Here is a 215,846-nt window from a genome sequence, read left to right as displayed (position 1 = left end):
GAACAGCAAGGATTTATCACCGTCACTGACACAAAAGTCGGCTATTCACTTCCAGAATAGCGCTACTAACAATTCATTCAAGCCGACGCCGCTTCGCGGCGCAGCTTAATTCAGGCGTTAGGTGCGCTATGGCAGTTGTCGACAAGCTGATGGAAACAGCCGCCGCTGACACAGACTTGCTCCGCAAGCTTGATGTGCAGGGAGACCGCTTTAGCGTCCCACGCGACGTTGAGTTCCTACTCAAGGCACCAACTTCGGACAAGGCAAGCATCGTCGCCAGCTTCATCAACGACCACCAGTACGGCCTTGCCACCACTCAAGACCTAGAATCTCCTAGTGTTCTCGTTGTGGTTCACATGCCCATTGAGCAGCACGCTATCCAGTCCGTGTCCGGATTTATGGCTTGCATTTGTGAGTTGTTTGGACTGGACTATGACGGGTGGGGGTGTGTCGTTCAGGCGGCGCGCACCTAACAATTCATTCAAGCCGACGCCGCTTCGCGGCGCGGCTTAACTCAGGTGTTAGGGCACATGAATCGAGTATCCCAGGTCATTGTCGCTGCCATCTCTCTCGCCGCAGCAGGCGGCGCTCTCGCAGCGGAGATCACACTGGAAACACCCAAAGGGTGTGGCATCGTGCCGCTCAAAGATCGCGCAAGTGAAACGCAAGTTGAACGTATCGACAAACGCTTAATCTTCACGGTACGCGCTAACGCCTATTGTGGTGTCCAACCGGGGGCTCCACAAATTTCCCGTCATGCAGACATTGCGAAGGTATCTGTCACTTATGACGTGAGCAAGGCCGTGCACAACTGCTTCTGCGCTAGGACAATCCGCTTCTCAATCTCCGACCTATGGCCCGGCATTCGCACGATCTACTACATCCAAGACGGGCAGGTCACAGGTCATGGAGATGTGCCCTAACAATTCATTCAAGCCGATGCCACTTCGTGGCACGGCTTAATTCAGGTGTTAGGGCTGCACACGCTGGGTGCGGTCAACGATTCCGCAATCGCGCAACAACTCGCAAAGATCGCGCGGCGCAATATCTTGCCCGTCGTGTTTCGCCAGCACTGCGATGACATCGCGGAACTCGTGAAGCGCATCCCACGCATCATCGAAAACTTCCAGCTTCGGCGTGACCCGCCCAGCCAAGTTCTCCCAATGGACTGAGAACTCGCCTGTGGTTCCGCCGTCCGGGTGATAGAAGCCCATCGTTACGCTGTCTATCGTTCTGCCGGAACTCAGGCAGGCCTTCCCGTACCAGCTTTCGGACAGGTGGGTAAACGCACGTTGGCAGCCTTCATGCTTGTTCATCTCGTTCTCCGGGCTTCCGCCCTAACAATTCGTTCAACGCGACACCGCTTCGCGGCGCGGATTAACGCCACTGTTAGGCATCAATTCACGCTGGATGCGTTCACGCAGTGCGTGAGGTATCGTCATGTATTGCTCCACGTCCCACGCTTTCAGGTCTGCCAACAGTTCGCGCAGGCGTTCGTTGTCCCGGTGCAATTCGAGTATGTCGGCCTTAGCATCGGCAAACGCGAAAGTTCGCGCCGCATCGCTTTGTCTGGTCGCCATCGCTTCCGGTTCGCATCCTCTCCACTGCTCAATCGTCCGCTTCATTTGCACAAGCCTCCATCTGATGCCTAACTGTCGCTTCAAGCGGACGGCCTACAGCCGCCGCTTAAGCCAGCGTTAGCCACCACTAGAGAGATCGCTATGCCGAAGAGAAGCCCACATATCTCGCAGGATGCTGAGCGCAAGGTAATCAAGGCGCTCAAGAACCCGAGGTTCAAGTACCGCACTATTTCCGGAATTGCTCGCGAGACCCATATCGACGCAGCAAGAGTCGGTGAAATTCTTAAGGTAAGTCCATCGGTCCGCGTCTCTCTTACGCGAGCTCAAGACGGATCCAGGCTCTATGCTCTTAAGAAGAACGTATCAACCGCCTCAGATGTATGGACAGCATTCAAGGCTGTAAATGGAGCTAAGTTCGGTGACTGACATGGTTCCTATGGAAGGATTCTTTTGGGGGTTGCTGGGTGGCACCCTCCCTGAGTTCTACGCGCTCTACAACATTCGCGAGGACTTCCACAAGAAAAAGCCAAGATGGATCAAATCGTGGTTCTATTGGATAGTGACCCTTGTCATGGTCCTCCTCGGCGGAGCTGTCGTCCTCCTCTATCTAACTTCAGGAACGTCTCTGACTCCCTTTCTAGCCATTCACTTGGGTGCGGCCACACCGACGCTCATTGGTAGCTTCATAAAGGACAAACCCGCGATTGAATCGCCGGGTGGCTAACAATTCGTTCAAGCCGAGATCGCTTCGCGGCCGCGGAGTTGTTCGGTAAATTGTCACAACGCCGCGGCCGCAAAGCGCTCCGGCTTAACTCAGGCGTTAGCTGGATCAATGACAGACTTTGACCATTCCAATCTCCCGAGAACAGCATTGCTGGGAGCTTGTTCCGGCGTGTATTTCCTCTACGACAATGATGATCTCGTCTATATCGGACAAGGATGGAACTGCCTTCTTCGCATTGCAGAGCACACGCGCAAAGACTCAGATAAAGTGTTCACGCACTGGTCTTTCCACCCCGTACCTAACGAGTTGGAGCGCAAGGCGCTTGAAAAGGAGCTCCGTGCCAAGCTCAAGCCAAAGTTCAACCGCATTTGAGGCGGCAATTAGGTTCGCAAGAATCGCCGCTATCGCCCTACTTGTGCTCGCAACTGCTGGGCTTGCAGTCATGCTTTCAGCTGCCGCTGGTTTCGTCACGGGCACCATCAAGGCCATCTTTGCTTCAGGTAAAAGATCCAGCTAACAATTCATTCAAGCCGACGCCGCTTCGCGGCGCGGCTTAACTCAGGTGTTAGGCCCCAAGTGGAAGAACCAGACTACGCGGCGGAACTCGAAAGCATTCGCTCGGCATATATCAACTCCATGCCGCGGCAGCGACTGCATGTCATTCGGCAGCGCTTGGCGAATCCGTCGCACGGTCCCAACACGCTGGTTACCCGGGTCTCCGCCGTTGAAGCTTTGTCGCGCTCTCTAGCGCTGCATGGACTCCGCAAGCCCAACCAACGCCCGCAAGCCAACTACCCGCGGCTCCGGAACTGCGACCCGGACAAGCTAGTCGAGCTGTACCTAGAACATCGCGGTCTTGGTCCTGCGCCGCTCGTCTTTGGCGAAGATACCTGGCGTAGGTTTCGCTTCGCCATCAGCTACAGAAACCTGCTGGTTCACGAGTGCACGTATCTCGGCCAAGACAAGTATCCTTTCCTAGAACAGGCATGCGACCAAGTTCTAGCCAAGCTGGTAGAACTCGCGGAACTTCCGGTTGGGGCCTAACAATTCGTCCAAGCCGACGCCGCTTCGCGGCGCGGCTTAACTCAGGTGTTAGCCGGCAGGAGACAGATTTGAACGCATCTGACACAGCCGCTTGGTGGGGCGCTCTAACTGGCACTGCTGCATTACTGTGGGAAATCATCAGATATTTCCGCTCTGGACCACGGCTTCGAATTCGAGCTAGCCCGGACATGCAATTCGTGATTCCCGGCCGAGGCCTCAACAATGAATCACATGTCGTTGTGAATGTGCGGAATGTTGGTGATCAAGCCACCACGATTACGCACTTCGCTGGTGCTTGCTATCCGACCCTAATGGATCGTTTCCTGCGCCGTAATGCTAGGCAGTTCGTAATTACAACCGGTGCCGACGTGCCGATACCTCACAAGATCGGGCCCGGTGAGACTTGGTCGGGCTATGCGGTGCAAGCCGAGCTTGAGAAAGTTGGTGCACAAGCCGGGCTGCTTTACATGGGTGTCCAGCACTCCATGGCAGAGAAGCCGCAGTTCACTCGTGTTCGGTTCAAGAAGCCTGCCGGCTAACAAGTCGTTCAAGCCGAACCCATGTCGTGGCGTCGGCCGTGTGCACGCGCTACGCTAGCACCCGTCCGCCGCCCCGCCACGGGTCGGCTTAACTCAGCAACTGTCTTGTGATCCAGCCGTTCAGGCCAAGAGCCTGCCATCTGTGCGCAGCTCATCACGGCGCCGTGCATTGACGATCCCGAGCAGCTTGCGCATGCAGGCCACCAGCGCCACCTTGGCCAGTTTTCCGCGGGCACGCAGCTGTTGGTAGTGCGCTTTCATCAACGGGTCCCATCGCACGGCCGACAGTGTTGCCATGTACAGCGCCACCCGCACCGGCGCCCGCCCGCCGTGGATCCGGCGCTTTCCTTGCCCTTGGCCACTGTCGCGATTCATTGGCGCCACGCCCACCAGTTTCGCGATCTCGCGGCGGCTCAGCTCGCCCAGTTCGGGAAGCAGCGCCAGCATGCTCGCCTGGAAGACCGGTCCTCAGCCACTTCACGAGCTTGGTGATGCCGCTGCGGGTGTTCGCGTACCGCATGACGCCTTGGCGTCCTTCCACCGCAATGTCCAGATTGGCCTTGCCTACATCAATGCCGACTGCCGCCATGCCCGTTCTTCGCTACAGTTGAGTGGTCGAGAGCATCGCGCCCGAGGCCCACGCTTATCAGTTCGAGGGAAACCTCGATCAACTGTTCGGGCGCAGGGCGCGAGATCCGGCGTGCGGCCCCTGCTGAATTACGGTGGTGCTGACACCGAGGCGTTATCGGGCGCGCACGCCGGGCTCTCGGCACCTAGAATAGGGAGTGTTCAAGACATAAGGTGGTAGGGCGCTCAAAAGGAGTTACTGCTAATGGACAAGTCACAAGCCGAAGCCGTCGCTCAAGCCATTCTCGATCCGGATGTGAAGGCTCAAGAGGAGGTGCGCCGCAAACGCGCCGCTGAAGGTCGTCGCTTAGCGGAGCGTCACAAAGTGGTGTGGTTTGTGTTGGCTGGTGGCGCGTTTGGAGCGGTTGCGGCCCATTTCAGCGGGCACCCCTTTACCAAAGGTATCGTGTGGGGAGGTTCAGCGGCCGCCTTCGCTGGTTGGTTATTCGTGACGTGGAGTCGGCATCGGTTCACGCCCTAACAATTCGTCCAAGCCGACGCCGCTTCGCGGCGCGGCTTAATTCACGTGTTAGCTGCCAGCAGAGAGTTCAAGATGACTCACAGAACATTCGCCGCTCTTTCAGCCATTTTTGCCGTCCTAGTTGCATCCAACTGTGCAGCGGCTGATTTGTACAAGGTCTCGGCAGACCTGATACACAAAGGCAAATCCATTGGCGCGCCCAGTGCGATCGTGAAAAGTGACACTCCCGCGAGCATTGAGGTATCGGGACCTTCCGGCTTCAAGCTCTCCTTCACGGTCACGGATCTGGGATCGGACCAGATCAAAGTGGCCACATCTGTGGACTCACGATACGGCGCCATGGCGCCAACTCTTGTGGTTCATCCCGGTGCGCCAGCTACCGTCACTGTCGGTGATCTGAGTATTACGCTCAAAGTTGATCGCGCTGGCAGCTAACAATTCATTCAAGCCGACGCCGCTTCGCGGCGCGGCTTATGACCTGCCCCACCGAGCCGTACCACACGAAGTTGAATTTCAATCACCAGGTCAATGCAGGCCCCGCGGCCAAGTTGCAGGTGCCGCCGGCGTGACTGCGGGCTGGGCCATCAGCAGCGGGCCGTCGCGCAGCCCACGCAGCACTTGCACCAGCGCCTCGTAGTGGGCGGCCAGCTGGGCAAACAGCTCGGCGTAGGCGTTGCGGCAGGCCTCGGCCACGTCGCGGTAGGCACCCCGGCCCAGCGTGGTGAAGTAGTCCACGCTGACGCGCCGGCGCTGCGCCAGCGCGGGGTACAGGCCGGCGATCAGCAGGCAGCGGTCGCCCACGTCACGCAGCGCATCGGTGCGGGTGCGCCCCAGGCTTTCCTGCGCGCGCAGCCACTCCAGCGCCTGCACGCGCGCCAACAGGTCGGGGTCGTTCTGGTGCCGCAGCAGCACGAACACCAGGTAGCTTTCCTGCGCTTCGTCCAAGGCTGTCGCGCTGCGGGTTTCCGCCTCGCGCACCGCGGATTGCCACAGCGCGGCCGCCGCGCCTTGCCGGATGGTGGTCATTGCCAGTCTCCCGTGTCGGTTGCGATGGCTCGACGCTAGCGCAGCGAAGTGGGCCTGTGTTGGCAGCAGGCAGGCACGAGTGCTGCCAATTCCGCGCAGAATGGGGCCGCAATGGAGACCGCTGCGATGCCGACCCCCCAAGCCGCCACCCACGCCGTCCACAACCAGCCGCCGCCGCCGGGGCCGTTCGATCTGTGGGCCGACGATATCGGCCTGCGCGACGCGTTGGCGCGCGAGGGCGCTGATGCGTTCGCCGCGCACATTGCGACCTACGCTGCGTTGGCCGGCGGCGAATTGCTGCGCCTGGCCGACGACGCGCACCGGGATCGCCCGCGCCTGAAGACCCACGACGCCTACGGCCGCCGGCTTGACCGTGTGGAGTTCAACGCGGCCTACCACGCAGTGATGGACGCGGCGATTTCGCACGGCGTGGCCGGCCTGTCGTGGGCGCAGCCGCAACCCGGCGCGCAGGTGGCGCGCGCGGCGTTGAGCTACCTGCACTACCAGGCCGAACCCGGCAGCAGCTGCCCGCTGACCATGACCCACGCGGCGGTGCCGGTGCTGCGGCAGGCGCCGGCATTGGGCGCGTGGGCGGACAAGGCCTGCGCGTTCGCCTACGACGGCCGCGACGTGCCGATGGCGGACAAGCGTGGCGTGACGCTGGGCATGGGCATGACCGAGAAGCAGGGCGGCAGCGATGTGCGCGCCAACACCACCCGCGCGACGGCGCTGGGCGCGGATGGCGAATACGCGCTGGTCGGGCACAAATGGTTCTTCTCCGCGCCGATGTCGGACGGATTTTTGGTGCTGGCGCAGGCCGCGGGTGGGTTGACCTGCTTTCTGCTGCCACGCTGGATGCCCGATGGCCAGCGCAACCGGTTCCGGCTGATGCGGCTGAAGGACAAGCTGGGGGACTGGTCGAACGCGTCCAGTGAGGTGGAGTTCGATGATGCGTGGGCCTACCGCATCGGTGATGAGGGCCGCGGTGTGCCGACCATCCTGCAGATGGTGATGCTGACCCGGCTGGACTGCATGCTGGGCTCGGCGGGCCTGATGCGGATGGCGCTGCGGCAGGCGGTGCACCATGCGCGCCATCGCAGCGCGTTCGGCAAACGGCTGGTCGAGCAACCGCTGATGCGCAGCGTGCTGGCCGACCTGGCACTGGAGGCGGAGGCCGCCACCGCGCTGGCGATGCGCGTGGCCGGAGCGGTCGATCGCGCGCCGCACGATCCGCACGAAGCGGCGCTGGCGCGGATCGCCACCGCCATCGGCAAGTACTGGATCTGCAAGCGCGCGCCGGGTTTCATCAACGAGGCGCAGGAATGCCTGGGCGGCATCGGCTACATCGAAGAAACCCTGCTGCCGCGCCTGTATCGACAAGCACCGCTCAATTCGATCTGGGAAGGCTGCGGCAACATCCAGTGCCTGGACGTGCTGCGCGCACTGGCACGCGAGCCGGAGACCGGCGCCGCACTGCGCGCCGAATGGCAGGCGGCGGCCGGCCTGAATGCGCATTTCGATGCGGCACTGCAGGCCGGTATGGCGATGCTGGCCGCGGGCAGCGACGAAACCGGCGCGCGCGCGTTCGTCGAGCGGTTGGCCTTGCTGCTGCAGGGCGCCGCCCTGCTGGGCGCCCGCCATCCGCTGGCGCGCGACTGGTGCGCGGCGCGGCTGGGCCCGGCGCATGCGGCGACCTACGGCAGCCTGCCCGCGGGCATCGACATTGATACCGCGCTTGACCGCCTCGCGGCCACCGCCTGACCCACGTTCGAGGGCATGACCTCCGGCGGTCGCGTCGTTGCCCGCCTCGTATACGCTTGCGGCATCGACCCACAGGAAAGGCGTTCCCCATGAGCCAGTGGTATCTGCACGATCCGTCCGTCAACCGCCGCCTGGGCCCGATGGACCTAGAGGCCGCGCGCGCCGAAGTGGCCCGCACGCCGGGTCTGCTGGCGTGGAAAGAGGGCATGGGCGATTGGCTGCCGGCGCGCAATATCGCCGAGCTGGTGGACGGCGTGCCGGGCGACCCGGCCGGCGGCCCGCCGCCGCCACCGCGCAACGGTGGCAAGGGCCGCAGCGACGAGATCGACTTCCGCATCCATGGGCAGGAAATGCAGTTCGTCGAGATCGAACTCGATCCCGGCGAATCCGCCATCGCCGAAGCCGGCGCGCTGATGTTCAAGGACAGCGCGGTGCAGATGGACACGGTGTTCGGCGACGGCTCGGCATCGGGCCAGGGTGGCGGTTTCATGGACAAGCTGCTGTCGGCCGGCAAACGCGTGATCACCGGCGAAAGCCTGTTCACCACGCTGTACACCCACACCGGCAGCGGCAAGGCCAAGGTGGCGTTCGCCGCGCCCTACCCGGGCACGGTGATGGCGATGAAGCTGGACGAACACGGCGGCCGCATCATCTGCCAGAAGGACAGCTTCCTGGCCGGCGCGCGCGGCGTGCAGGTGGGCGTGCACTTCCAGAAGAAAATCCTCACCGGCCTGTTCGGGGGCGAGGGTTTCATCATGCAGAAGCTCGAGGGCGACGGCTGGGTGTTCATCCACGCCGGCGGCTGCGTGGTGGAGCGCGAGCTGGCGCCGGGCGAGCGCATCGACGTGGATACCGGCTGCGTGGTCGGCTTCCACGCCAGCGTGAACATGGACGTGCGCCCGGTCGTGGGGTTGAAGTCGATGTTCTTCGGCGGCGAAGGCGTGTTCCTGGCCACCCTGACCGGTCCCGGCAAAGTCTGGCTGCAGTCGCTGCCGTTCTCGCGCCTGGCCGGCCGCATGCTGGCCGCTGCGCCGCAGAACGGCGGTGCGCGCGGCGAAGGCTCCGTGCTGGGCGGGCTGGGCCGGATCCTGGACGGCGACAACAGCTTCTGAGGCGATGCGCGGGGCGGGCGGATTCGTCGCGCCATGCCCGCCTTCGTCGCAAACCGCTTGATGCGCAGGCGCCATGAACCGACAACGGTAGCGTGGGGCGTCGATACGGACGTCCCGGCCGCCATTGAAGGAAGCCTGCCATGAAGACCCTCGCCGTCCTGCTGCTTTGGTGCCTGTTGTGGGTGCTGTGCTGGCCGCTTGCCGTGCTGGCACTGGTGCTGTGGCCGCTGGCCTGGCTGGTGTCGCTGCCGTTCCGGCTGGTCGGCATCACCTTCTCGGCGGTGTTCGCTTTCCTGCACGCCCTGCTGATGCTGCCCGCGCGGTTGTTGGGCGCGCGGCCCGCGACAAGCGTTGGCTGAGCCCGGGGGGCGCGGGGCAATCGCGCTAACATGCGCGTCCCCGTTCGCGCCCGGAGCCGCCATGTCCGACGACAGCCGCAACCACGTCACCCGCCAGCAGGCCGAGGAGGCGGTGCGCACGTTGCTGAAGTGGGCCGGCGACGACCCCACCCGCGAAGGGCTGCTGGACACGCCGCAGCGGGTGGTCAAGGCCTACGAGGACTGGTTCAGCGGCTACGCGCTGGACCCGGACGACTACATGGCGCGCACCTTCGAGGAAGTGGGCGGCTACGACGAGATGATCGTGCTGCGCGACATCGAGTACGAAAGCCACTGCGAGCACCACATGGCGCCGATCATCGGCAAGGTGCACGTGGGCTACCTGCCGGATGGCAAGGTGGTGGGCATCAGCAAGCTGGCGCGGGTGGTGGAGGCCTACGCGCGCCGCTTCCAGGTGCAGGAGAAGATGACCGCGCAGATCGCCAACTGCATCCAGCGCGCGCTGCAGCCGCGCGGCGTCGGCGTGGTGGTGGTGGGGGCGCACGAATGCATGACCACGCGGGGCATCCACAAGCGCGGGGTCAGCATGGTGACCAGCAAAATGCTGGGCTGCTTCCGCGACGATGCGCGCACCCGCGCCGAGTTCCTGCGCTTCATCGAGGTTGGGCCGGTGCGTTGAGTCGGCCCTTGTTGGCCTGATTTGATCCGGGTAATATTCGCCTCCTTGCGGAGGCGTGCCCGTGCCCAATCCCCGTCCGTCCCAGCGCTGCACCGCCTTTTCGGGCGTGGACCGCATTGCCAGCGGCGAGCTGCGCCACGTGGCGCTGAAGGCCAAGCAGGCCTATGACCTCCATCCCGAGCGCCCGGTGCGGGTCTTCGACGATACCGACGCGCGCCCGCTGGAGTTGCCGCTGGAGCTGCCCCCCGCCGACCTGCTGGCCTGGCTGTCGCGCCCGACGCTGGACGCGGGGGACGCCACCGGCCCCGCCCGGCCGCGCCGGCCCGGCCGCCCCAGGCTGGGGGTGGTGGCCCGCGAAGTGACCCTGCTGCCGCGCCACTGGGACTGGCTGGCCGCGCAGCCCGGCGGTGCCTCGGTGGCGTTGCGGCGGCTGGTGGACGAGGCCCGCAAGGTCTCGGCCGGCGACGACCGCCGCCGGGCCGCGCAGGAAGCCACCTACCGGTTCCTGCATGCCATGGCGGGCGACGCCCCCGGCTTCGAGGAGGTGGCGCGCGCGCTGTTCGCCGAGGATGATGCGCGCTTCCATGCCGGCATCGCGGCCTGGCCGGACGACGTGCGCGAGCACGCAGAATGGCTGGCCACCGACGCCTTCGTCGGCTGACCGGCCGGCACTGCTTTTCCCCACACACCCAACGCCACGGGAATCCGCTTGAACGCCCAGACTGCTCCCGGCGCGCGCAAGGCCGCGCTTGCCTTCATCTTCGTCACCGTGCTGATCGACGTGATCGCCTTCGGCGTGATCATCCCGGTACTGCCGCATCTCGTGCAGGAAATGGTGGGTGGCAGCCTCTCCACGGCCGCGTACTGGACGGCCGTGTTCTCGTTGACGTTCTCGATCGTGCAGTTCTTCTGCGCGCCGATCCAGGGCGCGCTGTCCGACCGCTTTGGCCGCCGGCCGGTGATCCTGCTGTCGTGCCTGGGGCTTGCGGCGGATTTCGTGTTCATGGCGCTGGCGCCGACGCTGGCGTGGCTGTTGGTTGGCCGCCTGCTGTCTGCCGCCACCTCGGCCAGTTTCTCCACCGCCAACGCCTACATTGCCGACGTGGTGCCTGCGGACCAGCGCGCCAAGAGCTTCGGCATGATCGGTGCGGCGTTCGGCCTGGGCTTCATCGTCGGCCCGCTGCTGGGTGGCGTGCTGGGCGATATCAACCACCGCCTGCCGTTCTGGTGCGCCGCCGGCCTGGCGACGCTCAATTTCCTCTACGGCCTGTTCGTGCTGCCGGAATCGCTGCCGCCCGAGCGCCGCACCACGCGTTTCGACTGGACCCACGCGCGCCCGATGGGCGGCGTGAAGATGCTGCTGGAACATCCGCGCATCTGGGGGCTGGTGGCGGTGGTGTTCATCGCCAACTTCGCGCACTACGTCTATCCCAGCACCTTCGTGCTGTTCGCCGACGCGGCCTTCGGCTGGAAGGAAAAACAGGCCGGCTACGTGCTGGCCGCGGTCGGCGTGTGCAGCGTGGTGGTCAACGTGCTGGTGGTGGGCCGGCTGGTGAAGGCGCTGGGCGAGCGCCGCGCCATGCTGCTGGGGCTGCTCTGCGGCACTGCCGGGTTCGTGCTGTACGGGTTCGCCGGGGCGGGTTGGGTGTTCCTGATCGGCCTGCCGATCAGCGCGCTGTGGGCCGTGGCCGGGCCGGCGACCATGGCCTTGATCACGCGGCAGGTGCCGGCCGACGCGCAGGGGCGCATCCAGGGCTCGCTGAGCAGCCTGGTGTCGCTGGCGGGGATCATCGCGCCGGCGACGTTCGCCAGCACGTTCGGCTATTTCATCAGCCCGGCGGCGCCGGTGCGGCTGCCGGGCGTGGCCTTCCTCGTCGCGGCCCTGCTGCTGTCGCTGGCCGCGCTGGTGGCATGGCGCGCCGCGCGCGATGTCGCGGCGCCGGATGCGGTGCTGCAGCCCGCCGACTGAGCCTTTGGCACGGGCGGGGTCGCCGCGACTTGGGTATCAAGAAGGCCGGCAACCCCGGAGGCAGCCCATGCGTCGAACCGTCCCGTTGTCCCTGCTGGTGGTGGCGCTCGCCGGTTGTGCCAGCGCCGAGTACCACGACAACGCCGCCGAGGTCGCGCGCGACCCGCGCTGCATCGACAAGCCATCCACGCCCGGGCAGGCGCCCGCGCCATGGTGCCAGCCGGCGGCCGGCACCCGCTGGTCCAGCGGCAAGGGAGCGAAGGTGGAGTTCGGCGGTGGCGGTGGCTGAATCCGCCGCCGCGCGCGGCCTCAGCCGCAGGTGATCCGCTCGATCCGCCCCTCGGCATCCTGCACGACGGTCACGCGGTCCTGTCGAAAATCCATCGTCGCGGCCTGGCCGGGCTTCAATGCGCGCAGCTGGCCGGCGCCCGTGGCGCGGCGGATGGCCTCGAGGGTGGCGTCGCTGGCCGGCTGGCCGAGATAAGCCTGTCCCGACTCGGCCACGCAGGCCGCGGGGGCCTCGGGCGCGGGTGGCTGGCTGCTGCAGCCGGCCAGCAGGAGCAGGGCGGCAACGCGGACGGGCAAAGCGTGCATGTGGAACTCCCCGAAGTGTGACGGCACCAGCATCCTGCCGCAGGCATGAACGCCGCGTGCATGGCTTTCGGCATAGGGGTGGGGCCGACCCCGCCGCTAGGATGGGAGTTTGCCCCGCTTCCCGGAGTTGCCCATGACGCGCTGCCTGCTGCCCCTCGCCCTGTCCCTGCTGATCGCCGGGGGCGCCTCCGCCCAGAATGCGGCGTCCAACATTCCGCCGCCGCAGGATGTGCCGTACCCGGGCACGATGAAGCTGGAGGTGGATGCCACCGATCTTGCACACCGCATCTTCCGGGTGAAGCAGACCATCCCGGCGCAGCCCGGCCCGCTGACCCTGCTGTACCCGATGTGGGTGCCGGGCGGCCACACCCCGCGCAATGCGATCGACAAGATCGCCGGCATCACGTTCAAGGCCAACGGCCAGAAGCTGGACTGGAAGCGCGACCCGCTGGACGTGGCGGCATTCCACATCGAGGTCCCGGCCGGCGCCACCGAGGTCGTCGCCGAGTTCGACTACCTCACGCCCACCACCGGCAGCCAGGGCCGCGTGGTGATGACGCCGGACATGCTCAACCTGCAGTTCCTGTCGGCGGCGCTGTACCCGGCAGGCCACTACACCCACCGGATCATGGTCGATCCGCGCGTCACCTACCCGGCCGGCTGGACTGCCTTCACCGCGCTCCACGAGGACGGCCGCAGCGGCGACACCGTGGACTACAGGGACGTGCCGTTCGACATCCTAGTGGACTCGCCGGTGTACGCCGGCCGCTACGCGAAGAACATCGACCTGACCCCCGCCGGCGGCAAGGTGCCGGTGAAGCTGGGCGTGGTCGCCGATGCGCCGAAGTACCTCGAGGCCAAGCCGAAGCAGATCGAACTGCACAAGGCCATGGTCGAACAGGCACTGAAGCTGTTTGGCGCGCAGCACTACGACCATTACCAGTTCCTGTTCTCGCTGTCCGAGCAGATGGGCGGCAACGGCCTGGAGCACCAGCGCTCCAGCGAGAACGGGGTCGGCACCGACTACTTCACTGGCTGGAACGAGAAGACCGGCTTCACCGACCTGCTGGCGCACGAGTACACCCACAGCTGGAACGGCAAATACCGCCGTCCGGCCGATCTGTGGACACCCAACTTCAACGTCCCTATGCAAGACAGCCTGCTGTGGGTCTATGAAGGCCAGACCCAGTACTGGGGCAACGTGCTGGCAGCGCGCAGCGGCCTGCGTCCGCTGCCGGCGTCGATCGACGCGCTGGCGCTGGTCGCCGCCACCTATGCCGAAAACCGCCCGGGCCTGGCCTGGCGCAATATCCAGGACACCACCAACGACCCGATCATCGCCAGCCGCGCGCCGCGCGCCTACCGCAATTACCAGTTGAGCGAGGACTACTACTCCGGCGGCCAGATGATCTGGCTGGAGGCCGATGCGTTGATTCGCAGCCGGACGGGCGGCAAGAAGTCGCTGGACGATTTCGCCAGGGCCTTCTTCGGCGTCAACGACGGCGAGTGGGAGCAGCAGAACACCTACACCTTCGAAGACGTGGTGGCCACGCTCAACGGCGTAATGCCGTACGACTGGGCGAGCTTCCTGCGCGAGCGCCTGGACGGCAAGAAGGGCCTGACCGGTGGTATCGAGGCGGCGGGCTGGAAGCTGGTGTTCAAGGACACGCCGAGCGCCTACGCCAAGGCCAACGCGCGCTGGGGCGGCGCCGATTTCGTGTACTCGCTGGGCCTGAGCCTGGGCAAGGACGGCGGCATCGGCGACGTGCGCTGGGACAGTCCGGCGTTCAACGCCGGCATTGGCAGCGGCGCCACCGTGGTCGCGGTCAATGGCCAGGCGTTCAGCGCCGACGCGCTGGAGGAAGCGGTGAAGGCGAATACGGACGGCAAGGCGCCGATCGAGCTGCTGCTGAAAGAGTTCGACCGCTACCGCACGGTCAAACTCGACTACCGCGGCGGCCTGCGCTACCCGCACCTGGAGCGCATCCCCGGCAAGCCGGACCTGCTGACACCGATCCTGACCGCGCGCAAGTAAGTGCCGCGCAGCCCCGGAATCGACGCGCTGCGCGGCGCGTCGATCCTGCCGGTGGTACTGCACCACCTCGCGCTGCGCATCCCGTTGAAGCAGACCGCGCTGGGGCCGTATTCGTCCCGGCCCGCCTGCTGGTGGCGCTGAGCTGGCACCGCTGGAGCGCGGTGTTCGTGTTCTTCGTGATCTCCGCTTTCCTGATCGCCGGCCACGCCATCGGCTGCTGGGGCAGACAGGCCGCGCCGCGCCCGCGCCACTTCTACCTGCGACGCGCCAGAACGCACAGCCGTTGAGTTGCGATGCCCACATCAGCACCTGCTGCACCAGCTCGGGTTCCAGCCTGCCGCAGTCATGGATCTACATGCTCAGCACGATCAGGGGTTGCATGGCGGTGTAGTGCTTCTGCACGGGAAAAGGTTCATGACAGGCGGTTGCGATGGCGCTGGAACAGGTCGGTATCGGACATCGGTGCGTGCCCCGCACAGAATGGGAAAGCCAGGGCGGGCGACGAGGTCGGAACGTGACCGCAGTCTAGGGGCGCTGCGGCACCGTTCGCCTGCACGGATGGCAAGAACCGGGAAGCGCGGCGGGTGCAGCGGGCGCAATCTTCAGCTCCCCTTTCGCAGGAGAGACGAAGACGATGCACATGCTGCAAGACAAAGTGGCGCTGATCACCGGCGCCAGTTCCGGAATCGGCCATGCCACCGCCCGCCTGTTCGCGCGCCACGGCGCGCGCCTGGTGCTGGCTGGGCGAGACTGGGCGCGGCTGGCGGCGCTGGTTGCCCAGCTCGAAGGCGAGGGCGGCCAAGCTGTGGCGCTGGCCGGCGACGTCTGCGACGAAGCCCATGCGCAGGCGCTGGTGGAACTGGCTGTCGGGCGATTCGGCGGGCTGGACATCGCTTTCAACAATGCCGGCGACTTGGGGCCGATGGGCCCGACCGACGCGGTCTCGCTGGCCGAGTGGCGGCGTGCGCTGGAGGTGAACCTGACCGGCGCCTTTCTGGGCGCCAAGCACCAGCTCCCGGCGCTGGTGGCGCGCGGCGGCGGCGCCCTGCTGTTCACCGGGACGTTCGTGGGCTACACGGTGGGCTTCCCGGGCATGGCCGCCTATGCCGCGGCCAAGGCAGGGCTGGTGGGCCTGACCAAGGCGCTGGCGGTGGAATACGGCGACCGCGGCGTGCGGGTGAACGCGCTGCTGCCCGGCGGCACCGACACGCCGATGGGGCGCGCGGTGGCCAACAGCCCGGAGGCGCTGGCGCATGTGCGCAGCCTGCACGCGCTGGGGCGCATCGCCACGCCGGACGAGATCGCCGGATCGGCGTTGTACCTGGCGTCGGGCCTGGGTGCGTTCACCACCGGGGTGGCGTTGTTGGCCGATGGCGGGGTGTCGTTGAAGCGTTGAATTTCCGGGCAGCCGGTTTGCGCGCGGCGCTCAGAATGAGCAGCTTCCCCATAGCGGGATCCGCGTGGACGACATCGCCGCATTGCCGCTGTTGGGTGCCGCCGAAGCACGTGCTCTAGGTTGTTTGATCGAGAAGGAAGCGACCACGCCGCACGCCTATCCGCTGACGATAAATGCCGTGCAGGCCGCTGTGAACCAGAAGACCGCGCGCGAGCCGGTGATGGCGCTGGAGCCCGGCGCGGTGAACCACGCGCGCGACCGAATGGAACCGTTGCGTTCGGGTTGTGCGTCGCCGGCGGCATCGGCCTGCTGGTCGCGCTGTTGTGGGGGGACATGGCTGAGGACGCTGTTCGGCAACGGCACGATGCTGGTGCTCACGCTGTCAACGGCCTACCTGCTGCTGGGCCTGCACTGGCGCCAGCGTCTGGAACCACGCGTGGGACTGCGTTGTCTCGGCTGGCTGCGCGCGCAGGGCCGACGCAGCTACGAGATCTACCTGACCCACATGTTCGTGGTGTATTCGCTGGTCGCGCTGCTCAAGGCCAGCGGTGCCGACATACGCGGCGGCTGGCTCTGGCACCTGCCGGCCGTGCTGTTGTGCTGGGGCCAGGGCGAACTGATGGCGCGCGGCTTCAGCGATCCGGTCGAGCGTGCGCTACGGCGGCGTCCGCTGGGCGACGGGAAGACGGGCAGCACCGAGGTGGAGCGTTGAGCTGGCTGTTCGATAGCGAGGCTCCGAATTGTCATGGACATGCGCTCAGGCGAAGCGCGCACGCGCCGTTTCCAGCTTCGCGAGCTGCACCTCGGCGATGGCGTGGAATCCGTCTGAAATTGCCGCCTCGTCCATCACCTGCCGCCAAAAACTGCACGCCATTTCCGCCGCCGGCCGCCAGTCCTCCAGATGCTCCGGCAGCGGCACTGCAATCGGAATCTCACGTGCCACCACTTCGCCGGTGGGGGTGGGACGCAGCGCCATTGGCAGCATGTCGTAACTCGGCGCCAGCGCCATCGGGCGCGCGTCCGTCAGCACCACGCTGGCGTTGCCCAAGTGCATATCGTTGTTGCCGATCAGCGCACCGAACCAGCCGCATAGCGCCAGTGTCCGTGCAGCGGCGGCATCCAGCCAGCCATCACGGCGCAGCTGTGGCGAGAACTTCCACCAGTCGATGCGGCCATGCCCGTAATGTGCGGCATCGAGCGATGCCAGTGAGACCTGCCCGCGACGTCCGAGGGAGGGCGTGCGGTCGAAGCGCAGCGATTGCAGGAATACGCGACCATCGGCTTCCAGTAATTCTGTTTCGGCTGCGGCGATGCCGTATGCGCGCAGGGTTTGGCTGGCGATGTGCTCGCAGCGCAGCAGATCCGCCCAGCGTTGCGCGGCAGGCGTGCCGGTGCGTTCGCTGAACTTGACGATGACGGCCTGGGTGCCCGCGTCGATGCGCAGTAGCGCGGTGAACTTGGGTTGCTCACCGCCGGCCGAGGAGCCGATGTTCTCGCCTGCCAGAGCCTTGTCTGCCAATGCCGGATAGCGCGCCACGCGCTCCTTCGGCGCCATGGCGTGCGGCGATAACATCGCCTGCAATGCGTACTGCAGGGAAGCTTCGCCCAGGACCAGGTCGCCGGGCTCATCTGCGCCATGCCGCAGCAGCGCCAGCACGATGTGGTCCGCATTCCATTGGGCCAGATCGCCAGGCGCGTCGATGCTGGGGGCCACGCGCCGCACGAAGGCACGCCCCAGGAAACCCTGTGGGCGCTGGTCGTCCAGGAACCATGGCAGCCCTGGGAACAGGCCATTGGCGAAGTCGCCATGCAGGAATGCCGGTAGCGGGCGGGCAGGTTCGAAATGGAAGCCGCCGCCGTGTAGCGCGCGCAGTTCGCCCAAGGTGTCTGATCGGCCGTCCGGCCCGATTCGGTACAACGGCCAGCGATTGCCAGCGAGAGCAATATCGCGGCCCAGCGCATAGCGGCTGGCGCGCGCCTTGCCGATTCGGACGATGCGCTCGCCCGCGCCGGTCAGCAGGCGCGAGATGGTGGGCTGGCTCACGTCCAGAGCCGCGCCCAGTGCCGCTGCTGTCAACGGGCCGCTGCGGCGGAGCAGTGATTCGAGTTGGGGCAGGCGGGTATCGGCCATGAGCCGATTGAATAGATACTTGAATTGATTTTCAAGTCAGGAATTCTAGGAAATGCAGAGGTTATTAGGGGTTGGACGGCATCGCGTTCGAGACATGAATAGATTTTGAATTGATTCATGGTATGCGCCTGGCCAAAAATCGTCGTCAAGCCGCCTGCACGATCCGCAGCGGGTTGTCCCACTCCTTGAGCAGCTCGGCCTGGCGGGCCATCGCCTTGTGCAGGTGCGCTTCCTTGACGTGGCCGTAGCCGCGGATGTGCTCGGGGATGCTGGCGATGTCGGCGGCCAGGTCCACGTTGCCGGCGTCGAGCTTGTCCAGCAGGCCGGCCACGGTGTTCTCGTATTCCTCGATCAGCGCACGCTCGCTGCGGCGCTCGGCGGTGTAGCCGAACAGGTCCAGCGGCGTGCCGCGCAGGAAGCGCAGCTTGGCCAGCACGCGGAACGCGGTGAACACCCACGGGCCGTATTCCCGCTTCTGCAGCTGGCCCTGCGCGTTCTTCTTCGCCAGCAGCGGCGGGGCGAGGTGGAAGTGCAGCCTGTAGTCGCCCTCGAACTGCTGCGCCAGCCGGCGCTGGAAGTCGACGCTGGTGTACAGGCGGGCCACTTCGTACTCGTCCTTGTAGGCCATCAGCTTGAAGAAGTAGCGGGCCACCGCTTCCGACAGCGCGGTGGAGCCCGGCGCCTTCGCCGCCTCCGCCGCGCGCACCCTGGCCACGAAGTCGCTGTAGCGCTTCGCGTAGGTCGCGCTCTGGTAGTCGGTGAGGAAGGTCACGCGGCGTGCAATGACTTCGTCCAGCGAGCGCGACAGGCGCGCGTCGTCCAGCGGCAGGAAGGCGACGTCGCCGCCGTGGCTGGCCGGGACGTGGCGCAGCGCGTCGCCATCGCGCAGGTCGGCGGCGAACGGGGTCAGGCCGGATTCGCCCGCGTCGTTGGCGGTGGCGCCCAGCAGCGGCAGCACGTGCGGGGTGGCTTCGGCGGCGGTCGGCACGTTGCGCACGATGCCGGCGGCCTCGACGACGGCGTCGAGGTCCACCACCGCCAGGCGGCCCCAGGCGAACGCGGTCTTGTTCATGTCCACGGCGGCGCCGTTGAGTTCGATGGCCCGCATCAGGGCCTGTAGCGACACCGGCACCAGGCCCTGCTGCCAGGCATAGCCCAGCATGAACAGGTTGGCGGCGATGGCGTCGCCCAGCAGCGCGGTGGCCAGCTGGGTGGCATCGATCTGCAGCGGCGCGGCGCCGTTCAGCGCGGTGCTGACCGCCTGCACGATGTCGGCGGCCGGGAACTGCATGTCGGGCCGGGTGGTGAAGGTGCCCGGCATCGCCTCGTAGGTGTTCATCACCACGGTGCTGCGTTCGGGGCGGATCTTGGACAGCACCCAGTAGTCGTTGACCACCACCATGTCGCAGCCCAGCACCAGGTCGGCCTCGCCAGCGGCGATGCGCACGGCGTGGATGTCGTCGGGATGGCGGGCGATGCGGACGTGGGTGGTCACCGCGCCGCCCTTCTGGGCCAGGCCGGTCTGGTCGAGCACGGTGGCGCCCTTGCCTTCCAGATGCCCGGCCATGCCCAGCAGCGCGCCGATGGTCACCACGCCGGTGCCGCCGACGCCGGTGATCAGGATGTTCCACGGGCGTGACAGGTCGCCGCGCACCGTGGGCGCCGGCAGGTTGGCCAGACGCTCGGCTGCGCTGACTTTTTTGCCCTTCCGCGGCTTGCCGCCGTGCACGGTGACGAAGCTGGGGCAGAAGCCCTCGACGCAGCTGAAATCTTTGTTGCAGTTGCTCTGGTCGATCTCGCGCTTGCGGCCGTACTCGGTTTCCTTCGGCAGCACGCTGACGCAGAAGCTCTTGGCGCCGCAGTCGCCGCAGCCCTCGCAAACCAGCGAGTTGATCATCACCCGCCGCGCCGGATCCGGCAGCTTGCCGCGCTTGCGGCGCCGGCGCCTCTCGGTGGCGCAGACCTGGTCGTAGATGAGGATGCTGACGCCTTTGACCTCGCGCAGCATCTTCTGCACGGCATCGAGCTCGCGGCGGTCGTGGAAGCTCACTCCGGCCGGGAAGATCGAGGGGTCGGTCCATTTGTCGATGTCATCGCTGACCACGACGATGGTCTGCACGCCCTCGGCGCGCATCTGCTGGGCGATCTGCGGCACGGTCAGCACGCCGTCCACCGGCTGCCCGCCGGTCATGGCGACCGCATCGTTGTAGAGGATCTTGTAGGTGATGTTGACGCCGGCGGCGATGGCCTGGCGGATTGCCAGCGAACCGCTGTGGAAATAGGTGCCGTCGCCCAGGTTCTGGAACACATGCGGGGTGTCGGTGAACGGGGCTTGCCCGGCCCAGGTCACGCCTTCGCCGCCCATGTGGGTGAAGGTGTCGGTCCGGCGATCCATCCAGGTGACCATGTAGTGGCAGCCGATCCCGGCCATCGCCCGGCTGCCCTCCGGCACTTGGGTCGAAGTGTTGTGGGGACAGCCGGAGCAGTAGTGCGGCACGCGCGGGAAGTTGGCGCGTGGCAGCGCCAGCTCGCCTTCCTTGTGGGCCATCCACTGCAGCACCTGAGCAATGCGTTCGGCGGCGCTGCCATCCACCAGACCCAGGCGCAGGATGCGGCGACCGATCACGCCGGCGATGGTGGCCGGGGTCAGCTCGCCGGTGGACGGCAGGATCCATTCACCGGCCTCGTCGTATTTGCCGACGATCGACGGCCGCGGCCCCCACGCCTCCGGCCAGTTGTAGAACTGCTCCTTCATCTGCCGCTCGATGAAGGCTTTCTTTTCTTCCACCACGACGATGTCGGCAAGCCCGCGGGCAAACTGCGCGATGCCCTGCGGCTCCAGCGGCCAGGTCATGCCGACCTTGTAGACACGGATGCCGATGTCGCGGCAGGTGGCGTCATCCAGGCCAAGGTAGTCCAGCGCCTGCAACACGTCGAGATACGACTTGCCGGTGGTGACGATGCCCAGCCGGGCCTTGGGCGAATCCAGCACCACGCGGTCGATGCGGTTGACGCGGGCGAATGCCTGGGCGGCCTTGACCGCGTAGCGGTGCAGGCGCATTTCCTGCTCCATCGGCGGGTCCGGCCAGCGGATGTTGAGTCCGCCCGGCGGCATGGCGAACTCGTCATCGCCCGGCAGCACGATCTCCAGCGCGAACGGATCGACCTCCACCGACGCCGAGGATTCCACCGTTTCGGCAATCGTCTTGAAGCCCACCCAGCGGCCGGTGTAGCGGCTCATCGCCCAGCCCAGCACCCCCATGTCGAGAATGTCTTGCACGCCGGCCGGGTTGAGGACCGGCATCATCGCGCTGACGAACTCGTCCTCGCTGCCGTGCGGCAGGGTGGAGCTGCGGCAGGCATGGTCATCGGCGGCCAGCGCCAGCACGCCGCCGTACTTCGAGGTGCCGGCCGCGTTGGCGTGCTTGAACACGTCGCCGCAGCGGTCCACGCCCGGGCCCTTGCCGTACCACATGCCGAATACGCCGTCGTACTTGGCGCCCGGGAACAGGTTGGCCTGCTGCGTGCCCCACACCATGGTGGCGCCCAGGTCCTCGTTCAGGCCCGGGGTGAACTTCACCCCCGCCGCTTCCAGGTGCTTCTTGGCGCGCCACAACTCCAGGTCGAATCCGCCCAGCGGGCTGCCGCGGTAGCCGGACACGAAGCCTGCGGTGTTCAGCCCCGCGCGCTCGTCGCGCAGCCGCTGCACCAGCGGCAGCCGCACCAGCGCCTGCACGCCAGACAGGTAGATGCGCCCCTGCGTGCGCTTGTATTTGTCTTCCAGCGTGTAGTCGGTGTCCAGCACGTCGTGCGTCAGCAGCGACTTGGCGGATTCGGGCGAAGACAGTTCGGCGGTGCTGGTCATGGGGGACTCCGGAAACGACGAAAACGCCGCGCAGGGGCGGCGTTCGAGCAAACACTCGGTAATTTTAGCAGCCGAGGGGTGGGGGCCCGGATCCGGGCGTGCCGGCCCGCCCCGCGATCCACGTCCCGCGTACCGTGATGTCCGCGTCCAGCCACGCCAGGTCGGCGCGGTAGCCGGGCGCGATGCGGCCGTGGCTGCCGCCAAGGCCAAGGAATTCGGCCGGATACTGCGCTGCCATCCGGCAGGCTTCGTCCAGCGGCAGGCCGAGCAGGCGCACCGTGTTGCGGACGGCGCTGGCCATGTCCAGGGCGCTGCCGGCCAGGGCGCCGGCAGCGTTGCGCACCACGCCGTCCACGGCGGTGATGGTCTCCCCGTACAGGGAGAAGTCGGGGCGGTCGCCGCCCACCATGGGCATGGCGTCGGTGACCAGAAACACTTTGCCGCGCGGCTTGGCGGCCAGTGCCACGCGCAGGCTGGCCGGATGCACGTGCACGCCGTCCACGATGATCCCGCACCAGCTGGCCGCATCGTCCAGCGCGGCGCCCACCGCGCCGGGTTCGCGGCCTTGCAGCGGCGTCATGGCGTTGTAGAGGTGGGTGAAGCCAGTGACGCCGGCGACCAGCCCCGCGCGCGCCTGCGCGTAGCTCGCGTCGGTGTGGCCGGCGCTGACGATGGCGCCGCGCGCGACCAGCGCCCGGATGGCGTCCGCCGGCACCCGTTCCGGGGCCAGGGTGATAAGGGTGACGCCGCTGCCCAGCGCGGTGGCCCGCGCGATGTCATCGGTGGTCGGCACGCGGAACTGGCGCGCGTCGTGGGTGCCGTGCCGCGCTGGTGCCAGGTACGGTCCTTCCAGGTGGATGCCCAGCACGCCGGGTACGCCGGCGGCGATGGCGACACGGGTTGCATCGATCGCACGCTGCATCACCTCGGCGGTATCGCTGATCAGCGTCGGCAGGAAGCCGGTGGTGCCGAACCGGCGGTGCGCGCGGCCGATCGCGGCGATGCCTTCGGCGCTCGGGTCGTTGTTGAACAGCACGCCGCCGCCGCCGTTGACCTGCACGTCGATGAAGCCGGGCACCAGCCAGCCGCCGCCCAGATCGATGTGCTTGCCCGCCGGCGGGGGCGCACCGTACAGCACCGCCACGATATGGCCATCCTCGACCACCACGCAGGCGTCGCGCTCGAACCCGCGCTCGGTGAGAACGTGGCCGTTGTGGAACACCAGGGCAAAGGACATGGCCGGGGCGGGACAAAGGGTGGGATGTCCGCAAGGGTACCCGGACGGCACACACGCGTCCCGGCCGACCCGCCCGCAAGGTCGCCCCGCCTGGCCCTGCGGGCGCATTGGCGCAAGAGTGCCGCGGTTGGCTGCCACGGCGACGCGTGCGCGACCGCATGTCCGGGTCTCGCGCAGGCCCCGCATGCCGGCTTCCGGCAAGAGGCCAATCGGCCCGGGCCGCTGCGGCCTGCAGGCCGGGCGTGTACTCTGCAGCCATCCTGCCCGCGAGAACGGATGTCTCCCATGCGCGAACTGATCCTGCTCCGCCACGCCCACGCCGAGCCGCCGGTCGCCGGCCAGGACGATCGCCAGCGGCCGCTGTCCGCCACCGGGTTGGCCGAGGCGAAGGCCGCCGGCGACTGGCTGCGTGCCCACGCCCTGCTCCCGGACCGGGTGCTCTGCTCGCCGGCCGAACGGACCCGCCAGACCCTGGCCGCGCTGGGCGCGCTGGACTGTGCCGATGTCCGCGAAGAAGAGGCGATCTACGAGGCCAGCCCCGGTACCCTGATTGCGTTGGCCGATGCCCATGGCGATGCGCGCAGGCTGCTGCTGGTGGGCCACAACCCGGGCCTGGAGCAGCTGGCGGCCCTGCTGCACAGCGGGCAGTCCGGCGACTATCGCGGTATGCCGCCGTCCGGCATCGCCGTGCTGGAGTTTCCGGCCGGCGCCGCCATCGAGCCCGGCGCCGCGCGCCTGGCCCATTTCTGGTGGCCGTAAGCCGCTGCCACGATGCCTGCATGTGTCCCGGGCCGCTGGTTGGCCTGCGCGCTGGTCCTGCTGCTGGCCGGCTGCGCCAGCCTGTCTCCGCATGAGCGCCGCGCGGCCGCCGGGCGGGCCGTGGCCGCGCGCAGCATGCAGGTGGATTGCGCGCGCGCCGACGCCTGCGCACTGCCGTCGCCCATCCTGGCGATGGCCCGCGAAACGCTGGCGGCATCCACGCCCGCCGCGCCGCGCCATCGCGCGCTGATCCTCGACCGTGCGCCGGACGCGCTGCTGGCGCGCATCCACCTGATCCGCAGCGCCCAGCGTAGCATCGAGCTGCAGACCTACATCTTCGACGAGGACGATGCCGCGCAGCTGGTCCTGGACGAATTGCAGGCCGCGGCGTTCCGCGGCGTGAAGGTGCGCATCCTGGTGGACCAGCTGGCGGCGCTGCGCAAGGTGGAGACCTTGGCGGCGCTGTCGTCGCTGCACGCCAATCTGGAGCTGCGCCTGTACAACCCGGTGCTGGACCGCGCCCGGCTGCCGCTGCCGATGTATGCACTGGCGTCGCTGTGCTGCTGGAAGCAGCTCAACCGGCGCATGCACAACAAGCTGCTGGTCGTGGATGGCCTGGTGGGCATCGTCGGCGGCCGCAACTACCAGGACGATTACTACGACTGGGGCAGCGACTTCAATTTCCGCGACCGCGACCTGCTGCTGGCCGGCCCGGTGGTGCGCGACATGGTGGCCAACTTCGATGCGTTCTGGACGGCGAAGCGCAGCGTGCCCGCCGAAGAGCTGGGCGACGTGGCGCGCTATCTGCGCGCGAACGGCCCACCGCCACCGCCGCATCACGCGTTCCACAACCCCGCGCGGGTGCGTGCGCTGCTGGCGGAGGTCGCGGATGAGGCGGTGCTGCGCGCCCGCTTCGTCGCGCCGGCGCTGGCGGTTGCCGACGTGCAGTTCATCGCCGACCTGCCGCGCAAACACCGCCTGGAGCCTGCGCCCGGATCCGAGGCGGCGGCGCAGGCTGGCGCCACCGGCGACGGCCTGCGCGGGCTGATCGCGGACGCCGGCCACGAGATCCTACTGCAGACGCCCTACCTTGTGCTGTCCGAGTCGGCGCAGGCCCTGTTCCGCGGCCTGCACGAGCGGCCCGCGCCGCCGCGGGTGCTGGTGTCCACCAACAGCCTCGCCTCCACCGACGCCTTCCTTGCCTACGCGATTTCCTACAAGTACAAGCGTCGTTACCTGCGCGACTTCGGCTTCGAGATCCACGAATTCAAGCCGTTCCCTGCCGATGTGCCGCTGGAGCTGGGCGCCCGGGGGGCGGCGCTGCCGGAGCCGGAGGAAGCGCCCGAGGACGCGCCCATCGCGCCTGTCGCCACGCGCCGCGACCGGCTGGGTGCCGGCCCGCTCAGCCTGCGCGAGCGCCGGCTGGAAGAGCGCGGCCTGCGCAGCACGCCGGTCAGCGAGGCCGCTCGGCCCTCGCCATTCGCGTCCTCCGGCGGCCTGCCGGTGCGGCTCAAGCGCGCCGGCTTGCGCACCGGCATGCACGCCAAGTCGATGGTGATCGACGGCCGCATCGGCGTGGTCGGCACCCACAACTTCGATCCACGCGGCGACACCCTGAACACCGAAAGTGCGGTCGTGATCCGCGACCCCGCGTTTGCGGCCGCGCTGGCCGCCAGCATCCGCCGCGACATGGCGCCCGCCAACGCCTGGACCATCGGTCGCCGCGACGACGCGCCTATTTTCTCCGGCATCGAATACAACCTGGCCAAGCTGTCGGAACGCATGCCGGTGTTCGACCTGTGGCCCTACAAGTACGCCACCAGCTACGACTACGTGCCCGGGCCCGATTGCCCGCCCACGGCAACGCCGCCGTCGCCGTTTTCCCCCGACTTCCGCGCGTGCAACCGGCCGGTGGGGGATTTCCCGGAAGTGGATCTGGGCCTGAAGTGGCTGGGGGTGCGGGTATTCACCGCGTTCGGTTCGGGGCTGGCCCCCATCCTGTGACGGGTGCATGCGTCCAACATGACGGTCGGCGGATTGACGCGCCATCGCGTGCGCCCTAGGCTGCCCCCCTTACTTCACTCCTCCTTGCGTGCCGGGGCACCCATGTCGATCACCCTGAATTTCGAGCTCAACGACCACGATCTGGCCCATTTCCAGGCGGCTGCGGAGCGCTCGCGCAAGGCGGTCGAGGGCAAGAGCGCCGAGGAGATCGTCGCTGCCGCCGTGGCGCTCCTGGACGACGCGCAGAAGGCGTCGCTGCCGGACTTTATCCGCGAGCGCCTGCTGCGCCTGGACGACATGATCGCGATGATCCGCGACACCGCCTGGGCGATGCCGGAGGCCGACCGCCAGCGCGTGCTGTCGGCGCTGGCCTACTTCGCCGACCCGAACGACATCATCCCGGACCATGTGCAGGTGCTGGGCTTCCTGGACGACGCGGTGATGATCGAGCTGTCGGTGCGCGAGCTGGCGCACGAGCTGGACGCCTACGATGACTTCTGCGACTACCGCGCCCGCGAAGCCGCGCGCCGCGGCGTCGAGCCGGCCACCCTGGGCCGCACCGACTGGCTGGACGCGCGCCGCGAAGAGCTGGTGGAGCGCATGCACGCCCGCCGCGAGCGTGATTTCGGCATCGGCTACGGCCGCAGCAGCGGCTACGGCCGCACCTCCTACGTCCGCGCCTGGCGCCCGGGCGTGTTCACCGTCCGCTGAGCCCCGGCTTGGCCGCACCCGTCTTCGCCTGGCCGGAGGGCACCACCCTCGCGGCCTTGAATGCCCGCTCCGCCGGGACGCTGATGGAAGCGCTTGGGATCGTGTTCACTGAGCTGGGCGACGGCTACCTGCGCGCCACCATGCCGGTGGACGCGCGCACCCGCCAGCCCTACGGGTTGCTGCACGGTGGTGCTTCGGTGGCGCTGGCCGAGACCCTGGGCAGCAGCGCCGGCGCGCTGCTGGCTGGCGGGAGTGCGGTGGTGGGGCTGGAGATCAACGCCAACCACCTGCGTGCGGTGCGCCAGGGAACGGTGACCGGCACCGCGCGGCCGCTGCACCTTGGCCGCAGCACCCAGGTCTGGGACATCGGCATCGAGGACCAGACGGGCCAGCCGGTGTGCATCAGCCGGCTCACCCTGGCGGTTCTGCCGGCCCCGCCCGCCGCCGCCGGCTGACCACCTGCCGGCGGTAGCGCCGGTTTTGCGAATCCGCAGTTTGCCGCAATACTGGAAGCAACCCGGTACGGGTGCAGGCATGGGCCTGGGGTCGGATCGACAGGGAGGATGTCGTGGGCAAGGTGATCTATCTGCCGCAGGCCGACCGCTGCTGCACACGCTGCGGCGAGACCAAGGGCATCAGCAACGCCGCGGCCCGGATGCTGGTGCGGGTGGACGTACGGGTCCTTTTCGAGCGCAATGCCCCCTGCCCACATTGTGAGGACCTGATCGTCCTGCCGGACCTGCCCGAGCCGGCCCCGCCGACGGAGGACCGGGTTTGCCACGACTGCGGGTGCAGTGCGCCGCAAGAGGATCTGGTCAGCGCGCAGATCATCGACGACATCCTCGGGGGGCGGCGCGAGGTGCTGATCTGCGGTGATTGCCTGGCCGCGACGGATGAAGGCGCCAACGATGACGGCGGGGGTGATGCATGAACCCGGCGGCCGGCCCTTACACTATGGGCCGACTACCGACGGCCATCGCCGTGTCCATGCGCGCGCTCCGCTATCTCTACCGCACCCCGCTGCTGCTCTGGCACCTGCTGATCGACCTGCCGCTGACCCTGCTGCTGATCGCGCTGGGCCGCGGCGGGCGTCTGTCGCATGCGATGGTGCGCTGGTGGTCTGGCGGGCTGCTGCGCATCTTTGGCATGCGCGTGCAGCGCATCGGTACACCGCTGCCGGGTGGGACGCTGTTCGTGGCCAACCACGTCAGTTGGGTCGACATCATGGTGTTGCATTCGCAGCACATGATGGGTTTCATCGCCAAGTCGGAGATCCGCAGCTGGCCGGTGGTGGGCTGGGTCACCACCCACGCCGAGACCATCTTCCTGCAGCGCGGCAATGGCGACTCGCTGGGCCAGGTGATGGCCGAGATGGCGCAGCGCCTGCGCACTGGCCGTGCGGTGGCGGCGTTTCCCGAGGGTGGCACCCGCGACGGACGTGCGCTTGGCGCCTTCCATGCGCGTATCTTTGCCGCCGCGGTGGACGCCGATGCCCCGGTGCAGCCGGTGGCGCTGTGCTATGGGGTGCGCTGCGAAGCGCAGCCGATCGTGGCGTTCGCGCCGCGCGAGCATTTTCTCGGCAATTTCTTGCGCCTGCTGGGCGAGCCGTCGCGGCCGGTGCGGGTGTGTTTCATGCCGCCGATCTTGCCGGGTCAGTGCGAGGGCCGGCGCGCGATCGCCCAGACCGCCCGCGAACGGGTCGCCCAGGCGATGGCGGCCGCCTGAGGCCGGCCGGGTGTCGGTGACCGCATCCCCGTTCACGCCGCCGGCCTGGCTGCGCAGCCCGCACGTGCAGTCGGTGCTCTCCTCCAGCCCGTTGCGTGGTCTGCGTGCGCGCCAGCGCCTGCACGCGGTGCCCGCCACCCATGTGCCGATGGTGCTGGACGCTGGTGACGGTGTGCGCCTGCAGGGTGTTGCCAGCACGCCCACGGAGCAGGCGCCGCGCGCGCTGGCGCTGCTGCTGCACGGCTGGGAGGGCAGCAGTGCGTCCAGCTACATGCGGATGACCGCTGCGCGCCTGCTGCGCGCCGGCTTCGTGGTGTTCCGGCTGGACTTCCGCGACCACGGCGACAGCCACCACCTCAACGAAGGGCTGTTCCACTCCAACCGGCTGGACGAGGTGATCGGCGCGGCGCGCGCGGTTGCCGCGCAGTGGCCGGACCTGCCGATGACTGCCGCGGGATTCTCGCTGGGCGGCAACTTCGCCCTGCGCCTGGCCTTGCGCGCCCCGGATGCCGGCCTGCCGCTGCGGCGGGTGGCCGCGGTCTGCCCGCTGCTGGACCCGGGCCGCACGATGACGGCGATGGAAACCGGGCCGGCGTTCTACCTGCGCTATTTCGAACACAAATGGCGGCGTTCGCTGGCGCGCAAGCGCGCGCTGTTCCCGCAGGCGCACGCCTTCGGGGACGAAGTTCTGCGGTTGCGCATGCGTCCGCTCACCGACTGGATGGTGCGCCGCTATACCGGCTTCGCCGATCTTGACGCCTATTTCGACGGCTACTCGATCGCCGGGGGGCGCCTGCAGGCGCTGCCCATCCCGGCCGACGTGCTGATGGCCCAGGACGATCCGGTGATCCCCGCCGACGAGTTCACGCACCTGGCCGGCTATCCCAACATCGCGCTGGAGCTGGCCGCGCATGGCGGCCACTGCGGTTTCCTCGAAGGTGCGTCACTGGACGGCTACGGCGAGCGCTGGGTGGCAGCGCGGCTGGCGGCCGTCGTACAGGGCTGAGACGCGCGGCTGCATCCGGCCCACGCAGGCGGTCGTAGAATCGGTCCGTCACTTTCGTGGAGAGTCCTCATGCGCCTGCACAGCGACAGCTTCGAACACCGCCAGCCGCTTGCGGCCGAATTCGCCCTTGGCGCGCGCGCTGGCTTCGGCGGCAACCGCAACCCGCACCTGGCATGGGATGACGTGCCGGCAGGAACACGCTCGTTCGTGCTGCTGTGCATCGATCCCGACGCGCCCACCGACCCCGCGCTGGTCGCGGACACGGCCACCCCGATCCCGGTGGAGCACCCGCGCGGCGATTTCGTGCACTGGGTGGTGGCCGATATTCCGGCCGAGGTGCGCCAGATCGCTGCCGGTAGCTGCAGCGACGGCGTGACCGCCAAGGGCAAGCCGGCCGGCCACGACGCCGGCGGCGTGCGCGGCATCAACGACTACACCGGCTGGTTCGCGGGGGATGCCGAGCTGGGCGGCGACTGGTACGGCTACGACGGCCCCTATCCGCCCGCGCACGACCTGCGCGAGCACCGCTACTTCTTCCGCCTGTTCGCCCTGGATGTGCCCAGCCTGGGGCTGCCGGCGCGCTTCACCGCCGGCGACGTGCTGCGCGCGATGCAGGGCCACGTGCTGGCCGAAGCCGCGATCTACGGCACCTACAGCCTGCACGGCTGAGGGCTTATACGCGCGGCGCGGCGGCGCAGGGGCCGGTCGCCGCGCGGGCCTGTCGTCACAGGATGTAGCGGCTCAGATCCGGGTCCTGGGCCAGCTCGCCCAGGTGCGCATCGACATAGGCGCGGTCGATGGTCACCTCGCCGCCCCTGTCCGGCGCTTCGAAGCTCAGCGATTCCAGCAGGCGCTCCAGCACGGTGTGCAGGCGCCGTGCGCCGATGTTCTCCTGGCGCTCGTTGACGTGCGCGGCGATCTCGGCCAAGCGCTCCACCGCCTCCGCCGCGAAGCGCAACGTCACGCCCTCGGTCTGCATCAGTTCGACGTACTGCCGGATCAATGCTGCCTTCGGCTCGGTGAGGATGCGCACGAAGTCGTCCTTGCCGAGTGCGGTCAGCTCCACCCGGATCGGAAAACGGCCCTGCATCTCCGGGATCAGGTCGGACGGCTTGGCCAGGTGGAATGCGCCGCTGGCGATGAACAGGATGTGGTCGGTCTTGACCGGCCCGTACTTGGTGCTGACCGTGCTGCCCTCCACCAGCGGCAGCAGGTCGCGCTGCACGCCTTCGCGGCTGACGTCGGCGCCATGGCCCTCGCTGCGCTTGGCAACCTTGTCGATCTCGTCGATGAACACGATGCCGTGCTGCTCGCAGGCCTCGATGGCCTGCTCGCGCACCTCGTCCTCGTTGACCAGCTTGGCCGCTTCTTCCTCGATGAGCAGTGGCCGCGCGGCCTGGATGGTCATCCGCTTCTTGTGGGTCTTGCTGCCGGAGATCTGGCTGAACATCTGCCGCAGCTGTTGGCCCATTTCCTCCATGCCGGGCGGCGCCATGATGTCCACGCCGATGTTCATGCTGAGGTCGAGTTCGATCTCGCGCGCGTCCAGCTCGCCGGCGCGCAGCTGCTTGCGCAGCTTCTGCCGGGTCGAGGATTCCTGCGCCGAGGGTTCCGCGCCGATGTCGATGGCGGTGGTCTGTGCCGGGTTGAAGCCGAAGCCGGGTGCGGCGTCGCGCCTGGGTAGCAGGGCATCGAGAATGCGGTCCTCGGCGCGCTCCTCGGCTTGCGTGCGCACGCGCTGCTTGGCCTGGGCGCGGTACAGCTTCACCGCGGTGTCGGCCAGGTCGCGGATGATCTGCTCGACGTCCTTGCCCACGTAGCCGACTTCGGTGAAGCGGGTGGCTTCCACCTTCACGAACGGCGCGTTGGCCAGCGTGGCCAGGCGGCGCGCGATCTCGGTCTTGCCCACGCCGGTGGGGCCGATCATCAGGATGTTCTTCGGCATCACCTCGTTGCGCAGTTCGGGCGGCAGCTGCGCGCGCCGCCAGCGGTTGCGCAGGGCGATGGCCACCGCCCGCTTAGCGGCGTGCTGGCCGACGATGTGGCGGTCGAGTTCCGCGACGATCTCGCGCGGGGTCATGGAGGAGGAATCAGTCATGTGTGGTGTCCTGGAGGCGTCTTACCGAGGGCAGACCGATCAAGTCGCTCCCCGATACTCGCTTGGTTGATCGGTCTGCCCTCGGTAAGACGCTGGCGGGGTCAGAGCTGCTCGACCACGATGTTGCGGTTGGTGTAGATGCAGATGTCGCCGGCAATGCCCAGCGCCTCGGTGGCGATGGCTTTCGCGTCAAGCGGGGTATGCGCCAGCAGCGCGCGCGCGGCGGAGAGTGCATACATGCCGCCGGAGCCGATCGCGATCAGGCCGTCTTCGGGCTCGATCACGTCGCCGGTGCCGGAAATCACCAGCGAGGTGTCGGCATCGGCCACCGCCAGCAGGGCTTCGAGCTTGCCGAAGCGGCGCTCGGTGCGCCAGTCCTTGGCCATTTCCACCGCCGCACGGGCCAGCTGGCCATGCTTTTCCAGCTTGGCCTCGAACAGCTCGAACAGGGTGAACGCATCCGCCGCAGCGCCGGCAAAACCGGCCAGCACCCGGCCGTCCTTGCCCAACCGGCGCACCTTGCGGGCGTTGGCCTTCATTACCGTGTGGCCCAGCGTGACCTGGCCATCACCGGCAATCACCACCTGGCCGTTGCGGCGCACCGAGACGATAGTGGTAGCGTGGAACACATAGGGATTCTGGCTGGGATCCATCGGTATCTCCTTGGAACTGCCGATGTGGGGATGCGGCCGCGGGCGTTCAAGCAATGCCGGTGTTGCCTCCCACACCGCCGGGAAGCCTGCGGTTCAGCCTTTGCGCTTGGCGCGCGGATGCGCCGCGTCGTACACCTTCGCAAGATGCTGGAAATCCAGGTGCGTGTAGATCTGGGTGGTGGCGATGTCGGCGTGGCCCAGCAGTTCCTGTACGCCGCGCAGGTCGCCGGAGGATTCCAGCACGTGGCTGGCAAAGCTGTGCCGCAGCAGATGCGGATGGATGCGTTTGAATACGCCCTGGCGCCGCGCCAGCTGCTTCACCCGCAGCTGGATGGCGCGCGCGCTGATCTGTGCACCGCCGCGGCCGGGGAAGACGAAGCCGTCCGGCGATCCCGCTGAATCAGCACGCCATGCCAGCAGCGCAGCGCGTGCATGCGAGCCCACCGGCACGATGCGCTGTTTGCTGCCCTTGCCCAGCACGGTGACCAGGCCGCCGTCGAAATCCAGGTCCCGCCAACGCAGCGCGCAGACTTCCGACAGGCGCAGGCCCGAGGAATAGAACAGTTCCAGCAGGGCGCGGTCGCGCAGGCCCAGCGGGGCATCGGTGGGCAGCTCGACCAGTTGCACTGCTTCGTCCACGTCCAGCACCTGCGGCAGCTTGCGCGCTGCCTTGGGTGCGCGCACGCCATCGGCCGGGTTGATGGCGATGCGCCCCTGCTTGAGCAGCCAGCGGTACAGGCTGCGGCAGGCGGACAGACGACGTTGCAGGGATTTCGGGGACAGCCCGCGACGATGTTCCGCCGCGACGAACGCGCGCAGGTCATGGCCGTCCAGGGCCAGCAGGTCACGCTCGCCGGCCCAGGCGGACAGCGCGGCAAGGTCGCGGCGGTAGGCATCCAGCGTGTGCGCGGAGCCTTGCCGTTCAACCGCCAGATGGGCGAGGAAGGCGTCGATCACCATGCGGCCAGTGTACGCGCCGCGCCGACAGGCCTGCTCAGGCGAAACGCTGCAGTCCGGCCGCCAGCGCCTCGCCCATCATGCGCAGGAACAGCGTGCCCATGCCGGGGAAGAAGCGGTTGGGGTCGAGGCTGCCCACCGCCACCAGGCCCACGCCCGGCAGCACCAGCAGGGCGGAGCTCTGCACGTCCTGGGCGCGGGCGCCGTATAGCAACGCGGTCTTGTCGGGATGCAGGCGGCCGCAGACCGGCTCGCCGCTGGCCAGCAGGTCGCGGAAGCCTTCCAGGCGCGGGCTGTCCTCGGGCAGGTGCTGGAACCACTCCGCATCCGCCAGCCCGTCAACCGCGCGGAAGCCCACGATGCGAACCAGATCGCCGTGGAAATCCTCCGCCAGCGCCGCGGCCATCGCGCGCAGCGTATCGGCCGCGCTGGCCTGCTTGAGCAGCGCCAGCGTCAGCTGGTGCGTGCGCACCGCCAGCCGTTCGTTTTCCTGCGCGTTGTCGAACAGCTCGTGCAGCCGCTTGGTCAACTCGCGGTTCTTCTCGCGCAGGATGTCCAGCTGGTAGCTGGCCAGCGAGGCGGTGGGACCGTTGCCGCGCGGCACCGCCAGGGTCAGCGCCAGATCCGGGAACTGCTGCAGGAAGGTGGGGTGCCGGCGCAGCCAGGCCGCCACTTCGTGTGCACCGAGTTTCTCAGTGGTGTCGTTGAAATCCATCGTCACAGCCCGTGGTCCTCCAGCATGTGGGTGTCGGGCAGGTGGCCTTCGAAGACGAAGGCGGCGGGACCGCCCATGAAGAGCGCGCCGGTGGCGGCGTTGCGGCGGATGCGCAGCGTGCCGCCGGGCAGGTCCACCCGCACGCCGGCCTCGGCCTGCACGCGGCCGCGGCGCGCCAGCACCGCTACCGCCGCGCAAGCGCCGCTGCCGCAGGCCAGGGTTTCGCCGACGCCGCGCTCGAACACGCGCAGGCGGATGTGGTCGGCGGCGAGCACCTGCGCGAAGCCGACGTTCACCGAAGCCGGGAACCACGCGCTGGCCTGCAGCGCGGGACCGAGGCGGGCCACGTCGGCGCGCGCCACGTCGGCGACCTCGAGGACCGCGTGCGGATTGCCCATCGACACGGCGCCCAGCTGCAGCGTTTCAGCGCCCAGTGCGAGCGTGTATGCGTCCTGCTCGCCGTCGACGCCGACCAGCGGGATGTCCGCGGGCGCGAAGCGCGGCGGCCCCATGTCGATGACGAATCCGCCGTCGGCGTCGCGGGTCACTGCGTGGACGCCGGCCGGGCTGTCGATGGCGAAGCTGTCCTGCGCAGGCGCGGCGCCATCGCGGACCAGCCAGGCGGCGACGCAGCGAGCGCCGTTGCCGCACTGGCCGGAGGCGGAACCGTCGGCGTTCCAGATGCGGTAGGCGGCAATGCTGCCGGCGTTCCGCGGCGGTTCGATGGTCAGAATCTGGTCGCAGCCGACGCCGCGGTGGCGATCGGCCAGCCGCGCGCACAGCGCGGGGGAAGGTGGCGGAACACCGCCGCGCAGGTCCAGCACGACGAAGTCGTTGCCGGCACCGTGCATCTTGCTGAACCGCATGGCCGGCTCAGGGCTGGGCAGACGGCGTGCCCGCGGCGTCGCCGGCCGGCGCGGCGGGGTCGGGCGCCACCGGCGCGTCCGCGGCCGGCTTTTCCGGCAGCACCAGCGGGCCCTTGTTGCCGCAAGCGGCGAGCAGGCAGGACAGGAGCGTGAGCAGGACGAGGCGCTTGGTCATTCCGTGAGTGTACCCGCGGCCCCGGCTCACTGTCGCGGTTCCGGGCGGCGCCACAGCCAGAGCGCCACCAGCGCCATGGTGGCGATGCCGATGGCCGCCATCCACCAGCGCGGGGCGAAGATCGCCATCGACACCGAGGACACCGACATCATCCCGATCGCCAGCAGTTTGGCCTGGCGCGAGACCGTGCCGTTCTGCTCCCAGTCAAGGATGGCGCGGCCGAACTTGGGGTGCGCGAGCAGCCAGCCGCGCAGGCGGTTGGAGCCGCGCGAGGCGGCGAACGCCGACAGCAGGATGAACGGCACCGTCGGCATGACCGGCAGGAGTGCGCCGATGATGCCGAGGAGCAGGCTGGTCCAGGCCAGCAGCGCCCACAGGTGGCGGGTCATGGGATGTGCGCGCCTTGCGCTTGGGAGGCGGAAGATCGAGGTTAGTCGACGCCCAGCTGATCCAGCATGAACGCGTACATTTCCGCCTGCTCGCGGTAGCGGCGGAAGCGCCCGGACTTGCCGCCGTGGCCGGCATCCATGTTGATGCGGAACACGACCGGTGCGTCAGAGGTGTTGAGGTCGCGCAGCCGCGCCACGTACTTGGCCGGCTCCCAGTACTGCACCTGCGAATCCCATAGTCCGGTGCCGATGAACATCGCCGGATAGGCCTTGGCCGCCAGGTTGTCGTAGGGCGAGTAGCCGAGCATGTAGTCGTAGAACGGCTTCTGCTCCGGGTTGCCCCATTCGTCGTATTCGTTGGTGGTCAGCGGAATCGACGGGTCAAGCATCGTCGTCACCACGTCCACGAACGGCACCTGCGACAGGATCACCCGGTATTTGCTTGGCGCCATGTTGGCAATCGCGCCCATCAGCAGGCCGCCGGCGCTGCCGCCGTGCGCGGCCACGCGATCAGGCGCGGCATAGCCTTCCTTGACCAGGAAATCGGTGACGTCGATGAAGTCGGTGAAGGTGTTTTGCTTCTTCAGCAGCTTGCCGTCCTCGTACCACGCACGGCCCATCTCCTGGCCGCCGCGGACGTGGGCGATGGCATAGGCCATGCCGCGGTCCAGCAGGCTGACGGTGGTGACCGAAAAACCCGGATCCATCGACATGCCGTAGCTGCCATAGGCGTACTGCAGCAGTGCGGCCTTGCCGTTCTTCTCGAAGCCCTTGCGGTAGACGATGGACACCGGAACCTTTGTGCCGTCGCGGGCAGGGGCCCACAGGCGTTCGGTGACGTAGTTCGCGGGATCAAAGCCGCCCAGCACCGGCTGGCGCTTCAGCAGGCGGCGCTCGCCGGTGGCCACGTTCCACTCGTACACGGTGGCCGGGGTGGTCATCGAGGTATAGCTGTAGCGCACCCAGGGGGTGTCCGGCTCGCTGTTGACGTCCAGGCCCATCGAATAGGCGGGCTCGTCGGCCTGGATGTAGTCCTCGCCGTCCGGCTTGAGCAGGCGCACGCGCTCCAGGCCGCCGCTGCGCTCGGCGATGGCGGTGAAGCCGTCGAACAGCGCGAAGCCTTCGATAAGCACGTCGTCGCGGTGTGCGATCCAGTCCTGCCAGTCCTTGCGTTCGGTCGCACCGTCGGCGGCGGTGACCAGCTTGAAGTTGGTCGCCGGCGTGCCGTCTTGGTTCCGGTCGTTGGTGCGGATCACCCAGCGCCCGCCGAAGTGGTCGGCGTCGTACTCCACGTCACGCGCGCGTGGCGCCAGCACGGTGAACTCGCGTGGGTCGCTGGCGGGCGCATAGCGCAGCTCGTCGGACACCGTGCTGCTGACACCGATGACGATGTACTTGTCATCGCGGGTACGGTCGATGCCCATGTAGAAGCTGTCATCGTGCTCCTCGTAGACCACCGGGTCGTCCTTCGGATCAGTGCCCAGCACATGCTTCTTCACCCGCACGGTGAGCAGCGTTTCCGGGTCGTTCTCGACATAGAACAGGGTCTTGTTGTCGTCGGCCCAGACCAGGTTGGGCGAAACCCCGGCGATCGTCTCGGGGTAGACCTGGCCGGTTGCCAGGTTGCGGAAGCGGAGGGTGTACTGGCGGCGGCCGTTGGTGTCCTCGGCGTAGGCCAGGATCGTGTTGTCCGGTGTGACTTCGAAGTCGCCGACGCTGTAGTAGTCCTTGCCGGCGGCAAGCTGGTTGACGTCCAGCAGCACCTCTTCGCCAGCGAAGTCGCCGGCGGCATTGGCCTGCTGGATCGACAGGGCGTCAATGCCCGGCGCATCCTTGCGGCGTGCGTGCACCGGGTAGTCCTTGCCGGTCTCGAAGCGTGTGTAGTACCAGTAGCCGCGCTCGCGGTAGGGCACGCTGGCGTCGTCCTGCTTGATGCGGGCGACGATTTCCTCATACAGCCTGTCCTGCACCGCCTTCGTCGGCGCCAGCACCGCGTCGGCGTAGGCGTTTTCGGCCTGCAGGTAGCCCAGTATCGCCGGGTCCTTGCGGCTGTCGTCGCGCAGCCAGTAGTACTCGTCCTGTCGCTGCGCGCCGAACGGCGCCTTCACCACATGCGGCTTCTTGTCCGCATCGGGCGGGGGGGGCGGGGTCTGGGCGGAGGCGAGGCTGCTCATGAGGACAAGACCGGCAAGGAAGGCATGGGGTTTCACGGAATGGGGCTCCACGGGACGGTTTGCAACGCTTTGCTGGTCATCCCCGCGCAAGCGGGGAGCCGTGGGGCTGCACGTTGCAACCGGGCCAGACCGCCCGGGGCTGCCGTCGGCGCGGGAATGACGGCCTGGCGATCACTTCGTCAGCTGGTTCCACAGGAAGGTGTAGGCCAGCGCGCTCATGTGCGCGGCCTGCGCGTTGTTGGCCGCGCCGCCATGGCCGCCTTCGATGTTCTCGTAGTAGCGCACGTCCTTTCCGGCCGCTTCCATCTTCGCCATCATCTTGCGGGCGTGCGCGGGGTGCACGCGGTCGTCCTTAGTCGAGGTCAGGAACAGGGTGGGTGGGTACTGCCGCGCGGGGTCGAACAGGTGGTACGGCGAGAAGGTCTGGATGAACGACCAGTCCGCGGTGTCCGGGTCGCCGTATTCGGCCATCCACGAGGCACCGGCCAGCAGGTGGCTGTAGCGTTTCATGTCCAGCAATGGCACCTGCACCACGATGGCACCGAACTTGTCCGGATACTGGGTGAGCATGTTGCCCATCAGCAGGCCACCGTTGCTGCCGCCCATGGTGCCAAGGTGCGCCGGCGAGGTGATCCTGCGCGCCACCAGGTCGTCGGCGATCGCCGCGAAGTCCTCGTAGGCCTTGTGACGGTTGGCTTTCAGCGCGGCCTGGTGCCAGCGCGGGCCGTATTCGCCGCCGCCGCGGATGTTGGCCAGCGCGTACACGCCGCCCTTCTCCAGCCAGCCCTTGCCGACGGCGCCGGAATACGACGGCGTCATCGACACTTCGAAGCCGCCGTAGCCGTACAGCAGGGTCGGCGCTTTGCCGTCGAACTTCAGGTCCTTCGGACGCACCAAAAAGTACGGGACCTTGGTGCCGTCCTTGCTGGTGGCGAAGTGCTGCTCGATCACATCCTTCGACCCGTCGAAGAACACCGGGTTGGACTTCAGCACCTCGGGCTTGCTCCCCACTTCGGCGATGGACAGCGTGGTGGGGGTCAGGAAATCGGTGGCGGTCAGCCACACCGCATTGCTGTCATCCGCATCCACCGCGCTGACGCTGATCGTGCCGATGGTCGGCGCGCCGACGAAATCCGCCTTCCTCCAGCCGGTCTTGCCCGGGGTCAGCACGGACAGGCGGTTCTTGACGTCTTCCATCACGTTGAGGACAAGGTGGTCCTTCGTCCACGTGGTGCCGGCCAGCGCGGCGTTGTCGGTCGGCTCGAACAGCGCGGTGAAGTCGCGCTTGCCGGCCATGAAGTCGTTGAAGTTGGTGACGATCAGCGAGCCGGGCTTCCAGGTCTTGCCGCCCGCGTCATAGGGCTCGCGCAGCTCCAGCAGCAGCCAGTCCTTGTGCACGCTCTTCTGCGCGCTGTTGGGCGCGTCGATCTTGGCGAGGCTGCCGTCGGCGTTCCGCAGGTACAGCTCGTCGTTGTAGAAGGCGAGCGTGCGGCTGACGAAATCGCGCTGATAACCCGGCGTGTGGTCGCGCATGGCGGCGATGTACATGTCGCCCGGCTTGCCCTCGTACACGGTCTTGGCCGCCGACAACGGCGTGCCGCGCTTCCACTCCTTGACGATATTGGGATAACCCGAGCTGGTCAGCGTGCCCGGGCCGAAATCGGTGAACACATAGACCGTGTTCTCGTCGATCCACGCCAGCCCGCCCTTGGCTTCCGGCCGGAAGAAGCCGTCCTGCACGAACTGCTTGGTGGTGAGGTCGAATTCCCGGGTCACGTCGGCGTCGGAGCCGCCGGGTGAGAGGGCGATCAGGCAGCGCTGGTACTTCGGCCGCAGGCAGTCGGCGCCGTGCCACACCCACTTGGCGTTCTCCGCCTTGTTCAGCGCGTCCAGGTCCAGCACGGTTTCCCACTCTGGCTCCGGCTTGCGGTATTCGGCCAGCGTGGTGCGGCGCCAGACGCCGCGCTCGTGCTGCTTGTCCTTCCAGAAGTTGTAGTAGTAGTCGCCGATCTTCTCCACGCCGGGGATCTTGGCGTCGGAATCCAGGATGGCGCGGATGTCGGCTTCCAGCTGCTTGAACGCCGGGCTGTTGGCAACCTCCGCCTCGGTCTTCGCGTTGCGCGCCTTTACCCAGTCCAGCGCCTTCTCGCCCTGCACGTCTTCCAGCCAGGCGTAAGGATCGTCGTTGGGCGGGGTCTGCGCGGAGGCGGCGCCGGCAAGCGCAAGGCCGGCGACCAGGGCGGCGTGGGGCAGCTGGGACATGGGTGCTCCGTGGGGCGGTGGATCATGGGAACACCACGCTAGCATGGCCGGCTGCCTGCGGCAGTCGGCCGCGGCGCGGGCGAACAGGCATGCCGTGCCGACAGCCGGTGACCCCCGGATGCGGGATACCGGAAACCCGGGAAGCCGGAAAGCGCGCCTGCGCGCATAGCAGAACCCAAGGCGACGTGCGTCAAGCCCTGTCGACGCCTACTGTCGGGCGCAGCCGGACAGGTTGCGTGCGTCAGTGAACCGGCTCTGGCGTCTGCGCTGCTGGGGCAGGGGTATCGGGGTGGGCATCTGCAGGCGCGGCCGCTGGCGCTGCCTTGCCGTCGGCGGTCGGGGTGGCTTGTCCTGCCTGCCGGGTGTGCGGGGGAACCGAGCCGGGCTTGACGATGACCATGCCGCGGCGGATGTCCTTCTTTTCAATGCCGCGCAGATTCACGCCCGGTTCGTTGACGCCAATCGGCGCGCCACCGTGCACCGGCGGTGAGCTTTTGGTCTTGATGGTCAGGCGTGCCCCCGCGCCGTTGGTCGGGCTGGTCTGGCCGGTGTCAGTGCCCGATTGCGGCGCTTCGGCCATCCGCGCGACTCCACCTTTGCCGACGACGTAGCCGCGGTTGTTCGCTTCGGCTTTTTCAACGCCGTCGCCGCGGTTGTCCGATTGGGCCTCGCGCGCGACTCCACCATCTCCCACCACATAACCACGCGTGCTTTTCTGATCCTTCGCGAAAGCCGGTGCGGCCAGGATGCCGAAGAGCAGGGCCATCACGCAGGACGCACGCAGCGCGCCATCGAAGAATGCTGCCTTTTTCATGGTCACGACCTCGCTGACTTGAAGACGCGCCAATACCGTGTGCATCAAGCGCTGAACGGTGTTTTAACCACGCAGGCCCGGTTCACTTCCGGTTTCAGGCACGGCGGGCGAGGCGCGAGGCGGACCCGGCCTGATGTGCCCGCCGGCGCGCCTGCACGCGTCGCCGGCGGCGCGGCAGGCGCAGCGAAACGGTGGGCAAGGGGAAGCGGCGCAGACCCCACCACGCGGCCAGCGGCATCCCCAGCAGCCACAGCGGCAGCCAGCCCAGCAGGGCGCTGTGGCCGCGCGCGGCGGGGATCAGCAGGACAGCCAGGGCGCCGAGGATCACCAGTTGGCGCAGGCAGGCATCGAGATCACGGTAGGTCATGGCGGCGCTCCGTTCGGGATGGCCACAGCCTGCGGGCGGGCTATCTCACGGACTGCGACCGGCACCTAGGCCGCAACCTGCACCGGCTCCGGCCGAACCTCCTGCACGATCTTACCCCCGTACATCACCAGCACGCGGTCGGCGCTGGCGATGGTTTCCGGCCGATGCGCCACGATCACCTTGGTGACATGGAGTTGCTTCACTGCGGCGTTGACCAGCTGCTCGTTGCCCACGTCCAGATGGCTGGTCGCCTCGTCCAGGAACAGCAGCTTGGGCTGCCGGTACAGCGCCCGCGCCAGGATCAACCGTTGCTTCTGCCCGCCGGACAGGCTGCTGCCCATGTCGCCGATCAGGCTGTGGTACCCCATCGGCATCGCCATGATCTCGTCGTGCACTGCCGCCATGCGCGCTGCCTGCTCCACCCGCGCCTGATCCATGTGCGGATCGAAAAAGCAGATGTTGTCGGCGATGCTGCCGCCGAACAGCTGGTCGTCCTGCATCACCGCGCCCACGATCTTGCGGATGTTCGCCGGCCCCGCCTTGTGCAGGTCCTGCCCGCCGATGCGGATCGTGCCTTCGGTCGGCTTGAGCAGGCCCAGCAGCAGCTTGACCAGCGTGGTCTTGCCGCAGCCGGACGCACCGACGATGGCGACCGCTTCGCCCGGTTCGATGCGCAGGCTGCAGCCTTTCAATACCCACGGCTCGCCGTCGGCGTAGCGGAAGCCCAGGTTCTCGACCTCGATGGAGGCGACTTCGGGCGCGGGTAGTTCCGGCCGCAGCTCCGCATCCTCCGGCGGCGTCAGCACGATATCGGCCAGCCGTTCGCCGTGCAGGCGCAGCATGCGTAACTCGATGCCCTTGTCGATCAGCGCCGACATGCGCTGCGCGAACTGATCCTTGTAGGCCAGGAACGCAATCAGCATGCCCACCGAGAACACGTTGGACAGCGCCAGCAGCGCACCGATCCAAATCACCGCTATGCGCTCGATCCCGAACACCAACTGACTGGCGCTGTTGAAGCCCAGCCCCAACTTCGCGATGCGCACGTCCTGGTTGACGGTGTCCACCATCAGATTGTCGTAAGTGGAGCGGCGCAGTCCCTCCGCCCCGGCCACCTTGACGCTTTGCATGCCGCGCAGCGATTCCAGCAGATGGGTCTGCTGCTTCGCCCCCGCCACCAGCTGCCGCTCAGTGCCGTCGCGCAGCGGGCGGTAGGCCACCAGACGGATGCCGGCATACAGCACCACCGCCAGCAGGGTGACCAGCGCCAGCTTCCAGCTGTAGACCAGCATCAGGCCGAACGTCACCACCGCCATCAGGCCGTCGATCAGCGCCTCGACGAAGCTGGTGGTCAGGGTGCGCTGGATCGCCTGCACCGACGCCATGCGCGAGGTGATGTCGCCCAGATGACGCTTCTCGAAGAAGTCCAAAGGCAACCGCAGCGCGTGCGCGAACACATTGCCCATCCATTGCAGCCCCAATCGGGACGACAGATACACCACCGACCAGCCGCGCAGCAGGCCGATGCCGATCTGCAGCAGCAATGCCAGCCCGAAGCCCAACCCCAGCACCGCCAGCAAGTCCTTGTCGGCGGAAACCAAGACCTGGTCCACCACCCATTGCATGAAGAACGGGGCCAGCACCACGAACACCTGCAGGGCCACCGACAGCAGCAGGATCTGCCCCAGCGCCCGCCGCAGGCCGGCCACGCGCCCAGTCAGCTGACGCACCGACACCGATGGCAAGGCCTTGCGCGGCTTGAACTCGTGACCGGGCGTCAGCTCCAGCGCCACACCGGTGAAGTGATCGGAGACCTCCGAAAAGGCGAGCGTCTTCTCGCCGATGGCCGGATCGAGGATCGTCACCTTCGACCGCCCGACCTTGGCCAGCACCACGAAGTGGTTGAAATCCCAATGGAGGATACAGGGCAGTTTGAGCTTGCCCAGGTCGTCCATGTCCAGCCGTAGCGGGCGGGTCTGGAAACCCAACTGTTGGGCGACATGGATCAGCTGACTGAGCTTGGCCCCCTTGAGGGAGAGCGGGAAACGCTGGCGTAGTTCGGCCAGCGACAGCTGCAGGCCATGCGCACCTGCCGCCATCGCCATCGAGGCGAGACCACACTCGGTGGCCTCAGACTGGAGAATAAATTTCATTATTTTTCGCAGAGCGAGTCTCAACCCGCCTTACGCTTCAAAAAATGCACCAAAAGCAATCCGACCAACAGTGGAAGCGCAAAGATTAGCCACCACCTCAGGAAATTCCCCAGCGATAAGGCTCCATTGAACTGCAAAAATCCCGCAATTGGCAATGCCGTTATCAACGCAGTTGATAAAAACTTCTTCATATGCCACCCCAAAAATCCCGCGCCACATTCTGGCGCGGGACAATATGTCATTTGAAATAGCTCGCAATTACCATAGTGCCCGCAACCAGCGCGCCGGCTGCACCGCCGACGGCCGCACCCACCGCGGTACCTGGCCCCGGGAAAAGTGCTGTACCAATCGCGGCTCCTATTTCGCCAGCTGCCAAACCCGCTGAACCAGCCACCGTAACCAGATTCCACGCCAAGCCGGTCGTAGAGCCTTCGCCACCGCTGATATTATTAATATCGACTAGATTCAGTTCACGCATTTCTTATGCCTCCTCCGAATAGTGAGCACTAATCATACCGATAACTGCCCCGATGCCGAACCCAGCTAGCGCGCCAATGGCACCGCCAACTGCTGTACCCACTACAGGCACGAGCGAACCAGCCGCCGCGCCTACAGCAGCACCTGTTGCGCCGCCCGCGGTGCCGCCGGAAATGGCACCGATTGCGTAGGACATTGCATCAGTTCCGCCACTTACGCTATCAATTTCAGTTACTTCCAATTGCCGCATTGTTGCTTCCTCTTTGTTGCAGCGCTGCACCCCAGCGCAGGGACCGAGACAACACCCGGTATCTCGTTGCCCCGGTGAAGGTCAGCCACTGCCAACCTTCCCCCTGAGCGAATACAGCGGCTCGAACACCCACTCGATCAGCCGACGCTTTTCCCCCAGCACATCGGCTTCCAGCAGCATCCCCGGTTTGAGCGCCTCGGGCTTGCCGTAGGCGGTGATCGTCTGGCGCGCCAGCGCCACCGTCACGCGGTAGAACGGTTCACCGCTCTGCGCGTTGCCGACCAGCACGCCAAGCTCGCCTGGGCTGAGCGCACTGCGGCTGATCCGCACGATCCGGCCTTGCTGATGACCAAATTTCTGGTACGGATACGCCTGGTAACGCAGCAGCACTTTGTCGCCCGGCTCGATGAAACCGATCGCGCGGCTGGGCACCAGCAGTTCTGCTTCCAGCGTGCCGTTGCCCGGAAGCAGGCTGAGCAAGGGCTGGCCTGCCTGCACTGCCTGTCCGGGCTTGACCAACTGCGTGGCGATGACGCCGGTCACCGGCGCGCTGATTGCCAAGGCACCGCGTGCTTCGGTTTCCACTTGCTCCTGTTCCAGTGCTGCCAGATCGCGCTGGAAGTCGGCATCACTGGCGAGGCGTTGCCCGGGCAGCTCCTGCCGGGCCTGCTGGAGCTGGACGAGACTGCGGCGTGCGGTAATGGCTTGGCGCTGCATGGCTTGCACGTCGCTCACGGCCTGCAGCCATGCGGCCTCCTGTTGCTTCACCTGCAGGGCGCTGACGTATTTGTCCGCTTGCAGTTGGCGCAGGCGTTGCAGGGTTTCGTCGGCAATCCGTACCTGCCCCTGCCGGGTGGCGATTTCCTGTTCCAGCTGCGCCAGTTCGCGTCGGGCGGCGTCCAGCTGCGCCAGCAAGCCGCCGGCCTTTGCATCCAGCAGCTGGCTCTGCGCGCGGTGCGCGTCCTGCAAGCCTTGTTGGCGCCGCGCCAGCCGCATGGCCATGGCGGCGGCAGTGTCGCCCTCGTTCACGGTGGCGCGTGGCAGGCTGACCACCGCCAGGGTTTGCCCGGCACGGACTCGCCCGCCTTCCGCGCTGTCCAGCTCCGTTACCACGCCGGTGGCGGGTGCCAGGACGGTGGCCAAGCCTCGGGTGGGCACCAGTTGCCCGACCACGGTGGAGCGGCGCGTGTAGCTGCCCAGCGTCATGAACAGCCCGATTGCCAACGCCGCACCAGTTGCGAAGGCGGTCATGGCCCACAGCGGCAGGGGCTGAGCCAGGGAAATGCTCCCCAGCCAGCTCCCACGCTTGGCTTCCAGCGCTTCCCTGCGAAAAAGTGATTCCGACATTCCAAATTTGCATGACATCCCCGGGAACTTATTTGGACTGATTCGGGGGTGTCCGCACAACCCTCGGGAAGGGGAAATCCGTCTTGATTTACCATTCTGCTGCGTCGCAGCAATCATTTTTATCAATGATTTGAGCGAACCATGCAAGCAATACTGTACATTTTTTTTTCATTATTGCTTGCGTCCGCATTCCCGACAGCTGGCGGTGAATGGGGCGCAGCTTCGATAAGGATTGCGCTATGCTACGCGGCCTTGGTGCAGCGCTCTTGTTTCACGCCGGCCGCATCGCCGGGGGGTTTATGCAATGACGACATTGGCCGGACGAATCCGCAAGGCGCGCCTGCGCGTGGGCATGTCGCAACAGCAATTGGCAGAACGGTTGAAGGTCACCCGCGGCGCGGTGGCCAACTGGGAAGGCGCCAACGGGGTGGCTCCTGCAACCGAGCGGCTCCAGCGCATCGCGCAGGAAACCGGGGCGTCATTTGAATGGCTGGCCACGGGGCGCGGCGCCTGCAAATACGAGCCGCTGCCGGAGGACATTCCCGGTGTGATCGGCGCGGAGCTTGTCAGCGACCATCTGGAGCTGCGGCTGCTGCATGCCCTTCGTGCGGTGCCGAGGCGCCAGCAGGGGCGGATCATCCAAACCGTCGAGTCGCATGCACGGATTTATCTGGCAGATAATATGGAATAATTCCATATTCACGCATGATGCGCGTTTGTGGATTATTCGAAGGCAAGTTTCCGGTCTGAATTCAGTACCCTGCCGCGTCCAGCGCCTTCTCCGCCTCGCGGCGGCCGATGTCGATCAGCTCGGAGGCGCGCCAGAACTCGTAGAACAGGCAGATATCGCGCGGAATCTCGATCAGCAGATCCGGCGGGTCGAGTGCCAGCTGCACGCGGCTGATCCGTTCCTGCATGGTTTCCAGGGTGCGGGCGATCATGTCCATGATGCCGGAGCGCTGGGTGACGGGACCATTTCCGGCGAGGTGGAACGCGTTTTCCAGCCAGCGGTTGAGCGGAGTGTCCGCGGCTGGCGAGCGTTTCGGCGTGCTGGCAACGACGCCTGCCCGGACAGGAGTCCGGCTGCCATTGAGATCGACTGCAATGACCCGGTGCGGGACGGCCAGCCGGGTGGCGGTAATCGGCAACGGTGAAAGCAGGCCGCCATCCACCAGTTCCATTTCGCCCACCATCAGTGGGGTGAAAATCCCGGGAATGGCAAAGGATGCGCGCAGCGCATCCCAGAGGTCGCCGCTGCGCAGCCAGACTTCGCGCTGCCTGCGCAGGTCCACTGCCACGGCGGTGAAGTCGATCGGCAGGTCTTCGATGCGGGGTTCACCGATCAATTCGCGCAGGGTGCGCACCAGGCGTTCGCCGGTGAACATGGCCGGCCGGCCCAGGCCGGGGTCGAGCAGGCGCAGCATGTCGTTGCGCGACGTCCGGCACATCCAGTCGCGCAGCACGTCCAGCTTGCCGGCGGCAAACGTGCCGCCGACCAGCGCCCCGCACGAGGTGCCGGCCACGGCATCGATGTACAGCCCGCGTGCCTGCAACACCTCGATCACGCCAATCTGGGTCAGCCCGCGCGCGCCGCCGCCGCTGAGGGCCAGCACGATCGGAGGTTGTTTTCCGACCGGAGCCATCAGTCGGCCCCGTAGTTGGACAGCGCCAGTTGCAGGTGTGCGCGCAGCTGTTCGCGCAGCGCCTTCGGCTCGATGATCTCGGCGTCGGCGCCGTAGTGCAGCACGTCCATCAGCAGCTCGCGCGGCACCGAGTATGGCAGCTTCAGTTCGTAACGGCCGTCCGGCAGGAAGCGGCCCTGCTGCTGCGAGTGCCAGTGCTCGTCGGCCACCCAGCGCGCCGCCTTGGCGGAAAAGCGGATCGTGGCCCAGCCCTTGGGGGCGCCGGAGAAAATGCCGTAGCTGCCGGCCAGGTGCGCGTTCAGCGCCTCTTCGTCCACGTCCTGCGCCCGCCCGTCCAGCATGCGCGCGCCGGCGATGCGGTCGATGGAGAAGCTGCGCAGGCCTTCGCGGTCCTCGTCCCACGCGTCCAGATACCAGTTGTCGCGGTAGTGGGTCAGCCGCTGCGGACTGACCGTGCGCCGGGTCTTCTCGTCGGTGGAGCGCGCGCGGTAGTCGAACGTCAGCCGGCGCCGCTCCAGCACGGCGGAGGCGACGATGCGGAAGGCGTGCTCGTCCATCCGGCGGATGCGATGCGGGATCACCCGCACCCGCTCCACCGGCCAGCGCTTGCCGCCCGAGTGCGCGTCCAGCAACTTTTCCACCCGCTGCTGCAGCGGCGCCAGCGCGGAGGACAGCATGCCGCCGCTGCTGCGCGCCAGCAGCTGCTGGGCCGCCAGCAGGGCGTGCAGTTCCTCGGAATTCAGCCACAGGCCCGGCAGTTCGAAGCGCTCGGCTTCGGCTTTGTCGTAGTGGAAGCCTGCCTCGCCGTCGCCCACGACAGGGGCCATCAACGCATCGCGCAGGAAGGCGATGTCGCGGTAGACGGTGGCGCGCGAGCAGCCCAGCGCGTCCTGGAGATGGCTCACCGTGACCGGGCGGCGTGCGGCCTGCAGGGTGCGGTGCAGGGCGATGATGCGTTCGTAGCGGTCCATGCGGCGATTATGCGGCAGCCGTTCACGGTTCGCGGGCCACGGGCGTGGTTAGAATGCAGGCGGACCCCCGATGCCGACGACCATGCTGCCCCTGCTGTGGCTGGCGTTCACCGCGCCGCCGTCCGTCCTGGCCCCATTGCCGCTGCCGGTGTTGCCGCCGGAGGTGGCGCAGCGTCTGGTGGCGCCGCCGCGCTGCCTGGCCGCGCAGTGCGCGAACGGGGAATGGGTGGTGGACGCGATGGCCGCGATTCCCGCTGGCCAGCGCCGGGTAGGGGCGGACGATCTGCCGGGCAGCGGCGGGCGCCTGCGGTTGCCCAACGAGCGCCGCGACTGGGTCAAACCGCTGGGCAGCAATGCCCGCGTGGCGATGCAATACGGCCTGCAGGCGGTGAAGACCCCGGGCACCAGCGTGCGGGTGTCGGTGGACACCGGCTACCGGATGCAGGCCTACGCCGACGATGGCATCGCCAGCACCGGGCCGATCCTGCGCGGGCAGGTGGAATGGAGCCAGGCGCTTGGCAAGCGGGCGCGGCTGTCGCAGGTCACTCGGGTGGAAACCGGCCAGCGCGGTGCCTACCTGCGCAACAGCCTGCTGCTGAACCTGCAACTCAAGCCAGCGCTGACGCTGAGCTCGGGCGTGGAAACGCGGCGGGACCGTGACATCGCCGGCCGCAACCAGACCGACGCCACCCTGAGGCTGAAGTACGCCTTCTGATGGGCCCGATCGGGCAGGGCCGTTACGCGGACGCCGCCGCGCTGGCTTTGGACAGCTCGTGGCGGGCCTGGTCGAACCCCTGCGACGGCACGAAGTCGTCCTCGCGGCTGCTCAGCTCCACCCAGCGCTCGAGGATGGCTTCCGCGGTGGCGGCGTCCCCGAGGTGGATGCCCCGGGTCAGCGCGATGTAGGCCAGTTCGAAGCTGCCGGCACCGGCGCTGAGGATGGCGCGGTTGGGTGCGTTGTCGGCCACCAGTGCCAGCACGGCCGGGCTGACCAGCTCGGGTTTGAACTGGGCCAGCTGGTCCGCCGGCAGGATGCCCTCCATCATCCGCGTCGCACCGGTCGGGGCCAGACAGTTGACGCGGATGTCGTGCTTGGCGCCTTCGATGCCCAGCGTCTGCATCAGCCCCACCAGCGCCATCTTGGCGGCCGCGTAGTTGGCCTGGCCGAAGTTGCCGTAAAGGCCGCTGCAGGAGGTGGTCATCACGATGCGGCCGTAATTGCGCTCGCGCATGGGGTTCCAGACCGCCTGCGTGCAGTGGACGGCGCCCATCACGTGCACCTCCAGCACCAGCCGGAAGTCCGCCAGCGGCATCTTGGCGAAGCTCTTGTCGCGCAGGATGCCGGCATTGTTGACCAGGATGTCGATCTGGCCCCAGTCGGCCAATGTGGCATCGACCATCGCCTGCACCGCTTCGGCATCCACCACCGAACACTTGGCGGCGCGGGCCTGCCCGCCGGCGGCACGGATCTCCTCCACCACCGCGTCGGCCCCGTCGCCGAGGTCGTTCACCACCACCTTCGCGCCACGCCGGGCCAGCAGCAGCGCATGCGCACGCCCCAGCCCGCCGCCTGCGCCGGTGATGATGGCGGTCCTTCCGGTCAGATCGATCACGCATTGCCTCCGATGTCGTTGCTCATCACGCTGCTGCCAGCGCGTCCAGTTCCCGCACCACCTGTGGCAGCGCGCCGATGGCCTCGATCGTGCGCATCCGCGCCTGTCCCGCCTCCACCTGCGCGCCGGCCTCGTGGGCCCAGGTGGTGTGGTACGGCACGTGCACGCCCCAGCCGCCCAGCGCCAGCACCGGCGCGATGTCAGAGCGTAGCGAATTACCCACCATCAGGAAGCGGCCAGCGGGCACCTGGAACTCCTCCAGCAGCCGCGCATAGGTGGGCGGGTCTTTCTCGCTGACCACCTCGATGCGGCGGAACAGGTCGGCCAGGCCGCTGTCGCGCACTTTGGCTTCCTGATGGAACAGGTCGCCCTTGGTGATCAGCACCACCGGATATTCCGCGGCCACCGCTTCCACCGCATCGCGCACGCCGTCGAGCACCTCCACCGGATGCCGCAGCAGTTCCTTCGCCAGGCCGACGATGCGGTGCAGGTCCTGCGCGCTGATGCGGGCCTCGGTGATCTCCACCGCCGCCTCCACCATCGACAGCGCCATGCCCTTCACGCCGTAGCCGAAGATGGCGATGTTGCGCGCCTCGTAGTCGTACAGCCGCTGCAGCACGTCATCCAGATCCACGTAGGCCGACAGGATCTGCTCGAACTGCGCTTGCGCCGCGTCGAAATAATCCTGGCTGCGCCACAGGGTGTCATCCGCATCGAAGCCGACCAGGGCGATGCCATCGCGGGAGGGAGTGGAAGCCATCGCCGCATTCTACGCAGGCGCCGTGGGCTGGGGCATGATGGCAATCCCGTTTCCACTGCGTTCCGGCCACCCGATGACCGACTGGCCCCGCCTGATCCGCGACACCCCCGACTTCCCGCGCCCCGGCGTGCTGTTCAAGGACATCATGCCGGTGCTGGCCGATGCGGCCGCCTTCGCCGCGGCGATCGATGCGCTGGCGGCCCCCTGGCGGGATGCGCGGGTGGATGCGGTACTGGCGATCGAGTCGCGCGGCTTTCTGCTGGGCGCCCCGCTGGCCCGCGCCCTGGGCACCGGGCTGGTGCCGGTGCGAAAGCCCGGCAAGCTGCCCGGCCCGCTGCTGGAGGCGCGCTATGCGCTGGAATACGGCGAGGACACGCTGCAGGTGCAGGCGGCGGCAGTCGCGCCCAAGGCGAACGTGCTGCTGGTGGACGATGTACTGGCCACCGGCGGCACCCTGCTGGCCGCACGCACGCTGGCGCGCCGGCTGGATGCCGAGATTGTCGGCGCCAGCGTGCTGCTGGAAATTGCCGCGCTGGGCGGCCGCGCGCGCTGGGACGACGCCGCGCCCCTGCGCGCCGCGCTGGTGGTGTAAGCGCCGCGCTTCAGCGCGCCTCGTCCACCTTGTGCAGCCACGCCAGCAGGCCAGTGAAGTACGCCTGCTGGTCGTCGTACATTGCCATGTGGCCGCTGTTGGGCAGGTACAGGAAGTCGCCGTGCGGCAGGCGCCCCGCCATCATCCGCATCCACTTGGGGTCCATGGTGTCGTGCTCGGCGCCGATTACCAGCGTGGGCACGGCGATCTTCTCGAGGTCATCGGTGCGGTCCCAGTCCACCAGCACGCCGCTGGCACCCATTTCGCTGGGGCCCTGCATCGGCACGTACACGGCCTTGTTGAGGTGGCGACCGAATGCACGCAGCACCGGCTCCGGCCACTGCGCCATCGGCCGGCGCAGGAAGTGCGCCTCGTAGAACGGCGCCAGCAGCTCCTCGTAGCGCGGGTCGTCGTAGCGCTTGGCGGCCTCCAGCGCCAGGATCTCCTTCAGCGCGGCCTGGTCCATCTGCGGCATCAGCACGTCGCGCGCGTAGCGGTTGTACGCGGGGATGCTGGACATCATGTTGGAGACCACCAGCCCCTTGAGGTGCTGCGGGTACTTCAGCGCGTACTCGATGCCGAGGATGCCGCCCCACGAGTGTCCCAGCAGGAAGAAGTTCCCGCGGTCCAGGCCCAGCGCCTGGCGCACCTGCTCCACCTCCTCGACGTAGTGGTCGATGTTGAGGAACGGCGTCATGTCCTTGGGCTGGTCGCTGTAGTACGAACCCAGCTGGTCGTAGTAGTAGTACTCGATACCGTCGGCCGGCAGGAAGCTGTCGAAGGCCTCGAAGGCCTCATGGGTGCCGCCCGGCCCGCCGTGCAGCAGCAGCACCTTGATGCGCGGGTTGTGGCCCACGCGCTTGGTCCATACGCGGAAGTCGCCGTGCGGGGTGTGGATTGGGATCATCCGCACCCCGCCCGCCCAGGCATCCTCGCCGGTCGCGGCGTGGTAGCTGGCCAGCGTGGGCCGCTCGCCGGCGGCGGCCAGCAGGGGCATGGCAAAGGCAAGCGCGCACAGCAGCACGGTGGCAAGACGGCGCATGGTGGATTCCCCGGTGGATCTTGCGCACGACTATAAGCCCGCGGTGCTGTGCACGTCACCGCCGGACGCGTCTGGCCGGCACCCATTCAAGGGTGCAATAACCCGCCGCGATCTGCGTGGCCAAGGACGCCAGTGGCAAACGCGTGGTCGCGGATTGGGTGGCTCAGGCCTTCTTCACGAACTCCGACTTCAGCCCCATTGCGCCGATGCCGTCGATCTTGCAGTCGATGTCGTGGTCACCGTCCACCAGACGGATGTTGCGCACCTTGGTGCCCACCTTCACCACCAGCGACGAACCCTTCACCTTCAGGTCCTTGATGACAGTGACGGTATCGCCGTCCTGCAGCACGTTGCCGACGGCGTCCTTCACCACGCGCGGGGCGTCCTCCGCGGCAACCGTGTCACCGGCACGCCATTCGTGGCCGCACTCCGGGCAGACCAGCTGGGCGCCGTCCTCGTAGGTGTATTCGGAGCCGCAGCTTGGGCAGGGCGGAAGCGTGGTCATCGTGGTGCCATCGGGCAGGAAGTGGAATGCCATTCTAAAGGATGCACCTCTGCGCCCCGGCGGGCGAACGCTGCTCAGTCGGCGCCCGCGGCCTCGATGCGATCCCGTCCGTTGGCCTTCGCCGCGTACAGCGCGGCGTCAGCGCGCGCCAGTGCGGCATCGATGCCGTGCTCCCCGGGCCGCACCTCCGCATAGCCGGCGGAAAAGGTGAAGGGCACCGGTGCCCGCACCGAGGCGACCTGCGCGCGCAGGCGCTCCAGCAGGATGCGGGCGCCCTCGCCATCGGTGCCCGGCAGGACCAGCGCGAATTCCTCCCCGCCGTAGCGCACCGCCTCGTCGTCGCGGCGCAACACGCTGCGCACGGTATCAGCCAGTCGGCGCAGGATCTGATCGCCGACGGCGTGGCCGTGGGTGTCGTTTATGTCCTTGAAGTGGTCGATGTCGAGCATCGCCACCGTCATCGGCAGCGTCGGCGCCTCGCGCTGGTCGGCGCGCAGCACGTCGAAGGCGCGGCGGTTGCGCAGTAGCGTCAGCGCATCGGTGGAGGCCAGCTTCGCCAACTGGTGGGCGAGGCGGTCGCGCTCGGCCAGTGCCTCCCGCAACTCAAGGTTGCGCAGGCGCAGTTCGAGCAGGCGCGATACCTGCCGGGCTAGGCCTTCCAGTGCATCCCGCTGAAGCTTGGACAGCCGTCGCGGCCGGGAATCCAGCACGCACAGTGTGCCGACCGCGAAGCCGTCCGGCGAGACCAGCGGCACGCCTGCGTAGAACCGGATGCCCTGGCCCAGGTGGACTAGCGGGTTGTCGCGGAAGCGCGGATCACGGCGCGCATCGGAGACCACCAGCATCTGCTGTGGGACGCGGATGGCGTAATCGCAGAACGCGATGCAGCGCTCGGTCTGGGCGAAGTCAATGCCGTGGCGCGATTTGAACCACTGCCGGTCGCGGTCGATCAGCGAGACCAGCGCCATCGGCGCGTCGCATACGGCCGCTGCGACGCGCGTGAGGTCGTCGTAGGCCTGCTCCGGCACGGTGTCCAGAATCTGCAGGCGGTCGAGCGCGGCTTGGCGCTGGCGCTCGTCGATGGCAGAAGGGTCGGAGGCCGACGGCGTGTGCATGTCCGCCACCTTACGTCACGAACATGAACGGAGATTCACGTCCGGACGAGCGCAAAAACGAAGGGCGGCCCAGGCCGCCCTTCGTGCCACAACACATCGGCTGCCGCGTCCTTGCGTGCGTTGTTGTTCTTATCCTGATGGAACGGGTGAAGACGCAGGGGCCGGGGACCCTCAGCGCGGGTCGGTCTTCGCCGCATCGTCTCCCTTGGCCGGTGCCGCCTTCGTGTCATCCGCCTTGCCGTCTGTCTTCGCCTCGGACTTGTCGGCCTTCGCCGCCATCGGATCGCCGGCCATGCCGGCCCCGGCGGCGTGCGCCATGCCGTCGGCGGACGCGTCCCGTGCCTGCGTCGGCATCTGCTCGGCGGCCTGCGCCGGCACGGTCTTCGGGGCCTGCTGCGCCTCCTGGGCGAAGGCCGCGCAGGTGGCGAACGCCGCGACCACGCCGGCGAACAGGGCCATCGAGGATTGGGGCTTGTGCATCGGTGTCTCCTTCGGTTCTGCGGGGGATCAAAACGTTGGGGAAGCCCGGCCGCGCCACCACACGGAAAACACGCATTGCGACCGGGCCACCCGCACCTTACGCAGGCGGTCTGAACGACCACCGCCGGGCAACCTGAACCTCCACGCCCGCTTAACCACTGCCTCCGCGAAGCGCGCTACCGCCCCCTGCGCCCCACCCGGATTCCGCAGTACAGTCAGCGCCCCGGCAGCCGAGAGAAGGACAAGCGATGCACGTGGTCGACCTGCGCAGCGATACCGTCACCCAGCCCACCGCGGCGATGCGCGAGGCGATGCACGCGGCACCGGTGGGCGATGACGTCTACGGCGAGGACCCGACGGTCAATGCCTTGCAGGAACGGCTGGCGGCGATGCTGGGGTTCGAGGCGGGCCTGTTCGTGCCCACCGGTACGCAGTCGAATCTGCTTGCGCTGCTGTCGCACTGCGAGCGTGGCGACGAATACCTCGTCGGGATGGACGCGCACACCTACAAGTTCGAAGGCGGTGGCGCTGCCGTGCTGGGCTCGATCCAACCGCAGCCCATCGTGCAGGCCGAGGACGGCAGCCTGCCGCTGGATCGCCTGGCCGCGGCGATCAAGCCGGTGGATCCGCACTTCGCGCGCACCCGCCTGCTGGCGCTGGAGAACACCTGGCACGGCCGCACCCTGCCGCTGGACTACCTGCGTGCGGCGGGCGACGTTGCACGCGAACGCGGCTTGGGTTACCACCTCGATGGCGCCCGTCTGTTCAACGCGGCCGTCGCCTGCGGCGTGCCGGCACGCGAGATCGCACGCCATTTCGACACCGTCTCGGTCTGCCTGTCGAAGGGCCTGGGTGCGCCGGTTGGCTCGGTGCTGGTCGGCAGCCGCGCGCTGATCGACAAGGCGCGGCGCTGGCGCAAGGTCTGCGGCGGCGGCTGGCGTCAGGCCGGCATGCTGGCGGCCGCCGGCCTGTACGCCCTTGATCATCACATCGACCGGCTGGCCGACGACCACGCCCGCGCCGCCCGACTGGCGGAACGGCTGCGCGCCATCGACGGCCTGACCGTACTCGGCCAGCACACCAACATGGTTTTCATCGACGTGCCTGTGGCGCGCCTGCGTGACCTCGACGCGCATCTGCGCGCGGCGGGCATCCGCATCAGCATCGGCTACCTGCCGACGCTGCGCCTGGTCACCCACCTCGACGTGGACGATGCCGGCATCGCCCGCACTGCGGACGCGTTCGCGCGATTCTTCGCTGCGGGCTAAGCACCGGACGTCGACCTCCGACGATCCGCTCTGAACGTCCACCGCGGCGCAGCCTGAGCCTCGACGCCGCCTCAACCCGCCGCCGAAAGCAGGTTCCGCAATGCGCGCGCGTGTTCACGCCGCGTGAAATCGCGCGACGCCACGCGGGGATCGACTGCATCACTGCATCCAGCCGCGTGGCGGCGTCGTAATGCTTCCTGCAACGTCGGCGCTCCACCGCCCGCGTGAGCACACTCCCCCATTGATCCGGAGATTCACCGATGAAGTCCACTCTGCCGTTCGCCCTTGCCAGCGCCCTTGCCCTTTCCCTGTGCGTTGCTCCTGCCGTTGCCACCACTCCCATGGAAGCCAGCAACCACGCCACGCACGCCCAGCAGAAGGATATCGTCGCTGCCGCCGTCGCCGCGCCCAGCCTCAGCACCCTCGTCACTGCAGTGAAGGCCGCCGATCTGGTCGGCACGCTGCAAGGTGCCGGCCCGTTCACTGTTTTCGCGCCCACCAACGAAGCTTTCGGCAAGCTGCCAGCCGGTACCGTGGACGCTCTGCTGAAGCCGGAAGCTAAGGCCGCACTGACCGGCGTGCTGACCTACCACGTGGTGGCCGGCAACGTGGATGCCGCCACGCTGGCCAAGCAGATCCAGGCCGGCGGCGGCACCGCCACGCTGACCACCGTGCAGGGCGGCACGCTCACCGCCAAGGCCGATGGCATGGGCGGCATCGTGCTGACCGACGCTAAGGGCGGCACTGCCAAGGTGGTCGCCGCCGACATGCGCCAGAGCAACGGCGTGGTGCACGTGATCGACAGTGTGCTGATGCCGCAGTAATCCCGTTGTGGGCAAGTCGCGGCGCGCGGGCGGCCTTGCCGTCCGTGCCCGCGCAGGCGTGCAGCGCGGCCGCCCGCGTGGCTTCAGCGCGCCCCCGGGGCGCTGTCCACCGCCTCGAAAGCCAGGGTGTCGCCACCTGCATTGACCAGAATCAGCCGTGTTGGCGTGGCCTGCTCGAACCGCAGCGCCAGGCGGCCCTGTAGCCGCAAGGCCAATGCCGCCCCCGCCGCGGCCAGGGCCGGGTTCTCGCAGGGCGCGCTGGCACTGTTGAACGGCGCCACCAACAGGCTGTCCGCCGCTGCGCTGTGATGGGCGCTGATCACGTTGCATGCGCCGCCTATGCTGACCAGCGAGGCATTGAAATCCAGCCGGAGCGGTTTGTCCGGGCGGGCAGACAGGGCCGCAATGCGATGGCCGCCCGCGTCGGTCGCCGTCGCCAGACGCCAGGAATGGCGGGTCAATTCCAGCACGGTGGCCAATGCGCCAGAGGGAGCCGGCATCGCCTGTTGCAGCTCGGCTGCTTGCGGCTGCGATGAAGTTCCCGGCATGACGGCCACGGGCGCAGGCGCAGGCGCAGGCGTCGCCTGACAGCCTCCCAGCAGGGACCCGAACAGCAGCATGGCGCACGCCTTGTCCATCGCAAAGCCTCCTGGACCCGCTCCGATCACTGCCCCGTCGGCAACCACAGCAGCAGCGCCGCACCCAGCAGGACGCGGTACACCGCAAACGCGGTGAAGCGGTGGCCCTGGATGAAGCGCAGCAGCCACTTCACCGCCACGAAGGCGGTCACGGCCGAGGCGAGGAACGCCACGCCCAGCGCGCTCCAGTCCTCGCCGGCCATTCCACCATCGCGCCAGGTCGCCAGCAGCTCGTAGCCGGTGGCGGCGAACATGGTGGGAATGCCTACCAGGAAGGCGAACTCGGTGGCGGCCGCGCGGCTGGTGGTGCCCGCCAGCAGGGCCACAAAGATGGTCGCCGCGCTGCGCGAAGTGCCGGGAAATACGCCTGCTACGATTTGCGCCAGGCCGACCAGCAGGGCGGTACGCCAGGCGATGGCCGTGCGCTCGCCCTCGCGCGCCGCGCGCCGTGCCGCCAGTTGCTCCGCCAGCATCATCCAGACGCCGCCCAGCACCAGCGCCCAGGCGATGGGCTGGACGGTGTCGGGCAGCATCCAGCCCAGCTTCTTCACCAGCAGGCCGCCGGCCGCGGTGACCGCGAACGCGGCCGCCAGCTTGTAGGCGTATTCCCGCGATTGCGCCGGTGGGGTGGGCACGCCCAGCGGATCGAAGTCGGCCGGAGCATCGCGGCCGATGAAAGCCAGCAGCATGCCCCACAGGCGCTTCCAGTAGATCAGCACCACTGCCAGGATCGCGCCGGCCTGGATCGCCACGTTGAACAGGTCGCTGCGGTGGCCCAGCCAACGCTCGGCGATCAGCAGGTGGCCGGTGCTGGAAATCGGCAGGAATTCCGTGATGCCTTCGATGATGCCCAGCAGCAGGGCGGCAAGCAGGTCGGTCATGGAGCAGCGGCACCAGATGGGGCGTGCGGCACCCGCACGGAGGCGGCCAGCATACTCGAACCATTGATTGCACTAAAAATGTGCAAATTGCACACAATTGATCCATCCGCGTGCCCGGGCCGGCCGCCGCCGCCGCAACGATCTTTTCAAAATCAATCTCTTGCGTCAGGCAAAGCGGTTGGCACGCCGTGTGCTTAGGTGGATGCATCGCCGCCGCCGGCGATCCCATTCCCTTCGCCCCGGAGTCTGCCATGTCGCTTGAACACATCGAAAAACTCGTCAAGGACCACAAGGTCGAATTTGTCGACCTGCGCTTCGCCGACATGCGCGGCGTCCAGCACCACGTGACCTTCCCCAAGTCGATCATCGATGCCAGTCTGTTCGAGGACGGCAAGATGTTCGATGGCAGCTCGATCTCCGGCTGGCGCGGCATCCAGAACTCCGACATGGTGCTGTTGCCGGATGCCTCCACCGCGTTCCTGGATCCGTTCACCGCTGACCCAACGCTGGTGCTGACCTGCGACATCCTGGACCCCACCACGATGCAGGCCTATACGCGCGACCCGCGCGGCGTTGCCAAGCGTGCCGAGGCCTACCTCAAGGCCAGCGGCATCGCCGAACAGGCCTTCTTCGGCCCCGAGCCTGAGTTCTTCATCTTCGACTCGGTGCGCTTCGCCAACGAAATGGGCCACACCTTCTTCCACGTCGATTCGGAAGAGGCCCACTGGAACTCGGGCCGCGACTACGACGGCCGCAACAGCGGCTACCGCCCGATGGTGAAGGGCGGCTACTTCCCGGTCGCCCCGCTGGATTCGCTGCACGACCTGCGCGCCGAGATGTGCAAGACGCTGGAAGCCGTGGGCATCGAGACCGAAGTGCACCACCACGAGGTGGCGAACGCCGGCCAGTGCGAGATCGGCACCCGCTTCAACACACTGGTGAAGAAAGGCGACGACCTGCTGACGATGAAGTACATCATCAAGAACGTCGCCCACCGCAACGGCAAGACCGCGACCTTCATGCCCAAGCCGCTGGTCGGCGACAACGGCAGCGGCATGCACGTGCACCAGTCGCTGGCCAAGGCCGGCGTCAACCTGTTCTCCGGCGACGGCTACGGCGGTCTGTCGCAGGTGGCCCTGTGGTACATCGGCGGCATCTTCAAGCACGCCCGCGCCATCAACGCGTTCGCCAACTCCACCACCAACAGCTACAAGCGCCTGGTGCCGGGCTTCGAGGCGCCGGTGATGCTGGCCTACTCGGCGTCCAACCGCTCGGCGTCGTGCCGCATCCCGTACGTGGCCAACCCGAAAGCGCGCCGCATCGAGATCCGCTTCCCCGATCCGATGAACAGCGGCTACCTGACCTTCGCCGCGCTGCTGATGGCCGGCCTGGACGGCATCCGCAACCAGATCGATCCGGGCGCGCCGTCGGACAAGGACCTGTACGACCTGCCGCCGGAAGAGGAGAAGGGCATCCCGACCGTGTGCCACTCGCTGGACCAGGCGCTGGAGGCGCTGGACAACGACCGCGAATTCCTCAAGGCCGGCGGCGTCTTCACCGACGACTTCATCGACGCCTACATCGCGCTGAAGATGAAGGAGGTGACCGCGTTCCGCGCGGCCACCCACCCGCTGGAGTACCAGATGTACTACACGATCTGACCGGGCTGCCGGCTGTGCGCGGGCGGGCGGCAACGGGCCTGCTTGCGCATCAGCCGGCCCGTCGTGGCCAGGCTCGGTTACCCTGCCGGCGCGGCTTCCGGCCCGGACCTGGCGCTGCGCACGAACGCCATGAACGCAGGGTTCGGCAGCGCAGGGGACCAGTGGAAGCCTTGCGCGGATTCGCAGCCGAACGCATGCAGGCGTTCGAGCGTCTCGGGATCCTCCACGCCCTCGGCCACGGTCTGCAGGTCCAGGCAGTGCGCCATCTCGATGATGGCCCGCACCAGCCCCTCATCGTGGGGGTTGGCGCATATGCGGCGTACAAACGACTGGTCGATCTTCAGCCGGTGCACCGCGAAGCGCTGCAGGTGGCCGAGATTGGAATAGCCGGTGCCGAAATCGTCGATGGCGATCTGCACGCCCTGCGCCCGGAGCCGCTGCAGGACATCGCCGATATTGCGGGCGTCCGCGACCAGCAGGGACTCCGTCAACTCCAGTTCCAGCGCCTGGGCCGGCAGTCCGCTGCTGGCCAGCGCGCGGGTCACATCGCGCTCGATGTCGTTGCGCCGGAACTGCAGCGGCGAGACGTTCACCGCTACCTGCAACTCGCCAAGGCCGGCGGCGCGCCAGGCCTGTGCATCAAGGCAGGCCCGGCGCAGCACCCAGGCGCCCATCTCGTTGATCAGACCGCTGCGCTCGGCTACCGGGATGAACTTGCCCGGTGGGATATAGCCCAGCTCCGGATGCCGCCAGCGCAACAGCGCTTCCGCCCCCACGATGGCGCCGCTGCGGAGGTCGAACTGCGGCTGGTAGTGCAGCTCGAAAGCGTCGTTGGCCAGGGCCGTGCGCAGGCCGGCGGCGATATGCAGGTGCTCGGTGACGCTTTCGTTCATGCTGGGATCGAAGAAGCAGAACGTGTTGCGGCCGGCATCCTTGGCCTGGTACATGGCCAGGTCGGCGTTTTTCAGCAGCACCTCCGGCGCCTCGCCATCGCGCGGCGACACGGCGATGCCCAGCGAAGCGGTCACCAGCACGTCAACGCCGTTCAGCGCGAAGGGCTGCCCCAGCAGATGGGTGACCTTGGCCACCACCGCGACGATCGCGTCCTCGTCCTGCAACTCGCCCAGCAGGATCAGGAACTCGTCGCCGGATACCCGTGCCACCGTGTCCGATTCGCGCACGCAGGCGCGCAGCTTGGCGGCGACCTGGCACAGCAGGTCGTCGCCCGCCGCATGTCCCAGTGAATCGTTGATGGTCTTGAAGTTGTCCAGATCGAGGAACATCACGGCAACCATGCCGCCGTTACGACGTGCATGCTGCAGCAGGAACGCCAGCCGCTCCCCGGCCAGCGTGCGGTTGGGCAGGCCGGTCAGGCTGTCACGCTGGGCCAGCACCTCGATGCGTGCATGCGACGCCAGCAATGCGCGCTTCTCGGACTCCAGCTGGCGCATCGCCTGCCCCAGGTCATTGACCAGCAGCCAGGCAAGCAGGCCCGTGACGCCAATGATCATGCTGAGCACGAACGGACGCTTCCAGTCCATCGGCAGCTTGGGCATGCTGTGCAGCAGATCGCCCTGATGCAGGAAGAACAACGCTACCACCACGACGATCATGCAGCCGAGCAGGGCCATGAAGGTCCTGCGCAAACCGAACAGGCCGGCGAACAGCAACAGACCCGGAAACGCGACCAGCGCCTCGTCATACAGGCCCTGGCCGACGGCCGTCAGCGCGCACAGGCCCAGCAGCAGGGCCACGATGGTCAGCACCAACGCCTGCGTCAGGCGGCCACGTGCGTTCCAGCGCAGGGCCAGCGCCAGTGCTCCGGTCATGACCAGCTCGAACCCGGCGCTCAGGTAGCCCTGCGTGGAGAGATTCATCACCACCAGCACGGCAAAAGCCAGCGCCAATACCCAGAGCACCTGATGCAGGCGACGGCGCTGCAACGCCCGGAACAGGGCGGAGTGCGCTGGATCTTCGGATGGGCTTGCTTCCCGCAACATGAGCCTCGGATCGCTTTCGCCGTTGGCGATGGGCGCAGGCTAGCAGCCCCGTCGCAGCTGCGCATCGGCTAGGATCGGAAAATGCATCGCGCGCCGTCCATCCGCTGGCTGTCGCTTGCCTGCCTGCTGCTGGCGGCGTGTGCACACGCCCCACGCATGCCTCGCAACCCGCTGGCCGAATGGGTGCCCTCGCCCAACCACGATGCCCGGCGCGCAGTGGTCATCGTGCTGCATGCCACCGAGCAGTCGTCGGCGCAGGAAAGCCTGCGCACCCTGCGCACCGCCAACCGCGGCGGGCCGGTCAGCGCGCACTATCTGATCGGCGATGACGGCCGCCTCTACCAGCTGGTGGCCGACGGCGCACGCGCCTGGCACGCGGGTGGCGGCCGCTGGGGCACCCTTACCGACCTCAACAGCACCTCCATCGGCATCGAGATCGACAACGCGGTGGGCGAGCCTTACACCGACGCGCAGATCGCCACGCTGCTGCGGCTGCTGGACGACCTCACCGCCCGGCTGGCGATCCCGAAGAGCCAGGTGATCGGCCACGCCGACCTGGCGCCCACCCGCAAGCGCGACCCCGGCGCGCTGTTTCCTTGGGCACGCCTGGCCGAGGCCGGCTACGGGTTGTGGCCGCGCGGGCCGCTGCTGGACCCGCCCGCCGGATTCGACCCGTGGCTGGCGATGGCCGCCGTGGGCTACCCGCTGGACGACCGTGCCGCCGCGGTGCGCGCGTTCCACCGCCACTACCGCGGGCGCGACGACGGCGAGGACCCGCAGGCTGCGTTCGATGCCGAAGACCTGCGGATCCTGTACGCGCTGGTCCAGCAGCGGCTTGCCGCCGGCCACTGAAGCGGCTGCCGCCCATTTGCACTAGATTAGTGCAAATGGACATCCCCTCCCTCGACCACGCCACGCTCGATGCGCTGGCCACGCCGCTGCTGCGGCTGGACGCGGCGGGCGCGGTCGCCTTCGCCAACACGGCGATGGCGCGCTGGCTCGGAGTCGGCAAGCGCCGCCTGCTCGGCCTGCAGGCCGCCGCGCTGGAGCGCGACGATGGCCAATTGGCGGCGCGACTGGCGCGCCCGCTGGAGGCGCCGGTGCGCCTGCGGCGGGTGGGGCTAGCGGTGCCCGGCACCGATGCCCTGCGGTTTGCCGACCTCTGGCTGGGCCCGGCCGAGGGCGGGGCATGGCTGGAAGCCCATCCGGTGGACGAATTTCCGGGCACCGATCCCGCGCTGTTGCTGCCCTCGGCCCTGGCAGCGTCGCTGAAGGGCCTGGCGCACGAGCTGCGCAACCCGCTGCTGGGCATCAAGGGGGCCGCCCAGCTGCTGGCGCGGCGCGTCGATGGCGACGGCCGCGAACTGACCGGCATCATCGAGAGCGAAGTGGGCCGGCTCTCGGCGCTGGTGGACCAGCTGCTGACGCCGGCGCCCCCGCGCCCTTTCGCCGCAGTCAACATCCACGCCGTGCTGGAACGGGTGTTGCGGCTGGCCGAGAGCGATGCCGGCTGGGCGGTGCAGCTGCAGCGCGACTACGACCCCTCGCTGCCGGAATTCCTTGCCGACGGCGACCGCCTGAGCCAAGCCGCATGGAATCTGGTGCGCAATGCCATCGAGGCCGGCGCCGGCACGGTGACCCTGCGTACCCGCGCCGAACACGGAGCCCGCATTGGCGAGGCGCCACCGGGGCTGGCGCTGCGGCTGGACGTGGTGGATGACGGCCGCGGCGTGCCGCCGGAGCTGGCTGAACACCTGCTGCTGCCCCTGGTCAGCGGCCGTGCCGATGGCACCGGGCTGGGGTTGGCGCTGGCCCAGCAGGTCGCGCGCGAACACCGCGGCGCGCTGACCTGGCGCTCGCGCCCGGGCCATACCGTGTTCACGCTGCTGCTGCCGCTGGCGATGCCAGAACCCGATGCCCCGGCTGATCCGAGCGCCGCACCGGAGCCAAGCGATGACTGACGCCCCTCACGTCTGGGTCGTCGATGACGACCGCTCGGTGCGCTTCGTGCTGGCCGCCGCGCTGGGCGAAGCCGGTTATCGCGTCACCGCTTTCGCCGATGCCGCGGAGGTGCTGGCCGCGCTGGCGGACGGGCGTCTGCCGGACCTGCTGCTGACCGACGTGCGCATGCCCGGCGACAGCGGGCTGGTGCTGCTGGACAGACTGAAGGCCGCGCATCCGCAGCTGCCGGTGATCGTGATGTCCGCGCATACCGACGTGGCCAGCACGGCCGGGGCGTTTCGCGGCGGCGCACAGGAATTCCTGTCCAAGCCGTTCGACATGGACGATGCGGTGGCGCTGATCGAGCGCGCGCTGCCGGTCGGTAGGGTCCGGACGCCGCAGCCCGCCGCGCCGCCCGCGCCGGCGGAGGGCGAACCGGCGCTGGTCGGCCAGGCTCCGGCGATGCGCGAGTTGTTCCGCGCCATCGGCCGGCTGGCGCAGGTGCCGCTGTCGGTGCTCATCACCGGCGAAACCGGCACCGGCAAGGAGCTGGTGGCGCGCGCGCTGCACCGCGAGTCGCCCCGTGCGGCGCGCCCGTTCGTGGCGCTGAATACCGCCGCGATCCCCGCCGAACTGCTCGAGAGCGAGCTGTTCGGGCACGAGGCCGGTGCGTTCACCGGTGCAAACAGGCGCCAGCTTGGCCGTTTCGAACAGGCCAACGGCGGCACCCTGTTCCTCGACGAGATCGGTGACATGCCCGCGGCCTTGCAAACCCGCCTGCTGCGCGTGCTGGCCGAGGGCGAATTCTTCCGCGTCGGCGGGCGCGAACTGATCCGCGTGGACGTGCGCGTGATCGCCGCCACCCACCAGCCGCTGGAAGCGCTGGTGGCGCAGGGCCGCTTCCGCGCCGACCTGCTGCACCGGCTGGACGTGGTGCGCCTGCGCCTGCCGCCGCTGCGCGAGCGCCGCGAGGACATCCCGCAGCTGGCGTCGCGCTTCCTCGCCCACGCCGCGCGCACCCTGCAGCTGCCGGCCAGGAATCTGTCCGCGCCCGCGCTGGAGCGCCTGCGCGCGCACGCCTGGCCGGGCAACGTGCGCGAGCTGGAAAACGTGTGCTGGCGGCTTGCCGCGCTGGCCCCGGGCGACACCATCGGGCCTGCGGATCTGGCGCTGGCACTGCCTGGGGCTGCCGCCGTCCCGGCGCAATCCGACGCCGACTGGGCGCAGGCGCTGGATGCCTGGGCGCGGGCGGAGCTGGCACGAGGCACGCCCGGCCTGCACGCCGTTGCCCGTGAGCGCCTCGACCGCACGCTGCTTGACGCCGCGCTGGCCCTGCACGGCGGCCACCGCGGCGACGCCGCCGAGGCGCTGGGCCTGAGCCGCAACACGGTAACCCGCAAGCTGGGGTCGTCGCGCAAGCGCCGTTGAGGCGCGGTCTTCATCTCCGCTGAAGCCCACCCGCGGCAGAGTGATGCCCCCGTGATGGTCCCCATCCGCGACCAGGAGACGTCCTCGATGCACCCCGTCCTTGCCGCCTTCGGTTCCACCCTCCTCATCGCCGGATTGGCCGGTTGCGTCAGCGCCCCGCGCGGTGCGGATGCCCCGCCGGCGTCCGCCCCTGGCGCGCGTTCCGGCTACACCAGCACCGCCCGCGAAGCCGTGGCCAACCTGGCCTCGGCCTCGGGCAGTCTGGTCAGCGGTCGCCTGGTGCTGGTCCCGATGGGCAACGGCGTCCACCTCAGCGGCGAGGTGGGTGGCCTGCAGCCGGGCAGCAGCCACGGCTTCCACATCCATGAAAAAGGCGACTGCAGCGCGGTCGATGCCAGCAGCGCGGGCGGCCACTTCAACCCGGGCGCGCAGCCACACGGCCGCGCCGGCCACGGCGCCCACCATGCCGGCGATGCCGACAACCTGGTGGCCGATGCCAGCGGCGTGGCGCGGGTGGATACCCACATCGACGGGGTCACCCTCGGCGGCGGCGCCAACGACATCGCCGGCCGCGCGATCGTCGTCCACGCCGCCGCGGACGACTACAGCAGCCAGCCGGCCGGCAACGCCGGCGCGCGGGTGGCCTGCGGGGTGATCCGCGTCTCCGTGAACTGAAACAGACCTGCGTGCCGGGCTACCTGCCCGGTATCGGCATCAACCCAGGCAGTCGCGCTGGCCGTCGCTGCAATGCACGAACTGCACCGGCACGCCGTGCACCTCGAACACCGCGGCGTATTGCCGCTGGCGTGCCAGAAAGCGGGTGAAGGCGCGTTCCAGGCGGTCGCCGTCCGGCTCGTCCGGGGCGTTGCGCTGGCGCCATGCCGGCGGGTCCAGCAGGGCGATGCGCACCTCGCCATCGCCGTAGCGGGCCAGCGGTTCCGGCGGGGCGTCCAGCACGCACACATCGTCCGGCGTCAGCAGCGCGGCCTCCAGCAGCGACCACAGGCCGTGCAGGCCGACGTTCTGGTATTGCATCGCCATCATCGCCAGCAGGTCATGCAGGCTGAGGTAGCGGACATGCTCCACCTGGGCCTCCAGACCGTCCTGCAGCGCCAGCGCTGCGTCGGCGCTGGCCATGCCGGTGTCGAGCAGCATCGACTCCAGCCGTTCCCCGGCGGCAGCCAGGCCCGGGCCGCGCAGGACGAACGGCAGGATGCGCAGGCCACCACCGGCCAGCCCGGCATCGGCCTGCAACGGCTGCGGCACGCCGCCCTGGGCGTCGGCGCCAAAGCCGATCACGCGGGCGCCCTGTGCCTGGCCGGGCGCACGCTGCAGCAATTCCAGCACGCGGCGGTGCAGGGGCCAGCCGGGTCGCAGCGCTTCCGCCGGGTCGAAATGGGCGGCCATCAGGGCCAGATCGCAGTCCACCACATCCGGCACCAGCCGGGCCAGATCGCGGCCCAGCAGCGTGGCCATATCGCCTGCCTCTTTTGCCGGAAGCGCCGCGCGTCCGGGCTGCGCGCCGTCACGCAGCTCAATGGCGATGACGCCTCGGAACGCAGGGGAATCAGGGTCATTGGTGGCCATGTGGAGTCCCGACTCGGACGGGCGACGTTACACTCGGAATCTCATTATGCCCGCGTCGCGGGCCCGACCCCGAGGTGAGCCCATGCAACACGGTCGTCCCGTCGCCATCCTGGGTGGCGTCCGCATCCCCTTCTGCCGACAGAACACGGCCTACGCCGATGTCGGCAACCTGGGGATGTCGGTACGCACGCTGGGCGCGCTGGTCGAGAAATTCGGCCTGCACGGGCAGCAGCTGGGCGAAGTGGCGATGGGCGCGGTGATCAAGCACTCGTCCGACTGGAACCTCGGCCGCGAGGCTGCGCTGTCCTCCGGCCTGTCGCCGCTGACCCCGGGCATCACCCTGCAGCGCGCCTGCGGCACCTCGCTGGATGCCATCGTCCATATCGCCGGCAAAATTGCCACCGGGCAGATCGAGGCTGGCATCGGCGGTGGTTCCGACACCACCTCGGACGTGCCGATCGTGTACGGCAAGGCGCTGCGTCAGCGCCTGCTGAAGGCCGCGGCGGCCAGGACCTTCAAGGACAAGCTGGCGGCGTTCAAGGGCTTCCGCCTTTCCGAGCTGAAGCCGGACTTCCCGGGCGTGGCCGAACCGCGCACCGGCAGGTCGATGGGCCAGCACTGCGAGGACATGGCGAAGGAATGGGGTATCCCGCGCGAGGCGCAGGACGCGCTGGCCGCCGCCTCCCACCACAAGCTGGCCGCGGCCTACGCGCGCGGCTTCTTCGACGATCTGGTGGTGGGCTTCCGCGGCGTGGCGCGCGACAACATCCTGCGCCCCGACACCAGCGTGGAAAAACTCGCGACGCTGAAGCCGGCGTTCGACAAAACCTCCGGCAAGGGCACTCTGACCGCGGGCAACTCCACCCCGCTTACCGACGGCGCTGCGGCCTGCCTACTGGCCACCGACGAGTGGGCCGCGCAGCACGGCCACGAGGTGCTGTGCCACCTGCGCGACGCACAGGTGGCCGCGGTGGACTTCGTCCATGGCGAAGGCCTGCTGATGGCGCCGACCGTGGCGGTGGCGGAAATGCTGAAGCGCAACAACCTTTCGCTGCAGGATTTCGATTTCTACGAGATCCACGAAGCCTTCGCCGCACAGGTGCTGTGCACGCTGCGCGCGTGGGAAAGCGCGGAGTACTGCAAGCTCCGGCTCGGCCTGGACGCACCGCTGGGCGCCATCGATCCGGCCAAGATCAACCCGAACGGCTCGTCGCTGGCCACCGGCCACCCGTTCGCCGCCACCGGCGCGCGCATCGTCGCCACTGCCGCCAAGGAACTGAAGCAGCGCGGCCACGGCCGCTGCCTGGTCAGCATCTGCACCGCCGGCGGCATGGGCGTGGTGGCGATCCTGGAGCGCTGAGGCGCCGCCTCAGGCTGCGGCCAGCAGGCTGCGCGCCACCGCTTCGGCGGTGCGGATGCCGTCCACGCCGGCCGACAGGATGCCGCCGGCGTAGCCCGCGCCTTCGCCGGCCGGAAACAACCCGCGCGTATTGAGGCTGTGGCCATCTTCGCCTCGGGTGATCCGCAGCGGCGAGGACGTGCGGGTTTCCACGCCGGTCAGTACGGCGTCGTCCATCGCGAAGCCGCGGATCTGGCGGTCGAACGCCGGCAGCGCCTCGCGGATCGCATCGATCGCATAGCGCGGCAGCGCCTCGTCCAGCGAGCCCGGGGTGACGCCCGGCGTGTACGAAGGCAGTACCGTGCCGAGGGCCGTGGACGGGCGGTTGCGCAGGAAGTCGCCCACCCGCTGCGCCGGCGCCAGGTAGTCGCCGCCACCCAGCACGAACGCCTGCGATTCCCAGTGGCGCTGCAGCGCGATGCCGGCCAGCGGGCCTTCGCCGTAGGGCGCGTAGTCCTCGGGCGAAATGCCCACCACGATGCCCGCGTTGGCGTTGCGCTCGTTGCGCGAGTACTGGCTCATGCCGTTGGTGACCACGCGGCCGGGCTCGCTGGTGGCGGCCACCACGGTGCCGCCGGGGCACATGCAGAAGCTGTACACCGAACGGCCGTTGCTGGCGTGGTGGACCAGCTTGTAGTCGGCCGCACCCAGCAGCGGATGGCCGGCCTGCGGGCCGAACCGCGCGCGGTCGATCACCGCCTGCGGGTGCTCGATGCGGAAGCCCACCGAGAACGGCTTGGCTTCCAGGTGCACGCCGCGGGCGTGCAGCATGGCGAAGGTGTCGCGCGCGCTGTGGCCCAGGGCCAGCACCACGTGGTCGGCGCGCAGCTCTTCGCCGCTGGCCAGCACCACGCCGCGCACGTGGTGGGTGCCGGCGGCATCGGTCTCGATCAGCAGGTCATCGACGCGTTGGCCGAAGCGGATCTCGCCGCCCAGCGCCTGGATGGTGGCGCGCATCTTCTCCACCATCGACACCAGCCGGAACGTGCCGATGTGCGGCTTGCTGACGTACAGGATTTCCTCCGGCGCGCCGGCCGCCACGAACTCGGTGAGCACCTTGCGGCCATAGTGCTGCCTGTCGCTGATCTGGCTGTACAGCTTGCCGTCCGAGAACGTGCCCGCGCCGCCCTCGCCGAACTGCACGTTGGACTCGGGGTCCAGCACCTTGCGGCGCCACAGGCCGAAGGTGTCCACGGTGCGCTCGCGCACCGCCTTGCCGCGCTCGAGGATGATCGGGCGGAACCCCATCTGCGCCAGCACCAGCCCGGCGAACAACCCGCACGGCCCCATCCCGATCACCAGCGGGCGCAGCGGCAGCCGCGCCGGCGCCCGGGCGACGAACTTGTAGGTGGTGTCGGGCGTGGGCAGCACCTTGCTGCCTGCCGCGCCCGGCTTGCCCTGCAGGCGCGCCAGCAGCTCCGCTTCGCGCGGGGTGTCCACGTCCAGCGAATAGATGAGCTCAATGGCGCCGCGCCGGCGCGCGTCGTAGCTGCGCTTGGCGACGGTATAGCCGGCCAACTCGTGCGGGGCGATGCCCAGCCGCGCCACGATGGCCGCGGCCAGCGCGGCGTCATCGTGGTCCAGCGGCAGCTTGAGGTCGGTGATGCGCAGCATGGGGAAACGATCCGGAATTACTTCAGCGTGCGCTCGAACAGCGCGTGGATGCGGCGGTATTCGTCGTACCAGCTGTCGGGATGGGTGAAGCCATGGCGCTCCAGCGGATACGGCGCCAGCTCCCACTTGTCCTTGCGCAGCTCGATGAGCTTCTGGGTCATCATCACCGAGTCCCTGAAGAACACGTTGTCGTCGATCATGCCGTGGGCGATCAGCAGGTGGTCGCGCAGGCCATCGGCGAATTCGATCGGGCTGGAGCGCTTGTAGGCGTCGGGATCGAGCTCGGGCGTGTTGAGGATGTTGCTGGTGTATTCGTGGTTGTACTGCGACCAGTCGGCCACCGGGCGCAGCGCGGCGCCCGCCTTGAACACGCCCGGCGCCTTGAACAGCGCCACGTAGGTCATGAAGCCGCCGTAGCTGCCGCCGTAGATGCCGACGCGGTCGCGGTCGCCCTGCTTGTTGGCGACCACCCAGTCCAGGCCGTCCAGGTAATCCTCCAGCTCGGGCTTGCCCATCCAGCGGTAGATCGCCGTGCGCCAATCGCGGCCGTAGCCCTCGCTGGCGCGGTAGTCCAGGTCGAGGACGATGTAGCCCTCGTCCACCAGCAGGTTGTGGAACAGTTGCTCGCGGAAGTACTCCGGCCAGCGCAGTTCGGCGTTCTGCAGGTAGCCGGCGCCGTGCACGAACATCACCACCGGATATTTCTTCCCCGGCTCCATGTTCGCCGGGCCGTAGAACTTGCCCCAGATGCTGCCGGCGCCGTGTTTGCTGGGCACCTGCACGCTTTGCGGCACGATCCAGGGGCGCGCCTTGAAGTCCGCGCTGCGGGTGTCGGTGAGGCGCCGCGCCGTGCCGCCGCCGGCCTCCACCACCGACAACTGCGGCGGCAGGTAGGCGGCGGAGTGCCGCACCAGCAGCTTCGAGCCGTCCGGCGACGGGGCGAAGTTCTCCACGCCGTCCAGCGCGGTCACTTCGCGCACCTCGCCGCCGCGCGCAGGCACCGTGCAGACCTCGTAATCCACCGGTGCCGCGCGGTTGCACAGGAACCAGAACGTCGCGCCGTCGTTCGAGGCGACGACCTGCGAGGTTTCCCAGTTGCCGCTGGTCAGCTGCCGGCGGCGGGCACCGTCCAGCACGTACAGGTGCGAGTAGCCGCTCTCCTCGGACAGGTACCAGAGCGTGCCGTCCGGCAGCCAGCCGAATTCGTTGAAGCTCCAGTTGATCCAGGCGTCATCGTGCAGGCGGTGGCGTGGCTGCAGCACCGCGCGGGCCGGGTCGACGGTGGCGATCCAGCGGTCCTTGTTGTCGATGGCGCGCACCATCACCGCCGCGGCCTTGCCGTCGGCGCGCCAGCGCAGCGTGGGCGCGTCGCCGTTGTCGCCGCTGGTGGCGACCTGCACCGCGCGGTTGCCCTGCAGCGGCGCCTTGCCGGCGGCCTTGCGCAGTGCCGCCAGCGGATCCACGTTGATGCCCGGCAGCGGGTCGAACGCCAGTTCGCTGAGCTTGCCGGTGGCAACCTCGGCCAGCCAGAGCTTCTGCGGCAGCGGATCGTTGCGGCCGACGCGGGTGCGTGCGTCCTCGAACTCCTCGTAACCCGATTCGGTGACGTACTTCGGCATCTTGCCGACCTGGCCGGCGTCCGCACCCTTCTCGCTGGTGGCGACCAGCAGCCAGCGACCGTCGGGCGACAGGGACGAGTCGACGATGTCCACGCCCTTGCCGAGGTAGATCGGTGCCGGCGCACGGGTGGGGTCCGCCTTGCGCCAGGCATCGCCCTGCGCGCGCGCGGCGTCGCGCAGGGCGCGGTCATTGCGCAGGGTGTCGATCAGCCGCAGCTGGCGGTCGCGCAGGTCGTCGGCCGCGGGCGGCTTGCCGGGCGCGTCGGCCGCCAGCAGCGTGGCGGCCTGGGCGATGGCACGCCCGTCCCAGCGCCACCAGCGGTCGCCGGTGCGCCAGACCAGCGCGCCGTCGCTGCCCCATTGCAGGCGCGTGGCGGCGTCGCTGCCGCGGGTAAGCTGGGCCAGCGCGCCGCTGCGCACATCGCGCACGAACACGTCGCCATTGCGCACGAAGGCACTGCGTTCTCCGCGGCCGTCGAGCAGGGCGCCGTCCGCATCCAGGCCGGCGCGCGCGGCATCGTCCACCTTCGCCGGCGCGGCGCCGTCCAGCCCCACCTGCCAGGTGTCGCGCACCGTCGCGCCCGGTCGCTTCAGGGTGTACAGCGCGGCCTTGCCGTCCCAGCGCCACCACGCCTGCTCCACCGGCGGACCGATCCAGTCGGGATCGGCCATCGCCTCAGCCAGGGTGACCCGCGGCGCGGCGTGCGCGGCGGACAGGGTGCAGAGCAGGGCGAAGGCGAGCGGGGCGAAGCGCATGGAGACGATCCGAGGCGAAACGAAGCGCGCAGGGTAACAGCCGGCCCGGCACCTGCCTGTGCCGGATGTCCCGCCGCCGGTTCCGCCGCCGCGCGCTTTCCCGCACAATCCGTGACTGTTTCCGCAAGTCGATTCCCCCGGATCGCGATGCTGGCCTACGTCTACAAAAGCCTGAAGAAGGCGGACACCTACCTCTACCTCGCCACCCGCGACGATTTCGGCTGTCTGCCGGAACCGCTGCGCACGCAGCTGGGCGGCCTGCAGTTCGTGCTGGAAGTGGCGCTGACGCCGGAACGCAAGCTGGCGCAGGAGAATCCCGAGGTGGTGCGCCACAACCTGGCAGCCCGCGGTTTCCACTTGCAGTTCCCGCCCACCGTGGCCGACCCGATGACCGAAGACTGGGGCACCGATGCCTGATCGCATGCCCGCGGCCGGCGCCGCGTTGCTGGCCTGTGCGCTGCTGCTGGCGGGGGTGGCGGTGGTCGAAGGTGGCGTGATCGCCGCCGGCGCGGCGTGGCTGGCGCAGGTCCCGGCCGCGCTCGGCATCGCGCTGCTGCACGGTGGCCGTCGGCCGCGGGTGCTGCTGGCGGATGCAGGCAGGCTGGCGCTGGCCTGGGGAGGCGGTTTCCTGCTGGCCGGCGCGCTGCTGGCCTGGCCGCTGTTGCGGCTGCTGGAAGCGCCGTCGCTGGGCACCACCCTGGCCCTGGCCGCCCTGGCCGGCGCCCTGCTGGTCGCCCTGTGGTGGCGCTGGCCCGACTGGCACACGCTGGAACGCACGGGTGGCAGCGCGCAGGCGCGCTTTGCCGCGCGCCAGGCCCAAAACCCCGCCGCCTGGCGCGGCCTGCTGCTGGCGGCGCTGCCGGTCTTCCTGCTGCTGGCGGGTGGCCTGCTGCTGGCGTGGCCGGGCCTGCTGGTTGGCGCCGCGCGCCTCGCGGCCGGGCTGGGCTACGCCGTGCTGCTGCCGTTGGCGCACCTGGCCCTGCAGGCTGCCGCCCCGCGCGCCGCGCTGCACGGCCTGCCGATCGTGGAAATGCCGGCACCGGACGATGCCGACGACCTGCCGCTGCCGTTGGCCGCGCCCGCGGGCGTCGCGGCGCCGGACGTCGAGCGCGACGCGATCGACGTGCCGGCCCTCACCCGGCAGCTCTACGCCGCGGCCCGCAATGGCCGGGTGGAACGCGCCCTGGCGCTGCTGTCCGCCGGCGCCGATCCGCATGCGCCGCCTGACGCGGACAGTCGTGATCGCCGCAGCCTGCCGGTGCTGGCCGCCGTGCTGCCGGACCTGCGCCTGCTGCGGGCGCTGATCGAGCGCGGCGTGGACCTCAACGCGCTGCAGGACGGGATGACGCCGTTGCTGGCGGCCACCCGCGACAGTTGGCACGGCCGGCCCGAGGCGGTCATGACGCTGCTGGCCAACGGCGCCGATCCGCGCATCGCCGATGCCGACGGCAACACGCCGCTGCACCACGCCGCACGCAGCTCCGATCCCGGCGTGGCCGCGCTGCTGCGCGATGCCGGTGCGGCCATCGACGCCCTCAACCACGCCGGCCTGTCGCCGCTGGGCAGCGCCTGCGCCTGCGGCAACTGGCGCTTGGCCCGCTTCCTGTTGGAACGCGGTGCGCGGCCGGAGCCCGCCGGCGGGCAACCGGCCCTGCTGGCCGCGGCTGGCGGCGATGAAGACGATCCCGCCGGCGTGCAGTTGTTGCTGCGGCACAAGGCAAAGGCCAATGCCCGCGACGCCCGCGGCCGCAGCGCGCTGCACGAAGCGGCTGCCGTCGGTCACGCCGCGATCGCGCAGGCGCTGCTGGAAGCCGGTGCGGATATCGAAGCGCGCGACAGCGACGGACGCACGCCGTTGCTGGAGGCCGCCCGCACCGCGGCGGCGAGCGCCCTGGACGTGCTGCTGGCAGCGGGTGCCGATGTCCGTGCCACCGACGCGAACGGTGCCAATGCCCTGCATCTGGCCTGCGCGGCGGAGACGCCCTCTCTGGCGCTGGTGCGACAGCTGCTGGCACTCGACGTTGACCCGCTGGCACCGGATACGCAGGGTCGAAGCGCGTTGGCCATCGCCGAAGCAGCCGGCCGCTGGTCGCTGGTCGCGCTGCTCGATCCCGCCCGGTCCTCTGCCGACCTGCCCGCTGACGGCGAGATACTGCCGGAACGCCCGCCGCCGCTGCTGCTGCGCGAGGCGCTGCTGGAGCGCGCCGAACCTGCCCGCCTGCGTGTCCTGGCCGGCCGCCTGGCGCGCGCCGAGCTGGACGCGCTGCTGGTGGATCCAGAGATCGCCGCGGCACCGTCACGGGTGGCCTGGCTGCTGCGCCATGGCGCCGACCCCGACTATCGCCAGCCCGGCACGCCCACGCCCGTGATGGCGGCTCTGGACCAGGGTGCGGCCGGTATCGCCACTGCACGCCTGTTGTTCGCGCACGGCGGCACGCCGGCCGGCGCCGGCGGGCTGGCCCGCTATCTGGCGGCCTGCGCCTCCGATCCCGCCACGGCCACCTCGGGCGAGGCCTTCGCACTGGAGCTGCTGGCCCGTGGCGCCGATCCCTTCGCGGCCTCGCCAGCCGGCGACCCGCCGCTGCTGCTGGCCGTGCGGCTGGGGTGGAACCAGTTGGTGCGCCAACTGCTGGCGCACGGCGTGGATCCGGATGGCAGCGATGCGCGTGGCACCAGCGCATTGCATGCGGCCGTCACACGGGGGCAGACCGACGCGCTGACCGCCCTGCTGGCTGCGGGCGCCGCCCCGGACCGCCGCGCCGCCGACGGCCAGACGCCGCTTGGCATCGCCCTGGCCAGCGGCCGACGCGATCTGGCCGACTGGCTGGACTGGCGCGGCTGGCCGCTGCCCGGACGCCCGCTGCGCGCCACCGACCTGCCGGCCGCGGCGATGACCGGCGACCAGGACGCGGTGCGTCGTCTGCTGGACCTCGGCTTTCCCGTGGATACGGTGGACAGCCAGGGCTGCAGCGCCCTACTGCGCGCCGCCGGTGGCGGCCACCTGGCGCTGGTGGATCAGCTGCTGGCCCGTGGTGCGGATCCCGGCCTGACCGCCAATACCGGTGCCACGCCGCTGTCGGCGGCCGTGAGCATGCGCCACCGGGAGGTCGTGGATCGCCTGCTGCAGGCCGGTTGCAGCCTCGAGCAGCGCCTGCCCGGCGACGTCACCGTGCTGATGCTGGCGGCCGCGCTGGGCCTGCCTGATCTGGTGGCCTGCCTGCTGCGCGCCGGCGCCGACCTGCGCGCAGTGGATGCCCAGGGCCTGACGCCGCTGCACTGCGCCGCGCTGTACGGCTTCACCGCGCGCGACCGCGCCCGCCTGCTGGCGCTGCTGGACGGCCTACTGCTGGCCGGTGCAGACCCGCACCAGCCGGCGAAGAGTGGCGCCACTCCGCTGCTGCTGCTGCTGGGTGCCCGCGCCGAGCCGGGCACGCCAAGCAGCGAGGACGTGCTGCTGGCCGCGCTGGAACGGTTGCTGGACGAAGACGTGCGTCTGGATGCGCGCGATGCGCGCGGCTTCGGGCCGCTGCACCTGGCGGCCCTGCACGGCCTGCGTCGCATCGTGCAAGCCCTGCTGCACGCCGGTGCCGACCCGGCCCAGGCGGATGCGGGCGGACGCACCCCGCGCGACATCGCGCTGACGCGCGGCTACGTGGACATCGCCGCCGATCTGGTGCCACCTACTGCGCCGCCGCCCGGCGGCGTGTCGATGGCGCGCTTTCTGCGCGACTAATCCGCGCACTCATTCCGCGGCGGGCCGCGCCGCCGCGGCTTCGCTGGCATCGGCCTCGAACAGCCCATCCAGCTCGCGCCGCGCATCGCGGGTGGCCTGCAGCAGCGCGTCCTCGTCGTCCTGCAGCAGCCGCTGTTGTTCCAGCAGGCTCTCGTCCCATTCGCGGAAGCGGCGCGCGCGGTCCTCGGCCTGCGCGCGCTCCATGCCCAGCGCCACCAGCACCTCGCGGCCGATCTCCAGGCTGCTGCAGAAGGTCTCGCGCAGGGCCTCGGCGCCGAGGTCCACCAATTGCCAGGCATGGCGACGGTCCCGCGCTCGCGCGAAGACGCGCGCCTGCGGGTAATGCTTGCGGACCAGCCGCACCATCCGCAGGCTGGCTTCGACGCCGTTGATGGCGACCACGAACACCTTGATCCGCGCGGCCCCCGCCGAGCGCAGCAGGGCCAGCCGGGTGGGATCGCCGTAGTAGATCTGGTCGGTGCCGATCTGCCGGGACAGGTTGACCTGCTCGATGTCGGGATCGATGGCGATGAAGGGGACGCCCTGCGCACGCAGCAGGCGGGCGACGATCTGGCCGAAGCGGCCGAAGCCGGCCACCAGCACTTGTGGATGGCGGTCCTCCGGAATGGTGTCGAACTCCCTGGGAACGTCGGACGGCTTGTCCGGCAGGAGTTTCGACGCCAGCATCAGCAGCAGCGGCGTCAGCGCCATCGACAGGCCGACGATCGCCGTCAGGCGGTCCCCGGTCGCCCCGTCCAACAGCTTGGCCCGCGCCGCCTCGCCGAACACCACGAACGCAAACTCGCCGCCCAGCGCCAGCACACCGGCCAGCAGCCAGGCACCGCGCGCATCCAGCCGCCCGGGGCGCAGCCCCAGGGCGAACAGCAGGGCGCCTTTCACCGCCAGCAGCACCGCGACGCCGCCGGCGATCAGCAGCGGCTCGGCGGTGATGCGCTGCACGTCGATGCCCATGCCCACGGCCATGAAGAACAGGCCCAGCAGCAGCCCTTCGAACGGCTTGATCTGCGCCTCCATTTCGTGGCGGTACTCGGACTCGGCCAGCAGCACGCCGGCGAGGAACGCGCCGAGACCGGCGCTGAGCCCCGCCAGTTGCATCAGCCAGGCGCTGCCCAGCACCACCAGCAGTGCTGCGCCGGTAAACACCTCCGGCAGGTCGGTACGGGCAATGGCGCGGAACAGGTGACGCAACAGGTAGCGGCCGCCGACCACCAGCGCGGCGATCAGCAGCACGGCACGCAGGACCTCGCTGCCTTCCAGGCCCGCGGTCTTGGCCTTGCCCAGCAACGGAATCGCCGCCAGCAGCGGGATGGCCGCCAGGTCCTGGAACAGCAGGATCGCGAACGCCAGCCGCCCGTGTTCGGTCGCCAGCTCCTTGCGCTCGGCCAGCAGCTGCAGGCCCACCGCAGTGGACGACAGCGCCAGCCCCAGCCCGACCACCAGCGCCGCCTTCCAGCCCAAACCGCCGAGCAGCGACAGCCCGCCCAGCGCCGCGCCGCACACCAGCACCTGCAGCCCGCCGACCAGGAAGATCGGCTTACGCATCACCTTCAGGCGCGGCAGCGACAGCTCCAGGCCGATCACGAACAGCAGCATCACCACGCCGATCTCGCTGGCCGCCAGCACCCTCTCGGGATCGCGCACCAGCGCCAGCCCGTGCGGCCCCAGCAGCACGCCGGTCGCCAGGTACGCAAGGACCGCGCCCAGCCCGAAGCGCTTGAACAGCGGCACCGCCAGCACCGCTGCCAGCAGGAAGACCAACGCAAGTTCCAGGCCGCCGCTATCCATGCCGTTCCTTTCCGCCCATCAATCCCGCCATCCTAGTCGGTCACCCCGTCGCGCAGGGACGCGCCGTGCCATCGCGCAGCGCGGCTCCCGTCATCCGGCGCGGTGCTCAGGGCGTCGCCGGCACGCTGGTCGCGCAGCGGCTGGCCTTGACCCTGGCATCCACCGCGTCGTAATCGGCCTGGCGTGCGCGGCGGTTGTCGTCGTTGGCATAGCGCAGCTTGAAGTCGGCCTCGTCCAGGCGGCGATACCACGCCGCGCACAGCTGTGCGTCCGGTACCGCTTCGCAGCGGTCCTGCTTCAGCTCGCAGGCCTGGCCCATCCCCAGCCCGGAGGTGCCGTCGATGCCAACCACCTGCAGCGGCGCGCAGCGCGGCGCGGGCGTGGCGGTCTCGCCGAAATAGGTGTCGCCCTGCCAGGTGGTGCACTGGTAGAGCGGCGGCGGCGCGGGCAAGCCGGCGGCCTCGGGTGCGGGCGCACGCTGCATCGCCGGGCCGCTGACCAGCACGAACTCGCCGTACTGCGGCGGGGGCGGCGGCGTATCGGCGTCGGCCTTGGGCTTGCGCGCCGGCACCGGCACCGTGCTGACCGCGCCGATGCGGCGGATTTCCTGCTTCATCCCGGCAGCGCAGGGCGTCCCGTTCTGCACCGTGACGTTGCCCTTGGCGTCGGTGCAGCGGTAGAAAACGGTTTCCTGCGCACGGGCCGGCCACGGCAGGCACAGGAGCAGCAGCACCAATACAGGCAAGCGCATCTCAGCGCCCCCCGCAGTCGTTGTCCAGGCGTGCGTTGAGCGCGCGCTCCTCCGTGCGCAGGGCGTCGCGCTCTTTTTCCTGCGCGTTGAAGAAGCGGGTGCGCAGCGCGCTGCGACGATCGCGCAGGCGCGCGCAGGCCTCGCGCGGCGGCAGCATGGTGCAATCGTCGCGGATCCATGTGCCGCCACCGGTGGCCACCGGCCAGTTCACATCGCGATGCGGCGGATGCATCCGCCGGTCGGGATGGCCGATGTTGTCGCCAACCACCGAATGCGGCCGCACCGCCGGATAGCCCAGCGTCCACAGCGGCACCCAGCGCGGATTGCCGCGGCCGTCGTCGCTGGTGTAGCGCGCGCCGTCGGGCGTCACGCACTCGTACAGCGGACGCGGCGGCGCCAGATAGACCACGTCGCGGGCCGGAGGGACGGCCCTGGCTGCCGCGGGCGGGACGGGCAAGGGCGGCGCCGGTCGCGCCGGTGCGTCCATGGGCCGCTGCATCTGCCGTGCCTGCTGGGCCTGCCCAGCCGCACAAGGCGCATCCTGCAGGCTGACCTTGCTGGTCGCGCTGGTGCAGCGGTACACGGTGACCGTGGCCGCCGGTTGGGCCGGCAGCGGCTGCACCTGTGCCGCGGCGACGGCGAGCAGTGGCAACAGGCTGGCGATGAGGGCGGCAGCGGTGTGCATGCCGCCATCTTGGCGCGCCGACGGGCGTGACGGAACCCCGCAACGCTGCCGGCTTCAGCGCAGCGTCACTCCGGCGGTCAGAACGGCGGTTAGAACGGCGCGTCCTCGCGGGCCGGTTTCTTCACCACGCGCTTCTTGCCCGGCTCCACCTTGGCCGCGGTCAGCAGCGGCTTGGCGGGCTCGAGGTCGGCCGACAGCGGACGCGCCGCCTTCTTCGCGGGCGCTTTCTTGGCGACGGCTTTCTTTGCCGCAGGCTTCCTGGCCGCGGTTTTCTTCACGGCGGTCTTGGTGGCCGGCTCCCCGGCCGGGGTCTTCTTCGCGGCGGCCTTCTTCACCACCGCCTTCTTCGCACCAAACCCCTTGCGCGCGGGCTTGCCGGTCTCGGCCAGCAGCTGCAGCGCCTCATCCAGCGTCAGCGAGGCGGGCTCGCGGTCCTTCGGAATCTTGCCGTTGAGCTTGCCGTCGCTGATGTAGGGCCCGAAGCGGCCGTTCAGCACCTGCACCTCGTGGCCCGGCCATTCCTTGATCACGCGGTTGCGCGCAATCTCTTCCTTTTCCTCGATCAGGAAGATCGCCCGCGCCAGGTCGATGGCATAGGGGTCGTCCTCTTTCTTCAGCGAAGCGTAGGTGGCGCCGCGCTTGGCGAACGGGCCAAAGCGGCCGATGCCCACGCTGACCTCCTCGCCGTTTGCATCCACGCCCAGCCGGCGCGGCATCTCGAACAGCTTCAGCGCCTCCTCCAGGCTGATGCTGTAGATGCTCTGCCCGGGCTTGAGCGAGGCGAAGCGCGGCTTCTCCTCGTCCTCGACGGTGCCGATCTGCACCAGCGGGCCGAACTTGCCGATGCGCGCGCTGACCGGGCGGCCGCTGGCCGGATCGGTGCCAAGCACGCGCACGCTGCCGGCGTCGGCTTTGTCCAGGGTGGCCTTCTTGTCGTCCACCAGCGCCTTGAACGGGGTCCAGAACTTCCGCATCAGCGGGATCCAGTCCTCTTCGCCGCGGCTCACCGCGTCCAGCTCGTCCTCGAGATTGGCGGTGAAGTCGTAGTCGACGTATTTGCCGAAGTGGCTGGACAGGAACTTGCTGACCGCACGGCCGACGTCGGTCGGTTTGAAGGCGCGGCCCTCCAGCACGGCGTACTGCTTGCCCAGCAGGGTCTGGATGATGGCGGCGTAGGTGGAGGGCCGGCCGATGCCGTATTCCTCCAGCGCCTTCACCAGCGCGGCTTCGGTGAAGCGCGGCGGCGGCTGGGTGAAGTGCTGGTCGGCGTGGATGCGGTCCAGCGGCACGTTCTCACCGGGCTTCATCAGCGGCAGCTTGCGGCCTTCGTCCTCGTCCTCCTTGGCCTTGCTGTCCTTGCCTTCCTCGTACACGGCAAGGAAGCCGGGCACGACCACGCTGGTGCCGCTGGCGCGGAAGGCATGCTGGCTGCCGGCGGCCAGTTCCACCGTCACCGTGTTCAGCGTGGCCGGGATCATCTGGCAGGCCACCGCACGCTTCCAGATCAGCTCGTAGAGCTTGCGCTCGTCGTCGGTCAGGAAGCGCGCCACCTGCGCCGGCGTGCGCAGCGCTGAGGTGGGCCGCACGGCTTCGTGGGCTTCCTGCGCGTTCTTCGATTTGGTCTGGTAGACGTTCGGCTGGTCGGGTAGGGCGTCGGTGCCGAAGTCGCGGGCGATCACGTCGCGGATCTCGGCCAACGCGTCCTGCGACAGGTTCACCGAGTCGGTACGCATGTAGCTGATCAGACCCACCGTGCCCTCGTCGCCGATCGCCACGCCTTCGTACAGTTTCTGCGCCACCTGCATGGTCTTGCGGGTGGTGAAGCCCAGCTTGCGCGCGGCTTCCTGCTGCAGGGTGGAGGTGGTGAACGGCGGCGCCGGGCGGCGCTTGCGCTCCTTGCTGACCACGTCGGTGACATGCAGCTTGCCGCCCGCAGCCTGCTGGATGCGCAGGCGGGCGGCCTCGGCGGTGGCCCCGTCGGTGATGGTGAACTGTTCGAATTTCTGTCCGTCCAGCTTCACCAGCTTGGCGGTGAACGGCTGCGCCGGGTGCGCGCATTCGGCCTCGACGGTCCAGTACTCACGGGCGATAAACGCCTCGATCTCCTCCTCGCGCTCCACGATCATGCGCAGCGCGGGCGACTGCACGCGGCCGGCGGACAGGCCTGCCTTGATCTTGCGCCACAACACCGGCGACAGGTTGAAGCCCACCAGGTAGTCCAGCGCGCGGCGCGCCTGCTGGGCATCGACCAGTTCGCTGGCGATGGCGCGCGGCTGCTGCATGGCTTCCTTGATCGCCCGCGGGGTGATCTCGGTGAACACCACGCGCTGCAGCGATTTGTCCTTGAGCAGCCCGCGCTCCTTCAGGATTTCCGCGATGTGCCAGCTGATCGCCTCGCCCTCGCGGTCCGGGTCGGTGGCCAGGTAGAGGTGGTCGGCGGCCTTGGCGGCGCGGGCGATCGCATCGACGTGTTTTTCGTTCTTTTCGATCGTCTCGTAGCGCATGGCGAAGCCGTTGTCCGGATCCACCGCGCCCTCTTTGGGCACCAGGTCGCGGACATGGCCATAGCTGGCCAGGACGGTGAAGTCCTTGCCGAGGTATTTGTTGATCGTCTTGGCCTTGGCGGGCGATTCGACGATGAGCAGGTTCTTGGCCATGGCGGCGGGTTCCGGTGGGGCGGTCGAGGGCGGCCGGCGGCCGCCGCAGAAACCGACGCCCGGAGCAAATGCCCCGGGCGCCTTTTTATAGTGGAATCACGGACGGGGCGGCGCTGTCAAGCGCGACCTGCGAAACGGCGGCGCGGCCACGCACAGGGCGCCGCTCAGTGCAGGGGCTCCGGCTCGTCCAGATACATCTGGGTTTCCATCCAGGCGTAGGCCGCCTCCGACCCGGGCTGGTTGAACAGCACCAGCAGCACCACCCATTTCAGGTCATCCAGGTCAATCGTGTCCTGGTCCAGCGCCATCGCGCGATCCAGAACCAGCTCGCGCTGGCAGGCATCCAGCACGCCGTGCTGCTCGAGGGACAGCAGGAACCCGCGGGCCTCCACGTCCAGCTTGTCCAGCTCCGGCCCAAGCAGGATCCGCACGGGGCCATGCGGCCTGGCCTGTCCCGGCGCCGGCTGCTGCTGCGCCAGGGCGTCCAGCCACTCGACGGCGTTCTGGATTTCCGCAGGGGAGAAGCCTGCGGCCGCCAGTTCGCCCATCAGCGCGCCGTCCCGCGAATGGAGCGTCACGTCGGACGGGGTCAGGTCGTCCTGCGCGAAATAGTGTTCGAAGAGGTACAGCAGGACGTCCAGGATGCTCTCTTTCATGTCCTTCCGATCCTCGGCCCGGGTGCCGTCGGCACCGTGGAAGCAATACGCCAGCGTCAGACTCCGACCCGGCTGTAGCGGCCATGTTCCGCCGCGACCCGTCCTTCCAGCTCCAGCGCCAGCAGGATGGACGACACCGTGGCCGCCGTCAATCCGGTGCGGGCCAGCAAGTCATCCATACCGGTAGGGTCATGGCCCAACGCCTGCCACAACCGGTAGGTGTCGGGATCGTCCGGTTGCGGCACGGCCTGCGGCGGCGCCCCTGCCGGGATGCTGTGTTCCAGCGCGCCGCGCAGCGCACGCGCCAAGTCGCTCACCAGCGGGGCCAGCGCATCCAGTACTTCGGCGGGCGTTTCCACCAGCTGTGCCCCGTCGCGGATCAGCCGGTGGCAGCCGCGTGCCATCGGGTTGTGGATCGAGCCGGGCAGCGCGAATACCTCGCGTCCAGCATCCCCGGCCTGGCGGGCGGTGATCAGCGCCCCGGAGCGGGTGGCAGCCTCCACCACCAGCACGCCCAGACTCAGCCCCACCAGGATCCGGTTGCGGCTGGGGAAATGAGTCCGCAGCGGCGCCGTGCCGGGCGGGTGCTCGCTGACCACGGCCCCGGCAGCGGCGATCCGCGCCATCAGGGGCCGATGCGACGCCGGGTAGGCCACGTCCGGCCCGGTGCCGAGCACCGCCACGGTCATGCCGCTGGCGTCCAGGGCGGCCTGGTGGGCGGCGGCATCGATGCCGGCGGCCATGCCGCTGGTCACGCACAGCCCGGCACGCGCCAGCGCGGAGGCGAACGTGGCGGCATTGGCCCGACCACCGGCGGTGGCCGCGCGGCTGCCCACCACCGCCACTGCCGGGCGCCACAGCAGGGCGGGATCGCCGGCCACGAACAGCACCGCCGGCGGTGAGGCGATGCGGCGGAGCAGGGGCGGATACGCTTCGTCCCGCCAGCCAAGCAGATGGTGCCGGCTGTCCTCCAGCCAGTGCAGGCTGCGGGCCAAGGCCGCGTCATCCGGTGCCCGGACGGCCAAGCAGGCGGCCCGGTCAAGGCCATGGCTGGCCCAGTCGCGCGGCCCGGCGGCGAGTGCGCTTGCGGCATCCCCATGGGTATCCAGCAGCCGCCGCAGGATGGAAGCGGGCACGCCGCCCAGCAGAAGCCGCAGCAGGGGTTCGTGGTCGGAGGCGCGGGGCATGGCGGCAGCATCGCCCCGAGACGACAACGGCGCCCTCGGGCGCCGTTGCGATCTTGCGTCAGGAAACCCTGAACCTCAGTACGGCGCGTCCGGATGCTTCAGCTCGTAGCCGACACGGACCGGCTTGATGCTGCTCATCACCAGCGCATAGCTGACGTTGTCGAAGGTGCGGAACACCATCGCATGGCCAGCGAACTCGTCGGGCAGGCGGGTCTTGTTCTCGAACAGGGTCAGGCTTTCGTCGCGGTCCAGGCCGTCCTTCACCTTGTCGGTGACGGAGTCCCCCCGGCGCCACAGCGAGAACACGGTGCCGTTGTCGATCCCGTCGCGGGCGCCGCCCGAGATGGCGATCACGTCATGGGTGCCGCCTGCATTCAGGCCATCCGCCACCGCCATCACCGTCAAACGACCGTACTTGGCCTGCTGCTTGGGCGGATGCGGGAAGAACTGCAGGTCGTAGGGCTGGGCCTCCACCGGCACCAGCCGGTCGCCCACGCGCACGTCGCGGCCTTCGGCATCCAGCAGCAGGGTGCTGGCCTGGATGCCGCCCACCTCGCCGCGGGTCAGGGTGCCGGTGGTCTGGGTGACCAGCTCGTAGCCCATGAACTCGGTGTTCTTGCTCGGGAAGACCGCGTTGCTCCACAGCGTGCCGTCGTCCGGGCCCGGGCGGCCGCGCGCGTCGAGGTCCTGGCTCTGGAACAGGTCGCAGCACAGGCCGGCACGCTCCACCATGCGATAGCGCTTCTCCGGGCGGACCACCAGGTAGCGCTGGCCGGCGGGGATCCCTTCCAGGCCCTTCACGTAGGCGACATGGCCGCGCACGCCGCGCAGGCGGTTGTCCTCCAGGCCGACCACGTAGGGCATGTTCGCGATATCCGCAACCATGCGGGTGTCGCGCAGGAAGGGCTCGATCTCTTCCAGCGGCACGGCGTTGACCGGGCTGGCGGTGCGTTCGCCGGCGGTCACCTTGGCGGTGACGCGGTCGAGATAGGCCAGGCTGATCACGTCGCCCGGGTAGATCAGGTGCGGGTTCTTGATCTGCGGGTTGGCCTGCCAGATCTCCGGCCACAGCCAAGGCTTCTTGAGGAAGCGGGCCGAAATGTCCCACAGGGTGTCGCCGCGCTTCACCACGTAGCTGTCGGGATGGTCGCCGCGCAGCTCGACGGCCGCCGCATAGGTGGCCACCGTCAGCAGCGCCGCCGCCAGCATCGTGCGCAATCCGCGCGGACGTGGCGCAACGGTGCGCGCCAGGTTTGAAACCCGTTCAAGCATGATCGCTATCTCCCCGCTCCGTATGGCGAAACCCCCTGAGCATGCGCAATATAGCCCACAACCGCTGCCCGCTGGCAAGCGGCGGTGCAGGTCCGGCGCGATACAATCGACGGCGTGGCAGTCCGCCCGGCTGCCGGTTTTCCGGAATTACCCCCATGGCCATGCTTCCGATCCTCGAATTCCCTGACCCGCGCCTGCGCACCAAGGCCGTCGAGGTCGATCCCGTCGAACTGGCCGCGCCGGCATTCCAGACCCTGCTGGACGACATGTTCGAGACCATGTACCACGCCCCGGGCATCGGCCTGGCGGCCAGCCAGGTGGACGTGCACAAGCGCTTCATGGTCATTGACGTGACCGACGACCGCAGCCGGCCACTGGTGTTCGTCAACCCGCGCATCACCGCCCGCAATGGCGAGCAGGTGTACCAGGAAGGCTGCCTGTCGGTGCCCGGCATCTACGCCGATGTGACCCGCAGCGATGTCATCACCGTGGAGGCGTTGGACCGCCACGGCCAGCCGTTCTCGCTGGAGGCCGACGGGGTGTTGGCGGTGTGCATCCAGCATGAGATGGACCATCTGGACGGCAAGCTGTTCGTCGACTACCTGAGCCCGCTCAAGCGCGAAATGGTGCGCAAGAAGCTGTTGAAGGCCAAGCGCAACGCCGCCTGACCCCATGCGCATCGTTTTCGCCGGCACGCCGGAGTTCGCCGTGCCCTGCCTGCGTGCCGCTGCGTCGAAAGGCGAAGTGGTGGCCGTCTACACCCAGCCGGACCGGCCCGCGGGCCGCGGGCGCGAATTGACGCCCTCGCCGGTCAAGCTGGAAGCCGTGCAGCGCGGCATCCCGGTCTACCAGCCGGAAAACTTCCGTTCGGCCGAATCGAAAGCCGCCCTGCGCGCCCTGCAGCCCGACGTGATGGTGGTGGTCGCCTACGGCCTGATCCTGCCGCAGTCGGTGCTGGACATCCCCGAGCACGGCTGCTGGAACGTGCACGCCTCGCTGCTGCCCCGCTGGCGCGGCGCGGCGCCGATCCAGCGCGCGATCGAAGCCGGCGACACCCGCACCGGCGTGTGCCTCATGCAGATGGAAAAGGGCCTGGACACCGGCCCGGTGCTGCTGGCGCAGGCGCTCGACATCGGCCCGCGGGAAACCGGCGGCCAGTTGCATGACCGCCTGGCCGAGTTGGGCGCGAAAGTGTTGTCCGACGCGCTGGGCCTGCTGCGCGCCGGCCTCCGGTTGCCGCCGCACCCGCAGCCGGCCGAGGGCGTGACCTACGCACACAAGCTGGACAAGGCCGAGGCCAGGCTCGACTGGGCGCAGCCGGCCACCACGCTGGCCAACAAGGTGCGCGCGTTCCATCCGTGGCCGGTGGCGGAAGCGATGCTGGCTGGCGAGCGCGTGCGCATCCATGCCGCGCTTGCCCTCGACGAAGCCCATGCCGCCGCGCCCGGCACCGTGCTGCGCGCAGGGCGCGATGGCATCGACATTGCGTGCGGGCACGGCGTGCTGCGCCTTCAGAGCCTGCAACGCGAAGGCGGCAAGCCGATCAGCGCGCAGGACTACCGCAACGCCCGCCGCGACGTGTTCGCGTGAGCGATGGCGTCGCCACCCGCGTCGCCGCGGCACGCACGCTCGACGAGGTGTTGCACCGCGGGCGATCGCTGAAGGCCGCACTGGGCGCCAGTCTGCCGTCCCTCGCCGATCCGCGCGACCGCGCGCTGGTGGAAGCGATGGTGCTGGCCGCGCTGCGCCAGCGCGTCCGCTACAACGCCGCGCTGGACGGCTGGACGCCGCGTCCGTTGGGCCAGCGCGATGGCCTGCTGCGTGCGCTGCTGCTGGCCGGTCTTGCCCAGCTGGAACTCGGCCTGCCCGCCCACGCCGTGCTGGCGGCCACGGTGGACGCTGCGCGCGCATTGGGTCGCAGCCACCAGGCCGGGATGGTCAACGCGCTGTTGCGGCGGGCGCAGCGCGATGGCCTGCCGGTCGCAGACCCCGCGCAGGCCTGGCCGGACTGGCTGGCGCGGCAGGTCCGCACGGATTGGCCGGAGCAGGCCGACGCCATTTTCGCGGCCAGCGCCCGGCTCGCCCCGCTGTGGCTGCGCGTCAACCGCCGCTGGATCGGCCGCGACGACTACCGTGCGCTGCTGCGTGAGGCCGGTATCGAGGCGACCTGCGACCCCGCACTGGCGGACGCGCTGCGGCTGGACGCGGCGCTGCCCGTGCAGCAGCTTCCCGGCTTCGACGCCGGGTTGGTGTCGGTGCAGGACGGCGCGGCGCAGGCCGTGGCCGATGTCCTGGCGCCGCCCCCCGGCGCCCGCGTGCTGGATGCCTGCGCGGCGCCCGGCGGCAAGGCCGCGCACCTGGCCGAACGCGATGCGTCCCTGCGGATCACCGCGCTGGACGTGGACGCGCGCCGCGTGCGCCGGATGCATGAGACCTTCGCGCGCCTGCGACTGGAGGGGCTTGACGTGCGCGCCGCCGACGCGGCCCGACCTGACGGCTGGTGGGACGGCGTCCCGTTCGACGCCATCCTCATCGACGCCCCGTGCAGCGCCACCGGAATCGTGCGTCGCCAACCCGACGTGCTGCTGCACCGGCGCGACACCGATGTTCCCGCGCTGTGCACGATGCAGACGAACCTGCTGGACGCGCTGTGGCCGCTGCTGGCCCCGGGCGGGATGCTGGTCTATGCCACCTGCTCGATCCTGCGCGCGGAGAACGCCGCGCAGGTCGAGGCGTTCCTGGCCCGCACGCGCGATGCGGCGCTGGCGCCGCTGGACGACCGCTTCGGCCACGACACCGGCGCCGGCCACCAGCGCCTGCCGGGCGAAGGCGGCAGGGACGGCTTTTTCTGCGCGCGCCTGAGGAAGGCCTGACGCTTCGCGCCTATCATGCCGCGATGACCCTGACCCGACGCGACCTCTGGCTGTTCTGGCTGTTCGCCCTGTTGCTGCTGGCCACCGGCCTGGGCCTGCGTGACCCGTGGCCCGCCGACGAACCGCGCTTCGCCCTGGTAGCCAGGCAGATGGTGGAAAGCGGCGACTGGCTGTTCCCGCACCGTGGCACCGAGCTGTACTCGGACAAGCCGCCGCTGTTCATGTGGATGCAGGCCGGCTTGCTGTGGCTGACCGGCGAGATGCGCATCGCGTTCCTGCTGCCCTCGCTGCTGGCCGCGCTGGGCACGCTATGGTGCGTCGTCGATCTGGGCGGCCGCCTGTGGACGCGCCGCATCGGCGTGTACGCCGGCTGGGCGGTGCTGCTGACCCTGCAGTTCACCTGGCAGGCGAAGAAGGCGCAGATCGATCCGATGGTGGTGTTCTGGATCACCCTGTCCTGTTACGCGCTGCTGCGCCACGTGCTGCGCGGGCCGGACTGGCGGCTGTGGGTGCTGGGTTGGGCCGCGGCCGGGCTGGGCACCATCACCAAGGGCGTGGGCGTGCTGGCCCTGCTGATGCTGATCCCCGCCGGCATCGCTGCGTTGCGCGGCTGGCCCGGTGTGCGGGTGCATGCCCGCGATGTGCGTTTCTGGCTGGGGCCGCTGGCCTTCGTCGCCGCCTGCGGCGTGTGGCTGGTGCCGATGCTGGTCGCCGCCCTGGGCAAGGGCAGTGCCGACTACCGGGCCTACGTCGACGACATCCTGCTGCGCCAGACGGTGACCCGCTACGCCAACTCGTGGCACCACGGGCAGCCGTGGTGGTACTTCATCGAAGTGGCCCTGACCACCTGGCTGCCGACCGTGCTGGCGTTGCCATGGGCACTCCCGGCCTGGCGCCGGCGCCTGCAGCGGCGCGATCCGCGCTACCTGCTGCCACTGGTGTGGGTGCTGCTGGTATTCGTGTTCTTCAGCATCCCCTCCGGCAAGCGCGACATGTACATCCTGCCGGCGCTGCCCATGCTGGCGCTGGCGCTGGCGCCGCTGCTGCCGGGTCTGCTGCGCAAGCCCGCCGCACAGCGTCTGCTGCTGGGCTTCGTCGTGCTGTTCTCGCTGGCTGCACTGGCCGCCGGCCTGGCGATGCTGCTGGGTCAGCCCGGCTTCGAGCGCCGTTTCATGGACGGCCGCGATGACCATGTCGCCATGGGCCTTGCGTGGATGTTCACCGCCGTCGGCGGGTTCGGCCTGGGCGCCGGCCTGTGGTTCGGCCGCCGGCGCGCACATGCCGCGCTGGTGGCGATGCTGGCGGCCCTGTGGGTGCTGTACTCGCTGGTCGGCGCACCGCTGCTCAACGACGGCTCGTCCTCGCGCGGGCTGATGCGCAATGTCGGCGCGGCGATCGGTCCCGACGCCGAACTGGGGCTTGTGGGCTGGCGCGAACAGCAACTGTTGATGGCCGACCGTCCCGCTGCGGATTTCGGCTTCAAGCGCGACCCGGCCCTGCAGTTTGCCGACGGCGTGCGCTGGCAGCACGCCCGTCCGGCCAGCCGCTGGCTGCTGGTCGAGCAGGGCGAAGGCCTGCCCGCCTGCGTGGACCGCGCCCATGCCCGCGACATGGGCCTGGCCAATGGCCGTCGCTGGTGGCTGCTGGATGCGGAGGCTACGCGTGGCTGCCACTGACCTGGCTTCGCCCTGGCTCAGCATATTGGTGCCGGCTTACAACGTGGCCGCCCACATCGAGGCCTGCCTGCAGTCGGTGCTGCGACAGCTGGACGATGGTGACAGTGGGCTCGAAGTGCTTGTCCTGGACGATGCTTCCACCGACGACACCCGGGCGCGCATCGCCGCCATCGCGGCCTCATATCCCGGGCAGGTGCGCCTGATCCCGCAGGCCGCCAATGCCGGCATTTCGGCCGCACGCAACCGCCTGCTGGCCGAGGCGCGGGGGCACTACCTGTGGTTCCTCGACGCCGACGACCTGGTGCTGCCGGGGGCCGTGGCGGACCTGCACGATCTCCTCAAGCGCCACGTACCGGACCTGGTGCTGTGCGATTTCCGCTACCTGCGCGGCAAGCGCTGGTCGCGCCCACGCTGTACCTGCCACGCGCTGGCGGATGTCGTATCCGATGACCGTGCGCGGCTGGTGGCGGCAACGCTGGCCGCCGGGGAACTGCATGTCTGGTCGAAGATCGCCAAGCGTGCACTTTGGCAGCAGGTGGAGTTCCCGGTCGGGCGGCACTTCGAGGACATCGTCGGCACCTGCCAGCTGCTGTTGCTGGCCCGCCGCTGGGTCCATGTCCACCGCCCGTGGATCGCCTATCGGCAGCATCCCGGCAGCATCATGGCAACGCTCACCCACGCGCGCCTCGACGAATGGATGGCGGCGTTGGAGGGCATGCAGCCGCTGCTCGTCGATCCCGAACTTAACCTCGATCCGGGTGCGATGCGTGCGGTTGCGGACTTCCGACTGCGCAACCTGGCCTCGGCACTCCGGCGCGCCGGGCGCCTGCCGGAAGCGGAACGTGCCCCCGCACACGACACATTGGCGAAGGCACGAGGGCGCCTGTTCCCGCAGGGTACCCGAACGGTGCTGCGCGGCTGGGCACGCCGCGGCTGGTGGTTGCGCGCGCTGCGCACCGCGCGTGCGTTGCGCGCGATCGACGAACTCGGAGGGGCGCAATGACGCCTCCCGTGCGCGTCCTCCACTTCGTCACCGGCGGCTTTTCCGGTGGCGCGACCCAGGTGGCGATCCAGCTGGTCGAGGCGGCCCGGGCCGGCACGGCGATCGAACCACTGCTGGTGCTGCGCCGCAAACGGCGCACGCCGCCGGCGCGTCTGGCCCAGCTGCGTGCGCGCGGAGTCCCGATGGCGCTGGTGCCGGGCTGGTCGCATCTGGCCACCATCGCCGCGCTGGTGCGGATCTGCCGCCAGTTCAAGCCCGATGTGCTGGTCGCGCACGGGTTTTCCGAACACCTCTGGGGCCGCTATGCCGGCCTGCTGGCCGGGGTGCCGCATCTGGTGCATGTCGAGCACAACACCCGCGAGCGCTACACCCGCTGGCGTCTGCTGCAAACGCGCTGGCTGGCGCAACGCACCGACCGCATCATCGGCTGCTCGGACGGCGTGCGCGATGCCCTGCTGGCGCTGGGCATGCCGCCGGAGCGCACCCTGGCCATTCCCAACGGCATCCACCTTGCGCCTTTTGCCGATGCCGACGCGCATCCGTTCACCGCGCGCACGCCGGGGATCCTCATGGTGGCGCGCATGTCCAAGCAGAAAGACCACGCCACCCTGCTGCGCGCCGTGGCCCTGCTCAAAGAGCGTGGCTGGCAGGTACCGGTGCAGCTGGCCGGTGGCGGCAAGGCGCTGCATCGCAAGCCGCTTGAAACGCTGGCGCAGTCACTGGGTATCGCGGCGCAGGTGCAGTTCCTGGGCGTGGTGCACGATGTGCCGCAGCGGCTGATGCAGCATCAGTTCTGCGTGCTCAGCACCCATTACGAAGGCATGCCGCTGGCCTTGCTGGAAGGCATGGCCGCCGGCTGCGCGGTGATCGGCAGCGCCGTGCCCGGCGTGCGCGAGGTGCTGCAGCACGGCCACGACGGCCTGCTGGTGCCGGAAGGCGATGCCACGGCCTTGGCCGATGCGCTCGAACATCTGCTGCGCCACCCCGAGCAAGCCGCCCGCCTGGCCGCCCACGCCCGCGCCGCGGCGCAGACCCGCTTCGACCGCACGCTGATGCACCAGCGCTACGAAGCGTTGTTTCTGGAACTGGCGCGCAGCTGAAGCGGCCCGGCCGGGACGGTCTGGCGATCCGTGGATCTTCAGTGCGTGGTAGCGGTGTCGTCCTGGCGCGCCTCACGCTGGGTAGCCCAGGTTTCGAATGCATCCAATGGCATCGGGCGCCCAAGCAGGTAGCCCTGCAACTGTTGGCAACCGAGCGCAACCAACTTGCTGGCCTGTTCTTCGGTTTCCACCCCTTCTGCCAGCACGGTCATGCCGAAGTTGCGACCGAGCGCGATGATGGTGGCCACCAGCGCCTCACTCTTGGTGTCCTGCGGCCCCAGTTGCGCCACAAAGCGCTGGTCGATCTTGAGCACGTCAAACGGCAACGTCTGCAGATACGACAGCGACGAATAGCCAGTGCCAAAATCGTCCAGTGCCAGCGTCAGTCCTGCTTCTTTGAGCTGCATGAACGCCGCCTTGGCAGCGGCAGGGTTGTGCAGGAACAGAGATTCCGTGACTTCCAGCTCCAGTTGTCGGGCAAGCGTCTGAAGCGGCGTCACATCCTGCAGTAAAAGCTCAACAAAGTCAGGCTTTGCAAACTCGCGCGCACTGATATTGACCGCCAGGCGCAGCCCCGCGAGCGCCGGACGTGCCTGCCAACGCTGCAGGATGGCAATAGCCTGCTGGCGAACCCAGCGGCCGATCGGGACGATCAGACCGCTTTCTTCTGCCATTGGGATGAACTCGGCCGGCGAAACCAGCGTGCCGTCGCGGCGCTGCCAGCGCAGCAACATCTCGGCGCCCACCAGCCGCCGGTCGGCATCCAATTGCGGCTGGGCGTACAGACGCAGCTCGTCATTGTCGATGGCCTGGGCCAGAGCCTGACGTAGCGCAAACCCCTTGGCCAATGCCTGTTCGATGGCAGGGTCAAAAAAGTGCACCACGTCGCGGCCGGCGTTTTTGGCCTGCTGCATCGCCAGGTCGGCGGCTTTCAGCCAGTCGGTGGCGTCACGATCCTGACCACCTACACCCACAACCGCGATGCCGATGCTGGCGGTGAGTTGCACCGTGCCACCCTGCGACAACGTGATCGGTTCACGCAGCACGCTGCGCAAGCGCTCGGCCACGGCCTGCGCGGCAAAGGCAGCCAGGTGTGAACTGGCATGGCGGGCGGACAGCAGGACGACAAACTCATCGCTGGTCACACGCGCCACCAGGTCATCCGGCTGCACATCATCGCGCAGGCGCTGGGCACAGCGACGCAGCACCTCATCCCCGGACCGTGGACCATACACATCGTTGACCAGGTGGAAATGGTCGAGATCGATCAGCAACAGGGCGCCGTAGGTCTGTTGTTCATCGCTTTCGACCCGCATCGCCTGCAGCCGTTGCAACAGCATCTGACGGTTGGGCAGATCGGTCAGGGGATCCTGGAAGCTGAGTCGCTCGATCTGTGCCTCGGCGGCCTTGCGCCAGGAAAGATCACTGAACACCCCGATGTAATGCCGCACCTGGCCATCCGGCCCATGCACGGCGCTGATCGTCAGCCACTCCGGGTACACCTCGCCATTTTTCCGGCGGTTCCAGATCTCGCCCTGCCAGACCCCCTTGGTGGCAAGGGCATCCCACATCGATTGATAAAACGCATCGTCCTGACGCCCGGACTGCAACAGCTTCGGTGTTTTGCCAATGACCTCGTCGGGGTGGTAACCGGTGATCCGGGTAAACGCCGGATTGACGCGCAGAATGCGACGCTCGGCATCGACGATCATCACCCCCAGTTCACTGTCGAACAGGCGTGCCTGGATCGCCTGTTCCTGCAGCAACTGACGCAAGCGCCGCTTTTGCCGCCACAGCACGATGGCCACCAGGCTCACCAGCAGCAGGCCGGCACCGGCGGCGGCAAGGGGCCAAGCCGCCGCTTCGAGGCGCTCGCGCAAGGTCAGTGGCGGCACGGCAAAAGGCCGCACCCGAAAGGTGCGCAGCACCCGCGCGATGGCCGCACTCGACTGCGGTGGCACAAAGCCGATCACCGCATCATCCGGCAACGTGGCACGCAGCGACTCGGAAAGCGTGATGGCCAGCAATGCGGTCGCCAGGTCGCGCTGCACGGTCCCGGATGTGGCGGGCAGTGTCAACACCACCCAGTCGGGGTAGAGCGGGGTGCTGGCCGCAAACGGGTAACCAGGCAGGCGCTGCGGTTCCAGTGGCCGCAGCGCACGGGGGTCGCCCGCGCCGTGCGCCAGCCGCGTCTCCCATACTCCGGCGCGCACGAAGGCGGCATCGGCCTTGCCGCTCAGTACGGCGTCGATCACACCGTCATGACTGGGGCCAGCGGCGAGCCACTGGATCGCGTCCAGGTCGATGCCCCGACGATACAGCTCGTAACTTTGCAGCCAGCGCCCGCCCAGGGATTCCTCGCTGACATAGGCAACACGCCGGCCTTTCAGGTCGGCCCACTGGTGCACCGGGCCATCTGCCCGCACCCACGCCACCCCTGCCAGCGCCGCCAACGGTTGGCCGCCGACCTGACGTATGACGCTGGCCACCGGTGTCGCACCGACCAGATGTTGCAGCGCCAGGGCATGACCCGGGTTGGTGATCACCGCATCCAGACGCTGGGCCGTGAGCGCTTGGTCCAGCGCGGGATAGGGCAAGATCTGCCATTGCACACGGTAGTGCGGCAATGCCTCGGCAAGCGCCTGTTCAACCGCGCCCCAGCGCGCCTGCTCCACCGGTGCCGACTGGATGGCCAGCACGCCGATCGTCAACACCGGGCGCTCACCAGGCTCCGGGTGTGCCCAAGCCGCAGCAGGCAGCAGCCAGACCAGCCATGCGGCGACCAGCCAACGCCATATCCATGTGCAGGTACGCCACAGCGCTTTCATAGCGGCGCCTCCCGCGGCAGAAAGCGCGCATCGAGGGCAAGCGGCCTCGACGGTTCAGCGCCTGCAAGCAAGCCCTGCGCACGCATCCATGCCGCAAGGCCGGTGGCCACATCGCGTAAACGCGGCGGATCCCCCACCAGCCAGCTGCGGTTGTCATACCAGTCGGTGAGCTTGAGCCCCTTGAAGCTGGCCGCCACCTGCTCGCGCGGCAGACGCAGCCAGGGTGACAGCCGGTAGGCTGCGTCCAGCGGCAGTTCCCACCAATGGCGCTGCCCCGCAAACAGCGCGTCAACCAAATGGCGAAGGGCTTGCGAGTGACGATCCAGCGCATCCGCCCGTACCACCAGCACGTCCAGGATCGGCGTCGTGGCAGGAAGCTGGCTGCTGTCGAACCAGCGGTGTGCACCCAAGGCCAGCAGATGGCTGGCCATCGGCTCGTAGGTCACGCAGGCATCAATCTCCCCGTTGTGCCAGGCCGTTTCCTGGGCAGCCACGGTCATTGGCACCACCGTGATCGCGTCGCGGGCAAGCCCCGCCTGTTGCAGCCAGGCGCTTAGCATCAGCGCCCCGACCGTACCTGTTTCAACCGCCGCGCGCAGGCCCTGCGGCGAGCGATCAAGCGGCCAGTGTTGCCGGCCCAGCACCACGTCGGCGCCCAGGGATTGGTCGAAGATGGCCATCACGGCAAGCGGCAGGCGCGCATTCAGGCGCAGCGCTTCGTCGAGGGTAAGCGCGGCTGCCTGCGCCGTGCCGGCAAGGAGCGCTTCGGCAGAGGCCGTGGCCGAATCGGTGGGCAAGGCCTGCAGCCAGGCTTGCGGCCACTCCCCAAGTTGGCGGGCAAGTTCCAGCGGCGCATAGCCCGGCCAGGGATGAAACGCAACGGTGACGGGCACTGCAGCCCGCCGACACCCGGCCAGCCCAAGCGGGGCCAGCAGCCCGGCAGCCGCCATCCCCAAACAGAAGCGTCGACGTGTCAGCGTGACCATGGCCGAAGCGAAAATGGCCCCCTTTGTCTTTGGTTTGATCGGAAGAGTAATGCAGCGACGGTTACGGCCGATCCTGCCGCCACTTTACCCACGCTTCATGCCGCTGCTCCCACGCCCAGGCGTGGGCGAGGAGGGTGTCGAGATCGGCATGCCGCGGCTGCCAGCCGAGCACCTGGCGTGCAGCGCGGGCATCGGCCACCAGCACCGGCGGGTCGCCGGGGCGGCGCGGGCCGGTCTGCACCGGGATCGGGTGCCCGCTGACCCGGCGCGCGGCCGCGATCACCTCGCGCACCGAATAGCCGTTGCCATTGCCCAGGTTGTAGCGGGCGCTGCCACCGCCGGCCAGCAGCTGCTGCAGGGCCAGCAGGTGCGCCTGGCACAGGTCGCTGACGTGGATGTAGTCGCGGATGCAGGTGCCGTCCGGGGTGGGGTAGTCCTCGCCGTACACGGTGATGTGCGGACGGCGGCCAGAGGCCACCTGCAGGATCAACGGGATCAGATGGGTTTCCGGCTCGTGGCATTCGCCCAGCTCGCCTTCGGGGTCGGCACCGGCCGCGTTGAAATAGCGCAGGCACACCGATTTCAGCCCGTAGGCGCGGTCATAGTCGTCCAGCATCTGCTCGACGAACCATTTGCTGCGGCCGTATGGGTTGATCGGTGCCTTGGGATGGGCCTCATCGATCGGGGTGTACTGCGGATCGCCGAAGATCGCTGCGGTCGAGGAAAAGATGAACCGGTCTATCCCCTGCGCGCGCATGGCGTCCAGCAGCACCTGGGTGGCGGTGACGTTGTTGCGGTAGTACTTGCCGGGGTCGGCCACTGACTCGCCGACCTGGATGAAGCTGGCGAAATGCATCACCGCCGCCGGCCGCACCTGCGCCAGCTGCGCGGACACAAAGCCGGCATCGCCGATATCGCCCACATGCAGCGGCGCCGCCAGCACCGCCTCGCGCCGGCCGGAGGACAGATCATCGACCACCGCCACGGCATAGCCGGCCTGGCGCAACTGTTTGACCATGTGCGAGCCGATGTAGCCGGCGCCACCGACGACCAGGATGGGTGCCTGCATGGGAGTTCCTTCTTTCCCCCGAAACGCCCGGCATTGTCACCGATGCCGGCCACATCCGGCGGCTGCCGTATCCTTGGCGGATGACTTCGCTCCGTGATGATCTGCGCCTCCTGTGGGCGCCGCTGCTGGCCTGGGCCGTGGTGGCGCTGCTGTCGATCTTCCTGCACGGCCCGCTGCCGCTGTATTCCACCCGCACCCTGGCGGTGGCCTGGGAAATGTGGGATCGCGGCAGCTGGCTGGTGCCCCTGTTCAACGGCGCGCCCTATTCGCACAAAACCCCGCTGCTGCCCTGGCTGCTGCATGCCGGCTGGGTACTGGGCGGGGTGAATGACATCTGGCCGCGCCTGCTGATGGTGCTGCTGGGGACGCTGGTGATTGCCCAGAGCGGGCTGCTGGCGCGCCGGCTGTTTCCGCAGCAGCCGCCACTGGCCACGCTCACCGCCTGGGCCATGGCCGGCCTCTGGTATTTCTTCCTGTTCTCACTGCAACTGATGTACGAGCTGCTGCTGGCAGCAACCGTGCTGGGCGGGCTGCTGGCCCTGTGCCGCCGCGAGCAGCAGGACTGGCGCCCGAACTGGGCCGGCTTTGCGCTGGCGGTGGGGCTGGGGCTTCTGGCGAAAGGGCCGGTGGTGCTGCTGCACCTGGGCGTGCCGCTGCTGACCGCGCGCCTGTGGCACCCGGCCGCCCGCGCCGCCGGGAGCCGCTTCGCCCGCCATGCCGCGCTGGCCGTGCTGGCCGGGATCGGCCTGTTTGCGCTGTGGCTGGTGCCGGCCCTTGTGCTGGGCGACCCGGAATACCGCCAGGCACTGCTGGTGACCCAGACCGCGGGCCGCATCAAGGACAGCTTCGATCACGCCGAACCCGCCTGGTGGTACCTCCCGATCCTGCTGGTGCTGCTGGCGCCCTGGTGGTGGTCGGGCTGGTGGTGGCGGCAGCTGCCCGGGCTCTGGCGCGACCCGGCCCTGCGCCTGCCATGGGCCTGGCTGCTGGGGGTGCTGCTGGCATTCAGCCTGATCAGCGGCAAGCAGGCCTACTACCTGCTGCCGGATTTCCCCGCCATCGCCCTGCTGCTGGCCGCCGCCGCCTGGCGACGGCCGCGGCTGGATGCGGTGCCGGCGCTGGTGGTGCTGGTGTTGGGCGCTGCGCTGATCGCCGCACGGCAGCTGCCGTGGCCACTGCCGGCCGCCGTGCTTGCGACCGCGCCGCTGGCCGGCGGTGTGCTGGTGCTGATCGCGCTGGCGCTGTGGCGCTGGCGCACCCTGCCTGCGCAGGCCCTGGGCCTGCTGCTGGCGGTGGCCACCGTGCATGCCGCGGCAACCCCGCTGATCCGCCAGCAGTTCGACCTGACCCCCACCGCGAAACGGCTGGCCCAGGCGGCGCAGGCAGGCAAGCCGCTGGCCTTCCTGGGCCCGTATCAATTGCAGTTCCACTTTGCCGGGCGCCTGCAGCAGCCGGTGGCGGCGCTGGACGAAGCCGATGCCCGAGTCTGGGCGCGCACGCACCCGGACGGGCTGTTGGTCGTCGAAGCGCGCACCTCCGCCCGTGCCGGTGCCCCCCAGCCGTTGTTCCAGCAGCCTTGGCGGATGCGCTGGCTGCAGGTCTGGCCGGCGGCCACCTGGCTGGCTTTGCCCGAGCAGCAGCGGCCGCTTTCGCCCGTGGCGCATCACTTGCCCGAGCAGCCGCGCTGAGGAATCTCCGGACAATTCGGCGATTCCTGCCGGCCATGGATGGCGGCCCCGCATCGATTGCGCAAGCAATGAGGCGCGTACGTCGAGCCGGGCATGTGCCGGGCCCGGCGTGGGCTGACAATGCCGGGATGGCCTTGTTCAGACCTTCCCTCAGGGCATGCGCGCCGTCCCGCCGTCGGCTCAGTAGAGGTCGAGGTACGGATTTTCCTCACCGCTGTCCGGCGGCCGCAGCGTGTAGCGCTTATAGGTCCACTGGTACTGCGTGAAATCGCGTCGGGCCACTGCCTCCACGCCGGCATTGAGCGCATGCACGGCCCGTTGCGGGTCCGCATCGGCAATCCCGTCCGGCGCGGGTGCGATGTGCAGCGCAAAGCGCGGCGGTCCAGCCCCCGGCAGACGCTGGCACCAGGCCAGCAGGACCCGCGCGCCGCTGCGGTGCGCCAGCCGGCCCAGCAGGGTCATGGTCAGCGCCTGCTTGCCGAAGAACGGCGCGAATTCGCCCTCTCCCGCCTTGGGCTGCTGGTCCGGCAGGATGCCGACCACACCGCCCTTCTGCAGTCGCTTCAGCAGCGTGCGCACGCCGGCGGCTTCGGCCCGCACCTGTTCGACGTCACCGCCGGCATTGGCGCGGACGCGGCGCAGGAACGCCTCGCCCACCGCCGACTCCGGCGGCCGGTACAGGATTGCCAGCGGGGTCTTGTGGGCCAACCACTGGTTCAGCAGCTCCCAGTTGCCCATGTGCGGGGCGGCGACGATCAGGCCGCTGCCGCTTTGCAGGGCGGCGTCGAACAGTTCCTCGCCATGCACCTGGGCGATGTCCGCCAGGTTGCGGTGGGCCGGGCGCGTCCACAGCCGCAGGGTCTCGAAGGTCTGGCGGGCAGTGGTACGGAGGATTTCGCGCACCAGCGATTCCCGCGCGTTGGCGTCCAGATCGGCACGGATCAGCTCCAGATTGCGGCGCGTGACCCGGGCTTCGCGTGCATCCAGCGCAACCCACAACCACGCCATCCCGTCGGCCAGCGCGCGCAGCAGCGGCCAGGGCAGGCGGGCCACGCCCCAGGCGAGGGCGTACAGCAAGGCGGCGGCAAGGTCGGTCATGGCGCCATTGTAGGAGCGCCGCGCAGCGGCGCGACTCCGCAGCCCCCGCATCGCCCGATCGGCCCCCTACAATGGCGGCATGCTTGCCCTGATCCAGCGCGTGGCGTCCGCCTCGGTGACCGTCGATGATGCGGTCGTGGGCGCGATCGGTCCCGGCCTGCTGGCCCTGGTTGGCGTGGAGCCCGGCGACGACGAGCCGCAGATCCGCCGGCTGGCGCAGCGCCTGCTCGGTTATCGCGTTTTCGCCGACGATGCCGGCAAGATGAACCGATCATTGTCGGACATCGGCGGCGGCCTGCTGCTAGTCAGCCAGTTCACGCTGGCCGCTGACACCCGCAGCGGCATGCGGCCCAGCTTCAGCAGCGCCGCCCCGCCCGCCGAGGCTGAACGCAGGTTCGACCGCCTGGTGGCGATCTGCCGCGACCTGCACCCGCCGGGGGTGGAAACCGGCCGGTTCGGTGCCCATATGATGGTCAGCCTGGTCAACGACGGCCCGGTCACGTTCCTGCTCCGGCCCTGACCGCCCGCGGCCCCGGCCAGCGGGTATGACAGCTGGACGGTATAATGCTTGGTTCCCTTTCTGCGACGTCCGCAGATCCCCACGACACACGGTAGCACCCCATGGCCAACGAACGGCAGATCGCCCCGCAGTCCGACATCAAGCTCCTGATCTCCAAGGGCCTGGAGCAGGGCTACCTGACCTATGCCGAGGTCAACGACCACCTGCCCGACGACATGGTCGATCCGGAGCAGCTGGAAGACATCATCGGCATGATCAACGGCATGGGCATCGAGGTGCACGAAGTGGCCCCCGATGTGGAGACCCTGCTGCTGGCCGGCCAGCAGGCCGGTGGCCGCGAGGTGGACGAAACCGCCGCCGAGGAAGCTGCCGCCGCGCTGACCTCGGCAGATGCCGAGGGCGGCCGCACCACCGACCCGGTGCGCATGTACATGCGCGAGATGGGGACGGTGGACCTGCTGACCCGCGAGGGCGAGATCGCCATCGCCAAGCGCATCGAGGAAGGCCTGGCGCAGATGAACGCCGCGCTGGCCACGTTCCCGTGGTCCACCCGGCTGTTGCTGGAGGACTGGGAGCTGCACAAGGCCGGTAAAAAGCGCCTGGCCGAGATCGTGGTGGGCTTCAACGATGAGGAGCCGGATCCGGCCGAAGAGCCGCTGGCGGTGGACGCCGATGCCGAGGTGGACGCGGGCATCGACGAGGACGAGGACGAGGATGCCGGTGGCGATGCCGACGAGCCGGCGCCGACCGGGCCCGATCCGGCCGAAGTGGCCGCCCGCATGGAGGCCTTGGCCGCGGCCTATGCCCGCTTCGAGAAGGCGTACGCCAAGGGCGGTGCCGCGGCCAAGGCCACGCTGAAGGCGCGCGAGGAGATGGCCGCGATCTTCGTCACCTTCAAACTGCCGCTGCCGCTGACCGATACCCTGGTGAAGAAGCTGCGCGATGCGGTCAACCAGGTCAAGGAACACGAGCGTCGCATCCTGGATCTGTGCACCCGCGTCGCCAAGATGCCGCGCAAGGACTTCATCAAGGCGTGGGAAGGCAACCAGACCAATCTGGACTGGGTGGACGAGCTGCTCAAGCGCAAGCAGAAGTGGGGCAGCGCCCTGCGCGAGGTGCGCGAGCAGATCATCGCCGAGCAGGAGGCCACCATCGCGCTGGAGAAGGCCATGCACGTCAGCCTGGCCGACCTCAAGGACATCAACCGCGCGATGGCCTACGGCGAAGCCAAGGCCCGCAAGGCCAAGAAGGAGATGGTCGAGGCCAACCTGCGCCTGGTGATCTCCATCGCCAAGAAGTACACCAACCGCGGCCTGCAGTTCCTCGACCTGATCCAGGAAGGCAACATCGGCCTGATGAAGGCGGTGGACAAGTTCGAGCACCGCCGCGGCTTCAAGTTCTCGACCTACGCCACCTGGTGGATCCGCCAGGCGATCACCCGTTCGATCGCCGATCAGGCGCGCACCATCCGCATCCCGGTGCACATGATCGAGACGATCAACAAGCTCAACCGCATTTCCCGCCAGATGCTCCAGCAGTACGGCCGCGAGCCGACGCCGGAAGAACTGGCCAAGGAAATGGACATGCCCGAGGATAAGATCCGCAAGGTCATGAAGATCGCCAAGGAGCCGATCTCGATGGAGACGCCGATCGGCGACGACGAGGATTCGCACCTTGGCGACTTCATCGAGGACACCAACGTGATGTCCCCGATCGATGCCACCACCGACATCAATCTGGTGGAGACCGTGCGCAATGTCCTGGCCGGGCTGACCCCGCGCGAGGCCAAGGTGCTGCGCATGCGCTTCGGCATCGACATGAACACCGACCACACCCTGGAAGAAGTCGGCAAGCAGTTCGATGTCACCCGCGAGCGCATTCGCCAGATCGAGGCCAAGGCGTTGCGCAAGCTGCGCCATCCGTCGCGTTCGGAGACGCTGCGCAGCTTCCTCGACATCGACTGAAGAGGGCGGCACCGCAGCCCCGCAAAACCCGCCGCACCCCGGCGGGTTTTGCATTGGGGGCAAGGTAACCTCGATACCCGGGCGCCGCCCGGAGTCAATGCAGGAAGCGGCCGGCATTGGCGTCGCCCCGGCCGATGCGGTGCGGAACTGAATGTGGCGTTCCGCTTGTGCCTTGCGCTGCGTGCTACCCTCCGCGCCGATGATTCGACGCACCTTGCCCTGCCTCGCCGCCCTTGCGCTTTCCGCCTGTGCGGGCGCACCCCAGAAGGCCTCATCGGCATCATTTTCTGTCCCTGCGCCTGCGCCTGCCCCCGCTACCGCGCAGGCATCGACGCCCTTGCAGGCACCGCCTGACCTGGCCGCCGCGCGCGCCGCCTTCGTGGAAGACACCGCCCGGCGCTTCGGCATTCCCGCGGCCGATATCCAGAGCGTGCTGGCCAAGGCAAGCATCCGCGAGCCCATCATCCGGGCGATGGCGCGGCCTGCCGAGGCCAAGCCCTGGCGGGACTACCGGCCGATCTTCATCCAGCCCGGGCGCATCCAGGGCGGCCGCGCCTTCATCGAGGCCAATCGTGCCGCGCTGCAGCGCGCCGAGGACACCTACGGCGTGCCGAAGGAGCTCGTCACCGCCATCCTCGGCGTGGAGACCAGCTACGGCGGCAACAAGGGCAGCTGGCCGGTGCTGGACGCGCTGTACACGCTGGCCTTCGCCTATCCGCGCAGCGGCGACCCCGCGCGCGTGGCGTACGAGGACAAGCGCGAGGCGTTCTTCCGCGACGAACTGGCGCAGCTGTTCGCGCTGGGCAAGGAGGAGGGCCTGGACATCACCACGCTGAAAGGCAGCTATGCCGGTGCGATGGGCTGGGGCCAGTTCATGCCGTCCAGCTATCGCCAGTACGCGGTGGACGGCGATGGCGATGGCAAGCGCGATCTGTTCAACAACCTGGACGATGTGATCGCCTCGGTCGCCAACTACTTTGCCCGCAAGGGCCAGTGGCAGCGCGGTGGGCCGGTGATGGAGCGCGCGGTGCGTGATGCGGGTGCGGCCGATTTTGCCAACCCCGGCAACGCGGTGACCCTGGACCAGAGCGTGGCCGGCCTGCAGGCGCTGGGCTACCGCGCCGCGGATCCGGCGGCGGTGCTGCATCTCGACGGCGGCCAGCCGGTGACGCTGATCACCCTCGACGGCGTGGACGGGCCGGAGTACTGGATCGTCTACAGCAACTTCAAGGCGATCACCACGTACAACATCTCCCGTCTGTACGCGACCGCGGTCTACCAGCTGTCCCAGGCCATCGCCGGGCGCGGGGTGGACGGGGCATGAGCCGGCGCCTGTGCCTGCTGGTGGCGCTGCTGCCGCTGGTGCTGGCGGCCTGCGCCACTGGCGGTGGCGGCAAGGAGGCCCCGCCCACGGCGCATGCGCGCAAGCCGGCCGATGCCACCCCGGCCGAGGGCATTGCACCCACGCCGCGTCGGGTCTCGCCTTACGCGCCGGCGCAGGAAGACCCCGGCAAGCGCGGTGATTACGTGGCCGGCGGGTTGTTCCGCCCCGGCGTGCCCGATGCCGTCCCGGACGAGATCCCCGACGTCGATGCCATCCCCGAGCCGGAGGTGCGCGACGAGCCGCGTGCGCGCACCGGCAACCGCGACTACACCGTGCTGGGCAAGAAATACCGCGTACTCGACGACCACAGCGGTTATGTCGAGGAGGGGCTGGCGTCCTACTACGGCAAGAAATTCCATGGCCGCCGCACCTCCAGCCAGGAGGTGTACGACATGTACGCCTTCACCGCCGCCCACAAGACCCTGCCGCTGCCCAGCTTCGCCCGCGTCACCAACCTCGACAACGGCCAGTCGGTGGTGGTGCGGGTGAACGATCGCGGCCCGTTCCATCCCGGCCGGGTGATCGACCTCAGCTACGCCGCGGCGGTGAAGCTGGGCTACCGCGAGAAGGGCACCGCCCGCGTGCGCGTGGAGGCGCTGTCCCCGGACGAAACGGCCGACGCCAGCGCTATCGCCTCCGTCTCCACCCCTGCCGCTTCCGCGATGGACACGCTGGTCGAAGCGCTGCCGGCAGCGGCGGTGGCCACGGCCGCCGCCGGCAACCGTTTCGACATGCACCGCGATGGCCGCACCATGACCGCCGACGCATTCGACGACTGGATGCGCTCCCGCCGGATCCGGGTGGCAACCGGGCATCCGGCCGACCTTGTGGCCGCCGCACCGGCTGCTGCAGCCCCCGCCGTGCCGGCTGTGCCGCCGCCCGGTCCGTCGGCAGTGGAAACGCTGCCCACCCGCCCGTCCGCACCCGCCGCCGGCGAAGTGATCCTCCAGGTGGCCAGTTTCAGCAGCCAGCGTAATGCGGAGCAGGCGCTGTCGCTGCTGCGCGGGGCGTCCATCGCGGGCGCCCAGCTGCAGGATGCCGATGTCAACGGCCGCAAAGTGTGGCGCCTGCGGGTCGGCCCGGTGGCCGAGAAGGCCACGCCGGAACTTGCGGCGCGCATCCTGGGTCTGGGCTTCGGCCAGCCGCAGCGCGTGCGCGACTGACCCCTTGCACGATGCGGCTTAGAATGGCCGCCTGCCAACGTTTTGCGCCGCGACCGCGCGGCCCAGGAGTAGTGATCGATGCGTTCCCTGTTTTCCGTCGCCCTCGTGTCCGCGGCCCTGGTGGCCGGTTCGGGCCTCGCCCTGGCGCAGGCGCCCGCCCGTCCCGCCGCGCTGAGCGACGACCTGCCGGTGCCGGATGCACCCGCACCGAAAGTCAGCAAGGCCTGGCTGGTGATGGACTACGCCACCGGCCAGATTCTGGCGGGCGAGAACGTGGATACCCCGGTCGAGCCGGCCAGCATCACCAAGGTGATGACCAGCTACGTGATCGCTGCCGAAATGGCCGCAGGCAAGGTCAAGCCGACCGACCCGGTGATGATGACCGAGCACGCCTGGCGCGAGGGTGGCGCCGGCACCGACGGCAGCTACAGCGGTTTCGAGGTCAACAAGACCGCGCCGCTGGAGCAGATGGAAAAGGGCATGGTGGTGCAGTCCGGCAACGACGCCGCGATCGCCCTGGCCGAACACGTCGCCGGCAGCGAGCAGGCCTTCGCCCAACTCATGAATGCCTACGCCAAGAAGATCGGGATGAAAAATTCCCACTTCGTCAATCCGCACGGTCTGAGTGCGGAGGGCCATATCTCTACCGCGCACGACCTGGCCCTGCTGGGCCGCGCGCTGATCCGGGATTTCCCGGTGGCCTACAGCTACAACAAGATCAAGGAATTCACGGTTGGCCCGATCACCCAGCCCAACCGTAACCTGCTGCTGTGGCGTGACCCTTCGGTGGACGGCATCAAGACCGGCCACACCTCCAGCGCCGGCTACTGCCTGATGGCCTCGGCCAAGCGCGGCGACCAGCGCCTGATCACCGTGGTGATGGGCGATTCCAGCGAGAACCAGCGCGCGGTGGATTCGCAGGCGCTGCTGAACTGGGGCTTCCGCTTCTACGAAACCCACCGCCTGTACGAGCCCGGCAAGGCGCTGGCCTCGCCCAGGGTGTGGAAGGGTGAAACCGACGTGGTGCAGGTCGGCGTGGCGCAGCCGCTGCTGGTCTCCACTCCGCGCGGCAAGTACGACCGCCTGAAGGCCACCATGGAGCTGCCGACCGCGCTGGTGGCGCCGATCGCCAAGGGCCAGAAGCTGGGCACCGTGAAGGTCGCCCTGGACGGCAAGGTCATCGCCCAGGCGCCGCTGGTGGCGGTGACGGCGGTGGAGGAGGGCGGCTTCTTCAAGCGCCTGTGGCACGAACTGCTGATGTGGTGGCAGAGCTGACGCCTGCCGTCGCGGGGTTGGGTGCGCCCACCGGCGTCCCCATAATGGCCGCATGCACACGATCCATTCCGACAATCCCGAGCATGGCTTCCAGTTCCCCGGCGTCTTCGAGCTGTCCGCCATGGGGCCCGCCGACCGCCAGCTGGAAAGCGAGCTGCCCCGGCACCTGATGGAGGCCGGCATCGAGGTGCTGCACGAGACCGTCAATTGGCGGCACTCGAGCAACGGGAAGTACGTCTCGGTGCGGATCTCGTTCCGCGCCCGCTCGCGCGAGGAGTACGACCGCGCCCACCAGGCGCTGCGCGACCATCCGGAAGTGAAGTGGACGCTGTAAGCCCCGCCTGCGTGGCGGGCCCGGCCACGCAGGCGCGCACCGGCGTGGCCCGCGACCTGGGCCGCCAGCCCTACGCGCCGGTCTGGCGCGCCATGCAGGCGTTCACCGATGCCCGCGGCGATGACACCCCGGACGAACTCTGGCTGGTCGAACACGACCCGGTGTTCACCCTTGGCCAGGCCGGCAAGCCCGAGCACGTGCTGATGCCCGGCGACATCCCGGTGCTTCACGTCGATCGCGGCGGCCAGGTGACCTACCACGGCCCCGGTCAGATCGTGGCGTATCCGCTGCTGGACCTGAAGCGCCTGAAGATCGGCGTACGTGATTACGTCTGCAAGATCGAGCAGGCCATCATCGACACCCTCGATGAGTGGAACATCGGCGCCGCCCGCAAGGACGGCGCGCCGGGCGTGTACGTCAATGGCGCCAAGATCGCCTCGCTGGGCATCCGCGTCCGCCGCGGCTGCACTTTCCACGGGCTGGCGTTCAACATCAGCGGCGAGAGCACGCCGCCGTTTTCCCGCATCAACCCCTGCGGCTATGCCGGTTTGCAGGTGGTGGCGCTGTCCGACCTCGGCGGGCCGGCGTCGCTGGAAGCGGTCAAGCCCGCACTGCTGGCCCACCTGGGGCGCCAGCTGGGCCTGGCCTGGCGGCAGGACAGCGCGCTGCCCTGTCTGCAGGCGGCCTGAAGCCCGCCCGCGGGCGCGATGTGCGCGATAATCGCGGCATGAGCACGCCCCCCCGCAGCATCCCACTCGCCGTCGTTGACGGTGCGGCTTCCCTCGAGCCCGGCGTCCGCCAGGTTGCCGACCAGAAAATCGCGCGTTCGCCGGTGCAGTTCGCCGACGTGCCGACCCTGCGCAAGCCCAGCTGGATCCGGGTCCGTATCCCCAGCGGCAACGCGGTGCAGGCGCTGAAGTCCAAGCTGCGGGAGAACCGCCTGGTCACGGTCTGCGAGGAAGCCAGCTGCCCGAACATCCACGAGTGCTTCGGCCACGGCACCGCCACCTTCATGATCCTGGGCGAAGTCTGCACGCGCCGCTGCAGCTTCTGCGACGTGGCCCACGGCCGGCCCAAGCCGCCGGATCCGCTGGAGCCGCTGCGCCTGGCGCAGACAGTGAAGGACATGGGGCTGCGCTACGTGGTGGTCACCAGCGTGGACCGCGATGACCTGCGCGACGGTGGTGCCGGCCACTTCGTGGACTGCATCGCGGCGATTCGCGAGATGGCGCCTGGGACCCGCATCGAAATCCTGACCCCGGACTTCCGCGGCAAGGGCCGGATGGAGCGCGCGCTGGAGATCCTGGCGCTCAACCCGCCGGACGTGTTCAACCACAACATCGAGACCGTGCCCGACCTGTACCGCAACGTGCGTCCGGGTGCCGACTACCAGTGGTCGCTGACTCTGCTGCAGAAGTTCAAGGCGCAGCACCCGGCCATCCCGACCAAGTCCGGCATCATGCTGGGCCTGGGCGAAACCTTGGAGCAGGTGCAGGCCACCCTGCGCGACCTGCGCGCGCACGACGTCGAGATGGTCACCATTGGCCAGTACCTCCAGCCCAGCACCCACCACCACCCGGTGCTGCGCTACTGGACCCCGGAGGAGTTCCAGGCACTGGCCGACTACGGCCACGGGCTGGGCTTTTCCCACGTCGCCTCCGGCCCGATGGTGCGTTCCAGCTACCACGCCGACCAGCAGGCTGCCGAGGCCGCCCGCGCGCCGGCCTGAACCCCCGGCCTCGCCTCGACGCCGGGCGTGCACGGGCGTTCACAAACCGCCCGGCGGTGCGGGTAGAGTGGCAAGGCAGCGCAGTGCGAACTTCCGGCACTGGCGCGTGGTCTTTGTGAACGACACCCTGTCCGCCACCCCTTGCAGCGGCCCCCACGCCGCGGAACCCCGATGATCCGCAACCGCCCCCTGATCGCTCTGACCCTTGGCCTGGCGCTGGCCGCGCCGCTGGCTTTGCTGGCCGGCAGCGGCGACCTCGCCCTGTCCGCCGGCCCCACTCCGGACCAGTCCACCACCGCGCGGATGGTGTACGGGCTGCTGTCCGACAGCCGCTATGCCTACCGGCCGCGCGCGCTGGACGACGCCCTGTCGCGCGAGATCCTCACCGAGTACTTGAAGACACTGGATCCCGGCAAGGTCTTCCTGACCGCACAGGACGTGGCCGACTTCGACCGCTACGCCACCACCCTGGACGATGCGATCAAAAGCGGCCAGGTGGATCCGGCGTGGACGATCTTCGCCACCTACCAGCAGCGCGTGCAAGAGCGCATCGGTTATGCGCGCAGCCTGCTCAAGGGCCAGTTCGATTTCACCAAGGACGAGCGCTACGCCTACGACCGCGAAGACGCCCCTTGGGCGGATGCGGCCGCGCTGGACGCGCTGTGGCGGCAGTCGGTCAAGAACGACTGGCTGCGCCTGAAGCTGGCCGGCAAGCAGCCGGACGAGATCCGCAAGACGCTGGACAAGCGCTATGCGAACCTGCTGTCCAGCGTGCGCGAGCTGAAGGGCGACGAGGTCTTCCAGAGCTTCCTCAACGCCTACGCCGGCAGCATCGACCCGCACACTAGCTACATGACCCCGCGCAGCGCGGAGAACTTCAACGTCTCGATGTCCAATTCGCTGGAAGGCATCGGCGCGGTGCTGTTCCGCCAGGATGACGTGGTGGTGGTGCGCGAGATGGTGCCGGGCGGCCCGGCCGCGCGCAGCGGCAAGCTCAAGCCGGGCGACCGCATCGTGGGCGTCGGCCAGGGCAGTTCGGGCGAGATGAAGGACGTGATCGGCTGGCGCATCGACGACGTGGTCGCGCTGATCCGCGGTGCGGCCAACACCCAGGTGCGGCTGGACGTGGTGCCCGCCGAGGCGCCGCTGGACAGCAAGCCGCAGCAGCTCGTGCTGACCCGCGCCAAGGTGCGGCTGGAGGATCAGCGCGCCAAGGCCGAGACCATCGTGGTCCCGGCCACAGCCGATGCCCCGGCGCGCCGCATCGGCGTGGTCAAGCTGCCCGGTTTCTACCAGGACTTCGAGGCCCGTCGCCGTGGCGACAAGAACTACGCCTCGGCCACCCGCGACGTGGCCAGGATGCTGGCCGATTTCCGCGCGCAGAAGGTCGATGGCGTGGTGCTGGACCTGCGCGGCAACGGCGGTGGCTCGCTGAACGAAGCGGTGGAGCTGACCGGCCTGTTCATCGACAAGGGCCCGGTGGTGCAGGTGCGCGAATCCGGCGGCAAGGTCAACGTGCAGTACGACCAGGACGCGGGCGTCGCCTGGGACGGCCCGCTGGCGGTGCTGGTCAACCGCGGCTCGGCGTCGGCGTCGGAGATCGTTGCTGGCGCCATCAAGGACTACGGGCGCGGCCTGATCATCGGCGAGGACACCTTCGGCAAGGGCACCGTGCAGACGCTGGTGGACCTGGACCGCTGGCCGGCCAACGAGACGCCGCGCTTCGGCGAGCTCAAGCTCACCGTGGCGCAGTTCTTCCGTCCGGACGGCAGCAGCACGCAGAACAAGGGCGTGGCGCCCGACGTGGCGTTCCCGGCCAGCGTGGATGCCACCGAGTTCGGCGAGAGCACCTACCCCAACGCGCTGCCGTGGACGCGCATCGCCGCGGCGCCGCACGTGCGCTACGGCAACTTCGCGCCGCTGCTGGCGCAGTTGCAGGTGCGCCACCAGACGCGTTCTGCGAAGGACGTGGAGTTCCAGTGGTGGGTCGAGGACGTGCGCCGGTTCCGCGAGGAGCAGGCGAAGAAGTCGATCTCGCTCAACGAGGCCGAGCGCCGCGCCGAGCGCGACCGCTTCGACGCGCAGCGCAAGGAGCGCGCGGAGATCCGGGCCCGCCTTGGCCTGCAGCGCGACCCGCTGCTGGAGTCACGCGCCGATGACGGCCTGACCGCCGACGAGCGCAACGTGGCCGATTCGGTGGCGCGCGAGCAAGCGGCGCGCAACGCCACCGATCCGCTGCTGCGCGAGTCCGCGGCAATCCTGGCCGACGCGGTGGGCCTGCTCGGCAAGGACGCGGCGCTGGCGGCGCAGGTGCTGCCGGCCACCCGCAATGCCGCGGGGCACTGGGCCGACTGAGTCCTCGCGCCTCCCTTCGTGAATCCCTGGCGGGCACCTTCGGGTGCCCGCCGTTGTCTGCAAGGTCCTCGACGATGCCGTCCTCGCCGGTTCCCACCGCTTCCGCCACCCGCGTCGCGCTGGCGTTGAGCGCGGTCTATCTGATCTGGGGCTCCACCTATCTCGCCATCCGCTTCGCGCTGGAGGGCGGGTTTCCGCCGTTTCTGCTGGGCGGCATCCGCTTCCTCGTCGCCGGTGGGCTGATGTTCGCGGTGTTGCGCTGGCGCGGCGTGGCGGCGCCCACCCGCGCGCAGTGGGGCAATGCCGCGGTGATGGGCGGGCTGATGCTGCTGCTGGGCAACGGCATGGTGAACCTGGCCGAGACCAAGGTGTCGTCGGGCCTGGCCGCCGTCACCGTGGCGTCCGCACCGCTGTGGATGGCCGTGTTTGCGGCGATGCGCGGCCACCGGCCGACGCGGCTCGAGATGGTCGGCCTGGGCATCGGCTTCGTCGGCGTGGTCTGGCTCAGCACCGGCGGCAGCCTGACCGGCGCGCCGCTCGGGCTGCTGGCCCTGCTGGTGGCCTCGGTGTCGTGGTCGTTCGGCTCGATCTGGAGCCGCGGTCGCGATCTGCCATCGCCCTTCATGTCCTCGGCCGCGCAGATGCTGTGCGGCGGCGCGCTGATGCTGGCCGTCGGCCTGGGCCTGGGCGAGCGCCTGCATGGCATGCCTACGGCGCATGCCATCGGCGCGTTCTGGTACCTGGTGGTGATGGGCTCGCTGGTCGGTTTTTCAGCCTATATCTGGCTGCTGCACCACGTGCGGCCGGCGCTGGCCGGCAGCTACGCCTACGTCAATCCCGCGATCGCCGTCGCGCTGGGCGCGTGGCTGGCGCACGAGCGTTTCGGCCTGCGCGAGCTGGTGGCGATGGGCGTGATCCTGGCCGGCGTGGTTGCGATCACCCTGGCCAAGGCCGCGAAGGGCAAGCCGGCATGAGCGTGCACGGCCGTGCGGACGTCGCCCGCGGAACCTGGGCGGCGGTGGGCACCTTCGTCCTGTGGGGCGTGGCGCCTTTGTACTGGCACCTGTTGAAGGCGGTGCCGCCGCTGCAGATCGTGCTGCACCGGGTGGTGTGGAGCGCGTTGCTGGTGGCGGGTTTCCTGGTCTGGCGTGACGGCCGCCACTGGCTGCGCGACGTGCTGGCCGGGCAGCCGCGGCTGCGCTGGATGCTGCTGCTCAGCGGCCTGCTGATTTCCTTCAATTGGGGCCTGTACATCTGGGCGGTCAACGCCGGCCACGTGGTGGAGACCGCGCTGGGCTACTTCATCAACCCGCTGCTCAATGTGGTGATCGGCGTGCTGTTCCTGCGCGAGCGGCTGCGCCCGCTGCAGTGGGCATCGGTGGCGATCGCCGCGGTGGGCGTGCTGTGGCTGACCGTGCGCTATGGCCAGTTCCCGTGGATCGCGATCGCGCTGGCGGTGTCGTTCGGCATCTACGGCGTGCTGCGCAAGCTGGCGCACGTGGACTCGGTGACGGGCCTGGGCGTCGAAAGCGCCTACCTGTTCGTGCCGGTGCTGGGCGTGCTGCTGTGGAGCGAGTCGCACGGTACCGGCGGCTTCCTGCCGCACGCCGATGCCCCCGGCTACGGGCTGGCGATCGACGCGCTGCTGGTGCTGTCGGGCCTGGTGACCGCGCTGCCGCTGGTGGGCTTTGCGTACGCGGTGCGGCGGATCTCGCTGACCAGCGTGGGCCTGCTGCAGTTCATCGCGCCGACCCTGCAGTTCCTGATCGGCGTGTTCGTGTTCGCCGAGCCGTTCGACCGCTCCCGCCTGGTCGGCTTCGCCTGCATCTGGCTGGCGCTGGCGGTGTTCGTGGCCGACAGCATCCACCACTCCCGCCGGCTGCGTCCGGCGGAACTGGCCTGAGCGCGATCACGCCGAACGCAGCGCCTCGGTGACCGGCAACCGCGCCGCGCGCAGCGCCGGGAACAGGCCGCCGACCAGGCCGATGCCCAGCGCCCACTTCAGTCCGGTCCACGCCAGTTCGGGGCTGACTTTGAACTGGAACACCACCTGGCTGAAGTTCTGGCCCAGCGTGCTGACGGTGTAGCCGTTGAACAGCACCCAGGCGATGGCCGCGCCCAGCACGCCGCCCAGCAATGCCAGCAGCATCGTCTCCAGCATCACCGCGGTGACCACCGGCACGCTGCGGAAGCCCAGCGCGCGCAGGGTGGCGATCTCACGGGCGCGTCCGGCCACCGCGGCGTACATGCTGTTGAGCGCACCGAACACCGCGCCGATCGCCATGATCGCGCCGATCACCGTGCCCAGGATCCGGATCAGCTTGGTCAGCCCTTCGGACTGCTTGCCGTAGTAGTCGCGGGTGGTGCTGGCGTCCAGCTTCAGGCGTGGGTCGGCGGCCAGCGCGGCCTTGAGCTGCTGGAAGCCCGTCCTGCCGTCCAGCTTCACCGTGACCGACTGGAATGCGCTGCGCTGGTAGGCCGGGCCCAGCACGTCGGCATCGGTCCACAGTTCGGAGTCGTGCGCGTCCTTGGATTCGAACGCGCCCACGACCGTCCACATCTGGTTGGCCAACTTCAGTTGCCTGCCGACCTGCAGCCCGCGGAACTGGCGCTGCGCGCCCTTGCCCACGACGATCTCACGCAGTCCCGGGGTGAACTTGCGGCCCTCGACGATCTTCAGCTGCGGCCGGATCGCCCAGCCGGCCGGGCCGACGCCGCGGAACTGCACGTTGGCGTCGGTGCCGTCGGCCTTGGACGGCAGGTTGACCACCTGCGACAGCTCGGGCGAGGCCAGTGCCTTGCCGTCGGTGCCGCGCGCGATGCCGGGCAGCGCGGTGATCAGTGACACCTGGTCGCGGGTGATGACCGAGTTGGTCTCCGCCTGCGAGCCGGCGCGCAGCAGGATTGCGGTGTTGGTGTCGCCGGTCTTGTCCAGCGTGGCCTTGAACCCTTCCCCCATCGCCAGCATCGCCACCAGCACGCCGACCACGCCGGCGATACCGATGACAATGACGCTGGAGGCGCCCCAGCGCTGCGGCAGGCCGGCGATGCCGATCTTGGTGGCTTCGCGCGCCAGCCGGCCGCTGCGGGTGGTCAACAGCCAGAGGGCGATGGCGGCGACCAGTGCCAGCACCAGCGGCCACGGCAGGACGATCCAGGCGCCCAGGCCCAGGGCCAGCAGCAGGACGGTGGCAAGGCCGGAAAAGAAACGCTTCATGGGGTGCTCCTCTTAGCGACCGGCCAATGCATCGACGATGTTCAGGCGCATCCCGCGGACGGCGGGCAGCAGCCCGACCAGCAGCCCGATGCCGACCATCAGCGCCAGGCCCATGCCCCAGGTCTGCGCCAGCAGGCCCGGCAGCTGGATCATGCCGCCGCTGGCGGCGCCCACCGCCGGCACGATGGCCGCCGCCAGCGCCATGCCCAGCAGGCCGCCCAGCACCACCAGCAGCACCGATTCGCCCAGCACCAGCCACAGCACGCTGCGGTTGGAGAAGCCGATGGTCTTCAGCACCGCCAGCTCGGGGATGCGCTCGCGCACCGCCTGCGCCATGGTGTTGCCGGTCAGCAGCAGCAGGGTGAAGAACACCGCGCCCATGATCGCCGACACGATCAGGCCGATGTCCGCGAACTGCTTGGCGAAGCTCTGGTTGAACGCGGCTTCGCTCTGGGTCTTGGTCTCGTGGTCGGAGTTCTCGCTGAGCCGGTCGATGGCGCGGGCCACCTGCTCGGCCTGTGCCGGGCTCTGCGGCTCGATTACCCACCAGCCCACCCGGCCCTTCACGTAGTCGTTGGCCTCGTCGAAATACTTCCAGTGGAAGAACAGCACGCGCTCCTGCCCTTTCTGCTTCGGATCGGCCACCGTGTAGATGCCGCGCAGCGTGAACGTCCAGTCATTGCTGCCGCGGGTGGGGAAGATGGTGGCCTGCAGCGGGATGGTGTCGCCCACCTTCCAGCCGAACTGCTTGGCCAGCGACTCGCCGACGATGGCGCCGCGCTGGTCGGCCAGCCAGGCCTTCTTCTGCGCGGCCGGCAGCTTGAACTCCGGATACAGGTCCAGGTAGTCCGGGCTGACGCTGAAATTGGCGAAGAAGTTCTTCGGGTCGCGGTAGATGCCGCCGAACCATGCCGCAAAGGCCGCCTTCTTCACGCCCGGCACGGCGCGAATCTGCGCATCCAGCCGGTACGGCAGCATCTGCGTGATCGACAGCCGCGACGTGGTGATCATGCGGTTGGCACCGGCCACGCTGCCGCCGGAATTGAACGCCACGCGCACCGAATCCAGCATCCCGAACAGCAGGAACGCGGCCACCACCGACAGCAGGGTGAGCAATGTGCGGGTCTTGCTGCGCGTCAGCGCGGCCCAGACGAGAGGGAGGTATTTCACGTCGCGATCCTCAGTTGGTTACGCAGTGCCATCCGTGGCGCAGCACCCGCTCGGCATCCATGCCTCGCCCTCGCAAGCCGCGCGCGATGCCGGATGGCATCACGCAAACGCGGCTTGCTCGACCAGGTTGCCCTTGTCGAGGTGCAGCGTGTGGGTGGCGTATTCCGCGGCCTTAGGGTCGTGGGTCACCATCACGATGGTCTTGCCATGGGTGCGGTTGAGCTCCTGCAGCAGGCTCAGGATCTCCTCCGCCGAGGCGCGATCCAGGTCGCCGGTGGGCTCGTCGCAGATCAGCAGGGTGGGGTCGGAGACGATCGCGCGGGCGATCGCCACGCGCTGCTGCTGGCCGCCGGAGAGTTCGTTCGGGCGGTGCTTGCCGCGGTCGGCCAGGCCCACCAGTTGCAGCGCGATGGCGGCGTTCTGGCGGCGCTGTGCGGCCGACAGCCGGGTCAGCAACAGCGGCAGCTCCACGTTCTTCTGCGCGGTCAGGGTGGGCATCAGGTTGTAGAACTGGAACACGAAGCCGACGTTGTTGCTGCGCCATTGCGCCAGCTGGCCGGAGCCCATCTTCTCGATGTGCTGGCCGGCGATTTCAATCGTGCCCGAGGTGGGCGAATCCAGCCCGCCGATCAGGTTGAGCAGGGTGGTCTTGCCGGAACCCGACGGCCCCATCAGTGCGACGAAGTCGCCCTCGGCGATGTCGAGGTCGATGCCGCGGAGCACATCCACGGTCTCGGGGCCGCGCCGGTAGGTCTTGTGCAGGTTGCGGATGCGGACGAGGGTGGACATGGGTTGGATCTCCTGGGAGGCGCCATCCCCGCGTCGGCGGGAACGGCGGAGGTTGTCATTCGTTGTTCGCGTCGCCGGCCGAATCCTCACGCGCCACGGTCACCCGCGCGCCGTCGGCCAGCGTTTCCGGCGGATCCAGCACGACCTGCTCGCCGCCACGCAGCCCTTCCAGCACTTCGCGGTCGTCGCCCAGGGTGCGGCCCAGCGTCAGCGTGCGCTGCGCCACCTTGCCGCCCACCACGACAAAAGCCACGTCCTTGTCGCCGCGCTGGGTGATGGCGGCGGCAGGCACCAGCACGCCCGGCTTTGCCGCCGCCTGCGTGGGCTTGGCCTCTTCCAGGAAGCCAACGCGTGCGCCCATGTCGGGCACGATGCGCGGATCGCCCTTGGCGTCCAGGCCCACGCGCACCTTCACCGTGGCCTTGCCGCGATCGGCCGCGGGGATGATGGCAATCACCTTGCCGGGAATCTTCCAGTCCTGGTAGGCGTTGAGCACGGTCTCGGTCGGCATGCCGGGCTTCACCCGGCCGATGTAGGCCTCGCCCACTTCCACCTCGACTTCGAGGCTGTTCATGTCGACGATCGTGCCGATGCCGGTGCGGGTGAAGCCGCCGCCGGCCGACAGCGGGGAGACGATCTCGCCCGGCTGCGCGGACTTGGCAATCACTACGCCGGCAAAGGGCGCGCGCACGATGGTGTTGTCCACGCCGTTGCCGGCGATGCGCAGGCCGTCGCGCGCCACCTGCGCGTTGCGCTGGGCGGTGGTCAACTGTGCGCGCAGGGCATCGCGCGATGCAACGGCCTGGTCGTACTGCGCGCGTGAGACCAGCTTCTGCGCGACCAGCGTGGACAGCCGCGCGGCGTTCGCTTCGGCTTCCTTCAGTTGCGCCTGCACGCTGGCGATCTGGCTTTCCGAGGCGGCCAGCTGCGAGGCGGACAGCGCGCGCTGGGCCTCGGCGTCCACCGGGTCCAGACGCGCCAGCACCTGACCCTCTTCGACCTTCTGGCCCTCCTCGATCAGCACCTCGCGCACGCGGCCGGTCACCTTGGCCGAGACCGTGGCCATGCGTCGCGCCACCACGTAGCCGGTGGCATCCAGTACCGAGGTGCTGCCGCCAGCACTGGCGCCGATCGCGGTGGCCTCGGCGGTGCGTACGGTGACGTTCTTGCCGCGCAGCAGGAACAACCCGCCCGCGGCCAGCACCGCCAGGGCGGCCACGCCCAGGCCGATCCATAGTCCTTTGCGCGAAGGCGGGGGCGGCGCGGCGTTGCGGTCGATCTTCAGGGATTTCAGCAGGTCGGCGTTGGTGTTCATGGGCAAGTCGGAGGCGGATGGACAAGGGCGCGGGGCGGCGGGACGCGCTGCGGGCGCATGGCGCCACCTTCGGGCATGGGAATCCGCGTGTCAAGTTTCCTTTACATAGCGCCATCGAGAGGCGGCTGTCCGGAACAGGCCCGTCGCCATCACCGATGCAGGCAGGGTAGTGATCGCGCGGCCCGCGGTCAGGTGATGGTTGTCATGTGATTCGGCTGACGGTGGCGAATGTCACGCCCGCGGGCGAACGCCGAGTATGCCGCCATCGCAACGGGAGACAGTGCATGCCGGTCGGACACGCAGTGGTGGCGGAATTGGAAGGCGCGCGCAAGCGCTACGGCGGCACGCAGGCACTGGATGGGCTGGACCTGGCGCTGCACGCCGGCCGGGTGACCGCGCTGCTGGGCGCCAACGGCGCCGGCAAGAGCACGGCGGTGCACCTGCTGCTGGGCCTGCTGGCGGCGGACGCGGGCGCGGTCCAGGTGTTCGGCCGCCCGGCGTCCTCGCGCACGGCGCGGTTGGGCACCGGCGCCATGCTGCAGAGCGCCGGCCTGCCCGACCGCCTGCGGGTGGGCGAGCTGCTGGCGCTGGTCCGAAGCTATTACCCCGATCCCCGCAGTACCGCCGACTGTGTGGCGCTGGCCGGCCTTGACGGTCTGCTGGAGCGGCCTTACCGGGCGCTGTCCGGTGGCCAGCAGCGGCGGGTGCAGTTCGCGCTGGCGCTGTGCGGCCGGCCGCGCCTGCTGTGCCTGGACGAGCCAACCACTGGGCTGGACATCGAGGCGCGGCAAACCCTGTGGGCAGCGGTGCGCGAGCTGGTGGGCGAGGGCTGCGGCATATTGCTGACCACGCACTACCTGGAAGAGGCGGAGGCGCTGTCCGACCACGTGGTGGTGGTCGATGCCGGGCGCAAGCTCGTGGAGGGCAGCGTGGCGGCGATCCGCGGCCACGTGGCGCAGCGGCGTATCCGCTGCGTGACCGCACTGGAGGCCGATGCCGTGGCGGCGTGGCCGGGAGTGCGCTCCGCGCGGCGCGAGGGCGATGCCCTGCAGGTGGTCGCCGACGCCGCCGAGCCGGTGGTGCGCCGCCTGCTGGACGCAGACGCCAGCCTGCACGACCTGGAAGTGCAGCGCGCCGGCCTGGCCGACGCTTTCCTTGCCCTCACCCGCACGTCCCAACAGGAGGCCGCCTGATGACCATCGCGACATCCACGTCCGCCCGCCTGCCGCTGCGCGCCTACGCGAACGAGGTGCGCTGCGAATGCCTGCGCATGCTGCGCGATCCGGCGTTCTGCATCCCGGTCATCGGCTTTCCGCTGATGTTCTATCTGCTGTTCGCGGTGGCGTTGAACCGCCAGCACAGCGCCGCCACCGCGCAGTACCTGCTGGCCACCTACGGTGCATTCGGCGTGATCGGCGTCGGCCTGTTCGGGTTCGGTGTAGGCGTGGCGGTGGACCGCGAGCGCGGCTTTCTGCGCCTCAAACGCGTGCTGCCCACCCCGCCCGGCGCGATGCTGCTGGCCAAGCTGGCGATGGCGATGTTGTTCGCGACGATGATTTCGGGGCTGATGGGGCTGCTGGGCGCGACGGTGGCGCATGTCGCGCTGGCGCCGTGGCAATGGCTGGCGCTGCTGGCCGTCGATGTGCTGGGCGTGCTGCCGTTCGCCGCCATCGGCCTGTACATCGGCACGCGGGTCGGTGCCAGCGCGGCACCGGCGCTGCTCAATGCGCTGTACCTGCCGATGGCCTTCCTGTCGGGGCTGTGGCTGCCGCTGTCGATGCTGCCGGCTGTGCTGGCGAAGCTGGCGGTGTTGTGGCCGGCCTACCACGTGGGCCAGCTGGCGCTGCAGGTGGTCGGCTTCGACCAGGGCCAGTCGCCGTGGCTGCATGTCGGCGTGCTGGCCGGTATCACCACGGTGTTCTTCACGCTGGCGCAGCGGCGCCTGTCGCGGCCCGCGGCGGCCATGCCATGATCCGCATGTCGCGCTGCCGGAGCCATCGATGACCTTCGCCCCGCCCCTGCGCTGGATGCGCCCGGCGCCGGATTCACTGGTCGCACAGGACCTGCGGCTGGGGCGGTCGCCGTGGACGCACCACATCCACCTGGTGTGGTCGATCTGGGTCTTCCTGACCCCGGCGTTTTCCGGCGGTGCCTACGGCTATACCCTGCGCTGGCTGCTGCTCACCCTGCTGTCATTCCCGCTGTTTCTGCTGCTGTTCCAGATCAGCGTGTGCGCACCGGAACGCCGGGCGAAGCTCGCTGCGCTGGGGATGGTGGCGCTCTGTTTCGGCCTGCTGCCCTGGTACCCGTCCGGGCTGAGCTACTTCATCTTCGGCTGCGTGATGCTGCAGCCGCGTGGCAAGGGCTCGCTGCTGCGCTATCTGGGCGTGCTGGCAGCGTGCAACGCCGCATTGCTCCTCTATGCACGCCACCTCGGCTATCCGTGGATATCGCTGGTGTGGATGCCGGCGGTCACCGCCATCATCGGCATGATTACGCTGGTGGAGCGGATCAACCGCCAGCGCGACGCCATCCTCAAGCTCTCGCACGAGGAAGTGCGCCGACTCGCGGCGCTGGCCGAGCGCGAGCGCATCGGCCGTGATCTGCACGACCTGCTGGGCCACACGCTGTCCATGGTGGCGCTGAAGTCGGACCTGGCCGGGCGCCTGCTGGCGCGCGATCCCGCCGCCGCGAAGGCGGAGATCGCAGAGGTCAGCCGGGTGGCGCGCGATGCGTTGGCGCAGGTGCGCGGTGCGGTCAGCGGCATCCGCGCGGCCGGCATCGCCGCCGAGCTCGCCTCGGCCAAGCTGCTGCTGGAAACCGACGGTGTGGCGTTCGAGTACCGCTTCGACGATGGCTTTTCCGGTGCCGGCCTGCCGGCCGCGGTCGAGTCGGCGCTGGCGATGACGGTGCGCGAGGCCGCCACCAACATCCAACGCCATGCACGCGCGCGCCGCGCCCAGGTGCGCTTTGGCGTGGAAGCCGGCGAGGCGGTGCTGCGCGTCGAGGACGATGGCCGTGGCGGCGCGCTGGTGCCGGGCAACGGGTTGTCCGGCATGCGCGAGCGCATCGAGGCGGTGCGCGGCCGCCTGCGCGTCGACGCCGGTGCCGGACAGGGCACCCGCATCGAGGCGCGCGTGCCGCTGGCGGCGAACGACGACCTGCCCGTGGCGTCCTGAGGTTGGCGCGACGGCACGATCTGCTAACGTGCCGCGCCATGATCCGCATCCTCATCGCCGAAGACCAGGCCATGCTGCGCGGCGCGCTGGCCGCGCTGCTGGGCATGGAGTCGGACATCGAGGTGGTGGCCACCGCCGCCGACGGCGAGGCCGCCTGGCGCGAACTGCAGCGGCACGCGCCGGACGTGCTGCTGACCGACATCGAGATGCCCGGCCTCACCGGGCTGGATCTGGCCCAGCGTATTGCCCGCCACGAGCTGCCGGTGCGCGTCGTGGTCATCACCACCTTCGCCCGCGCCGGCTACCTGCGCCGCGCGCTGGACGCCGGCGTGCGCGGCTACCTGCTGAAGGACGCACCGGCCGAGCAGCTGGCCGAGGCGTTGCGCCAGGTCCACCGCGGCGGCCGCGCCATCGACCCGCAGCTGGCGCTGGAAGCCTGGGGCGAGGCCGATCCGCTGACCGACCGCGAGCGACAGGCGCTGCGGCTGGCCGGCGAAGGCCTGTCCGCCGCCGAGATCGCCCAGCGCCTGAACCTGTCGCACGGCACCGTGCGCAACTACCTGTCCGAAGCGATCGGCAAGCTCGGCGTCGGCAACCGCATCGAAGCCTACCGGCTGGCCCGCCAGAAGGGCTGGCTGTAGTGCGCCCGGCTCAGACGTCGGCGCGCGCTTTCAGCAGCGCGTAGGCGGCACGCAGGCCCTGTGCCTCGCCGCCGGCCGGGCGGCCCGGGCGGTCGCTGTCGTTCCAGGCATAGACATCGACATGGCCCCAGCGCACGCCTTCGTCGACAAAACGCTCGAGGAACAGCGCGGCGGTGACGCTGCCGGCCATGGTGCTGTTGCTGCTGTTGGCCAGATCGGCGATGCCGCTGGTGAGGTAGCGCAGGTACGGCCGCCACAACGGCATCCGCCATAGCGGATCGCGCACCCGCTGCCCGGCGGCCAGCCAGTCGTTGGCCAACGCCTCGTCGTTGGCGTACAGCGCAGGCAGGTCCGGGCCCAACGCGATGCGCGCGGCGCCGGTGAGGGTGGCGAAGTCCAGCAGCAGATCGGGCGCCAGCTCGCAGGCGCGGGCCAACGCGTCGCACAGCACCAGCCGACCTTCGGCGTCGGTGTTGTCGATTTCGACGCTGATGCCCTTGCGGGTGGCGATGACCTCGCCGGGCCGGAAGGCATTGGGGCCGACGGCGTTCTCCACTGCGGCGATCAGCAGGGTGATGCGCAGCGGCAGCTGGCGCGCCATCACCAGCTCGGCCAGCGCCAGCGCGTGCGCGGCGCCGCCCATGTCCTTCTTCATGTTGCGCATGCCCGCGGCGGCCTTGAGGTCCAGCCCACCGCTGTCGAAGCACACGCCCTTGCCGCACAGCACCACATGCGGATGCGCGGCATCGCCCCAGGTCAGCTCGATGATGCGCGGCGCACGATGCGAGGCGCGGCCGACCGCGTGGATGGCCGGGTAACGCTGCGCCAGCAGGTCGTCACCGGCAATGACCGAGACAGTGGCACCGTGCACGTGTGCGATCGCGCGCGCGGTGGCCTCCAGGTCGTCCGGGCCCATGTGCTCGGTGGGCGTGTTGACCAGGTCGCGCACGCGCACGCAGGCGGCCAGCAGGTCGAAGGTTTCTGCATCGAAGCTGTCCGCCACCAGCTGCGCGGCCGGCGCCGGCTGTGCCTTGTAGCGGGTGAACCGGTACCGGCCCAGGCCCCAGCCCAGCTGCAGCGCGCGCTGCGCACCGCCATCCAGTTCGGCGGCCATCCGCCAGTTGCCAGCGGGTAGCGTGCGCGGTGCATGCGCCCAGGTGAACGGATCCTGGCTGTCGTCCACACCCAGCACCGCTCCGGCCATGCGCCCGTCGCCATCGGCCCAGCTGCACGCCGTGCCGGGGCTCCCGTCGAAACGCTGCGCCGTAAGCCAGGCCTGCACCGGCGCGGGCTGGGCCTGGCACCAGGCGGTGAAATCGGCCTTGCGCACCGCGTGCAGCGGCAGCGCGGCGTCGACGGAAGAAGTGAAACCGGCGGGCAGGGTCATGCGGCGTTCTCGAAGGAGGCGCCCGCGTCCAGCCAATCGGCCAGCGCGGTCAGGGTGGTGACGTGCAGGTCGGCGCGCGGCAGGCCGTCCGGCCAGGCGTGGTCGCCGCGGTCGATCCAGCAGCTGCGCAGGCCGGCGTTGGCGGCCCCGCCCACGTCCATGTGCGGGTGGTCGCCCACGTGCAGCACCTCGGCGGGCGTGACGCCCAGCCGGCGGCAGGCCTCGTGGAACAGGCCGGCGTCGGGCTTGGGCGCGCCGTACTCGCGGGCGCCCAGCTGGAACCGGAACAGGCGGGCGATGCCGATCGCCGCAAGGTCGGCGTTGCCGTTGGTCAGCGCCGCGATCGGCAGGTGGGCGCTGATCCGTTGCAGCCCCGGCAGCGCATCGGGATAGAACTCCACCCGGTTGCGCTCCTGGAAGAAGATCGCATAGGCGGCGCTGGCCAGCGCCGGATCGTCGCCGCTCTCGCGCAGCGCCCGCTCGATGGTCAGCCGGCGCAGCAGGCCCAGGTCGTGGGCATGTTCCGGGAACTCGGCGAACACGCGTTCGCGCAGTGCGCGCATCTCCGCAATGGGAAAGCGCTCGGCGGTGCGTGGACTGTGCGCGACGAACCAGGCGTGTAGGGCGGTCTCGATGCGCTCCCCGATCGGGGCGAACGGCCAGAGGGTGTCGTCGAGGTCGAAGGTGATGGCGCGGATAGGCAGGTTCACAGCTGCATTGTAGGCCGCTCCGGCGCTGCCGGCAGCGCACTCACTCCAGCAGCCGTGCCCAGCCGTCCATGCCGTCCAGCCGCGACAGCACGATCTTCACGCAGACCAGCATCGGCACCGCCAGCAGCAGGCCGATGATCCCCCACAGCCAGCCGAACACCATCAGCGCCAGGATCAGCACCAGCGGCGACAGTGCCATCCGTCGGCCCAGCACGATGGGGGTGACGATCTGCCCTTCCAGCGTGTGCAGGCCCAGGTAGATCGCCGCCGGCAGCAGCGCGCGCAGCGGTACGTCGAACATCGAGAAGCCCATCAGCAGCATCGCCACGATGCCGATCAGTGGACCCACGTAGGGTGCGAAGTTCAGCAGGGTCGCCATGGTGCCCCACAGCAGCGCATCGTCCAGCGGCACGGCCAGCGCGAAGTGCAGGCAGGCTGCAAACACCAGGCCCACCGTCACGTTGATCGCGCTGATGGTCAGCACGTAGCGGCTGACCTCGGTCTCGATCGCCTGCAGGATCTCCACCGTCAGCTTCTTTTTCTGCCGGTCCGGCAGCAGCGCGATCGCGTGCCGCTGCAGGTCCTGTCCGTACACCATGAAGAAAAACGTCAGCAGCACCACCGCCAGCACCGAGGCCATCATCCGCGGCGTGGCGGTCAGCGACTTGTACGGGTCGTTGGCCTCGGTGCGCACCACCTGCACCGGCCGCGTGGTGTTTTCGCCGCCGGCGGCGCGGGCGATGTTCTCGGCCGCCTTGTTGGCGTCCTGCACCGGCTTGGTGAGTTTCTGCAGCCTGGGCGCCAGCGTGCGCAGCTCGCGCGGGGCGTCGCGGACCCACTCGCTGGCGGGGCGCACCAGCTGCAGGCCCAGCAGGAGCGTGAGTGCGATGCCGCTGCTCAGCACCGCCAGCGCGCCGACGAAGCGCGGGATGTGCAGCCGCCGCAGCACACGGAGGATCGGGTTGCCCACCAGCGCGAAGAACATCGCCAGCAGCACTGGCAGGATCAGCGCCTGGCTGGCCCACAGGGTGTAGCCCACCGCCAGCACGGCCAGGACGACCAGCGATATCGGCCCGCGCGGGCGCGGTGGCGGGGCCTGTGATTCGGTGGGCGCCAACGGGCCGGCCTCGCTGACGGGTGTCGCGCTGTCGTGGGGGGTCATGGTGCGGCGTCTGTGCCGGCGCCATCGGCCGGGGCCGCCTGCATGCCGGCCTGCACGCTGGCCAGCAGCGGGGCCAGCGCGCGCAGCAGGGTCAGCAGCCCACCGCTGCCGGCCAGGCGCAGCGGGCGCGCGCGGCCGACGAGGAAGCCTGCCGCCAGCCCCGCGATCACGATTCGTCCCGGCGTCCAGCCGGTGCGCCAGGTGGTGCGCAGCTGCGCCCACTGCTGGCGGGTGCGCGTCTCATGCACCACCACCGCCTGTTCGGCCCGCGCCACCCGGCGTTGCAAGGCATCGAAGTTCACGGCCGGGGCTCCCCGTTGCGGGCGGTGCCGTCCTGCGGCGCGGCCGCGGGCGGAGGCGCCGGGGCCTCGGCCTCGTCCAGGCCGCCCAGCAGGTCCTCCAGCGCGTCCAGCCCCAGGCGTGCCAGCTGGCGCCGGCTGGCCTGCATGCCGGTGTGGCCGAAGTAGCGCACGGCACCCCAGGCAGCCGCGGCCGTCGCGGCGAGGCTCAGCAGCGCGGCCAGCAGCAGTGCGCCCAGCCATGACAGCCCCAGTGCCTGCAGCGCGGCGATCAGCGCGGCCATCAGCAGCAGCCACGCGGAGCCGCCGAATGTCACCGCCAGCGCTACGCACACCGCCGCGCGGGTTGCCGCGGCGCGGGCCAGCGCGAAGTCCGCGGCCAGCAGCACGCGCAGCGCGCGCAGCGTGGCGCGGCCGGCACGCAGGGTAGCTCTGCCTTCCTCGCCAAGACGGTGCAATGTCTGGCTGACCCCGGGCGATGCCGCATCTGCGCCCGTGCGGTCTGCTCCGGGCGCGGTTGTGTCCCCTTGGTGACCGCCGGTCATGCCGCGGCTTACTTGTCGCTGCGGCCGAGCTTGGAAATGATCCAGCCGGCGGCGAAGGCCACGCCGAAGGCGGCCAGTGGGCGCTCGCGGATCAGTTCGGCGGCGCTGTCCAGCAGATCGCGGCCCTTGTCCATCAGCGCGTTGGCCTGTTCACTGGCGGCCCCGCCCAGGTGTTCGGCGGCGCCCAGCCCGGCCACCGCGCCGTCGGCCAGTTCGGCCTTCACCTGCGCCTTGCCCAGCCGCAGCTCGTCGCCCGCTGCGCCGGCGGCGTTCTTCACGGCGCCGCCCGCGGCGCTGGCGGCCTGCTTCAGGTGCGCGCCGGCCTCGCCCAGGTTGCTTTTGACTGCTTCGGTATGTTCGCTCATCTGCCGCATCCTCGGTGGTGGGTAGGTATCAGTGTGGCACCATCGCGGTGATGATCGCGTCAGCGCATGGGCACGTTGTAGGTGCGGCCGTTGCGCAGCAGCTGCAGCACCAGTGCATCGGGCGTGCGCGCCAGGCTGGCGCGGAAGCCCGTCAGGTCCTGGAAATCGCCGGTGCTGGCGGCCAGCACCACGTCGCCCGGCTGCAGGTAGTTCTGCTGCGCGCGGCTGCCGCGCTGCACCTTTTCCACCAGAACGCCACGCAGCCCTTGCCGACGCAGCGATTCGGGCAGCTCGGCGAAACTGGCGCCAGCCAGGCGTGGATCCAACTGGGCGCCTTCCAGCGCCCTGGGCGCTTCATGCAGCCCGCTGGTGATGCGCAGCGGCTTGCCATCGCGGCGCACATCCAGCACCACGGTGGCATCCGGGGTCTGCAGGCCCTGGAAGTTGCGCAGGGCCTCGGCGTTGTCGATCGGCTGGCCGTTGGCGGCCACCACCACGTCGCCCACTTTCAATCCGGCCGCGCCGCCGGCGGAGCCGGGATACACGCGGGTCACCACCGCGCCGCGCGCCTCGGGCACGCCCAGCGCCTGCGCCAGGCGCGCATCCACGTCCTGGGTGTCGATGCCCAGGGTGCCGCGGCGCACCACGCCGCCGGCCAGCAGCTGGTCCTTGATCCGGCTGGCCAGGTTGGACGGAATGGCGAAACCCAGGCCGATGTTGCCGGCCATCGAGCCGCGCGGGTTGAAGCTGGCGGTGTTGATGCCCACCAGCTCGCCGTTGAGGTTCACCAGCGCGCCGCCGGAGTTGCCGGGGTTGATGCTGGCATCGGTCTGGATGAAGTTCTGGTAGCCGGCGCCCGGCAGATTGTTGCGTCCCACCGCGGACACGATGCCGCTGGTCACCGTCTGGCCGACCCCGAACGGATTGCCGATGGCCACCACGAAATCGCCGATCTGCAGCTGGTCGCTGTCCGCTATCGGAATCGCGGTGAGGTTCTGCGCCGGGATGCGCATCAGCGCGATGTCGGTGTCGGCGTCGTTGCCCACGAACTCCGCCTTCAGGGTGCGGCCGTCGGCCAGCGTCACCTGCACCTCGTCGGCGTCCTCCACCACGTGGTTGTTGGTCAGCACCAGGCCGCGGCGGGCGTCGATGATCACGCCCGAGCCCAGCGACTGCGCGATGCGCTCGGCCGGAATGCCGAAGATGCGGCGGAAGATCGGGTCGTCGCCGAACGGCGTGTTCACCCGCACCACCTGCTTGGTGTTCACGCTGACCACCGCCGGCAGCACGCGCTTGAGCATCGGCGCCAGCGAGGGCATCGGCGTGCCGGTGATCGCATTCGGCAGCGCGCCCGTCGCCGGCAGTGCGGTGGCCGCGGACGCGGGCGCCGCTTCGGCCGGCTGCTCCAGCATCAGCTTGATGCCGGTGGCGGCAAAGCCACCGAAAGCGGCGGCGGCGGTGAGGGCAAGCAGGGTCTTGGCGGCGGTCTTCATGCGGCGATACGTGGGGTGGACCTGGCGAAGGAACAAGTATTGCCGAGTCTTGCGACGGCACGCGCAATCGCGGCTGAAGACGGTCCGGGCGGCGCCGGTCCGGCGCCTGCAGGCGCCGCGCTGCAGCATCCGCGCATTCAGTTCCACGCCCGAACGCCCCCGTCATCCGTGGAACCCGCACCGCTGGGCGGTTTCAGCCCGGCGCCCGGAAACGCAAGCCTCCGCCGGCAAATTTTCGCGTTGACTTGGCCCCGGGGCGTGGCTATCGTCCGTCCGGTTGGGCCACTAGATCTAGTGGTTCGTGATTGCAGGAAAACCCAAGGCTAGTGGCGTAGGGGCGCCGCCAGACATGGGGCAACGACGTCGGCAGGGGAGCGGCGCGTGACGAAGCAACAGCTGGCGGCAACGCCATCACATCGAGGAATCTGCAGGCTGCGCGCCCCGCGCGGCCTGCATCGTCGCCCCCGACGGATGCCGGGGGTGGGGCACGGGCAACGGATCCGCCGCAGCGCGGGTCTATAAAGACAGGAGAGTCGAAGGGCATGAGCACGGCAAGGCTGGAAGCAGTGACCACGGACGCGAATCAGGACATCCCGATGCAACCGGCGTCGCTGGACATCTGGGACAAGAAGTACCGCCTGAAGACCAAGCAGGGGGTGCCGCTGGATGCCGACATCGACGGCACCTACAAGCGCGTCGCCAAGGCGCTGGCCGATGCTGAGCCCACCGCCGAGCTGCAGCAGTACTGGCAGGAGCGCTTCACCTGGGCGCTGCGCCGCGGGGCCATTCCCGCTGGCCGCATCACCTCCAATGCCGGTGCGCAGGAGCACAAGCCCGCCACCTCGACGATCAACTGCACCGTCTCCGGCACGATTGAAGATTCGATGGACGGCATCCTGGACAAGGTGCACGAGGCCGGCCTGACCCTGAAGGCCGGCTGCGGCATCGGCTACGAGTTCAGCACGCTGCGCCCGCGTGGCGCGTTCGTGGCCGGCGCCGGCGCCTACACCTCCGGCCCGATGTCCTTCATGGATATCTACGACAAGATGTGCTTCACCGTGTCCTCCGCTGGCGGCCGCCGCGGCGCGCAGATGGGCACCTTCGACGTGTCGCATCCGGACGTGAAGGACTTCATCCGCGCCAAGCGCGAAGACGGCCGGCTGCGCCAGTTCAACCTGTCCCTGCTGATCACCGATGGTTTCATGCAGGCGGTGGAGAACGATGCCGACTGGCCGCTGGTGTTCCCGGTGAACATCAAGGAGCGGGACGACGTCGACCTTGACGATCCGGCGCAGGTGGTCTGGCGGGATTGGCCCACCCACCGCAACTACATCGTCCGCGACGACGGCCTGGTGGCCTGCAAGATCTACGGCCACATCCGTGCCCGCCACCTGTGGGACATGATCATGGTCTCGACGTACGACTACGCCGAGCCTGGGTTCATCCTGATCGACAAGGTCAACGAGATGAACAACAACTGGTGGTGCGAGAGCATCCGCGCCACCAATCCCTGCGGCGAGCAGCCGCTGCCGCCGTATGGCGCCTGCCTGCTGGGCTCGGTCAACCTGACCAAGTTCGTCAAGCACCCCTTCACCGAGCGGGCCACGTTCGACTGGGAGGAATACAAGGAAGTGGTGCGCGTGTTCACCCGCATGCTGGACAACGTGGTCGAGGTCAACGGGCTTCCCTTGCAACAGCAAAGGGACGAGATCATGCGCAAGCGCCGCCACGGCATGGGTTTCCTGGGCCTGGGCAGCACCATGACCATGCTGAGGATGAAGTACGGCAGCAAGGAATCCTGCGAGTTCACCGAGCGCATTGCCCGCGACATGGCGGTGGCCGGTTGGGAAACCGGCCTGGCGCTGGCCCGCGAGAAGGGCCCGGCCCCGATCATGGACGAGGTGTTCACCGTCACCGCCGAGATGCTGCGCAAGCGCCCGGAAATGGTGAAGGACGGCTGGAAGGTCGGCCAGGAGATCCAGGGCAAGACCCTGCACGCCAAGTACAGCCGCTACATGCAGAGGGTGGCCGAGGTGGCGCCGGAACTGGTGGAGGAGCTGGCCGAGGTTGGCGCCCGCTTCACCCACCACAGCTCCATCGCGCCCACTGGCACCATCTCGCTGTCGCTGGCCAACAACGCCAGCAACGGCATCGAGCCCAGCTTTGCCCACCACTACAGCCGCAACGTGATCCGCGAGGGCAAGAAGACCAAGGAAAAGGTGGACGTGTACAGCTACGAGCTGCTGGCCTACCGGCACCTGGTCAACCCGAAGGCGATGCCGTTCTCCGATGACCCGGACGCCAAGCTGCCGGACTACTTCATCGCCGCCGACGACATCAGCCCGAAGGAGCACGTGGACGTGCAGGCCGCGGCGCAGAAGTGGGTGGACAGCTCCATCTCCAAGACCGCCAACGTCCCCACGGATTACCCGTACGAGGACTTCAAGGACATCTACCGCTACGCCTACCAGCAGGGCCTGAAGGGCTGCACCACCTTCCGCTTCAACCCGGCTGCCTTCCAGGGCGTGCTGGTGAAGGAAGCCGACCTGGAGAACACCACCTACCGCTTCGAACTGGAGGACGGCAGCGTGGTGGAGGTGAAGGGCAACGAGCAGATCGAATACGACGGCGAGCTGCACACCGCGGCCAACCTCTTCGACGCCCTCAAGGAGGGGTACTACGGCAAGTTCTGAGGTCGCGCCACGGCGGCGCGTGCGGCAGGCCGGAAGCGACCGCTGCACGCGCGCCCGGGCGGGTATAGGATCGCGCTGTTGTACCCACCAACCCACGCCCCTTGAGGAGGGCCTATGAGCAATGGAGATGGAGTGACGGCAGCGCTGTCGGATGCCGTTGAAACTGCGAAAGAGAAGGTCGCCGAAGTGAGCGGCGCCGTGGCCAGCACCGCCAGCGCCACCGTGGCAAAGGCGAAGCAGGCCGCCAAGTCCGCCGAGAAGAAGGTCAAGACCGAAGTGGCCAAGGCGAAGAAGGCGGTCAAGAAGACCGTCGCTGTGGCCAAGAAGAAGCTCGCCACCGCCAGCAAGGACGCCAAGAAGGAAGTGGCCAGCTTGAAGAAGAAGGTGGCCGCGAAGAAGGCGGCGACCAAGAAGGCCATCGCCAAGAAGCCCGCTGCCAAGAAGGTCGCGAAAAAGGCGGCCAAGCCGGCGGCAAAGAAGGCGCCGGCCAAGAAGGCCGTCGCCAAGAAGGCCGTCGCCAAGAAGGCCGTGGTGAAGAAAGCTCCGGCGAAGAAGGCGCCCGCCAAGAAGGCGGTGAAGAAAGCCGCACCCGCCAGGAAGGCCGTCGCCAAGAAGGCGCCCGCGAAGAAAGCCGTGAAGAAGGCCGCCAAGAAGGCCTCGAAGAAGTAAGCCTGTCCCTGCGCCCGCCCGGTACGCCGGGCGTGGCGCGCAACCCGCAACGCACAGACAGCCAGAGTCAGGACCATGACCGTCAGGATCGAGAAGAAAATCAAGGGCTACGCCGTCGTCACCGCGGACGACAAGGCGAAGGAAAGCGCCAAGGCCGCGGAGGTCGCCGCGCCGGTCGCCGCCCCCGACGACAACGTGATCCAGATGCACGAGCGCATCGAGCGCCCGGAAGTCCTGGTCGGCAGTACCTACAAGATCAAGTCGCCGCTGGTGGAACACGCCATGTACGTGACCATCAACGACATCGTGCTCAACGCCGGCACCGAGCACGAACACCGCCGCCCGTTCGAGATCTTCATCAACAGCAAGTCGATGGAGCATTTCCAGTGGATCGTGGCGCTCACCCGCATCATGTCCGCCGTATTCCGCAAGGGCGGCGATGTCACCTTCATCGTCGACGAGATGAAGGCCGTGTTCGACCCGCGCGGCGGCTACTTCAAGGCCGGCGGCGTGTACATGCCGTCCCTGGTGGCGGAGCTGGGCAGCATCGTCGAGGACCACCTGAAGTCCATCGGCATGCTGCACGACCCGGAGATGAGCGAGCACCAGCGCGCGCTGATCGCCGAGAAGCGCAAGCAGTTCGAGGCGCGCTCAAAAAAAAACGCTGAGTCCGGCCCGGCCGGCCTGATGAGCAGCGCCGACGAGCATCCGGAAGACATCGCCGTGACCGGCGACGGCGCCAGCTTCCCGCCCAGCGCCACCATGTGCCACAAGTGTTCGACCAAGGCGCTCGTGCTGATGGACGGGTGTGCGACTTGTTTGAATTGTGGGTACAGCAAGTGCGGGTAAGCGTTACGCGCAGCTGAGTCACAGCAGCGGGGCCAGGTTCGGAAGTGAACTTGGCCCCGTTTTTATTCCCGAGAGCATCGAAAATGAAAAAAGGCGTCGTCCCCCGTGTTTATTCGCGCCTTGGGCCGGGCCTGATCACCGGGGCCGCTGACGATGACCCCAGCGGGATTGCAACGTATTCGCAGGCGGGCGCGCAGTTCGGTTTCAGTCTGGCATGGACGCTGTTTCTGACCGCGCCGCTGATGATCGGCATCCAGATGCTGTCGGCGCGGATCGGCTGGGTGACGGGTGAGGGGTTGGCCGCCAACATCCGCAAGATGTGTCCGCGCTGGCTTGCGGTCTTTTTGATCGCCCTGCTGGTCGTCGCCAATACCATCAACATCGCTGCGGATATCGGGGCGATGGGTGAGGCGCTGCGCATCCTGGTGGGTGGCAAACTGGCGGTTTATGTGATTGGCTTTGGCGCGCTGAGTATCGCGACGCAAGTGTTTTTCTCGTATGAACGCATCGTGCGCATTCTCAAATGGCTGACGCTTGGGCTGTTTGCCTATGTCGCCGTTGTCTTGAGCGTGTCGGTGCCGTGGCGACTGGCGATCTCGCAATCGTTTCTACCGTGGGAATACTTTCCGGCCCATGGCTCGCTCAGCACGTACGCTGCCATGGTCGTTGCGGTGTTGGGGACCACCATCAGCCCCTATCTGTTCTTCTGGCAAGCCGCACTGGAAGTTGAAGACAGCAATCGACGGCCTGGCGCGGCCGAACTGAAGGCCAACCCGGACTATGCGGCGGAGCACCTGTCGCGCATCAAGGTGGATACCGTCGTTGGCATGGTGTTCTCCAATCTCATTGCGCTCTGCATTGTGATTGCAACTGCCGTCACCCTGAACCAGCAGGGCATCACCGATATCCAGACGTCCTCCCAGGCGGCGCAAGCATTGCGTCCGGTGGCCGGCGAGTTTGCCTTTCTGCTGTTCGCGCTGGGCATTATCGGCACTGGCCTGCTGGCCGTGCCGGTTCTGGCAGGTTCCGCCGCTTACGCCATCAGCGAACTGGTTGGCTGGAAGGCAGGCCTGTCAAGCGGCTTCCGCGAAGCACGCGGATTTTATCTGATCATCGCTGTCGCCACCGGCATCGGCACTCTGATGAGCGTGTTCGACTTCGACCCCATCAAGGCGCTGGTCTGGAGTGCTGTCGTCAATGGCGTGATCTCGGTGCCGATCATGGCGGTGATGATGATGATCGGGCAGTCAACAAAGATCATGGGGCAATCGACCATTACCCTGCGGCTCAAACTGCTTGGCTGGGCCGCCACCGGGGTGATGGGTGCGTCGGTGGTATTCATGTTTGTGACCATCGGCCAATGAATGGTCGACTAGAAACCGGGTCAGGAGTGAGCGCGCCCCTGTTTCTGGCAGCACGCTGCGCACCTACCATCCGGGCGGGGTGGTGGATCGAGATGGAAGGGATGGATGAGGTCTCCTGGGCGTATTGAAGGGGGATCGCTCGCGCGAGGTTGTGGTGCATGCGGCGCCCTGATAGAACCGGCCTTTCGGCATGAGCGAGTTCGTGGGAGCGTGGCATGAGGGGGATGACCGCCAAGGCAGCAGCGCTGTTGGCAGGGGTGATGTTGATGGCCGGTGCCCTTCAGGCCGATGCCCGCGGCGGCGCGAAACCGGCGCCGCTCCAGTTTGATTTTGATTTCGAGGCAACCGTGCAGGCGGACGGCAGCGTTACCGATGTCCGGCCCGACCCGGCCTTGCCCGAGGCGATCCAGACGCTGGTACGGCAGCGCGTGGCCACGTGGCGATATTCGCCCACACGCTGGCAGGGCACGGCCGAGGCGTCCACCGTCACGGAGCGGATCAGGGCGGAGGCCGTACCCACCCGCGAGGGCGGCTTTGCGCTACGGATCATCGAAGTGACCGGGCAAGTCCGGACCGCACCAGCGAATAGTCGCGCGGCTGCTATGCCGATGCCGCCGCCCCGGTTCCCGCCGGAGCTGATGCGCAAAAACGTCAATGCGGTGCTGGTGTATGACGTCCTGTTCGGCAAGGACGGGATCCCGCATGACGTCAAGCTGATCTATCCGAGCGAGCCGGATAGCACGATCAAGCGACTGGACGAGGCGTCGCGCGAAGCGATGCGCCAGTGGGTGGCGCCCAAGACTTTTGGAGGAGCGCCGATCGCTTGCCGCGTCGAGGTGCCCATCATCTTCGCCACGACGCTGGATGCGACTTTGCTCCACGCCCCACCCGAGGTAAGCGCGATGTTCGAGGCTTATGCCGATCGCTGCCCGGTGGCGAAGCTCGAAACCCCGGTGGCTGGTACGTTTCTCTGACGCGGCCTGGGCGGCGTCCTGGTGCGATGGGCACGCGCCGCCAGAGGCCTCAGCGCGCCTCCAGCCGCGCGCGGATGGCGCAATGGTCGCTCAGGGGGGCGCCGCTGTAGGTTGCTTCCTGGAACTGCACCAGCGCCGGGGTGGCGCGGCGGTCCAGCACGATGTGGTCGATGAAGTCGCGGTAGCGCGGGTTGCAGCGGGCAGGTTGACCGCCGGCGGCATCGGCCAGGTCGGCATTGGCGGGATTGCCGTCGTCCCACTCGGCCCAGGCCGCGTCGTCGGGCAGGGCCAGGCGGCGGTTGAAATCACCCAGCACCGCGAAGCGCAGGGGTTCGGCGGCGCGTGCGTCGATCCAGCGCTCCAGCACCGGCACCTGCTGGAAGAAGGTGGTGCAGGCCTCGTTGCGGTTGCCGGCGCTGCATCCGGATTTCAGATGCACCGAAAGCAGGCGGATTGGCGTGCCGCCGGCCGGGCGCACCACCACGTCCACGCCGGAGCGCAGGTCCGGGTTGCCCAGCTGCAGGTCGGTCAGGTCGGGCTGGCGGGTGAAGGCCAGCGTCTTGCGGATGGCGAAGCCGGTGCGTTGCGCCCGGAGGGTGTGCGCCGGATCGCCGGCGCAGGCACCGTTGCGGCCGCTGCCCACGCGGTCTTCGATCACCACGGTGTACCGCGCGGGGTCGAACACCCGCTCCGCGGCGGTGCGCGATTCCACTTCCTGGAAGGCAATCACGTCCGCCTGCAGCGCGTCGGCGTATGCGCGCATCGCGGCGTAGTCGGCGTCGGTGCGCGGCCGGCAGCCGGTGCCGTTGCGCTCGGCCAGGTGCTCCATGTTCCAGCTGGCCAGGGTCAGCGTGGCGGCCGGTGCGTCGGGGCGATCCTGCGGCGCGGTGCAGGCGGCGGCAAGCAGGCAGAGGGCGAGAGTGAGGGCGGTGCGCGTCATCGCCGTAGTAGACCACGCCGGCAGGCGGCGCAGAACGGGACCGTCCGCACTTTACCGGCGCGCCCGGCCGTGCTCCGGCCGCGCCCCACGCGTCAGGTGATCTTCTCAGGTGATCTTCCGGAAAATCGTCACCCCCAGCAGGAACAGCACCACCGCGATGGCCAGCGCGGCGAAGAACAGGAACTTGGCAATGCCGATGAAAGCGCCGCCCAGGCCGCCAAAGCCCAGTGCGCCGGCAATCAGGCCAAGGATGGCGAAGATGATGGCCCACTTGATCATGGTGTTGTTCCTCCTGGAAGAGAGGCCATACGCTAGAAGGTGCCGGGTAGTGATGGCGTGATGGCACCGATCCAGCGGCCACGCAAGGGGCGTTGGTTGCCCCCGCCGGGCGACCCTGCGGGGCTAGACTCCGGGTTCCTATTCCGATCCGAGGCCGTCCCATGTCCCTAGTCCGGCACGCGCGCGTCGCCCTGGCCGCCGCGCTTCTCGTGGCCTCCGCCGCCCAGGCGGGCACGCCCGCCTTGCCGGAGGAGCAGGCGCATTGGCTCTCCACCATTTCGGCGAACACGCTGCGCGGGAACCTGTCGTTCCTGGCCTCCGATGCGCTGGAAGGCCGCGGCACGCCGTCGCGTGGGCTGGATATCGCCGCCGAGTACATCGCGGCCCAGTTCCGCGCGGCGGGGCTGGAGCCGCTGGGCGACGACGGCTACTTCCAGACCGCGGACTGGCGCGAGATCGCGCCCAAGCGGGAGATCGCCAAGTACGCCGATGCCCCACAGCCGCTGAAGGTGCGCAACGTGGTGGGCCTGCTGCGCGGCTCCGACCCCGAGTTGTCGAAGACCTACGTGCTGGTGACCGCCCACTACGACCACCTGGGCGTGCGCGAGGGCAACGGCGACGACGCCATCTACAACGGCGCCAACGACGACGGCAGCGGCACCGTCTCGGTGATCGAGCTGGCGCGCGCGTTTGCGGCGCGCAAGGAGCGCCCCAAGCGCAGCATCGTGTTCATGACCGTGTTCGGCGAGGAGCACGGCCTGGTGGGCTCGCGCTACTACGGCGCGCATCCGCTGGTGCCGGTGGCCGCCACCGTGGCCAACATCAACCTGGAGCAGATCGGCCGCACCGACGACAGCGAGGGCCCGCAGGTGCGCGCCGCCGCGGTCACCGGCGCCGACTACTCCGACGTGGGCGACGTGCTGCGCCAGGCCGGCGAGCGCACCGGCATCCGCATTACCAGGCATCCGGTCAACAGCGACCGCTACTTCGCCTACAGCGACAACCAGGCGTTGGCCGACCTCGGCGTGCCGTCCCACACCGTCAGCGTGGCGTACGCATTCCCGGACTACCACGGCGCCGCCGACACCTGGGACAAGATCGACTACGACAACATGGCCGCCGTCAACCGCGCCGTGGCGCTGGCGCTGCTGACCATCGCCAACGACCCGCGCGCGCCGCAGTGGAATGCCGCCAACCCGAAGACCGCCAAGTACGTGGAGGCGGCAAGCAAGTTGCGTCCCTGATCCCGCGGATGGCGCCACGGCGCGGCGTTCACCGGGCCGCTACGCCGTGGCCGCCACCATGAGCCTCCACCCATCGCAAGGGATCGCCATGCTTCGTTACCTGCCGCTTGCGTTCGTTTTGGCCTCGGGTCCTGCCGTGGCACAGGACGCGACGTTGCCCAACACTCCGGTGCCCGCGCTGGACCTGCAGCGCTACGCCGGTACCTGGCACGAGATCGCGCACCTGCCGCTGTTCTTCCAGCGCAACTGCGCCGCCAATACCACCGCCACCTACACGGTCCGCCCGGACGGGCGCGTCACCGTGCGCAACGCCTGCGACACGGACACGGGCAAACCGCTGGTGTCGGAAGGCGTCGCGCGTCCGGTGCCCGGCCAGCCGGGTGCCCTGCAGGTGCGGTTTGCACCGGCCTGGCTGGGCTGGCTGCCGATGGTCTGGGCCGACTACTGGGTGGTCGAGCTGGACCCCGAGTACCGCTGGGCGGTGGTGGGCGGCCCGTCGCGCAAGTACCTGTGGATCCTCTCGCGCACGCCGACGCTGCCGCGCGATCAGTTCGACGCCCTGCGTGAGCGCGCCGCCCGCCGCGGCTATCCCGTCGAGCGCCTGGTCCAGGCCGGCCGGACGGTGGAGTGAGGGCCATGACCCTGCTGGACTTCCAGGACATCGATTGCCCGTACTGCGGCGAGCCGATCACGCTGGCGCTGGATGCCAGTGCGGGCGCACAGCGCTACATCGAGGACTGCGCCGTCTGCTGCCGTCCGATCACGGTGGTGCTGGAGGTGGACGATGACGGCGTGGCCTCCGCGGTCGGTTACGCGCAGGACGACGCCTGAAGGCGCGGGATTTCCGCCGCGCTGCCCTGCGGGCTGGCGGCGGGAGCGGCGCAAAAGAGAAACCCGCCTTGCGGCGGGTTTCCTGGAAGGATGCAGGGCGGGCACGCGGGGCGCCCACCGGAGCATCACTTGATCTTGCCTTCCTTGTACATCACGTGCTTGCGAACGACGGGGTCGTACTTGCTGACCTCCATCTTGTTCGGCGTGTTCTTCTTGTTCTTGTCGGTGGTGTAGAAGTGGCCGGTACCGGCCGAGGAGATCAGGCGGATCTTGTCGCGCTTGCTAGCCATGGTGCAGTCCTCCTCAGACCTTTTCGCCCTGCTTGCGCAGGTCGGCCAGGACGGCATCGATGCCGTTCTTGTCGATGGTGCGCAGCGCGGCGGTGGAAACACGGAGCTTGACCCAACGGTTCTCCGAGGCGACCCAGAAACGGCGCTCGTGGAGGTTGGGCTGGAAGCGACGACGCGTCTTGCGGTTGGAGTGCGAGACGTTGTTGCCGGTCGTCGTGCGCTTGCCGGTGACTTGGCAGACTTTGGACACTGGGCACCTCGATGGTGTTTGGGATGTCGCCCGTAGCCCGGGAGACGGCGGCCCCGGCGCGCACCCCGAAAGGGACGAGCCGCACGATGCGGGAGGAAAACCGCGCTGCCGGCAGCGGGCCGAATCGTGCTTCGGGCCCGGCCGGAACCGGCCGGGCAGGCGGGTTCGGACGCAGCGAGCCGCGCATTATGCGGGCAAACGCCTTTTCAGGCAAGCACTTGGCGCCGGTGCGGATGCGGACAGGCTTCAGTGGGTGGCGGCGGCCTTGGCGGAAGCGATGTAGGTCCGGATCTGGCTCTCCAGCACCGGCAGCGGCACCGAGCCCTGAGCCAGCACCGCGTCGTGGAAGGCGCGCACGTCGAAGGCCGGTCCCAGCGCGGCTTCGGCTTCGCGGCGCAGCCGCATCAGGGTCAGCTCGCCCAGCTTGTAGCTCAGCGCCTGGCCGGGCCAGCTGATGTAGCGATCCACCTCGGTGGTGACCTCGTGCTCGGACAGCGCGGTGTTGTCGCGCAGGTAGGCCTGTGCCTGCGCGCGGGTCCAGCCCTGGTGGTGGATGCCGGTATCGATCACCAGCCGGCAGGCGCGCCACATCGCGTAGGTCAGCCGGCCGAAATCCTCGTAGGGCGTCTCGTAGATGCCCATCTCCCTGCCCAGCCATTCACTGTACAGGCCCCAGCCCTCGCCGTAGGCGCTGATATAGACCTTGCGGAACCCCGGCAGTGCCCCCTGCTCGCGTACCAGTTGCTGTTGCAGCGAATGTCCGGGCGCGGATTCGTGCAGGGTCAGCGCCGGCAGGTTGTACAGCGGCCGGGAGGGCAGGTCGTAGGTGTTCACCCAGTAGGTGTCGGCGCCGCCGCGCCCGGCGGTCCAGAACGGGGCGATGGCGGCGGGTACCGGCTCGATGGTGAAGCGGCCGCGCGGCAGGGTACCGATCAGCTTGCCGATCTGGCCGTCCACCCGCTTGCTGATCCAGGCTGCCCGGTAGAGCAGCTCCTGCGGGGTCTTTGCATAAAACCGGGGATCGGAGCGCAGAAAGGTGAGGAAGTCGGCGAAGCGGGTCGCCTTGGAGCGCCCCTGGAAGCCCAGGCCGTCGATGATCGCGTCCATCTCGGCGCGGATCGAGGCGACTTCCCGCAGCCCGATCGCGTGGATCTCCTCGGGCGACAGGTCCAGCGTGGTGTATTTGCGGATCTGCTCGCGGTACCACGCGACACCGTCCGGCATGGCTTCGGCAGCCAGCGTGGTGCGCGCGCCGGGCACGTATTCGTTGCGGAAGAACGCCAGCAGTTTCGCGTAGGCCGGTATCACCGCGTCGCGGATCGCCGCAACACCCTCGGCGCGCAGTGCGGCCTGTTCCGCCACAGGGAGGGTGGCGGGCATCTTTGCGTAGGGCGCGTAGAAGCTGGCGTCCTCGGGATTCACCAGGTCGGCGGTTGCCGCGATCGACACGTCGCGGCCGGCCAGCACCGCGCGTGGCACCGAGAAGCCGCGCGCCAGGCCGGCACGCATGTTGGCGATCTGCTGGTCGAAATAGCGCGGCACGTCGCGCAGGCGCGCGGCGTAGGCGCGATAGGCGGCGGCATCGCGCAGGTCGGCGCGGGCCATGAAGTCCAGGTTCGACCAGAACGCGCTGTCCGAGTTGAATGGCATCTCGTAGTCGCGGAAGCGGAGCTCTGCCGCCATGTGCGCGATCTGCGGGCGGTAGATCGCGTAATTCAGGCGCTCCGCCGGCGACAGGGCGGCGGGATCGATCGCATCCAGCTGGCGCAGCACCCCCTCGAGGTAGGCCAGTTTGCGCGCCTGGGCGTCCGGGCCGACGTCCGGCAGCCGGGTCTGTTGCGCGTCGTCGCCGGCGTCGTTGTCCTCGTCCCAGCCGCTGGCCTGCTGCATCCGCCAGGTCCACTCGGCCTGGTAGAGCGCGCGGAAGGTGGCGTCGGCGGAGGCCTGCTGCGCGGCGGCGGGTGCGGGCGCCTGTGCCATTGCCAATGCGGGCAGCAGGCACAAGGCGAGCAGGCAGGCGCGGAACAAGGCGTTCACGGGGCGGCGGTCCAGGCGGGCGGGGCTTTGGATCGTAGCATCGGCCCGTGCAGTGCCGGGGTGCGCTCAGTGGCTGTTGCGGTCGCGCTTCCAGCCGCGGTGGCGGATGTCCAGGTACAGGCTGTAGCAGGCGGTGAAGCTGGGGAACAGGTTCTGCAGGATGCCGACCGCATCGTTCTTGCCGAAGATGAAATAGGCCAGCGTCATCAGGCTGCCGGCGATGCTCATGTACCAGAACAGTCGCGGGATGACCGGCTTGCCGTGGCGCCTGCTGGCGATGAACTGCACCAGCCAGCGGCCCCCGAACATCAGCGCGCCCACCAACCCGATCAGCTTCCAGGGGCTCATGTGGATGCCGGTCCACGCCAGCGCGGCCAGCGGCGTGTCCATGAAGCCCGGCGGCGGCGCGGCGATCACCGGGGCAACTCCTCCACGGCGGTGCGCCGGCTGCGCTGGATCAGCCAGGCCACGCCCAGCAGGTCCTTGATGCCGACCAGCGCACGGCCAAGGTTGGTGTACTTGGACACGCCGGCGGTGCGATGGCGGTGGTTGACCGGCACGCTGACGGTCTGCCAGCCGGCGCGCTGCATCAGCGCCGGCAGATAGCGGTGCATGTGGTCGAAGTACGGCAGATCCAGGAAGGCCTCGCGTTCGAACAGCTTGATGCCGCAGCCGGTGTCCGGCGTGGCATCGCGCAGCAGGCGGCTGCGGATCGCGTTGGCGAACTTCGAGGCCCAGCGCTTGCTGCCGGAATCCTGGCGGTTGACCCGCCAGCCGGCGAACAGCTTCACCTCGGCAGGCGCGGCATCGCGTTTGGCCAGCAGGTGCGGGATATCGGCCGGGTCGTTCTGGCCGTCGCCGTCCAAGGTGGCGACCCACGGCGCGCGCGCGGCCTTCACGCCATTGCGCACCGCGGTGCTCTGGCCGGCGTTGGTGAGGTGGCGGACCACGCGCAGCTCCGGGGTGGTGGCCTGCAGGTCGCGCAGGCGCTGCAGGGTGGCGTCGCGCGAGGTGTCGTCCACGTAGACGATCTCGAACGCGATCCGGCCACGCAGCGCGGCCAGGATCTCATCGACCAGCGGGGCGACGTTGTCCTCCTCGTTGTGCACGGGGACGACGACGGAAAGTTGCGGCGATCCGCTCATGCAGGCATCGGCCTCAGGGACGGTTGCGCAGGCGCTCGAGCACGCCGTCCAGCGCGTCGAGGTTGGCGTAGTGGATGACCAGCTTGCCTTTGTTACCGCGGCCGTTGAGCACGTTGACCTTGCTGCCCAGCATCTCCGACAGCTCGCGTTCCAGCGCGGCGATGTCGGCCTGCGGCGCCCTCGCCTTGGGCGAGTTCTTCTTCGGCTCGGTCGGTACCTTGCCGGCGGCGAGCTGCTGGACGCGGTGCTCCACCTGGCGCACCGACCAGCCTTCCTCGGCGGCCTGCTTGGCCAGCGAGATCGCCATCGGCTCGGCCAGCGCCAGCAGCGCGCGCGCGTGGCCCATCTCCAGCGCGCCGTTCTGCACCAGCGCCCGCACAGGCTCGGGCAGTTCCAGCAGGCGCAGCAGGTTGGACACCGCCGCGCGCGAGCGGCCCACGGCTTCTGCCGCGGCCGCATGGGTCAGGTCGAATTCGTCGATCAGCCGCTGCAGCGCCTGCGCTTCTTCCAGCGGATTGAGGTCTTCGCGCTGGATGTTCTCGATCAGCGCCATCGCCACCACGGTGCGGTCGTCGACTTCGCGCACGACCACCGGCACTTCGGCCAGGCCCGCGCGCTTTGATGCGCGCCAGCGGCGCTCGCCGGCGATGATCTCGTAGGTGCGGCCGCCCTTGCCGTCCGCACCCAGGCGCTCGCGCACCACGATGGGCTGGATCACGCCCTGCGCGCGGATGGAGGAGGCCAGTTCCTCCAGCTTGGCATCGTCCATGGTGCGGCGCGGCTGGTACTTGCCCGGCACCATCGCGTCCACCGGCAGCGTGCGCAGCACGTCGCCCGGCATCGCCTGCAGCGCCGGCACCTCGGCCGCGGCCTTGGGGCCCAGCAATGCTTCCAGGCCGCGGCCCAGGCCGCGCTTCTTGGCGCCGCCCTTGGCGGCCTCCTTGCCAGCCGTCATGCGGCGCTCTCCTTCTGTTTCTGCGTGCGTTCGCGCTGCCGGCGCAGGACCTCGCCGGCCAGGCCGAGGTAGGCCACGCTGCCGCGGCTGGCCTTGTCGTAGCCAAGGATGCTCTGGCCGTGGCTGGGGGCTTCGGCCAGGCGCACGTTGCGCGGCACGATGGTGCGGAACACGAGGTCGCCGAAGTGGTTGGTCAGCTCGGCCGACACCGCGTTGGCCAGGTTGTTGCGCACGTCGAACATGGTGCGCAGCACGCCCTCGATCTCCAGCGCCGGGTTGAACCGGCCCTTCAGGCCTTCGATGGTGTCGATCAGCGCCGACAGGCCCTCCAGCGCGTAGTACTCGCACTGCATCGGCACCAGCACGGAGTCGGCGGCGGTCAGCGCGTTGAGCGTGAGCACCGACAGCGACGGCGGGCAGTCGATCAGGATGAAGTCGTAATTCCCGCGCACCTTTTCCAGCGCGGCCTTGAGCCGGCCCTCGCGGCCCTCGGCGTCGAGCAGGCGGATCTCCGCGGCGGTCAGGTCGATGTTGCCGGGCAGCAGGTCGTAGCCGTCGGCGCAGCGCACGATGGCCTCGGCCGGCTGCGCCTCGCCCAGCAGCACGTCGGTCACCGAGGCGCCGAGTTCGCGCTTGTCGATGCCGCTGCCCATGGTGGCGTTGCCCTGCGGGTCCAGGTCGGCCAGCAGCACGCGCTTCGGCGTCCGCGCGAGGGCGGCGGCGAGGTTGACGGCGGTGGTGGTCTTGCCGACCCCGCCCTTCTGGTTGGCGATGGCGATGATGCGGGCCATGCGGCGTGTGTTCCCGAGGCTGGGCCTGCGCGGGGCTGGCAGGCGACAGAGGATTATGCCCTATGCCCGCGTGCGGACGATGTCCAGCAGGTGGCGCTCGGCGGCCAGCCCCGGCACGTGCAGCGGGTGGATGGCGGCCACGCCCCAGCCGGGCGGCAGTGCGGCGATCTCGTCGTGGGGCACCACGCCTTTCATCGCCAGCAGCCGGTCATCTGCACCGAGCAGGTGACCGCCCAGCTCCAGGATCAGCGGCAGGGTGGCCAGCGCGCGCGCGGTGATGGCGTCGAAGGTGGCACCGGGCTGGAACGCCTCGATCCGCGATTCGGCCACCTGCACATTGCCCAGCTTGAGCTGGCGCACCGCCTCGCGCAGAAAGCGGGCCTTCTTGCCGTTGCTTTCCACCAGGGTGACCTGGAGGCCCGGCGTGGCGATGGCCAGCGGAATGCCGGGCAGGCCCGGGCCGGTGCCGAGGTCCGCCAACGTGTGCAGGTCGCGCACGAACGGCTGCATCGCCAGCGAATCCAGCAGGTGCTTGGCCAGCATCTCGCGCGGGTCGCGGATGGCGGTGAGGTTGTAGGTGGCATTCCAGCGCTGCAGCAGCGCGAGGTAATCCAGCAGCGGCCCGGCCAGCGCCGGCTCCTGCGAAAGCTGCGCCAGCCCGGCTTCAAGCCCGGGGCGCAGGGCGGCGATATCGACGGTCATGCGCACAGTATGCCGCGCCGCGCGGGTGCCGCCCGGCTGAATGGCTGGTCAGGGACGCGAACGCCGCCGTCACGCCCGGTCCGGGAGACTGGCGTCGTGCCCGGGGCGTTCCGCACCGGGGCATCGCGGAGCGGAATGGCCGCTCCGCGCATTCCCACAGGAGGGCATGTCAATGAGTCTCATCATCTGGTTGGTTATCGGCGGCATCATCGGCTGGCTGGCCAGCATCGTCATGAAGACGGACGCGCAGCAGGGGATCATCCTCAACGTGGTGGTCGGCATCGTCGGTTCGTGGATCGGCGGCTGGCTCATCGCCCCGCTGATCGGTGGCGCCGGCTTCATGGGCTACGTGTCCGCTTTTCTCGGCGCGATCATCCTGCTGGCCATCGTCAACCTGTTCCGTCGCGGCCGCGTGCGCTGACGCGCGGCAGCACGCCGACGTCATGCGAAGGCCCGGCAACTGCCGGGCCTTCGTGTTTACTGCCTCCGCCGATGGCTCAGTCGAGGACGACGAACGCCGGCGCGTGGTCGCTGGGGCGCTCCCAGGTGCGCGGCGTGCGGTCGATGCCAGCCCCGACGGTGGTCCCGCGCAGCGCGTCGGACACCAGCGTCAGGTCGATGCGCAGGCCCAGGTTGCGGCGGAACGCGGCCTGCCGGTAGTCCCACCAGCTGAAGATGCCGCCTTCCTCGCTGTGCAGGCGCAACCCGTCGTGCAGGCCCAGCGCCAGCAGCTGGCGGAGCGCTTCGCGCTCGGGGGTGGAGGTGAGGATGTGGTTGTCGTTCCAGGTGGCCGGGTCGTGCACGTCGCGTGCGTCGGGGGCGATGTTGAAGTCGCCCAGCACCACCAGCTTCGGATGCCGCTGCAGCTCGTCGGCCACCCAGCCCCGCACCGCCTCCAGCCAGCGCAGCTTGTAGGCGTATTTGTCGGTGCCGACGTCCTGCCCGTTGACGACGTACAGATTGATGATGCGCACGCCGCCCACCGTCGCCGCGATGGCGCGCGCCTGCGTGTCCTCGAAGCCCGGGATCGCCACCTGCACGTCCTCGATGGCGCACCCGCGCGCCAAGATCGCCACGCCGTTGTAGGTCTTCTGCCCATGGAAGACGCTGCGGTAGCCGGCCTCCAGCAGCGCATCGTCCGGGAACCGGTGGTCCTCCAGCTTGGTTTCCTGCAGGCCCACCACGTCGGGCGTGAATTCGGCCAGCCATTGCTGCAGCTGCGGTAGGCGGACGTTGAGCGAATTGACGTTCCAGCTGGCGATTTTCATGCCGCGATTCTAATCGTCCCGCCTCAGCGCACGATCAGGTCCAGCAGCCACTGCGCCCTGGAATACGGCGGCTTGAGCAGGTCGCCGCCGGTGCGGCGCGCCTGCCACAGCACCGGCAGCAGCTTGCTCATCGCGTCGAAGCCGGCGCGGCTGTGGTAGGCGCCCATGCCGCTGGCGCCGACACCGCCGAACGGCAGGTCGGGGATGGCGAAGTGGAACAGGGTATCGTTGACGGAGACCCCGCCGGCCACCGTATCGCGCAGGATCCGTTCGACCACCGCGCGGTCATGGCTGAAGGGATACAGCGCCAGCGGACGCTCATGCGCGTTGATGTAGGCGATGGCCTCGTCCAGCGTCGCGTAGGTCTTGAGCGGCAGCAGCGGGCCGAAGATCTCGTCCTGCATCACCTTGGCGTCGTCGCCCGGGTCAAGCAGCACGGTAGGCGGCAGCAGGCGCTGCGCCGGGTCCGCACTGCCGGCCAGGGTGATGGCCGCGATGCCGCGCGCGCGGGCATCGTCCAGGTAGCCCTGCAGGCGCGCGTACTGGCCGTCGTTGATGATGCGGGTGTAGTCGTCGCGGTTGCCGAGGTCGGCACCATAGCGCGCCTGCACCTCCCGGCGCAGCGCGGCGACGAAGGCATCGCGCTTGCCGGCGGGCAGCAGCACGTAATCGGGGGCGATGCAGGTCTGCCCGCAGTTGAACCACTTGCCGGTGGCGATGCGCGCGGCGGCGCGCTCCAGCGGATAGTCGTCGCACAGCAGCACCGGTGACTTGCCGCCCAGCTCCAGCGTCAGCGGTGTCAGGTGCGGCGCGGCGGCGGCCATCACCTTGCGGCCCACCGCGGTGGAGCCGGTGAACACCAGGTGGTCGAAGGGCAGGCCGGCGAAGGCCGCGCCCACGTCCGCGCCGCCGGTCGCCACGGCCACGCGGTCGGCCGGGAACACGTCCGCCAGCAGGTCGCGCAGAAATGCGCTGGTGCGCGGCGTGTGTTCGGACGGCTTCAGATAGACATGGTTGCCGGCGGCGATGGCCGTAGCCAACGGGATCAGCGCCAGGTTGACCGGGTAGTTCCACGGTGCGATCACGCCCACCACGCCCAGCGGCACCGGGCGCACCTGCGCGCGGGCCGGCAGGAAGCGCCAGCCCACGCCCACCCGGCGCGGCTTCATCCACCGGCGCAGGTGGCGGAGCAGGTGGTCGATCTCGTTGAGCGCAGTCATGCCGTCGGCAATCCGGCTCTCGTCCAGCGAACGGTGCCCGAAATCGGCGGCGATGGTGCGCGCCATCTCGTCCAGCCGGCGCTTCAGCGCGGCGCGCAGCCGTAGCAGGTCGTCGCGGCGCTGGTCGAAGTCCGGCTTGCGCTGCTGCCAGGCGGCCCGCAGCTGGTCGAGGGTGGGCTGGAGGGCGTGCAGCCGGGTATCGGTGGCGGTGTCCATACGGGCCAGTGTAGTGCGGCCAGCGGCGGAATCCAGCGATAATCCGGGCATGAACCTCCGACCCTACCGCGGCGTTTCCCCCACCCTCGGCGCACGTGTCTATGTGGATCCCCAGGCCAGCGTCATCGGTGACGTGGTGCTGGGCGAGGACGTCTCCGTCTGGCCGTTCACGGTGATCCGCGGCGACGTCAATTTCATCCGTATTGGCGACCGTACCAACATCCAGGACGGCACCGTCATCCACGTCAGCCACGACGGCCCGCACGCCAAGCTGGGCGGTTTCGCCACCCGCATCGGCAGCGACGTCACCATCGGCCACAAGGCCATCATCCATGCCTGCACGATCGAGGACGCGGTGCTGATCGGGATGGGCGCCATCGTGCTGGACGGCGCAGTGGTGAGAAAGCACGCCTTCGTCGGTGCCGGTGCGCTGGTATCGCCGGGCAAGGTGGTGGGCGAGGGGGAGCTGTGGCTGGGCAACCCGGCGCGGAAGGCGCGGATGCTCAGCGATGCAGAGATCGAGGCGCTGTACTACAGCGCCGGCCACTACGTGCGGTTGAAGGACGCATATCTGGCCTGATCCGGGGCGGCGCGGGGGACGGTGCCCGCAGCGCGCCGGCCACGGGCGGCCTCAGGCCGCCAGCATCGCTGCGATCTGGTCCTTCAGGTGCAGGCGCTGCTTCTTGAGCGCCTCCAAATGCTCGTCGCTGGCCACCTTCACGCCCTCCTCGAACAGCCGGATCTGGTGGTTCACGTCGTCGTACTGGGACTTCAGGTGGACGAAGTGCGCATTCTCCAGCTTCAGGGCGTGCAGCTTGTCCTTGTGTTCGGGGAACTCGTGCGCCAGGTCGTGCAGTTCGATTGTCATCGTAGAACGCCTTTGGGGTGGGAAATCGGGGGTATCAGTCCGCGGTGACCAGCGCGTCGGCTTGCGTGCGCAGGGCGGTATACACGGCGTCGGTCTCCGGACGCACGCCGTGCCAGAGCAGGAAGCTTTCCGCCGCTTGTTCCACCAGCATGCCCAGTCCGTCCAGCGCCTGCGCGCAGCCGGCGGCGCGGGCCCAGGCGAGGAAGGGCACCGCGGCTTCGCCGTAGCTCAGATCCACCGCCGCGCTGCGCGGGCCGGCCAGCGACATCGGCAGCGCCGGCAGTGCGCCGCCGCGGGTGGCGGAGGTGGCATTGACCAGCAGGTCGAATTCGCCAAGTCCCGGCAAGGCGTCCAGCGCGCGCGCATGCACGCGCCCGGGTTCGCCCAGGGCGTCCGCCAGCGCATCGGCGCGCGCCGCGGTGCGGTTGACGATGTAGAGCGAGTGGATGCCTGCGTCCAGCAGCGCGGGCGCCACGCCGCGGGCGGCGCCACCGGCGCCCAGCAGCAGCACCCGGCGTTCACGCAGGTCCAGGCCGTGGCGCTCGGTCAGATCGCGCACCAGGCCCAGGCCATCGGTGTTGTCGCCGTGCCAGCCGTTGCCGTTGCGGAGAAGCGTGTTCACCGCGCCGGCGCGCCGCGCGCGCGCGCTGACGTTGCCGGCGCACAGGGCAAAGGCGTCTTCCTTCAGTGGCAGGGTGACGTTGGCGCCCTGCACGTCGCTGGCGGCGAGCTTCGCCGCGAAGTCATCACGGCTGGCTTCGATGGCGGTGTATTCCAGTGCGACTCCCGCCTGCCGCGCAAACAGGGTGTGGATGCGCGGCGAGAGCGAGTGTGAAACCGGTGTGCCGAATACGGCGTAGCGTTGCATCTGCTGCTCCCTGCCTGTCATCGCGCCGCTGCGGCGCGCGCCTGTCGGATCAGGCCTTCATCCAGCGCGCCGCATCCAGCGCGAAGTAGGTGAGGATGCCGTCGGCGCCGGCGCGCTTGAACGCGGTCAGTGCCTCCATCGCCACCATCTTTTCGTCGATCCAGCCGTTGGCCGCGGCGGCCTTGATCATCGCGTACTCGCCGCTGACCTGATAGGCGTAGGTCGGGCGCCTGAAGTGCTGCTTCACCCGGTACAGCACGTCGAGGTAGGGCAGGCCGGGCTTGACCATCACCATGTCGGCGCCTTCGGCAAGGTCGAGGCCGACTTCGTGCAGCGCCTCGTCGGAATTGGCCGGGTCCATCTGGTAGGTGTACTTGTTGCCCTTGCCCAGGTTGCCGGCGCTGCCCACTGCGTTGCGGAAGGGGCCGTAGAAGGCGCTGGCGTACTTGGCGCTGTAGGCCATGATGCGGGTGTGGATGAAGCCGTTGGCCTCCAGCGCGTCGCGGATCACGCCGATGCGGCCGTCCATCATGTCGGACGGCGAGAGCACGTCCACGCCGGCGGCGGCGTGTACCAGCGACTGCTTCACTAGCGCTTCGATGGTTTCGTCGTTGAGGATGTAGCCGGTCTCGTCGATCAGCCCGTCCTGGCCGTGGGTGGTGTACGGGTCCAGCGCCTGGTCGCTCATCACGCCAAGCTCGGGGAAGCGCGATTTCAATGCGCGGATGGCGCGCGGGACGATGCCGTTTTCGTCCCAGGCGATGCGGCCGTCGGCGGTCTTGGCGGACGGGTCCGGCACGCCGAACAGGTCCAGCATCGGCACGCCCAGTTCCAGCGCCTGCTCGCCCACGCGCAGCAGCTCATCGATCGACAGCCGCTCGACGCCCGGCATGGAACCGACCGGCGCGCGGCCCGGTTCCTCATGCACGAAGACCGGGTAGATCAGGTCGTTGGTGGTGAGCACATGTTCGCGCATCAGTCGGCGCGAGAAAGCGTCGCGGCGCATGCGCCGCGGGCGGACGGGAAAGCGTTGGGAGGGCGTGGTCATGGCGCCAGTTTACGCCCACGCCCCGGCCCGGCCTTGCGTCAGGTCAAGGTCACAGCACGCCGCCGCCCAGCAGCAGGCGGATTGCACCGACCACGATCGCCACCGCGTTCAGCAGCAGGCCGGCCTTGGCGCGGCTGCGCCCGGCCGGGCCCGCAAGGACCAGGCCGATGGCGGCGATGATGGCACCGACCACCGCGAACGGGATCATGAACCAGTTGCCCCAGCCCAGCAGCGGCACGAACGCCAGCAGCATCCACAGCAGGGCGATGATGCCCCAGACCAGGCTGATGATCCCCATGCACGCGTCCCCATGTTGGCGTGAAAGCCACGGGATACCGGATGCCGCAGGGGGATGCAAGCGCAGCCGCCCTCAGGCGTGGCAGCCGTCGATCTCCACCCGCAGCTCGCGGCGGCAGACGTGGCCGTGCAGCACGATGCGCGGCACGTCGGGCAGATGGGCCGCCAGCCAGGCGTCCACCCGCGGGAGTGCCTCCGCGTCGCGCACATAGGCTTTCAGTCTTGCGTCCGGGCCGGGTTGCGGGGGCAGGGTTGGCCGATGCGCGCGTGCGGTGGCGATCAGGCTGTGCAGGTTGGCCAGGATCTCCTCCAGCTGCGCCTCCAGCGAATCGCCATGTCGGGAGGCGTGGCCCACCACCGCGGCCGTGCCGGACACCAGCAGCGGCATCGCGGTGGAGGCCGGCAGCAGGGCGCGGGCGAAGCCGGGCGGCTGCGGCCCGTACTGGCGCGGGTAGCGCCAGGCCTGCACCTGGCGCGGATTTTCCAGCGGCGTGCCGGCGTCGCGGGCCGCCAACCAGTACAGCTGGAAGCGCCCGGTGGGCTGCGGGTGGCCGATGGCGGTGGCGGCCGGCAACTCGCCCGGCGCCAGCGCGCGGCCGATGCCGCGGGCGCGGCCAACGCAGAAGCGGCGGTAGCGCTCGGCATCGCCTTCGCCCGCGGTGATCGCATCGAGGTAGTTCCAGATCCGCAGCGGGTGCGGGTGGTCGCTGGCTGCCAGCCAGCGCTGCAGGCGGGCGTAGGCGGCCGCAGCGGTGGCCTCGCTGTCGCCATCGTCCACGACTTCCAGCGCGCCGAACTGCAGGCCGCCGCCGGTGCTCCAGGCGATGCCATCCTCGCGGCCGCAGGTCACCTCCGCCTCCACCCGCCATGCTTCCAGGGGTGCAGTGCCGTGGACGGGCAGCGCGACGTGCAGGTAGCGGGGATCGTCCAGGTGTGCAGGGGCGGTGGCGCCGAAGCCGAACACCGCCAGCAGGCGCGGGTCGGCCAGCACGACAGGCGCCGGCGCATCGACATAGTCAACGCGCAGCGCGGCGGCGGGGGAAGCGACGGTGGGGAGCACGGACATCAGGCCGCGGATGATACCGCGCGGCCCTCGCCGCCCCCCACCATCGGCACAGGCCGGCCCCCGGCCCCCGCGCTACGATCGTGCGACGTGCGCATGGGCGCGAGGACAGTCACGGGGATGGTATGGCAGGACATTCGAATGCGGCCTGGCTGCTGGGAGCGCTGCTGATGGCGGGCACCGGCACGGCGATGGCGCAGGCGGTGACGACCGCCGATTACGCGCGGGCGGCCAGCATGCTGGGCGATCGCACCGGGCCGCTGGTGGACCACGCCGTCAGCGGTGCCCAGTGGCTGGATGACGGCAGCCTGATCTACCGCGAGCAGACCGACGGCAAGACCCGCTATCTCCGGTTCGATCCGGCCACGGGCAAGACCGCCGCTGCGTTCGACGCGCAGGCGCTGGCCGCCGCGATGAACGCCGCAGCCGGCGGCAAGGGGCGCCCGGTGCAGGCCGACAGGCTGCCGCCGCTCAAGGTGAGCCGTAACGCCGACGGCAGCCTGGCGCTGTCGGGCATGGCCGGCGGCTTCCGCTGCGACGCGGCCGGCTGCCAGGCCGTGCCCAAGGCCAAGACCGCGGCCGGCGACGAGGCCGGCGCGCCGTCGCCCGACGGCACCCGCGAGGCCTTCATCCGCGGCTGGAACCTGTGGGTGCGCGAGCTGGCCACCGGCAAGGAAACCCAGCTGACGTTCGACGGCCAGCCCGACTACGGCTACGCCACCGACAACGCCGGCTGGAAGCACACCGACAACGCCATCGTGGTGTGGTCGCCGGACGGCAGGAAGATCGCCACCTTCCAGCAGGACCAACGTAAGACCAGCACCATGACCCTGGTGGGCACCAACGTCGGCGCACCCAAGGTCGAGCAGTGGAAATATCCGTTCGCGGGCGACAAGGACGTGACGCTGATCGAGCGCGTCGTGATCGACCTGTCCGGTGCCACGCCGAAGACCGTGCGCCTGCAGATGCCGCCCGACCAGCACCGTTCCACCTGTTCTGACGATCTGGTCTGTGATGACGGCTGGGAAGACGTGCAGTGGGCGCCCGACGGCATGACCCTGGCGTTCATCAGCACGGATCGTGGCCACAAGTCCGCCACCCTGCGCGTGGCCGATGCCGCCACCGGCAAGGTGCGTGACGTGTACACCGAGACGGTGGCCACCCAGTACCAGAGCGCACCGGCGCTGGGGCAGGCCAACTGGCGCTACCTGCCGGAGAGCAACGAGTTCCTCTGGTTCAGCCAGAAGTCCAACTGGGGGCATCTCTACCTGCACGACCTGACCACCGGCAAGCAAAAGCGCCAGCTCACCCGTGGCGATTGGAATGTCACCTCGATCCTGCATCTGGACCCGGTGCGCCGGGTGCTGTGGGTGACCGGCGTCGGTCGCGAAGCCGGACGCGACCCGTACTTCGTGCACCTCTACAAGCTCGGTCTGGACGGCGGCGACGTGCAGCTGCTGACGCCGGAGGACGCCAACCACAGCCTCACCGCTTCGGCGGATGGCAAGTACATCCTCGACATCTACTCCACCATTGCCACGGCACCGGTGGCGGTGGTGCGCGATGCCGATGGCAGGCAGGTGGCCGAGCTGGCCCGCGCCGACCTGACCCGGCTGAAGGCGACCGGCTGGGTGCCGCCAGAGTCGTTCACGGTGAAGGCGCGCGACGGCAAGACCGACCTCTACGGCCAGCTGTTCAAGCCGTCCAACTTCGACCCGAACAAGAAGTACCCGATCGTCACCTACATCTACCCCGGCCCGCAGGTGGGCTCGGTGCGCAGCCGCAGCTTTATGCCCGCGCACGGCGACCATCAGGCGCTGGCGGAGCTGGGCTTCATCGTCATCGCCTTGGACGGCATGGGCACGCCGCTGCGCAGCAAGGCGTTCCAGGATGCGTGGTACGGCAACATGGCCGACAACACCCTGCCCGACCAGGTGGCGGCGCTGCAGCAGCTGGGCCAGCGTTATCCGTGGATCGACACCACCCGCGCCGGCATCTGGGGCCATTCCGGTGGCGGCAATGCCACCGCGGCGGCGATGTTCCGCTACCCGGACGTGTACAAGGTCGGTATCGCTGAATCCGGCAACCACGACAACCTGACCTACGAGGACGACTGGGCGGAGCGCTACCACGGCCTGCTCGAAAAGAAGGCCGACGGCACCAGCAACTACACCGGCCAGGACAACGCCTCGCTGGCGAAGAACCTCAAGGGGAAACTGTTCCTGCTGCACGGCCTGATGGACGACAACGTGCCGCCACAGTCCACCCTGCAGGTGGTCGACGCGCTGATGAAAGCGAACAAGGACTTCGACCTGCTGCTACTGCCGCACGCCCGCCACGGCTTCGGCGCCGACAGCTACTACGTGATGCGCCGCCGCTGGGACTACTTCGTGAAGAACCTCCTCGGTGCGGAGCCGCCGAAGGAGTTCGAGGTGAAGCCGCAGTACTGACGGCCTTGCCCGAACCGCGCGGCACGACGGCGCCCACGGGCGCCGTCGTCGTGTCCGGGGTCAGCGCGGCCCCTGCCCGAACAGCACTTTCTTCTCCTCCTCCGACAGCGGCTTGCCCGCGTTCGGATTGACCTGCCGCGCCAGCGCGTAGGCGCGTGCGGTGGCCGGGCGGGCGGCGATCGCGGCCTGCCAGCGGCGCACGTGGGCAAACGGTGTCAGGTCGATGGGTGCCTTGTCGTATACGTTGATCCACGGATATGCCGCCATGTCGGCAATGCTGTAGCCGGCGCCGGCGATCCACTCGTGCCCGGCCAGACGCCTGTCCAGCACGCCCAGCAGTCGCAGCGTTTCGGCACGGTAGCGCGCCTTGGCGTAGGGCACGTCTTCCGGCGCGTAGACGTGGAAGTGGCCGTACTGCCCGGCCATTGGCCCCAGCCCGGCGACCTGCCAGAACAGCCATTCGTCCACCTCGATGCGCTGCCGGCGGGCGCTGGCGGCGTCGGCGCCTTCGGCCACGCCGGTGAAGCGGCCGGTCTTCTCCGCCAGGTAGCGCAGGATCGCGCCGGATTCGAACACCGTGATCGGCGCCCCGCCGTCGCCGGGGTCGTGATCGACGATGGCCGGCATCTTGTTGTTGGGCGAGATCGCCAGGAATGCGGGCTCGAATTGCGCGCCCTTGCCGATATCCACCGGCACGATCCGATAGTCCAGACCGGCTTCTTCAAGGAACAGGGTGATCTTGTGGCCGTTCGGGGTGGGCCAGTAATAGAGGTCGATCATGGCAAGGCGCTCGTTGCGGGGGAGCGCCACTCTATCGCTGCCACCGTTGCGATGGCGGCAACGCGGCGTTGCGCCTCAGTGCCCGCGTTCGGCGGCCAGGCGGTCCAGGTCGATGCCCTGCTGGCGCAGCGCCGTCCCGGCCCGTAGCGCATAGAAGGCCAAATAGGCGAAGCAGGCCACCCCGACCCAGAAGCTGGCGTGCACGCCCACCGCATCGGCCAGCGCCCCCTGCGCCCAGCTGACCAGGCCGCCGCCCATGATCATCATGATCAGCAGGCTGCTGCCCTGGTTGGTGTGGCGGCCCAGCCCGGCGATGGCGAGCGCGAAGATGCACGGCCACATCGTGCTGCAGAACAGGCCCACGCTGATGAAGGCGACGATGCTGGCCTTGCCGGTGGTGGCCATGCCGACCAGCAGGGCGGTGATGCCGCACAGCGCGAAGTACAGCAGCATCCGCGCCGGGTTGCCGCGGCTGAGCAGGGTGGCCGCCACCATCACCACGATCACGCCGGCATAGCCGAAGAACTGCGACACGTCATGGCGGGCGATCGCGTTCACTGCGAGGAACACGCCGAATGCGAGGAACGGCAGCAGCCACGTCAGCGCCCGCCGCGCGCCCGCGCCGACCTCGAACGCGCCGGCCGCGCCGGTCCAGCGGCCGATCATCAGGCTGGCCCAGTACAGCGAGACGTAGGGCGCCAGGTGGTGGGTTTCGATGCCCAGGCCTTCGTGCAGGTAGGCGGGCAGGTTGCTGACCGTCGATACCTCCACGCCCACGTACAGGAAGATCGCGACCATGCCGAGCACCAGCTGCGGATAGGCGAAGGCCGACGCGCGCGCGGTGGGGCCGACGGCAATGGCCGCCGCGCCCTGATCCGGCTCCAGCGCGATGTGGTTGGGCACCGAGGACAGGCGCAGGAACAGCGCCACCAGCACGAAGGCGGCGCCCAGAACCAGATAGGGGATCTTGACGCTTTCGATGCTGGCCTGGTCATTGCCGGCGGTCACGCTGCCGAAGATCGCCAGGCTGACCAGCAGCGGCCCCACCGTGGTGCCGAAGTTGTTGATGCCGCCGGCCAGGGTGAGCCGCTGTGCGCCGGTGGCTGGGCTGCCCATCACAATCGCCAGCGGGTTGGCGGCGATCTGCTGCAGCGCGAACCCCAGCCCGACGATGAACAGGCCCGAGAGCATCAGCGCAAACGAGCCGCTGTTGGCCGCAGGGTAGAACAGCAGCGTGCCCAGCGCCGACACCAGCAGGCCGAGGCTGATGCCGTTGCGGTAGCCGATGCTGTCCAGCAGGTCGCGGCCCAGCAGCTTCGAGGCCGCCATGTAGGCCAGCGAGCCCACGGTGTAGGCCACGTAGAACGCCACCGAGACCCATTGGCTCTGCGCCTGGGTCAGTCCGAACGCCTTCTTGAACACCGGGATCAGGATGTCGTTGCTGGCGGCGACGAAGCCCCAGAAGAAAAATACGGTGATCAGGACGCTGAACTGCGCCCATCGGGTCTGCTGCTGTGCCATGGTGCCCCGCCGGTTGGTGGTCGTCGTCGACGGGCCAACGCCGCTCGACGCCATGCCCGCTCCCCAGTCCCGGCAGTACAGCAGCCGCGGCGGCGGTTTGTACAGCAACGGCGCGGCATTGCAAACGATTTCGGCCCGGTTTCGATGTCGATGCAGCAGCAAGCCGAGGTGGACGGAGGCAGCCGGTAGAATGGCGCCATGGATGTCTCCCACCTCCTCGACGGGCTGAACCCGGCCCAGCGCGAGGCCGTTTCCGCCGCGCCCGGCCATTACCTCGTGCTGGCGGGTGCCGGCTCCGGCAAGACCCGCGTGCTCACCCACCGCATCGCCTGGCTGCATGAGGTATTCGGGGTGCCGCTGCACGGCATTCTTGCGGTGACCTTCACCAACAAGGCCGCCGGCGAGATGCGTGCGCGCATTGCCGCGCAGCTGGGCGGCGAGCCGCGCGGCGCGTGGATCGGCACCTTCCACGGCCTGGCCCACCGCCTGCTGCGCCTGCACTGGCAGGAGGCGAAATTGCCGGAAGGCTTCCAGGTGCTGGATGCCGACGACCAGCTGCGCCTGGTCAAGCGCGTGGCACAGCAGCTGGAGCTGGACGACGGTCAGTTTCCGCCGCGCCAGATCGCGTGGTGGATCAACGCGCAGAAGGACGAAGGCCGCCGCCCGCAGCATATCCAGCCGGCGGCGAACGACCCGTGGAGCGACGCCCTGCTGCGCGCCTACGCCGCCTACCAGGAACGCTGCGAGCGTGCCGGGCTGGTGGACTTCGCCGAGCTGCTGCTGCGCGCGCACGAGCTGCTGCGCGAGCACCCGGGGCTGCTGGCGCACTACCGCCACCGCTTCGGCCAGATCCTGGTGGACGAATTCCAGGACACCAACGCCATCCAGTACGGTTTCGTGCGGCTGCTGGCGGGCAGCGGTACGGATGAAAGATGCGGGCAGGTGTTCGTGGTCGGCGACGACGACCAGGCCATCTACGGCTGGCGCGGCGCGAAGGTCGAGAACGTACAGCGCTTCCTGCGCGACTTCGCCGGCGCGCAGACCATCCGGCTGGAGCAGAACTACCGTTCCACCAGCAACATCCTCAACGCCGCCAACGCGGTCATCGCCCACAACGAGGACCGCCTTGGCAAGAAGCTGTGGACCGAGGCGGGCGAGGGCGAGGCGATCGACCTGTATGCCGCCTACAACGAGATGGACGAGGCCGCCTACGTGGTGGACCGGATCGCGCAGTGGGTGCGCGACGGCGGCAGCCACGGCGACGCCGCGATCCTCTACCGCAGCAACGCGCAGTCGCGCGCCTTCGAAGAGGAATTGCTGAAGCGGCAGATCCCGTACCGGGTCTATGGCGGCATGCGCTTCTTCGAGCGCGCCGAGATCAAGGACGCGCTGGCCTACCTGCGCCTGCTGGCCAACCGTGACGACGACGCGGCGTTCGAGCGCGCGGTCAACACGCCCACCCGCGGCATCGGCGACCGCACCCTGGACGAGATCCGCCGCGCCGCGCGCGAACACCGGGAATCGCTGTGGCGGGCCTCGCGCCGGCTGTGCGAGCACGCCACGCTGGCCGCGCGCGCACGCAACGCGGTGGCGGGCTTCCTGCAGCTGATCGAGGCGCTGGCCGGTGAGACCGCGACGATGCCGCTGGCGGAAAAGATCGACCATGTGCTGGCGCGCTCCGGCCTGCGCGTGCATTACGAGAACGAATCGCGCGGTCAGCAGGATTCCCGCACCGACAACCTCGACGAACTGGTGTCGGTGGCGTCGCGCTTCGTGCGCGGCGACGAGGAAGACGCCGCGGCGATGCCGGAGCTGGTCGCCTTCCTCGCCTACGCGGCGCTGGAGGCCGGCGAGGGCCAGGCGCAGGCGGGCGAGGACGGCGTGCAGCTGATGACGCTGCACAGCGCCAAGGGCCTGGAGTTTCCGCTGGTCTTTCTGGTCGGGCTGGAAGAGGGGCTGTTCCCCAACATGCGCTCGGCCGAGGAGCCGGGCCGCATGGCCGAGGAGCGCCGGCTGGCCTACGTGGGCATCACCCGCGCCCGCCAGCAGCTGGTCCTGTGCCACGCCGAATCGCGCCGCATCCACGGCAGCGACATGTACGGCCTGCCGTCGCGCTTCCTGCGCGAGATCCCGAAGCCACTGCTGCGCGAGATCCGCCCGAAGCCGCAGCCCACCTTCAGTCCGCGCGGGTTTGCCGCCGCGCCGCGCCGCGATGCCGGCCATGCCGCGCTGGAGGCGCCGCCGATCCGGCTGGGTGCCAACGTCCGCCACCCGACCTTCGGCACCGGCTTCGTCACCGACGTGGAGGGCAGCGGTGCCCATGCCCGCGTACAGGTCAACTTCGACGACGCCGGCAGCAAATGGCTGGTGCTGGCCTACGCCAACCTGACGCCGGCCTGAGACGGGTGTAACCGAACGGCATCGTCGGACGAATCCTCCTGTGTGGCCCGATTGGCGGGCTGCCCACAACAGGAGTTACGACGATGTCCGATCTGCGCACCCCCGCCCTGACCGCCGCCGCGCTGGCCGCCGTCCTGGGTTCCGCCCTGCTGGCCACCACCGCCCCGGTCCACGCCGGCGACAAGGCGATGGCCAAGGAGAAGTGTTTCGGCGTGGCCATGGCGGGCAAGAACGATTGCGCGGCCGGCCCCGGCACCAGCTGCGCCGGCACCGCCAAGGCCGACCACCAGGGCAACGCCTGGAAGTTCGTGCCGACGGGCACCTGCACCAAGACGCCGTCCACCACCTCGCCGACCGGCTTCGGCCAGCTGACGGCCTTCACCGCGAAGTCCGCCGACAAGGCGATGTGAGCACGGCCGTGCGCCACCGCCCTGCCTCCCCCCTCGGCGGCGCACCCGCCCCCGGCCTGCCCACGCAGGCCGGGATCGGGTTCAAGCCGCAGCATTTCGACGCGCTGATGGAGGACCTCTCGCCCCCGGCCTTCGTCGAGGTTCATGCCGAAAACTATCTGGGGGACGGCGGCTTGCCGCACCGCCAGCTGGCAGCCGTGGCAGAGCGCGTTGCGCTGTCCGTGCACGGCGTCGGCTTGTCGATCGGCGGGATGACGGCGCCCGACCGCGACCACCTGCAGCGCCTGCGTGCGCTGCTGGCGCGCCATCCGGCCGCGCAGTTCTCCGAACACCTGGCCTGGTCCAGCCACGCCGGCCTGCACTACCCGGACTTGTTGCCGCTGCGCTACGACGAGCCCACGCTGGCGCGCGTCAGCGCCCACCTGGCGCAGGTGCAGGACGCCCTGGGGCGCCGCATCCTGCTGGAGAACCCCAGCACCTATGTGGAATTCGATGGTGGTGATCGCGACGAGGCCGCGTTCATCACCGAGGTCGTCCGTCGCAGCGGCTGTGGCCTGCTGCTGGACGTGAACAACGCCTATGTCAGCTGCCACAACCACGGTCGCGATCCCGCCGCCTATCTCGCCGCGCTGCCGCTGCACGCAGTGGGCGAGATCCATCTCGCCGGCCATGCCGAAGTGCCCGATGCCGACGGCGGTACGCTGCTGGTGGACGACCACGGGTCCGCGGTATCCACGCCCGTCTGGACGCTGTACCGCGCCGTGCTGGCACGCACCGGTCCGCTGCCAACCCTGATCGAATGGGACACCGACGTGCCGGCCTATCCTGTGCTTCGGGCGCAGGCCGCCCAGGCGGACGCATGCCTGCACGCCGCTGCGTTGGAGTCCGCGGCATGAATGCCCACGGCGCGTTCGCGGCAGGATTGCTGGACCCCGAGGTGCCGCCGCCCGGGGCGATACGCGCGCGCGATGCGCGGACGCGTGACCACCGCTACGCCGTGTACCGCAACAACGTCACCCATGCGCTGGTGGGCGCTTTCGAGGACAGCTTTCCTGTCCTGCGCGCGCTGCTGGGCGCGGACTGCTTCGCCCAGTTGGCGCGTGATTGCGCCCGTGCACGGCCACCGCGGACGCCGGTGTTGGTGGAGTACGTGCCGGCGCTGGTGGCGCACTTGTCGGGACATCCGCTGCTGGTCGAATGGCCGTATTTGCTGGACGTCGCCCGACTGGAAGCCGCGTGCCTGCGCGTGGCCCACGCGGCGGATGCCACGCCGGTTGCAGCCGCGGCCTGGCAGGCATTGCTGGCCGATCCGCCGCGCCTGGCCAGGGCGCGGGTACGGCTGCATCCGGCCACGGTCTGGCTCGCCTGCCGTCATGCCGCCGCGGACCTGTGGCAGGCACACAGGCGGGTGGCGCAACCGGAACTGGCAGTGCTGGACGGAATCGACCCCGGCCAGCCGCAGGACGTGCTGGTCTGGCGCGATGCGGACGACAGGGTACGGGTGGCGTCGCTACCGACAGGGTGCGCCGCGGCGCTGGATGCCCTGCACGCCGGGGCGCCCCTGCTGCAGGCGCTGTCGTCGTTGCCGCCCGCGGACTGTGCCGCACTCTTGTCGTACCTGGCCGGCGCCGCGCGGGTGGTGGCCGTTGTCGAGTCGTTCGTTGCGCTGGAGGCCCCATGTCCGTGACATCCCCCTCGCCAGGTTGGCGCACCGTCCGACGTGGGGCGGACGAGGCCATCGGTCTGCTGGCCCGGATCGGCCTGGCCTTCACGTTCTGGCTGTCCGGCCAGACCAAGATCGAGGGCCTGGTCCTGGATCCCCTGGGCCTGCATGCCGAATGGGGCTGGCCGCACCTCAGCGACAGTGCGGTCGAGCTGTTCCGCAGCGAGTACGCGTTGCCGCTGCTGCCCCCGGAGTGGGCCGCGCTGCTGGCCGCCACCGCGGAACACCTGCTGCCGCTGCTCCTGCTGCTGGGCCTGGGGACCCGCTTCGCTGCGCTGGGCATCCTGGGCATGACATGGGTGATCGAAGTGTTCGTGTACCCGCTGGCGTTTCCCACTCATGCCCTGTGGGCGGCTGCCGCACTGGTGCTGTTGGTTCATGGCGGCGGCCGTTGGTCACTGGATCATCTGCTGCGCGGACGCACGCAGACGGGTGCATGATGGGCACCGTCCTTCGCCATCCGACCCACGGCCACGCCATGTCCACGCCCAAGGATGCCGTGTGTTCCGAAGCGGCAAGCGATCCGTGGGGCGTCTGGATGGCGCGCGCGCAGCGCGGCGACAAGCAGGCCTACCACACGCTGCTGCAGGCGGTGGAGCCCTACCTGCGGGCGATCGCCCGGCGCATGCTGGGCCACGAGGACGTGGACGACGCGGTACAGGAGATCCTGCTGGTGGTGCATGGCATCCGCCACACCTACCAGCCGGGGCGGCCGTTCAAGCCGTGGCTGTCCACCATCGCCACCCGACGCTGCGTGGATCTGCTGCGCCGGCGCCAGCGCGAAGGTGCGCGCATGGGTGAAGCGGTCGATGCTGAAACATTCGCGGATGCCGGCCCGGAGCCGGCGGACGTGGTCGCGCGGGTGCAGCGCGAGGTGCGGATTCGGCGCGCGGTGGACGGGCTGAGTCCCGGCCAGCGCGATGCGGTCCACCTGCTGCACCTGCAGGAGTTGTCGCCGCGCGAGGCCGAGCACCAGGGCCGGCAGTCCGCCGGCGCGTTGAAAGTAGCCAGCCATCGCGCGCTGAAGGCGCTGCGACGGGCACTGCAAGGAGAGCAAGACGATGCAACCTGACACCCATCGCCTGATCGAGCAGCTGGCGGCCGAGGCGGTCCCGGTTCAGCCGCTGCCACCGCCATGGCGGCGCACGCTGGCCTGGCTGGGCGTGAGCGTCGCGCTGGCCCTGCTGATGGTGGTCCTGCTGGGCTGGCGCGGTGCGCCGCCCCACGACCTGGCGCAGCCCGGCGGCGGCTGGTCCTGGTGGGGCAGCGTGGCCACCGGCGCGCTGGCCGCGCTGGCGGTCTTCCAGGTCAGTATCCCCGGGCGCTCGCCGGCCTGGGCCTGGTTGCCGCTGCCCGCGGTCGCGGCATGGTTCGTCGGCATGGGCTGGGGCTGCCTGGCGGAGACCGGTGCCGACGGCGGCCATCTGGCGCTGGGCCTGGGCAGCTGGCACTGCGCACTGGCGATCACCCTGGTCAGCACGCCGATGCTGCTGGTGATGCTGGTGCTTGTCCGCCATGCCGGTGCGCTGCGGCCGGTGCGCACCGCAACCCTGGCCATGCTGAGCGCCGCCGGCCTCTCGTCCGCCGCGGTCAGCCTGGTCCATGGCCACGAAAGCCCGGCACTGACGCTCGTCTGGCACGGTGGCGTGGTGCTGGTGCTGTGCGTGGCGGCGTGGCTGAGCGGTCGGCCGCTGCTGGACTGGATCGGCTACGCGCGCCGTTGAGCGTGCTGCCGTGGCGTCCGTCGGTAGGCCTGACTGGATCCGTCCGCGGCGCTAGCGGTCATAGCTGGAAGCCGACGGCCCGCACCAGCCCTTCCCCGATATCGCGCGCCCAGCCGGGTGCCCGGGCGGTGTAGGGCGACGACTGCGCCCGCAGCGACGCGAACCAGCCGGACAGCGCATCGATCTGTGCGGCTTCGTGGAACAGGACGTTGAGCTCGTAGTTCAGGAACAGGCTGCGGCCGTCCATGTTGGTGGAGCCCATGCTGGCCAGGGTGGTGTCCACCACGAAGGCCTTGGCGTGCAGCATCGTCGGCAGCAGGTGGATGGTCGCGCCGGCGGCGGCCAGTTCGCGCAGGCTGCGCAGGCGGGCGATGTCGGCCAGCCAATGGTTCGACCGTGCCGGCAGCAGCAATTCCATCTGCACGCCGCGCCGCGCTGCCAGGAGCAGCGCCAGCTGCAGCGCGTCATCGGGGACGAAGTAGGGCGTTGCGATGAGCAGGCGGGTCTCTGCCCGGTGGATCGCGGTGAGCAGGAGCGCGTGAACGGTATCGTCGCGCTGGTCTGGCCCGGACGGCAGCAGTTGGGCAAGCGGGCCAACCGCTGGTTCGATTGCGGTATGGCGGTTGTGGGCAGGCAGGTCGGCGGCAAGCTGCCAGTCGTTCTCGAAGCCTGCGGCAGCATCAGCCGCGATCCCGCCCTCGATCACGACGCTCAAATCCCGCCAGGCGGGGGCACCGGGGCGGTCAAGGAAGTATTCGACCGCAAGGTTGCGGCCGCCGGTCCACATCACCGCGCCATCCGCTATCACCAGCTTGCGGTGATTGCGCAGGTTGCCGCGTCCGAAGCGGGGGCGCAGTTGCAGCCGCAGCGGTGAGAACCAGCGCACCTCCGCGCCCGCTGCCCGCAGCAGATGCAGCGTCCGGCGGTGTCCTGCAAACGCGCCTACCCCATCCAGCAGCACGCGCACCGCAACGCCCCGCGCATGGGCGCGTGCCAGCGCGTCGGCGACGCGGCGGCCCACCGGGTCGTCGCGCAGCAAGAAAATCTCGATGTCGATGCGCCGTCGCGCGCCGTCCAGCACGGCCAGCAATGCGTCGAGGGCGTCCGCGCCGTCGGGTGCGAGGCTGATCGCGCGGCAGCGCCGCGCGGGCGGCAGGACCAGCCCCCGCGTCAGGGCGTGGACCCAGGCGGCCTCGTGGGTGGCCGGGGCCGGCGTCGTGGCGACGGTGCCGGCATGGGCCAGCTTGCGCGTGCCCAGCAGCAGGTAGGCGGGCAGCGCCAGGTAGGGAAACGCCACCAGCGCGATCACCCAGGCCAGCGCCGCAGCAGGTGCACGTCGCTGCCGTCCGCCGTGGGTCAGGGTGACGTACAGCAGCAGACCAATCGCCACCGCGGCCAGGTGGAGCAGGCTGAGGACATGCGCCAGCCCCGGGTGGACGGGCGAGAGCATATCGGTCTTCGCGTTACCAGCTGAACAGCTTGTAGTAGGTCAGCGGCCCGCCCTGGCTGTCTTTCTCGTCGATGCGGCCGTCGTTGTTGCGGTCGTAGATGTAATAGGTCGCGCCGCGCAGCGGCACCACTTTCACCATCTGCAGGCGGCCGTCGACGCGGTATTCGGTGATCACGTCACCATTGGCCTCGGTGCGCGTGGCCGGCACCGCATTCTGCGGGAGCATGGCCTCCGGTGCGGCGGTGGCGCAGGCGGCCAGCGCCAGGGTCAGGGCAAGGGTCAGCGGCAGGGATCGTGCGATGCGCATAGCGTTGGGCTCGTGGTGGATGCGCCCAGTATGCGCGATGCGCGGACGGCCGGCTCAATCCGCCGCGGGCGCCTCCAGCGCCAGGAAGCCGCCGGACTGGCGCTGCCACAGCTGGGCGTACAGGCCGCCGCGGGCCAGCAGTTCCTCGTGCGTGCCCTGCTCGACGATGCGGCCGGCGTCCATCACCACCAGCCGGTCCATCGCGGCGATGGTGGACAGGCGGTGGGCGATCGCGATCACCGTCTTGCCGCGCATCAGCCGGTACAGGTTCTCCTGGATCACGGCTTCCACTTCCGAATCCAGCGCCGAGGTGGCTTCGTCCAGCACCAGGATCGGTGCGTTCTTGAGCAGCACGCGGGCGATGGCGATGCGCTGGCGCTGGCCGCCGGACAGCTTCACCCCGCGCTCGCCCACCTGTGCATCGAAGCCGCGCCGGCCGTGCGCATCCACCAACTCGGCGATGAAACCCTCGGCATTGGCCTGCCGCGCCGCGTCCAGCAGCGCCGCTTCGCTGGCGTCGGGGCGGCCGTAGAGGATGTTCTCGCGCACCGAGCGGTGCAGCAGCGAGGTGTCCTGGGTGACCACGCCGATCTGGGCGCGCAGCGAATCCTGCTGCACGCCGGCCACGTCGATGCCGTCGATGGTGATGCGTCCCGCCTCCACGTCATGGAAGCGCAGCAGCAGGTTGACCAGCGTGGACTTGCCCGCGCCGGAGCGGCCCACCACGCCGATCTTCTCGCCTGCGCGGATGTGCAGGTCGAGGTGCTCGATCACCCCGCTGCCCTTGCCGTAATGGAAGGCCACGTCCTCGAAGCGGATCTCGCCGCGCACCGGCGGCAGCGCGGGCGCGCCCGGCGCATCGTCCACCGTGGGCGGCAGCGAGATCGAGCTGATGCCGTCGTGCACGGTGCCGATGTTCTCGAACAGCGCCGAGAGCTCCCACATGATCCAGTGCGACATGCCCAGCAGGCGCAGCGCCAGTGCCGCGGCCACGGCCACTGCGCCGGTACTGGCCGCGCCCTGCAGCCACAGCCAGATGCCCAAGGCCGCCACGGAGGCCAGCAGCGTCATGTTCAGCGCGTACAGCAGGCTGTAGACGCTGGTGGCCAGCCGCATCTGCCGGTAGACGGTGGCAAGGAAGCCATCCATCGCTTCGCGCGCATACGCCTGCTCGCGCTGCGAATGCGAGAACAGCTTGACCGTGGCGATGTTGGTATAGCTGTCCACGATGCGGCCGGTCATGGTGCTGCGCGCATCGGCCTGCGCCTGCGAGACCTTGCCCATCCGCGGCACGAACCAGCGCATCAGCAGGCCGTAGCACAGCAGCCAGCCTGCGAACGGCAGCATCAGGCGCCAGTCCGCGCTGGCCGCCACCAGCAGGGTGCCACCGAAGTACACCAGCACGTAGTTGCCGATGTCGAACAGCTTGACCACGGTCTCGCGCACCGCCAGCGAAGTCTGCATCAGCTTGGTGGCGATGCGGCCGGCGAACTCGTCCTGGAAGTACCCCATCGACTGCCGCAGCAGGTAGCGGTGCACGTTCCAGCGGATCCGCATCGGGAAGTTGCCCAGCAGGGTCTGGTGCTGCACCGCCGAGTTCAGCCAGGTCAGCAGCGGCAGGCCCAGCAGCACCAGCGCCGCCATCCACGCCAGGCGCCAGCCCTCGGCCGCCAAAAAGCCGCCCACGCCCAGCGCGGTCATGCGGTCGACCAGGTTGCCCACGTAGGCATACAGCGCCACTTCGGCCAGCGCGATGGCGGCGGTGGTGGCGGCCATCAGCAGCAGCCACGGCTCCGCGCCGCGGGTGAAGTGGCGGCAGAACGCGTACAGCCCGGTGGGCGGCTGCGCGGGAGGCGCGTCGGGGAAGGGGTCGAGGCGGGTTTCGAACCAGCGCAGCATCGGGGTATTCCAAGAGGCAGGCCGGCATTGTGCCAGTGGCGCGTAGAATTCCCGCATGACACGCCTGGTCCTGATCGACGGTTCCTCCTACCTCTACCGCGCGTTCCACGCGCTGCCGCCGCTGTCCAACGCGGCCGGCGAGCCGACAGGCGCGCTGTTCGGCGTGGTCAACATGCTGCGCGGTCATCTGAAGGAAAAGCCCGAACACATCGCCTTCGTGATCGATGCGCCAGGCAAGACCTTCCGCGACGAGATGTACCCCGACTACAAGGCCAATCGCCCGCCGATGCCCGAGGCGTTGCGCGCGCAGATCGAGCCGATGCTGGAGATCGTTGCCGCGCTGGGCATCCCGATCCTGCGCCAGCCGGGCGTGGAGGCAGACGATGTGATCGGCACCCTGGCCCTGCAGGCGGCTGCCGACGGGGTGGATGTCACCATCTCCACCGGCGACAAGGATTTTGCCCAGCTGGTGCGGCCCGCAGCCGGCGGGAAAGGCGCGGTGACGCTGGTCAATACCATGAGTGGCGGCCGGATGGCATCGGATGCCGAGGTGGTCGAGAAGTTCGGCGTACGCGCCGATCAGATCGTGGACCTGCTGGCGCTGATGGGTGACGCCATCGACAACGTCCCGGGGGTGGAGAAGTGCGGGCCGAAGACCGCGGCCAAGTGGCTGGCCGAATACGGTTCTCTCGACGGCGTGATGGCGCATGCCGATGCCATCAAGGGCAAGATTGGTGACAACCTGCGCGCCGCGTTGCCCCGACTGCCGCTGAATCGCGACCTGGTGACCATCAAGACCGACGTGGCATTGCCGCTGACGCTGGCGGACCTTGCCCTGCGCGAGCGCGACGTGGATGCGCTGCGCGCCCTGTACACCCGCTACGGATTCAACCAGGCGCTGAAGGAGCTCGACGGCGGCGTGGCGTCGGCGGGCGGAGCCAACAAGGAGCCGGGCGTTGCCCGCGGCGGCGGCTTCGTGGCGGCGTCCCCGTCGTCCGCGACCGAGGACCTCGATCCCACGCTGTCGGCGCCGGGCGACTACGAGGCCGTGCTGACCGAAGCGCAGTTGTCGGACTGGATCGCCCGATTGCAGGCGGCGGAGGAATTCGCCTTCGACAGCGAAACCGACAGCCTGGACCCGATGCGCGCCACGCTGGTGGGCCTGAGCTTCAGCGTCGAGCCCGGCCAGGCCTGCTACATCCCGCTGGGCCACGACTATCCGGACGCGCCGGCGCAGCTGGACCGGGCGGCCGTGCTCGACGCGCTGCGCCCGCTGCTGGAAGACCCGTCGAAAAAGAAGTTGGGCCAGCACGGCAAGTACGACCTGCACGTGCTTCGCCGCCACGGCGTGGAGGTGCGCGGTTATGCCGACGACACGATGCTCGAGAGCTTCGTGCTGAGCGCCGGCATCGCCCGCCACGACATGGATTCGCTGGCCAAGCGCCATCTCGGTTACGACACCATCAAGTACGAGGACGTGGCCGGCAAGGGCGCCAGGCAGATCCCGTTCTCGCAGGTGGCCATCGACGACGCCACCCGCTACGCCGCCGAGGACGCCGACATCACCCTGCGGCTGCACCGCGTGCTGGCGCCGAAGCTCGCCGCGGAGCCGTCCCTGCTGTCCGTGTACCGCGACATCGAGATGCCGCTGGTACCGGTGCTGGCACGGGTGGAGGCCAACGGCGTGCTGGTGGACGCCGACGAACTGCGTCGGCAGTCGGCGGAGCTGGGCCGGCGCATGCTGGCCGCCCAGCAGAAGGCCACCGAGCTGGCCGGGCGCAGCTTCAATCTGGATTCGCCCAAGCAGCTGGGCGCGCTGCTGTTCGATGAATTGAAGCTGCCGGCGCTGGTGAAGACGCCCAGCGGGGCGCCCTCGACCAACGAGGAGGCGCTGGAAGCCATCGCCGACCAGCACGAGTTGCCGCGGGTGATCCTGGAATACCGCGGGCTGGCGAAGCTGCGCAGCACCTACACCGACAAGCTGCCGGAGATGGTCAATCCCGAGACCGGTCGCGTGCATACCAGCTACCACCAGGCAGGTGCGGCCACCGGGCGGCTGTCGTCCTCGGATCCGAACCTGCAGAACATCCCGGTGCGCACCGAGGAGGGGCGGCGCATCCGCACCGCCTTCGTGGCGCCCCCTGGCCGCAAGCTGGTGGCCTGCGACTATTCGCAGATCGAGCTGCGGATCATGGCCCACCTGTCCGGTGATCCTGCGCTGCTGCGTGCCTTCGCGGAGGGTGCCGACATCCACCGCGCCACCGCCGCCGAGGTGTTCGGCAAGGCCATCGGCGACGTCACGACGAACGAGCGCCGCGCGGCCAAGGCGATCAACTTCGGTCTGATCTACGGGATGGGCGCCTTCGGCCTGGCCAAGCAGCTGGGCATCGGCCGCGGCGAGGCGCAGGACTACATTGCGCTGTACTTCAGCCGCTATCCGGGCGTGCGCGATTACATGGAGCGCACCCGCCAGCAGGCGCGCGAGCTTGGCTACGTGGAAACCGTGTTCGGCCGCCGGCTGGCGCTGGACTACATCCATTCCCGCAATGCGGCCCAGCGCGCGGGCGCGGAGCGTGCCGCCATCAACGCGCCGATGCAGGGCACCGCCGCCGACATCATCAAACGTGCGATGGTGCGCGTGGATGCCTGGCTGGAAGGCCACCGTGACCGCGCACTGATGATCCTGCAGGTGCACGACGAGCTGGTGTTCGAGGTCGATGCCGATTTCGTGCCCGTCCTGCTGGAACAGGTTCCATCGCGGATGGCGGGTGCGGCCGACCTGCGGGTGCCGCTGGTGGTGGATTGCGGCGTCGGCGACAACTGGGACCAGGCCCACTGAGACTTCCTGCGGGGCTTTGAAAGCGTGACGTGGCGCGGGGTTCGAGGGGATTCAGAAAAATGCAATGAATCATTCCTGAACCGAACGGTTTTTTAACCCGGATCTTCACGAACCATCCATGTGCGGCGTGGTCATATAGCCCGCAACAGGTGCAACGCCTGTTGCCGATCACAACCCCTCCCCTGGTGTGATCACCGGAAGGCACCGGTCCTCCCCAACCGGCCTTCCCCGGCCCCGCAGTCCCCCCCTGGCTGCGGGGCTTTTTTGTGTCCGCGGCGTGCCGGTTGCCCGTTGGGGCCGCCAAGCCGACGTCGCCCGGGCATTCCCCCTGGACGCGTTACCGGGCAGGCTAGGCAGCGCGACCGCTTCCGAGGGATCCCATGAACGACCTGTTCCAGCTCTCCGCGCCCTGGTGGGTCTTCGTCCTGCGTGCCACCGCCATCTACGTGATGGTCATGGTGCTGATGCGCTTGTCCGGCAAGCGCGCGGTGGGGCAGTTCACCCCGTTCGATCTGGTGCTGCTGATCCTGATTGGCAACGCGGTGCAGAACGGCATCAATGGCGGCGATAACTCGCTCACGGGCGCGGCACTGATGGCCACCACCCTGATTCTCCTGAACTACGGCGTCGCCTGGGTGACCGCCCGCAACCGCTGCGCCGAGAGGCTGGTAGAGGGCGAGCCGGTGGTGCTGGCCCGCGATGGCCGGGTGTTTCCGGGGGCGCTGCGGCGCGAGCTGGTCAGCGAACAGGACTTTGCCGAGGCACTACGCATGAACAACGTCAAGGACATCGCCGACGTGGAATTGGCCCTGTTGGAGACCAATGGGCATATCACCGTGATCACGCGCAAGCGCGCCTGCGCGTGAGGTGTGAGGGGGCCGCAGTATGGGCCTGCACGCCGGCTTCACGTCGCGTGCGGGTCAATGGGCCCCCACCACAAGCAGCAACCGCAATAGGAGGTTCCATGAAGCGCATGATCGCCCTGATGATCCTGGCCATGTTCGCCGGCAGCGCGCTGACCGCCTGCAATACCGTTGCCGGTGCCGGCAAGGATGTCCAGAAGGTCGGCGAGAAAGTCGAACAGAAGGCGCAAGACTGCAAGGACATGAAGTGCTGATGGCCTTTTCCCCCTGCGCGCCGTGACCGGGTGGGCGCGCAGACGGGCCCCTTGCCTGCCCCTCCCGCGGACCGGTAATGTGCCGGCTTGCCAGGAGGATTGCCGATGAAGCAGAAAGTGACGTTCACCCTCATGGCCTTGGCCTGCCTTTTGGCCTTGGCCGGTTGCAACACCATTGCCGGCGCGGGCAAGGACCTCAAGAAAGCCGGCGAGAAGATCGAAGGCGCTGCCAAGTGACTCTCCGGCCCGCCGGATTTCCCGGCGGGCCGGATGCCTTCAGCGGGCCGGTGGATCCGGTACGAAGCCCCCCGGGAACGGCCGCGGCTGCCGCGCCGCCGGCCATCCCTCGTGCCGGGGCGCCACACCCAGCGCGACCAGCGTCTCCCAGCGCTCGTAGCGCAGCATCGTGACTTGCTCCGGTTGCCGGCTGGCCCGTTCGAAGCGGGTCTGCCCGACCGGCGCCCACTCCGATGCGCCGTGACCTGTCCCCAAGGCGGACGCCGCGGGTGCGTCCGCCTTGCGCGGCGCCTCTGCGGCCCGGGCGATCTCCTGCGCGGAGGGCGCCGGCGGCGCGGGCAGAGGGCGGACGCGCTCCCGGAACACCGCGATGCCGACCACGCCCACGTCGTCAGGTCGTCCTGTGCGCGTTGCGTAACTGTCCGGCAGGTCGGTGAACACGAACTGCGCGATGCGATCCAGCGACTTGCGCCAGCCGCCGATCTCCGCCGATTCCCACGGCGCCAGCACGTAGCCGGCCTGGCCGGGAGCGGCCGTTTCGCCGCTCACCGCGTTGACGCCGTCCACCGACAGCACCACCAGCACGCGAGCGCCGGTGGTGTTGGTTAGCCGCACCGCATAGCGATGGCCGGGCGTGCCGGCCACCCAGCCGGTGCCGCGATGGCGGTACTCGGTCAGGACGCTGCCCTGGTCGCGGTCGACCAGTTCCAGCCGGACCAGATCCTGCGCCGCAGTCGGCAGCGCGCAGCACAGCAAGGCAAGGGCCACGAGGGCCGGGATGGTTGGACGAGGCATGGCGGGCTCCGGTAGCGCAGGCGGGGTGCTGCCTGGCTGTCAACGTCCGCCAGCGCGGAACGGGGTCGAGCCCGCAGTTAGAATGCAGGGTCCACGCCACGCGCCCCACGCCGCCCGAATGAGCAAGACCCGCATCCTGACCGGCATCACCACGTCCGGCACCCCGCACCTTGGCAACTACGTGGGCGCGATCCGCCCGGCGCTGGCCAGCGCCAAGGACGACGATGTCGAGAGCTTCTATTTCCTCGCCGACCTGCACAGCCTGATCAAGGCACAGGACCCGGCCAGAACGCAGCGCTCCACGCTGGAGATCGCCGCCAGCTGGCTGGCCTGCGGGCTGGACCCGGACAAGGTCTGGTTCTACCGGCAGAGTGACATCCCCGAGATCACCGAGCTGACCTGGCTGCTGACCTGCGTGGCTGGCAAGGGCATCCTCAACCGCGCGCATGCCTACAAGGCGGCGGTGGACAAGAACCGCGCCGAGGGCGAGGACGACGACGCCGGGATCACCGCCGGGCTGTTCATGTACCCGGTGCTGATGGCCGCCGACATCATGCTGTTCAATGCCCACAAGGTGCCGGTGGGGCGCGACCAGATCCAGCACATCGAAATGGCGCGGGATTTCGGCCAGCGCTTCAACCATGTCTATGGCGGTGAGTTTCTGGTCCTGCCCGAGGCGGTGGTCGATGCACAGGTGGCCACCTTGCCGGGCCTGGATGGCCGCAAGATGAGCAAGAGCTACGACAACACCATCCCGCTGTTCGCGCCGCGCGAGGTCTTGAAGCGGCTGATCGCCGGCATCCTCACCGACTCGCGCGCGCCGGGCGAGCCCAAGGACACCGAAGGCTCCGCGGTGTTCCAGCTCTACCAGGCGTTTGCCACCGGCGAGGAAACCGCAGCATTCGCACAAGCATTTGCCGAGGGCATCGGCTGGGGTGACGCCAAGCAGAAACTGTTCGAGCGCATCGATGCGGAGGTGGCGCCGCTGCGGGAGAAGTACGAAGCGCTGATGGCCAAACCCGCCGAGATCGAGGCCATCCTGCGCGAGGGTGCCGCCCGCCTGCGCGCCACCCATGCCACGCCCATGCTGGCGCGGCTGCGCGAAGCGGTGGGTCTGCGTGATCTGGCGCGCATCGCGCAGCCTGAGTCACAGCAGGCTGCGCGCAAGGAGGCCGGCGTGGCGCCCACGTTCAAGCAATACCGCGAGGCCGACGGCAAGTTCTACTTCAAGCTGGTGCAGGGCGACCGCGTGCTGCTGCAGAGCATCGGGTTCGATTCGCCACGCGATGCCGGTCAGCGGTTGGCCGCGCTCAAGCAGGGTGAGCTGGGCGAGCCCGGCAGCGACTTCGTGCTGGGCGAGGGTGTGAGCGCCGACGAGGTCAATGCGGCGCTGGCGGCGTTCGTTGCGGCAGCAGCGGAAGGCAGCAACGGGTAAAGAATCGCGGCGGGTTTACTCCCCGCCGCGTGGTCTTGCTTCCGGGATGGCGGCCGCAGGGGTTACTGCGGCAGCGCCAGATCGTCCAGCAGCGCTTTGAGGAAGCGCGCCGCCTCGCCACCGGTGCAGGCGCGGTGGTCGAAGGTCAGCGAGATCGGCAGGCGGCGATGCACTTCGATGCCGCCGATCACCGCCACCACGTCATGGCACAGCTTGCCGGCGCCGACGATGGCCACGCATGGCGGCACCACCACGGGCGTGGCGTAGCGGCCGGCAAACATCCCGAAGTTGGACAGCGAAATGGTGTAGCCCGACAGCTCGCTGGCCGGGATGGTGCGGCTTTCCACCTGCGAACGCAGGCGGTTGATACCCTCGCGGATGCCGCGCGCATCCAGCATGTCGGCGTTGCGCAGGGCCGGCACGAACAGGCCGTCGTCGGTGTCCACCGCGATGCCGATGTCCACGTGCGGGTGCAGGGTGCGGGTGAGCGCCTCGCCGTCGAACCAGGCGTTCAGCGCCGGCACCGACTTGCAGGCGGTGACAATGGCGCGGATCAGGCGCGCGGTGATGTCCTGCTTGCCGATCCAGGCGTGCAGGTCGGCGTCGTCCACCAGCGTGGTGGGCACCACCTTGGCGTGGGCGTCGGCCATCACGCGCGCCATGTTGCGGCGCACGCCCTTGAGCTGTTCGGGCTGGCCAGCCGCGGTGACACCGGGCGGCTGGGTGCGCATCGGCTTGCCGGACTGCGACAGCGTGCTGCGCTGCGCCGGCGCCGCGGCCACCGGGGCCGGTGCGGCCGCGCGTGCGGCGGCTGCGGGCGTGGCACCCGGCTTGGCCGAGCCATCGGCGGCGGCGCGCTTCACGTCGTCCATGGTCACCGTGCCGTCCGGGCCGCTGGGACGCACGCGGGTGAGATCCACGCCCAGCTTGCGTGCCATGGCGCGCACCGCCGGCACGGCCTTGACCCCGCCCACCGCGACCGCGGCTTCGCTGACCACCGCGTTGCCCATCTGCATGGCACCGACCACCGTGCCGGCGTCTTCCGGCTCCGCCTTCGCGGTGGCTGCCGGCGCTGCGGGCGCGGCTGCTTCCGGCGCGACGTGGGACGGGCCGTGGTGGTGGCCGGTGTCCTGGCCTTCCGCGCGCTGCGGCAGGCTGGGGTCGATCTCGAACTCGGCCAGCATCGCGCCTGTGACGATCACGTCGCCCGGGCCGCCGGCCAGCTTCAGCACCTTGCCGGAGACGGGCGAGGGCACGTCCACCACCGCCTTGGCGGTTTCCATCGACACCAGGTTCTCGTCCAGGCGGATCACGTCGCCTTCCTTGACGTGCCACTCCACGATGGTCGCGTCCGGCAGGCCTTCGCCGAGGTCGGGCAGGAGGAACTTCTTGCTCATGGGGCGTCCTTCACGAATAGGCCAGCGCGCGCTTGGCGGCGGCGACGATCTTGTCCACGCTGGGCAGGTACTTCATTTCCAGGCGGAACAGCGGGATGTGGGTGTCGTAACCGGTCACGCGTTCGACCGGCGCCAGCAGGTCGAACAGGCATTCCTCGGCGACGCGGGCGGCGATCTCGGCGCCGAAGCCGGCGGTCCTGGCGGCTTCATGCACGATCACGCAGCGGCCGGTCTTGGCCACCGACTCGGCGATGGTGGCGAAGTCCAGCGGCTTCAGTGTGGCCACGTCGATGACTTCGGCGCTGATGCCCTCGGCGGCCAGCTTGTCGGCGGCCTCCAGGGTCTCCTTCACCTGTGCGCCCCACGTGACGAGCGTGATGTCGGACCCGTCGCGCAGCACGTAGCACACGTCCAGCGGCAGCGCCTGGCCGTCGTCCGGCACCAGCTCCTTGTACTGGCGGTAGATGCGCTTGGGCTCCATGTAGATCACCGGATCCGGATCGCGGATCGCGGCCAGCAACAGGCCGTAGGCGCGCTGCGGCGAGCTGGGCATGACCACGCGCAGGCCGGGCACGTTGGTGAAGATGGCCTCGTTGGCCTCGCTGTGGTGCTCCGGCGCGCGGATGCCGCCGCCCCACGGCACGCGCAGCACCATCGGGCAGGTCAGGCGGCCGCGGGTGCGGTAGCGCATGCGCGCGGCGTGGCAGACGATGAAGTCCACCATCGGGTACATGAAGCCGTCGAACTGGGCCTCGGCCACCGGCTTCATGCCCTGGCTGGCCATGCCCACGGTCAAGCCGGCAATCGTGGTTTCGTCCAGCGGGGTGTCGAGGATGCGCTCCGGGCCGAACTCGGCCGACAGACCGGCGGTGGCGCGGAACACGCCGCCGTTGACGCCCACGTCCTCGCCCAGCACGACCACGCTGTCGTCCGCGCGCAGTTCGTAGGCCAGCGCCTGGGTGATCGCCTCGATGAGCGTGATAGGAGCAGGGGGGATGGGTTGCGCGCTCATGCCCGGCCCTCCAGCGCGATCGCCGCATTCCGCTGTTCCAGCACGTCCGCTGGCATGTCGGCGTACAGATAGTCGAACATCGCTTCCACCGGCTGCACCGGCGTCTCCAGGTAGGCGTTGATTTCCTCGTCCACGCGCTTGCCGCACTCCTCGATCCAGGCTTTCTCCTGCGCTTCGTCCCACAGACCGGCCTGGGTCAGGAAGGTGCGCAGGCGCAGGAACGGTTCCTTCTCCCACGCCGCCTTCACTTCCTCCTCGCCGCGGTAGCGGCGGGCGTCGTCGGCGGTGGTGTGGTCGTGCAGGCGGTAGGTCATGAACTCGATGACGCTGCCGCCTTCGCCGCTGCGCGCACGCCCGGTGGCGCGGCGCATGGCTTCCAGCACTGCGACCAGGTCGTTACCGTCCACCTGCAGGCAGTGCAGGCCGCCGGCCAGGCCTTTCTGCGCCAGCGTCTGCGCGCCGGTCTGGGCCTTGCGCGGTACGCTGATCGCCCAGCCGTTGTTGATCACGCACAGCACCAGCGGCAGGGTGTAGGCGCCGGCGGAGTTCACCGCCGCGTAGAAATCGGTCTTGGAGCTGCCGCCGTCGCCGCAGCAGGCCACCGCGATCCTCGCCTGGTCGCGCAGCTTGAAACTCAGCGCCGCACCGGCCGCCATCAAGCATTGGGTGGAGATCGGCACGCACCATGGGTAGTCGTGCGCCGGGGCACCGGTGAGCAGGTTGCCGCGCTCGTCCCCGCCCCAGTACATCAGCACCTCGCGCGGGCGCAGGCCGCGCATGAACTGCGCGCCGTACTCGCGGTAGCTGGGCGCGAACACGTCCTCTGGCTGCATCGACGCGCCGATGCCGACGTGGGTGGCCTCATGGCCCAGGCAGGCCGCGTAGGTGCCCAGCTTGCCGGTGCGCTGCAGGGCGATCGCCTTGCTGTCGAAAGTGCGGACGAACAGCATCTGCTTGAACAGCGGCAGCAGCGCCTTCGCGTCGGGCACCGCCGGTGGCAGCGGGCCGGCCAGGGTGCCGTCGGGCTTGAGGTATTGCAGGTATTCGATGTCGAAGTGGGCGGCAGTGCTCATGTTCGCCTTGGGTCTGGAGCAATCGCTCTATGATAACGGGCAACGCGTGACGGTCCGTTGCGCGCTGCGGCATCGCCCGGAATTGACGCAGATCAGCCGTCCTGCCGGGGTGCATGCGAGAATCCCGCGATGACCAGCGAACACGACACGGCGGGCGCCAACCGGCGCGAGCTCGAGGCCGACATCCACACCGATCTGGCGGGTCGCATCACGTACGGCGGTTACCTGCGTCTGGATCAACTGCTGTCAGCCCAGCAGCCGCTGTCGGATCCGCCGCACCATGACGAGATGCTGTTCATCGTCCAGCACCAGACCAGCGAACTGTGGCTGAAGCTGCTGATCCACGAGCTGTCGGCGGCGCTGGACCACCTGCGCCATGACCGGGTCTGGCAGTTCGGCAAGGGCGCCGCCCGCTGCAAGCGGGTGCTGGACCAGCTCACCGCCCAGTGGTCGGTGCTGGAGACACTGACGCCGTCGGAATACATGGAGTTCCGCGATGTGCTGGGGCCGTCGTCCGGCTTCCAGTCGCTGCAATACCGCACGGTGGAGTTCCTGCTGGGCAACAAGAACGCAGCGATGCTGAAGGTCTTCGCCCACGACCCGGCAGGCCACGCCGCGCTGGAGGCGGTACTGCGTGCGCCCAGCCTGTACGACGAGTTCCTGCGCTACCTGGCGCGCTGGGGGCACGCGGTGCCGGACGGGCATCTGGTGCGCGACTGGAGCCAGCCGCACGTGCTGGACCCGGCGCTGCTGCCGGTGTTCGAGCGCATCTACGGCGATACCACGCGCTACTGGCGGGAGTACCAGCTGTGCGAGGACCTGGTGGACCTGGAAACCCAGTTCCAGCTGTGGCGGTTCCGCCATATGCGTACGGTGATGCGGATCATCGGCTTCAAGCGCGGCACCGGCGGTTCCAGCGGCGTGGCCTTCCTCAAGCGTGCGCTGGAGCTGACGTTCTTCCCGGAGCTGTTCGAAGTGCGTACCTCGGTTGGTCTTGAGGGCGCCGCCCGCTGAACCCGGCCGGGACCGCGCGTTCTGTTGCGTTGCAGCATCCATCGGGTTTGACGCTGGCCGGCCTGCTCGGCCATCCTCCGCGGGTTCCGCGCCGGCTATCGGCGCGGTTCGACATTCTCATTCCCATGCACCACAACAAGGGGGACGCCGCATGAGCGGAGCCACACCAACCACCCAGCCGGCCAGCCCGCCGGACTTCCCGCAGCTGATGGGGCATCCGCGCCCGCTGTGGATGCTGTTCATGTCGGAGTTCTGGGAACGCTTCGCGTTCTATGGCATCCGCTGGGCGATGGTGCTGTACATCGTGGCGCAGTTCCACGGTGGCGACGCCAGCGGTGAGAAACCGGCCAGCGAGCTCTACGGCGCCTACCTCGCGCTGGTGTATGCCGGAGCCATTTTCGGCGGCTACGTGGCGGACAAGCTGATCGGCTTCCAGCGCTCCATCCTGCTGGGTGCGTTGGTGATGTCGGTCGGCCTGTTCCTGCTGGCGCTGCCCGACGAGGCGTTGTTCAAGCTGGGGCTTGCCACCATCATCGTCGGCAATGGCCTGTTCAAGCCGATCATCTCGACGATGGTCGGCAAGCTCTACGCGCAGGACGACGAGCGTCGTGACTCCGGTTTCACCATTTTCTACATGGGCATCAACCTCGGTGCGCTGCTGGCGCCGCTGGTGACCCAGTACCTGGCCAAGAAGCTCTTCGGCATCGAGGACACGCCGGCCTACAAGGTCGTCTTCATCTCCGCGGGCATCGGCATGCTGCTGAGCCTGGTCTGGTTCTGGTTCGGCCGCCGCCAGCTCAAGGGCATCGGCTTGCCGGCGCCGCATCAGACCGGCCTGCGCAACGTCAGCCTGGTGTTGCTGTTCGGCGTGGTGATCGGCATCCCGCTGTTCTACGCGCTCCTGACCATCGACGCGACGCTGCTGCAGTACATCCTGATGGCGCTGTTCGTCATTCCCGCGCTGATGCTGGTGCGCGAGGGTGTGGCCGAGGGCCCGGTGGCGCGCGACAAGGTCCTGGCGATGCTGACCATCTTCGTGTTCAACGTGCTGTTCTGGATGTTCTTCGAGCAGGCCGGCAGTTCGTTCAACTTCCTGGCCGACCGCATCGTCAACCGCGACATCGGCATGACCAGCCTGTTCCAGGCGCTGGCCGGCACCAATGACTTCCCGGTGTCCTGGTTCCAGTCGGTCAACTCGGTGGCGATCATCGCGCTGGCCCCGGTCATGGCCTGGCTGTGGGTGAAGATGGGCAAGAACAACCCCATCATCCCGCGCAAGTTCGGCCTCGGCCTGATTTTCAACGGGCTGGCCTTCCTGCTGCTGATGGTGGCCCTGAAGAGCATGGTCGATGATGCCGGCAAGATCCCGTTCTGGACCCTGTTCATGGTCTACGTGATCCAGTCGGTGGGCGAGCTGTGCCTGTCGCCGATCGGGTTGTCGATGACCACCAAGCTGGCGCCTTCCCGCTTGGCCGGCATGGCCATGGGCTGCTGGTTCCTGTCGATTGCCATTGGCAACAACCTGGCCGGTATTTTCGCCGGCATCGTCAGCGGCGAAGGCGGCATGACCGTGGAATCGGCGCGCGCCGGCTACACCTTCGGCTTCTATGCGCTGGTTGGTTCGGGCGTGCTGCTGTTCCTGATCGCGCCGCTGATCCAGCGCTGGATGCACGGCGTGAAGTGATACCGATGGCCGCGCCGCGCGCGTGACGCGGCGCCCCGGCAGTTCCGCGCGGCGGCCTTCGGGCCGCCGCGCCTGTTTCGAGGGTCAGCCCGCGCCGGCCTTGCTTGCGGCTTCGGCGCGCAGTTCCAGTTCGTCCAGCCGGTCCAGCAGGCGGAACAGCAGCGCCCGTTCCTGCGTGGGAAGTTCGCCCAACACCTGCCGTTCGAAGTCCAGCGCCAGCGGCACGACCTCGTCGTAGATCGCGTAGCCCGCCTCCGACAGGCGCAGCACCGAGCGGCGGCGATCGTCCTCGTCGAAATCGCGCTCGATCCGCCCCGATGCCAGCAGGCGCGCCACGGCGCGGCTCACTGCCACCTTGTCCATCGCCGCGCGCTGCGCGACCTGGTTGGCCGACAGCTCCGGCGTGCGGCCCAGGATGGCCATCACCCGCCATTCGGTCACGCCCAGGTCGAACCGCTGCGAGTACTCGCGCGCGATCGCGCTGCTGAGCCGGTTGGACAGCACGCTGAGGCGGTAGGGCAGGAAGCGGTCGAGATCGAGGCGGGCGTGGTCGGGCATAGCGAGAGGGCGGGTCCGCTTGAGATGGTTGCAATTGCAACTATAGAATGCGCATTCCCGGCGTTGAGGACCACCCCATGAGCGCGCAACCCAATCTTGGCATGCAGCCGACCACCTTCGATAACCCGATGGGCATCCACGGCTTCGAGTTCGTGGAGTTCGCCGCACCGGCCGGTCAGGGCCCGCGCATGCGCGAGTACCTGGAGAAGCTGGGCTTCACCGCCATCGCCCGCCACCGCACGCGCGATATCACCCTGTTCCGCCAGGGCACCATCAACTTCCTGCTGAACGAGTCGGCCGATTCGTTCGCCGCCGACTTCGCCGCCCAGCATGGTCCTTCCGCCTGCGGCTTCGCGATCCGCTTCACCCGGCCCACCGCCGAGGTGCTGGCGCACGTGCTGGCCAACGGGGGCGCCCAGGTCGACCACAAGGCGGACACCGGCGCGGTGGCCACGCCCGCCATCAAGGGCATCGGCGACTGCATGCTCTACCTTGTCGATGATGACCGTGCCGACCTGTACGCGGACTACACGCCCCTGCCGGGCGTGGACCAGCATCCCGTGGGCTTCGGCCTGACCTTCATCGACCATCTCACCCACAACCTCTTCGTGGGCAACATGGCGAAGTGGTCGGACTACTACGAGAAGCTGTTCAACTTCCGCGAGATCCGCTACTTCGACATCAAGGGCGCCAAGACCGGCCTGCTGTCGAAGGCGATGACCGCGCCGGACGGCGTGGTGCGCATCCCGCTGAACGAGTCCAGCGACGAGAAGAGCCAGATCAACGAGTACCTGCGCGAGTACAAGGGCGAGGGTATCCAGCACATCGCGCTGTTCACCGACGACATCTACGAGAGCGTCGAGCGCATGCGCGCGGCGGGCGTCGAGTTCCTGGATACGCCGGACACCTACTTCGAGGTGATCGACCAGCGTATTCCCAACCACGGCGAGGATGTCGCGCGCTTGGCGCGCAACAAGATCCTGATCGACGCCGATCCGGAGACCAGACAGCGCAAGCTGCTGCAGATCTTCACCCAGAACGCGTTCGGCCCGATCTTCTTCGAGATCATCCAGCGCAAAGGCAACGAGGGGTTCGGCGAAGGCAACTTCCAGGCGCTGTTCGAGAGCATTGAGCGCGACCAGATAAAGCGCGGCGTGCTGTAACCGCGGTGACTTCCGCCCGCGCGTTGAGTGCGGGCTTGCAGAGCGAGCAGACCATGGCGATCCAGAGCAACGGTTACCAGTCCGGGTTCGGCAACGAATTCGCCAGCGAGGCGGTGGCCGGCACGCTGCCGGTGGGCCGCAATTCCCCGCAGCGCGTCGCGCACGGCCTCTACGCCGAGCAGCTGACGGGCACCGCGTTCACCGCGCCGCGGCATGCCAACCGGCGCAGCTGGCTGTACCGGATCCGCCCGGCGGTGCTGCATGGGCGCTTTGCGCCGTTTTCCCAGCCGGCCTTCCACAACGACTTCGGTCAAGGCCCGGTGACGCCAGAGCAACTGCGCTGGAGCCCACTGCCGCTGCCACAGGCACCTGCCGATTTCATCGACGGGCTGGTCACCATGGGCGGCAATGGCGGCCCCGAGGCCGGCACGGGCGTGGCCATCCACCTGTATGCCGCCAACCGTGACATGCAGGGTCGGTTCTTCTATGACGCCGACGGCGAGCTGCTGATCGTGCCGCAACTGGGCCGGCTGCACATCGAGACCGAGCTGGGCGTGCTGGACGTGGAACCGCAGGAGATCGCGGTGATTCCACGTGGCGTGCGCTTCCGTGTGGCCCTGCCGGACGGCAGCGCGCGTGGCTATGTCTGCGAGAACTTCGGCGCCCTGCTGCGCCTGCCGGATCTGGGGCCGATCGGCAGCAACGGCCTGGCCAATCCGCGCGATTTCCTGGCACCCAACGCGGCCTTCGAAGACGTGGAAGGCAGCTTCGAACTGCTGGCCAAGTTCCAGGGACATCTGTGGCGGGCACCGATCGACCACTCGCCACTGGACGTGGTCGGCTGGCATGGCAACTACACGCCTTACAAGTACGACCTGCGCCGTTTCAACACGATTGGTTCGATCAGTTTCGATCATCCCGATCCGTCGATCTTCCTGGTGCTGCATTCGCCCAGCGATACGCCCGGCACCAGCAACATGGATTTCGTGATCTTCCCGCCGCGCATTCTGGCGATGCGCGACACCTTCAGGCCGCCGTGGTTCCATCGCAACGTGGCCAGCGAGTTCATGGGGCTGGTGCATGGCGCGTACGACGCCAAGGCGGACGGGTTTGCGCCGGGCGGCTGTTCGCTGCACAACGGCATGACCGGGCATGGCCCGGACGCCGCCACCTTCGAGAAAGCCAGCGCGGCCGACACATCCAAGCCGGATTACATCGAAGACACCATGGCCTTCATGTTCGAAACCCGCGCGGTGATCCGGCCCACCGCACAGGCGCTGGCGGCAGCCCATCGCCAGCCCGATTACCCGGCGTGCTGGGCCGGCTTGCGCAAGCATTTCCAGCCCTGAAGGTGCTTCACCACAGGTGCGCCTGTGGCCAGCAGCGCCTTAAGCGTTATGCAAAAGGCGCGCAACGGGCGGTGGCGATGCCGTCAGGTGGCGGTGAGGCCGCGGTTATACTGGGCGCATGAATACGCGGATCGCGGTACTGGCGCGCGCACAGCGTGCACTGGCAGAGTTTTTCCGGCTGGAAGCGGCCGGCGGCATCATCCTGATCCTGGCCGCAGGGTTGGCCATGCTGGCCGCCAATTCGCCTTGGGCGCATCTGTATGAGCTGGCCCGGGACACCCCGCTGGGCCGTGGCGAATGGGCCAAATCGGCGCATTGGTGGATCAACGACGGCCTGATGGCGGTGTTCTTCCTGCTGGTCTCGCTGGAAATCAAGCGCGAGGTGGTGTCCGGGCAGCTGTCCGACCGCGCCCAGCTGGCGCTGCCGGTGGTCTGCGCCGTGGCCGGCGTGGCCGCGCCGGCGCTGTTCTATACCCTGCTGAACCACGGCGACGCCGAGGCAATGCGTGGTTGGGCCATCCCCACCGCCACCGACATCGCCTTCGCGCTGGGCGTGCTGGCCCTGCTGGGGTCGCGGGTGCCGCTGGGGATGAAGCTGCTGCTGTCCACCATCGCGGTGGCGGATGATCTGATCGCGATCCTCATCATCGCCTTCTTCTATTCGCAGGGGCTGCAGTGGGGTGCGCTGGCGGGTGCTGCGGTGGTGGTACTGGCGATGGCCGTGCTGAACCGGCGCAAGGTGACGGCCCTGGCGCCCTATCTGCTGCTGGGCGCGGTGCTGTGGGGCCTGGTGCTGGCGTCCGGCGTGCATGCCACCCTGGCAGGCGTGGTCACCGGCCTGATGATCCCCCATTACGACCGCAAGAACGCGATCGACGACGCCATCGAATATTCCCCGCTGGAAACCCTGGAACACGCCCTGCACCCGTGGGTGGCCTACGCGATCCTGCCGCTGTTCGCATTCGCCAATGCCGGGCTGTCGCTGGCCGGCTTGCAGCTGGATGACATGCTGACCCCGCTGCCGGCGGGCATCGTGCTGGGCCTGGTGCTGGGCAAGCCGCTGGGGATCGTTTCCGCCGCGCTGCTGATGCGCGCGGCCGGGCTGGCGAAGTTCCCGGAGGGCATGGATCTGCGGGCGATGCTGGGCCTGGGGATGTTGTGCGGCATCGGCTTCACCATGAGCCTGTTCATCGGCGCGCTGGCGTTTTCGGCTCACCCCCTGCATTACGCCGAGGGCGTGCTGGGCGTGTTGGGTGCGTCGGTTCTGGCGGCTGGGCTGGGTTTTGGCTGGCTGGCGGCGGTGCTGCCGCGCAGCTCGCGCGGATGACTTCCCGCACGGCGCTGGTGTTCGGCGCTAGCGGGCAGATCGGCGCGGCGCTGTTGGCCGCTCTGCGCGCTGCGGGGTGGGAGGTGTTGGCACTGTCGCGCCTTCCCCGCAGGCAGATGCCGGGGGTGCGCTGGCTGCGCGGCGAGTTCGCGCAAATGCCGGCGCTGCCCGCGCCCTGCGATGTGGTGTTCAGCTGCGGCCCTTTGGACCGGTTTGCCGAGTGGCATGTGCAATCCCCGGGAATCGCGCCGCGCGTTGTCGCGTTCGGTTCCACCAGCGTGCATGTGAAGCAGGGGTCCGCCGATGCGGATGAGCGCGATGTCGCCAGGCGGCTGCGTGAGGCCGAGGCTGCCGTGTTCGCCACGGCGGCCCGCCGCGGCGAGGCGGCCGTGGTGCTACGTCCCACCCTGGTCTATGGCGCCGGTCGCGACGCCACCCTGACCCGGATCGCGGCACTGGCGCGTCGGGCCGGCCGCTTCGCCCTGCCGCGCAGTGCCCATGGTCTGCGCCAGCCGGTGCATGTGGAGGATCTGGCCGCTGCGGCACTGGCGGCAGCAGGCCGCGCGGAGGCCGCGGGGCGAAGTTACGACCTGCCGGGCGGGGAGGCGCTGCCGTACCGGGAGATGGTGGCGCGCGTGCTGGCCAGCTTGTCGCCCTCGCCGCCGCTGCATTTGCTGCCGGACCCGCTGTTCCGCCTGCTGGCCGTCGCGGCGCGCGGCGCTGGGTTGGCGCGCGACCTCACCGATGCTGTTATCGCGCGCATGCGCGACGACCTGGTGTTCGACAGTGCGCCGGCTGCATGCGACCTGGGCTACGCGCCGCGCCCGTTCCGGCCGCCGCCGGGGACATTCGACGCACCGCCCTGAGGGCGCGCCGTACCGGCACTTCAGTCGACCGAAATCCCCGCCAGCTTGTCCAGCGCCTCGGCATATTTGGCGCGGGTGCGGGCGATGACCTCGGCGGGCAGTCGCGGGCCGGGCGGCGTCTTGTCCCAGTCCAGCGTCTCCAGGTAGTCACGCACGAACTGCTTGTCGTAGCTCGGCGGGCTGGTGCCGACGGCGTACTGCTCCGCCGGCCAGTAGCGCGAAGAATCGGGCGTCAGCATCTCGTCCATCACGTAGAGCTTGCCGTCGGTGTCGGTGCCGAATTCGAACTTGGTGTCGGCAAGGATGATGCCGCGCTGTGCGGCATAGTCGCGGGCGAACGCGTAGATCGCCAGGGTGGCGTTACGCACCGCCTCGGCCAGCTCGCGGCCGACCAGGTTCACCGCCGCGGCGAAATCGATGTTCTCGTCGTGGTCGCCCACTGCCGCCTTGGTGGACGGGGTGAAGATGGGTTCGGGCAGCTGTTGCGCCTGCTGCAAGCCGGCGGGCAGCGCGATACCGCTGACGGCGCCAGTGCGCTGGTAGTCCTTCCAGCCGCTGCCGATCAGGTAGCCGCGTGCGATGCACTCCACCGGCACCGGCTTCAGCTTCTTCGTCACCACCGCACGCTTGGCGTACAGCGCCGCGTCCACGCCGGCCGGCAGCACGCTGGCGACATCGATGCCGGTCAGGTGGTTGGCAATGATGTGGGCGGTCTTGTCGAACCAGAAGTTGCTGATCTGGCAGAGCATCTCGCCCTTGCCGGGGATCGGATCGGGCAGCACCACGTCGAACGCGGACAGGCGGTCGGTGGCCACCATCAGCAGGTGCCCATTGCCGAGGTCGAACACATCGCGGACCTTGCCGCGGTGGATCAGGTTCAGGCCGGGCAGGTCGGCGTGCAGCAGGGTGGTGGCCATGGGCGGGCGGGCAGGAAGGTGGGGCCGCTAGTTTAAAGCCGGCGGTCCCGGTCCGCCCTGTAAACTGGGCGCATGCGGCGCTGGTACGGACAATTTCTGGGCTTCATCGCGGGCTGGCTGCTGCTGCGCCATCCGGTGGGCGGGTTCCTGGGCCTGCTGGTGGGCTATGCCTTCGACCACGACGCGTTTTCCCGCCCCCGCGCACGGCGGCCGGGAGACAAGGCGCCGCTGCGCCACGATACCGGCAACGCCGACGTGGACTGGGCCTACCGCGTGTTCGGCCTGCCCGAGGACGCCAGCGACGCCCAGATCGACCGCGCCTACCGCAAGCTGATGGGCCAGTACCACCCCGACCGGGTGGCCGGCGCCGCGCCCGACCTGCAGAAAATCGCGGAGCAGAAATCCCGCGAGATCAATGCCGCCTACGACCGCATCCAGAAACTCCGGAAGAAATGACCATGGCCCCGACCCTGCTGCAAGAGACGGTGATCGCGCCGTCCATCCTGTCCGCCAACTTCGCCAGGCTGGGCGAGGAGGTCGGCAACGTGCTGGCCGCCGGCGCCGACTGGGTGCATTTCGACGTGATGGACAACCATTACGTGCCCAACCTGACCATCGGCCCGCTGGTGTGCGAGGCGCTGCGCAAGCATGGCGTCACCGCGCCCATCGATGTGCACCTGATGGTGGAGCCGGTGGACGCGCTGATCCCGATGTTCGCCGATGCCGGCGCCAGCCATATCAGCTTCCATCCCGAGGCCAGCAGGCACGTCCACCGCAGCGTGCAGTTGATCAAATCGAAGGGCTGCCAGGCCGGCCTGGTGTTCAACCCCGCCAGCTCGCTGGACGTGCTGGACACGATGCTGGACCAGATCGACTACGTGCTGCTGATGTCGGTGAACCCCGGCTTCGGCGGGCAGTCGTTCATTCCGTCCGCCCTGAAGCAGCTGCGCAAGGTGCGGGCGATGATCGATGCCTGCGGCAAACCGATCCGCCTGGAGATCGACGGCGGCGTGAAGCCGGACAACATCGGCGAAATCGCCCGGGCCGGCGCCGACACCTTCGTGGCCGGCAGCGCCATCTTCGGCCAGCCCGACTACGCGGCGGTGATCAGCCGGATGCGGCAGGAGATTGCGCGCGCGCGTTGACGCGCGGTGCGGCTGTCTGCCTGTGCGAGGGCGTCGGGGCCCACATCAGCAACTGGATGGTTTGTAGCGCCTGCCGCCGGGTTGCCGGGTCATACACCGGCCAGCGCAACCAGCGCATCTCGTCGGACGGGCCGAACTGGCGACGGGCCTGTGCCGCGCAGTCCGGATCGGGCGGCTGCGCGAAATAGCGCACCGAGCCGCAGATCACGGCCTTGCCGCCTTGCCGGAATGCATGGGCATCAAGCCAGGTCGATTGCCGAAGATCCAGTCCATAGGCGGCCTGCGGATGCTCGGGGGCATAGAAGGCGACGAAATACGGCAGCGGAAAGCTGCCGGCTACATAGTCAAGTGGTTGGCCATAGCGCTGCCGATAGATCCGGGCGACTGTTTCCGCCATGGTTTGCTGCAGGACATACGGCTGAGGTGCCGGCTGGTGCTGTGTGCTGGCATCTTCCATGACGGCCAGAGCGCCATACAGGCCAAGGCAGACCATTGCCAGCGCCAACGTACGTGCGGCCATCGGCCGCAGGTTTAGGCCCGCCGGAATGCGATCGACCAGGGCCCAACCCGCAAACAGCATGACGGGAATGAGCCAGGATGACACCGGCGTCATCCCGCTGATCAGGGCGCCCGCCAGGGTCAGCGTCAGTGTCGACAGCAGCAGCGGAAGACCAAGACGCGGGGCGTCAGGCATGGGGCCAGCCCGATGGGGAAGCTGCCGGCGTGCCAGTGCCCAGACCACTGCCGGCAGGGCCATATAAAGCAGGGCCGACACCAGGAAGGCTAGGTGTGAGGTCATGACGGAGGTGAGCCCTTGCGCCGGGTGTGCGGACTCCATGTAGTGCAGGCTTGGCCAGCCGTGACGGATCGACCACAGCACATGCGGGGCAAGCAGGAGTGCGGCTACGGCCGAGCTGAGCATTGCCCCGGTCATCACGATGCTCCGCGGTGGTCGTAAACGCAAGACCAGGGTGCCGGCAATCGCCATCAGCAGCAGCGCGGCGGAGTATTTGCAGAGCAGGGCGGCACCGGCGAACGCGCCGGTGAGCACAAACCAGCGCCGCCGGTGGCTCTGCAGCCCGTGCAGGAGGCTCCAGATGAAGCCGGCGATGAAAGGCAGCTGGGCGGTGTTGGCGTTGTACTTGAAGCCACTGTCGGGGCCATACACGGTGACCAGCGTTGTCAGTACGATTCCAATCAGCACCCGGCTCCAGTCCATGCACCGTCGCATCGCCAAGGCCAGTAGCCAGAACGCCAGCACCAGATTGGCCTCCTCGAGCAGGTAATAGGCGCTGTCACGGGTCGGAAACCACCGGAACCAGGCGGCCGTGATCCAGGCAAACAGCGGAGGATGCTTGTTGTTGCCCCATTGCCAGGCCGTGCCCCAGACGTAGTTCTCGACCATGTCGGCATGGTCGAGCGCGTGTCGCGTGAAGCTGAAAATGCACCACCACGCGAGGCCGAACAGCAGCAGGTAGACGCCAGTCCAGATCTCCGGTCGGCGAATCGAGGAGAGGTGTGTCGGGCGTTCGGTCATGGCGGCGTGGGTACAGGGACGCGCTGGTGGGATGCAGAAAGAGTGCACAAAGCCGGAACAAGTTCCCGTTTTCCATAGCGCAGCTGGTCGCTGGCATCTGGGATCGACCGGTCAGGCATGACGGAGCTGTTCGGATGGGGAAACGTTCGGACGTCCGTCTTGCTGCAACGACAACGCCCGCCGGATGGCGGGCTTGGTTGTCGAAGATGGTAGCCCCGGATGGATGCGAACCATCGATTCACTGCGCGCGGATCCCTCGGGGGAAGGAATGAAGACGAGCGAAGCGGCCGAGTGGCGCCAGCATCGGCCGCCATGCGCGAAAGCAATCAAGCCGCGATCCATGCGGGTGCTGTAATGGCAGCCGGCGTCATCGCACAAACGCCATGCCGTCATCACCCGGTCATTGGGCGCGCCGAGCATGGAGGCCCATCGCAACGGCGATGGACGGGCAGGACGCCAATCTCTTGCGGCAGCCGGTGCCGCGTTACCCCTGCGTGGTGCCGGCTGTTTTTCCATGTCATTGCTGCATCGGAATGCTCTGACAGCCCAACCGGTTTCGCCCGTGCCGCGCCGGGTTCAACGCGCGGCAACCACTCCCCTCCGGATACGCCCTGGGTGCTGGTGCTCAATGCCCATGGCCGGGCTGGCCGAGGATGGCGCTGCCGGCCACGAAGATGTCGGCGCCGGCCTGGGCGATCTCGCCGATGTTGTCCGGCTTCACGCCGCCGTCGATCTCCAGGCGGATCGGTTTGCCGCAGGCATCGATCATTGCCCGCACCTTGCGCAGCTGCTTCAGGACGGACGGAATGAACGACTGCCCGCCGAAGCCGGGGTTCACCGACAGCAGCAACACGCAGTCGATCTGGTCCAGCATCGCGCCCAGCACGTCCAGCGAGCTGGCGGGGTTGAACACCAGGCCGGCCTGGCAGCCCTTGCCATGACCTGCGATCAGTTCCGCGATGCGGTGGACGGTCAATGGCGCAACGGGCGCGCCGGCATCCATTCAAGGCCGCCCGCGATGCCATGCGCTCTGGGGTCCTCACCCCGCCTGCGCTTGCCCGGCCTCGTTGATGCCCACCGCGCCTCCACCCGGCCGCCGATCCCGGCCGGGTGGAGTGGGCAGACCGACACCCGGCTGCCCGCAAATACAAGGGCGTCCTGCCCGTCCATCCTCCTTGCGATGGCCTTCCATGCTCGGCACGCCCGATGACCGTTTGATGACCGAATTGCATTTGCGCGATGACGCCGGCTGCCGCTACAGTGGCGCCATGGACCGGGCGATTCCTTCTTTCGAGCATGGCTGGCGATGGTGGCGCGGCAGTGCCGCTTCGTCTGTCCCCATGCATTCCCTGAAGGCCCCCCTCCGTGACCACGCACGATCAATTCCAGCAGTCCGCCGCTGACGGTTTCACCCTCGTCCCGGTTGTCCGGGAAGTTCTGTCCGATCTCGACACGCCGCTATCGGTCTATCTGAAGCTGGCCGACGGGCCGCACACCTACCTGTTCGAATCGGTCGAGGGCGGCGAGCGCTTCGGGCGCTATTCCATCATCGGCCTGCCGGCGCGGCGGGTGTACGAGTTCCGCGGCCATACGCTGTCCGTGCGCGAACACGGCGAAGTAGTGGAAACGCGCGACGTGGCCGACCCGCTGGCCGAGGTCGAGCGGTTGCGCACCGCCCACAAGGTGCCGCAACTCGAGGGACTGCCAGGCTTCACCGGTGGGCTGGTGGGCTGGTTCGGCTTCGAATGCATCGAATACATCGAGCCGCGCCTGCGTGCGCAGGCAAAGCCGGACGAACTCGGCACGCCCGACATCCTGCTGATGCTCAGCGACGCGCTGGCGGTGTTCGACAATCTCAAAGGCCGGCTGTACCTGATCGTCCACGCCGACCCGCGCGAGCCGCAGGCCTGGGCACGCGCCAACCGCCGGCTGGACGCACTGACACATCGCCTGCGCCACGGCGGTGCGCCCTATCCCGAAACCCTGCAGCCCAAGGCGCTGGACGAAGCCGACTTCGTCAGTGGCTTCACCCGCGAGGGTTTCATCGCCGCAGTGGAGCAGGTGAAGGACTACATCCGCGCCGGCGACGCCTTCCAGGTCGTGCTCAGCCAGCGCCTGAGCGTGCCGTTCCACGCCCGCCCGGTGGATGTCTATCGCGCCCTGCGCGCGCTGAACCCGTCGCCTTACATGTATTTCCTCGATGTGGGCGGAACCCAGGTCGTGGGCTCTTCGCCGGAAATCCTGGTGCGCCTGCAGGGCGGCAAGGTCACGGTGCGGCCGATCGCCGGCACCCGCCCGCGCGGCCGCACGGCGGCAGAAGACCAGGCGCTGGAAGCCGAGCTGCTGGCCGACCCGAAGGAACGCGCCGAGCACTTGATGCTGATCGATCTCGGTCGCAATGACGTCGGCCGCGTTTCCCAGGCCGGCAGCGTGGAGGTCGGCGAGCGTTTCGTGATCGAACGCTACAGCCACGTCATGCACATCGTCAGCGAAGTGACCGGCCGCCTAAAGGACGGGCTGAGCTATGCCGACGTGCTGCGCGCCACCTTCCCCGCCGGCACCGTGTCCGGCGCGCCGAAGATCCGCGCGCTGGAGATCATCCGCCAGCTGGAGCCGGTCAAGCGCAACGTGTACGCGGGGGCGATCGGCTACATCGGCTGGCACGGCGATGCCGATACCGCCATCGCCATCCGCACTGCGGTCATCCAGGACGGCCGTCTGCACGTGCAGGCCGGTGCCGGCATCGTCTACGACTCCGACCCCGCGATGGAGTGGGACGAGACCATGAACAAGGGGCGCGCGTTGTTCCGCGCGGTGGCGCAGGCGGCGAAAGGGCTGTAAGCGCCTGCATTAAAAAACATTCATCCGGCGGCAAGCGGGCGGTGAGGCGCGCCGGCGCATCCTGCGCCTGCACTGGGACGCTTCCCAGCCTGCCCACTCCAACGAGGATTCCGTGATGAAGACCCTGAGCAAGACCCTGATCGGCCTGACCCTGGCTGCCCTGGCCGGTACTGCGCTGGCCGCGACCCAGGCCAATCCGGCGACCCCGGCCAAGCCTGCCACCGCCGCCACGCCCGCCACTGCCGCCACGCCGGCCAAGAGCCCGATGAAGGCGAAGAAGCATGACGAAAAGGCCGCCAGCGCGGCCCCGGCCAAGAAGTAAGCGTGCGATCGCGGGCGACGGCCCTCCCCCGTCCGGAACGCCGCCCGCGATCCTGCTTTCACCGCCCCGTCGCAACCCCTATCCCGAGGATTCCGCCATGACCCTGCTCCGTAACAGCCTGCTTGCCCTCGCACTCACTGCCGTGGCCGGAACTTCGGTCGCCGCAGCGCCCGTCCAATCCAGCACCGGCGCTACCCCGTCGGCCAGCGCCAGCAGCGATGCCAAGCCCGCCATGCACAAGAAGCACCATCGCAAGCACCACAGGCATGGCAAGGCGCAGGCCGCCGCGCCGGCCAGCGCAGCGAACGGCGCAACTGACAAGAAGTAAGCGGCTCGTCTTTCTGCGGGCAGGCGGTCGTCTCCCGCCACCTTCATCGCCCAATACCCCGCGGCAGTCTGCTTGCGGGGTATTCTTTTTTTCCTGTTTCCGGGAGGGCCCATGCGCATTCTGCTGGTCGAAGACGATGCCCACACCGCTGCCTTCATCAGCAAAGGGCTGCGGGAGGACGGTCATAGCGTGGATCACGCCAGCGACGGCAAGCAGGGGCTGTTCCTGGCCACCACCGAACCCTACGACGCACTGGTGCTGGACCGCATGCTGCCCGGGTTGGACGGCATGACCTTGCTGCGCACGCTGCGCGGCGCCGGCAATCCGGTACCGGTCCTGATGCTGACCGCACTGGGCGAGACCGACCATCGCGTCGAGGGGCTGCGTGCCGGTGCCGACGACTATCTGGTCAAACCGTTTGCCTACGCCGAACTGAGCGCACGCCTGGAGGGCATCGTCCACCGCAGCCAACGCAGTGGACGCGAGCCGACCCGGCTCAAGGTCGGCGATCTGGAGCTGGACCTGCTGGCGCGCCAGGCGCGGCGCGAAGGCCGCCGGATCGAGCTGCAGCCGCGCGAGTTCAGTCTGCTGGAGTATCTGATGCGTCATGCCGGCCAGGTGGTGACCCGCACCATGCTGCTGGAGAGCGTGTGGGACTACCACTTCGATCCGCAGACCAACGTGATCGACGTCCACATCAGCCGGCTGCGGCAGAAGATCGACCAGGGCTTCTCCCGGCCCATGCTGCACACCGTGCGTGGCGCCGGTTACCGGCTCTCGGAATGAAGCGCTTCCTGCCTTCCACCAGCGCCCGCCTGGCCCTGCTGGTGATGGGCAGCTTTCTGGCGGCGGTGGTGCTGATCGGTGGTGGGCTGTATTACGCGGTTTCCAGGCTGCTGCTGTCAGACGCCCGCGATCTGGTGCGTGCCGATGCGGTCGCGCTGGTCGATATCTACCGCGAAGGCGGGCGCGCCGGGCTGCTGTCGGAACTGCAGGCGCGCATCCACGGCGATGACGGCGATCCGGACGCGGTGTATGCGCTCAGCGCCGCCGATGGCAGCGCCCTGGTCGGCCAGCGTCCGGAGACCAGCCTGCCGGGGCCGCGCGGACGCTGGGTGGAGTTCCGCGAACATGCGTCGGAGTCCGCTGGCGATACTCTGCGGGTCATTGCCTTCGAACAGCGCCTGTCCGGCGGCGAGGTCTTGCTGACCGGCCGCCGGCTGCAGGCCCAGGACCGTCTGCTCCGGCTGATGCAGGAGGCCGCGCTGCGCGCGCTGTTGGCAGCCGCCGTGCTGGCCGCACTGGTGGGCTGGCTGACCTCGCGCTGGGTGGCTCACCGCCTGCGTGGACTGGACGCCACCGCCGCCCGGGTCAGCGCCGGCGAACTGGGGCTGCGCGCGCCGCTGGACCACAGCGGCGATGCCTTCGACCAGGTCGCGCACCGGTTCAATGCCATGCTGGACCGGATCGAGGAACTGCTGGACGGCGTCCGGCACGCCACCGACCATATCGCCCACGATCTGCGCACACCGCTGACGCGCTTGCGCAACCAGCTTGAGGAGCTGCGCCACCAGGCGCTGCCGGAGCCCGTCCAGCTGCGGCTGGAACGCGCCGTCGCCGAAACCGACCAGCTGCTGCAGGCCTTCGGCGCCCTGTTACGCCTGGCCCGCATCGAAGCCCAGACGCTGGACGCCGATGCCCCGGGGGTGGACCTGCGCGCGGTGGTGGAAGATGCGGTGGAGCTGTATGCCCCGATCGGTGCCGAGCGGGGCATCCGGCTGGACACCCGCCTGCACGCGACCGCCTCCGTCAGGGGCGACCGTGACCAGCTGTTCCAGCTGGTGGTGAACCTGCTCGACAACGCACTCAAGTACGCACCCGCCGCCAGCACCGTGGAAGTGACTCTGGAATCGAGCACCTCTGGCGTCCGCCTGCAGGTGGCCGATCAAGGCCCCGGCATCCCCGAGGCCGAACGCGAGCGTGTGTTCGACCGCTTCCAGCGGCTGGAAGCCCATCGCGGCACGCCCGGGGTCGGGCTGGGGCTCAGCCTGGTGCGTGCCATCGCGCGCCATCACGGCGGGCGCGTGGCGCTGCTGGACAACGCGCCGGGATTGCGCGTGGCGGTGCTGCTGCCGGCGACCTGAGCGGGGCGGCCGGGGGCCGGCTTGCGTTATCCTGCGCGGCTCCCCCTCGTGCCGCCCGCATCCGGGCGCAGGCCGCCATGCTGCTGATGCTCGACAACTACGACAGCTTCACCTTCAACCTGGTCCAGTACCTGCAGGAACTGGGGGCGGACGTGCGGGTGGAGCGCAACGACGCGCTGACGGTGGAGCAGATCGAACAGCTGGCGCCGCAGCGCATCGTGATCTCTCCGGGGCCGTGCACGCCGAACGAGGCGGGCGTGTCGCTGGCGTTGATCCAGCGGCTGGGGCCCACCACGCCGATCTTCGGTGTCTGCCTCGGTCACCAGGCGATGGGCCAGGCCTACGGCGGCGATGTGGTGCGCGCCGGCCGGATCATGCACGGCAAGACGTCGAACATCCGTCATGAGGGCAAGGGCGTGTTCGCCGGCCTGCCGGACGGCTTCGAGGCCACCCGCTATCACTCGCTGGTGGTGGACAAGGCAACCCTGCCGGACTGCCTCGAGGTCACCGCGTGGACCGAAAACAGCGACGGCTCCATGGAGGAGATCATGGGCCTGCGCCACCGCGAACATCCGGTCGAAGGCGTGCAGTTCCATCCCGAATCCATCCTCACCCAGCACGGCCACGCGCTGCTGCGGAACTTCCTCGAGCGCACGGGCTGAGCGATGGCGTCGTCGCCCCCACCGCCGTTGCGCCTGTTCGTCGTCCTGCTGGGCGGGCACCATGCGCGCGCCAACACCGAAGTGCACGATGTCGTGTTCGCGGTCGCGCCGGATCTGCGCGCCGCCTACCCGCAGTTGCGCCAGCAGTGGTTCGGCGCGGCGGACGGCCTGCACATCGATGCGTGGATGACGGTGGACGGCGTGGAGAACCGGCAGGTCCGCCTGCTTCCGGAGCCACCGCCCGCCGGCGCGCCGCGGCTCTACTTCGCCAATCTCGGCGGCTACCAGCCGGGCGTATTCGGTGAGGACCACCGCTACCTGCTGGTGGTGGCCGACGACCTGGCCGAGGCCAAGCGCAAAGCGCTGGGGCAGGCCGGGGGCGACTGGGCCAAGCCGCACCGCGATGCGCTGTTCGAGGTGGACGCCTGCCTGCCGCTGGGCCCGATCGGCGGCCTGCACGTGCACCTGGTGCCGGGGCCGCACGCCGGCATCGACAGCCAGAGCGACTACATCGTCCTTTCCTGATTCCCGCCAGGAACCGCCATGCCCATCACTGCCCAGCAAGCCCTGCAGCGCACCATCGAACATCGCGAGATCTTCTTCGACGAGATGGTCGACCTGATGCGCCAGATCATGCGCGGCGAAGTCTCGCCGGCGATGGTGTCGGCCATCCTCACCGGCCTGCGCGTCAAGAAGGAAACTGTCGGCGAGATCGCCGGTGCGGCCACCGTGATGCGCGAGTTCGCCCTGCCGGTGGCCGTGGCGGACAAGACCCATCTGGTCGATATCGTGGGCACCGGCGGCGACGGTGCCCACACGTTCAACATCTCCACTTGCGCGATGTTCGTGGTTGCCGCGGCGGGCGCACGCGTGGCCAAGCACGGCAACCGCAGTGTGTCCTCCAAGTCCGGCAGTGCGGACGCACTGGAGGCGCTGGGCGCCGCCATCGAACTGGCGCCGGCGCAGGTGGCGCAGATGATCCAGCAGACCGGCATCGGCTTCATGTTCGCGCCCATCCACCACCCGGCGATGAAGATGGTCGCGCCGGTGCGGCGCGAAATGGGTGTGCGTACGCTGTTCAACATCCTTGGCCCGCTGACCAACCCTGCCGGCGCCCCCAGCATCCTGATGGGGGTGTTCCATCCGGATCTGGTCGGCATCCAGGCGCGCGTGCTGCGCGAGCTGGGGGCCGAGCGCGCGCTGGTGGTCTGGGGCCGCGACAACATGGACGAAATCTCGCTGGGTGCGGCCACCCTGGTGGGCGAACTGCGTGACGGCCAGGTCCGCGAGTACGACATTCATCCGGAAGACTTCGGCATCGCCATGTCCGCCAGCCGAAACCTGCGGGTGGCCGATCCGGCCGAGTCCATCGCCATGCTGCGCGGCGTGCTGGACAACCAGCCCGGCCCCGCCAATGACATCGTCGCGCTCAATGCCGGTGCCGCGCTGTACGCAGCTGGCGTCGCCGACAGCATCGGCGACGGCCTGGCGCGTGCGCGCGCCGCGATCGCCGACGGCAGCGCCCGCGCGCGTATGGAGCAGTACGTCGCCACCAGCCGTGCGCTCGCCGCCGGCTGACTCTTTTCCTATTTCGGATCCCCTGCCCGTGAGCACCATCCTCGACACCATCCTGCGCCGCAAGCACGACGAAGTGGCGGCCCGTCGCGAGCAGGTCTCGCTGTTCGAACTGCGCACGCGCGCCGCCTCCGCGCCGCCGGTGCGCGGTTTCGCCGATGCCATCGACGCGAAGCTCCGCGCCGGGCTGCCGGCGGTGATCGCCGAGGTGAAGAAGGCCAGCCCCAGCAAGGGCGTGATCCGTGCCGATTTCGATCCGGCCGCGATCGCCCGCAGCTACGCCGACGGCGGTGCGGCCTGCCTGTCGGTGCTCACCGACATCGACTTCTTCCAGGGCAGCGATGCCTACCTGCAGCAGGCACGCGCCGCCTGCGGGCTGCCGGTGCTGCGCAAGGACTTCGTGGTGGATGCCTACCAGCTCTACGAGGCGCGCGTGCTGGGCGCGGACTGCGTGCTGCTGATCGCCGCGGCGCTGGATGACGCGCGGCTGTCCGAGTTCGCCTTCATCGCCGCCGAGCTGGGCATGGACGTACTGGTGGAAGTGCACGATCTGGACGAGCTGGAGCGGGCGCTGCCGGTGCCGGCGCGTCTGCTGGGTATCAACAACCGCAACCTGAAGACCTTCGATGTGTCGCTGCAGACCACGCTGGACCTGCAGGCGGCGGTGCCGGCCGACCGCGTGCTGGTCACCGAAAGCGGCATCCTGGCGCCGGCCGACGTGGCCTTGATGCGCGGTGCCGGCGTGCACGCCTTCCTGGTCGGTGAGGCGTTCATGCGCCAGCCCGACCCGGGCGCGGCGCTGCGGGACCTCTTCGCATGACGGCGGCGTCCCCGCGGGACGACGCGCCGCTGGTGGTGTTCGATTTCGACCACACGTTGTACGACGGCGACTCCGGCAGCCACCTGTTCAAGTGGCTGATCGGGCGTGCGTGGTGGCGGCGCCTGCTGGCGCTGCTGCTGGCGCCCGTTGCGGGTTCGCTGGTGGCGTTCCTGCCCACCCGTCGCGCGGGTATCTCCCTGTTCGTTTGGGCGGGCACGCTGGGCGTGCGCGACCGCGCCGCGCTGGATGCGCTGATCGACCGCTACGTGGCGCTGCACGCCGACGCGATCCGGGCGCGGCTGCTGCCGGTCGCGCTGAAGGTGTTCCAGCAGCACCGCGCGCGTGGGGACCGCGTGCTGGTCGCCACCGGTGCGCCGCCGGAGCTGGCGCGGGCGATCCTGGCCTTCGTCGCGCATGCGGACGTGCCGGTGATCGGCACCCTGCTGGGGCCGCGGCTGGGCGGCATGGTCGCGCTGCGCCACTGCCACCATGCGATGAAGATGGCCATGATCCGCGCGGCCGGCTACACCCAGCCGGTGGCGCAGGCCTATTCCGACAGCAGCGCCGACCTGCCGCTGCTGCAGGCGGCGGCGAAGCCGGTGGTGGTGAATCCGAAGCGGGGCAGGGTGGCGATGTTCCGCCGCGTGCTGCCGGCCGGCACGCCGATTCTCAACTGGGGCTGCCCGGGCCGCGCGGGCGAACCGGCGGCCTGATCGTGTCGCTCAGGCCGAGCCCAGCGCCTTGACGAAGCGCACCGAGCTGCCGCTGTAGCCGCAGGCCTGGTAGAACGCGTGTGCCTCGGTGCGTTGGGCGCCCGAGGTCAGCTCGATACGCGCCGCGCCGCCGGCGCGGGCCCGGCGCTCGGCTTCCTTCAGCAGGTGGCGGCCGATGCCCATGCCTTGCGCGGTGGGGGTGACCACCAGCGCGGTGACGCGGCAGGTGGTGGTGCCCAGCGGCAGGTAGTACATGAAGTCCAGTGCCACCAGCCCGCAGACCGCGCCGTTACGGCGTGCCAGCACCAGCGCCTGGCGGTCGTTGGCGAGGATTGCGGAGATCCGCTCCGAGGCATCGGCGATGTCGCAGGGATAGCCCAGCTCTGACAGCAGGTGGGCGACGTCGTCGGCGTCGGCCGGCACCGCGTTGCGCAGATCCACGTCGGCGGCGCGGTGGCCCGGGGAGAAAGCGTGGCTCATGCGCGTGTCGCTCCTGGCTAGCGGGTGCCGTAGACCACCACGGTCTTGCCGCGGGCGTGCAGCTTGCCGTCGGCCTGCAGCTTCTTCAGCACCCGCCCGGCCATCTCGCGCGAGCAGCCCACCAGCCGCGCCAGCTCCTGGCGGGAGACGCGCAGCTGGGTGCCCAGCGGGTGGCTCATCGCCTCCGGCTCGCGGGCCAGGTCGAACAGGGTGCGGTAGATGCGGTCGGTGACGTCCAGGAACGCCAGCCGGCCCGCCTTGCGGCTGGTGTCCAGCAGGCGCTGGCTGATCTGCGCCCCGATCGAATAGAGCAGGCGGGTGGCGTCGTTGGCCTGCGCGGCCAGCAGGGCCTGCAGGCGCTCATGGCTGATCTCGGCCAGCTCGCAGGCGGTGCGGGTGCGCAGCGCCACGACGCGGTGTTCGGACTCCACGAACAGGCCCATCTCGCCCACGAATTCGCCGGCGCCGATGTAGCCCAGCACCAGTTCGCGGCCGTCGTCCTCGCGGGCGATGATGCTGACCGAGCCGGAAATGATGTAGTACAGCGTGCCGGCCGGGTCACCGGGACGGAATACCTCGCTGCGCGCCGGATACTTGCGGCGGTGGCAGTTGCCGATGAAGCGCGCGATGGTTTCGGCATCGGCACCCAGCGGGGTGAAGGCACGCGGCATGGCGGGCTTGGGGGTTTTGCTGCTCATTCGGGCGCACGTTCGAGAATGCCAAAGCTTAGGCCGAACCGTGATGGCGGGCAAATTCCCGGCCCGAGCCGGTCGGGGCACCCGCAGGCGTCGCCGGGCGCTTTGCCCCATAATGGCCGGTCTGTCCCGTCACCGCTGGATCCAATGCCGTGGTCAAACCGCTGCCGCGCCTGAAGTTGCAGGGCTTCAACAACCTCACCAAGTCGCTGTCCTTCAACATCTACGACGTGTGCTATGCCGCGTCGGAAGATGAGCGCAGGCGCTACATCGAGTACATCGACGAGGAGTACAACGCCGACCGCCTCACCCAGATCCTCACCGACGTGGCGGAGATCATCGGTGCCAACATCCTCAACATCGCCCGTCAGGACTACGACCCGCAGGGCGCCTCGGTGACGATCCTGATCTCCGAGCAGCCGGTGATCGACAAGGCCGACGCCAAGGGCGTGATTTCCGACGCGGTGGTTGCGCACCTGGACAAGTCGCACATCACCGTGCACACCTACCCGGAAACCCATCCGGACAACGGCATCGCCACCTTCCGTGCCGACATCGACGTGTCCACCTGCGGCGTGATCTCGCCGCTGAAGGCGCTCAACTACCTGATCGAGAGCTTCGAGTCCGACATCGTGGTGATGGACTACCGGGTGCGCGGTTTCACCCGCGACGTGAAGGGCCGCAAGCACTTCATCGACCACAAGATCAACTCGATCCAGGACTACCTGGCCAAGAACGTGCGCTCCCGCTACGAGATGCTGGACGTCAACGTCTACCAGGAGAACATCTTCCACACCAAGATGCACCTGAAGGACTTCGACCTCGACCAGTACCTGTTCGAGGAGAAGGCGCGCAACCTGTCCTTCAAGGAGCGCATGAAGATCGAGGCGCGGCTCAAGCGCGAGATCGAGGAGCTCTACCACGGGCGCAACCTGGTCGACTGAGCCAGACGAGCCGCGGTATCCCGAAGCGCCGGCGCAAGCCGGCGTTCTCGTGTCCGCTTCCGATCAGCCCACGCCAGGCCGCGCGGACAGGCCCAGCGCAGTGGTCACGAGCTGCATCGCTTCCTCGTCGCGCTCGTGGGTGATCCAGCCGGCCAGCGTGGCCTCGCCGGTCTCCACCGTCCAAAGGCTGTAATGCTGCTCGCGCAGCTGTACGAACGCCGTCTGCAGCACGGCGTCGGTATCGGGCGCCGCCTCCGCGTCGTCATCCAATCCCCAGTCGATCCGCTGGCGCCAGCGCGAGGCCAGCTCGTCCAGCGCGTCCATCAGGCCTGTCGCATCGTCTTCGCCGATGTGGAAGCCGGCTTTCCAGTCGATGACGTCGCGCAGCAGCAGGGCGGGGTCGGCGTCCGGACCGGATTCCTCCAGCGCGGCGTGGAACGCGGCGAACTGCTCCCGTGCCGCGTCCTCGTCGTCCGGGTTCACCAGCAGCAGGAACTGCCACGCGACCACGTCGAGCGCGTCGTCGTCGTCCGTTTCGACATGGCGGGGAAAGGCGTGGCCGAAGTTGTCGTCGGGATCGTAGTCGTGGCTGGCCATCGGGCGGGTCCTGTCTGCACGCAGGTGCGCAGGATACGGCCGCGCCGGGCTGCGCTGCCCGCTTGTCCGTAGAATGCAGCGCTTCCCGATCCGGCCCCGTGGCCCAGGACGCATCATGGCCGCCAACGCCACCATCTACAGGGTCGAGCTGCAGGTCACTGACCTCGACCGCCATTACTACGCCAGCCACGCGCTCACGCTGGCCCAGCATCCGTCGGAAACCGAGACCCGCCTGCTGGTGCGGCTGCTGGCCTTCGCGCTGCATGCCGACGAGCGCCTGGAATTCGGCCGCGGGCTCAGCGACGAGGACGAACCCGCGCTGTGGCGGCGCGACTACACCGGCGAGGTCCTGCAGTGGATCGAGCTGGGGCAGCCGGACGAGGCCCGTCTGCGCAAGGCCAGCGGGCGCGCGGCGCAGGTGGTGGTGGTCGGCTACGGAGGTCAGGCCGCCGAAGCGTGGTGGAAGCGCAATGCCGCCGCGCTGTCGCGGCTGCGCAACCTCACCGTGCTGGAGCTGGACGATGCCGCCGTCGCGGACGCCGTGGCCTTGCTGGAGCGCGGCATGCGCGTCACCGCGATGATCCAGGACGGCGAGCTGCAGCTGATGGACACCGCCCGCACGGTGACGTTGCGTCCGCGCTTGCGGATGGTGGACGGCGCCGTGCAGCCCGACTGAGCGGGCGCCCCGGCGGGCCGGATCGGGCCGGCCTAGAGCCGGTACGCCACCGTCTTCATCGCTTTCGACATCGCGGCCATCACGGCCGGGATCGGCGCTGGCAGCCGGCGCGCGCCAGCGGCCAGCGCGGCGTCGGCGTGGCGGGCCTCGTCGTCCTTCATTACCGCCAGGATCGCGCGGCTGCGGTCGTCGCCCGCCGGCAGCGAGGCCAGGTGCTCCGCCAGGTGCGCTTCGACCTGGCGCTCGGTTTCCACCACGAAGCCCAGGTTCCAGCCGTCGCCGCGCAGCCCGGCCGCCGCGCCGATGGCCCAGCTGCCGGCGTACCACAGCGGGTTGAGCAGGCTGGGGCGGCTGTCCAGCTCGTGCAGGCGGTCCGCGCACCAGGCGAGGTGGTCGGTTTCCTCCTGCGCTGCCTCCAGCAGATGGGCGCGGGTGGCCGGATCGCGGGCCACCGCCGCCTGGCCGATGTACAGCGCTTGCGCGCAGACTTCACCGGTATGGTTGATCCGCATCAGCCCGGCGGCGTGGCGCCGCTCATCGTCGTCCAGCGTCGGCGCAGGTGCGGCCAGGCCTGGGTTTGCGCGTGCGGCGCGTGGCGCGCCCGCCACGGTGGACAAAGCGTTCTGGGCCGAATCCAGCAGGCGGTCCAGCGGGCTGAGGCGGCGAAGGGTGTCCATGGCGCCCATTCTAGGACGCGCCGCGTGGCGTGGGGGTTTACCGCGTCGCCAGGGCGGCCGAGCATCCGTGGGGCGTCGCGAGCGGAGGGTGGCTTGCACCCGCCGCCGGCGGGGCGTATCATTCCGCCTCTTCCCTGCCCGGACCTGGTCACCGGCCGGCGTGGAAAACAACGCGAGGCGACGTTCCGCGTCCCGGAACCAGCCCGGCCAGGCACCCCACAAGAGTTCGTCATGAAGACTTTCATCGCCAAGAACGAGACCGTCCAGCGCGACTGGTACGTCGTCGACGCCGAGGGCAAGACCCTGGGGCGTCTGGCCGCAGCACTGGCCTATCGCCTGCGCGGCAAGCACAAGCCCGTTTTCACCCCGCACGTCGACACCGGCGATTACCTCGTCGTGATCAACGCCGACAAGATCGCGGTGACCGGCAACAAGCTGAAGGACAAGATGTACCACCGCTTCACCGGGTACGTCGGCAACCTGAAGACCGAAAGCCTCGGCCAGGCGCTGGAGCGCCATCCCGAGCGCGTCATCGAGATCGCGGTGAAGGGCATGCTGCCGAAGGGCCCGCTGGGCCGCGCCATGTACCGCAAGCTCAAGGTCTACGCCGGTGCGGAGCATCCGCACGCCGCCCAGCAGCCGCAGCCGCTCGACATCTAAGGTCAGATCAATCATGGCTATCACCCAGAATTACGGCACCGGCCGCCGCAAGTCCTCCACCGCCCGCGTGTTCCTGCGCAAGGGCAGCGGCAACATCACCGTCAACGACCGTCCGCTGGACGAGTTCTTCGGCCGCGAGACCGCGCGCATGATCGTGCGCCAGCCGCTCGAGCTGACCAAGAACACCGACAATTTCGACATCGTGGTCACCACCACGGGTGGCGGCACCACCGGCCAGGCCGGTGCCATCCGCCTGGGCATCGCCCGCGCGCTGGTCGAGTACGACGAAACCCTGAAGACCGAGCTGCGCAAGGCCGGCTTCATGACCCGCGACGCCCGCGAGGTCGAGCGCAAGAAGGTCGGCCTGCACAAGGCACGCCGCGCCACGCAGTTCTCCAAGCGCTGATCCTGGCGCACAGGGCGCCGGTTTGCCGGCGCCTCGGCGGGTTCCACTTCACGCCGAACGCGGTACAATTTGCTCCATAGCCCCGTCGCCAAGCGGTAAGGCACCTGACTCTGACTCAGGCATTCGGTGGTTCGAATCCATCCGGGGCTGCCACACCCAAGAAACCCGCCGCAAGGCGGGTTTCGTTTTTTCCGCGGCGCCTCATCCCGCGCGGCGCCGGTCGTCGCGGTGCGACAATGGCGCCAGCCCCCGTGGAGCCGCCGATGGTTGCCAGTTTCCCCGCGCCGCACACGCCGCTGGACCGGCTGGATGCCACCCTGCGTGACCGTGGTTTCGTCGTCCTTGCGCCCGAGGCCGTGGCCACCCTGGCAGGCCTGCCGCGCGCCGCATTCGATGCGCTGGTGCCCAGCTGGGACGACCTGCGCCCCGACGACTACCTGAAAGACGGCGGCCGCTACCGCCAGCGGCGTCACGCCTGCTGCGTGGTGGAAGGCGACACGCTGCGGCCGGTCCCGCACCGGATGCACTGGCAACCGGTGGAATACAACGCGCTGCACGGCGGCATGGAGCGCTGGTTCGCGCCCGTGGACGCGGCCACGCTCGCGCAACCGGCATGGTCGGCGCTCATCCGCGGGTTGGCGCGGGTGTGCTCGGTGCAGCGGGCGGTGCCGCGCTGGCACGTGGAGGCGCACCAGTTCCGCATCGATACCAGCGACGGCGTGGGTCGCCCGACGCCAGAAGGTGCGCACCGCGACGGCGTGGATTTCGTCGCTGTCCTGCTGGTAGGGCGGCACGCGATCAAGGGTGGCGAGACCCGGGTGTTCGAGGCGCAGGGGCCCGCCGGCCAGCGTTTCACCCTGACTGAGCCGTGGTCGCTGCTGCTGCTGGACGATGCGCGGGTGATCCACGAATCCACGCCGATCCAGCCGCTGGATGCCGCGCGAGGCCATCGCGATACCCTGGTGCTGACCTTCCGCGCCGACGGCTTCCAGGGCGATCCTGCGGCCTGAGCACGGGCCTGCCATCGGCAAGTAGCACCGTTACAATTGCAACTAAAGAACAACACGTCCGAGGTCACCATGAAGCTGGGTTCTCTCAAGGAAGGCGGGCGCGACGGCACCCTGATCGTCGTGTCGCGCGACCTGTCGCAGGCGGTCCGCGCCACCGGCATCGCCGCGACCCTGCAACAGGCGCTGGAGGACTGGGAAAACGCCGCGCCGCGCCTGAACGCGCTGTCCGAGGCGCTCCATGCCGGCCAGGCCGACGGTGCGTTTCCGCTCGATATGCAGGCGCTGGCCGCGCCGCTGCCGCGTGCCTACGAATTCGTCGATGGCAGCGCCTATCTGCCGCACGTGGAGCGCGTGCGCCGCGCCCGCGGCGCCGAAGTGCCGGAGAGCTTCTACGTCGATCCGCTGATGTATCAGGCCACCAGTGCCGGCTTCTACGGCCCGCGCGATCCGGTCAAGGTGACCAGCGAATCGTATGGCATCGACCTCGAAGCCGAGGTGGTGGTGGTCACCGACGACGTGCCAATGGCGGTGACGCCCGAGCAGGCTGCACGTCACATCCAGCTGATCGGCATCGTCAATGACGTTTCCCTGCGCAATCTCATCCCGGCAGAGCTGGCCAAGGGGTTCGGCTTCCTGCAGTCCAAGCCGCGCAGCGCGCTGGGTCCGGTATTCGTGACCCCGGACGAGCTGGGCGAGGCCTGGCAGGGCAACAAGCTGCACCTGCCCATGCTCACCCACATCAACGGCAAGTGGTTTGGCGCACCGGAAGCCGGCGTGGACATGCAGTTCGATTTCGCCCAGCTGGTGGCGCACGCGGCCAAGACCCGCCCGCTGTCGGCCGGCACCCTTGTCGGCTCCGGCACGGTGGCCAACCAGGACACCGCGCTGGGCGCGTCCTGTTTTGCCGAGCTGCGCACCGTGGAAACACTGCGCGACGGCAAGCCCAGTACGCCGTTCATGAAGTTTGGCGATATCGTCCGCATCGAGGTGCTGGATCGCGCCGGCAACAGCGTGTTCGGCGCGATCGAGCAGCGTATCGAGCAGCAGCCCGCGCCGCGCTGAGGGCGGGCGCGGCGCGGGCCGCCCCGGCGGTCATCACCGGCCACGCACGGCGCGCGCCAAGGAGGAACGATGAGCGAATCGCTGCAGCTGTATTCCTACTGGCGATCCAGCGCCGCCTATCGCGTGCGCATTGGTCTGAACCTGAAGGGGCTGCCGTACGAGATCGTCCCGGTGCATCTGGTGCGTGACGGCGGGCAGCAGCATTCGGACGCCTACCGTGCGCTCAACCCGCAGGAACTGGTGCCCACGCTGGGCCACGGCCAGCGCCGCCTGACCCAGTCGCTGGCGATCCTCGAGTACCTGGACGAGGTCTGGCCCACGCCGCCGCTGCTGCCGGCCACCGCGCGCGAACGCCAGCGCGTGCGCGCACTGGCGTTGCTGGTGGCTTGCGAGGTGCATCCGCTCAACAACCTGCGGGTGCTGCAGTACTTCGAGCACGAGTGGAACGTGCCGCAGCCCGAGCGCGATGCGTGGGTGAAGCACTGGATCGAGGACGGCTTCCGCGCCGCGGAGGCGCTGCTGGCGGAGCATCCGTCCACCGGCGATTTCTGCGAGGGCGAGATGCCCACGCTGGCGGACTGCTGCCTGGTGCCGCAGGTCTACAACGCCCGTCGCTTCGGGGTGGACCTGGCGCCGTATCCCACCATCCGGCGCATCGAGGCCGCCTGCCTCGCGCTGCCCGCGTTCGACGCCGCGCGGCCCGAGAACCAGCCCGACGCGCCGTGATGCCGCCCCGGCGCGTTTGCGGCCGGGGCGGCGCGGGGCTCAATGCGAGGCGAAGACGTCCGCGTAGGGGTCGTGCTCGCCGGTCGCGCCTTCCGACAGGCGGAACTTGAGCGCCAGGCCGTCGCGTGAGTCGGCGGCCTTCAGTGCCTCCTCCATCTCGATCCTGCCCTCCTTGTAGAGCCGGAACAGGCACTGGTCGAAGCTCTGCATGCCTTCCTGTAGCGACTCCTCCATCGCCATCTTGACCTCATGCACCTGGCCGCGGCGCAGCAGGTCGCGGATCAGTGGCGTGTTGATGAGCACTTCAGTGGCCGGCAGGCGGCGGCCGTCCACGCCCAGCACCAGGCGCTGGCTGACGATCGCCTTCATGTTCAGCGCCAGGTTCATCAGCACGTTCTTGTGCGCGCCCTCGGGGAAGAAGTTGAGGATGCGCTCGATGGTCTGGTCGGCGTTGTTGGAGTGCAGCGTGGCCAGGCAGATGTGGCCGGTCTCGGCGAAGGCGATCGCCGCCTCCATCGTTTCGGCGTCGCGGATCTCGCCGATCAGGATCACGTCCGGCGCCTCGCGCATCGCGTTTTTCAGCGCGGCATGGAAGCTGTGCGTGTCCAGCCCGACCTCGCGCTGGTTCACCACCGACAGCTTGTGCCGGTGCAGGTACTCGATCGGATCCTCGATGGTGAGGATGTGGCCGGTGCTGGTGCTGTTGCGGTGGTCGATCATCGACGCCAGGGTGGTGGACTTGCCCGAGCCGGTGGAGCCGACGATCAGCACGAGGCCACGCGGCGCCATGATGATGTCCTTCAGCACCGTTGGCAGCTGCAGCTCCTCGATGGTGGGGATGACGCTGCGGATGGCGCGGATCACCATGCCTACCTCGCCGCGCTGCTGGAACACGTTGACGCGGAACCGGCCGCAGCCGGGCACCGAGATCGCCATGTTCAGTTCCTTCTCGCGCTCGAACTCGGCGATCTGGGCTGCGTCCATCAGGCCGTAGGCGATGTCGCGACACTCGCCGGCGGTGAGCGGGGCTTCGCTCATCGGCTGCAGCATGCCTTCGATCTTGATGTTCACCGGTGCGCCGGTGGACAGGAACATGTCCGAGGCGTCTTTTTCCGCCATCACCTTGAAATACGGGCCGATATCCATGCAGTTTCCCCATGCTGCGCGTCCCGGCATTGCATCGCCGGCGACGGCTTCCCACAATGGCCGCGACGCAACGACGAGCCGCGACCCCCATGCGCCAAAGCTTCGCATACTTCCGTAGCGCCCTCTATGCCCCGCTTCTTTGCGGCGTGCTGTCCGTCGCAGGTTGCGCCAGTCTGCCGCCACCGACTGCCGAACTGGGCGCCGCGCGCCAGGCGCTGGCGCGCGCCGCGGCCGCGGATGCCGACCAGTACGCCGCCGACGCGCGGGCCCGCGCGCGGGATGGTCTGCAGCGTGCGCAGGCGGCGATGGCCCGCGGGCGCGATGACGAGGCGCGTGCGGCGGCCCTGGCGGCGGGCGCGGATGCGGATCTGGCCCGGGTCCGCAGCGCGGCGGCGCAGGCACGCGCCGAGCTGCAGCAGAAGCGCAAAGAGGTGGCCGAGCTGCAGGCGCAGCTGCAGGTGGGGGCGACGCCGCAACCCGCCGATCCCCTGGATGGCCCACCGTCGGTGGGGCCCGTCGAACAGCGCCTGCAAGCGCTGGATGCCGATCCGATGCTGGGGCCGCTGGCCCAGTACGAGCGTCTGCAGGCCCGGCAGGCGCTGGCGGCCCTGGCCACGGTGTCGCGCCGCGAGTTGCCGGCGGCGCTGTCGCTGGCCGAGCGGCGCGTCGGTATCGCCGAGCAGGCCGCGCGCATCGAAGCTGCCCGCCGCGAGATCGACCGTCTTGACCGCGAACGCAGCGAGCTGCTGGTCGAAGCCAGCCGACGCGATGCCGAGCGTGCCCGCGCCGAGGCCGAGCGCATGCGCATCCAGGCCCAGCTGCAGGCCGAGGAGGCCGAGCGCCTGCGCGCGCAGGCCGCGCAGGTGGAGGCCGCGCTGGACGGCGCGCAGGCGGCGCAGCAGGACAAGCTGCAGGCCGCCCGCGACAAGGAAGCGGCGCTGGCGCGCAAGGAAGCGGAGCTGGTGGCTGGCGCCAAGTTGCCGCCGTCGGTGCGGGACGCGCGCGGCGAAGTGTTCACCTTGGCTGGCGATGCCTTTGCCTCGGGCCAGGCCACGCTGACCAAGGCCGCCGCGGCCAGCGTGCAGGCATTGGGCCTGTACCTTGCGGCGTTGCCCGGTGGCGCCGTGCAGGTGGTGGGCCACACCGACAGCCAAGGCAACCCCGCCACCAACCAGGCCTTGTCCGAGAAGCGCGCGCAGCAGGTTCGCGCCCGCCTGGTCGCGGCCGGCCTGGCCCGGGATCGGGTAAGCGCCGAGGGCCGCGGCGCAGCCGATCCGGTGGCGGACAACGGGTCCGCCTCGGGCCGCGCCAGGAACCGTCGGGTCGAGGTGATTGTTTCGGGAAATTCCCGTTAAATCATGGAGTTGGGCTGATTCATTCAGCGTGGCGCCGTTCATCGGAACCCCTTGCCAAGCCCGAAGGGCAGGCGTAGGGTCGAATACCCGGGCGGTCTGAATTCCTCGGCCACCGCCCGGCCGGAGACCGGCCGATGCATGACCCGTTCGACAACCCGGAGACCGCCGCTGCCCGCCAGGCCTGCGGCGGGCGCGGGTGGGGCCGGATGCCCCATGACGTGCCGGCCGCCCCGATTCTCTTGCGACGCCCCGTGCCGGCCGGCCGGGGCGTTTCTGCATCTGGCGCGCAGTGGCCGCGCCCGACCCCTTCGCGACCCGGCATTGCCGGTCGCGTCGTTCCCGGCAGCCTCTGCTGCCGTTCCCCCGCGCCGCGTGGGCAGTCCGCCTGCGTGGCAACCAGCCGATCAGGAGGTCTTCATGTTCGAAGGGCAATCACAGGCTGACATCGAAGCGATGATGAAGGCGAACAGCGAGTTCCGGCAGCTGTATTTCCGCCATCGCGAGCTCGACAAACAGGTGCTTGACGCCGAATTGGGCGTGCTGCCGGTGGATGACAACACGCTGGGCCAGATGAAGCGCGAGAAACTGGCCGCCAAGCAGCGCCTGCTGCAGATGTACGAACGCGCCCACTGAGGGTGAAGGTCCGGGCTCCCGGCCGCCTTGGCCGGGAGCCGGCAAGACGCCGCCGCCGCGGACTGCGGCCAGGCGGCTTCGCGCGGGGCCACTGCTAGAATCCCGGGCTGCACAGGACGTGAGCCCCGCATGGCCATCCACGATTCCATCCTCGAACTGGTCGGGGACACCCCGATCATCCGCGCGCGCCGGCTCGATACCGGCCCCTGCACGCTCTACCTGAAGCTGGAAAGCCAGAACCCGGGCGGGTCCATCAAGGACCGCATCGGCATGGCGATGATCGAGGCCGCCGAAAAGCGTGGCGATATCAAGCCCGGCGACACCCTGGTGGAAGGCACCGCCGGCAATACCGGCATCGGCCTGGCGCTGGCGGCGCAGCAGAAGGGCTACATGCTGATTCTGGTGGTGCCCGACAAGATGTCGCGCGAGAAGATCTTCAACCTCAAGGCAATGGGCGCGCAGGTGGTGCTGACCCGCAGCGACGTCGCCAAGGGCCACCCTGACTACTACCAGGACCTCGCCGCGCGCATCGCCGCCGAGACGCCGGGTGCGTATTTCATCAACCAGTTCGGCAACCCGGACAACCCGGCCGCGCACGAGTTCGGCACCGGCCCCGAGATCCTGCGGCAGATGGCCGAAGTGGGCGGGCTGGATGCCATCGTGTTCGGCTGCGGAAGTTCCGGCACCATGACCGGCCTGTCGCGCTGTTTCGCCGCGCAGTCGCCGCACACCGAACTGGTGCTGGCCGACCCGGTGGGCTCGATCCTCGAGGAATACATCAACCGCGGCACCCTCAGCGACAAGTCGGGCAGCTGGCTGGTGGAGGGCATCGGCGAGGATTTCCTGCCGCCGATCTCCGACTTCACCCGGGTGAAGAAGGCCTACGCGGTGAGCGACAAGGACAGCTTCCTGGCCGCGCGCGAGCTGCTGGAGAAGGAGGGCGTGCTGGGCGGCTCGTCCAGCGGCACCCTGCTGGCCGCCGCGTTGCGCTACTGCCGCGAGCAGACGACGCCGAAGAACGTGCTGGTGTTCGTCTGCGACACCGGCAACAAGTACCTGTCGAAGATGTACAACGACTACTGGATGCTGGACAACGGCTTTCTGGCTCGCGAGCAGCACGGTGACCTGCGCGACCTGATCCTGCGCCCGTTCGCCCAGCGCGACACCGTGGTGGTGGGCCCCAACGACCTGCTGGTCACCGCCTGGCAGCGCATGAAGCTGTACGACGTCAGCCAGCTGCCGGTGATGGACGGCGAGCGCCTCGTCGGCATCGTCGACGAGTCCGACGTGCTGTTGCACGTTTACGGGGATGAAGCACGCTTCCGCGACCCGGTGGCCACCGCGATGGTGCGCAAGCTCGACCAGGTCGACGTGCGTGCCTCCATCGAATCGCTGCTGCCGGTGTTCGACCGCGGCCACGTCGCCATCGTGATGGACGGCGAGCGCTTCCTCGGCCTGATCACCCGCATCGACCTGCTCAACTACCTGCGCCGCCGCGTGCAGTGACCGCCATTCCCGAAGGTTCCCGTATGAGCGACAACGCGCTGCTTCAGCCCGGCACCCTGGCCATCCACGGCGGCCAGTCGCCGGACCCGTCCACCGGCGCGGTGATGCCGCCGATCTACGCCACCAGCACCTACGCGCAGTCCAGCCCGGGCGTACACCAGGGCTTCGAGTATTCGCGCACACACAACCCCACCCGCTTCGCTTACGAGCGCTGCGTGGCGGCGCTGGAGGGCGGCCGCCGCGGCTTCGCGTTCGCGTCCGGGATGGCGGCTACCTCGACCCTGCTGGAGCTGCTGGACAGCGGCGACCACGTGGTGGCGATGGACGATATCTACGGCGGCAGCTACCGCCTGTTCGAGCGCGTGCGCAGGCGCAGCGCCGGGCTGTCCTTCAGCTTCGTTGACCTGACCGATCCGGCGGCGTTCGAAGCCGCGATCACGCCGAAGACGAAGCTGGTGTGGATCGAGACGCCGACCAACCCGCTGCTGAAGATCGTCGACATCGCCGCGATCGCGGCCATCGCCAAGCGGCGCGGCCTGCTGGTCGCGGTGGACAACACCTTCGCCTCACCGATCCTGCAGCGCCCGTTGGCGCTCGGCGCGGACATCGTCATGCACTCGGCCACCAAGTACCTCAACGGTCACTCCGACATGGTGGGCGGCATGCTGGTGGTGGGCGACAACGCCGAGTTGGCCGAGCAGGTGGCCTTCCTGCAGAACTCGGTGGGCGCGGTGCAGGGCCCGTTCGACAGCTTCCTCGCCCTGCGCGGCCTGAAGACCCTGCACCTGCGCATGCGGGCGCACTGTGAGAACGCGCTGGCGCTGGCGCAATGGCTGCAAACGCAGGATGCGGTGGCTGAGGTGATCTACCCCGGTCTGCCCACGCATCCCCACCATGTGCTGGCGGCGCGACAGATGGCCGGCTTCGGCGGCATGCTCTCGATCCGCCTCAAGGGCGGCTTCGAGGCCGCCAAGCGGTTCTGCGAACGCCTGCAGCTGTTCACCCTGGCCGAGTCACTGGGCGGCGTCGAATCGCTGGTGAACCATCCCGCGGTGATGACCCACGCCTCCATCCCGCCCGACCGCCGCGCCCAGCTGGGCATCGGCGACGAACTGGTGCGGCTGAGCGTGGGCGTGGAGGACGTGGGCGACCTGCGGCGGGATCTTGAGCAGGCGTTGGCATGAGCCTATGTGAGGGCGACAAAGATGTTCAGGGGCATAAGATGCAGACCATGAACCCGGCTCCCGAGGAAGCGCGCCCCATCATCCGCATCCGGCGGTTGGGCGAGTTGCTGATGGAGGCGGGCATCGTCTCCAAAGGAGACGTCCAGAAGGCTCTGTCCTTCCAAGAACAGTTCGGCGGACGGATTGGCAGCATCCTGGTGCGTCTGGGCGCCTTGTCGGAGGAAACGCTATTGCCGGTCTTGGCGCAGCAGCTGGAGATTCCGATCCTGGCAGGTGACGAGTGGCCAGAGCCCCCAGGTGCGATCCGTGATCTGCTGCGGGAGAGCGGCTTCGCCATCGAGTGGTGGATCGATAACGCCGTGGTGGCTTGGCGAACGGAATCCGGCAAGGTGCTGGCGGTGGCGCGTGACCCTCTGGATCCGCTCGTCAATGAGTCGCTCGGCAAGTGTCTAGAGCAGATACATTGGCAGTGGCGCCTAGTTCGGAGCCAGGATTTGGACCGACTTCTGGATATGGCTGGGCGCAGCCGGTCTGCGGACGAGGGTGAGTTCGACGACGATGTCAGTCATCTCCGGGAACTTGCGGAAGAGGCACCGGTCATTGAGCTGGTGAACAATATCCTAGCGCAGGCGATGGATCAGCGTGCATCCGACATCCACATTGAGCCGGAGGAGCTGGTGTTCCATGTCCGAATGCGGACTGACGGCATCCTGCACACGCGCATGACTCTGCCCTCCAGTCGTTATCCCGCCGTCGCGTCACGTGTCAAGCTCATTTCCGGCATGGACATCGCCGAGCGTCGACTGCCTCAGGATGGCAGGCTCAGTGCGCGGGTCAGTGGTCAGGAGATTGATGTCCGCGTGTCATCGGTGCCAGCCGTCCACGGCGAATCCATCGTCCTGCGACTGTTGCCGAAAGAGCGGCAGGAACTGAGCCTGGCACGCCTCGGGTTCTCCTCCCGTGACCTGGCCATGTTCCGAGGCTGGGCCCGCGAGCCCCATGGCATCGTGCTGGTGACGGGCCCGACAGGCTCGGGTAAATCCACCACGTTGTATGCGACGCTGGAAGAGATGAATCAGCGCGACCGCAAGATGATCACGGTCGAAGATCCGGTCGAATACGAAGTCGATGGCGTCACCCAGATACAGACGAATGCGGAGATTGGTTATACCTTCGCACGGGCGCTGCGTGCCATCCTTCGTCAGGATCCCGACGTCATCATGATCGGCGAGATCCGCGATTTGGAGACGGCGGAAATCGCGGTGCAGTCAGCGTTGACCGGCCATCTGGTGCTTTCGACGCTGCATACCAATGATGCGGTCAGCGCGTTCACACGCTTGATCGATATGGGTGTTGAGCCCTTTTTGGTCGCTACCAGCGTGCGCGCTGTGCAGGCGCAGCGGCTTGTGCGACGTTTGTGCTCGCACTGCAGCCGCCCGCAAGACGACGTACTCCCCGCGATTCGCAAGCTGGTCGAACCCTTAGCCGAGCGCGACGTTGCGCCGAACTGGCGTGTCGCTGTGGGTTGTCCCCACTGCCAGGGCACGGGCTACCGGGGGCGGCTGGGAATCTATGAGCTCGTAGATGTGACTCCGGAAATGCAGGAGTTGATCATTGCGTCCGCGACAGCAGAGAAGATGCGGGCGTTGGCGACCCATCAAGGTGGCAGGACGTTGCGGGAGGATGGCCTTCTCAAGGCGATGGCGGGGCTGACTACGGTGGACGAGGTGGTCAGGGTGACGGGTGGGTCTGGCGATGGCTGAACGCGTCCTCTTCAATTACGAGGCATTGGATCGTTCTGGCGCAAAAACGACCGGGACTTTAGAGGCGGAAACCGAAGGTGATGCTGCGCGCCAGCTAGCGCAGCAGGGTTTGATGCCATATGCGTTGAAGCGCGCCCGACAGGGGTGGCGCGGGCCGCGGCGCAAGCACGCGTCGTCCCGTGAGCTTCAACTGGTCTTGCAAGAATTCACGACTTTGCTCGAGTCTGGCGTGGGCTTGGTAACGGCCTTGTCCTCGCTGGCAAAGTCCAGCCACCACCCGTCATTGACCACGGCATTCGGCCATATGGAGCGCTCGGTTCGACAAGGTGAGAGCTTCAGTGCTGCGCTGAGGCAATCGAAGCTTTCTGTCCCCGAATACATACACCAGCTTGTCTATGCTGGCGAGGCTACAGGGCGCTTGGCCGAATCGATCCGCGGCGGCGTGGATCAATACGAGTACGACCAGCGCGTACGCACGGAAATGGCGGGGGCAATGATCTATCCCGCAGTGCTGGTATCGTCCGGCATTGCTGCCGTTGGCATCATTTTCATGTGGGTAGTGCCTCGCTTTGGCGGTCTGCTAACCCAGCATAAGCAGACGATGCCCGCGATTTCCCGTTGGACCATTGCCAGTGGCGTGTGGCTGAGCAGTCACGCCTGGCTGGTGATGCTGGCAATCGTTCTACTCGCGCTTGGTGTTCGCGCGATCTGGAAGGCGCCGGGATTCGTTGATGTTCTCGCTGAGCGTGCAGCCCGTCTGCCCATCATCGGCGATTGGCTGGTCGAGGCCGAAGTCGGTCGTTGGGCCAGCACGTTGTCCGCATTGCTGACCGGACGGGTGGAGTTGATTCGCGCGCTCAATCTGGCCGCATCTTCGGTGCGCATGAAGTTCCTCCGCACCCGGCTTTTTGCGGTCGCGAAATCCGTCAAAGGTGGTGCGACCTTGTCTGCTGCCCTGCGCGAACACCGCTCGCTCAATCCAACGGGTTACGATTTGGTGGCAGTTGGCGAGGCCAGTGGCGAACTTCCAAAGCTGCTGTCCGCGTTAGCCAGGCTTTACGAAACCAGCGGCCGAGACCGGATGAGGCGAGCGCTACAATTGATCGAGCCGCTTGCCATCATCGTCATAGGTGTCGTGGTGGGCACCATCATGACCGCCATCATTCTCGCTATCACTAGCGTCAACGATGTTCCCCTCTAAGCTCACGCCCCACGGAGTCCCCATGTCTGCGTCCCGCTCCATTGCCGGCTTTACACTGCTGGAAATGCTGGTGGTTCTAGTGATTATCGGACTGATCGCCAGCTTGGTCGGTCCGCGCCTGTTCAGTCGGGTAGATAGCTCCAAAGTCCAGATTGCCGAGACCCAGACGCGGTTGTTACGCGGCGCTATCGAAACGTTTCGTCTGGAAGTCGGACGCATCCCGACCGCCGAGGAAGGTCTTGCGGTGCTGAGCACCGCGCCCAGCGACGAGCGCGCCAAAGCCCGCTGGCGAGGTCCTTACCTCGACGAAGCCGTGCCGAACGATCCATGGGGCCGGCCCTACAAGTATTCGATTCCAGGACGTGATGGCATGCCGTTCGCCATCTACTCACTTGGCGCCGACGGACAGCCGGGGGGGGAAGGCAATGATGCAGACGTCGGTTTCCTGCCGCCCAAGAGCTGATCTTGTGCAGCATGAGGGATTCTCCCTGCTTGAGATGCTGGTGGTGCTTGCGCTGATCTCGATTATGGCGGCGCTGGCCGCGCCTCGTTTAGCAGAGATGGTCCAGTCCATCGGCAGCAGTGGGGATCGTGCCGAGGTGCTGCGCCAACTGGAGGACTTACCCCTGCGGGCGCGTCTCCAGAACGGTGCGATTCGCCTGCCATCCGGGGCGGCGATGGGGGCGCTGCTCCAGCTTCCCGATGGTTGGTCAGTTTCTACCATCACGGCACTGCATGTCCGTGACAACGGTGTTTGCGATCCCGCGACGGTTCGCGTTCGCGGCGCGGGCACGGAGGAGAAGTGGGAGCTTGCGATGCCGGATTGCCGGGTGCGGAATGCGCTTTAGGGAAGGCCTGAGCAACTCTATTCCTGGGTTATCAGCCCACGCTGAGCCCGGCACATATCCAGGCTCGGCTCACGCGAATCGGTCGCTTGCGCGATCGATCCGTAGTCGGCCATCAATAGTCGATGGAAATCTCCGAGTTGTTAGGACACCCCCTAGCCGTACCGTCGGTTTCTCGCTGCTAGAAGCCATTGTTGCGCTGGCGATACTAGCCTCTGCGGGTATCGCCCTGTTCGCGGCGATGGCGCAGTCCGTGAAGATGGTTCAACGCGCGGAGGCTGCGCATGACCGGGAATTGGCCCAGCGGAATGCAATCGCTTGGCTGCAGACCATTAATCCGGCTAACCAGCCCAGTGGCATGGTGCGGTTGGGAGATGTACTCGTGCGATGGGCCGCCCAGCCTGTGGAGCCACCGCGAGACGCCATGGCGGGCTACCTGCAGGCCGGTTTGTACCAGGTGGGCCTGTATCGCGTCCGTCTCGAGCTTGAGCAGGACGGCCAGCCGCTGGTGGAAATGGAGGTGCGTCGGGTTGGTTACAAGCAGGTGCGTAAACCGGAGGTGTTGTGAGTCGGCGAGATGCGGAGGCCGGTTTCACCTTGCTGGAGGCCATCGTTACGTTGGTCATCGTCTCTATGCTGGTGACCGTGTTGATGAATGCGCTGTCGCAATCGTTGTCCCTGCGCACGCGCATGCTTCGTGTTCAGGGAGAGTCACGGCAGATGCTATTGCAGGAGGCATGGTTTCGCGACAGCGTTGCCGCAGCACAGCCGCCTACCCGGCATGGTGAAGTCGATGGGTTTGTCGGTGATGCTGGCGGCATCCAGTTCGTATCAGCCGCTCCCCTGGCAGCGATTGGGAGCGTCCGTGTCAGGTGGTGGCTGCAGAGGGGGAGCGATGGTGAGGTCGCACTGCACTACGAAGATCCAACCTCCGGCGACTTGTTGATCTTGCCTGGACCGCTGCAGGGCGCTGGGTTTTCCTATCTTGGCGTCGATGGCGGCGACTGGATGTCGGAATGGCGTAGCACCACTGCGGACGAGGCCAGCCGACTGGCAGAAAAAGGCAGCGGCACGCTGCCGAAGCTAGTGCGATTCCAGGCTACGACGGCGTCGGGGCGGCAGCTGTATTGGTTGGTCTACTTGCCCGCGGACTTGCGGGCGGTTGATCGCATCGATTTCGACGAGGCCGGCCATGTGGAGCTCTGATCCGAGACCGCGGGGGTTCGTTCTGGCCATGACTTTATGGCTGTTGGCGGGCATCGGCGTTGCTGTCGGCTTGATGATGTTGTGGTCGCGTTCCCAGATCGAACATGCGAGGCTCGATAGCGAGCGCCTGCAGGATGAGGTCTCGGCGCTGGAAACCCGCGATACGCTGCTCTACATTGCCGCGACCAGAGAGTTTACCGTGGCAGGGCTGCCCGTCGAACCGCTCGCTGGCGATACGGTTGCGATGCGCAAGCTGGACGAAATGGGGGTGGCCTCCCGAAATCCCGTGGGTGGCGAATTGCGACTGGACGGAACCCTCTATCACGGGCGCGGGGAAGCCACATTCGCCATCCAGGACGAGGCTGGCTTGTTCTCCCTCCGGCGGCCGATGCCGGAGCGACTGGATCGATTCCTGGCGCTCGAAGGCGTCGACAAGGCGAAGATCCCTCGACTGCGGGATACGCTCCTGGATTACATTGATGCCGATGATCTCAACCGGCTGCAGGGCGCCGAGCGTCGTGACTACGAGCGGGCGAAGCGGCCGCCGCCAGCCAATCGTCCATTGTTGCTGCCATCAGAGCTGGTCAATGTTCTGGGTTGGGACGAGCTTCCACCGGAACAGCTCCACCGTATCATCGAGCACGTGACGGTTCTGTATGTGGGAGCAAGCAACCTGAACACCGCTCCCGCGGACCTGCTGCCGCTCTGGGTGCCCAATTGTCCGGAAGCCTGTGCCCTCATCCGCAAGCGCCGTGAGCAGCGCCCCTTCCTCAACGGACAGGAAGCGGAGGCATTGACGCTGGGTCGATTGACCGGCGATGCCGCTATCGACTACCGCTCGGTGGCGGAGGGCATCCTGCGTTTAGACGTGTGGGGGCGTACAGGAAGGGGCCAGCGTTATCATGTTAAATTGACCCCGCTTGCAGACCAGCGCGGGCCCTGGACCATCATGGCCGCCTACCCTGTCCAACGCCCCGCCGATGACCGCGATGCAGAAAAGACCCAGAGCCCTCTTCTCGCCGGGCCGTAGCCTGCCGGGCGAGACGCCGGGCTGCCGCCAGCCGAAGGGGTTGTTGGGTGCGCAGGAATGGGTCGCTCCCCGGCGAGAGTGCCAATACCGCCAGCAGGATTTCTCTGCATTGCCTCCGCGTAAGCGGCTGGCAGCAGCCAAGCTGGCGGCCGCGCGTTTTCTGCCGCAACCGGGGGCGCGCATCCATCTGGCGTGGCAGGGCGGGCTTGCGCATTACTGGATATGGACGCCCGAGGGGGGGGGTGAAGCCGACTATCGCCGCTGGTTGCCTGAAACGTTGCTGCTTGCACCTCCTGTGCAGGACGGCCCGAGGTTGCTTGCGTTGTCCCAAGGCGTAGAGGGGCAGCTGTGGCGCTCCGGCATGCTAGTTGCCAGCCAGTGGTGGGCACGCCAACCTTCCGATGCCGAGTGGTTGAACTTCCTGCGCGCATCGGCATGGGCAGGTGATGCAGCTATGCCGGCGTTGGAGGCCTTGGAGTGGCTGGAGCGCCCCTGGGCACAGTCAGGTCGTCGTTGGGCCATGGATGTCGATACTGCGGAGCGGGCTGCTTGGATCGCTGCGGGCTGCCTGCTGTTGGCGGTCTTGGGTTGGCAGATCGCCAGTCTATTGCGGTGGGATGCTGCAGCCCGTGAGGAAGCTGCGCGTGTCGATGCTGCGAGAGCTAGGACGGCACCGCTGCAGGCTGCGCGAGAGCGCGCCGAAGCGACGATTGCTGAGATCCAGTCCTTGCGCGATCTGGAGCCTGCTTACAGTGATTACGAATGGATGGCCCGCATTGCGGCCAGGCTTCCGCAGGGCGCGAATTTCGCAGGTTGGGCGCGGGAGCCCGGCAAGTTGCGCGTACTGGTGCGTGGTGGTGACCCCGACCCCCGCCGTGCTATCGAAGCGTTCCTGGACGCCCCGCCCTTTGACAAACTGACTGCCACCCCTACAGGCAGTGGCGATATGCTGCTTGAGTTCGAACTGCCTGCGGCGCGCGCGACTGAAGGAAGCTCGGAATGAGCATGCCGGTCCTCGAAAACCTATCCGCGCAGTGGTCCGGAAACCGCCGCTTGCGCATGGCTGTGTTAGTGGCATTGGTGGTTCTGACGCTGCATATGCTGGATGGTCTGAGCCGGTATCGCGAGGCCGCCATGCAGGCGCAGGCCTCTGATGCGCGCCTGATGCGTGGGCTTGCCGAACTGGCTGCCCAGCCGGAATGGGTAGCACGCGCCAAGCAGGCCGAGACGGAGCTTGAAGTCTTGCGTCGGCAGATGCGTACGGTCTCATCTGCCGGTCAAGTGCAAGCGGAGATTCAGGTTTGGCTGACTGAGTTTGCCAAGACCCAGAACTTGGCAAACCCCACCGTCAAGGTTCAAGAGGTTCTGGATGTGCCAGGCCATCCGACACTGGTGCAGGTTCTGGCTAGGCTGGATGGTAACTTGCCGGCGTTCTCGCAGAGAGCTCTTGTGCGAGGCTTGGCAGCAGCCTTGCCGTGGATCCAGGTGGAGCGTCTTGAGATTGGCGATCAGGGCGCTGCCAAACTGTCGCTCGTCGTGCGGGCCTACTATCGCCGCGCACCGGGAGTTTTGTCACAGGACGCCACCGCTGCGGAAGCGTCGCCATGAGCCGATCGACAATCTTGCGACTGGCGCTAGGAGCGCTGTTTGCGATGGCTGCTGGCGCGGTCGCGAACCGCGTGCTGGTGGATATCCCGCCAACGGCGCCGATTGCCCATGCCGCGTCCCAGGACTGGCGCATACCGCCGTCTCCGCGTCCTCCGCTGAAGTCTGTGGATGCGGCTTGGGAGAAGGTGGCGCCATGGCCGTTGCCACCGCCTCCGGAGGCGGTGGTCGGGGAAGTGGAGGACGCAGGCCCGGTGGCCATGCCCGTAGGCATTGCCCGTAGCCGCTCAGGTGCGCGCGCGGTATTTGCTGTGCAGGGGATGGGCAACATGCTGCTGCGCGCCGGGGCACCTTTGCCTGGGGGGGGTAAGGTGCTGCGGGTGTCCGGCCTAAGTGTCGAATGGATCGATGCCAAGGGCCGGCGGCAGCGGCGTGAGATGTTTAATAGCTATCAAATCCAGGAAGAGGTGGCGCCCGTGCCTGCACCCAAGCAGCCTGCCCAGAAAGGGCGGCGCTAATGCGTGGTCGGTCAGCACCCCCACGTCAAGGCAACCGGAACCCCATGATGGATCGGACCCAATCCCGACTCGCCTCGTCTCCAGG

217 protein-coding genes, 1 tRNA gene and 2 pseudogenes are annotated in these 215,846 nt (G+C 68.6%); 125 read left to right on the top strand and 95 right to left on the bottom strand.

Going from position 1 to position 215,846, the window contains the following annotated elements; translation table 11 throughout:
- The first annotated feature begins 128 nt into the window (after positions 1–128).
- Positions 129–473: a ribonuclease E inhibitor RraB gene (locus ACK4SG_RS08750; protein ID WP_409601336.1), complete on the top strand. Its 345-nt coding sequence runs from the start codon at positions 129–131 to the stop codon at positions 471–473.
- Positions 474–530: 57 nt separating this feature from the next.
- Positions 531–923, top strand: coding sequence for a hypothetical protein (locus ACK4SG_RS08745; protein WP_409601335.1), 393 nt, complete (start codon positions 531–533; stop codon positions 921–923).
- 48 nt (positions 924–971) lie between these two features.
- On the opposite strand, the gene ACK4SG_RS08740 is transcribed toward ACK4SG_RS08745, so the two are convergent.
- Positions 972–1,316, bottom strand: a complete 345-nt coding sequence (locus ACK4SG_RS08740) for a hypothetical protein (RefSeq protein WP_409601334.1) — start codon at positions 1,314–1,316, stop codon at positions 972–974.
- Positions 1,317–1,349: 33 nt separating this feature from the next.
- Complete coding sequence (locus ACK4SG_RS08735; RefSeq protein WP_409601333.1) at positions 1,350–1,625, bottom strand: hypothetical protein; 276 nt, start codon at positions 1,623–1,625, stop codon at positions 1,350–1,352.
- A gap of 373 nt (positions 1,626–1,998) precedes the next feature.
- Here ACK4SG_RS08735 and ACK4SG_RS08730 point away from each other — a divergent pair, with 373 nt between their 5' ends.
- From ACK4SG_RS08730 to ACK4SG_RS08720, 3 genes are all read left to right on the top strand, one after another.
- Positions 1,999–2,304, top strand: coding sequence for a hypothetical protein (locus ACK4SG_RS08730; RefSeq protein WP_409601332.1), 306 nt, complete (start codon positions 1,999–2,001; stop codon positions 2,302–2,304).
- Positions 2,305–2,472: 168 nt separating this feature from the next.
- Positions 2,473–2,676 (top strand): hypothetical protein, encoded by a 204-nt coding sequence (locus tag ACK4SG_RS08725; RefSeq protein ID WP_409601331.1) that lies wholly within the window; start codon positions 2,473–2,475, stop codon positions 2,674–2,676.
- A gap of 860 nt (positions 2,677–3,536) precedes the next feature.
- Positions 3,537–3,887: a hypothetical protein gene (locus ACK4SG_RS08720; RefSeq protein WP_409601330.1), complete on the top strand. Its 351-nt coding sequence runs from the start codon at positions 3,537–3,539 to the stop codon at positions 3,885–3,887.
- A 120-nt stretch (positions 3,888–4,007) separates the two neighbouring features.
- Here ACK4SG_RS08720 and ACK4SG_RS08715 read toward each other — a convergent pair.
- Positions 4,008–4,355: pseudogene (locus ACK4SG_RS08715) on the bottom strand (transposase); the annotation flags it as partial.
- 364 nt (positions 4,356–4,719) lie between these two features.
- Between ACK4SG_RS08715 and ACK4SG_RS08710 the strand changes: the two are divergent.
- Together ACK4SG_RS08710 and ACK4SG_RS08705 are read left to right on the top strand one after the other, a co-directional pair.
- Positions 4,720–4,995 (top strand): hypothetical protein, encoded by a 276-nt coding sequence (locus tag ACK4SG_RS08710; protein ID WP_409601329.1) that lies wholly within the window; start codon positions 4,720–4,722, stop codon positions 4,993–4,995.
- 45 nt (positions 4,996–5,040) lie between these two features.
- Positions 5,041–5,430, top strand: a complete 390-nt coding sequence (locus ACK4SG_RS08705; RefSeq protein WP_409601328.1) for a hypothetical protein — start codon at positions 5,041–5,043, stop codon at positions 5,428–5,430.
- A 90-nt stretch (positions 5,431–5,520) separates the two neighbouring features.
- Here the strand turns inward: ACK4SG_RS08705 and ACK4SG_RS08700 are convergent, their stop codons facing one another.
- Positions 5,521–6,021: a hypothetical protein gene (locus ACK4SG_RS08700; RefSeq protein WP_409601327.1), complete on the bottom strand. Its 501-nt coding sequence runs from the start codon at positions 6,019–6,021 to the stop codon at positions 5,521–5,523.
- 126 nt (positions 6,022–6,147) lie between these two features.
- Between ACK4SG_RS08700 and ACK4SG_RS08695 the strand changes: the two genes are divergently transcribed.
- The 7 genes from ACK4SG_RS08695 (at position 6,148) to ACK4SG_RS08665 (ending at position 12,169) form a co-directional block, all read left to right on the top strand.
- Positions 6,148–7,782 carry an acyl-CoA dehydrogenase family protein gene (locus ACK4SG_RS08695; RefSeq protein WP_409601326.1) on the top strand — a complete coding sequence of 545 codons (1,635 nt, stop codon included), beginning with the start codon at positions 6,148–6,150 and terminating at the stop codon, positions 7,780–7,782.
- 89 nt (positions 7,783–7,871) lie between these two features.
- Positions 7,872–8,894 (top strand): TIGR00266 family protein, encoded by a 1,023-nt coding sequence (locus ACK4SG_RS08690; RefSeq protein ID WP_409601325.1) that lies wholly within the window; start codon positions 7,872–7,874, stop codon positions 8,892–8,894.
- A gap of 140 nt (positions 8,895–9,034) precedes the next feature.
- Positions 9,035–9,253, top strand: a complete 219-nt coding sequence (locus tag ACK4SG_RS08685) for a hypothetical protein (protein WP_409601324.1) — start codon at positions 9,035–9,037, stop codon at positions 9,251–9,253.
- Positions 9,254–9,314: 61 nt separating this feature from the next.
- Positions 9,315–9,911 carry a GTP cyclohydrolase I FolE gene (folE, locus tag ACK4SG_RS08680; protein ID WP_409601323.1) on the top strand — a complete coding sequence of 199 codons (597 nt, stop codon included), beginning with the start codon at positions 9,315–9,317 and terminating at the stop codon, positions 9,909–9,911.
- A gap of 61 nt (positions 9,912–9,972) precedes the next feature.
- Complete coding sequence (locus tag ACK4SG_RS08675; RefSeq protein WP_409601322.1) at positions 9,973–10,572, top strand: DUF2239 family protein; 600 nt, start codon at positions 9,973–9,975, stop codon at positions 10,570–10,572.
- Positions 10,573–10,620: 48 nt separating this feature from the next.
- Positions 10,621–11,880 (top strand): TCR/Tet family MFS transporter, encoded by a 1,260-nt coding sequence (locus ACK4SG_RS08670; RefSeq protein WP_409601321.1) that lies wholly within the window; start codon positions 10,621–10,623, stop codon positions 11,878–11,880.
- Between the two features lie 67 nt (positions 11,881–11,947).
- A complete protein-coding gene (locus ACK4SG_RS08665; RefSeq protein WP_409601320.1) occupies positions 11,948–12,169 on the top strand; it encodes a hypothetical protein in 222 nt (73 codons plus the stop codon).
- Between the two features lie 20 nt (positions 12,170–12,189).
- Here the strand turns inward: ACK4SG_RS08665 and ACK4SG_RS08660 are convergent, their stop codons facing one another.
- A complete protein-coding gene (locus ACK4SG_RS08660; RefSeq protein ID WP_409601319.1) occupies positions 12,190–12,474 on the bottom strand; it encodes an I78 family peptidase inhibitor in 285 nt (94 codons plus the stop codon).
- Positions 12,475–12,607: 133 nt separating this feature from the next.
- On the opposite strand from ACK4SG_RS08660, the gene ACK4SG_RS08655 reads away from it, so the two are divergent.
- The 5 genes from ACK4SG_RS08655 (at position 12,608) to ACK4SG_RS08635 (ending at position 16,617) form a co-directional block, all read left to right on the top strand.
- The gene (locus tag ACK4SG_RS08655; RefSeq protein ID WP_409601318.1) at positions 12,608–14,509 is read left to right on the top strand and encodes a M61 family metallopeptidase; all 1,902 of its coding nucleotides are present in this window, start codon (positions 12,608–12,610) and stop codon (positions 14,507–14,509) included.
- The gene (locus tag ACK4SG_RS08650; protein WP_409601317.1) at positions 14,510–14,650 is read left to right on the top strand and encodes a hypothetical protein; all 141 of its coding nucleotides are present in this window, start codon (positions 14,510–14,512) and stop codon (positions 14,648–14,650) included.
- A complete protein-coding gene (locus tag ACK4SG_RS08645) occupies positions 14,641–14,796 on the top strand; it encodes a hypothetical protein (RefSeq protein ID WP_409601316.1) in 156 nt (51 codons plus the stop codon). Before ACK4SG_RS08650 ends, ACK4SG_RS08645 begins: the two co-directional genes overlap by 10 nt.
- 347 nt (positions 14,797–15,143) lie before the next feature.
- Positions 15,144–15,905 (top strand): SDR family oxidoreductase, encoded by a 762-nt coding sequence (locus ACK4SG_RS08640; protein WP_409601315.1) that lies wholly within the window; start codon positions 15,144–15,146, stop codon positions 15,903–15,905.
- Positions 15,906–15,969: 64 nt separating this feature from the next.
- Complete coding sequence (locus ACK4SG_RS08635) at positions 15,970–16,617, top strand: DUF480 domain-containing protein (RefSeq protein WP_409601314.1); 648 nt, start codon at positions 15,970–15,972, stop codon at positions 16,615–16,617.
- Between the two features lie 45 nt (positions 16,618–16,662).
- Here the strand turns inward: ACK4SG_RS08635 and yjjJ are convergent, their stop codons facing one another.
- From yjjJ to nagA, 3 genes are all read right to left on the bottom strand, one after another.
- The gene (gene yjjJ / locus ACK4SG_RS08630) at positions 16,663–18,036 is read right to left on the bottom strand and encodes a type II toxin-antitoxin system HipA family toxin YjjJ (RefSeq protein WP_409601313.1); all 1,374 of its coding nucleotides are present in this window, start codon (positions 18,034–18,036) and stop codon (positions 16,663–16,665) included.
- Between the two features lie 145 nt (positions 18,037–18,181).
- The gene (locus ACK4SG_RS08625; protein ID WP_409601312.1) at positions 18,182–21,901 is read right to left on the bottom strand and encodes an indolepyruvate ferredoxin oxidoreductase family protein; all 3,720 of its coding nucleotides are present in this window, start codon (positions 21,899–21,901) and stop codon (positions 18,182–18,184) included.
- Positions 21,902–21,965: 64 nt separating this feature from the next.
- Positions 21,966–23,138, bottom strand: coding sequence for an N-acetylglucosamine-6-phosphate deacetylase (nagA, locus tag ACK4SG_RS08620; RefSeq protein ID WP_409601311.1), 1,173 nt, complete (start codon positions 23,136–23,138; stop codon positions 21,966–21,968).
- A gap of 285 nt (positions 23,139–23,423) precedes the next feature.
- On the opposite strand from nagA, the gene ACK4SG_RS08615 reads away from it, so the two are divergent.
- The 8 genes from ACK4SG_RS08615 to ACK4SG_RS08580 all read left to right on the top strand — a co-directional run bounded on the left by ACK4SG_RS08615 (position 23,424) and on the right by ACK4SG_RS08580 (position 30,012).
- The gene (locus ACK4SG_RS08615; RefSeq protein WP_409601310.1) at positions 23,424–23,897 is read left to right on the top strand and encodes a SixA phosphatase family protein; all 474 of its coding nucleotides are present in this window, start codon (positions 23,424–23,426) and stop codon (positions 23,895–23,897) included.
- 12 nt (positions 23,898–23,909) lie between these two features.
- Complete coding sequence (locus tag ACK4SG_RS08610) at positions 23,910–25,901, top strand: phospholipase D family protein (RefSeq protein WP_409601309.1); 1,992 nt, start codon at positions 23,910–23,912, stop codon at positions 25,899–25,901.
- Positions 25,902–26,003: 102 nt separating this feature from the next.
- The gene (locus ACK4SG_RS08605) at positions 26,004–26,612 is read left to right on the top strand and encodes a YkvA family protein (RefSeq protein ID WP_409601308.1); all 609 of its coding nucleotides are present in this window, start codon (positions 26,004–26,006) and stop codon (positions 26,610–26,612) included.
- Between the two features lie 83 nt (positions 26,613–26,695).
- Positions 26,696–27,067, top strand: a complete 372-nt coding sequence (locus tag ACK4SG_RS08600; RefSeq protein ID WP_409601362.1) for a hotdog fold thioesterase — start codon at positions 26,696–26,698, stop codon at positions 27,065–27,067.
- Between the two features lie 113 nt (positions 27,068–27,180).
- Positions 27,181–27,543: a hypothetical protein gene (locus tag ACK4SG_RS08595; protein ID WP_409601307.1), complete on the top strand. Its 363-nt coding sequence runs from the start codon at positions 27,181–27,183 to the stop codon at positions 27,541–27,543.
- A gap of 56 nt (positions 27,544–27,599) precedes the next feature.
- Positions 27,600–28,337, top strand: coding sequence for a lysophospholipid acyltransferase family protein (locus tag ACK4SG_RS08590; protein ID WP_409601306.1), 738 nt, complete (start codon positions 27,600–27,602; stop codon positions 28,335–28,337).
- Positions 28,338–28,353: 16 nt separating this feature from the next.
- Positions 28,354–29,343 (top strand): YheT family hydrolase, encoded by a 990-nt coding sequence (locus ACK4SG_RS08585; RefSeq protein WP_409601305.1) that lies wholly within the window; start codon positions 28,354–28,356, stop codon positions 29,341–29,343.
- 69 nt (positions 29,344–29,412) lie between these two features.
- Complete coding sequence (locus tag ACK4SG_RS08580) at positions 29,413–30,012, top strand: YbhB/YbcL family Raf kinase inhibitor-like protein (RefSeq protein ID WP_409601304.1); 600 nt, start codon at positions 29,413–29,415, stop codon at positions 30,010–30,012.
- A gap of 55 nt (positions 30,013–30,067) precedes the next feature.
- Here ACK4SG_RS08580 and hslU read toward each other — a convergent pair whose 3' ends face one another.
- The 15 genes from hslU to ACK4SG_RS08505 form a co-directional block, all read right to left on the bottom strand.
- The gene (gene hslU, locus ACK4SG_RS08575; protein WP_409601303.1) at positions 30,068–31,441 is read right to left on the bottom strand and encodes an ATP-dependent protease ATPase subunit HslU; all 1,374 of its coding nucleotides are present in this window, start codon (positions 31,439–31,441) and stop codon (positions 30,068–30,070) included.
- 101 nt (positions 31,442–31,542) lie between these two features.
- Positions 31,543–32,094 (bottom strand): ATP-dependent protease subunit HslV, encoded by a 552-nt coding sequence (gene hslV / locus ACK4SG_RS08570; RefSeq protein ID WP_409601302.1) that lies wholly within the window; start codon positions 32,092–32,094, stop codon positions 31,543–31,545.
- Positions 32,095–32,187: 93 nt separating this feature from the next.
- Positions 32,188–33,054, bottom strand: coding sequence for a tyrosine recombinase XerC (gene xerC, locus ACK4SG_RS08565; RefSeq protein WP_409601301.1), 867 nt, complete (start codon positions 33,052–33,054; stop codon positions 32,188–32,190).
- A 34-nt stretch (positions 33,055–33,088) separates the two neighbouring features.
- Positions 33,089–33,766, bottom strand: coding sequence for a DUF484 family protein (locus ACK4SG_RS08560; protein WP_409601300.1), 678 nt, complete (start codon positions 33,764–33,766; stop codon positions 33,089–33,091).
- Positions 33,767–33,768: 2 nt separating this feature from the next.
- Positions 33,769–34,632 carry a diaminopimelate epimerase gene (gene dapF / locus ACK4SG_RS08555; RefSeq protein WP_409601299.1) on the bottom strand — a complete coding sequence of 288 codons (864 nt, stop codon included), beginning with the start codon at positions 34,630–34,632 and terminating at the stop codon, positions 33,769–33,771.
- A 7-nt stretch (positions 34,633–34,639) separates the two neighbouring features.
- Positions 34,640–34,807: an LPS translocon maturation chaperone LptM gene (gene lptM, locus ACK4SG_RS08550; protein ID WP_409601298.1), complete on the bottom strand. Its 168-nt coding sequence runs from the start codon at positions 34,805–34,807 to the stop codon at positions 34,640–34,642.
- A gap of 26 nt (positions 34,808–34,833) precedes the next feature.
- Complete coding sequence (locus ACK4SG_RS08545) at positions 34,834–35,196, bottom strand: YbaN family protein (protein WP_409601297.1); 363 nt, start codon at positions 35,194–35,196, stop codon at positions 34,834–34,836.
- A gap of 41 nt (positions 35,197–35,237) precedes the next feature.
- Positions 35,238–37,370, bottom strand: coding sequence for a S9 family peptidase (locus ACK4SG_RS08540; RefSeq protein ID WP_409601361.1), 2,133 nt, complete (start codon positions 37,368–37,370; stop codon positions 35,238–35,240).
- A gap of 171 nt (positions 37,371–37,541) precedes the next feature.
- On the bottom strand, positions 37,542–39,632 hold the full coding sequence (locus ACK4SG_RS08535) for a prolyl oligopeptidase family serine peptidase (protein ID WP_409601296.1): 2,091 nt from the start codon (positions 39,630–39,632) through the stop codon (positions 37,542–37,544).
- A 241-nt stretch (positions 39,633–39,873) separates the two neighbouring features.
- Positions 39,874–40,491: a hypothetical protein gene (locus ACK4SG_RS08530; RefSeq protein ID WP_409601295.1), complete on the bottom strand. Its 618-nt coding sequence runs from the start codon at positions 40,489–40,491 to the stop codon at positions 39,874–39,876.
- A gap of 49 nt (positions 40,492–40,540) precedes the next feature.
- Positions 40,541–40,813 (bottom strand): hypothetical protein, encoded by a 273-nt coding sequence (locus tag ACK4SG_RS08525; RefSeq protein WP_409601294.1) that lies wholly within the window; start codon positions 40,811–40,813, stop codon positions 40,541–40,543.
- 65 nt (positions 40,814–40,878) lie between these two features.
- Positions 40,879–42,966, bottom strand: a complete 2,088-nt coding sequence (locus ACK4SG_RS08520) for a peptidase domain-containing ABC transporter (RefSeq protein ID WP_409601293.1) — start codon at positions 42,964–42,966, stop codon at positions 40,879–40,881.
- Positions 42,967–42,996: 30 nt separating this feature from the next.
- On the bottom strand, positions 42,997–43,200 hold the full coding sequence (locus tag ACK4SG_RS08515; RefSeq protein ID WP_409601292.1) for a hypothetical protein: 204 nt from the start codon (positions 43,198–43,200) through the stop codon (positions 42,997–42,999).
- Between the two features lie 4 nt (positions 43,201–43,204).
- Positions 43,205–43,444 carry a hypothetical protein gene (locus ACK4SG_RS08510; RefSeq protein ID WP_409601291.1) on the bottom strand — a complete coding sequence of 80 codons (240 nt, stop codon included), beginning with the start codon at positions 43,442–43,444 and terminating at the stop codon, positions 43,205–43,207.
- 330 nt (positions 43,445–43,774) lie between these two features.
- Positions 43,775–45,040, bottom strand: a complete 1,266-nt coding sequence (locus ACK4SG_RS08505) for an HlyD family secretion protein (RefSeq protein WP_409601290.1) — start codon at positions 45,038–45,040, stop codon at positions 43,775–43,777.
- Positions 45,041–45,344: 304 nt separating this feature from the next.
- On the opposite strand from ACK4SG_RS08505, the gene ACK4SG_RS08500 reads away from it, so the two are divergent.
- Positions 45,345–45,731, top strand: a complete 387-nt coding sequence (locus tag ACK4SG_RS08500) for a helix-turn-helix transcriptional regulator (RefSeq protein ID WP_409601289.1) — start codon at positions 45,345–45,347, stop codon at positions 45,729–45,731.
- Positions 45,732–45,792: 61 nt separating this feature from the next.
- On the opposite strand, the gene ACK4SG_RS08495 is transcribed toward ACK4SG_RS08500, so the two are convergent.
- Both ACK4SG_RS08495 and ACK4SG_RS08490 read right to left on the bottom strand, forming a co-directional pair.
- Positions 45,793–46,653, bottom strand: a complete 861-nt coding sequence (locus ACK4SG_RS08495) for a patatin-like phospholipase family protein (protein ID WP_409601288.1) — start codon at positions 46,651–46,653, stop codon at positions 45,793–45,795.
- A 29-nt stretch (positions 46,654–46,682) separates the two neighbouring features.
- The gene (locus ACK4SG_RS08490; protein WP_409601287.1) at positions 46,683–47,654 is read right to left on the bottom strand and encodes a helix-turn-helix transcriptional regulator; all 972 of its coding nucleotides are present in this window, start codon (positions 47,652–47,654) and stop codon (positions 46,683–46,685) included.
- Between the two features lie 70 nt (positions 47,655–47,724).
- Here ACK4SG_RS08490 and ACK4SG_RS08485 point away from each other — a divergent pair, with 70 nt between their 5' ends.
- Positions 47,725–48,369, top strand: coding sequence for a DUF481 domain-containing protein (locus tag ACK4SG_RS08485; protein WP_409601286.1), 645 nt, complete (start codon positions 47,725–47,727; stop codon positions 48,367–48,369).
- 22 nt (positions 48,370–48,391) lie between these two features.
- Here ACK4SG_RS08485 and ACK4SG_RS08480 read toward each other — a convergent pair whose 3' ends face one another.
- Positions 48,392–49,267 carry an SDR family NAD(P)-dependent oxidoreductase gene (locus ACK4SG_RS08480; protein ID WP_409601285.1) on the bottom strand — a complete coding sequence of 292 codons (876 nt, stop codon included), beginning with the start codon at positions 49,265–49,267 and terminating at the stop codon, positions 48,392–48,394.
- A gap of 25 nt (positions 49,268–49,292) precedes the next feature.
- Positions 49,293–50,027: an HAD family hydrolase gene (locus tag ACK4SG_RS08475; RefSeq protein WP_409601284.1), complete on the bottom strand. Its 735-nt coding sequence runs from the start codon at positions 50,025–50,027 to the stop codon at positions 49,293–49,295.
- Positions 50,028–50,100: 73 nt separating this feature from the next.
- Between ACK4SG_RS08475 and ACK4SG_RS08470 the strand changes: the two genes are divergently transcribed.
- Positions 50,101–50,619 carry an adenine phosphoribosyltransferase gene (locus tag ACK4SG_RS08470; protein ID WP_409601283.1) on the top strand — a complete coding sequence of 173 codons (519 nt, stop codon included), beginning with the start codon at positions 50,101–50,103 and terminating at the stop codon, positions 50,617–50,619.
- Positions 50,620–50,629: 10 nt separating this feature from the next.
- Here ACK4SG_RS08470 and ACK4SG_RS08465 read toward each other — a convergent pair whose 3' ends face one another.
- From ACK4SG_RS08465 to ACK4SG_RS08450, 4 genes are all read right to left on the bottom strand, one after another.
- Positions 50,630–51,661, bottom strand: coding sequence for a proline iminopeptidase-family hydrolase (locus ACK4SG_RS08465; RefSeq protein ID WP_409601282.1), 1,032 nt, complete (start codon positions 51,659–51,661; stop codon positions 50,630–50,632).
- A gap of 163 nt (positions 51,662–51,824) precedes the next feature.
- A complete protein-coding gene (locus ACK4SG_RS08460; RefSeq protein WP_409601360.1) occupies positions 51,825–52,166 on the bottom strand; it encodes a zinc ribbon domain-containing protein YjdM in 342 nt (113 codons plus the stop codon).
- A gap of 74 nt (positions 52,167–52,240) precedes the next feature.
- Positions 52,241–53,281: a diguanylate cyclase gene (locus ACK4SG_RS08455; RefSeq protein WP_409601281.1), complete on the bottom strand. Its 1,041-nt coding sequence runs from the start codon at positions 53,279–53,281 to the stop codon at positions 52,241–52,243.
- A 171-nt stretch (positions 53,282–53,452) separates the two neighbouring features.
- A complete protein-coding gene (locus tag ACK4SG_RS08450; RefSeq protein ID WP_409601280.1) occupies positions 53,453–53,761 on the bottom strand; it encodes a hypothetical protein in 309 nt (102 codons plus the stop codon).
- 248 nt (positions 53,762–54,009) lie between these two features.
- Here ACK4SG_RS08450 and ltaE point away from each other — a divergent pair, with 248 nt between their 5' ends.
- Complete coding sequence (ltaE, locus tag ACK4SG_RS08445; RefSeq protein WP_409601279.1) at positions 54,010–55,029, top strand: low-specificity L-threonine aldolase; 1,020 nt, start codon at positions 54,010–54,012, stop codon at positions 55,027–55,029.
- 260 nt (positions 55,030–55,289) lie between these two features.
- Complete coding sequence (locus tag ACK4SG_RS08440) at positions 55,290–55,853, top strand: fasciclin domain-containing protein (protein ID WP_409601278.1); 564 nt, start codon at positions 55,290–55,292, stop codon at positions 55,851–55,853.
- An 83-nt stretch (positions 55,854–55,936) separates the two neighbouring features.
- Here ACK4SG_RS08440 and ACK4SG_RS08435 read toward each other — a convergent pair whose 3' ends face one another.
- On the bottom strand, positions 55,937–56,491 hold the full coding sequence (locus ACK4SG_RS08435) for a hypothetical protein (protein ID WP_409601277.1): 555 nt from the start codon (positions 56,489–56,491) through the stop codon (positions 55,937–55,939).
- Positions 56,492–56,517: 26 nt separating this feature from the next.
- Positions 56,518–57,372, bottom strand: a complete 855-nt coding sequence (locus ACK4SG_RS08430) for an undecaprenyl-diphosphate phosphatase (RefSeq protein WP_409601276.1) — start codon at positions 57,370–57,372, stop codon at positions 56,518–56,520.
- 251 nt (positions 57,373–57,623) lie between these two features.
- Between ACK4SG_RS08430 and glnA the strand changes: the two genes are divergently transcribed.
- Complete coding sequence (gene glnA, locus ACK4SG_RS08425; RefSeq protein WP_409601275.1) at positions 57,624–59,033, top strand: type I glutamate--ammonia ligase; 1,410 nt, start codon at positions 57,624–57,626, stop codon at positions 59,031–59,033.
- Between the two features lie 77 nt (positions 59,034–59,110).
- On the opposite strand, the gene ACK4SG_RS08420 is transcribed toward glnA, so the two are convergent.
- Positions 59,111–60,976: a putative bifunctional diguanylate cyclase/phosphodiesterase gene (locus tag ACK4SG_RS08420; RefSeq protein WP_409601274.1), complete on the bottom strand. Its 1,866-nt coding sequence runs from the start codon at positions 60,974–60,976 to the stop codon at positions 59,111–59,113.
- 138 nt (positions 60,977–61,114) lie between these two features.
- On the opposite strand from ACK4SG_RS08420, the gene ACK4SG_RS08415 reads away from it, so the two are divergent.
- The 4 genes from ACK4SG_RS08415 (at position 61,115) to ACK4SG_RS08400 (ending at position 65,077) form a co-directional block, all read left to right on the top strand.
- Entirely contained in the window at positions 61,115–61,885 is a 771-nt protein-coding gene (locus tag ACK4SG_RS08415; RefSeq protein ID WP_409601273.1) for an N-acetylmuramoyl-L-alanine amidase, read from the top strand.
- 35 nt (positions 61,886–61,920) lie between these two features.
- Positions 61,921–62,994, top strand: a complete 1,074-nt coding sequence (locus ACK4SG_RS08410) for a two-component system sensor histidine kinase NtrB (RefSeq protein ID WP_409601272.1) — start codon at positions 61,921–61,923, stop codon at positions 62,992–62,994.
- Complete coding sequence (gene ntrC, locus ACK4SG_RS08405; RefSeq protein ID WP_409601271.1) at positions 62,987–64,402, top strand: nitrogen regulation protein NR(I); 1,416 nt, start codon at positions 62,987–62,989, stop codon at positions 64,400–64,402. The genes ACK4SG_RS08410 and ntrC overlap by 8 nt, the downstream gene beginning before the upstream one ends.
- An 87-nt stretch (positions 64,403–64,489) precedes the next feature.
- Positions 64,490–65,077, top strand: coding sequence for a superoxide dismutase family protein (locus ACK4SG_RS08400; protein WP_409601359.1), 588 nt, complete (start codon positions 64,490–64,492; stop codon positions 65,075–65,077).
- 39 nt (positions 65,078–65,116) lie between these two features.
- Here ACK4SG_RS08400 and ACK4SG_RS08395 read toward each other — a convergent pair whose 3' ends face one another.
- Positions 65,117–65,989 carry a hypothetical protein gene (locus ACK4SG_RS08395; RefSeq protein WP_409601270.1) on the bottom strand — a complete coding sequence of 291 codons (873 nt, stop codon included), beginning with the start codon at positions 65,987–65,989 and terminating at the stop codon, positions 65,117–65,119.
- An 82-nt stretch (positions 65,990–66,071) separates the two neighbouring features.
- Between ACK4SG_RS08395 and ACK4SG_RS08390 the strand changes: the two genes are divergently transcribed.
- On the top strand, positions 66,072–67,349 hold the full coding sequence (locus ACK4SG_RS08390) for an acetyl-CoA C-acetyltransferase (RefSeq protein ID WP_409601269.1): 1,278 nt from the start codon (positions 66,072–66,074) through the stop codon (positions 67,347–67,349).
- Positions 67,350–67,358: 9 nt separating this feature from the next.
- On the opposite strand, the gene ACK4SG_RS08385 is transcribed toward ACK4SG_RS08390, so the two are convergent.
- Together ACK4SG_RS08385 and ACK4SG_RS08380 are read right to left on the bottom strand one after the other, a co-directional pair.
- Complete coding sequence (locus ACK4SG_RS08385) at positions 67,359–69,002, bottom strand: NAD(P)/FAD-dependent oxidoreductase (RefSeq protein WP_409601268.1); 1,644 nt, start codon at positions 69,000–69,002, stop codon at positions 67,359–67,361.
- Positions 69,003–69,019: 17 nt separating this feature from the next.
- Positions 69,020–71,377 carry a prolyl oligopeptidase family serine peptidase gene (locus ACK4SG_RS08380; protein WP_409601267.1) on the bottom strand — a complete coding sequence of 786 codons (2,358 nt, stop codon included), beginning with the start codon at positions 71,375–71,377 and terminating at the stop codon, positions 69,020–69,022.
- A 147-nt stretch (positions 71,378–71,524) separates the two neighbouring features.
- Here ACK4SG_RS08380 and ACK4SG_RS08375 point away from each other — a divergent pair, with 147 nt between their 5' ends.
- Both ACK4SG_RS08375 and ACK4SG_RS08370 read left to right on the top strand, forming a co-directional pair.
- The gene (locus ACK4SG_RS08375) at positions 71,525–71,794 is read left to right on the top strand and encodes a YcgL domain-containing protein (RefSeq protein ID WP_409601266.1); all 270 of its coding nucleotides are present in this window, start codon (positions 71,525–71,527) and stop codon (positions 71,792–71,794) included.
- A complete protein-coding gene (locus ACK4SG_RS08370) occupies positions 71,787–75,110 on the top strand; it encodes an ankyrin repeat domain-containing protein (RefSeq protein WP_409601265.1) in 3,324 nt (1,107 codons plus the stop codon). Before ACK4SG_RS08375 ends, ACK4SG_RS08370 begins: the two co-directional genes overlap by 8 nt.
- 9 nt (positions 75,111–75,119) lie before the next feature.
- Here ACK4SG_RS08370 and ACK4SG_RS08365 read toward each other — a convergent pair whose 3' ends face one another.
- The 7 genes from ACK4SG_RS08365 to ACK4SG_RS08335 form a co-directional block, all read right to left on the bottom strand.
- Positions 75,120–76,916 (bottom strand): monovalent cation:proton antiporter-2 (CPA2) family protein, encoded by a 1,797-nt coding sequence (locus ACK4SG_RS08365; RefSeq protein ID WP_409601264.1) that lies wholly within the window; start codon positions 76,914–76,916, stop codon positions 75,120–75,122.
- Between the two features lie 106 nt (positions 76,917–77,022).
- Positions 77,023–77,649: a DUF4124 domain-containing protein gene (locus tag ACK4SG_RS08360; protein ID WP_409601263.1), complete on the bottom strand. Its 627-nt coding sequence runs from the start codon at positions 77,647–77,649 to the stop codon at positions 77,023–77,025.
- A gap of 19 nt (positions 77,650–77,668) precedes the next feature.
- Positions 77,669–78,352, bottom strand: coding sequence for a DUF4124 domain-containing protein (locus tag ACK4SG_RS08355; RefSeq protein WP_409601262.1), 684 nt, complete (start codon positions 78,350–78,352; stop codon positions 77,669–77,671).
- 89 nt (positions 78,353–78,441) lie between these two features.
- Positions 78,442–81,009, bottom strand: coding sequence for a DNA topoisomerase I (locus tag ACK4SG_RS08350; RefSeq protein WP_409601261.1), 2,568 nt, complete (start codon positions 81,007–81,009; stop codon positions 78,442–78,444).
- 164 nt (positions 81,010–81,173) lie between these two features.
- Entirely contained in the window at positions 81,174–81,665 is a 492-nt protein-coding gene (locus ACK4SG_RS08345; protein WP_409601260.1) for a DUF494 family protein, read from the bottom strand.
- A gap of 56 nt (positions 81,666–81,721) precedes the next feature.
- Positions 81,722–82,852: a DNA-processing protein DprA gene (dprA, locus tag ACK4SG_RS08340; RefSeq protein ID WP_409601259.1), complete on the bottom strand. Its 1,131-nt coding sequence runs from the start codon at positions 82,850–82,852 to the stop codon at positions 81,722–81,724.
- Between the two features lie 75 nt (positions 82,853–82,927).
- Positions 82,928–84,124, bottom strand: a complete 1,197-nt coding sequence (locus ACK4SG_RS08335) for a LysM peptidoglycan-binding domain-containing protein (protein ID WP_409601258.1) — start codon at positions 84,122–84,124, stop codon at positions 82,928–82,930.
- A 155-nt stretch (positions 84,125–84,279) separates the two neighbouring features.
- Here ACK4SG_RS08335 and def point away from each other — a divergent pair, with 155 nt between their 5' ends.
- Genes def through ACK4SG_RS08305 form a run of 6 tightly spaced genes read left to right on the top strand, consistent with a single transcriptional unit; the run spans position 84,280 to position 90,776 of the window.
- A complete protein-coding gene (gene def, locus ACK4SG_RS08330) occupies positions 84,280–84,792 on the top strand; it encodes a peptide deformylase (RefSeq protein ID WP_409601257.1) in 513 nt (170 codons plus the stop codon).
- A gap of 4 nt (positions 84,793–84,796) precedes the next feature.
- A complete protein-coding gene (gene fmt / locus ACK4SG_RS08325; protein WP_409601256.1) occupies positions 84,797–85,714 on the top strand; it encodes a methionyl-tRNA formyltransferase in 918 nt (305 codons plus the stop codon).
- On the top strand, positions 85,711–86,997 hold the full coding sequence (rsmB, locus tag ACK4SG_RS08320; protein WP_409601255.1) for a 16S rRNA (cytosine(967)-C(5))-methyltransferase RsmB: 1,287 nt from the start codon (positions 85,711–85,713) through the stop codon (positions 86,995–86,997). Before fmt ends, rsmB begins: the two co-directional genes overlap by 4 nt.
- 23 nt (positions 86,998–87,020) lie before the next feature.
- Positions 87,021–88,673 carry an ArnT family glycosyltransferase gene (locus ACK4SG_RS08315; RefSeq protein ID WP_409601254.1) on the top strand — a complete coding sequence of 551 codons (1,653 nt, stop codon included), beginning with the start codon at positions 87,021–87,023 and terminating at the stop codon, positions 88,671–88,673.
- Entirely contained in the window at positions 88,660–89,676 is a 1,017-nt protein-coding gene (locus ACK4SG_RS08310) for a glycosyltransferase family 2 protein (protein ID WP_409601253.1), read from the top strand. The genes ACK4SG_RS08315 and ACK4SG_RS08310 overlap by 14 nt, the downstream gene beginning before the upstream one ends.
- Complete coding sequence (locus tag ACK4SG_RS08305) at positions 89,673–90,776, top strand: glycosyltransferase (RefSeq protein ID WP_409601252.1); 1,104 nt, start codon at positions 89,673–89,675, stop codon at positions 90,774–90,776. Before ACK4SG_RS08310 ends, ACK4SG_RS08305 begins: the two co-directional genes overlap by 4 nt.
- Positions 90,777–90,814: 38 nt before the next feature.
- On the opposite strand, the gene ACK4SG_RS08300 is transcribed toward ACK4SG_RS08305, so the two are convergent.
- The 3 genes from ACK4SG_RS08300 to galE form a co-directional block, all read right to left on the bottom strand.
- The gene (locus ACK4SG_RS08300) at positions 90,815–93,604 is read right to left on the bottom strand and encodes an EAL domain-containing protein (RefSeq protein WP_409601251.1); all 2,790 of its coding nucleotides are present in this window, start codon (positions 93,602–93,604) and stop codon (positions 90,815–90,817) included.
- Positions 93,601–94,590: an ABC transporter substrate-binding protein gene (locus ACK4SG_RS08295; protein WP_409601250.1), complete on the bottom strand. Its 990-nt coding sequence runs from the start codon at positions 94,588–94,590 to the stop codon at positions 93,601–93,603. Before ACK4SG_RS08295 ends, ACK4SG_RS08300 begins: the two co-directional genes overlap by 4 nt.
- Before the next feature lie 61 nt (positions 94,591–94,651).
- Positions 94,652–95,659, bottom strand: coding sequence for a UDP-glucose 4-epimerase GalE (gene galE / locus ACK4SG_RS08290; protein ID WP_409601249.1), 1,008 nt, complete (start codon positions 95,657–95,659; stop codon positions 94,652–94,654).
- A gap of 80 nt (positions 95,660–95,739) precedes the next feature.
- Between galE and ACK4SG_RS08285 the strand changes: the two genes are divergently transcribed.
- Positions 95,740–97,347, top strand: a complete 1,608-nt coding sequence (locus tag ACK4SG_RS08285) for an ArnT family glycosyltransferase (RefSeq protein ID WP_409601248.1) — start codon at positions 95,740–95,742, stop codon at positions 97,345–97,347.
- A 180-nt stretch (positions 97,348–97,527) separates the two neighbouring features.
- Here ACK4SG_RS08285 and ACK4SG_RS08280 read toward each other — a convergent pair whose 3' ends face one another.
- Positions 97,528–98,445: a lauroyl acyltransferase gene (locus ACK4SG_RS08280; protein WP_409601247.1), complete on the bottom strand. Its 918-nt coding sequence runs from the start codon at positions 98,443–98,445 to the stop codon at positions 97,528–97,530.
- Positions 98,446–98,524: 79 nt separating this feature from the next.
- Here ACK4SG_RS08280 and dtd point away from each other — a divergent pair, with 79 nt between their 5' ends.
- From dtd to rarD, 11 genes are all read left to right on the top strand, one after another.
- Entirely contained in the window at positions 98,525–98,965 is a 441-nt protein-coding gene (gene dtd, locus ACK4SG_RS08275) for a D-aminoacyl-tRNA deacylase (RefSeq protein ID WP_409601246.1), read from the top strand.
- A 101-nt stretch (positions 98,966–99,066) separates the two neighbouring features.
- Positions 99,067–100,929 (top strand): RNA polymerase sigma factor RpoD, encoded by a 1,863-nt coding sequence (rpoD, locus tag ACK4SG_RS08270; protein WP_409601245.1) that lies wholly within the window; start codon positions 99,067–99,069, stop codon positions 100,927–100,929.
- A gap of 199 nt (positions 100,930–101,128) precedes the next feature.
- Positions 101,129–102,253: a lytic murein transglycosylase B gene (mltB, locus tag ACK4SG_RS08265; RefSeq protein WP_409601244.1), complete on the top strand. Its 1,125-nt coding sequence runs from the start codon at positions 101,129–101,131 to the stop codon at positions 102,251–102,253.
- Positions 102,250–103,476, top strand: coding sequence for a septal ring lytic transglycosylase RlpA family protein (locus ACK4SG_RS08260; protein WP_409601243.1), 1,227 nt, complete (start codon positions 102,250–102,252; stop codon positions 103,474–103,476). The genes mltB and ACK4SG_RS08260 overlap by 4 nt, the downstream gene beginning before the upstream one ends.
- Before the next feature lie 78 nt (positions 103,477–103,554).
- The gene (locus ACK4SG_RS08255; protein ID WP_409601242.1) at positions 103,555–104,751 is read left to right on the top strand and encodes a D-alanyl-D-alanine carboxypeptidase family protein; all 1,197 of its coding nucleotides are present in this window, start codon (positions 103,555–103,557) and stop codon (positions 104,749–104,751) included.
- 52 nt (positions 104,752–104,803) lie between these two features.
- Positions 104,804–105,085 carry a DUF493 family protein gene (locus ACK4SG_RS08250; RefSeq protein WP_409601241.1) on the top strand — a complete coding sequence of 94 codons (282 nt, stop codon included), beginning with the start codon at positions 104,804–104,806 and terminating at the stop codon, positions 105,083–105,085.
- A gap of 11 nt (positions 105,086–105,096) precedes the next feature.
- On the top strand, positions 105,097–105,774 hold the full coding sequence (gene lipB, locus ACK4SG_RS08245; protein ID WP_409601358.1) for a lipoyl(octanoyl) transferase LipB: 678 nt from the start codon (positions 105,097–105,099) through the stop codon (positions 105,772–105,774).
- Between the two features lie 38 nt (positions 105,775–105,812).
- Positions 105,813–106,814: a lipoyl synthase gene (gene lipA, locus ACK4SG_RS08240; protein ID WP_409601240.1), complete on the top strand. Its 1,002-nt coding sequence runs from the start codon at positions 105,813–105,815 to the stop codon at positions 106,812–106,814.
- A 171-nt stretch (positions 106,815–106,985) separates the two neighbouring features.
- Complete coding sequence (locus tag ACK4SG_RS08235) at positions 106,986–109,169, top strand: carboxy terminal-processing peptidase (protein ID WP_409601239.1); 2,184 nt, start codon at positions 106,986–106,988, stop codon at positions 109,167–109,169.
- A 74-nt stretch (positions 109,170–109,243) separates the two neighbouring features.
- Entirely contained in the window at positions 109,244–110,143 is a 900-nt protein-coding gene (gene yedA / locus ACK4SG_RS08230; RefSeq protein WP_409601238.1) for a drug/metabolite exporter YedA, read from the top strand.
- Positions 110,140–111,072, top strand: a complete 933-nt coding sequence (gene rarD, locus ACK4SG_RS08225; protein ID WP_409601237.1) for an EamA family transporter RarD — start codon at positions 110,140–110,142, stop codon at positions 111,070–111,072. Before yedA ends, rarD begins: the two co-directional genes overlap by 4 nt.
- Before the next feature lie 6 nt (positions 111,073–111,078).
- Here the strand turns inward: rarD and ACK4SG_RS08220 are convergent, their stop codons facing one another.
- The 4 genes from ACK4SG_RS08220 to ACK4SG_RS08205 form a co-directional block, all read right to left on the bottom strand.
- Positions 111,079–112,386 carry an ABC transporter permease gene (locus ACK4SG_RS08220; protein ID WP_409601236.1) on the bottom strand — a complete coding sequence of 436 codons (1,308 nt, stop codon included), beginning with the start codon at positions 112,384–112,386 and terminating at the stop codon, positions 111,079–111,081.
- Between the two features lie 12 nt (positions 112,387–112,398).
- Complete coding sequence (locus ACK4SG_RS08215) at positions 112,399–113,556, bottom strand: ABC transporter permease (protein WP_409601235.1); 1,158 nt, start codon at positions 113,554–113,556, stop codon at positions 112,399–112,401.
- Positions 113,557–113,655: 99 nt separating this feature from the next.
- On the bottom strand, positions 113,656–114,345 hold the full coding sequence (locus ACK4SG_RS08210) for an ABC transporter ATP-binding protein (protein ID WP_409601234.1): 690 nt from the start codon (positions 114,343–114,345) through the stop codon (positions 113,656–113,658).
- A gap of 55 nt (positions 114,346–114,400) precedes the next feature.
- Positions 114,401–115,660 carry an efflux RND transporter periplasmic adaptor subunit gene (locus ACK4SG_RS08205; protein WP_409601233.1) on the bottom strand — a complete coding sequence of 420 codons (1,260 nt, stop codon included), beginning with the start codon at positions 115,658–115,660 and terminating at the stop codon, positions 114,401–114,403.
- Positions 115,661–115,944: 284 nt separating this feature from the next.
- Between ACK4SG_RS08205 and ACK4SG_RS08200 the strand changes: the two genes are divergently transcribed.
- From ACK4SG_RS08200 to ACK4SG_RS08185, 4 genes are read left to right on the top strand one after another with little or no spacing between them, the layout of a single operon-like run.
- Entirely contained in the window at positions 115,945–116,853 is a 909-nt protein-coding gene (locus ACK4SG_RS08200) for an ABC transporter ATP-binding protein (protein ID WP_409601232.1), read from the top strand.
- Positions 116,853–117,632 (top strand): ABC transporter permease, encoded by a 780-nt coding sequence (locus ACK4SG_RS08195; RefSeq protein WP_409601231.1) that lies wholly within the window; start codon positions 116,853–116,855, stop codon positions 117,630–117,632. Before ACK4SG_RS08200 ends, ACK4SG_RS08195 begins: the two co-directional genes overlap by 1 nt.
- Before the next feature lie 28 nt (positions 117,633–117,660).
- The gene (locus ACK4SG_RS08190) at positions 117,661–118,839 is read left to right on the top strand and encodes a sensor histidine kinase (RefSeq protein WP_409601230.1); all 1,179 of its coding nucleotides are present in this window, start codon (positions 117,661–117,663) and stop codon (positions 118,837–118,839) included.
- Between the two features lie 38 nt (positions 118,840–118,877).
- Positions 118,878–119,480 carry a response regulator transcription factor gene (locus ACK4SG_RS08185; RefSeq protein ID WP_409601229.1) on the top strand — a complete coding sequence of 201 codons (603 nt, stop codon included), beginning with the start codon at positions 118,878–118,880 and terminating at the stop codon, positions 119,478–119,480.
- Between the two features lie 10 nt (positions 119,481–119,490).
- On the opposite strand, the gene ACK4SG_RS08180 is transcribed toward ACK4SG_RS08185, so the two are convergent.
- The 7 genes from ACK4SG_RS08180 to ACK4SG_RS08150 form a co-directional block, all read right to left on the bottom strand.
- Positions 119,491–120,867 (bottom strand): leucyl aminopeptidase family protein, encoded by a 1,377-nt coding sequence (locus ACK4SG_RS08180; RefSeq protein ID WP_409601228.1) that lies wholly within the window; start codon positions 120,865–120,867, stop codon positions 119,491–119,493.
- Positions 120,864–121,577 carry an HAD family hydrolase gene (locus ACK4SG_RS08175; protein ID WP_409601227.1) on the bottom strand — a complete coding sequence of 238 codons (714 nt, stop codon included), beginning with the start codon at positions 121,575–121,577 and terminating at the stop codon, positions 120,864–120,866. Before ACK4SG_RS08175 ends, ACK4SG_RS08180 begins: the two co-directional genes overlap by 4 nt.
- Positions 121,578–121,617: 40 nt before the next feature.
- Complete coding sequence (locus ACK4SG_RS08170; RefSeq protein ID WP_409601226.1) at positions 121,618–122,739, bottom strand: AI-2E family transporter; 1,122 nt, start codon at positions 122,737–122,739, stop codon at positions 121,618–121,620.
- Positions 122,736–123,041 (bottom strand): hypothetical protein, encoded by a 306-nt coding sequence (locus tag ACK4SG_RS08165; RefSeq protein ID WP_409601225.1) that lies wholly within the window; start codon positions 123,039–123,041, stop codon positions 122,736–122,738. The genes ACK4SG_RS08170 and ACK4SG_RS08165 overlap by 4 nt, the downstream gene beginning before the upstream one ends.
- Positions 123,038–123,496 carry a phage holin family protein gene (locus ACK4SG_RS08160; protein WP_409601224.1) on the bottom strand — a complete coding sequence of 153 codons (459 nt, stop codon included), beginning with the start codon at positions 123,494–123,496 and terminating at the stop codon, positions 123,038–123,040. Before ACK4SG_RS08160 ends, ACK4SG_RS08165 begins: the two co-directional genes overlap by 4 nt.
- 95 nt (positions 123,497–123,591) lie before the next feature.
- Positions 123,592–123,948, bottom strand: a complete 357-nt coding sequence (locus ACK4SG_RS08155; protein WP_409601223.1) for a hypothetical protein — start codon at positions 123,946–123,948, stop codon at positions 123,592–123,594.
- A gap of 59 nt (positions 123,949–124,007) precedes the next feature.
- Entirely contained in the window at positions 124,008–125,441 is a 1,434-nt protein-coding gene (locus ACK4SG_RS08150; RefSeq protein WP_409601222.1) for a Do family serine endopeptidase, read from the bottom strand.
- 542 nt (positions 125,442–125,983) lie between these two features.
- Here ACK4SG_RS08150 and ACK4SG_RS08145 point away from each other — a divergent pair.
- The 5 genes from ACK4SG_RS08145 to ACK4SG_RS08125 all read left to right on the top strand — a co-directional run bounded on the left by ACK4SG_RS08145 (position 125,984) and on the right by ACK4SG_RS08125 (position 131,990).
- Entirely contained in the window at positions 125,984–128,134 is a 2,151-nt protein-coding gene (locus ACK4SG_RS08145; RefSeq protein WP_409601221.1) for an adenosylcobalamin-dependent ribonucleoside-diphosphate reductase, read from the top strand.
- 114 nt (positions 128,135–128,248) lie between these two features.
- Positions 128,249–128,803 (top strand): hypothetical protein, encoded by a 555-nt coding sequence (locus ACK4SG_RS08140; RefSeq protein WP_409601220.1) that lies wholly within the window; start codon positions 128,249–128,251, stop codon positions 128,801–128,803.
- Positions 128,804–128,878: 75 nt separating this feature from the next.
- Positions 128,879–129,652, top strand: coding sequence for an NrdJb (locus ACK4SG_RS08135; RefSeq protein WP_409601219.1), 774 nt, complete (start codon positions 128,879–128,881; stop codon positions 129,650–129,652).
- Between the two features lie 83 nt (positions 129,653–129,735).
- Positions 129,736–131,016 (top strand): NRAMP family divalent metal transporter, encoded by a 1,281-nt coding sequence (locus ACK4SG_RS08130; protein WP_409601218.1) that lies wholly within the window; start codon positions 129,736–129,738, stop codon positions 131,014–131,016.
- Positions 131,017–131,240: 224 nt separating this feature from the next.
- Positions 131,241–131,990 carry an energy transducer TonB gene (locus ACK4SG_RS08125; protein WP_409601217.1) on the top strand — a complete coding sequence of 250 codons (750 nt, stop codon included), beginning with the start codon at positions 131,241–131,243 and terminating at the stop codon, positions 131,988–131,990.
- Positions 131,991–132,039: 49 nt separating this feature from the next.
- On the opposite strand, the gene ACK4SG_RS08120 is transcribed toward ACK4SG_RS08125, so the two are convergent.
- Positions 132,040–132,930 (bottom strand): endonuclease/exonuclease/phosphatase family protein, encoded by an 891-nt coding sequence (locus ACK4SG_RS08120; RefSeq protein ID WP_409601216.1) that lies wholly within the window; start codon positions 132,928–132,930, stop codon positions 132,040–132,042.
- A gap of 105 nt (positions 132,931–133,035) precedes the next feature.
- Positions 133,036–133,209, bottom strand: coding sequence for a DUF1328 family protein (locus ACK4SG_RS08115; RefSeq protein WP_409601215.1), 174 nt, complete (start codon positions 133,207–133,209; stop codon positions 133,036–133,038).
- 161 nt (positions 133,210–133,370) lie between these two features.
- Between ACK4SG_RS08115 and ACK4SG_RS08110 the strand changes: the two genes are divergently transcribed.
- From ACK4SG_RS08110 to ACK4SG_RS08100, 3 genes are all read left to right on the top strand, one after another.
- A complete protein-coding gene (locus ACK4SG_RS08110; RefSeq protein WP_409601214.1) occupies positions 133,371–134,453 on the top strand; it encodes a M28 family peptidase in 1,083 nt (360 codons plus the stop codon).
- A gap of 88 nt (positions 134,454–134,541) precedes the next feature.
- Positions 134,542–135,084: a lipocalin family protein gene (locus tag ACK4SG_RS08105; protein WP_409601213.1), complete on the top strand. Its 543-nt coding sequence runs from the start codon at positions 134,542–134,544 to the stop codon at positions 135,082–135,084.
- Between the two features lie 5 nt (positions 135,085–135,089).
- Positions 135,090–135,284: a CPXCG motif-containing cysteine-rich protein gene (locus ACK4SG_RS08100; protein ID WP_409601212.1), complete on the top strand. Its 195-nt coding sequence runs from the start codon at positions 135,090–135,092 to the stop codon at positions 135,282–135,284.
- A 125-nt stretch (positions 135,285–135,409) separates the two neighbouring features.
- Here the strand turns inward: ACK4SG_RS08100 and rpmG are convergent, their stop codons facing one another.
- The 8 genes from rpmG to rsmG form a co-directional block, all read right to left on the bottom strand.
- A complete protein-coding gene (rpmG, locus tag ACK4SG_RS08095) occupies positions 135,410–135,574 on the bottom strand; it encodes a 50S ribosomal protein L33 (protein ID WP_114960770.1) in 165 nt (54 codons plus the stop codon).
- A 13-nt stretch (positions 135,575–135,587) separates the two neighbouring features.
- On the bottom strand, positions 135,588–135,824 hold the full coding sequence (gene rpmB / locus ACK4SG_RS08090; protein ID WP_187571696.1) for a 50S ribosomal protein L28: 237 nt from the start codon (positions 135,822–135,824) through the stop codon (positions 135,588–135,590).
- A gap of 246 nt (positions 135,825–136,070) precedes the next feature.
- Positions 136,071–137,804 carry a DUF885 domain-containing protein gene (locus ACK4SG_RS08085; RefSeq protein ID WP_409601357.1) on the bottom strand — a complete coding sequence of 578 codons (1,734 nt, stop codon included), beginning with the start codon at positions 137,802–137,804 and terminating at the stop codon, positions 136,071–136,073.
- A 123-nt stretch (positions 137,805–137,927) separates the two neighbouring features.
- Positions 137,928–138,251, bottom strand: a complete 324-nt coding sequence (locus ACK4SG_RS08080) for a lipid-A-disaccharide synthase N-terminal domain-containing protein (RefSeq protein WP_409601356.1) — start codon at positions 138,249–138,251, stop codon at positions 137,928–137,930.
- Between the two features lie 23 nt (positions 138,252–138,274).
- Entirely contained in the window at positions 138,275–139,006 is a 732-nt protein-coding gene (locus ACK4SG_RS08075) for a glycosyltransferase family 2 protein (protein WP_409601211.1), read from the bottom strand.
- A gap of 13 nt (positions 139,007–139,019) precedes the next feature.
- Positions 139,020–139,961 carry a ParB/RepB/Spo0J family partition protein gene (locus ACK4SG_RS08070; RefSeq protein WP_409601210.1) on the bottom strand — a complete coding sequence of 314 codons (942 nt, stop codon included), beginning with the start codon at positions 139,959–139,961 and terminating at the stop codon, positions 139,020–139,022.
- Positions 139,958–140,752: a ParA family protein gene (locus tag ACK4SG_RS08065; RefSeq protein ID WP_374557274.1), complete on the bottom strand. Its 795-nt coding sequence runs from the start codon at positions 140,750–140,752 to the stop codon at positions 139,958–139,960. The genes ACK4SG_RS08070 and ACK4SG_RS08065 overlap by 4 nt, the downstream gene beginning before the upstream one ends.
- A gap of 60 nt (positions 140,753–140,812) precedes the next feature.
- Positions 140,813–141,454 (bottom strand): 16S rRNA (guanine(527)-N(7))-methyltransferase RsmG, encoded by a 642-nt coding sequence (gene rsmG / locus ACK4SG_RS08060; protein WP_409601209.1) that lies wholly within the window; start codon positions 141,452–141,454, stop codon positions 140,813–140,815.
- Between the two features lie 172 nt (positions 141,455–141,626).
- On the opposite strand from rsmG, the gene ACK4SG_RS08055 reads away from it, so the two are divergent.
- Entirely contained in the window at positions 141,627–141,875 is a 249-nt protein-coding gene (locus tag ACK4SG_RS08055; RefSeq protein WP_409601208.1) for a GlsB/YeaQ/YmgE family stress response membrane protein, read from the top strand.
- 76 nt (positions 141,876–141,951) lie between these two features.
- Here ACK4SG_RS08055 and xth read toward each other — a convergent pair whose 3' ends face one another.
- Together xth and ACK4SG_RS08045 are read right to left on the bottom strand one after the other, a co-directional pair.
- Positions 141,952–142,722, bottom strand: a complete 771-nt coding sequence (gene xth / locus ACK4SG_RS08050; RefSeq protein WP_409601207.1) for an exodeoxyribonuclease III — start codon at positions 142,720–142,722, stop codon at positions 141,952–141,954.
- Between the two features lie 23 nt (positions 142,723–142,745).
- Positions 142,746–144,158, bottom strand: a complete 1,413-nt coding sequence (locus tag ACK4SG_RS08045; RefSeq protein ID WP_409601206.1) for a coniferyl aldehyde dehydrogenase — start codon at positions 144,156–144,158, stop codon at positions 142,746–142,748.
- A 49-nt stretch (positions 144,159–144,207) separates the two neighbouring features.
- Between ACK4SG_RS08045 and ACK4SG_RS08040 the strand changes: the two genes are divergently transcribed.
- The gene (locus tag ACK4SG_RS08040) at positions 144,208–144,738 is read left to right on the top strand and encodes a gamma carbonic anhydrase family protein (protein ID WP_409601205.1); all 531 of its coding nucleotides are present in this window, start codon (positions 144,208–144,210) and stop codon (positions 144,736–144,738) included.
- 51 nt (positions 144,739–144,789) lie between these two features.
- Here ACK4SG_RS08040 and ACK4SG_RS08035 read toward each other — a convergent pair whose 3' ends face one another.
- The 5 genes from ACK4SG_RS08035 to ACK4SG_RS08015 form a co-directional block, all read right to left on the bottom strand.
- Positions 144,790–145,026 (bottom strand): YdcH family protein, encoded by a 237-nt coding sequence (locus tag ACK4SG_RS08035; RefSeq protein WP_409601204.1) that lies wholly within the window; start codon positions 145,024–145,026, stop codon positions 144,790–144,792.
- Between the two features lie 34 nt (positions 145,027–145,060).
- Positions 145,061–145,894, bottom strand: coding sequence for a shikimate dehydrogenase (gene aroE / locus ACK4SG_RS08030; RefSeq protein ID WP_409601203.1), 834 nt, complete (start codon positions 145,892–145,894; stop codon positions 145,061–145,063).
- Between the two features lie 49 nt (positions 145,895–145,943).
- Entirely contained in the window at positions 145,944–146,942 is a 999-nt protein-coding gene (gene hemB, locus ACK4SG_RS08025) for a porphobilinogen synthase (protein WP_409601202.1), read from the bottom strand.
- Positions 146,943–146,991: 49 nt separating this feature from the next.
- Positions 146,992–147,240: a hypothetical protein gene (locus tag ACK4SG_RS08020; protein WP_409601201.1), complete on the bottom strand. Its 249-nt coding sequence runs from the start codon at positions 147,238–147,240 to the stop codon at positions 146,992–146,994.
- A gap of 72 nt (positions 147,241–147,312) precedes the next feature.
- Positions 147,313–148,305, bottom strand: a complete 993-nt coding sequence (locus ACK4SG_RS08015; protein WP_409601200.1) for a pteridine-dependent deoxygenase — start codon at positions 148,303–148,305, stop codon at positions 147,313–147,315.
- Between the two features lie 122 nt (positions 148,306–148,427).
- Here ACK4SG_RS08015 and ACK4SG_RS08010 point away from each other — a divergent pair, with 122 nt between their 5' ends.
- Positions 148,428–150,752: a DPP IV N-terminal domain-containing protein gene (locus ACK4SG_RS08010; protein WP_409601199.1), complete on the top strand. Its 2,325-nt coding sequence runs from the start codon at positions 148,428–148,430 to the stop codon at positions 150,750–150,752.
- Positions 150,753–150,812: 60 nt separating this feature from the next.
- Here ACK4SG_RS08010 and ACK4SG_RS08005 read toward each other — a convergent pair whose 3' ends face one another.
- Both ACK4SG_RS08005 and ACK4SG_RS08000 read right to left on the bottom strand, forming a co-directional pair.
- Positions 150,813–151,532, bottom strand: a complete 720-nt coding sequence (locus ACK4SG_RS08005; protein ID WP_409601198.1) for a glutathione S-transferase N-terminal domain-containing protein — start codon at positions 151,530–151,532, stop codon at positions 150,813–150,815.
- A gap of 75 nt (positions 151,533–151,607) precedes the next feature.
- Positions 151,608–153,053, bottom strand: a complete 1,446-nt coding sequence (locus tag ACK4SG_RS08000; RefSeq protein ID WP_409601197.1) for an MFS transporter — start codon at positions 153,051–153,053, stop codon at positions 151,608–151,610.
- Between the two features lie 198 nt (positions 153,054–153,251).
- On the opposite strand from ACK4SG_RS08000, the gene uvrD reads away from it, so the two are divergent.
- From uvrD to ACK4SG_RS07965, 7 genes are all read left to right on the top strand, one after another.
- Positions 153,252–155,453, top strand: a complete 2,202-nt coding sequence (gene uvrD, locus ACK4SG_RS07995; protein ID WP_409601196.1) for a DNA helicase II — start codon at positions 153,252–153,254, stop codon at positions 155,451–155,453.
- 83 nt (positions 155,454–155,536) lie between these two features.
- Positions 155,537–155,863: a DUF2282 domain-containing protein gene (locus ACK4SG_RS07990; RefSeq protein ID WP_409601195.1), complete on the top strand. Its 327-nt coding sequence runs from the start codon at positions 155,537–155,539 to the stop codon at positions 155,861–155,863.
- An 8-nt stretch (positions 155,864–155,871) separates the two neighbouring features.
- Positions 155,872–156,759 (top strand): DUF692 domain-containing protein, encoded by an 888-nt coding sequence (locus ACK4SG_RS07985; RefSeq protein ID WP_409601194.1) that lies wholly within the window; start codon positions 155,872–155,874, stop codon positions 156,757–156,759.
- Positions 156,756–157,550: a putative DNA-binding domain-containing protein gene (locus tag ACK4SG_RS07980; protein ID WP_409601193.1), complete on the top strand. Its 795-nt coding sequence runs from the start codon at positions 156,756–156,758 to the stop codon at positions 157,548–157,550. The genes ACK4SG_RS07985 and ACK4SG_RS07980 overlap by 4 nt, the downstream gene beginning before the upstream one ends.
- Positions 157,541–158,026 carry a DoxX family membrane protein gene (locus ACK4SG_RS07975; RefSeq protein ID WP_409601192.1) on the top strand — a complete coding sequence of 162 codons (486 nt, stop codon included), beginning with the start codon at positions 157,541–157,543 and terminating at the stop codon, positions 158,024–158,026. Before ACK4SG_RS07980 ends, ACK4SG_RS07975 begins: the two co-directional genes overlap by 10 nt.
- A gap of 38 nt (positions 158,027–158,064) precedes the next feature.
- Positions 158,065–158,658 (top strand): RNA polymerase sigma factor, encoded by a 594-nt coding sequence (locus tag ACK4SG_RS07970; RefSeq protein WP_409601191.1) that lies wholly within the window; start codon positions 158,065–158,067, stop codon positions 158,656–158,658.
- Entirely contained in the window at positions 158,648–159,310 is a 663-nt protein-coding gene (locus ACK4SG_RS07965; RefSeq protein WP_409601190.1) for an NrsF family protein, read from the top strand. Before ACK4SG_RS07970 ends, ACK4SG_RS07965 begins: the two co-directional genes overlap by 11 nt.
- Before the next feature lie 58 nt (positions 159,311–159,368).
- On the opposite strand, the gene ACK4SG_RS07960 is transcribed toward ACK4SG_RS07965, so the two are convergent.
- Genes ACK4SG_RS07960 through ACK4SG_RS07950 form a run of 3 tightly spaced genes read right to left on the bottom strand, consistent with a single transcriptional unit; the run spans position 159,369 to position 162,966 of the window.
- A complete protein-coding gene (locus ACK4SG_RS07960) occupies positions 159,369–160,760 on the bottom strand; it encodes a phospholipase D-like domain-containing protein (RefSeq protein WP_409601189.1) in 1,392 nt (463 codons plus the stop codon).
- Positions 160,761–160,773: 13 nt separating this feature from the next.
- Entirely contained in the window at positions 160,774–161,067 is a 294-nt protein-coding gene (locus ACK4SG_RS07955; RefSeq protein WP_409601188.1) for a DUF2782 domain-containing protein, read from the bottom strand.
- A gap of 54 nt (positions 161,068–161,121) precedes the next feature.
- Positions 161,122–162,966, bottom strand: coding sequence for an ABC transporter ATP-binding protein (locus tag ACK4SG_RS07950; protein ID WP_409601187.1), 1,845 nt, complete (start codon positions 162,964–162,966; stop codon positions 161,122–161,124).
- Between the two features lie 55 nt (positions 162,967–163,021).
- On the opposite strand from ACK4SG_RS07950, the gene polA reads away from it, so the two are divergent.
- The 4 genes from polA (at position 163,022) to ACK4SG_RS07930 (ending at position 167,159) form a co-directional block, all read left to right on the top strand.
- A complete protein-coding gene (gene polA, locus ACK4SG_RS07945) occupies positions 163,022–165,805 on the top strand; it encodes a DNA polymerase I (RefSeq protein WP_409601186.1) in 2,784 nt (927 codons plus the stop codon).
- Between the two features lie 380 nt (positions 165,806–166,185).
- Positions 166,186–166,671: a DUF421 domain-containing protein gene (locus tag ACK4SG_RS07940; protein WP_409601185.1), complete on the top strand. Its 486-nt coding sequence runs from the start codon at positions 166,186–166,188 to the stop codon at positions 166,669–166,671.
- A gap of 98 nt (positions 166,672–166,769) precedes the next feature.
- Positions 166,770–166,922 carry an entericidin A/B family lipoprotein gene (locus tag ACK4SG_RS07935; protein ID WP_409601184.1) on the top strand — a complete coding sequence of 51 codons (153 nt, stop codon included), beginning with the start codon at positions 166,770–166,772 and terminating at the stop codon, positions 166,920–166,922.
- A gap of 132 nt (positions 166,923–167,054) precedes the next feature.
- Positions 167,055–167,159 (top strand): entericidin A/B family lipoprotein, encoded by a 105-nt coding sequence (locus ACK4SG_RS07930; protein ID WP_409601355.1) that lies wholly within the window; start codon positions 167,055–167,057, stop codon positions 167,157–167,159.
- A 39-nt stretch (positions 167,160–167,198) separates the two neighbouring features.
- Here ACK4SG_RS07930 and ACK4SG_RS07925 read toward each other — a convergent pair whose 3' ends face one another.
- Positions 167,199–167,954, bottom strand: a complete 756-nt coding sequence (locus ACK4SG_RS07925) for a hypothetical protein (protein WP_409601183.1) — start codon at positions 167,952–167,954, stop codon at positions 167,199–167,201.
- Positions 167,955–168,072: 118 nt separating this feature from the next.
- On the opposite strand from ACK4SG_RS07925, the gene ACK4SG_RS07920 reads away from it, so the two are divergent.
- Complete coding sequence (locus tag ACK4SG_RS07920) at positions 168,073–169,389, top strand: tryptophan--tRNA ligase (protein ID WP_409601182.1); 1,317 nt, start codon at positions 168,073–168,075, stop codon at positions 169,387–169,389.
- A 62-nt stretch (positions 169,390–169,451) separates the two neighbouring features.
- Here the strand turns inward: ACK4SG_RS07920 and ACK4SG_RS07915 are convergent, their stop codons facing one another.
- Genes ACK4SG_RS07915 through pdhA form a run of 3 tightly spaced genes read right to left on the bottom strand, consistent with a single transcriptional unit; the run spans position 169,452 to position 172,871 of the window.
- Positions 169,452–170,786, bottom strand: a complete 1,335-nt coding sequence (locus ACK4SG_RS07915; RefSeq protein ID WP_409601181.1) for a dihydrolipoamide acetyltransferase family protein — start codon at positions 170,784–170,786, stop codon at positions 169,452–169,454.
- A gap of 10 nt (positions 170,787–170,796) precedes the next feature.
- Entirely contained in the window at positions 170,797–171,798 is a 1,002-nt protein-coding gene (locus tag ACK4SG_RS07910; protein ID WP_409601180.1) for an alpha-ketoacid dehydrogenase subunit beta, read from the bottom strand.
- Complete coding sequence (gene pdhA, locus ACK4SG_RS07905) at positions 171,795–172,871, bottom strand: pyruvate dehydrogenase (acetyl-transferring) E1 component subunit alpha (protein ID WP_409601179.1); 1,077 nt, start codon at positions 172,869–172,871, stop codon at positions 171,795–171,797. Before pdhA ends, ACK4SG_RS07910 begins: the two co-directional genes overlap by 4 nt.
- A 129-nt stretch (positions 172,872–173,000) precedes the next feature.
- On the opposite strand from pdhA, the gene ACK4SG_RS07900 reads away from it, so the two are divergent.
- Entirely contained in the window at positions 173,001–173,885 is an 885-nt protein-coding gene (locus tag ACK4SG_RS07900; protein WP_409601178.1) for a tryptophan 2,3-dioxygenase, read from the top strand.
- Positions 173,886–174,036: 151 nt separating this feature from the next.
- A complete protein-coding gene (locus ACK4SG_RS07895) occupies positions 174,037–175,569 on the top strand; it encodes a peptide MFS transporter (RefSeq protein WP_409601177.1) in 1,533 nt (510 codons plus the stop codon).
- An 84-nt stretch (positions 175,570–175,653) separates the two neighbouring features.
- Here ACK4SG_RS07895 and ACK4SG_RS07890 read toward each other — a convergent pair whose 3' ends face one another.
- Positions 175,654–176,127: a MarR family winged helix-turn-helix transcriptional regulator gene (locus tag ACK4SG_RS07890; protein WP_409601176.1), complete on the bottom strand. Its 474-nt coding sequence runs from the start codon at positions 176,125–176,127 to the stop codon at positions 175,654–175,656.
- Between the two features lie 77 nt (positions 176,128–176,204).
- Between ACK4SG_RS07890 and hppD the strand changes: the two genes are divergently transcribed.
- From hppD to ACK4SG_RS07870, 4 genes are all read left to right on the top strand, one after another.
- A complete protein-coding gene (gene hppD, locus ACK4SG_RS07885; protein WP_409601175.1) occupies positions 176,205–177,290 on the top strand; it encodes a 4-hydroxyphenylpyruvate dioxygenase in 1,086 nt (361 codons plus the stop codon).
- Positions 177,291–177,343: 53 nt separating this feature from the next.
- Positions 177,344–178,639, top strand: coding sequence for a homogentisate 1,2-dioxygenase (hmgA, locus tag ACK4SG_RS07880; RefSeq protein WP_409601354.1), 1,296 nt, complete (start codon positions 177,344–177,346; stop codon positions 178,637–178,639).
- Positions 178,640–178,757: 118 nt separating this feature from the next.
- Positions 178,758–179,966, top strand: coding sequence for a Na+/H+ antiporter NhaA (gene nhaA / locus ACK4SG_RS07875; RefSeq protein ID WP_409601174.1), 1,209 nt, complete (start codon positions 178,758–178,760; stop codon positions 179,964–179,966).
- Complete coding sequence (locus tag ACK4SG_RS07870) at positions 179,963–180,832, top strand: NAD-dependent epimerase/dehydratase family protein (RefSeq protein ID WP_409601173.1); 870 nt, start codon at positions 179,963–179,965, stop codon at positions 180,830–180,832. The genes nhaA and ACK4SG_RS07870 overlap by 4 nt, the downstream gene beginning before the upstream one ends.
- A 20-nt stretch (positions 180,833–180,852) precedes the next feature.
- Here the strand turns inward: ACK4SG_RS07870 and ACK4SG_RS07865 are convergent, their stop codons facing one another.
- Positions 180,853–181,749, bottom strand: coding sequence for a phosphoribosylaminoimidazolesuccinocarboxamide synthase (locus ACK4SG_RS07865; protein WP_409601172.1), 897 nt, complete (start codon positions 181,747–181,749; stop codon positions 180,853–180,855).
- A 72-nt stretch (positions 181,750–181,821) separates the two neighbouring features.
- Here ACK4SG_RS07865 and ACK4SG_RS07860 point away from each other — a divergent pair, with 72 nt between their 5' ends.
- Together ACK4SG_RS07860 and rpe are read left to right on the top strand one after the other, a co-directional pair.
- On the top strand, positions 181,822–182,205 hold the full coding sequence (locus ACK4SG_RS07860; protein ID WP_409601171.1) for a J domain-containing protein: 384 nt from the start codon (positions 181,822–181,824) through the stop codon (positions 182,203–182,205).
- A gap of 2 nt (positions 182,206–182,207) precedes the next feature.
- Positions 182,208–182,894, top strand: a complete 687-nt coding sequence (rpe, locus tag ACK4SG_RS07855; protein WP_409601170.1) for a ribulose-phosphate 3-epimerase — start codon at positions 182,208–182,210, stop codon at positions 182,892–182,894.
- On the opposite strand, the gene ACK4SG_RS07850 is transcribed toward rpe, so the two are convergent.
- The 3 genes and pseudogenes from ACK4SG_RS07850 to ACK4SG_RS07840 form a co-directional block, all read right to left on the bottom strand.
- Entirely contained in the window at positions 182,857–184,431 is a 1,575-nt protein-coding gene (locus tag ACK4SG_RS07850; protein WP_409601169.1) for a glycosyltransferase family 39 protein, read from the bottom strand. The genes rpe and ACK4SG_RS07850 overlap by 38 nt on opposite strands.
- A gap of 111 nt (positions 184,432–184,542) precedes the next feature.
- Positions 184,543–184,851 carry a hypothetical protein gene (locus ACK4SG_RS07845; RefSeq protein ID WP_409601168.1) on the bottom strand — a complete coding sequence of 103 codons (309 nt, stop codon included), beginning with the start codon at positions 184,849–184,851 and terminating at the stop codon, positions 184,543–184,545.
- 205 nt (positions 184,852–185,056) lie between these two features.
- Positions 185,057–185,431 (bottom strand): annotated as a pseudogene (locus ACK4SG_RS07840) (ribulose-phosphate 3-epimerase); the annotation flags it as partial.
- Between the two features lie 365 nt (positions 185,432–185,796).
- Here ACK4SG_RS07840 and trpE point away from each other — a divergent pair.
- The 10 genes from trpE to ACK4SG_RS07790 all read left to right on the top strand — a co-directional run bounded on the left by trpE (position 185,797) and on the right by ACK4SG_RS07790 (position 193,836).
- Positions 185,797–187,272 carry an anthranilate synthase component I gene (gene trpE / locus ACK4SG_RS07835; protein WP_409601167.1) on the top strand — a complete coding sequence of 492 codons (1,476 nt, stop codon included), beginning with the start codon at positions 185,797–185,799 and terminating at the stop codon, positions 187,270–187,272.
- A gap of 115 nt (positions 187,273–187,387) precedes the next feature.
- Complete coding sequence (locus tag ACK4SG_RS07830) at positions 187,388–187,594, top strand: hypothetical protein (RefSeq protein WP_409601166.1); 207 nt, start codon at positions 187,388–187,390, stop codon at positions 187,592–187,594.
- A gap of 97 nt (positions 187,595–187,691) precedes the next feature.
- Positions 187,692–187,922 carry a hypothetical protein gene (locus tag ACK4SG_RS07825; protein ID WP_409601165.1) on the top strand — a complete coding sequence of 77 codons (231 nt, stop codon included), beginning with the start codon at positions 187,692–187,694 and terminating at the stop codon, positions 187,920–187,922.
- 111 nt (positions 187,923–188,033) lie between these two features.
- The gene (locus tag ACK4SG_RS07820) at positions 188,034–188,708 is read left to right on the top strand and encodes a response regulator transcription factor (protein WP_409601164.1); all 675 of its coding nucleotides are present in this window, start codon (positions 188,034–188,036) and stop codon (positions 188,706–188,708) included.
- Positions 188,705–190,066: an ATP-binding protein gene (locus ACK4SG_RS07815; RefSeq protein WP_409601163.1), complete on the top strand. Its 1,362-nt coding sequence runs from the start codon at positions 188,705–188,707 to the stop codon at positions 190,064–190,066. The genes ACK4SG_RS07820 and ACK4SG_RS07815 overlap by 4 nt, the downstream gene beginning before the upstream one ends.
- 77 nt (positions 190,067–190,143) lie before the next feature.
- Positions 190,144–190,728 (top strand): anthranilate synthase component II, encoded by a 585-nt coding sequence (locus tag ACK4SG_RS07810; RefSeq protein ID WP_409601162.1) that lies wholly within the window; start codon positions 190,144–190,146, stop codon positions 190,726–190,728.
- 3 nt (positions 190,729–190,731) lie between these two features.
- Positions 190,732–191,253 carry a DUF1543 domain-containing protein gene (locus ACK4SG_RS07805; RefSeq protein WP_409601161.1) on the top strand — a complete coding sequence of 174 codons (522 nt, stop codon included), beginning with the start codon at positions 190,732–190,734 and terminating at the stop codon, positions 191,251–191,253.
- Between the two features lie 18 nt (positions 191,254–191,271).
- Entirely contained in the window at positions 191,272–192,306 is a 1,035-nt protein-coding gene (trpD, locus tag ACK4SG_RS07800) for an anthranilate phosphoribosyltransferase (protein ID WP_409601160.1), read from the top strand.
- Between the two features lie 28 nt (positions 192,307–192,334).
- Positions 192,335–193,123, top strand: a complete 789-nt coding sequence (gene trpC / locus ACK4SG_RS07795) for an indole-3-glycerol phosphate synthase TrpC (protein ID WP_409601159.1) — start codon at positions 192,335–192,337, stop codon at positions 193,121–193,123.
- Positions 193,120–193,836, top strand: coding sequence for a haloacid dehalogenase-like hydrolase (locus ACK4SG_RS07790; RefSeq protein ID WP_409601158.1), 717 nt, complete (start codon positions 193,120–193,122; stop codon positions 193,834–193,836). Before trpC ends, ACK4SG_RS07790 begins: the two co-directional genes overlap by 4 nt.
- 9 nt (positions 193,837–193,845) lie before the next feature.
- Here ACK4SG_RS07790 and ACK4SG_RS07785 read toward each other — a convergent pair whose 3' ends face one another.
- Both ACK4SG_RS07785 and crp read right to left on the bottom strand, forming a co-directional pair.
- Positions 193,846–194,316 (bottom strand): GNAT family N-acetyltransferase, encoded by a 471-nt coding sequence (locus ACK4SG_RS07785; RefSeq protein WP_409601157.1) that lies wholly within the window; start codon positions 194,314–194,316, stop codon positions 193,846–193,848.
- 17 nt (positions 194,317–194,333) lie between these two features.
- Complete coding sequence (gene crp / locus ACK4SG_RS07780; RefSeq protein WP_409601156.1) at positions 194,334–195,014, bottom strand: cAMP-activated global transcriptional regulator CRP; 681 nt, start codon at positions 195,012–195,014, stop codon at positions 194,334–194,336.
- Positions 195,015–195,163: 149 nt separating this feature from the next.
- On the opposite strand from crp, the gene speD reads away from it, so the two are divergent.
- Entirely contained in the window at positions 195,164–195,955 is a 792-nt protein-coding gene (gene speD, locus ACK4SG_RS07775) for an adenosylmethionine decarboxylase (protein WP_409601155.1), read from the top strand.
- 63 nt (positions 195,956–196,018) lie between these two features.
- On the opposite strand, the gene ACK4SG_RS07770 is transcribed toward speD, so the two are convergent.
- Positions 196,019–196,552, bottom strand: coding sequence for a hypothetical protein (locus ACK4SG_RS07770; protein ID WP_409601154.1), 534 nt, complete (start codon positions 196,550–196,552; stop codon positions 196,019–196,021).
- A 115-nt stretch (positions 196,553–196,667) separates the two neighbouring features.
- Between ACK4SG_RS07770 and ACK4SG_RS07765 the strand changes: the two genes are divergently transcribed.
- Positions 196,668–197,228, top strand: a complete 561-nt coding sequence (locus ACK4SG_RS07765; protein WP_409601153.1) for a YaeQ family protein — start codon at positions 196,668–196,670, stop codon at positions 197,226–197,228.
- A 32-nt stretch (positions 197,229–197,260) separates the two neighbouring features.
- Here the strand turns inward: ACK4SG_RS07765 and coq7 are convergent, their stop codons facing one another.
- Positions 197,261–197,905 carry a 2-polyprenyl-3-methyl-6-methoxy-1,4-benzoquinone monooxygenase gene (gene coq7 / locus ACK4SG_RS07760; protein ID WP_409601152.1) on the bottom strand — a complete coding sequence of 215 codons (645 nt, stop codon included), beginning with the start codon at positions 197,903–197,905 and terminating at the stop codon, positions 197,261–197,263.
- 231 nt (positions 197,906–198,136) lie between these two features.
- Here coq7 and rplM point away from each other — a divergent pair, with 231 nt between their 5' ends.
- The 6 genes from rplM (at position 198,137) to maiA (ending at position 201,769) form a co-directional block, all read left to right on the top strand.
- The gene (gene rplM, locus ACK4SG_RS07755) at positions 198,137–198,565 is read left to right on the top strand and encodes a 50S ribosomal protein L13 (RefSeq protein WP_409601151.1); all 429 of its coding nucleotides are present in this window, start codon (positions 198,137–198,139) and stop codon (positions 198,563–198,565) included.
- A 13-nt stretch (positions 198,566–198,578) separates the two neighbouring features.
- Positions 198,579–198,971, top strand: a complete 393-nt coding sequence (gene rpsI / locus ACK4SG_RS07750) for a 30S ribosomal protein S9 (protein WP_374556486.1) — start codon at positions 198,579–198,581, stop codon at positions 198,969–198,971.
- A gap of 78 nt (positions 198,972–199,049) precedes the next feature.
- Positions 199,050–199,124: transfer RNA gene (locus ACK4SG_RS07745), tRNA-Gln, on the top strand.
- 110 nt (positions 199,125–199,234) lie between these two features.
- Positions 199,235–199,981, top strand: a complete 747-nt coding sequence (locus tag ACK4SG_RS07740; RefSeq protein WP_409601150.1) for a 2OG-Fe dioxygenase family protein — start codon at positions 199,235–199,237, stop codon at positions 199,979–199,981.
- Positions 199,982–200,050: 69 nt separating this feature from the next.
- On the top strand, positions 200,051–201,043 hold the full coding sequence (locus tag ACK4SG_RS07735; protein WP_409601149.1) for a fumarylacetoacetate hydrolase family protein: 993 nt from the start codon (positions 200,051–200,053) through the stop codon (positions 201,041–201,043).
- A gap of 69 nt (positions 201,044–201,112) precedes the next feature.
- A complete protein-coding gene (gene maiA / locus ACK4SG_RS07730; protein ID WP_409601148.1) occupies positions 201,113–201,769 on the top strand; it encodes a maleylacetoacetate isomerase in 657 nt (218 codons plus the stop codon).
- 39 nt (positions 201,770–201,808) lie between these two features.
- Here maiA and ACK4SG_RS07725 read toward each other — a convergent pair whose 3' ends face one another.
- Entirely contained in the window at positions 201,809–202,915 is a 1,107-nt protein-coding gene (locus tag ACK4SG_RS07725; RefSeq protein ID WP_409601147.1) for a PilT/PilU family type 4a pilus ATPase, read from the bottom strand.
- A gap of 146 nt (positions 202,916–203,061) precedes the next feature.
- Between ACK4SG_RS07725 and ACK4SG_RS07720 the strand changes: the two genes are divergently transcribed.
- The 14 genes from ACK4SG_RS07720 (at position 203,062) to ACK4SG_RS07655 (ending at position 215,761) form a co-directional block, all read left to right on the top strand.
- Complete coding sequence (locus tag ACK4SG_RS07720) at positions 203,062–204,270, top strand: OmpA family protein (RefSeq protein ID WP_409601146.1); 1,209 nt, start codon at positions 203,062–203,064, stop codon at positions 204,268–204,270.
- A gap of 417 nt (positions 204,271–204,687) precedes the next feature.
- Positions 204,688–204,903 carry a YdcH family protein gene (locus tag ACK4SG_RS07715; protein WP_409601145.1) on the top strand — a complete coding sequence of 72 codons (216 nt, stop codon included), beginning with the start codon at positions 204,688–204,690 and terminating at the stop codon, positions 204,901–204,903.
- A gap of 129 nt (positions 204,904–205,032) precedes the next feature.
- Entirely contained in the window at positions 205,033–206,409 is a 1,377-nt protein-coding gene (locus tag ACK4SG_RS07710) for a pyridoxal-phosphate dependent enzyme (RefSeq protein WP_409601144.1), read from the top strand.
- A 23-nt stretch (positions 206,410–206,432) separates the two neighbouring features.
- Positions 206,433–207,593: a cystathionine gamma-synthase gene (locus ACK4SG_RS07705; RefSeq protein WP_409601143.1), complete on the top strand. Its 1,161-nt coding sequence runs from the start codon at positions 206,433–206,435 to the stop codon at positions 207,591–207,593.
- A 38-nt stretch (positions 207,594–207,631) separates the two neighbouring features.
- The gene (locus ACK4SG_RS07700) at positions 207,632–209,356 is read left to right on the top strand and encodes a GspE/PulE family protein (RefSeq protein ID WP_409601142.1); all 1,725 of its coding nucleotides are present in this window, start codon (positions 207,632–207,634) and stop codon (positions 209,354–209,356) included.
- On the top strand, positions 209,349–210,557 hold the full coding sequence (locus ACK4SG_RS07695) for a type II secretion system F family protein (protein ID WP_409601141.1): 1,209 nt from the start codon (positions 209,349–209,351) through the stop codon (positions 210,555–210,557). The genes ACK4SG_RS07700 and ACK4SG_RS07695 overlap by 8 nt, the downstream gene beginning before the upstream one ends.
- 22 nt (positions 210,558–210,579) lie before the next feature.
- Positions 210,580–211,020: a type II secretion system major pseudopilin GspG gene (gene gspG, locus ACK4SG_RS07690; protein WP_409601140.1), complete on the top strand. Its 441-nt coding sequence runs from the start codon at positions 210,580–210,582 to the stop codon at positions 211,018–211,020.
- Complete coding sequence (locus tag ACK4SG_RS07685; RefSeq protein WP_409601139.1) at positions 210,983–211,405, top strand: prepilin-type N-terminal cleavage/methylation domain-containing protein; 423 nt, start codon at positions 210,983–210,985, stop codon at positions 211,403–211,405. Before gspG ends, ACK4SG_RS07685 begins: the two co-directional genes overlap by 38 nt.
- A 238-nt stretch (positions 211,406–211,643) precedes the next feature.
- The gene (locus ACK4SG_RS07680) at positions 211,644–211,970 is read left to right on the top strand and encodes a hypothetical protein (RefSeq protein WP_409601138.1); all 327 of its coding nucleotides are present in this window, start codon (positions 211,644–211,646) and stop codon (positions 211,968–211,970) included.
- Complete coding sequence (locus ACK4SG_RS07675; protein ID WP_409601137.1) at positions 211,967–212,608, top strand: type II secretion system protein; 642 nt, start codon at positions 211,967–211,969, stop codon at positions 212,606–212,608. Before ACK4SG_RS07680 ends, ACK4SG_RS07675 begins: the two co-directional genes overlap by 4 nt.
- A gap of 28 nt (positions 212,609–212,636) precedes the next feature.
- The gene (locus ACK4SG_RS07670; protein WP_409601136.1) at positions 212,637–213,638 is read left to right on the top strand and encodes a general secretion pathway protein GspK; all 1,002 of its coding nucleotides are present in this window, start codon (positions 212,637–212,639) and stop codon (positions 213,636–213,638) included.
- On the top strand, positions 213,589–214,641 hold the full coding sequence (locus ACK4SG_RS07665) for a hypothetical protein (protein WP_409601135.1): 1,053 nt from the start codon (positions 213,589–213,591) through the stop codon (positions 214,639–214,641). Before ACK4SG_RS07670 ends, ACK4SG_RS07665 begins: the two co-directional genes overlap by 50 nt.
- Positions 214,638–215,246 carry a hypothetical protein gene (locus tag ACK4SG_RS07660; protein WP_409601134.1) on the top strand — a complete coding sequence of 203 codons (609 nt, stop codon included), beginning with the start codon at positions 214,638–214,640 and terminating at the stop codon, positions 215,244–215,246. Before ACK4SG_RS07665 ends, ACK4SG_RS07660 begins: the two co-directional genes overlap by 4 nt.
- Entirely contained in the window at positions 215,243–215,761 is a 519-nt protein-coding gene (locus tag ACK4SG_RS07655) for a hypothetical protein (RefSeq protein WP_409601133.1), read from the top strand. The genes ACK4SG_RS07660 and ACK4SG_RS07655 overlap by 4 nt, the downstream gene beginning before the upstream one ends.
- The last annotated feature ends 85 nt before the right edge of the window (positions 215,762–215,846 follow it).

This window comes from Thermomonas sp., assembly GCF_046293095.1.
GTDB lineage: Bacteria > Pseudomonadota > Gammaproteobacteria > Xanthomonadales > Xanthomonadaceae > Thermomonas.
This window is presented reverse-complemented; position numbering and strand designations above follow the sequence as displayed.

Bases quoted from the DNA above. Each gene is read 5' to 3' on its own strand.
- ACK4SG_RS08740 (WP_409601334.1), bottom strand. From the start codon at position 1,316: ATGAACAAGCATGAAGGCTGCCAACGTGCGTTTACCCACCTGTCCGAA.
- yjjJ (WP_409601313.1), bottom strand. From the start codon at position 18,036: ATGGCCGATACCCGCCTGCCCCAACTCGAATCACTGCTCCGCCGCAGC.
- ACK4SG_RS08350 (WP_409601261.1), bottom strand. From the start codon at position 81,009: ATGGCCAAGAACCTGCTCATCGTCGAATCGCCCGCCAAGGCCAAGACG.
- aroE (WP_409601203.1), bottom strand. From the start codon at position 145,894: ATGCAACGCTACGCCGTATTCGGCACACCGGTTTCACACTCGCTCTCG.
- ACK4SG_RS08625 (WP_409601312.1), bottom strand. From the start codon at position 21,901: ATGACCAGCACCGCCGAACTGTCTTCGCCCGAATCCGCCAAGTCGCTG.
- ACK4SG_RS08385 (WP_409601268.1), bottom strand. From the start codon at position 69,002: ATGCTGCGCATCACCGACCTCAAGCTGCCGCTGGACCACGATGACGCC.
- ACK4SG_RS08475 (WP_409601284.1), bottom strand. From the start codon at position 50,027: ATGGCTTCCACTCCCTCCCGCGATGGCATCGCCCTGGTCGGCTTCGAT.
- maiA (WP_409601148.1), top strand. From the start codon at position 201,113: ATGAGCGAATCGCTGCAGCTGTATTCCTACTGGCGATCCAGCGCCGCC.
- ACK4SG_RS07830 (WP_409601166.1), top strand. From the start codon at position 187,388: ATGAAGACCCTGAGCAAGACCCTGATCGGCCTGACCCTGGCTGCCCTG.
- folE (WP_409601323.1), top strand. From the start codon at position 9,315: ATGTCCGACGACAGCCGCAACCACGTCACCCGCCAGCAGGCCGAGGAG.
- ACK4SG_RS07725 (WP_409601147.1), bottom strand. From the start codon at position 202,915: ATGGATATCGGCCCGTATTTCAAGGTGATGGCGGAAAAAGACGCCTCG.
- rplM (WP_409601151.1), top strand. From the start codon at position 198,137: ATGAAGACTTTCATCGCCAAGAACGAGACCGTCCAGCGCGACTGGTAC.
- ACK4SG_RS07990 (WP_409601195.1), top strand. From the start codon at position 155,537: ATGTCCGATCTGCGCACCCCCGCCCTGACCGCCGCCGCGCTGGCCGCC.
- ACK4SG_RS08505 (WP_409601290.1), bottom strand. From the start codon at position 45,040: ATGTCGGAATCACTTTTTCGCAGGGAAGCGCTGGAAGCCAAGCGTGGG.
- ACK4SG_RS08355 (WP_409601262.1), bottom strand. From the start codon at position 78,352: ATGCACACCGCTGCCGCCCTCATCGCCAGCCTGTTGCCACTGCTCGCC.
- ACK4SG_RS07895 (WP_409601177.1), top strand. From the start codon at position 174,037: ATGAGCGGAGCCACACCAACCACCCAGCCGGCCAGCCCGCCGGACTTC.
- hmgA (WP_409601354.1), top strand. From the start codon at position 177,344: ATGGCGATCCAGAGCAACGGTTACCAGTCCGGGTTCGGCAACGAATTC.
- ACK4SG_RS08700 (WP_409601327.1), bottom strand. From the start codon at position 6,021: ATGACCACCATCCGGCAAGGCGCGGCGGCCGCGCTGTGGCAATCCGCG.
- nagA (WP_409601311.1), bottom strand. From the start codon at position 23,138: ATGTCCTTTGCCCTGGTGTTCCACAACGGCCACGTTCTCACCGAGCGC.
- ACK4SG_RS08685 (WP_409601324.1), top strand. From the start codon at position 9,035: ATGAAGACCCTCGCCGTCCTGCTGCTTTGGTGCCTGTTGTGGGTGCTG.
- ACK4SG_RS07860 (WP_409601171.1), top strand. From the start codon at position 181,822: ATGCGGCGCTGGTACGGACAATTTCTGGGCTTCATCGCGGGCTGGCTG.
- ACK4SG_RS07930 (WP_409601355.1), top strand. From the start codon at position 167,055: ATGGCCTTGGCCTGCCTTTTGGCCTTGGCCGGTTGCAACACCATTGCC.
- ACK4SG_RS08010 (WP_409601199.1), top strand. From the start codon at position 148,428: ATGGCAGGACATTCGAATGCGGCCTGGCTGCTGGGAGCGCTGCTGATG.
- mltB (WP_409601244.1), top strand. From the start codon at position 101,129: ATGATTCGACGCACCTTGCCCTGCCTCGCCGCCCTTGCGCTTTCCGCC.
- ACK4SG_RS08020 (WP_409601201.1), bottom strand. From the start codon at position 147,240: ATGGGGATCATCAGCCTGGTCTGGGGCATCATCGCCCTGCTGTGGATG.
- ACK4SG_RS08305 (WP_409601252.1), top strand. From the start codon at position 89,673: ATGACGCCTCCCGTGCGCGTCCTCCACTTCGTCACCGGCGGCTTTTCC.
- ACK4SG_RS08695 (WP_409601326.1), top strand. From the start codon at position 6,148: ATGCCGACCCCCCAAGCCGCCACCCACGCCGTCCACAACCAGCCGCCG.
- ACK4SG_RS08735 (WP_409601333.1), bottom strand. From the start codon at position 1,625: ATGAAGCGGACGATTGAGCAGTGGAGAGGATGCGAACCGGAAGCGATG.
- rpoD (WP_409601245.1), top strand. From the start codon at position 99,067: ATGGCCAACGAACGGCAGATCGCCCCGCAGTCCGACATCAAGCTCCTG.
- ACK4SG_RS08085 (WP_409601357.1), bottom strand. From the start codon at position 137,804: ATGGCACAGGCGCCCGCACCCGCCGCCGCGCAGCAGGCCTCCGCCGAC.
- ACK4SG_RS07805 (WP_409601161.1), top strand. From the start codon at position 190,732: ATGGCGTCGTCGCCCCCACCGCCGTTGCGCCTGTTCGTCGTCCTGCTG.
- ACK4SG_RS08465 (WP_409601282.1), bottom strand. From the start codon at position 51,661: ATGCGCCGTCTTGCCACCGTGCTGCTGTGCGCGCTTGCCTTTGCCATG.
- ACK4SG_RS07870 (WP_409601173.1), top strand. From the start codon at position 179,963: ATGACTTCCCGCACGGCGCTGGTGTTCGGCGCTAGCGGGCAGATCGGC.
- ACK4SG_RS08580 (WP_409601304.1), top strand. From the start codon at position 29,413: ATGCGCCTGCACAGCGACAGCTTCGAACACCGCCAGCCGCTTGCGGCC.
- ntrC (WP_409601271.1), top strand. From the start codon at position 62,987: ATGACTGACGCCCCTCACGTCTGGGTCGTCGATGACGACCGCTCGGTG.
- ACK4SG_RS08315 (WP_409601254.1), top strand. From the start codon at position 87,021: ATGACCCTGACCCGACGCGACCTCTGGCTGTTCTGGCTGTTCGCCCTG.
- ACK4SG_RS08140 (WP_409601220.1), top strand. From the start codon at position 128,249: ATGAGCAATGGAGATGGAGTGACGGCAGCGCTGTCGGATGCCGTTGAA.
- ACK4SG_RS08455 (WP_409601281.1), bottom strand. From the start codon at position 53,281: ATGCACACGCCGTCGGCCTCCGACCCTTCTGCCATCGACGAGCGCCAG.
- ACK4SG_RS07740 (WP_409601150.1), top strand. From the start codon at position 199,235: ATGGTTGCCAGTTTCCCCGCGCCGCACACGCCGCTGGACCGGCTGGAT.
- ACK4SG_RS08600 (WP_409601362.1), top strand. From the start codon at position 26,696: ATGGAAGCGCTTGGGATCGTGTTCACTGAGCTGGGCGACGGCTACCTG.
- rsmG (WP_409601209.1), bottom strand. From the start codon at position 141,454: ATGACCGTCGATATCGCCGCCCTGCGCCCCGGGCTTGAAGCCGGGCTG.
- ACK4SG_RS08055 (WP_409601208.1), top strand. From the start codon at position 141,627: ATGAGTCTCATCATCTGGTTGGTTATCGGCGGCATCATCGGCTGGCTG.
- ACK4SG_RS08070 (WP_409601210.1), bottom strand. From the start codon at position 139,961: ATGACGGCTGGCAAGGAGGCCGCCAAGGGCGGCGCCAAGAAGCGCGGC.
- ACK4SG_RS08750 (WP_409601336.1), top strand. From the start codon at position 129: ATGGCAGTTGTCGACAAGCTGATGGAAACAGCCGCCGCTGACACAGAC.
- def (WP_409601257.1), top strand. From the start codon at position 84,280: ATGGCCATGCTTCCGATCCTCGAATTCCCTGACCCGCGCCTGCGCACC.
- ltaE (WP_409601279.1), top strand. From the start codon at position 54,010: ATGCACGTGGTCGACCTGCGCAGCGATACCGTCACCCAGCCCACCGCG.
- coq7 (WP_409601152.1), bottom strand. From the start codon at position 197,905: ATGGACACCCTTCGCCGCCTCAGCCCGCTGGACCGCCTGCTGGATTCG.
- ACK4SG_RS08410 (WP_409601272.1), top strand. From the start codon at position 61,921: ATGGACATCCCCTCCCTCGACCACGCCACGCTCGATGCGCTGGCCACG.
- ACK4SG_RS08300 (WP_409601251.1), bottom strand. From the start codon at position 93,604: ATGAAAGCGCTGTGGCGTACCTGCACATGGATATGGCGTTGGCTGGTC.
- ACK4SG_RS08370 (WP_409601265.1), top strand. From the start codon at position 71,787: ATGCCTGATCGCATGCCCGCGGCCGGCGCCGCGTTGCTGGCCTGTGCG.
- ACK4SG_RS08125 (WP_409601217.1), top strand. From the start codon at position 131,241: ATGACCGCCAAGGCAGCAGCGCTGTTGGCAGGGGTGATGTTGATGGCC.
- ACK4SG_RS08335 (WP_409601258.1), bottom strand. From the start codon at position 84,124: ATGCTTGAACGGGTTTCAAACCTGGCGCGCACCGTTGCGCCACGTCCG.
- hppD (WP_409601175.1), top strand. From the start codon at position 176,205: ATGAGCGCGCAACCCAATCTTGGCATGCAGCCGACCACCTTCGATAAC.
- ACK4SG_RS07920 (WP_409601182.1), top strand. From the start codon at position 168,073: ATGAGCAAGACCCGCATCCTGACCGGCATCACCACGTCCGGCACCCCG.
- hslU (WP_409601303.1), bottom strand. From the start codon at position 31,441: ATGACTGATTCCTCCTCCATGACCCCGCGCGAGATCGTCGCGGAACTC.
- lipA (WP_409601240.1), top strand. From the start codon at position 105,813: ATGAGCACGCCCCCCCGCAGCATCCCACTCGCCGTCGTTGACGGTGCG.
- xerC (WP_409601301.1), bottom strand. From the start codon at position 33,054: ATGGTGATCGACGCCTTCCTCGCCCATCTGGCGGTTGAACGGCAAGGC.
- ACK4SG_RS08390 (WP_409601269.1), top strand. From the start codon at position 66,072: ATGCAACACGGTCGTCCCGTCGCCATCCTGGGTGGCGTCCGCATCCCC.
- ACK4SG_RS07900 (WP_409601178.1), top strand. From the start codon at position 173,001: ATGACCAGCGAACACGACACGGCGGGCGCCAACCGGCGCGAGCTCGAG.
- ACK4SG_RS07710 (WP_409601144.1), top strand. From the start codon at position 205,033: ATGGCCATCCACGATTCCATCCTCGAACTGGTCGGGGACACCCCGATC.
- ACK4SG_RS07975 (WP_409601192.1), top strand. From the start codon at position 157,541: ATGTCCGTGACATCCCCCTCGCCAGGTTGGCGCACCGTCCGACGTGGG.
- ACK4SG_RS08295 (WP_409601250.1), bottom strand. From the start codon at position 94,590: ATGGTCACGCTGACACGTCGACGCTTCTGTTTGGGGATGGCGGCTGCC.
- ACK4SG_RS08105 (WP_409601213.1), top strand. From the start codon at position 134,542: ATGCTTCGTTACCTGCCGCTTGCGTTCGTTTTGGCCTCGGGTCCTGCC.
- xth (WP_409601207.1), bottom strand. From the start codon at position 142,722: ATGAAAATCGCCAGCTGGAACGTCAATTCGCTCAACGTCCGCCTACCG.
- ACK4SG_RS07825 (WP_409601165.1), top strand. From the start codon at position 187,692: ATGACCCTGCTCCGTAACAGCCTGCTTGCCCTCGCACTCACTGCCGTG.
- ACK4SG_RS08040 (WP_409601205.1), top strand. From the start codon at position 144,208: ATGAACCTCCGACCCTACCGCGGCGTTTCCCCCACCCTCGGCGCACGT.
- ACK4SG_RS07970 (WP_409601191.1), top strand. From the start codon at position 158,065: ATGTCCACGCCCAAGGATGCCGTGTGTTCCGAAGCGGCAAGCGATCCG.
- ACK4SG_RS07685 (WP_409601139.1), top strand. From the start codon at position 210,983: ATGATGCAGACGTCGGTTTCCTGCCGCCCAAGAGCTGATCTTGTGCAG.
- ACK4SG_RS08280 (WP_409601247.1), bottom strand. From the start codon at position 98,445: ATGACCGACCTTGCCGCCGCCTTGCTGTACGCCCTCGCCTGGGGCGTG.
- ACK4SG_RS08185 (WP_409601229.1), top strand. From the start codon at position 118,878: ATGATCCGCATCCTCATCGCCGAAGACCAGGCCATGCTGCGCGGCGCG.
- ACK4SG_RS08710 (WP_409601329.1), top strand. From the start codon at position 4,720: ATGGACAAGTCACAAGCCGAAGCCGTCGCTCAAGCCATTCTCGATCCG.
- ACK4SG_RS07890 (WP_409601176.1), bottom strand. From the start codon at position 176,127: ATGCCCGACCACGCCCGCCTCGATCTCGACCGCTTCCTGCCCTACCGC.
- crp (WP_409601156.1), bottom strand. From the start codon at position 195,014: ATGAGCAGCAAAACCCCCAAGCCCGCCATGCCGCGTGCCTTCACCCCG.
- ACK4SG_RS08015 (WP_409601200.1), bottom strand. From the start codon at position 148,305: ATGTCCGTGCTCCCCACCGTCGCTTCCCCCGCCGCCGCGCTGCGCGTT.
- ACK4SG_RS08500 (WP_409601289.1), top strand. From the start codon at position 45,345: ATGACGACATTGGCCGGACGAATCCGCAAGGCGCGCCTGCGCGTGGGC.
- ACK4SG_RS08520 (WP_409601293.1), bottom strand. From the start codon at position 42,966: ATGAAATTTATTCTCCAGTCTGAGGCCACCGAGTGTGGTCTCGCCTCG.
- ACK4SG_RS07815 (WP_409601163.1), top strand. From the start codon at position 188,705: ATGAAGCGCTTCCTGCCTTCCACCAGCGCCCGCCTGGCCCTGCTGGTG.
- ACK4SG_RS07960 (WP_409601189.1), bottom strand. From the start codon at position 160,760: ATGCTCTCGCCCGTCCACCCGGGGCTGGCGCATGTCCTCAGCCTGCTC.
- ACK4SG_RS08435 (WP_409601277.1), bottom strand. From the start codon at position 56,491: ATGGACAAGGCGTGCGCCATGCTGCTGTTCGGGTCCCTGCTGGGAGGC.
- ACK4SG_RS07705 (WP_409601143.1), top strand. From the start codon at position 206,433: ATGAGCGACAACGCGCTGCTTCAGCCCGGCACCCTGGCCATCCACGGC.
- ACK4SG_RS07925 (WP_409601183.1), bottom strand. From the start codon at position 167,954: ATGCCTCGTCCAACCATCCCGGCCCTCGTGGCCCTTGCCTTGCTGTGC.
- ACK4SG_RS08640 (WP_409601315.1), top strand. From the start codon at position 15,144: ATGCACATGCTGCAAGACAAAGTGGCGCTGATCACCGGCGCCAGTTCC.
- ACK4SG_RS07660 (WP_409601134.1), top strand. From the start codon at position 214,638: ATGAGCATGCCGGTCCTCGAAAACCTATCCGCGCAGTGGTCCGGAAAC.
- glnA (WP_409601275.1), top strand. From the start codon at position 57,624: ATGTCGCTTGAACACATCGAAAAACTCGTCAAGGACCACAAGGTCGAA.
- ACK4SG_RS08130 (WP_409601218.1), top strand. From the start codon at position 129,736: ATGAAAAAAGGCGTCGTCCCCCGTGTTTATTCGCGCCTTGGGCCGGGC.
- ACK4SG_RS08205 (WP_409601233.1), bottom strand. From the start codon at position 115,660: ATGAACACCAACGCCGACCTGCTGAAATCCCTGAAGATCGACCGCAAC.
- ACK4SG_RS08005 (WP_409601198.1), bottom strand. From the start codon at position 151,532: ATGATCGACCTCTATTACTGGCCCACCCCGAACGGCCACAAGATCACC.
- ACK4SG_RS07735 (WP_409601149.1), top strand. From the start codon at position 200,051: ATGAAGCTGGGTTCTCTCAAGGAAGGCGGGCGCGACGGCACCCTGATC.
- ACK4SG_RS07955 (WP_409601188.1), bottom strand. From the start codon at position 161,067: ATGCGCATCGCACGATCCCTGCCGCTGACCCTTGCCCTGACCCTGGCG.
- ACK4SG_RS07940 (WP_409601185.1), top strand. From the start codon at position 166,186: ATGAACGACCTGTTCCAGCTCTCCGCGCCCTGGTGGGTCTTCGTCCTG.
- ACK4SG_RS08560 (WP_409601300.1), bottom strand. From the start codon at position 33,766: ATGGATTTCAACGACACCACTGAGAAACTCGGTGCACACGAAGTGGCG.
- ACK4SG_RS08380 (WP_409601267.1), bottom strand. From the start codon at position 71,377: ATGCGCTTCGCCCCGCTCGCCTTCGCCCTGCTCTGCACCCTGTCCGCC.
- gspG (WP_409601140.1), top strand. From the start codon at position 210,580: ATGTCTGCGTCCCGCTCCATTGCCGGCTTTACACTGCTGGAAATGCTG.
- ACK4SG_RS07765 (WP_409601153.1), top strand. From the start codon at position 196,668: ATGGCCGCCAACGCCACCATCTACAGGGTCGAGCTGCAGGTCACTGAC.
- dtd (WP_409601246.1), top strand. From the start codon at position 98,525: ATGCTTGCCCTGATCCAGCGCGTGGCGTCCGCCTCGGTGACCGTCGAT.
- ACK4SG_RS07785 (WP_409601157.1), bottom strand. From the start codon at position 194,316: ATGAGCCACGCTTTCTCCCCGGGCCACCGCGCCGCCGACGTGGATCTG.
- ACK4SG_RS08530 (WP_409601295.1), bottom strand. From the start codon at position 40,491: ATGCACACGGTATTGGCGCGTCTTCAAGTCAGCGAGGTCGTGACCATG.
- ACK4SG_RS08000 (WP_409601197.1), bottom strand. From the start codon at position 153,053: ATGGCACAGCAGCAGACCCGATGGGCGCAGTTCAGCGTCCTGATCACC.
- ACK4SG_RS08415 (WP_409601273.1), top strand. From the start codon at position 61,115: ATGCATCGCGCGCCGTCCATCCGCTGGCTGTCGCTTGCCTGCCTGCTG.
- ACK4SG_RS08745 (WP_409601335.1), top strand. From the start codon at position 531: ATGAATCGAGTATCCCAGGTCATTGTCGCTGCCATCTCTCTCGCCGCA.
- ACK4SG_RS08035 (WP_409601204.1), bottom strand. From the start codon at position 145,026: ATGACAATCGAACTGCACGACCTGGCGCACGAGTTCCCCGAACACAAG.
- rpmG (WP_114960770.1), bottom strand. From the start codon at position 135,574: ATGGCTAGCAAGCGCGACAAGATCCGCCTGATCTCCTCGGCCGGTACC.
- ACK4SG_RS07665 (WP_409601135.1), top strand. From the start codon at position 213,589: ATGACCGCGATGCAGAAAAGACCCAGAGCCCTCTTCTCGCCGGGCCGT.
- ACK4SG_RS07700 (WP_409601142.1), top strand. From the start codon at position 207,632: ATGCAGACCATGAACCCGGCTCCCGAGGAAGCGCGCCCCATCATCCGC.
- ACK4SG_RS08450 (WP_409601280.1), bottom strand. From the start codon at position 53,761: ATGCACAAGCCCCAATCCTCGATGGCCCTGTTCGCCGGCGTGGTCGCG.
- hemB (WP_409601202.1), bottom strand. From the start codon at position 146,942: ATGACCACGCCCTCCCAACGCTTTCCCGTCCGCCCGCGGCGCATGCGC.
- ACK4SG_RS08655 (WP_409601318.1), top strand. From the start codon at position 12,608: ATGACGCGCTGCCTGCTGCCCCTCGCCCTGTCCCTGCTGATCGCCGGG.
- ACK4SG_RS08510 (WP_409601291.1), bottom strand. From the start codon at position 43,444: ATGCGTGAACTGAATCTAGTCGATATTAATAATATCAGCGGTGGCGAA.
- ACK4SG_RS08045 (WP_409601206.1), bottom strand. From the start codon at position 144,158: ATGGACACCGCCACCGATACCCGGCTGCACGCCCTCCAGCCCACCCTC.
- dapF (WP_409601299.1), bottom strand. From the start codon at position 34,632: ATGCGGTTCAGCAAGATGCACGGTGCCGGCAACGACTTCGTCGTGCTG.
- ACK4SG_RS07950 (WP_409601187.1), bottom strand. From the start codon at position 162,966: ATGCTGCGCTGGTTCGAAACCCGCCTCGACCCCTTCCCCGACGCGCCT.
- ACK4SG_RS08080 (WP_409601356.1), bottom strand. From the start codon at position 138,251: ATGGACACGCCGCTGGCCGCGCTGGCGTGGACCGGCATCCACATGAGC.
- ACK4SG_RS08690 (WP_409601325.1), top strand. From the start codon at position 7,872: ATGAGCCAGTGGTATCTGCACGATCCGTCCGTCAACCGCCGCCTGGGC.
- ACK4SG_RS07980 (WP_409601193.1), top strand. From the start codon at position 156,756: ATGAATGCCCACGGCGCGTTCGCGGCAGGATTGCTGGACCCCGAGGTG.
- ACK4SG_RS08400 (WP_409601359.1), top strand. From the start codon at position 64,490: ATGCACCCCGTCCTTGCCGCCTTCGGTTCCACCCTCCTCATCGCCGGA.
- ACK4SG_RS07770 (WP_409601154.1), bottom strand. From the start codon at position 196,552: ATGGCCAGCCACGACTACGATCCCGACGACAACTTCGGCCACGCCTTT.
- ACK4SG_RS08660 (WP_409601319.1), bottom strand. From the start codon at position 12,474: ATGCACGCTTTGCCCGTCCGCGTTGCCGCCCTGCTCCTGCTGGCCGGC.
- lptM (WP_409601298.1), bottom strand. From the start codon at position 34,807: ATGACCAAGCGCCTCGTCCTGCTCACGCTCCTGTCCTGCCTGCTCGCC.
- ACK4SG_RS08610 (WP_409601309.1), top strand. From the start codon at position 23,910: ATGCCTGCATGTGTCCCGGGCCGCTGGTTGGCCTGCGCGCTGGTCCTG.
- ACK4SG_RS07715 (WP_409601145.1), top strand. From the start codon at position 204,688: ATGTTCGAAGGGCAATCACAGGCTGACATCGAAGCGATGATGAAGGCG.
- ACK4SG_RS08190 (WP_409601230.1), top strand. From the start codon at position 117,661: ATGACCTTCGCCCCGCCCCTGCGCTGGATGCGCCCGGCGCCGGATTCA.
- ACK4SG_RS08540 (WP_409601361.1), bottom strand. From the start codon at position 37,370: ATGAGCAGCCTCGCCTCCGCCCAGACCCCGCCCCCCCCGCCCGATGCG.
- ACK4SG_RS08470 (WP_409601283.1), top strand. From the start codon at position 50,101: ATGACCGACTGGCCCCGCCTGATCCGCGACACCCCCGACTTCCCGCGC.
- yedA (WP_409601238.1), top strand. From the start codon at position 109,244: ATGCCGTCCTCGCCGGTTCCCACCGCTTCCGCCACCCGCGTCGCGCTG.
- ACK4SG_RS07670 (WP_409601136.1), top strand. From the start codon at position 212,637: ATGACTTTATGGCTGTTGGCGGGCATCGGCGTTGCTGTCGGCTTGATG.
- ACK4SG_RS08285 (WP_409601248.1), top strand. From the start codon at position 95,740: ATGACTTCGCTCCGTGATGATCTGCGCCTCCTGTGGGCGCCGCTGCTG.
- fmt (WP_409601256.1), top strand. From the start codon at position 84,797: ATGCGCATCGTTTTCGCCGGCACGCCGGAGTTCGCCGTGCCCTGCCTG.
- ACK4SG_RS07865 (WP_409601172.1), bottom strand. From the start codon at position 181,749: ATGGCCACCACCCTGCTGCACGCCGACCTGCCCGGCCTGAACCTGATC.
- ACK4SG_RS08590 (WP_409601306.1), top strand. From the start codon at position 27,600: ATGCGCGCGCTCCGCTATCTCTACCGCACCCCGCTGCTGCTCTGGCAC.
- ACK4SG_RS07820 (WP_409601164.1), top strand. From the start codon at position 188,034: ATGCGCATTCTGCTGGTCGAAGACGATGCCCACACCGCTGCCTTCATC.
- ACK4SG_RS07935 (WP_409601184.1), top strand. From the start codon at position 166,770: ATGAAGCGCATGATCGCCCTGATGATCCTGGCCATGTTCGCCGGCAGC.
- ACK4SG_RS08365 (WP_409601264.1), bottom strand. From the start codon at position 76,916: ATGGATAGCGGCGGCCTGGAACTTGCGTTGGTCTTCCTGCTGGCAGCG.
- ACK4SG_RS07910 (WP_409601180.1), bottom strand. From the start codon at position 171,798: ATGAGCGCGCAACCCATCCCCCCTGCTCCTATCACGCTCATCGAGGCG.
- dprA (WP_409601259.1), bottom strand. From the start codon at position 82,852: ATGCCCCGCGCCTCCGACCACGAACCCCTGCTGCGGCTTCTGCTGGGC.
- ACK4SG_RS08115 (WP_409601215.1), bottom strand. From the start codon at position 133,209: ATGATCAAGTGGGCCATCATCTTCGCCATCCTTGGCCTGATTGCCGGC.
- ACK4SG_RS08720 (WP_409601330.1), top strand. From the start codon at position 3,537: ATGCAATTCGTGATTCCCGGCCGAGGCCTCAACAATGAATCACATGTC.
- ACK4SG_RS07655 (WP_409601133.1), top strand. From the start codon at position 215,243: ATGAGCCGATCGACAATCTTGCGACTGGCGCTAGGAGCGCTGTTTGCG.
- ACK4SG_RS08665 (WP_409601320.1), top strand. From the start codon at position 11,948: ATGCGTCGAACCGTCCCGTTGTCCCTGCTGGTGGTGGCGCTCGCCGGT.
- ACK4SG_RS08440 (WP_409601278.1), top strand. From the start codon at position 55,290: ATGAAGTCCACTCTGCCGTTCGCCCTTGCCAGCGCCCTTGCCCTTTCC.
- ACK4SG_RS08120 (WP_409601216.1), bottom strand. From the start codon at position 132,930: ATGACGCGCACCGCCCTCACTCTCGCCCTCTGCCTGCTTGCCGCCGCC.
- nhaA (WP_409601174.1), top strand. From the start codon at position 178,758: ATGAATACGCGGATCGCGGTACTGGCGCGCGCACAGCGTGCACTGGCA.
- ACK4SG_RS08200 (WP_409601232.1), top strand. From the start codon at position 115,945: ATGCCGGTCGGACACGCAGTGGTGGCGGAATTGGAAGGCGCGCGCAAG.
- ACK4SG_RS08545 (WP_409601297.1), bottom strand. From the start codon at position 35,196: ATGACCCGCCACCTGTGGGCGCTGCTGGCCTGGACCAGCCTGCTCCTC.
- ACK4SG_RS07695 (WP_409601141.1), top strand. From the start codon at position 209,349: ATGGCTGAACGCGTCCTCTTCAATTACGAGGCATTGGATCGTTCTGGC.
- ACK4SG_RS08395 (WP_409601270.1), bottom strand. From the start codon at position 65,989: ATGGCCACCAATGACCCTGATTCCCCTGCGTTCCGAGGCGTCATCGCC.
- ACK4SG_RS07915 (WP_409601181.1), bottom strand. From the start codon at position 170,786: ATGAGCAAGAAGTTCCTCCTGCCCGACCTCGGCGAAGGCCTGCCGGAC.
- ACK4SG_RS07845 (WP_409601168.1), bottom strand. From the start codon at position 184,851: ATGCTCGGCGCGCCCAATGACCGGGTGATGACGGCATGGCGTTTGTGC.
- trpD (WP_409601160.1), top strand. From the start codon at position 191,272: ATGCCCATCACTGCCCAGCAAGCCCTGCAGCGCACCATCGAACATCGC.
- ACK4SG_RS08345 (WP_409601260.1), bottom strand. From the start codon at position 81,665: ATGAAAGAGAGCATCCTGGACGTCCTGCTGTACCTCTTCGAACACTAT.
- rpe (WP_409601170.1), top strand. From the start codon at position 182,208: ATGGCCCCGACCCTGCTGCAAGAGACGGTGATCGCGCCGTCCATCCTG.
- ACK4SG_RS08605 (WP_409601308.1), top strand. From the start codon at position 26,004: ATGTCGATCACCCTGAATTTCGAGCTCAACGACCACGATCTGGCCCAT.
- ACK4SG_RS08195 (WP_409601231.1), top strand. From the start codon at position 116,853: ATGACCATCGCGACATCCACGTCCGCCCGCCTGCCGCTGCGCGCCTAC.
- ACK4SG_RS08155 (WP_409601223.1), bottom strand. From the start codon at position 123,948: ATGAGCGAACATACCGAAGCAGTCAAAAGCAACCTGGGCGAGGCCGGC.
- ACK4SG_RS08135 (WP_409601219.1), top strand. From the start codon at position 128,879: ATGACCGTCAGGATCGAGAAGAAAATCAAGGGCTACGCCGTCGTCACC.
- ACK4SG_RS08260 (WP_409601243.1), top strand. From the start codon at position 102,250: ATGAGCCGGCGCCTGTGCCTGCTGGTGGCGCTGCTGCCGCTGGTGCTG.
- ACK4SG_RS08065 (WP_374557274.1), bottom strand. From the start codon at position 140,752: ATGGCCCGCATCATCGCCATCGCCAACCAGAAGGGCGGGGTCGGCAAG.
- ACK4SG_RS07790 (WP_409601158.1), top strand. From the start codon at position 193,120: ATGACGGCGGCGTCCCCGCGGGACGACGCGCCGCTGGTGGTGTTCGAT.
- ACK4SG_RS08375 (WP_409601266.1), top strand. From the start codon at position 71,525: ATGCTGGCCTACGTCTACAAAAGCCTGAAGAAGGCGGACACCTACCTC.
- ACK4SG_RS08220 (WP_409601236.1), bottom strand. From the start codon at position 112,386: ATGAAGCGTTTCTTTTCCGGCCTTGCCACCGTCCTGCTGCTGGCCCTG.
- pdhA (WP_409601179.1), bottom strand. From the start codon at position 172,871: ATGAGCACTGCCGCCCACTTCGACATCGAATACCTGCAATACCTCAAG.
- ACK4SG_RS08615 (WP_409601310.1), top strand. From the start codon at position 23,424: ATGCGCGAACTGATCCTGCTCCGCCACGCCCACGCCGAGCCGCCGGTC.
- polA (WP_409601186.1), top strand. From the start codon at position 163,022: ATGACACGCCTGGTCCTGATCGACGGTTCCTCCTACCTCTACCGCGCG.
- ACK4SG_RS08110 (WP_409601214.1), top strand. From the start codon at position 133,371: ATGTCCCTAGTCCGGCACGCGCGCGTCGCCCTGGCCGCCGCGCTTCTC.
- ACK4SG_RS07810 (WP_409601162.1), top strand. From the start codon at position 190,144: ATGCTGCTGATGCTCGACAACTACGACAGCTTCACCTTCAACCTGGTC.
- ACK4SG_RS08180 (WP_409601228.1), bottom strand. From the start codon at position 120,867: ATGACCCTGCCCGCCGGTTTCACTTCTTCCGTCGACGCCGCGCTGCCG.
- rpsI (WP_374556486.1), top strand. From the start codon at position 198,579: ATGGCTATCACCCAGAATTACGGCACCGGCCGCCGCAAGTCCTCCACC.
- ACK4SG_RS07965 (WP_409601190.1), top strand. From the start codon at position 158,648: ATGCAACCTGACACCCATCGCCTGATCGAGCAGCTGGCGGCCGAGGCG.
- ACK4SG_RS08145 (WP_409601221.1), top strand. From the start codon at position 125,984: ATGAGCACGGCAAGGCTGGAAGCAGTGACCACGGACGCGAATCAGGAC.
- ACK4SG_RS08250 (WP_409601241.1), top strand. From the start codon at position 104,804: ATGCACACGATCCATTCCGACAATCCCGAGCATGGCTTCCAGTTCCCC.
- galE (WP_409601249.1), bottom strand. From the start codon at position 95,659: ATGCAGGCACCCATCCTGGTCGTCGGTGGCGCCGGCTACATCGGCTCG.
- ACK4SG_RS08150 (WP_409601222.1), bottom strand. From the start codon at position 125,441: ATGAAGACCGCCGCCAAGACCCTGCTTGCCCTCACCGCCGCCGCCGCT.
- ACK4SG_RS08210 (WP_409601234.1), bottom strand. From the start codon at position 114,345: ATGTCCACCCTCGTCCGCATCCGCAACCTGCACAAGACCTACCGGCGC.
- ACK4SG_RS08460 (WP_409601360.1), bottom strand. From the start codon at position 52,166: ATGACCACGCTTCCGCCCTGCCCAAGCTGCGGCTCCGAATACACCTAC.
- ACK4SG_RS07850 (WP_409601169.1), bottom strand. From the start codon at position 184,431: ATGACCGAACGCCCGACACACCTCTCCTCGATTCGCCGACCGGAGATC.
- ACK4SG_RS08075 (WP_409601211.1), bottom strand. From the start codon at position 139,006: ATGAGCGGATCGCCGCAACTTTCCGTCGTCGTCCCCGTGCACAACGAG.
- ACK4SG_RS08525 (WP_409601294.1), bottom strand. From the start codon at position 40,813: ATGACCTACCGTGATCTCGATGCCTGCCTGCGCCAACTGGTGATCCTC.
- ACK4SG_RS08255 (WP_409601242.1), top strand. From the start codon at position 103,555: ATGCGTTCCCTGTTTTCCGTCGCCCTCGTGTCCGCGGCCCTGGTGGCC.
- ACK4SG_RS08235 (WP_409601239.1), top strand. From the start codon at position 106,986: ATGATCCGCAACCGCCCCCTGATCGCTCTGACCCTTGGCCTGGCGCTG.
- ACK4SG_RS08430 (WP_409601276.1), bottom strand. From the start codon at position 57,372: ATGACCGACCTGCTTGCCGCCCTGCTGCTGGGCATCATCGAAGGCATC.
- ACK4SG_RS08100 (WP_409601212.1), top strand. From the start codon at position 135,090: ATGACCCTGCTGGACTTCCAGGACATCGATTGCCCGTACTGCGGCGAG.
- rarD (WP_409601237.1), top strand. From the start codon at position 110,140: ATGAGCGTGCACGGCCGTGCGGACGTCGCCCGCGGAACCTGGGCGGCG.
- ACK4SG_RS08485 (WP_409601286.1), top strand. From the start codon at position 47,725: ATGCCGACGACCATGCTGCCCCTGCTGTGGCTGGCGTTCACCGCGCCG.
- ACK4SG_RS07680 (WP_409601138.1), top strand. From the start codon at position 211,644: ATGGCGCAGTCCGTGAAGATGGTTCAACGCGCGGAGGCTGCGCATGAC.
- uvrD (WP_409601196.1), top strand. From the start codon at position 153,252: ATGGATGTCTCCCACCTCCTCGACGGGCTGAACCCGGCCCAGCGCGAG.
- ACK4SG_RS08170 (WP_409601226.1), bottom strand. From the start codon at position 122,739: ATGACCCCCCACGACAGCGCGACACCCGTCAGCGAGGCCGGCCCGTTG.
- ACK4SG_RS08535 (WP_409601296.1), bottom strand. From the start codon at position 39,632: ATGTCCCAGCTGCCCCACGCCGCCCTGGTCGCCGGCCTTGCGCTTGCC.
- hslV (WP_409601302.1), bottom strand. From the start codon at position 32,094: ATGGATCCCAGCCAGAATCCCTATGTGTTCCACGCTACCACTATCGTC.
- ACK4SG_RS08490 (WP_409601287.1), bottom strand. From the start codon at position 47,654: ATGGACCGCTACGAACGCATCATCGCCCTGCACCGCACCCTGCAGGCC.